This is a genomic window from Niveispirillum lacus (assembly GCF_002251795.1).
GTDB lineage: Bacteria > Pseudomonadota > Alphaproteobacteria > Azospirillales > Azospirillaceae > Niveispirillum > Niveispirillum lacus.
Map to the genome: position 1 here is coordinate 340,149 of NZ_NOXU01000031.1, position 226,034 is coordinate 566,182.

General features: G+C 62.2%; 221 protein-coding genes and 3 tRNA genes (2 of these 224 cut by a window edge). 139 read left to right on the forward strand and 85 right to left on the reverse strand.

Annotated elements, in window-relative coordinates; translation table 11 throughout:
• From mreC to CHU95_RS17375, 8 genes are all read left to right on the forward strand, one after another.
• Positions 1-342, forward strand: partial view of a rod shape-determining protein MreC gene (mreC, locus tag CHU95_RS17340; RefSeq protein ID WP_094457586.1) — the 3' end only. The gene continues 537 nt to the left of window position 1, outside the view; the window shows 342 of its 879 coding nt (coding positions 538-879); its start codon lies beyond the left edge, outside the window; the stop codon is at positions 340-342.
• Between the two features lie 11 nt (positions 343-353).
• Positions 354-863, forward strand: coding sequence for a rod shape-determining protein MreD (gene mreD / locus CHU95_RS17345; protein WP_094457587.1), 510 nt, complete (start codon positions 354-356; stop codon positions 861-863).
• 9 nt (positions 864-872) lie between these two features.
• On the forward strand, positions 873-2,783 hold the full coding sequence (gene mrdA, locus CHU95_RS17350) for a penicillin-binding protein 2 (protein ID WP_094457588.1): 1,911 nt from the start codon (positions 873-875) through the stop codon (positions 2,781-2,783).
• Complete coding sequence (gene rodA, locus CHU95_RS17355; RefSeq protein WP_094457589.1) at positions 2,780-3,931, forward strand: rod shape-determining protein RodA; 1,152 nt, start codon at positions 2,780-2,782, stop codon at positions 3,929-3,931. Before mrdA ends, rodA begins: the two co-directional genes overlap by 4 nt.
• A 155-nt stretch (positions 3,932-4,086) precedes the next feature.
• Positions 4,087-4,162 (forward strand) — tRNA-Lys (locus tag CHU95_RS17360).
• 28 nt (positions 4,163-4,190) lie between these two features.
• A tRNA-Lys gene (locus CHU95_RS17365) sits at positions 4,191-4,266 on the forward strand.
• A 208-nt stretch (positions 4,267-4,474) separates the two neighbouring features.
• Positions 4,475-4,861 carry a hypothetical protein gene (locus CHU95_RS17370; protein WP_094457590.1) on the forward strand — a complete coding sequence of 129 codons (387 nt, stop codon included), beginning with the start codon at positions 4,475-4,477 and terminating at the stop codon, positions 4,859-4,861.
• 1 nt (position 4,862) lies between these two features.
• A complete protein-coding gene (locus CHU95_RS17375; protein ID WP_094457591.1) occupies positions 4,863-5,441 on the forward strand; it encodes a tyrosine phosphatase family protein in 579 nt (192 codons plus the stop codon).
• A 4-nt stretch (positions 5,442-5,445) separates the two neighbouring features.
• Here the strand turns inward: CHU95_RS17375 and CHU95_RS17380 are convergent, their stop codons facing one another.
• Positions 5,446-8,391: a bifunctional [glutamine synthetase] adenylyltransferase/[glutamine synthetase]-adenylyl-L-tyrosine phosphorylase gene (locus CHU95_RS17380; protein WP_094457592.1), complete on the reverse strand. Its 2,946-nt coding sequence runs from the start codon at positions 8,389-8,391 to the stop codon at positions 5,446-5,448.
• A gap of 121 nt (positions 8,392-8,512) precedes the next feature.
• Here CHU95_RS17380 and CHU95_RS17385 point away from each other — a divergent pair, with 121 nt between their 5' ends.
• Complete coding sequence (locus CHU95_RS17385) at positions 8,513-11,689, forward strand: YhdP family protein (protein ID WP_094457593.1); 3,177 nt, start codon at positions 8,513-8,515, stop codon at positions 11,687-11,689.
• Between the two features lie 10 nt (positions 11,690-11,699).
• Here CHU95_RS17385 and CHU95_RS17390 read toward each other — a convergent pair whose 3' ends face one another.
• Together CHU95_RS17390 and CHU95_RS17395 are read right to left on the reverse strand one after the other, a co-directional pair.
• Positions 11,700-11,948 carry a hypothetical protein gene (locus CHU95_RS17390; RefSeq protein WP_094457594.1) on the reverse strand — a complete coding sequence of 83 codons (249 nt, stop codon included), beginning with the start codon at positions 11,946-11,948 and terminating at the stop codon, positions 11,700-11,702.
• Entirely contained in the window at positions 11,945-12,457 is a 513-nt protein-coding gene (locus tag CHU95_RS17395; RefSeq protein ID WP_245838408.1) for an EndoU domain-containing protein, read from the reverse strand. Before CHU95_RS17395 ends, CHU95_RS17390 begins: the two co-directional genes overlap by 4 nt.
• Before the next feature lie 105 nt (positions 12,458-12,562).
• Between CHU95_RS17395 and CHU95_RS17400 the strand changes: the two genes are divergently transcribed.
• From CHU95_RS17400 to CHU95_RS17425, 6 genes are all read left to right on the forward strand, one after another.
• Entirely contained in the window at positions 12,563-13,192 is a 630-nt protein-coding gene (locus CHU95_RS17400; protein WP_245838364.1) for an SCO family protein, read from the forward strand.
• Positions 13,193-13,428: 236 nt separating this feature from the next.
• On the forward strand, positions 13,429-13,785 hold the full coding sequence (locus CHU95_RS17405) for an AtpZ/AtpI family protein (protein WP_094457596.1): 357 nt from the start codon (positions 13,429-13,431) through the stop codon (positions 13,783-13,785).
• A gap of 6 nt (positions 13,786-13,791) precedes the next feature.
• A complete protein-coding gene (locus tag CHU95_RS17410; RefSeq protein WP_094457597.1) occupies positions 13,792-14,535 on the forward strand; it encodes a F0F1 ATP synthase subunit A in 744 nt (247 codons plus the stop codon).
• A 63-nt stretch (positions 14,536-14,598) separates the two neighbouring features.
• Positions 14,599-14,823, forward strand: a complete 225-nt coding sequence (locus CHU95_RS17415; RefSeq protein WP_094457598.1) for a F0F1 ATP synthase subunit C — start codon at positions 14,599-14,601, stop codon at positions 14,821-14,823.
• A 204-nt stretch (positions 14,824-15,027) separates the two neighbouring features.
• Positions 15,028-15,636, forward strand: a complete 609-nt coding sequence (locus CHU95_RS17420) for a F0F1 ATP synthase subunit B family protein (RefSeq protein WP_165772245.1) — start codon at positions 15,028-15,030, stop codon at positions 15,634-15,636.
• A complete protein-coding gene (locus CHU95_RS17425) occupies positions 15,636-16,118 on the forward strand; it encodes a F0F1 ATP synthase subunit B family protein (protein ID WP_094457600.1) in 483 nt (160 codons plus the stop codon). Before CHU95_RS17420 ends, CHU95_RS17425 begins: the two co-directional genes overlap by 1 nt.
• Before the next feature lie 88 nt (positions 16,119-16,206).
• Here CHU95_RS17425 and tldD read toward each other — a convergent pair whose 3' ends face one another.
• Positions 16,207-17,643, reverse strand: coding sequence for a metalloprotease TldD (tldD, locus tag CHU95_RS17430; protein ID WP_094457601.1), 1,437 nt, complete (start codon positions 17,641-17,643; stop codon positions 16,207-16,209).
• A gap of 419 nt (positions 17,644-18,062) precedes the next feature.
• Here tldD and coxB point away from each other — a divergent pair, with 419 nt between their 5' ends.
• The 8 genes from coxB (at position 18,063) to CHU95_RS17470 (ending at position 26,026) form a co-directional block, all read left to right on the forward strand.
• On the forward strand, positions 18,063-18,917 hold the full coding sequence (gene coxB / locus CHU95_RS17435; protein WP_094457602.1) for a cytochrome c oxidase subunit II: 855 nt from the start codon (positions 18,063-18,065) through the stop codon (positions 18,915-18,917).
• A gap of 24 nt (positions 18,918-18,941) precedes the next feature.
• Complete coding sequence (ctaD, locus tag CHU95_RS17440; protein ID WP_094457603.1) at positions 18,942-20,555, forward strand: cytochrome c oxidase subunit I; 1,614 nt, start codon at positions 18,942-18,944, stop codon at positions 20,553-20,555.
• A 124-nt stretch (positions 20,556-20,679) separates the two neighbouring features.
• On the forward strand, positions 20,680-21,585 hold the full coding sequence (gene cyoE, locus CHU95_RS17445) for a heme o synthase (protein WP_094457604.1): 906 nt from the start codon (positions 20,680-20,682) through the stop codon (positions 21,583-21,585).
• Between the two features lie 181 nt (positions 21,586-21,766).
• Positions 21,767-22,471: a cytochrome c oxidase assembly protein gene (locus tag CHU95_RS17450; protein ID WP_245838366.1), complete on the forward strand. Its 705-nt coding sequence runs from the start codon at positions 21,767-21,769 to the stop codon at positions 22,469-22,471.
• A 58-nt stretch (positions 22,472-22,529) separates the two neighbouring features.
• Positions 22,530-23,399: a cytochrome c oxidase subunit 3 gene (locus tag CHU95_RS17455; RefSeq protein ID WP_094457606.1), complete on the forward strand. Its 870-nt coding sequence runs from the start codon at positions 22,530-22,532 to the stop codon at positions 23,397-23,399.
• Positions 23,400-23,506: 107 nt separating this feature from the next.
• Entirely contained in the window at positions 23,507-23,800 is a 294-nt protein-coding gene (locus CHU95_RS17460) for a DUF983 domain-containing protein (protein WP_342744752.1), read from the forward strand.
• Positions 23,801-23,804: 4 nt separating this feature from the next.
• Entirely contained in the window at positions 23,805-24,545 is a 741-nt protein-coding gene (locus CHU95_RS17465; RefSeq protein ID WP_094457608.1) for an SURF1 family protein, read from the forward strand.
• Complete coding sequence (locus CHU95_RS17470) at positions 24,542-26,026, forward strand: carboxypeptidase M32 (RefSeq protein ID WP_207762531.1); 1,485 nt, start codon at positions 24,542-24,544, stop codon at positions 26,024-26,026. The genes CHU95_RS17465 and CHU95_RS17470 overlap by 4 nt, the downstream gene beginning before the upstream one ends.
• 83 nt (positions 26,027-26,109) lie before the next feature.
• Here CHU95_RS17470 and CHU95_RS17475 read toward each other — a convergent pair whose 3' ends face one another.
• Positions 26,110-26,559: a YaiI/YqxD family protein gene (locus tag CHU95_RS17475; RefSeq protein WP_207762546.1), complete on the reverse strand. Its 450-nt coding sequence runs from the start codon at positions 26,557-26,559 to the stop codon at positions 26,110-26,112.
• 96 nt (positions 26,560-26,655) lie between these two features.
• Between CHU95_RS17475 and CHU95_RS17480 the strand changes: the two genes are divergently transcribed.
• The gene (locus CHU95_RS17480; RefSeq protein WP_094457610.1) at positions 26,656-26,985 is read left to right on the forward strand and encodes a YkgJ family cysteine cluster protein; all 330 of its coding nucleotides are present in this window, start codon (positions 26,656-26,658) and stop codon (positions 26,983-26,985) included.
• Between the two features lie 88 nt (positions 26,986-27,073).
• Positions 27,074-27,973 carry a glycerophosphodiester phosphodiesterase gene (locus CHU95_RS17485; protein WP_207762532.1) on the forward strand — a complete coding sequence of 300 codons (900 nt, stop codon included), beginning with the start codon at positions 27,074-27,076 and terminating at the stop codon, positions 27,971-27,973.
• A 10-nt stretch (positions 27,974-27,983) separates the two neighbouring features.
• On the opposite strand, the gene CHU95_RS17490 is transcribed toward CHU95_RS17485, so the two are convergent.
• Together CHU95_RS17490 and carA are read right to left on the reverse strand one after the other, a co-directional pair.
• Positions 27,984-28,997 (reverse strand): hypothetical protein, encoded by a 1,014-nt coding sequence (locus CHU95_RS17490; RefSeq protein ID WP_094457612.1) that lies wholly within the window; start codon positions 28,995-28,997, stop codon positions 27,984-27,986.
• A 1-nt stretch (position 28,998) separates the two neighbouring features.
• The gene (carA, locus tag CHU95_RS17495) at positions 28,999-30,165 is read right to left on the reverse strand and encodes a glutamine-hydrolyzing carbamoyl-phosphate synthase small subunit (RefSeq protein ID WP_094457968.1); all 1,167 of its coding nucleotides are present in this window, start codon (positions 30,163-30,165) and stop codon (positions 28,999-29,001) included.
• 416 nt (positions 30,166-30,581) lie between these two features.
• On the opposite strand from carA, the gene CHU95_RS17500 reads away from it, so the two are divergent.
• From CHU95_RS17500 to rpoD, 4 genes are all read left to right on the forward strand, one after another.
• The gene (locus CHU95_RS17500) at positions 30,582-31,040 is read left to right on the forward strand and encodes a GatB/YqeY domain-containing protein (RefSeq protein ID WP_094457613.1); all 459 of its coding nucleotides are present in this window, start codon (positions 30,582-30,584) and stop codon (positions 31,038-31,040) included.
• Between the two features lie 4 nt (positions 31,041-31,044).
• On the forward strand, positions 31,045-31,905 hold the full coding sequence (locus CHU95_RS17505) for a GNAT family N-acetyltransferase (protein WP_094457614.1): 861 nt from the start codon (positions 31,045-31,047) through the stop codon (positions 31,903-31,905).
• A gap of 257 nt (positions 31,906-32,162) precedes the next feature.
• Complete coding sequence (gene dnaG, locus CHU95_RS17510) at positions 32,163-34,043, forward strand: DNA primase (RefSeq protein WP_094457615.1); 1,881 nt, start codon at positions 32,163-32,165, stop codon at positions 34,041-34,043.
• Positions 34,044-34,235: 192 nt separating this feature from the next.
• The gene (rpoD, locus tag CHU95_RS17515) at positions 34,236-36,179 is read left to right on the forward strand and encodes an RNA polymerase sigma factor RpoD (RefSeq protein WP_094457616.1); all 1,944 of its coding nucleotides are present in this window, start codon (positions 34,236-34,238) and stop codon (positions 36,177-36,179) included.
• Between the two features lie 372 nt (positions 36,180-36,551).
• Here the strand turns inward: rpoD and fliG are convergent, their stop codons facing one another.
• The 3 genes from fliG to CHU95_RS17535 form a co-directional block, all read right to left on the reverse strand.
• Positions 36,552-37,574: a flagellar motor switch protein FliG gene (gene fliG / locus CHU95_RS17525; RefSeq protein ID WP_094457618.1), complete on the reverse strand. Its 1,023-nt coding sequence runs from the start codon at positions 37,572-37,574 to the stop codon at positions 36,552-36,554.
• A 116-nt stretch (positions 37,575-37,690) separates the two neighbouring features.
• Complete coding sequence (locus CHU95_RS22755) at positions 37,691-38,161, reverse strand: hypothetical protein (RefSeq protein ID WP_094457619.1); 471 nt, start codon at positions 38,159-38,161, stop codon at positions 37,691-37,693.
• A gap of 4 nt (positions 38,162-38,165) precedes the next feature.
• A complete protein-coding gene (locus CHU95_RS17535) occupies positions 38,166-38,684 on the reverse strand; it encodes a hypothetical protein (RefSeq protein ID WP_094457620.1) in 519 nt (172 codons plus the stop codon).
• A gap of 326 nt (positions 38,685-39,010) precedes the next feature.
• On the opposite strand from CHU95_RS17535, the gene CHU95_RS17540 reads away from it, so the two are divergent.
• Genes CHU95_RS17540 through CHU95_RS17550 form a run of 3 tightly spaced genes read left to right on the forward strand, consistent with a single transcriptional unit; the run spans position 39,011 to position 42,166 of the window.
• Positions 39,011-40,288, forward strand: a complete 1,278-nt coding sequence (locus CHU95_RS17540; RefSeq protein WP_094457621.1) for a 3-deoxy-D-manno-octulosonic acid transferase — start codon at positions 39,011-39,013, stop codon at positions 40,286-40,288.
• Entirely contained in the window at positions 40,288-41,271 is a 984-nt protein-coding gene (gene lpxK, locus CHU95_RS17545) for a tetraacyldisaccharide 4'-kinase (protein ID WP_094457622.1), read from the forward strand. Before CHU95_RS17540 ends, lpxK begins: the two co-directional genes overlap by 1 nt.
• Complete coding sequence (locus CHU95_RS17550; protein WP_094457623.1) at positions 41,264-42,166, forward strand: LpxL/LpxP family acyltransferase; 903 nt, start codon at positions 41,264-41,266, stop codon at positions 42,164-42,166. The genes lpxK and CHU95_RS17550 overlap by 8 nt, the downstream gene beginning before the upstream one ends.
• A 3-nt stretch (positions 42,167-42,169) precedes the next feature.
• Here the strand turns inward: CHU95_RS17550 and CHU95_RS17555 are convergent, their stop codons facing one another.
• Positions 42,170-42,532: a cupin domain-containing protein gene (locus CHU95_RS17555; RefSeq protein ID WP_094457624.1), complete on the reverse strand. Its 363-nt coding sequence runs from the start codon at positions 42,530-42,532 to the stop codon at positions 42,170-42,172.
• 10 nt (positions 42,533-42,542) lie between these two features.
• Positions 42,543-42,977 (reverse strand): nucleoside deaminase, encoded by a 435-nt coding sequence (locus tag CHU95_RS17560; RefSeq protein WP_094457625.1) that lies wholly within the window; start codon positions 42,975-42,977, stop codon positions 42,543-42,545.
• A 119-nt stretch (positions 42,978-43,096) separates the two neighbouring features.
• Between CHU95_RS17560 and CHU95_RS23150 the strand changes: the two genes are divergently transcribed.
• Together CHU95_RS23150 and CHU95_RS17570 are read left to right on the forward strand one after the other, a co-directional pair.
• Positions 43,097-44,425 (forward strand): pseudouridine synthase, encoded by a 1,329-nt coding sequence (locus tag CHU95_RS23150; RefSeq protein WP_094457626.1) that lies wholly within the window; start codon positions 43,097-43,099, stop codon positions 44,423-44,425.
• On the forward strand, positions 44,406-44,972 hold the full coding sequence (locus CHU95_RS17570; protein ID WP_094457627.1) for an RsmD family RNA methyltransferase: 567 nt from the start codon (positions 44,406-44,408) through the stop codon (positions 44,970-44,972). Before CHU95_RS23150 ends, CHU95_RS17570 begins: the two co-directional genes overlap by 20 nt.
• Here the strand turns inward: CHU95_RS17570 and CHU95_RS17575 are convergent, their stop codons facing one another.
• Both CHU95_RS17575 and xseA read right to left on the reverse strand, forming a co-directional pair.
• A complete protein-coding gene (locus CHU95_RS17575) occupies positions 44,973-46,529 on the reverse strand; it encodes a sensor domain-containing diguanylate cyclase (RefSeq protein ID WP_094457628.1) in 1,557 nt (518 codons plus the stop codon).
• 77 nt (positions 46,530-46,606) lie between these two features.
• Positions 46,607-48,184 (reverse strand): exodeoxyribonuclease VII large subunit, encoded by a 1,578-nt coding sequence (xseA, locus tag CHU95_RS17580; RefSeq protein ID WP_094457969.1) that lies wholly within the window; start codon positions 48,182-48,184, stop codon positions 46,607-46,609.
• A 9-nt stretch (positions 48,185-48,193) separates the two neighbouring features.
• Between xseA and CHU95_RS17585 the strand changes: the two genes are divergently transcribed.
• The gene (locus CHU95_RS17585) at positions 48,194-48,730 is read left to right on the forward strand and encodes a YqaA family protein (protein ID WP_207762533.1); all 537 of its coding nucleotides are present in this window, start codon (positions 48,194-48,196) and stop codon (positions 48,728-48,730) included.
• A gap of 16 nt (positions 48,731-48,746) precedes the next feature.
• Here the strand turns inward: CHU95_RS17585 and CHU95_RS17590 are convergent, their stop codons facing one another.
• Positions 48,747-49,559, reverse strand: a complete 813-nt coding sequence (locus tag CHU95_RS17590; protein ID WP_094457629.1) for a transglutaminase-like domain-containing protein — start codon at positions 49,557-49,559, stop codon at positions 48,747-48,749.
• Between the two features lie 727 nt (positions 49,560-50,286).
• Here CHU95_RS17590 and CHU95_RS17595 point away from each other — a divergent pair.
• Positions 50,287-50,604 (forward strand): nucleotidyltransferase family protein, encoded by a 318-nt coding sequence (locus CHU95_RS17595; RefSeq protein ID WP_094457630.1) that lies wholly within the window; start codon positions 50,287-50,289, stop codon positions 50,602-50,604.
• Positions 50,605-50,651: 47 nt separating this feature from the next.
• Here the strand turns inward: CHU95_RS17595 and CHU95_RS17600 are convergent, their stop codons facing one another.
• The 4 genes from CHU95_RS17600 to metH form a co-directional block, all read right to left on the reverse strand.
• The gene (locus CHU95_RS17600; protein ID WP_094457631.1) at positions 50,652-51,194 is read right to left on the reverse strand and encodes an AAA family ATPase; all 543 of its coding nucleotides are present in this window, start codon (positions 51,192-51,194) and stop codon (positions 50,652-50,654) included.
• 32 nt (positions 51,195-51,226) lie between these two features.
• The gene (locus tag CHU95_RS17605) at positions 51,227-52,042 is read right to left on the reverse strand and encodes a hypothetical protein (protein WP_094457632.1); all 816 of its coding nucleotides are present in this window, start codon (positions 52,040-52,042) and stop codon (positions 51,227-51,229) included.
• Between the two features lie 265 nt (positions 52,043-52,307).
• Entirely contained in the window at positions 52,308-53,132 is an 825-nt protein-coding gene (locus CHU95_RS22160) for a hypothetical protein (RefSeq protein WP_133065560.1), read from the reverse strand.
• An 84-nt stretch (positions 53,133-53,216) separates the two neighbouring features.
• Positions 53,217-55,901, reverse strand: coding sequence for a methionine synthase (gene metH, locus CHU95_RS17615; protein WP_094457634.1), 2,685 nt, complete (start codon positions 55,899-55,901; stop codon positions 53,217-53,219).
• A 97-nt stretch (positions 55,902-55,998) separates the two neighbouring features.
• Between metH and CHU95_RS17620 the strand changes: the two genes are divergently transcribed.
• Entirely contained in the window at positions 55,999-56,259 is a 261-nt protein-coding gene (locus tag CHU95_RS17620; protein WP_094457635.1) for a FitA-like ribbon-helix-helix domain-containing protein, read from the forward strand.
• The gene (locus CHU95_RS17625; RefSeq protein ID WP_094457636.1) at positions 56,256-56,687 is read left to right on the forward strand and encodes a PIN domain-containing protein; all 432 of its coding nucleotides are present in this window, start codon (positions 56,256-56,258) and stop codon (positions 56,685-56,687) included. The genes CHU95_RS17620 and CHU95_RS17625 overlap by 4 nt, the downstream gene beginning before the upstream one ends.
• A 12-nt stretch (positions 56,688-56,699) precedes the next feature.
• Here the strand turns inward: CHU95_RS17625 and CHU95_RS17630 are convergent, their stop codons facing one another.
• Positions 56,700-57,767, reverse strand: a complete 1,068-nt coding sequence (locus CHU95_RS17630) for a homocysteine S-methyltransferase family protein (RefSeq protein ID WP_094457637.1) — start codon at positions 57,765-57,767, stop codon at positions 56,700-56,702.
• 97 nt (positions 57,768-57,864) lie between these two features.
• Positions 57,865-60,042, reverse strand: a complete 2,178-nt coding sequence (locus CHU95_RS17635; RefSeq protein ID WP_094457638.1) for a sensor histidine kinase — start codon at positions 60,040-60,042, stop codon at positions 57,865-57,867.
• Positions 60,043-60,203: 161 nt separating this feature from the next.
• Here CHU95_RS17635 and CHU95_RS17640 point away from each other — a divergent pair, with 161 nt between their 5' ends.
• The 6 genes from CHU95_RS17640 to CHU95_RS17660 all read left to right on the forward strand — a co-directional run bounded on the left by CHU95_RS17640 (position 60,204) and on the right by CHU95_RS17660 (position 65,017).
• Entirely contained in the window at positions 60,204-60,734 is a 531-nt protein-coding gene (locus CHU95_RS17640; RefSeq protein ID WP_094457639.1) for a pentapeptide repeat-containing protein, read from the forward strand.
• Positions 60,735-60,800: 66 nt separating this feature from the next.
• Positions 60,801-61,010 (forward strand): hypothetical protein, encoded by a 210-nt coding sequence (locus CHU95_RS22165; protein ID WP_133065561.1) that lies wholly within the window; start codon positions 60,801-60,803, stop codon positions 61,008-61,010.
• A gap of 300 nt (positions 61,011-61,310) precedes the next feature.
• The gene (locus tag CHU95_RS17645) at positions 61,311-61,598 is read left to right on the forward strand and encodes a hypothetical protein (RefSeq protein WP_133065562.1); all 288 of its coding nucleotides are present in this window, start codon (positions 61,311-61,313) and stop codon (positions 61,596-61,598) included.
• A 96-nt stretch (positions 61,599-61,694) separates the two neighbouring features.
• Positions 61,695-63,053: a histidine--tRNA ligase gene (gene hisS / locus CHU95_RS17650; protein WP_094457641.1), complete on the forward strand. Its 1,359-nt coding sequence runs from the start codon at positions 61,695-61,697 to the stop codon at positions 63,051-63,053.
• 294 nt (positions 63,054-63,347) lie between these two features.
• The gene (locus tag CHU95_RS17655; protein WP_094457642.1) at positions 63,348-64,118 is read left to right on the forward strand and encodes a GIN domain-containing protein; all 771 of its coding nucleotides are present in this window, start codon (positions 63,348-63,350) and stop codon (positions 64,116-64,118) included.
• 104 nt (positions 64,119-64,222) lie between these two features.
• Positions 64,223-65,017: a GIN domain-containing protein gene (locus CHU95_RS17660; RefSeq protein ID WP_094457643.1), complete on the forward strand. Its 795-nt coding sequence runs from the start codon at positions 64,223-64,225 to the stop codon at positions 65,015-65,017.
• 51 nt (positions 65,018-65,068) lie between these two features.
• Here the strand turns inward: CHU95_RS17660 and CHU95_RS17665 are convergent, their stop codons facing one another.
• The 4 genes from CHU95_RS17665 to dapF all read right to left on the reverse strand — a co-directional run bounded on the left by CHU95_RS17665 (position 65,069) and on the right by dapF (position 69,973).
• Positions 65,069-66,580: an AMP nucleosidase gene (locus CHU95_RS17665; protein ID WP_094457644.1), complete on the reverse strand. Its 1,512-nt coding sequence runs from the start codon at positions 66,578-66,580 to the stop codon at positions 65,069-65,071.
• 113 nt (positions 66,581-66,693) lie between these two features.
• On the reverse strand, positions 66,694-67,797 hold the full coding sequence (gene ftsY / locus CHU95_RS17670) for a signal recognition particle-docking protein FtsY (protein WP_245838372.1): 1,104 nt from the start codon (positions 67,795-67,797) through the stop codon (positions 66,694-66,696).
• Positions 67,797-69,098 (reverse strand): tRNA (N(6)-L-threonylcarbamoyladenosine(37)-C(2))-methylthiotransferase MtaB, encoded by a 1,302-nt coding sequence (gene mtaB, locus CHU95_RS17675; RefSeq protein ID WP_425435993.1) that lies wholly within the window; start codon positions 69,096-69,098, stop codon positions 67,797-67,799. The genes ftsY and mtaB overlap by 1 nt, the downstream gene beginning before the upstream one ends.
• Before the next feature lie 32 nt (positions 69,099-69,130).
• Complete coding sequence (gene dapF, locus CHU95_RS17680; protein WP_094457645.1) at positions 69,131-69,973, reverse strand: diaminopimelate epimerase; 843 nt, start codon at positions 69,971-69,973, stop codon at positions 69,131-69,133.
• Positions 69,974-70,111: 138 nt separating this feature from the next.
• Here dapF and CHU95_RS17685 point away from each other — a divergent pair, with 138 nt between their 5' ends.
• Both CHU95_RS17685 and CHU95_RS17690 read left to right on the forward strand, forming a co-directional pair.
• Positions 70,112-70,318 (forward strand): hypothetical protein, encoded by a 207-nt coding sequence (locus CHU95_RS17685; RefSeq protein ID WP_133065563.1) that lies wholly within the window; start codon positions 70,112-70,114, stop codon positions 70,316-70,318.
• A gap of 13 nt (positions 70,319-70,331) precedes the next feature.
• Entirely contained in the window at positions 70,332-70,619 is a 288-nt protein-coding gene (locus tag CHU95_RS17690; protein ID WP_133065564.1) for a type II toxin-antitoxin system RelE/ParE family toxin, read from the forward strand.
• A gap of 9 nt (positions 70,620-70,628) precedes the next feature.
• Here CHU95_RS17690 and CHU95_RS17695 read toward each other — a convergent pair whose 3' ends face one another.
• On the reverse strand, positions 70,629-71,741 hold the full coding sequence (locus tag CHU95_RS17695; RefSeq protein WP_094457648.1) for a class I SAM-dependent methyltransferase: 1,113 nt from the start codon (positions 71,739-71,741) through the stop codon (positions 70,629-70,631).
• Here CHU95_RS17695 and CHU95_RS17700 point away from each other — a divergent pair.
• The 3 genes from CHU95_RS17700 (at position 71,740) to CHU95_RS17710 (ending at position 76,418) form a co-directional block, all read left to right on the forward strand.
• Positions 71,740-72,180 (forward strand): GtrA family protein, encoded by a 441-nt coding sequence (locus CHU95_RS17700; protein ID WP_207762534.1) that lies wholly within the window; start codon positions 71,740-71,742, stop codon positions 72,178-72,180. The two genes, CHU95_RS17695 and CHU95_RS17700, sit on opposite strands and share 2 nt — an antisense overlap.
• A gap of 110 nt (positions 72,181-72,290) precedes the next feature.
• The gene (locus CHU95_RS17705) at positions 72,291-75,305 is read left to right on the forward strand and encodes a transglycosylase domain-containing protein (RefSeq protein ID WP_245838373.1); all 3,015 of its coding nucleotides are present in this window, start codon (positions 72,291-72,293) and stop codon (positions 75,303-75,305) included.
• 150 nt (positions 75,306-75,455) lie between these two features.
• The gene (locus CHU95_RS17710; RefSeq protein ID WP_094457650.1) at positions 75,456-76,418 is read left to right on the forward strand and encodes a ribonucleotide-diphosphate reductase subunit beta; all 963 of its coding nucleotides are present in this window, start codon (positions 75,456-75,458) and stop codon (positions 76,416-76,418) included.
• Here the strand turns inward: CHU95_RS17710 and CHU95_RS17715 are convergent, their stop codons facing one another.
• Both CHU95_RS17715 and CHU95_RS17720 read right to left on the reverse strand, forming a co-directional pair.
• Positions 76,419-76,595 carry a DUF2256 domain-containing protein gene (locus CHU95_RS17715; RefSeq protein ID WP_094457651.1) on the reverse strand — a complete coding sequence of 59 codons (177 nt, stop codon included), beginning with the start codon at positions 76,593-76,595 and terminating at the stop codon, positions 76,419-76,421.
• A gap of 51 nt (positions 76,596-76,646) precedes the next feature.
• Entirely contained in the window at positions 76,647-77,765 is a 1,119-nt protein-coding gene (locus tag CHU95_RS17720) for a polymer-forming cytoskeletal protein (RefSeq protein ID WP_094457652.1), read from the reverse strand.
• Positions 77,766-77,990: 225 nt separating this feature from the next.
• On the opposite strand from CHU95_RS17720, the gene fabI reads away from it, so the two are divergent.
• Positions 77,991-78,761, forward strand: coding sequence for an enoyl-ACP reductase FabI (gene fabI / locus CHU95_RS17725; protein ID WP_094457653.1), 771 nt, complete (start codon positions 77,991-77,993; stop codon positions 78,759-78,761).
• Between the two features lie 23 nt (positions 78,762-78,784).
• Here fabI and CHU95_RS17730 read toward each other — a convergent pair whose 3' ends face one another.
• A complete protein-coding gene (locus tag CHU95_RS17730) occupies positions 78,785-79,642 on the reverse strand; it encodes a bestrophin-like domain (protein WP_094457654.1) in 858 nt (285 codons plus the stop codon).
• 259 nt (positions 79,643-79,901) lie between these two features.
• Between CHU95_RS17730 and CHU95_RS17735 the strand changes: the two genes are divergently transcribed.
• From CHU95_RS17735 to CHU95_RS17825, 19 genes are all read left to right on the forward strand, one after another.
• Positions 79,902-80,654 (forward strand): YebC/PmpR family DNA-binding transcriptional regulator, encoded by a 753-nt coding sequence (locus CHU95_RS17735; protein ID WP_094457655.1) that lies wholly within the window; start codon positions 79,902-79,904, stop codon positions 80,652-80,654.
• A gap of 214 nt (positions 80,655-80,868) precedes the next feature.
• Positions 80,869-81,399, forward strand: coding sequence for a crossover junction endodeoxyribonuclease RuvC (gene ruvC, locus CHU95_RS17740; protein ID WP_245838375.1), 531 nt, complete (start codon positions 80,869-80,871; stop codon positions 81,397-81,399).
• A gap of 61 nt (positions 81,400-81,460) precedes the next feature.
• Positions 81,461-81,721, forward strand: coding sequence for a type II toxin-antitoxin system VapB family antitoxin (locus CHU95_RS17745; protein ID WP_094457656.1), 261 nt, complete (start codon positions 81,461-81,463; stop codon positions 81,719-81,721).
• Positions 81,718-82,155 carry a type II toxin-antitoxin system VapC family toxin gene (locus CHU95_RS17750; protein WP_094457657.1) on the forward strand — a complete coding sequence of 146 codons (438 nt, stop codon included), beginning with the start codon at positions 81,718-81,720 and terminating at the stop codon, positions 82,153-82,155. The genes CHU95_RS17745 and CHU95_RS17750 overlap by 4 nt, the downstream gene beginning before the upstream one ends.
• Positions 82,152-82,769: a Holliday junction branch migration protein RuvA gene (gene ruvA, locus CHU95_RS17755; RefSeq protein WP_094457658.1), complete on the forward strand. Its 618-nt coding sequence runs from the start codon at positions 82,152-82,154 to the stop codon at positions 82,767-82,769. The genes CHU95_RS17750 and ruvA overlap by 4 nt, the downstream gene beginning before the upstream one ends.
• 44 nt (positions 82,770-82,813) lie before the next feature.
• Positions 82,814-83,896, forward strand: a complete 1,083-nt coding sequence (gene ruvB, locus CHU95_RS17760; protein WP_245838412.1) for a Holliday junction branch migration DNA helicase RuvB — start codon at positions 82,814-82,816, stop codon at positions 83,894-83,896.
• Entirely contained in the window at positions 83,853-84,434 is a 582-nt protein-coding gene (locus CHU95_RS17765) for a YbgC/FadM family acyl-CoA thioesterase (protein WP_245838377.1), read from the forward strand. Before ruvB ends, CHU95_RS17765 begins: the two co-directional genes overlap by 44 nt.
• A gap of 5 nt (positions 84,435-84,439) precedes the next feature.
• Positions 84,440-85,174 carry a protein TolQ gene (gene tolQ, locus CHU95_RS17770; protein WP_094457659.1) on the forward strand — a complete coding sequence of 245 codons (735 nt, stop codon included), beginning with the start codon at positions 84,440-84,442 and terminating at the stop codon, positions 85,172-85,174.
• A 1-nt stretch (position 85,175) separates the two neighbouring features.
• Positions 85,176-85,643 (forward strand): ExbD/TolR family protein, encoded by a 468-nt coding sequence (locus tag CHU95_RS17775; protein ID WP_094457660.1) that lies wholly within the window; start codon positions 85,176-85,178, stop codon positions 85,641-85,643.
• Between the two features lie 19 nt (positions 85,644-85,662).
• Positions 85,663-86,574 (forward strand): energy transducer TonB, encoded by a 912-nt coding sequence (locus CHU95_RS17780; RefSeq protein ID WP_094457661.1) that lies wholly within the window; start codon positions 85,663-85,665, stop codon positions 86,572-86,574.
• On the forward strand, positions 86,574-87,938 hold the full coding sequence (tolB, locus tag CHU95_RS17785) for a Tol-Pal system beta propeller repeat protein TolB (RefSeq protein WP_094457662.1): 1,365 nt from the start codon (positions 86,574-86,576) through the stop codon (positions 87,936-87,938). Before CHU95_RS17780 ends, tolB begins: the two co-directional genes overlap by 1 nt.
• A 157-nt stretch (positions 87,939-88,095) precedes the next feature.
• Positions 88,096-88,596: a peptidoglycan-associated lipoprotein Pal gene (gene pal / locus CHU95_RS17790; protein ID WP_094457663.1), complete on the forward strand. Its 501-nt coding sequence runs from the start codon at positions 88,096-88,098 to the stop codon at positions 88,594-88,596.
• Positions 88,597-88,838: 242 nt separating this feature from the next.
• The gene (gene ybgF, locus CHU95_RS17795) at positions 88,839-89,759 is read left to right on the forward strand and encodes a tol-pal system protein YbgF (protein ID WP_133065565.1); all 921 of its coding nucleotides are present in this window, start codon (positions 88,839-88,841) and stop codon (positions 89,757-89,759) included.
• Positions 89,750-91,063, forward strand: a complete 1,314-nt coding sequence (gene tilS / locus CHU95_RS17800; protein WP_207762535.1) for a tRNA lysidine(34) synthetase TilS — start codon at positions 89,750-89,752, stop codon at positions 91,061-91,063. The genes ybgF and tilS overlap by 10 nt, the downstream gene beginning before the upstream one ends.
• A gap of 55 nt (positions 91,064-91,118) precedes the next feature.
• Positions 91,119-93,047: an ATP-dependent zinc metalloprotease FtsH gene (gene ftsH / locus CHU95_RS17805; RefSeq protein ID WP_094457666.1), complete on the forward strand. Its 1,929-nt coding sequence runs from the start codon at positions 91,119-91,121 to the stop codon at positions 93,045-93,047.
• A gap of 150 nt (positions 93,048-93,197) precedes the next feature.
• Complete coding sequence (folP, locus tag CHU95_RS17810; protein WP_094457667.1) at positions 93,198-94,187, forward strand: dihydropteroate synthase; 990 nt, start codon at positions 93,198-93,200, stop codon at positions 94,185-94,187.
• A 61-nt stretch (positions 94,188-94,248) separates the two neighbouring features.
• The gene (glmM, locus tag CHU95_RS17815; protein ID WP_094457668.1) at positions 94,249-95,619 is read left to right on the forward strand and encodes a phosphoglucosamine mutase; all 1,371 of its coding nucleotides are present in this window, start codon (positions 94,249-94,251) and stop codon (positions 95,617-95,619) included.
• 11 nt (positions 95,620-95,630) lie between these two features.
• Positions 95,631-96,431: a bifunctional hydroxymethylpyrimidine kinase/phosphomethylpyrimidine kinase gene (gene thiD / locus CHU95_RS17820; protein WP_094457669.1), complete on the forward strand. Its 801-nt coding sequence runs from the start codon at positions 95,631-95,633 to the stop codon at positions 96,429-96,431.
• The gene (locus CHU95_RS17825; RefSeq protein WP_094457670.1) at positions 96,428-96,862 is read left to right on the forward strand and encodes a DUF3293 domain-containing protein; all 435 of its coding nucleotides are present in this window, start codon (positions 96,428-96,430) and stop codon (positions 96,860-96,862) included. Before thiD ends, CHU95_RS17825 begins: the two co-directional genes overlap by 4 nt.
• 34 nt (positions 96,863-96,896) lie before the next feature.
• Here the strand turns inward: CHU95_RS17825 and CHU95_RS17830 are convergent, their stop codons facing one another.
• Both CHU95_RS17830 and CHU95_RS17835 read right to left on the reverse strand, forming a co-directional pair.
• A complete protein-coding gene (locus tag CHU95_RS17830) occupies positions 96,897-97,760 on the reverse strand; it encodes a universal stress protein (RefSeq protein ID WP_094457671.1) in 864 nt (287 codons plus the stop codon).
• 163 nt (positions 97,761-97,923) lie between these two features.
• Positions 97,924-99,525 (reverse strand): bifunctional aminoglycoside phosphotransferase/ATP-binding protein, encoded by a 1,602-nt coding sequence (locus CHU95_RS17835; protein ID WP_245838378.1) that lies wholly within the window; start codon positions 99,523-99,525, stop codon positions 97,924-97,926.
• 227 nt (positions 99,526-99,752) lie between these two features.
• On the opposite strand from CHU95_RS17835, the gene CHU95_RS17840 reads away from it, so the two are divergent.
• Positions 99,753-102,788, forward strand: a complete 3,036-nt coding sequence (locus CHU95_RS17840) for a phosphoenolpyruvate carboxylase (RefSeq protein WP_165772246.1) — start codon at positions 99,753-99,755, stop codon at positions 102,786-102,788.
• Positions 102,789-102,855: 67 nt separating this feature from the next.
• Here the strand turns inward: CHU95_RS17840 and CHU95_RS17845 are convergent, their stop codons facing one another.
• A complete protein-coding gene (locus tag CHU95_RS17845; RefSeq protein WP_094457673.1) occupies positions 102,856-103,056 on the reverse strand; it encodes a hypothetical protein in 201 nt (66 codons plus the stop codon).
• A 135-nt stretch (positions 103,057-103,191) separates the two neighbouring features.
• On the opposite strand from CHU95_RS17845, the gene gcvA reads away from it, so the two are divergent.
• A complete protein-coding gene (gene gcvA / locus CHU95_RS17850; RefSeq protein ID WP_094457674.1) occupies positions 103,192-104,163 on the forward strand; it encodes a transcriptional regulator GcvA in 972 nt (323 codons plus the stop codon).
• Between the two features lie 3 nt (positions 104,164-104,166).
• Here the strand turns inward: gcvA and CHU95_RS17855 are convergent, their stop codons facing one another.
• The 4 genes from CHU95_RS17855 to CHU95_RS17870 all read right to left on the reverse strand — a co-directional run bounded on the left by CHU95_RS17855 (position 104,167) and on the right by CHU95_RS17870 (position 108,442).
• Positions 104,167-104,526 carry a hypothetical protein gene (locus CHU95_RS17855; RefSeq protein WP_094457675.1) on the reverse strand — a complete coding sequence of 120 codons (360 nt, stop codon included), beginning with the start codon at positions 104,524-104,526 and terminating at the stop codon, positions 104,167-104,169.
• A gap of 155 nt (positions 104,527-104,681) precedes the next feature.
• Positions 104,682-105,065: a hypothetical protein gene (locus CHU95_RS17860; protein WP_094457676.1), complete on the reverse strand. Its 384-nt coding sequence runs from the start codon at positions 105,063-105,065 to the stop codon at positions 104,682-104,684.
• Between the two features lie 89 nt (positions 105,066-105,154).
• Positions 105,155-107,008 (reverse strand): DNA mismatch repair endonuclease MutL, encoded by a 1,854-nt coding sequence (gene mutL, locus CHU95_RS17865; protein WP_094457977.1) that lies wholly within the window; start codon positions 107,006-107,008, stop codon positions 105,155-105,157.
• Between the two features lie 144 nt (positions 107,009-107,152).
• On the reverse strand, positions 107,153-108,442 hold the full coding sequence (locus CHU95_RS17870; RefSeq protein ID WP_245838379.1) for a pentapeptide repeat-containing protein: 1,290 nt from the start codon (positions 108,440-108,442) through the stop codon (positions 107,153-107,155).
• A gap of 361 nt (positions 108,443-108,803) precedes the next feature.
• On the opposite strand from CHU95_RS17870, the gene CHU95_RS17875 reads away from it, so the two are divergent.
• Positions 108,804-109,280 (forward strand): SgcJ/EcaC family oxidoreductase, encoded by a 477-nt coding sequence (locus CHU95_RS17875; protein ID WP_094457678.1) that lies wholly within the window; start codon positions 108,804-108,806, stop codon positions 109,278-109,280.
• Positions 109,281-109,366: 86 nt separating this feature from the next.
• Here the strand turns inward: CHU95_RS17875 and pgi are convergent, their stop codons facing one another.
• The 5 genes from pgi to CHU95_RS17900 form a co-directional block, all read right to left on the reverse strand.
• Positions 109,367-111,007, reverse strand: coding sequence for a glucose-6-phosphate isomerase (gene pgi, locus CHU95_RS17880; protein WP_094457679.1), 1,641 nt, complete (start codon positions 111,005-111,007; stop codon positions 109,367-109,369).
• A 200-nt stretch (positions 111,008-111,207) separates the two neighbouring features.
• Positions 111,208-111,759, reverse strand: a complete 552-nt coding sequence (locus CHU95_RS17885; RefSeq protein ID WP_094457680.1) for a hypothetical protein — start codon at positions 111,757-111,759, stop codon at positions 111,208-111,210.
• Positions 111,756-112,385, reverse strand: coding sequence for a hypothetical protein (locus CHU95_RS17890; RefSeq protein WP_094457681.1), 630 nt, complete (start codon positions 112,383-112,385; stop codon positions 111,756-111,758). The genes CHU95_RS17885 and CHU95_RS17890 overlap by 4 nt, the downstream gene beginning before the upstream one ends.
• Before the next feature lie 291 nt (positions 112,386-112,676).
• On the reverse strand, positions 112,677-113,411 hold the full coding sequence (locus tag CHU95_RS17895) for an SDR family NAD(P)-dependent oxidoreductase (protein ID WP_094457682.1): 735 nt from the start codon (positions 113,409-113,411) through the stop codon (positions 112,677-112,679).
• Positions 113,412-113,579: 168 nt separating this feature from the next.
• Entirely contained in the window at positions 113,580-116,639 is a 3,060-nt protein-coding gene (locus CHU95_RS17900; protein WP_094457683.1) for a ribonuclease E/G, read from the reverse strand.
• A gap of 578 nt (positions 116,640-117,217) precedes the next feature.
• Between CHU95_RS17900 and CHU95_RS17905 the strand changes: the two genes are divergently transcribed.
• The 3 genes from CHU95_RS17905 (at position 117,218) to CHU95_RS17915 (ending at position 122,618) form a co-directional block, all read left to right on the forward strand.
• Positions 117,218-118,471 (forward strand): N-acetylmuramoyl-L-alanine amidase family protein, encoded by a 1,254-nt coding sequence (locus CHU95_RS17905; RefSeq protein ID WP_245838380.1) that lies wholly within the window; start codon positions 117,218-117,220, stop codon positions 118,469-118,471.
• A gap of 111 nt (positions 118,472-118,582) precedes the next feature.
• Entirely contained in the window at positions 118,583-121,081 is a 2,499-nt protein-coding gene (locus tag CHU95_RS17910) for a penicillin-binding protein 1A (RefSeq protein WP_094457684.1), read from the forward strand.
• A 175-nt stretch (positions 121,082-121,256) separates the two neighbouring features.
• Positions 121,257-122,618, forward strand: coding sequence for a hypothetical protein (locus tag CHU95_RS17915; RefSeq protein WP_133065566.1), 1,362 nt, complete (start codon positions 121,257-121,259; stop codon positions 122,616-122,618).
• Positions 122,619-122,624: 6 nt separating this feature from the next.
• Here CHU95_RS17915 and CHU95_RS17920 read toward each other — a convergent pair whose 3' ends face one another.
• The gene (locus CHU95_RS17920; RefSeq protein ID WP_094457686.1) at positions 122,625-124,046 is read right to left on the reverse strand and encodes a methyl-accepting chemotaxis protein; all 1,422 of its coding nucleotides are present in this window, start codon (positions 124,044-124,046) and stop codon (positions 122,625-122,627) included.
• Between the two features lie 307 nt (positions 124,047-124,353).
• Between CHU95_RS17920 and lpdA (CHU95_RS17925) the strand changes: the two genes are divergently transcribed.
• The 4 genes from lpdA (CHU95_RS17925) to CHU95_RS17940 all read left to right on the forward strand — a co-directional run bounded on the left by lpdA (CHU95_RS17925) (position 124,354) and on the right by CHU95_RS17940 (position 129,124).
• The gene (gene lpdA, locus CHU95_RS17925; protein ID WP_094457687.1) at positions 124,354-125,763 is read left to right on the forward strand and encodes a dihydrolipoyl dehydrogenase; all 1,410 of its coding nucleotides are present in this window, start codon (positions 124,354-124,356) and stop codon (positions 125,761-125,763) included.
• A gap of 271 nt (positions 125,764-126,034) precedes the next feature.
• Entirely contained in the window at positions 126,035-127,300 is a 1,266-nt protein-coding gene (locus tag CHU95_RS22170) for an HNH endonuclease (RefSeq protein ID WP_133065567.1), read from the forward strand.
• A 246-nt stretch (positions 127,301-127,546) separates the two neighbouring features.
• Positions 127,547-128,221 carry a caspase family protein gene (locus CHU95_RS17935; RefSeq protein WP_094457689.1) on the forward strand — a complete coding sequence of 225 codons (675 nt, stop codon included), beginning with the start codon at positions 127,547-127,549 and terminating at the stop codon, positions 128,219-128,221.
• A gap of 144 nt (positions 128,222-128,365) precedes the next feature.
• Positions 128,366-129,124 carry a formylglycine-generating enzyme family protein gene (locus tag CHU95_RS17940; RefSeq protein ID WP_094457690.1) on the forward strand — a complete coding sequence of 253 codons (759 nt, stop codon included), beginning with the start codon at positions 128,366-128,368 and terminating at the stop codon, positions 129,122-129,124.
• A 93-nt stretch (positions 129,125-129,217) separates the two neighbouring features.
• On the opposite strand, the gene ruvX is transcribed toward CHU95_RS17940, so the two are convergent.
• Complete coding sequence (gene ruvX, locus CHU95_RS17945; RefSeq protein WP_094457691.1) at positions 129,218-129,730, reverse strand: Holliday junction resolvase RuvX; 513 nt, start codon at positions 129,728-129,730, stop codon at positions 129,218-129,220.
• 97 nt (positions 129,731-129,827) lie between these two features.
• Here ruvX and gatC point away from each other — a divergent pair, with 97 nt between their 5' ends.
• On the forward strand, positions 129,828-130,130 hold the full coding sequence (gene gatC, locus CHU95_RS17950) for an Asp-tRNA(Asn)/Glu-tRNA(Gln) amidotransferase subunit GatC (protein WP_094457692.1): 303 nt from the start codon (positions 129,828-129,830) through the stop codon (positions 130,128-130,130).
• Entirely contained in the window at positions 130,130-131,611 is a 1,482-nt protein-coding gene (gatA, locus tag CHU95_RS17955; RefSeq protein WP_094457693.1) for an Asp-tRNA(Asn)/Glu-tRNA(Gln) amidotransferase subunit GatA, read from the forward strand. Before gatC ends, gatA begins: the two co-directional genes overlap by 1 nt.
• An 84-nt stretch (positions 131,612-131,695) precedes the next feature.
• Here the strand turns inward: gatA and CHU95_RS23100 are convergent, their stop codons facing one another.
• On the reverse strand, positions 131,696-132,979 hold the full coding sequence (locus CHU95_RS23100) for a calcium-binding protein (protein WP_094457694.1): 1,284 nt from the start codon (positions 132,977-132,979) through the stop codon (positions 131,696-131,698).
• 36 nt (positions 132,980-133,015) lie between these two features.
• Positions 133,016-133,357 (reverse strand): helix-turn-helix domain-containing protein, encoded by a 342-nt coding sequence (locus CHU95_RS17965; RefSeq protein ID WP_245838381.1) that lies wholly within the window; start codon positions 133,355-133,357, stop codon positions 133,016-133,018.
• A gap of 200 nt (positions 133,358-133,557) precedes the next feature.
• Here CHU95_RS17965 and CHU95_RS17970 point away from each other — a divergent pair, with 200 nt between their 5' ends.
• Positions 133,558-134,031 (forward strand): hypothetical protein, encoded by a 474-nt coding sequence (locus CHU95_RS17970; protein WP_133065568.1) that lies wholly within the window; start codon positions 133,558-133,560, stop codon positions 134,029-134,031.
• Between the two features lie 171 nt (positions 134,032-134,202).
• On the opposite strand, the gene CHU95_RS23105 is transcribed toward CHU95_RS17970, so the two are convergent.
• Both CHU95_RS23105 and CHU95_RS17980 read right to left on the reverse strand, forming a co-directional pair.
• On the reverse strand, positions 134,203-135,669 hold the full coding sequence (locus CHU95_RS23105) for a hypothetical protein (RefSeq protein WP_281255175.1): 1,467 nt from the start codon (positions 135,667-135,669) through the stop codon (positions 134,203-134,205).
• An 83-nt stretch (positions 135,670-135,752) separates the two neighbouring features.
• On the reverse strand, positions 135,753-136,082 hold the full coding sequence (locus CHU95_RS17980) for a helix-turn-helix domain-containing protein (protein WP_245838382.1): 330 nt from the start codon (positions 136,080-136,082) through the stop codon (positions 135,753-135,755).
• Positions 136,083-136,813: 731 nt separating this feature from the next.
• Between CHU95_RS17980 and CHU95_RS17985 the strand changes: the two genes are divergently transcribed.
• Positions 136,814-137,848: a methyl-accepting chemotaxis protein gene (locus tag CHU95_RS17985; RefSeq protein WP_094457696.1), complete on the forward strand. Its 1,035-nt coding sequence runs from the start codon at positions 136,814-136,816 to the stop codon at positions 137,846-137,848.
• Positions 137,849-138,403: 555 nt separating this feature from the next.
• Here the strand turns inward: CHU95_RS17985 and CHU95_RS17990 are convergent.
• The 3 genes from CHU95_RS17990 to CHU95_RS18000 all read right to left on the reverse strand — a co-directional run bounded on the left by CHU95_RS17990 (position 138,404) and on the right by CHU95_RS18000 (position 141,010).
• Complete coding sequence (locus CHU95_RS17990) at positions 138,404-139,072, reverse strand: thioredoxin family protein (protein WP_094457697.1); 669 nt, start codon at positions 139,070-139,072, stop codon at positions 138,404-138,406.
• A 110-nt stretch (positions 139,073-139,182) separates the two neighbouring features.
• On the reverse strand, positions 139,183-140,487 hold the full coding sequence (locus tag CHU95_RS17995; protein ID WP_094457698.1) for a methyl-accepting chemotaxis protein: 1,305 nt from the start codon (positions 140,485-140,487) through the stop codon (positions 139,183-139,185).
• On the reverse strand, positions 140,462-141,010 hold the full coding sequence (locus CHU95_RS18000; RefSeq protein ID WP_094457699.1) for a PAS domain-containing protein: 549 nt from the start codon (positions 141,008-141,010) through the stop codon (positions 140,462-140,464). Before CHU95_RS18000 ends, CHU95_RS17995 begins: the two co-directional genes overlap by 26 nt.
• A gap of 202 nt (positions 141,011-141,212) precedes the next feature.
• On the opposite strand from CHU95_RS18000, the gene CHU95_RS18005 reads away from it, so the two are divergent.
• Positions 141,213-142,622, forward strand: coding sequence for a hypothetical protein (locus CHU95_RS18005; protein WP_133065569.1), 1,410 nt, complete (start codon positions 141,213-141,215; stop codon positions 142,620-142,622).
• A 12-nt stretch (positions 142,623-142,634) separates the two neighbouring features.
• Here the strand turns inward: CHU95_RS18005 and CHU95_RS18010 are convergent, their stop codons facing one another.
• The 3 genes from CHU95_RS18010 to CHU95_RS18020 form a co-directional block, all read right to left on the reverse strand.
• Entirely contained in the window at positions 142,635-144,926 is a 2,292-nt protein-coding gene (locus CHU95_RS18010; RefSeq protein WP_165772247.1) for an ATP-binding protein, read from the reverse strand.
• A gap of 4 nt (positions 144,927-144,930) precedes the next feature.
• Positions 144,931-145,911, reverse strand: a complete 981-nt coding sequence (locus CHU95_RS18015) for an ABC transporter substrate-binding protein (RefSeq protein WP_094457702.1) — start codon at positions 145,909-145,911, stop codon at positions 144,931-144,933.
• 180 nt (positions 145,912-146,091) lie between these two features.
• Positions 146,092-146,166 (reverse strand) — tRNA-Val (locus CHU95_RS18020).
• 200 nt (positions 146,167-146,366) lie between these two features.
• On the opposite strand from CHU95_RS18020, the gene CHU95_RS18025 reads away from it, so the two are divergent.
• Together CHU95_RS18025 and CHU95_RS18030 are read left to right on the forward strand one after the other, a co-directional pair.
• Positions 146,367-147,296: an N-formylglutamate amidohydrolase gene (locus CHU95_RS18025; protein WP_094457703.1), complete on the forward strand. Its 930-nt coding sequence runs from the start codon at positions 146,367-146,369 to the stop codon at positions 147,294-147,296.
• Positions 147,297-147,310: 14 nt separating this feature from the next.
• Entirely contained in the window at positions 147,311-147,862 is a 552-nt protein-coding gene (locus tag CHU95_RS18030; protein ID WP_094457704.1) for a GNAT family N-acetyltransferase, read from the forward strand.
• Between the two features lie 6 nt (positions 147,863-147,868).
• Here CHU95_RS18030 and CHU95_RS18035 read toward each other — a convergent pair whose 3' ends face one another.
• On the reverse strand, positions 147,869-148,807 hold the full coding sequence (locus CHU95_RS18035) for a mitochondrial fission ELM1 family protein (protein WP_094457705.1): 939 nt from the start codon (positions 148,805-148,807) through the stop codon (positions 147,869-147,871).
• A 153-nt stretch (positions 148,808-148,960) separates the two neighbouring features.
• Between CHU95_RS18035 and CHU95_RS18040 the strand changes: the two genes are divergently transcribed.
• Positions 148,961-149,482 carry an Lrp/AsnC family transcriptional regulator gene (locus tag CHU95_RS18040; protein WP_165772248.1) on the forward strand — a complete coding sequence of 174 codons (522 nt, stop codon included), beginning with the start codon at positions 148,961-148,963 and terminating at the stop codon, positions 149,480-149,482.
• Positions 149,483-149,525: 43 nt separating this feature from the next.
• Here CHU95_RS18040 and chrA read toward each other — a convergent pair whose 3' ends face one another.
• Complete coding sequence (chrA, locus tag CHU95_RS18045) at positions 149,526-150,788, reverse strand: chromate efflux transporter (RefSeq protein WP_094457707.1); 1,263 nt, start codon at positions 150,786-150,788, stop codon at positions 149,526-149,528.
• 138 nt (positions 150,789-150,926) lie between these two features.
• Here chrA and CHU95_RS18050 point away from each other — a divergent pair, with 138 nt between their 5' ends.
• Entirely contained in the window at positions 150,927-151,517 is a 591-nt protein-coding gene (locus CHU95_RS18050; RefSeq protein WP_094457708.1) for an FMN-binding negative transcriptional regulator, read from the forward strand.
• A gap of 3 nt (positions 151,518-151,520) precedes the next feature.
• Here the strand turns inward: CHU95_RS18050 and CHU95_RS18055 are convergent, their stop codons facing one another.
• The 4 genes from CHU95_RS18055 to CHU95_RS18070 form a co-directional block, all read right to left on the reverse strand.
• Positions 151,521-152,156, reverse strand: a complete 636-nt coding sequence (locus CHU95_RS18055) for a LysE family translocator (RefSeq protein ID WP_094457709.1) — start codon at positions 152,154-152,156, stop codon at positions 151,521-151,523.
• A gap of 53 nt (positions 152,157-152,209) precedes the next feature.
• Complete coding sequence (gene serB / locus CHU95_RS18060; RefSeq protein ID WP_094457982.1) at positions 152,210-153,109, reverse strand: phosphoserine phosphatase SerB; 900 nt, start codon at positions 153,107-153,109, stop codon at positions 152,210-152,212.
• A gap of 96 nt (positions 153,110-153,205) precedes the next feature.
• Entirely contained in the window at positions 153,206-153,643 is a 438-nt protein-coding gene (locus tag CHU95_RS18065; RefSeq protein WP_094457710.1) for a growth inhibitor PemK, read from the reverse strand.
• Positions 153,644-153,649: 6 nt separating this feature from the next.
• Complete coding sequence (locus tag CHU95_RS18070) at positions 153,650-153,919, reverse strand: type II toxin-antitoxin system Phd/YefM family antitoxin (protein ID WP_094457711.1); 270 nt, start codon at positions 153,917-153,919, stop codon at positions 153,650-153,652.
• A gap of 129 nt (positions 153,920-154,048) precedes the next feature.
• Here CHU95_RS18070 and CHU95_RS18075 point away from each other — a divergent pair, with 129 nt between their 5' ends.
• The 6 genes from CHU95_RS18075 (at position 154,049) to CHU95_RS18100 (ending at position 159,948) form a co-directional block, all read left to right on the forward strand.
• Entirely contained in the window at positions 154,049-154,252 is a 204-nt protein-coding gene (locus CHU95_RS18075; protein ID WP_094457712.1) for a hypothetical protein, read from the forward strand.
• A 119-nt stretch (positions 154,253-154,371) separates the two neighbouring features.
• Complete coding sequence (gene miaA / locus CHU95_RS18080; RefSeq protein WP_094457713.1) at positions 154,372-155,349, forward strand: tRNA (adenosine(37)-N6)-dimethylallyltransferase MiaA; 978 nt, start codon at positions 154,372-154,374, stop codon at positions 155,347-155,349.
• Between the two features lie 100 nt (positions 155,350-155,449).
• Positions 155,450-157,216, forward strand: coding sequence for an acetolactate synthase 3 large subunit (locus CHU95_RS18085; protein ID WP_094457714.1), 1,767 nt, complete (start codon positions 155,450-155,452; stop codon positions 157,214-157,216).
• 60 nt (positions 157,217-157,276) lie between these two features.
• Positions 157,277-157,789, forward strand: a complete 513-nt coding sequence (gene ilvN / locus CHU95_RS18090) for an acetolactate synthase small subunit (RefSeq protein ID WP_094457715.1) — start codon at positions 157,277-157,279, stop codon at positions 157,787-157,789.
• Positions 157,790-157,867: 78 nt separating this feature from the next.
• Positions 157,868-158,887: a ketol-acid reductoisomerase gene (ilvC, locus tag CHU95_RS18095; protein ID WP_094457716.1), complete on the forward strand. Its 1,020-nt coding sequence runs from the start codon at positions 157,868-157,870 to the stop codon at positions 158,885-158,887.
• Positions 158,888-159,054: 167 nt separating this feature from the next.
• Positions 159,055-159,948, forward strand: coding sequence for a hypothetical protein (locus CHU95_RS18100; protein WP_133065570.1), 894 nt, complete (start codon positions 159,055-159,057; stop codon positions 159,946-159,948).
• On the opposite strand, the gene alr is transcribed toward CHU95_RS18100, so the two are convergent.
• The 8 genes from alr to CHU95_RS18140 form a co-directional block, all read right to left on the reverse strand.
• Positions 159,949-161,082 carry an alanine racemase gene (gene alr, locus CHU95_RS18105; protein ID WP_094457983.1) on the reverse strand — a complete coding sequence of 378 codons (1,134 nt, stop codon included), beginning with the start codon at positions 161,080-161,082 and terminating at the stop codon, positions 159,949-159,951.
• A complete protein-coding gene (locus CHU95_RS18110; RefSeq protein WP_094457718.1) occupies positions 161,072-162,577 on the reverse strand; it encodes a replicative DNA helicase in 1,506 nt (501 codons plus the stop codon). The genes alr and CHU95_RS18110 overlap by 11 nt, the downstream gene beginning before the upstream one ends.
• A gap of 205 nt (positions 162,578-162,782) precedes the next feature.
• Positions 162,783-163,337, reverse strand: coding sequence for a 50S ribosomal protein L9 (rplI, locus tag CHU95_RS18115; protein ID WP_094457719.1), 555 nt, complete (start codon positions 163,335-163,337; stop codon positions 162,783-162,785).
• Between the two features lie 20 nt (positions 163,338-163,357).
• Positions 163,358-163,639, reverse strand: a complete 282-nt coding sequence (gene rpsR / locus CHU95_RS18120) for a 30S ribosomal protein S18 (protein ID WP_054169616.1) — start codon at positions 163,637-163,639, stop codon at positions 163,358-163,360.
• On the reverse strand, positions 163,636-164,103 hold the full coding sequence (gene rpsF / locus CHU95_RS18125) for a 30S ribosomal protein S6 (RefSeq protein WP_094457720.1): 468 nt from the start codon (positions 164,101-164,103) through the stop codon (positions 163,636-163,638). The genes rpsR and rpsF overlap by 4 nt, the downstream gene beginning before the upstream one ends.
• A 203-nt stretch (positions 164,104-164,306) precedes the next feature.
• Positions 164,307-165,086 (reverse strand): substrate-binding domain-containing protein, encoded by a 780-nt coding sequence (locus CHU95_RS18130; protein WP_133065571.1) that lies wholly within the window; start codon positions 165,084-165,086, stop codon positions 164,307-164,309.
• A 44-nt stretch (positions 165,087-165,130) separates the two neighbouring features.
• Complete coding sequence (locus CHU95_RS18135; RefSeq protein WP_094457722.1) at positions 165,131-165,907, reverse strand: hypothetical protein; 777 nt, start codon at positions 165,905-165,907, stop codon at positions 165,131-165,133.
• 273 nt (positions 165,908-166,180) lie between these two features.
• Positions 166,181-166,993, reverse strand: coding sequence for a PhnD/SsuA/transferrin family substrate-binding protein (locus CHU95_RS18140; protein ID WP_094457723.1), 813 nt, complete (start codon positions 166,991-166,993; stop codon positions 166,181-166,183).
• Between the two features lie 314 nt (positions 166,994-167,307).
• Between CHU95_RS18140 and fabD the strand changes: the two genes are divergently transcribed.
• The 5 genes from fabD to mltG all read left to right on the forward strand — a co-directional run bounded on the left by fabD (position 167,308) and on the right by mltG (position 171,877).
• Entirely contained in the window at positions 167,308-168,243 is a 936-nt protein-coding gene (gene fabD / locus CHU95_RS18145; RefSeq protein ID WP_094457724.1) for an ACP S-malonyltransferase, read from the forward strand.
• A gap of 27 nt (positions 168,244-168,270) precedes the next feature.
• Positions 168,271-169,011 (forward strand): 3-oxoacyl-[acyl-carrier-protein] reductase, encoded by a 741-nt coding sequence (gene fabG, locus CHU95_RS18150; protein WP_094457725.1) that lies wholly within the window; start codon positions 168,271-168,273, stop codon positions 169,009-169,011.
• A 205-nt stretch (positions 169,012-169,216) separates the two neighbouring features.
• Positions 169,217-169,453, forward strand: a complete 237-nt coding sequence (locus CHU95_RS18155) for an acyl carrier protein (RefSeq protein WP_094457726.1) — start codon at positions 169,217-169,219, stop codon at positions 169,451-169,453.
• A gap of 139 nt (positions 169,454-169,592) precedes the next feature.
• On the forward strand, positions 169,593-170,858 hold the full coding sequence (gene fabF / locus CHU95_RS18160) for a beta-ketoacyl-ACP synthase II (protein WP_094457727.1): 1,266 nt from the start codon (positions 169,593-169,595) through the stop codon (positions 170,856-170,858).
• An 8-nt stretch (positions 170,859-170,866) separates the two neighbouring features.
• The gene (mltG, locus tag CHU95_RS18165; protein ID WP_094457728.1) at positions 170,867-171,877 is read left to right on the forward strand and encodes an endolytic transglycosylase MltG; all 1,011 of its coding nucleotides are present in this window, start codon (positions 170,867-170,869) and stop codon (positions 171,875-171,877) included.
• A 31-nt stretch (positions 171,878-171,908) separates the two neighbouring features.
• Here the strand turns inward: mltG and CHU95_RS18170 are convergent, their stop codons facing one another.
• The 3 genes from CHU95_RS18170 to CHU95_RS18180 form a co-directional block, all read right to left on the reverse strand.
• A complete protein-coding gene (locus CHU95_RS18170; RefSeq protein WP_094457729.1) occupies positions 171,909-172,790 on the reverse strand; it encodes a protein phosphatase CheZ in 882 nt (293 codons plus the stop codon).
• Between the two features lie 6 nt (positions 172,791-172,796).
• Positions 172,797-173,168, reverse strand: coding sequence for a chemotaxis response regulator CheY (locus tag CHU95_RS18175; protein WP_094457984.1), 372 nt, complete (start codon positions 173,166-173,168; stop codon positions 172,797-172,799).
• Positions 173,169-173,382: 214 nt separating this feature from the next.
• Positions 173,383-175,053, reverse strand: a complete 1,671-nt coding sequence (locus CHU95_RS18180) for an NAD+ synthase (protein WP_094457985.1) — start codon at positions 175,051-175,053, stop codon at positions 173,383-173,385.
• 186 nt (positions 175,054-175,239) lie between these two features.
• On the opposite strand from CHU95_RS18180, the gene CHU95_RS18185 reads away from it, so the two are divergent.
• The 4 genes from CHU95_RS18185 (at position 175,240) to CHU95_RS18200 (ending at position 177,334) form a co-directional block, all read left to right on the forward strand.
• The gene (locus CHU95_RS18185; protein WP_094457730.1) at positions 175,240-175,884 is read left to right on the forward strand and encodes a LolA-like protein; all 645 of its coding nucleotides are present in this window, start codon (positions 175,240-175,242) and stop codon (positions 175,882-175,884) included.
• Positions 175,881-176,369 carry an FKBP-type peptidyl-prolyl cis-trans isomerase gene (locus CHU95_RS18190; RefSeq protein WP_094457731.1) on the forward strand — a complete coding sequence of 163 codons (489 nt, stop codon included), beginning with the start codon at positions 175,881-175,883 and terminating at the stop codon, positions 176,367-176,369. Before CHU95_RS18185 ends, CHU95_RS18190 begins: the two co-directional genes overlap by 4 nt.
• Before the next feature lie 89 nt (positions 176,370-176,458).
• The gene (locus CHU95_RS18195; RefSeq protein WP_165772249.1) at positions 176,459-177,025 is read left to right on the forward strand and encodes an FKBP-type peptidyl-prolyl cis-trans isomerase; all 567 of its coding nucleotides are present in this window, start codon (positions 176,459-176,461) and stop codon (positions 177,023-177,025) included.
• A 108-nt stretch (positions 177,026-177,133) separates the two neighbouring features.
• On the forward strand, positions 177,134-177,334 hold the full coding sequence (locus CHU95_RS18200) for a YdcH family protein (protein ID WP_094457733.1): 201 nt from the start codon (positions 177,134-177,136) through the stop codon (positions 177,332-177,334).
• Between the two features lie 145 nt (positions 177,335-177,479).
• Here CHU95_RS18200 and CHU95_RS18205 read toward each other — a convergent pair whose 3' ends face one another.
• On the reverse strand, positions 177,480-178,112 hold the full coding sequence (locus CHU95_RS18205; protein ID WP_165772250.1) for a LabA-like NYN domain-containing protein: 633 nt from the start codon (positions 178,110-178,112) through the stop codon (positions 177,480-177,482).
• Between the two features lie 237 nt (positions 178,113-178,349).
• Between CHU95_RS18205 and folK the strand changes: the two genes are divergently transcribed.
• From folK to era, 9 genes are all read left to right on the forward strand, one after another.
• Entirely contained in the window at positions 178,350-178,847 is a 498-nt protein-coding gene (folK, locus tag CHU95_RS18210; RefSeq protein ID WP_094457734.1) for a 2-amino-4-hydroxy-6-hydroxymethyldihydropteridine diphosphokinase, read from the forward strand.
• 85 nt (positions 178,848-178,932) lie between these two features.
• Entirely contained in the window at positions 178,933-179,319 is a 387-nt protein-coding gene (rpoZ, locus tag CHU95_RS18215) for a DNA-directed RNA polymerase subunit omega (RefSeq protein ID WP_094457735.1), read from the forward strand.
• Between the two features lie 65 nt (positions 179,320-179,384).
• Positions 179,385-181,598, forward strand: coding sequence for a RelA/SpoT family protein (locus CHU95_RS18220; protein ID WP_245838384.1), 2,214 nt, complete (start codon positions 179,385-179,387; stop codon positions 181,596-181,598).
• A 39-nt stretch (positions 181,599-181,637) separates the two neighbouring features.
• Positions 181,638-182,186, forward strand: coding sequence for a DUF2062 domain-containing protein (locus CHU95_RS18225; protein ID WP_094457736.1), 549 nt, complete (start codon positions 181,638-181,640; stop codon positions 182,184-182,186).
• 11 nt (positions 182,187-182,197) lie between these two features.
• Positions 182,198-182,947 carry a pyridoxine 5'-phosphate synthase gene (locus tag CHU95_RS18230; protein ID WP_094457737.1) on the forward strand — a complete coding sequence of 250 codons (750 nt, stop codon included), beginning with the start codon at positions 182,198-182,200 and terminating at the stop codon, positions 182,945-182,947.
• A complete protein-coding gene (gene acpS / locus CHU95_RS18235; RefSeq protein WP_094457738.1) occupies positions 182,944-183,354 on the forward strand; it encodes a holo-ACP synthase in 411 nt (136 codons plus the stop codon). The genes CHU95_RS18230 and acpS overlap by 4 nt, the downstream gene beginning before the upstream one ends.
• A gap of 3 nt (positions 183,355-183,357) precedes the next feature.
• Positions 183,358-184,209: a signal peptidase I gene (gene lepB / locus CHU95_RS18240; protein WP_094457739.1), complete on the forward strand. Its 852-nt coding sequence runs from the start codon at positions 183,358-183,360 to the stop codon at positions 184,207-184,209.
• On the forward strand, positions 184,209-184,886 hold the full coding sequence (gene rnc, locus CHU95_RS18245; RefSeq protein WP_094457740.1) for a ribonuclease III: 678 nt from the start codon (positions 184,209-184,211) through the stop codon (positions 184,884-184,886). Before lepB ends, rnc begins: the two co-directional genes overlap by 1 nt.
• Positions 184,887-185,864, forward strand: a complete 978-nt coding sequence (era, locus tag CHU95_RS18250; RefSeq protein ID WP_094457741.1) for a GTPase Era — start codon at positions 184,887-184,889, stop codon at positions 185,862-185,864. It abuts the gene before it with no gap.
• A 39-nt stretch (positions 185,865-185,903) separates the two neighbouring features.
• On the opposite strand, the gene CHU95_RS18255 is transcribed toward era, so the two are convergent.
• Positions 185,904-187,067, reverse strand: a complete 1,164-nt coding sequence (locus CHU95_RS18255) for a flagellar motor protein MotB (RefSeq protein ID WP_094457987.1) — start codon at positions 187,065-187,067, stop codon at positions 185,904-185,906.
• A gap of 139 nt (positions 187,068-187,206) precedes the next feature.
• Here CHU95_RS18255 and CHU95_RS18260 point away from each other — a divergent pair, with 139 nt between their 5' ends.
• The 11 genes from CHU95_RS18260 (at position 187,207) to lpdA (CHU95_RS18310) (ending at position 197,342) form a co-directional block, all read left to right on the forward strand.
• On the forward strand, positions 187,207-187,695 hold the full coding sequence (locus tag CHU95_RS18260) for a flavin reductase family protein (protein ID WP_094457742.1): 489 nt from the start codon (positions 187,207-187,209) through the stop codon (positions 187,693-187,695).
• A 59-nt stretch (positions 187,696-187,754) separates the two neighbouring features.
• Positions 187,755-188,609 (forward strand): alpha/beta fold hydrolase, encoded by an 855-nt coding sequence (locus CHU95_RS18265; RefSeq protein WP_094457743.1) that lies wholly within the window; start codon positions 187,755-187,757, stop codon positions 188,607-188,609.
• Positions 188,602-189,588, forward strand: a complete 987-nt coding sequence (locus CHU95_RS18270; RefSeq protein WP_094457744.1) for a YheT family hydrolase — start codon at positions 188,602-188,604, stop codon at positions 189,586-189,588. Before CHU95_RS18265 ends, CHU95_RS18270 begins: the two co-directional genes overlap by 8 nt.
• Positions 189,589-189,725: 137 nt before the next feature.
• A complete protein-coding gene (locus CHU95_RS22555; protein ID WP_165772251.1) occupies positions 189,726-190,190 on the forward strand; it encodes a hypothetical protein in 465 nt (154 codons plus the stop codon).
• 118 nt (positions 190,191-190,308) lie between these two features.
• Entirely contained in the window at positions 190,309-190,833 is a 525-nt protein-coding gene (locus CHU95_RS18280; RefSeq protein ID WP_094457746.1) for a hypothetical protein, read from the forward strand.
• Positions 190,834-190,959: 126 nt separating this feature from the next.
• Positions 190,960-191,325, forward strand: coding sequence for an FtsB family cell division protein (locus CHU95_RS18285; protein WP_342744754.1), 366 nt, complete (start codon positions 190,960-190,962; stop codon positions 191,323-191,325).
• 168 nt (positions 191,326-191,493) lie between these two features.
• Positions 191,494-192,510: a pyruvate dehydrogenase (acetyl-transferring) E1 component subunit alpha gene (gene pdhA / locus CHU95_RS18290; protein ID WP_094457747.1), complete on the forward strand. Its 1,017-nt coding sequence runs from the start codon at positions 191,494-191,496 to the stop codon at positions 192,508-192,510.
• 26 nt (positions 192,511-192,536) lie between these two features.
• Positions 192,537-193,895, forward strand: a complete 1,359-nt coding sequence (locus CHU95_RS18295) for a pyruvate dehydrogenase complex E1 component subunit beta (RefSeq protein WP_094457748.1) — start codon at positions 192,537-192,539, stop codon at positions 193,893-193,895.
• Between the two features lie 19 nt (positions 193,896-193,914).
• Positions 193,915-195,243: a pyruvate dehydrogenase complex dihydrolipoamide acetyltransferase gene (locus CHU95_RS18300; protein ID WP_094457749.1), complete on the forward strand. Its 1,329-nt coding sequence runs from the start codon at positions 193,915-193,917 to the stop codon at positions 195,241-195,243.
• Positions 195,244-195,317: 74 nt separating this feature from the next.
• On the forward strand, positions 195,318-195,791 hold the full coding sequence (locus CHU95_RS18305) for a DUF29 domain-containing protein (protein WP_094457750.1): 474 nt from the start codon (positions 195,318-195,320) through the stop codon (positions 195,789-195,791).
• Positions 195,792-195,941: 150 nt separating this feature from the next.
• The gene (gene lpdA, locus CHU95_RS18310) at positions 195,942-197,342 is read left to right on the forward strand and encodes a dihydrolipoyl dehydrogenase (protein WP_094457751.1); all 1,401 of its coding nucleotides are present in this window, start codon (positions 195,942-195,944) and stop codon (positions 197,340-197,342) included.
• Positions 197,343-197,415: 73 nt separating this feature from the next.
• On the opposite strand, the gene CHU95_RS18315 is transcribed toward lpdA (CHU95_RS18310), so the two are convergent.
• The 3 genes from CHU95_RS18315 to CHU95_RS18325 form a co-directional block, all read right to left on the reverse strand.
• Positions 197,416-198,717 (reverse strand): amidohydrolase family protein, encoded by a 1,302-nt coding sequence (locus CHU95_RS18315; protein ID WP_094457752.1) that lies wholly within the window; start codon positions 198,715-198,717, stop codon positions 197,416-197,418.
• Positions 198,717-200,192, reverse strand: a complete 1,476-nt coding sequence (locus CHU95_RS18320; protein ID WP_245838385.1) for an amidohydrolase family protein — start codon at positions 200,190-200,192, stop codon at positions 198,717-198,719. The genes CHU95_RS18315 and CHU95_RS18320 overlap by 1 nt, the downstream gene beginning before the upstream one ends.
• 185 nt (positions 200,193-200,377) lie before the next feature.
• Positions 200,378-201,310 carry a ribose-phosphate pyrophosphokinase gene (locus tag CHU95_RS18325; protein ID WP_094457989.1) on the reverse strand — a complete coding sequence of 311 codons (933 nt, stop codon included), beginning with the start codon at positions 201,308-201,310 and terminating at the stop codon, positions 200,378-200,380.
• A gap of 304 nt (positions 201,311-201,614) precedes the next feature.
• Between CHU95_RS18325 and CHU95_RS18330 the strand changes: the two genes are divergently transcribed.
• Positions 201,615-202,433: a class II glutamine amidotransferase gene (locus CHU95_RS18330; protein WP_094457754.1), complete on the forward strand. Its 819-nt coding sequence runs from the start codon at positions 201,615-201,617 to the stop codon at positions 202,431-202,433.
• A gap of 14 nt (positions 202,434-202,447) precedes the next feature.
• The gene (locus CHU95_RS18335) at positions 202,448-203,107 is read left to right on the forward strand and encodes a DUF2987 domain-containing protein (protein WP_207762537.1); all 660 of its coding nucleotides are present in this window, start codon (positions 202,448-202,450) and stop codon (positions 203,105-203,107) included.
• Between the two features lie 4 nt (positions 203,108-203,111).
• On the opposite strand, the gene CHU95_RS18340 is transcribed toward CHU95_RS18335, so the two are convergent.
• From CHU95_RS18340 to CHU95_RS18350, 3 genes are read right to left on the reverse strand one after another with little or no spacing between them, the layout of a single operon-like run.
• A complete protein-coding gene (locus CHU95_RS18340; protein WP_094457756.1) occupies positions 203,112-203,513 on the reverse strand; it encodes a hypothetical protein in 402 nt (133 codons plus the stop codon).
• Positions 203,514-203,516: 3 nt separating this feature from the next.
• A complete protein-coding gene (locus CHU95_RS18345; protein WP_094457757.1) occupies positions 203,517-203,774 on the reverse strand; it encodes a hypothetical protein in 258 nt (85 codons plus the stop codon).
• A gap of 10 nt (positions 203,775-203,784) precedes the next feature.
• The gene (locus tag CHU95_RS18350) at positions 203,785-204,138 is read right to left on the reverse strand and encodes an ArsR/SmtB family transcription factor (protein ID WP_094457758.1); all 354 of its coding nucleotides are present in this window, start codon (positions 204,136-204,138) and stop codon (positions 203,785-203,787) included.
• A gap of 140 nt (positions 204,139-204,278) precedes the next feature.
• On the opposite strand from CHU95_RS18350, the gene CHU95_RS18355 reads away from it, so the two are divergent.
• Positions 204,279-204,680 carry a GFA family protein gene (locus CHU95_RS18355; RefSeq protein ID WP_094457759.1) on the forward strand — a complete coding sequence of 134 codons (402 nt, stop codon included), beginning with the start codon at positions 204,279-204,281 and terminating at the stop codon, positions 204,678-204,680.
• A 49-nt stretch (positions 204,681-204,729) separates the two neighbouring features.
• Here CHU95_RS18355 and guaA read toward each other — a convergent pair whose 3' ends face one another.
• Positions 204,730-206,310 carry a glutamine-hydrolyzing GMP synthase gene (gene guaA / locus CHU95_RS18360; RefSeq protein ID WP_094457760.1) on the reverse strand — a complete coding sequence of 527 codons (1,581 nt, stop codon included), beginning with the start codon at positions 206,308-206,310 and terminating at the stop codon, positions 204,730-204,732.
• Positions 206,311-206,663: 353 nt separating this feature from the next.
• On the opposite strand from guaA, the gene CHU95_RS18365 reads away from it, so the two are divergent.
• The 8 genes from CHU95_RS18365 (at position 206,664) to CHU95_RS18400 (ending at position 214,566) form a co-directional block, all read left to right on the forward strand.
• Entirely contained in the window at positions 206,664-207,581 is a 918-nt protein-coding gene (locus tag CHU95_RS18365; protein WP_245838386.1) for a DMT family transporter, read from the forward strand.
• Positions 207,582-207,698: 117 nt separating this feature from the next.
• Positions 207,699-208,988 (forward strand): O-acetylhomoserine aminocarboxypropyltransferase, encoded by a 1,290-nt coding sequence (locus CHU95_RS18370; RefSeq protein ID WP_094457761.1) that lies wholly within the window; start codon positions 207,699-207,701, stop codon positions 208,986-208,988.
• A gap of 132 nt (positions 208,989-209,120) precedes the next feature.
• Positions 209,121-210,092, forward strand: a complete 972-nt coding sequence (locus CHU95_RS18375; protein ID WP_094457991.1) for a fumarylacetoacetate hydrolase family protein — start codon at positions 209,121-209,123, stop codon at positions 210,090-210,092.
• 199 nt (positions 210,093-210,291) lie between these two features.
• Entirely contained in the window at positions 210,292-211,407 is a 1,116-nt protein-coding gene (locus tag CHU95_RS18380; RefSeq protein WP_207762538.1) for an FAD-dependent oxidoreductase, read from the forward strand.
• Positions 211,408-211,427: 20 nt separating this feature from the next.
• The gene (locus tag CHU95_RS18385; RefSeq protein ID WP_094457763.1) at positions 211,428-212,330 is read left to right on the forward strand and encodes a VOC family protein; all 903 of its coding nucleotides are present in this window, start codon (positions 211,428-211,430) and stop codon (positions 212,328-212,330) included.
• Positions 212,331-212,333: 3 nt separating this feature from the next.
• Positions 212,334-213,497, forward strand: coding sequence for an alpha/beta hydrolase family protein (locus tag CHU95_RS18390; RefSeq protein WP_094457764.1), 1,164 nt, complete (start codon positions 212,334-212,336; stop codon positions 213,495-213,497).
• 2 nt (positions 213,498-213,499) lie between these two features.
• Positions 213,500-213,787, forward strand: coding sequence for a 2Fe-2S iron-sulfur cluster-binding protein (locus CHU95_RS18395; RefSeq protein WP_245838415.1), 288 nt, complete (start codon positions 213,500-213,502; stop codon positions 213,785-213,787).
• A gap of 5 nt (positions 213,788-213,792) precedes the next feature.
• Positions 213,793-214,566: a cyclase family protein gene (locus tag CHU95_RS18400; RefSeq protein WP_094457766.1), complete on the forward strand. Its 774-nt coding sequence runs from the start codon at positions 213,793-213,795 to the stop codon at positions 214,564-214,566.
• Here CHU95_RS18400 and CHU95_RS18405 read toward each other — a convergent pair.
• Together CHU95_RS18405 and CHU95_RS18410 are read right to left on the reverse strand one after the other, a co-directional pair.
• Entirely contained in the window at positions 214,557-215,474 is a 918-nt protein-coding gene (locus CHU95_RS18405; RefSeq protein ID WP_094457767.1) for an NAD-dependent epimerase/dehydratase family protein, read from the reverse strand. The two genes, CHU95_RS18400 and CHU95_RS18405, sit on opposite strands and share 10 nt — an antisense overlap.
• 19 nt (positions 215,475-215,493) lie before the next feature.
• Positions 215,494-216,279: an SDR family NAD(P)-dependent oxidoreductase gene (locus CHU95_RS18410; RefSeq protein ID WP_094457768.1), complete on the reverse strand. Its 786-nt coding sequence runs from the start codon at positions 216,277-216,279 to the stop codon at positions 215,494-215,496.
• 114 nt (positions 216,280-216,393) lie between these two features.
• Here CHU95_RS18410 and CHU95_RS18415 point away from each other — a divergent pair, with 114 nt between their 5' ends.
• The 4 genes from CHU95_RS18415 (at position 216,394) to CHU95_RS18430 (ending at position 221,522) form a co-directional block, all read left to right on the forward strand.
• A complete protein-coding gene (locus tag CHU95_RS18415) occupies positions 216,394-217,308 on the forward strand; it encodes a LysR family transcriptional regulator (RefSeq protein ID WP_094457769.1) in 915 nt (304 codons plus the stop codon).
• A 309-nt stretch (positions 217,309-217,617) separates the two neighbouring features.
• Positions 217,618-219,861, forward strand: a complete 2,244-nt coding sequence (locus CHU95_RS18420; protein ID WP_207762539.1) for a TonB-dependent receptor — start codon at positions 217,618-217,620, stop codon at positions 219,859-219,861.
• 12 nt (positions 219,862-219,873) lie between these two features.
• Complete coding sequence (locus tag CHU95_RS18425; protein WP_165772253.1) at positions 219,874-221,043, forward strand: MFS transporter; 1,170 nt, start codon at positions 219,874-219,876, stop codon at positions 221,041-221,043.
• Positions 221,040-221,522: a cupin domain-containing protein gene (locus CHU95_RS18430; protein WP_094457772.1), complete on the forward strand. Its 483-nt coding sequence runs from the start codon at positions 221,040-221,042 to the stop codon at positions 221,520-221,522. The genes CHU95_RS18425 and CHU95_RS18430 overlap by 4 nt, the downstream gene beginning before the upstream one ends.
• 9 nt (positions 221,523-221,531) lie before the next feature.
• On the opposite strand, the gene uxuA is transcribed toward CHU95_RS18430, so the two are convergent.
• The 3 genes from uxuA to CHU95_RS18445 form a co-directional block, all read right to left on the reverse strand.
• The gene (uxuA, locus tag CHU95_RS18435) at positions 221,532-222,707 is read right to left on the reverse strand and encodes a mannonate dehydratase (protein ID WP_094457773.1); all 1,176 of its coding nucleotides are present in this window, start codon (positions 222,705-222,707) and stop codon (positions 221,532-221,534) included.
• A 301-nt stretch (positions 222,708-223,008) separates the two neighbouring features.
• Complete coding sequence (locus CHU95_RS18440; protein ID WP_094457774.1) at positions 223,009-223,365, reverse strand: group III truncated hemoglobin; 357 nt, start codon at positions 223,363-223,365, stop codon at positions 223,009-223,011.
• Between the two features lie 126 nt (positions 223,366-223,491).
• On the reverse strand, positions 223,492-224,262 hold the full coding sequence (locus CHU95_RS18445) for a GGDEF domain-containing protein (protein WP_245838387.1): 771 nt from the start codon (positions 224,260-224,262) through the stop codon (positions 223,492-223,494).
• A gap of 269 nt (positions 224,263-224,531) precedes the next feature.
• Here CHU95_RS18445 and CHU95_RS18450 point away from each other — a divergent pair, with 269 nt between their 5' ends.
• Positions 224,532-225,368 carry a cell envelope integrity EipB family protein gene (locus tag CHU95_RS18450; protein WP_165772254.1) on the forward strand — a complete coding sequence of 279 codons (837 nt, stop codon included), beginning with the start codon at positions 224,532-224,534 and terminating at the stop codon, positions 225,366-225,368.
• 9 nt (positions 225,369-225,377) lie between these two features.
• Here CHU95_RS18450 and CHU95_RS18455 read toward each other — a convergent pair whose 3' ends face one another.
• Positions 225,378-226,034: the 3' portion of an isoaspartyl peptidase/L-asparaginase family protein gene (locus tag CHU95_RS18455; protein WP_094457776.1), read on the reverse strand. It continues 435 nt past the right edge of the window; only the last 657 of its 1,092 coding nucleotides appear in the window; its start codon lies beyond the right edge, outside the window — the gene reads right to left on this strand; it ends in the stop codon at positions 225,378-225,380.

Below are 226,034 nucleotides of genomic sequence, written 5' to 3' on the forward strand. Positions count from 1 at the left end.
GCGCGTGTGCTGCTCGTCACCGATTTGAACGCCCGTATCCCGGTCGTTCTCGAAAGCAGCCGGCAGCGCGCCATGCTGGCCGGGGACAATTCTGACCACCCGCTTCTGACCTATCTGCCACCCAATAGTGAGGTGCGGCCGGGTGAAAGGGTGTTCACCTCTGGTCATGGCGGGCTGTTCCCGCCGGGCCTGCCGGTAGGCATTGTCGAAAAAGGTGCCGATGGCAAGCCGCGTGTCGTGCCCATGGCCGACCTCTCGCGGCTTGAACATGTCCAGGTGATCGATTTTGGCACGACCGGCGGTGTGGCCGCTGAAGCGACGCTGCCCGGCGCGATGAAGTGAGGGCGACGGCCTTGGCCGGCGGATTGTTCCATCAACTGGACCAGACGGGTCGCAATCTGCTGCCCCTCGGCGTCACTCTTCTGGCCATGCTGGTGGGTATGGTGCCATTGCCGTTGCCTGGTTATGCCATGGTCACGGTGCCCTTGATGCTGATGTGTCTGTTCTACTGGGTCATCCACCGTCCCGACCTGCTTCGGCCCCTGGTCGTTTTTGCCATCGGTTTGTTGCAGGATCTGATCGGGGGCACACCCATCGGCATGACCTCCATGGTTTTGATTCTGGCCTACTGGCTGCTGATAACGCAGCGCCGATTTTTCCTGGGACGTTCGTTCGTGATGTTGTGGATCGGTTTTGCCTTGGTTGCAGTCGGGGCGGCGGCCGTACAATGGGCGGTCTTCGCGTTAATGACGGCGACGATGCTGGACGGTCGGCCGGTGCTGGTGCAGGCCCTCCTGGGCGTGGCATTGTTTCCCCTGATGGCCTGGCTGCTGCAACGTCTGCATCGCGCCTATTTGAGCTGAGGTTCACCCATGTCGGCCTTTGATCGGGATGCCGAACGGCAGCGTATGCTGTCCCGCCGCACGATGGTGCTGGGCGGGCTGCAGGGTGCTGCTGTCGCTACACTCGCGGGTCGGCTTTACTATCTTCAGATCGTGGAGAGCGATCGCTACACGGTCCTGGCCGAGGATAACCGTATATCGCTTCGGCTGGTGGCGCCCCCACGTGGTCTGATCACCGACCGATTCGGGGTGCCGTTGGCGGTTAATGAGCAGAATTTCAGCGCCATCATTGTGTCCGAACGGGCCGGTGATGTGCAGCAGATCCTGGACGAGGTTGGTAAGCTGATCCCGCTGACGGAGACGGACGAGCGGCGGATTCAACGAGACATTCAGCGATCCCGCTCTTTCGCGCCCATTACCATCAAGGAGAACCTAACCTGGGATCAAGTGGCCGCCATTGAGGTGAACTTGCCCGATCTGCCGGGCGTATCGATTGATGTCGGCCAGGTCCGTTCCTACCCGTTCGGCGAAGCGCTGTCCCACGTCTTGGGTTATGTTGGTGCAGCCTCGGAGAAGGATGTTGAAGGATCGACAGATCCCCTGTTGACCCTGCCAGGTTTTCGCGTCGGCAAGGGCGGGATTGAGAAACAATATGATCAGGCCCTGCGCGGCGCCGCGGGCAACCGGCAACTGGAGGTTAATGCAGTCGGGCGGGTGATCCGCGAGTTGTCGCGCGATCCCGGTCAGCCTGGGCGTGAGGTGGCCCTGACCATCGATGCCAAACTCCAGCATTATATGCATCAGCGCCTTTCGGCCGAGCAAAGTGCTGCGGCAGTGGTAATGGATGTCCATACCGGCGGTATCCAGGCCCTGTGTTCCAGCCCGAGTTTCGACCCAAACCAGTTTGCCATGGGCATCGGCTATGATGCCTATCAGGCGTTGCTCAAAGATGAGCGTACCCCCCTTATCAATAAGGTCATTGCCGGGCAGTATCCGCCGGGCTCGACCTTCAAGATGCTGACGGCGCTGGCGGCGTTGGAGTCGGGGATCGTTGATGCCGATCACCGTGTCTACTGCCCCGGTCATATGGAACTGGGCGGCCACCGCTTCCATTGCTGGCGGCGCGGTGGGCATGGCAGCATGGATATGGTCGGCTCGTTGATGCATAGCTGCGACGTCTATTTTTATGACATCGCCGGCCGTATTGGCATGGATCGCATTGCAGAGATGGCGCGCAAGTTCGGGTTGGGCGGCCGGGTTGGGCTCGAAATCCCGGGTGAGAAGCCGGGTTTGATTCCGGACCCCAAATGGAAGCGCCGGGCCTTGAAACAACCTTGGCATCAGGGGGAGACGCTTATCGCGTCGATGGGTCAGGGCTATGTGTTGACCACTCCGTTGCAACTGGCGGTGATGACCGCGCGGCTGGCCAGCGGCAAAGCGATCCAACCCCACCTGCTGAAATCCATTGAAGGTCAGTTCACCGAAACCACGGAATGGCCCGGCATTGACGTGAAGCCCGAAAATCTGGCTGTGGTTCTGAAGGGCATGAACGCCGTGACAAATGTGCCGGGGGGGACAGGCTATCGTGCCCGCATCAATGTGGCGGGCATGGAAATGGCCGGGAAGTCTGGCAGCGCCCAGGTGCGTCGGATTTCCATGGCCGAGCGCAGTACAGGGGTGCGAAGCAACGAGTCACTGCCCTGGCGGGAACGCGACCACGCTTTGTTTGTCGCCTATGCTCCTGTGCATGCCCCCAAATATGCCTGTGCGGTTATTGTCGAGCATGGTGGCGGTGGTGGCGCGGTGGCCGCGCCAATCGCTCGCGATATCCTTCTTGAGTGCCAGATGCTGGATGCAGCTCGCGCGACTGTGGCGCAGCAGCCCCCCCCATCGACCGACACAACGCCGGTGCCGCCACCGGCGGAGGGAGGTACGCCATGACGCTGGATATCTCCGGTGATAGCGCCGCCCTGTCTTTTACGGAGAAGCTTGGACAGATCCCCTGGTCTTTTGTCCTGCTGATTACCGCGGTGGCCTGCGTCGGCTTTGCGATGCTGTATTCCGCCGCCAATGGTCAGTTCGACCCCTGGGCATCCCGTCAAATGGTGCGCTTTACCGTCGGTCTTGGGCTGATGCTGTTCATCGCCATGGTCGATATTCGCATCTGGATGAAAATGGCCTACCCGCTTTACGGCCTGGTCATGGTGCTGTTGATCGGTGTGGACCTGTTCGGGTCGATGGGTAAGGGCGCGCAACGGTGGATTGATCTTGGTTTTGTCCAGTTGCAGCCCTCAGAGATCATGAAGATCACGCTGGTGATGGCCTTGGCCCGTTATTTCCATGGCGCCTCGCTGGAGGATACGGGGCGTATCCCGTTCCTGCTGGTCCCCCTGGCGATTGTGGCAGCCCCGGTGGCCCTGGTGCTAGCCCAGCCCAATCTTGGGACTTCAATGATGCTGATCATGGCATCAGGGGCGATGTTTTTCCTGTCGGGGGTTCGCTGGTGGAAATTCGCGCTGGTCATCAGCGCGGTGTTGATCGCCATCCCGCTCAGTTGGCAGTTCCTCTTGCATGATTACCAGCGCGACCGTGTGGAAACCTTCCTGGACCCAGACAGCGACCCATTGGGGACTGGCTACCACATCACCCAGTCGAAGATCGCCTTCGGTTCGGGCGGGTTGATGGGGAAGGGTTTCCTGCAGGGTACCCAGAGCCACCTCAACTTTCTGCCGGAAAAACAGACTGACTTTATCTTCACCATGCTGGCCGAGGAATTCGGGCTTGTTGGATCGATCAGCTTCCTGCTGCTTTACTGTATGCTGCTGCTGTTCGGCTTTATCATTGCCGGGCGATGTCGCCACCAGTTCGGGCGTTTGCTGGCGCTGGGACTAACCGTCAATCTGTTCCTTTACCTGTTCATCAATGTCGCCATGATCATGGGGTTAATCCCTGTGGTGGGCGTCCCGCTGCCGCTGATTTCTTATGGTGGGACCGCGACACTGGCGGTGATGGTGGGTTTTGGCCTGTTGATTTCGGTCCATGTACATCGCGATGTCCGTATGTCACGGCGCGGCCTGGGCGATCTGTAGCCGGGGGTGTCGTCATTCCAGGCGCGCAAGGCTCGGTCGCCGAAAAAAGCAACGGTGACCCCATCGAAAATTGTCGACAAGGCTGAAGGCCTTTGCTACACAGCGCGCCTCGCCACGGTGTATGCCCTGGTGAGCCGCGATAGCGGACGTGGATTGGGCGCATAGCTCAGTTGGTAGAGCAGCTGACTCTTAATCAGCGGGTCCAAGGTTCGAGTCCTTGTGCGCCCACCAATCCACCCGATTTCGCCTGTTGAAGGTTGGGCGCATAGCTCAGTTGGTAGAGCAGCTGACTCTTAATCAGCGGGTCCAAGGTTCGAGTCCTTGTGCGCCCACCAACCTTCCCTCCACAAGCAATCAATTGATAGCCAAGCCACCTGCCCCGCAGGTGCTAGATCAGCGCTGTCTTCAGAGCTACGTTTTTTTGGTCCGGCCTAGTCAGGACCCCGCCGGTGCGGGGCTGCGACCTATCGCCTTGATCCTGCCCTGATCCACCGTCACCCTGATTTAGGGGGTGAGGGGAATGCCAGGTGGAGGAGGGTACAGATGTTGCGTGGCTACTACAAAGGGCTGGCGCTGTTTTTGGTGCTGGTGGCAGGCCCGGCCTTCGCTGACGAGGTGGCGCCATCCACCAAGTCCCTCGAGACCTGCATCGACTCGCGCCGTATCAATGGCTGGACCTCGGAGAATGACAGGGTCCTGATCGTGACATTGGGCGCCAAACAGCGCTACCGTATCCAGCTCAGCCCGTCAGCCAGGGTGTTCAGTGTCAGCAGTCAGACGACGTTGGCCTTTGTTCCACGGAGTGACGGATCACTGTGTCGGGGATGGGGTCACGTGAGCGTGGAGGGGCAGCGTATCCCTATTCTGTCCATCACGCGACTGGCCGATCCGCTGCCCACGGGTGAGAAACTGGCCGAACCGGAGAAGTGACGTGTCCCTGTCGCCCTTTGTTCCTTTTCGTCTTACCGTGTGCGGGATCGATGAATTGCCGGCCCATGCCGCCGCCGGTGTCACCCATCTGGTCTCCATCCTGGACCCGGCACGAGAACCCCTGTCGGCCTTCGATGCTTATGGCCCACACGACCGCGTCGACCTGCGGTTCCACGATATTGTTGAGGAACTGCCAGATCAGGTGGCTCCGGTGGCGCAGCATCTTGATAATGTCCTGGCCTTTGGTCGCCATCTGTCCGCAACGGCCCGGTCGGGTGATCATCTTCTGGTCCACTGCCATATGGGCATCTCTCGGTCGACCGCAGCCATGGCCCTGATTCTGGCTCAGGCGCGGCCCGACCTGGATGCCGCCCGCACGTTGGCCGAGGTGGTCCGAATCCGACCGCAGGCATGGCCGAACATGCGTATGCTGGAGATCGGCGGCGACATGCTGGGCCGGCGGGCCGAGTTGCTGGAGGCTCTGCGCGAAGTCTATGCGCGCCGCGCGGCCGGGCAGGCGCAGTGGCTGCGCTTTTTGCAGGAGAATAACCGCAGCCGCGAGGTTGCGCATATGGGGTGACAGTTCACGCCGCTGGCGGGCCAACGATCTGGTCGAAGGCGGTCTTCACCCGCGCTGCCTTGGCCCGCAGCAATGCTTCGACCTGATCGAACGGCGTGCCCTCCGGAAGGTCGGGCAAGGCGGCACGGGCAAGCCCCGCTTTGAGACCCGGTGGTGCCTTGGTGGCATCGAATCCCCCCTCGACCGTCAGGCGCAGGAAACCCTGCACCCGGCGCCACGTCTTGTGGCAATCGATCAGCATGTTAGCTGTGTCCACTGCGATGAAATCGCTGTCGCCCAGCCATGCAAGTGCGCCGGTTGTGTTGGCGTCGATGATGTCCGGCCGTTCCGGGGCATGAAGCAGCGTCAGGTACTGGGCGATGAACTGAATATCGATCATGCCGCCGCGCACATATTTCACGGTCCAGATGTCGTCCGTATGGTGCTGCTGATCAATACGGGCCCGCATGGAGGCCACGTCCTCGCGCAATGTCACCGAATCTCGGGGGCGGGTCAGAACCGATCTGATCTCTGTCGCCAGCCGCGCACGCAGGCTGACCGGCCCGGTGACGGCCCGCGCACGTGTCAGGGCCATATGTTCCCAGGTCCAGGCGCTGTCGCGCTGGTATTTGGCGAATCCGTCGAAGCTCACAGCCAGTGGCCCAGCATTGCCCGAGGGGCGCAGGCGCATATCCACTTCATAAAGCTGTCCTTCTGCTGTGTGCGCCGTGATGGCGTTGACCAGCCGTTGGGTCAGCTTGATGAAGTAATCATTGGGCGACAGGGGCTTTGCCCCATCCGATTGAACCACGTCATCCGGCACGTCATAGACGGTGATCAGGTCTAGGTCGGAACGCAGGGACAATGACCGCGCTCCCAATCGCCCCAGGCCCAGGACAGCCATGCCGGCTCCTGGCAACCGGCCATGCCGTTTGGCGAACTCTTCCTCTACGGCACGTTGCAGGCCAGCCAGCGCGACCTCAGCGACATCGGTGAGAAACGCACCGAGCCGGTCGGCATCGCTCACATGGCGCAGAATATGCACCCCAGCCCGGAAACGATGTTCGTTGGTCCAGCGCCTGGTGAGGTCCAGCACCTCCTCGAAATAAAGAGCGCCGCCGACCAGGGCGTCGAAACCGGCGTCCAACTCATCGCGGCCCGGCAGGGTGCCGAAGAAGCCCGGCAGCAAAACAGCATCCAGTGCCTGGGGTTGCCGCGCCAACTGCTCGGCCAGGCGCGGGGCTGTGCCCATCACCTCGGCGACCAGATCCAGAAGGTTTGGGTTGGCGTAGAACAAACTGAACAACTGAACGCCGGCCGGCAAGCGGGACAGGAATTCATCAAATTTCAGGAACGCCTGATCAGGATGTGCAGTGCGGCCAAAGGCAGCGAGCAGGGTAGGGACCAACTCAGTCAACAGTTCCCGCGCCCGCTGACTGCGTGTTGCGCGATATCGGCCATGATGCCAGGCCCTTATCTGTCCCGCCACAGCGGACGGATTCTGGTAGCCCATCTCCCGCAACGTCACCATTGTGTCGGGGTCATCCTCGGTACCGGTGAAAACCAGGCTACCGGAGCCGGACAGAGCGGGGCTTTCTGCGAACAGATGGTCGTAATGGTCCTCCACCACCGTTAACGTGGCCATCAGCCGGTCGCGAAAGGATTGTGTGTCGGGAAATCCCAGGAAGGCGGCGATGCGGTGCACGCCGTCGTCCGTCTTGGGCAATTGGTGGGTCTGTTGATCATCCACCATCTGCACCCGGTGTTCGACGGTACGCAGGAAGCGGTACGCTTCTGAAAGATCATCTGCCACGGATTGTTCAACACGGTCGGCCGCCACCAAGGCATACAGTGTCTCCACCGTTCCGCAGGTGCGTAAAGAACGGTCGCGTCCCCCATAGATCAGTTGTTGTGTCTGGGCGAAAAATTCGATCTCCCGGATACCGCCACGGCCAATCTTGATATTGTGGCCATTCACGGTCTTCTCGCGGTGCCCCTTGTGGGCGCCGATCTGTCGTTTGATGGAATGGATGTCCTGAATTGCAGCGAAATCCAGGTTCCGACGCCAGATAAAGTGCCGGATAATGTCCATGAAACCTTTGCCTGCATCCAGATCGCCGGCCACGGGGCGGGCCTTGATCATGGCGGCGCGTTCCCAGTTTTGACCCAGGCTGCTGTAATAGGCTTCCGCTGCCGAGACACTGACGGCCACCGGTGTTGCTCCCGGATCAGGACGCAGGCGCAGATCGGTGCGAAACACATAACCATCGGCTGTGCGCTCATCCATGATGCGCACCATTTCGCGTGTTACCCGCACGAAGTGTTTTGTCATTTCTCCGTCCGGCACCTGCACGATGCCATCGTCATAGAGGACGATCAGATCAATGTCGGAGGAGTAGTTCAGTTCGCGGGCGCCGAATTTTCCCATGGCCAACACAATATAGCCGCTGCCCTTTTCCGGCGTTGCCGGGTCTGGAACCAGCAGCTTGCCGGATGCCACCGCTTGACGCAGGGCCACACGCACGGCCAGTTGCAGGGCGGCCTGCGCGAAGTCGGACAGTGCGCCCGTTACCTTTTCCAGCGGCCAGCCCTGCGCCATGTCCGCCAGCCCGATCAGCAGGGCGGCGCGGCGTTTTGCGATGCGCAGCGCTTTCATCAAACGGTCGGCATTGGTTTCCGCGCCATGATCACGCCACAGTGCCTGGACAAGTTCGTCGAACGCGGCGTCAAAGCCAACGTCCAGCAGGCGACGGAAGAATCCCATCTCCCGCACCAAGGCCTGTCCCAGGAATGGGCTGTTGGCAAACACGGCCTCCAGCACCTGCTTTCCGCCGGTATCAGCGGCGTAAGCGCGTGCAAAAGCGGCAAGGTCGGGGTCACAGCCCGTACCCGTCGCTTCGTACCAATGTTGCAGTCCGATGGCGGCCCGTTGTGGATCGCCAAGGCGGGGAAGGGATTCTTGATTGAACATCGGGTATCTACCGGGCTATCCCAAGCGGGCCGCGTTGGCGGGGCGTCAGACTGCCCCCCGTCTGCGCATAAGGTCAAGATGCCCGTAACGCCCGGCCAGGTCCGCCGGAGAACCGAGATCGATGCTGCGTCGTACTGCCCTTATCCTGCTTGAACTGGTCGCCGGCCTGTTGCTGGTGGTCGTGCTGGCGGGTGGCTACATGGCATTTCGGTTGACGCAGCAGGGGCCGATCGCGGTTGACTTCGTCACCCCCTATCTGGCGCAGGCATTATCGCGCGATGGCCCGCTCCGGTTGGAGGTTGCCCGAACCGAACTGGCCTGGGTCGGCTTTGGCACGCCTATCGATATTCGGGTCAAGGGGGTGGAGGCGCACGGGGCCAGTGGTGCCTTGCTGGCCACCGTTCCGGAAATGCGCCTGGGTCTGTCAGTCCCAGCCCTGCTGCGCGGCCGCGTGGCGCCGACGCGCATTGATCTGGTGGAGCCCAGCCTCTACGCCGAACGCACAGCCGAAGGGGGATTCCGGCTGGATATCGGTGATGACAGTTCCGATCCGGAAGCAGGGGCCCGCATCCTGGCTGACCTGATCGACCAGATGCGCCGCCCACCGGACCCTGAAGCCACCATGGGCGCGCTGCGTGACCTTCGGATCACGCGCGGTATGCTCGTGGTCGCCAATCTGGCTACCCAGACGAAGTGGCAGGTGCCGCGGCTGGATATGCGCCTGCGCCGCGATGTGCGCGGGGTACGCGGCACGGCATCGGCGGACATTGATATGGGCGCGGAGATCAATCAGGTCTCTGCGGAAATTGTATGGCGTGCCGATGATGGCGGCGTCACCCTGCGCAGTGAGATGGCAGACATTGTGCCGGCCGAGTTTGCAGAGATCGCCCCGGTGCTGCATCCCCTGCGGGCGTTGGATGTGACGCTGGCCGGTACCGTCATGCTGGAGTTGAAATCCGACCTGACACCGGTGAGCTTGGTGCTGGGCCTGACCGGGGGTAAGGGTACGCTGTCGTTGCCCGATCAGTTACCGGAGCCGCTTAACTTCGACCGGGTTGAGCTGCACGGAACATTGGATGATGCAGGACGGCATCTGGAACTGACGCGGTTCAACCTGGACATGACCGGACCAGCCGATCTGACTATCACCGGCAGTGCGCAGCAACGCGACCGGACCATGGAATTGGCCCTGACGACTGAGTTGACAGGCCTGCCGATGGAGGATCTGCACCGGTATTGGCCTAAGGGTGTGAAGCAAAACACCCGCGACTGGATGGTCAATAACCTGGCCGATGGCACCTTTGAGCGAACAGTCTTCCGCCTGGAAGGATCAGGCCCGGTTGACGATATCGACCAGTTCCACGTGGCCCGGATGCAGGGCGACCTTGTTCTCTCAGGCTTCACGGTGCATTACCGCAAGCCTTTGCCGCCCGTCACCAACGTTTCCGCCACCGCCACGTTCGATGGTAAAAACTTTGATATCGCCGTCCAGGATGGGGCGTTGCTGGATATGAAGGCAGGACCGGGGATGATCCGGATCCTGGGTCTGGATACAGATGACGAACACCGGATCGATATCCGTGTCGGCTTAGAAGGGCCTCTGTCATCGGCCTTGGCCGTGCTGGATCACCCGCCGCTGGGCTATGCGGCGAAGGTTAATCTGGTGCCAGAGAGGGTGTCAGGTCACGCAAAGGCTGAACTGCATTTTGCATTCCCGCTGGTGGCCGCACTCACCATGGATATGGTCGAACTGGACGGCAAAGCCACCCTGACCGAGGTGGCCGTGCCTGATATCGTGTCCGATATCGATGCGACAGAAGGTGTTCTTGAGCTTGTGGTCACCGGCCATGATCTTCATATGACCGGCACCGCCCTGTTGAATGGGGTGCCATCACAGGTCGAATGGCTGGAAAACTTCCCCGCCGACGCCCCGATCGGTACCCAGGTCCGCGTTCGGGGTAAGCTCGATGACGAACAGCGCCGGCGATTCCGCCTCGATTTCCCAGATTGGTTGAACGGACCGGCTGGCGTCGATCTGGTCTATACCAGCGAACGCACTCCACAGGGCCGGCAGCAGACGATTCAGGCCGACATCGACATCACGCCCTCTACCCTGCGTGTCGATGTGATGAAATGGCGCAAGGAACCAGGCAAGCCGGGGCAGGGACGGGTGACCGTTCGGTTCAAGGACGGCAAACCCATCCTGATTCCAGCCTTCGTGGTTACGACCGAAGAACTGACCGCGGTGGGATCGATGACACTGCGCGAGACGGATTACGGCCTGTCCCATCTACTGCTGGACCAGTTCAAGCTGGGTGAAAGTGATGCCCGCGTCGATATTCGGGATACCGATGGCAAGGGTGGTCTGGCCATTGATGTCCGCGGCGAAAGTTTTGATGTGCGGCCGTTCCGCAGCCGGGAGAAGGGACCGGACGGCAAGATCATTCACCCGGACCCGGCGATAGAGGCGGCCCCCAAGACACCTTTGTCCATTTCTTTCGATCTGGGCCGCGCCATTATGGGCGATGATGGCCGCGAAATCCGGCAGGCGAAAGGTCGGATGGAGCGTGATAGTAGCATCTGGTACCGCACTGACCTGGATGCTGTTGTCGGGGAATCCGGCACGCTCAAGGTCCGCTATGCACCTGACCCGTCCGATGCCCGTATTCTGACCCTGCACGTCGAGACTGATGATGCGGGCGCCACTCTGCGGGGCCTGGATGTCATCAGCCAGATCAGAGGGGGCCAACTGACTCTGTCTGGCCGATCGCAGCCCGATGATCAAGGGCAAGCCCTGGTGGGAAGGGCCGACCTGATCAACTATCAGGTGCAGGATGCGCCGGTTCTGGCCCGTCTGCTCTCGGCAACGTCGCCACGGGGGTTTGCCAACCTGATGTCGGGCCAGCCCATTGCCTTTTCCCGCCTGTCCGGTGACTGGTTATGGCACAAGGATGGCATCACCCTGCGCGAGATGCGGACATCCGGGTCGCAGGTAGGCCTGACCCTGGAAGGTAACATCGACCTGAAGCGCAACGATGTCGCTCTTCAGGGTACGATCGTTCCGTTTACGACGGTTAACAAGCTGCTGGGCATCATTCCGGTTTTCGGTGACCTGCTGGTCGGTGGCGAAGGGCAGGGACTATTTGCGGCCACCTACAGTGTGAAGGGGCCGACCGACAACCTGGATGTCGGGGTGAACCCCTTGGCTGTTCTGGCTCCCGGCTTCCTGCGCAACCTGTTCTTCCTGCCGCAGCCAGCAGGAGAGGATATGCCCAAGGACACGCAAGACGGGAAGTGACTTCACAGGCTCAACGCACCCGCATCAAGCCTGTCAGCGCCATGGATGCCGGTACCAGCACCGGTGGCCAGTCGTCCTGCATGATGTTCTCCAGCAGCAATCCCTCCGCGGCGATACTGGCGGCATATAGATTTCCGACACGCCGTTCCGGACAGGGGCCGCCGGTCAATCCTGCGATGAAGTCGGCGATGCCTTCCTGGTCACCGCTCATATCGGTTTGTAGCCAGTCATCCAGCCATTCCTTGGGATGGTGGGTCATTGCGGGCAACTCTCTCCCATCTGTGGGAAGGCGGTGTTGATGCGACCATCATCAAAAACTGCGAAGCGGATCACAAATCGTTCGCCGCCCGGTCCCGTACAATAGGATGAATCCGGAGTGGCTGGTGCCGAACAGCCCAACTTCCCCCATGGCTTGCCGGGTCCATGGCTGTTATTGACAGCGTAGAGGATGGAACGGGTTACCTGCGCGACCGAGCAGTTATCGGGATAAAAGGTGGAGTTCTTGGATCGTCCATTCTCGAAGATCACACGGGCACTGTAGAGGCCGTTCGGCTGGGTGGGCTGCGGCTGCATTTCCTTAATGGGAGCCGTATCGATCAAGGTGCGTGAATGCATACCGACGACGTCGCCATTCTTTTTGATCTCACCGCACAGGACATGGCGCAGGTTGAGCGGCGGGTCGGTTTGGCTCCAGCCAAATCCCTCATCAGTGCAGGATGGCTCTGTCGTCGCCCCTGCTGCTGCTGCCAGGGTCAGGGTTACCGTCATAACTGCCAATCGGATTGCCCACACCGCCATCATCAAACCCTATAAAGTTGTCGAAGCTTTCTCTATGGGGCAAACATATCACCGAAGTTGGCTGGCAGGAGAGGGATGATGAAGCGGGAACGCTTGGTCCGCATGGCATTGGCCGCAATGATCGGCCTGATCATGGCGGCGGTCATTGCCTGGATGACCATCCGCCACGACCAGCGCCAATTGGCTGGTGTCGCCACCAGCGTGGCGCCGGCCAGCATTGGCGGACCCTTCACCCTGACCAGTCATGATGGCCGTATTGTTTCTGACGGTGACTTTCAGGGCAGATATCGTCTGGTGTTCTTTGGGTATACATTCTGCCCCGACATCTGCCCGACCGAACTTCAGACCATCGCACAGGCAATGGATCTGATGGGAGCCGCAGGGGCCGATGTGCAACCGCTTTTCATAACCATCGACCCGGCACGGGATACCGCACCGGTACTTGCCGACTATGTTCCGCTTTTTCACCCGACCATTATCGGTTTGACGGGCACGCCGGACCAGATCGCCGCCGTGGCGAAGGAGTATCGTGTCTATTTTGCCCGGTCTCAGGGCGAACCGGATGAAACCCAGTACCTGATGGATCATTCCACCTTCGCCTATCTGATGGCACCGGATGGGTCCTTCGTCACTGTCTTTGCGAAGGGGACAACGCCCGAGCAGATGGTGGAAGCCATCGCGGCTCATCGCGCCAGGGGGACCTGATCGCCGCTTTTGTGTAACGCGATCACGACCATTACCCACTTTTGCAGCGGCAAAACCGCCCAATCTTGGACAAAAGGCATGATGCGCTGCGGCATCGGACCTATGCGCGGTGTGTAAATCTTTGATTTTCAGATACTTAACTGTGGGTGTCATACCCTTGACAGTATCGGGGGCTAACCGTATGGTGCGGCCGCTTTCGCACGGTATCCACCTTCAGGCGGAAGGGAGTCTGCTTCATGTCTGATGAGCGCACGCCCCCATCGCTGGAAGAACTGGATGCCCGCCTGCGTGAGGCCCGCCGGGTTGCCGGCATGGACCCGCCAGTCGCCCCCAACGGGCAGCCGGCTGGGGGCGTGTCAAATGGTGACATGGCGCTGGGGCTGCGCGTCGGGGTGGAACTGGTTGCCGGAGTGCTGTTCGGGCTTGCGCTCGGTTATGGCATCGACTGGTGGCTGGGGACCAAGCCTTGGGGGATCATCGTGATGGTCTTCGTAGGGGCGATCGCTGGGTTTATGAATGTGTATCGCCTGACCTCCGGGCAGGGATATGCGGCAGGGTTCGACAAGTCCCAAAGACGGGACGGTGGGGAGTAGGGCATCGTGGCTGGTCCTTTGGAGCAATTCGAGATCAAGCGCCTGGTCAACCTGCCGGTTGGCAACCTTGATCTGTCCTTCACCAACTCCTCGCTGTGGATGGTGATCGCCGTTGTGGCCTCTACCGCCCTGCTGGTCTATGGCATGCGTGGCCGCGCCCTGGTGCCGGGCCGTCTGCAGTCGATCGCCGAGTTGCTGTATGAGTTCGTGGCGGAAATGGTTCGGGACAATGCCGGCCCTCAGGCTCGCAAGTTCTTCCCGTTCATCTTCACGCTGTTCATTTTTGTGCTTTTTGGCAACGTCCTGGGCCTGATCCCTGGGTCCTTCACATTCACCAGCCATATCATCGTCACCTTTGCGATGGCGCTGTTTGTGTTCGTGGTGGTGACCATCGTTGCCTTCGTGAAGCACGGTCTGCACTTCTTTCATTTCTTCCTGCCGCATGGTACGCCGATCTGGCTGGCGCCGCTGATCGTTCCGATTGAACTGATCTCCTACTTCGTGCGCCCCATCAGCCTGTCCATTCGTCTGTTCGCCAACATGCTGGCCGGTCACACCATGATGAAGGTCTTCGCGGGCTTCACGGTGTCGATGGTTGCCGCTGGGGGCGGGATGGCTGCGGTCGGTCTGCTGCCGGTTCTCCTGAATGTCGCGTTGTTCGCCCTGGAGTTCCTGGTCGCCGGCATTCAGGCCTACATCTTCGCGCTGCTGAGCTGCGTGTACCTGCGTGACGCGCTGGAGATGCACTAACGCATTTCCAACGTCCAACCCGTCTTTCTTCAAGAGACACTTCCAACCTAGAGGAACTTCAAAATGGAAGCTGAAGCCGCAAAGTTCATCGGTGCCGGTCTCGCCATGCTCGCCCTGCTGGGCGTTGGTATCGGCCTGGGCAACCTGTTCTCCGGTCTGTATCAGGCTGTTTCCCGTAACCCGGCCGCTCTGGACTCCTACAAGACCTTCGTGTTCATCGGCTTCGCGCTGACCGAAGCGACGGGTCTGTTCGCGCTGGTTATCGCCTTCCTGATCCTGTTCGCCTGATCCGCGAACAGTTTTTTAGAACCGGCACCTGCGGGTGCCGGGGCTTCAGCGCCGGGATCGCCGCCGCTGCCGGGTATCAGATCCGACAGCGGCGGTCGCTCTATGGGCCCCTTGGCCCTGCCATGAGCTTTTCCTTCAGGCGCTGACGGGAATTTGGCGTGACTGTCCGGATGACCGGCCGGTCAGCAGTGAATGGGTGCTTCTATGCCTGTCGAACGCTTTTCGCGCCTGTGCGCCGGCGCCGTGACGGCGCTGACCACAGCCATCGTCTTCGCGGCGCCTGCCTTGGCCGCCGCTGAGGGCGAGCATGCCAAGAAGGGCCTGCCGCAGCTTAATCCGGATAGCTTTGCCTCCCAGATCTTCTGGTGGGCACTGACGTTCGGCCTGCTGTTCTGGCTGATGTCCAAGGTGGCGCTGCCGCGCGTCGCCGAGGTGTTGGAAGCCCGCCAGGAAAAGATCTCTAACGATCTGGAGAAGGCATCGGCTCTCAAGGCTGAGGCTGAGGGCGTCATGCAGGCCTATGAAAAGGCGCTGGCAGAAGCCCGCAGCAACGCGCAGAGGGAAATCGCCGCCAGTGTGGCCGCTTCCGATGCCGATGCTGCACGCCGTAACACGGAACTCGGTACGAACCTGACAGCAAAGGCACGTGACGCGGAAGCGCGAATCGAGGCCGCTAAGCAGGAAGCCCTGGCAAACCTCAGCAGCGTTGCTGCCGAGGCCGCCCTGGCCGCAACAGAGCGCCTGTCGGGGGCCGTGCTATCGGCCGATGCGGCAACGGCTGCGGTTGAATCCGTGCTGAAGGAGCGTGCGTGATGTTTGAAAGCAGCACTTTCTGGTACGCCGTTGCGTTTGTAATCTTCATCGTTGGCGTTTCTCGTCTTGCTGGTAAAGGCATTCTCGGTAGTCTGGATGCCCGCAGCAAGCGCATCGCGGATGAGCTGGAGCAGGCCCAGAAGCTGCGTGAAGATGCCCAGGCGGCCCTGGCGCAGTTCCAGCGTAAGCAGCGTGATGCACTGAAGGAAGCCGAAGCCATTGTGGCGCAGGCCCGTGAGGAAGCATCCCGTATTCGCGCCCAGGCAGCAGCCGATCTTGACGCCAGTTTGAAGCGTCGTGAACAGCAGGCCGTCGACAAGATTGCGCAGGCAGAAGCGTTGGCTTTACAGCAGGTTCGTGATCTGGCCGTCGAAATCGCTGTCCAGGCTACGGAAAAGCTGTTGGTTCAGAATGTCGATGAAGCCCGCAACAGTGTGCTCGTCGATGCCGCCATCAGCGAATTGCCGACTAAGCTGCACTGAGCCGCTGTCCGTCGCAATAAGACGTGTATGGTATGAAAAAGCCCGCCGGAAGGCGGGCTTTTTGTTGCTTGGGTGCTGGCGGCAGCGTTCAGGCCGCTTTGGTTCCGCCGACTGTCAGCCCGTCGATACGCAGGGTTGGTTGACCAACCCCGACGGGCACACCCTGGCCCGATTTGCCGCAGACGCCGATTCCTGGGTCCATCGAGCTGTCATTGCCGATCATCGTGACCTTGGTCAGCGAGTCGGGACCGTTCCCGATCAGGGTGGCGCCTTTTACGGCCGGGCCCAGCCTCCCATCTTCGATCAAATAGGCCTCCGACGCCGAGAACACGAACTTTCCGGAGACAATATCGACCTGACCACCGGAAAAATTGGCAGCAAAAATACCGCGCTTAACCGAGGCGATGATTTCGTCGGGTGTCTTGTCGCCGCCGCGCATGACCGTGTTGGTCATCCGTGGCATCGGCATATGGGCATAGCCCTGTCGGCGACCATTGCCGGTGGGCTTTACGCCCATCAGTCGGGCATTCAGCCGATCCTGCATATAGCCTTTCAGAATCCCGTCCTCGATCAGCACCGTACACTGGCTGGGCGTGCCTTCATCATCAACGCTGATGGAACCGCGCCGTCCCTCGATGGTGCCGTCATCGACCACAGTCACGCCAGGGGCGGCGACCCGCTGGCCCAGAAGGCCCGAGAAGGCGGAAGTCTGCTTACGGTTGAAGTCGCCTTCCAGCCCATGTCCGATGGCTTCGTGCAGAAGGATGCCGCACCAGCCCGGCCCCAGAACCACCGGCATTTCGCCGGCCGGCGCCTCGATGGACCCGAGATTGATCAAAGCACCGCGTAGCGCCTCGTCCACAAAACCCTGCCAGACCGCCGGGTCCAGAAACTGTTGATAGGTGCGGCGACCGCCAGCCCCATGGCTGCCCGACTCCATCCGGTCCCCCTCCGCCACCACCACGGAGACATTCAGGCGAACCAGGGGCCGGATATCGGCAACACGGCTACCGTCGCCACGAATTATTTGCACGGCCTGCCACTCGCCCGTCAGAGAAGCGGAAACCTGGCGCACGCGAGGATCCTTGGAACGGGCATAGCCATCGATCTGTTCCAGCAGTTTCACCTTCGCCTCGAACGGCACCAGCACCAGGGGATTGTCGCTGGCATAAAGCAGGCGGTTGGTGCCGATGGGCGCCTCGGACATCATTCCACCATGGCCGGCATGGACAGCGCGCACCGTATCGCCGGCGCGACGGATCGCATCCTCTGTCAGCACAGAGGCATGTGCATATCCGGTCGCCTCCCCGGACACGGCCCGCAAGCCGAATCCCTGGCTGGTATCAAAGGACGCACTTTTCAGTTTGCCGTCGTCCCAGGCGAAACTTTCACTCTGTGCATATTCCAGGAACAACTCGCCATCGTCCGCGCCGTGCAGGGCGCTTCCCACCAGGGAGCCTGTGCGAGCCAGATCGAGGCCGGCCTGGTTGAAGAAAATCTCGTCAGTCTGGGTCAGAAGCGACATGGAGCAAGGCTTTCTGGGCAGTCGGATTGCAACTGGTGTCACAATGGCGATCCGAAATGCCCGGGGCAAGGGCCTCGCGGTCAGGAAGATGATCGCCATGCGCCATATCAATTGGCGCCGGCCTGCGACGCAATGACCATCGGCCTTGCAGAGCGCGGATATCGGACGATCTTGCCGTTCAAGGGTGCTTGCCTGTATGGTCTGCGACGATATGTGCGCACCGTTCTGGCAGCGCATGTGTTGTTCGTGAGCCCCACGCGCGTGTAGTGTCCCGCCGAAACGGTTTGATCTGTTCCGGGTCTGCATCACGCCGCGACTTTCCCGCCCACCGCCATTGGCGGGTGGTGGAGGGGATGGGCGGGCGGTCCGGCTGGCTCAAGCGGGGGGATAACCCCCGGCAACGACGAGAGTGGTAAGGGATGTCTGTTAGCAAGATCGGCGCCGCTGTGACGGCCCTGTTTGTCAGCGCGATGGTCGGGGGCTCGGCCTTGGCGCAGGAGGCGGCAAAGGCTGTCGGTGCGCCGCAGCCTAAGCAATTGGGCTTCCAGGAAGCGGCTTCGCCCGTGATGGAGCGGCTGCATGATTTCCACAACATCCTGCTGTGGACGATCATTGCCATTGCCGTGTTCGTCACGCTGCTGCTGCTCTATGTGATGATCCGCTTCAATAAGAAGGCGAACCCGGTGCCGTCGACCACGACGCACCACACCTGGCTGGAAGTGGCCTGGACCGGTATTCCCGTGATCATCCTGTTGCTGATCGCAATCCCGTCCTTCCGCGTCCTCTATTATATGGACAAGGCTCCGAATCCGGAGCTGACGGTCAAGATCACGGGCCATCAGTGGTACTGGAGCTTTGAGTATCCCGACCATGAGGGCCTCGCCTTCGAGTCGCGGATGATCCCCGAGAACGAAATCAAGCCGGGCCAGTTGCGTTTGCTGGAAGTTGACAACCGTATCATCGTGCCGGTTGGTGTTGATGTGCGGGTGCTGGTTACGGGGGCTGATGTCATTCACGCCTTCGCCATTCCGGCCTTGGGTGTGAAGAAGGATGCGATGCCGGGTCGTCTCAACGAGACCTGGTTCAATGTCACCCGTGAGGGTGTCTATTACGGGCAATGCTCTGAAATCTGCGGCACCGGTCATGGCTATATGCCGATTGCCGTTGAGGCCGTGTCGAAGGAGCGTTTCCAGGAATGGCTGGGCCAGCAGAAGCAGGCCTTCAACAGCAATGGCTCCGCACCGCGTCAGGTCGCCGAAGCGGCCGCGCAGTAACGGTTCGGAAGAGAGGGTAATACCATGGGTGCTGTCACCGGGGCGCACGCCCACGATCACCACGATCACAAGCCTGGTTTTGTGAAGCGTTGGTTGTTCTCGACGAACCACAAGGACATTGGCACGCTTTATCTTTATTTCTCGGTGCTGGCAGGTCTCATCGGTGGCCTGTTCTCCGTGATCATGCGCCTTGAGCTGCAGGACCCGGGCATCCAGTACATGATGGCATTCGGCGCCGACGCCGGCCAGCAGTGGAACGTGTTCATCACGGCCCACGGTTTGATCATGGTGTTTTTTGTCGTCATGCCCGCCCTGATCGGCGGTTTTGGTAACTGGTTTGTGCCGCTGATGGTCGGCGCGCCAGACATGGCGTTCCCGCGTCTGAACAATATCAGCTTCTGGCTGATCGTTCCGGCCTTCCTGTTGCTGCTGGGTTCGGCGTTTGTCGGGCCGGGTGCGGGAACGGGCTGGACCATCTATCCGCCTCTGTCCGGTTCGGAATACGGACATAGCGGGCCGTCGGTCGATATGGCGATCTTCGCTCTGCATCTGGCCGGCGCTTCGTCGATCCTGGGTGCGGTGAATTTCATCACCACCATCTTCAACATGCGCGCCCCTGGCATGACGCTGCACAAGATGCCGCTCTTTGTCTGGTCAATGTTGGTGACGGCTTTCCTGCTGCTGCTGGCGGTGCCCGTGCTGGGTGGTGCCATCACCATGCTGCTGACCGACCGTAATTTTGGCACGGACTTCTTCAATCCGGCCGGCGGCGGTGACCCGGTGCTGTTCCAGCATCTGTTCTGGTTCTTCGGTCATCCTGAAGTGTACATCATGATCCTGCCGGCCTTCGGCATCGTCTCCCACATCATCTCCACCTTCTCCAAGAAGCCGGTGTTCGGTTATCTGGGTATGGCCTATGCCATGGTGGCCATTGGTGTGGTCGGCTTCATCGTGTGGGCCCATCATATGTTCACAGTCGGCCTGTCGGTCGATACCCGCGCCTATTTCACCGCCGCCACGATGATCATCGCTGTCCCCACGGGCGTGAAGATCTTCTCCTGGATCGCCACCATGTGGGGCGGCTCCATCGAGTTCAAGGTCCCGATGGTCTGGGCCATCGGCTTCATCTTCTTGTTCACCATTGGTGGCGTGACGGGCGTGGTGCTGGCCAATGCCGGCATGGATATCGCCATGCACGACACTTATTATGTGGTGGCACATTTCCACTATGTGCTGTCGCTGGGTGCCGTGTTTGCCATCTTCGCCGGTTATTATTACTGGGTCGGTAAGATGTCGGGTCGCATGCATCCGGAATGGGCAGGCCACCTGCACTTCTGGACGACCTTTGTCGGCGTCAACATGATCTTCTTCCCGCAGCACTTCCTGGGTCTGTCTGGTATGGCGCGGCGCATGCCCGACTATCCGGATGCCATGCATTTCTGGAACATGATCTCCTCCTACGGCGCCTACATCGCCTTTGGTTCGACGATCTTCTTCTGTGTCATGGCCATCTACACCCAGCTGTTCGGTCGTAAGGCCGAGGGTGATTATTGGCAGACCGGTGGTACGACACTGGAATGGACCTTGTCCTCTCCGCCGCCGTTCCACCAGTTCGAGACCTTGCCGAAGATCAAGTAAGAAGCAGGGGTCTATTGTTGACCCTTACCTCTGCGACAATCCGCGTGGCGGGCAACCGCCGCGCGGTTTTGTCAGATACTTCCCAGTTCAGTTCCTGTTCCAAGCGTGTGAAGAGACTATCATCATGACCGACAGTGTGGTCGCCCCCGAGATCATGGACAGTCAGGCGTCGAGCGGCACCGTACGCGACTATGTTGCGTTGCTGAAACCGCGCGTCATGTCACTGGTTGTATTTTCCGGCGTCGCGGGCATGGTGGTGGCTCCCGGTCATCTTCACCCGGTGCTGGCTCTGGTCGCTGTGCTATGTATCGCCTTGGCGTCCGGTGCAGCCGGTGCGATCAACATGTGGTATGACCGCGATATCGACGCGATGATGGACCGCACGGCGCGTCGGCCGATACCGCAGGGACTCATTCCGGCTGAAGAGGCGCTGGCGTTTGGTGTGATCCTTACCATCGTTTCTGTAACCCTGATGGGCTTGGCTTTGAATTGGGTTGCTGCGGGCCTTTTGGCCCTCGCATCCGGTTTCTACATTTTCATTTATACAATGTGGCTGAAGCGTCGGACCCCGCAGAATATTGTGATCGGCGGCGCCGCCGGGGCATTTCCCCCGATGATCGGCTGGGCTGCTGTGACCGGGGACGTGTCCGTCGCCTCCATCGTGTTGTTCGCGCTGATCTTCTTCTGGACCCCACCGCATTTCTGGGCGTTGGCTATCTTCCGTAAGCTGGATTACCAGCATGCCGGTGTGCCGATGCTTCCCGTTGTTGCTGGGGAGGCTGAAACCAAGAAGCAGATGCTGATCTACACGCTGATCCTGATGCCGTTGGCGATCAGCCCGTATTTTCTGGGTATTGGCGGGCTGACCTATCTGGTCGGGTCCACGATCCTGGGCTTGGCCTTTGTTGCGCTGGCTGTACAGGTTCTGCGCAGCTCTGATCATAAGCCGGCCAAGCGCATGTTTGCCTTTTCCATCCTTTATCTGTTCCTGCTGCTCGCGATCCTGATCGGCGAACATCTGGCGGTGTGAGAAACGGAGGGAATGTAGTGTCAGACCAGCCCAATACCGGTCCCGTCCGTAAGCATGGCGCGGACACAGATGTTCATCGCCGCCAACGGGGCAAGAATCTAGCGATGCTTGCGGCGCTGCTTGCCTTCATTGTCATCATTTACGTGGTGGCGATGGTGCGCATGGGGGGAGGTGGTGCATCATGAGCATGGACCTGAACCGTCAGGCCGACAGCCCCGCTGAGGTCGGCCAGCGTAATGTTCGAACCGCAATGAAACTCGGCGCTGTTGTCGCCGGGATGATTGGCCTGTCCTTTGCGTCCGTTCCCCTTTACGACCTTTTCTGCCGCGTTACGGGTTTCGGCGGCACGACCATGGTGTCAGAAAAGGCCCCGGAAAAGGCATTGGAGCGTGTGATTACCGTCCGCTTCAATGGCGACGTGAACAGTTCCATCAATTGGGATTTTCGGCCTGATACCACTGCCGTCAACGTGCATGTGGGCGAGGCGATGACGATGTCCTATCGAGCCCAGAATCTGGAAAATCACGCTGTTGTCGGTACCGCGACCTACAATGTGACGCCGGAGAAGGCAGGGAAATACTTCAATAAGATTCAGTGCTTCTGCTTTACCGAGCAGAAACTGGAGCCGGGGCAGTCCATCGACATGCCGGTCAACTTTTATGTCGATCCGGCAATTGCCGATGATCCGGGAATGGCTGATGTGAAAACGATCACCCTTTCCTATACTTTCTTCCGCGCGGATGATCAGAGTGCGGCGCTGTCGACCCCGGGGAAGGGGGCCGCAGTCGCACCGCTGGACGGCGCGATGGGGAAAGATTACCAAGGGTTGGCCCCTGGTTTGGTGTCAGAGCCGACCGCTGGTGCTGTCCCCGGGAACAGGTCTTAGAACCTGGTCTCATAAGTCACGTATGATCCAAAGTTCCTTGGTTTGAGGGAAAAGAGAGATGGCTGACGTCAACGCCCATATCGGTGGCGGCAATACCGGGGATGGCATTCCGCAGCCCTACCACCTGGTCAATCCGAGCCCCTGGCCGCTGCTGAGTTCCTTTGCTGCTGGCCTGCTGGCCACGGGTCTGGTGATGCAGTTCCATGGCCATGGCTGGTACCTGCTGGCCGCCGGTCTTTTGGCCGTGCTGGGCTGCATGTTTGGCTGGTGGCGCGATATCGTGAAGGAATCGGTCGTTGAAAAGGCCCATTCCCCCGTCGTGAAGATCGGCCTGCGCTATGGCATGTCGCTGTTCATCGCTTCGGAAGTGATGTTCTTCGCGGCCTTCTTCTGGGCTTTTTTTGACGCCTCCATTTTCTATGACGAGGCGATCCAGTATGCCCGCGTTGAGGCCAATGGCGGGGTGTGGCCGCCGAAGGGGACGATCCCCTTCAACCCGTTTGACCTGCCGTTCCTGATGACGGTCATCCTGCTGCTGTCCGGCACCACCGTGACCTGGGCGCACCATGCGATGGTCGAGGGCAAGATGCAGGAAGCCGCCCGGGCCCTGGGCATCACCGTTCTGCTGGGTCTCGTGTTCTCTGGCTTCCAGGTCTATGAGTATAGCCACGCCGCTTTCGGCTTCGGCGCCAATGTCTATTCGTCGGCCTTTTACATGGCGACCGGCTTCCACGGTTTCCATGTGGCGATCGGTACGATCTTCCTGGCGGTCTGTTATTTCCGTACCAAGAAGGGCCACTTCACCGCCGAAAGCCATTTCGGTTTTGAGGCTGCCGCTTGGTATTGGCACTTCGTGGACGTGGTCTGGCTGTTCCTGTTCATCTCCATCTATTGGTGGGGTGCCGGCGGGGCCTGGATCGCCCACTGATCCGGAGCGGGTTTGTTCCCGTGACGGAGATGCCATCCTCCCTGCTCAGCGTGGGTTTGCGGTGTCGCTGCCCACGCTGCGGTCAGGGTGCCCTCTTCAAGGGCTTCATGCGGGTCGTCGATCGCTGTCCGGACTGTGGCCTTGATGTGGCCGCCGCCGACAGTGGGGACGGCCCGGCTGTTTTTCTGATCTTCATCCTGGGCTTCACATTGGTTCCCGCCGCCCTGATCTTCGCCTTGAAGGTCGACTGGCCGCTCTGGGTCCTTCTGCTGCTCTGGGGACCGATCATCATTGGCGCCACCCTGGGCCTCATGCGCCCGGCTAAGGCGCTGACCATTGCCGCCCAGTACCGATACCGCCGGGATCAGTTCGGTGGTGAAGACGAGGGCGGGGAAGGCTGAACCCATGCCTGCCACCACCCGCCGTCAGTTCCGACCACGTCTGATCCCCTCCATCGCCGCCTTGCTGGCGCTGGTGATCCTGCTGGGCCTTGGGACCTGGCAGTTGGAGCGGCTTGCGTGGAAAACCGATCTGATCAGCCGCGTGGAAGCGGGTTTGGCTGCCGACCCGGTGGACCTGCCGGCCAGCATCAACAGTCCTGCTGACTGGGACTATGTCCGTGTGCGGGTGACGGGGCGGCTTCTGCACGACAATGAGACCTATATCGGTCCGCGCCTTTATCCCCGCCCTGATGGGCGTCAGGAGCAGGGCGTGCATGTCCTGACCCCGCTGCTGCGTGATGACGGGGCTGGTATTGTCCTGATTGACCGGGGCTGGGTCCCGCTGGACAAGCGTGACCCCGCCAGCCGGCCCGAGGGGCAGGTGGGGGGCAGCGTCACCATCAGCGCCATCGCCCGTGTGCCGCAGGATCGGGCTTTCATGCAGCCCGATAATGACCCTGCCACCCGCACCTTCTTCTGGCTGGATATGAAGGCGCTGGCCGCCATTGCGGGGGCTGACCGGTTGGCGCCCCTGGTCCTGCAAGCCGATGCCACAGCCAACCCTGGCGGGCTGCCCATTGGGGGGCGCACCATCGTCGTCCTGAAGAATGACCATCTCTCCTACGCGCTGACCTGGTACGGGCTGGCCCTGACCCTGATCGGTGTATTCGTGACCGCCAGTTTTCGCCGCCGGGAAGAACCATGACCCTGTCCGCGTACGCCGCCCTGGAAAAGCATTTTGCCCGCCGCGCCGGGTTGCAGGGCGCCTTGGGTATCTTGAACTGGGATAGCCGGACCATGATGCCGGCGGCGGCAACGCCGGCCCGTGCCGATCAGGTGGCGGCCCTGGAAGGCGCGATCCATGGCGCGCTGCTGGACCCCAGCGTCGCCGACTGGCTCGACCGCGCCGAATCCGATGCATCCGATCTCGATGATTGGCAGCGTGCAAACTTGGCAGAGATGCGACGCGAACATCTGCTGGCCACCGCTGTGCCGGCCGATCTGGTGGAAGCCAACGCCCGGGATGCCGCCCGCTGTGAGATGGTCTGGCGCACGGCGAAGGCGGAAAATGATTTCGCCCTGCTGCTGCCGCACCTGCAAAAGGTGTTGAACCATCAGCGGGAGATTGCGGCGGCCAACGCCGCCGTACTCAATTGCGGTCTCTATGACGCGCTGCATGAACTGTATGAACCGGGCAGCCGCGCGGCCGACTACGGCCCCGTTTTCGACGATTACGCCGCCTTCCTGCCGGGCTTTCTGGCTGAGGTGGAGGTGGTACAGGCGGGTGAGCCAAAAGCTGACCCATTTGAAGGCCCGTTCCCCGTCGAGGCGCAGCGCGCGCTGGTGCAGAAACTGGCCGGTATCCTGGGTTTCCAGGGGCGGGTAGATCAGTCGCTACACGCGTTTTGCGGTGGTGCCACGGGCGATGTGCGTATCACCACCCGCCTTGACCCCGACAACTTCTTCAAGTCGCTGAAATCCGGCCTGCATGAGGCGGGCCACGCGCTGTATGAGATGGGCCGTCCCGCCGCCTGGGCATCACAGCCCGTGGGGCAGGCGCGCGGCCTGGGTGTGCATGAAAGCCAGAGCCTGACCTTCGACATGCAGGTGGGACGGCATCCGCGCTTCCTGGCATGGCTGGCCCCGCAACTGGCGGAAGCCTTTGACCGCGAAGGCGATGCCTGGTCGGCCGAGAACTTGCGCCGGCGTTTCCGCCGCGTGGACCGCACCTTCATCCGCGTCGATGCCGATGAAGTCACTTACCCCGCCCATGTCATCCTGCGCTGGCGTCTGGAACAGGCGCTGATCGAGGGGCGGATGGAACTGGTGGACCTGCCCGAGGCCTGGAACCAGGGCATGCGCGACCTGCTGGGCATCACACCGCCCGATCTGGCCCAGGGTTGTTTGCAGGATATCCATTGGCCCAGCGGGGCCTGGGGCTATTTCCCCACCTATACGCTGGGCGCGATGATGGCGGCCCAGTTGTTCCAGGCGGCATCTGCCGCCATCCCGGACTTGGCCGACCAAATCGGACGCGGGGATTTCCGCGATTTGGTGGCGTGGCTGGGCGACAATGTCCATCGCTGGGGCCGGTACCTGTCAGCCCGCGACATCCTGATCCGCGCCACGGGCAAGCCGCTGGACGCCGGCATCTTTAAGGCGCATCTGCGGGCGCGGTACCTGTAGAGTTGGTGTCAGTTTAGCGAATGCAACTTCGGCGACGACTGCCGCCGGGCCGGCGCTTGAGGAAAACGAACGGGCAGGCGGCGTCACTTCCCCCGTTTCACCTCGTTCGCCATCTTGTCCAGTTCCTGGAGGAACTTGCTCTTATCCGCTTTGGTCATGGGGGCGTTGCCGCCCTGAACCACGCCCATGTCGCGCAGATCCTGCATCAGGGCGCGGGATGCCAGGGCGGAACCGATATTGGCGGCGGTGAACGGGCGACCATTATTGCCCAGCACCTTGGCGCCTTTGTCCAGGCAGCGCTTGGCCAGTTGGATATCCGCGGTTACCACGATATCGCCAGTCCCGCACTGTTCCGCAATCCAGTTATCCGCGGCATCGAACCCGTCAGAGACGACGACCAGCCGCACCAGCCCGCCGGGCGGGACGCGCAGCGGTCCGTTGGCCACCAGATGTACTTGCATGCCATAGCGTTCGGCGACGCGGAACGTCTCCTCCTTCACGGGGCAGGCATCGGCATCGACATAGATTTCCAGCATCGGCAGGTTCCTCGGGGCTTGGCCCCCTGTATAGCAGAGCATGTTCCCTTGCCAAGCGGGCCGGCGTCGGTCACAAACCGGCATCCCCCTTTCATGGCGGCACACTTGGACCAGCAAACCGATCCCCCCCCCTTTGCCTGTCAGGAATGTGGGGCTTGTTGCGCCTACGCCGCTGACTGGCCGCGGTTTTCGCTGGAGGAGGATGCCGACATTGCCCGCATCCCTGAGGCGATGATCGCACCTGATGGGTCGGGCATGCGCTGGACCGGGGAACGCTGTGCGGCCCTGTCGGGCACGGTGGGGGAGCATGTGGCCTGTACCATCTATGCCGACCGTCCCATCGTCTGTCATGATTGCGTGGCGGGGGACGAGGCCTGTCTAATGGCGCGCGAACGGCACGGAATGTCGATCACCCTGCCATGAAACCGTAACGCATCCGCCCTATGGTCCGTAGCAGACCGAAAGAACGGATGCCGATATGCGCCTTTTTGCCCTGCTGGTCCCCCTCCTTATGACATCGATACCCGCTGCGGCCATTGACCTGCAATCCCATCGCGGCGGCCGTGCCCTGTGGCCGGAGAACACGCTACCGGCCTTTGAGCGGTCGCTGGACCTGGGGGTCGATACGCTGGAACTGGATACGGGCGTCACCAAGGATGGTGTCCTGATCATCGCCCATGATCGGCATATCGATGCCAATTTGACCCGCCGCAAGGGGCAATGGGTGGAGGGGGTGCAGCCGACCTGGCACAGCCTGACCCTGGCGGAGGTGCAGACCCTGGATGTCGGGCGCATCCGGCCCGACACACCCTATGCCAAGCGCTTCGCCCGGCAGATGCCGATGGATGGCACAAGCGTGCCCACCTTGGCCGCCCTGTTCGATCTGGTGAAGAAGCGCGGCAATAACAATATTCGTTTTAATATCGAAACGAAGATCGACCCGACCAATCCCGGTGATAGTGTCGATCCCGAAACGTTTGCCACGCTGCTGGTCGGGCAGGTGCGCGAGGCGGGCCTGGCCGACCGAGTGACCATCCAGAGCTTCGATTGGCGGACCCTTCAAGTGGTGCGGCGCATCGCACCGGAGATCGCCACCGCCTATCTGACCATTATCGACCCGGAGGAAAGCAACGTTTCCATGACGGGCGAAAGCAAGTGGACGGCCGGCTTTGATCCCGGTCGCCATGGCGGCAGCCTACCGGCGGCGATCAAGGCGGCGGGTGGAAGCATCTGGTCACCCTATCACCTGAACCTGACGCCTGAATTGGTGAAGGAAGCCCACGGTCTGGGCCTGAAGGTCATTCCCTGGACCGTCAATGATGCCGCCGACATGAAGCGGCTGATCGGTTGGGGCGTTGATGGGTTGATCACCGACGACCCGGTGACAGGAAGGCAGGTGTTGGGGCGGTGATGCCCCTCGCTTACACCGCGTCGCCCAGCCAGCGGGAGGCCACCGGCTCCAGATCGCCCCGCCAACGGGCGATCTCTTCGGCGACCTGTTCCAGGGCGCGCTGGTCGCGGTAGCGCTTGCGGGCGCGGTTATTGTCACCCTTGGCCTGCATGGCGGCCAGCCGCGCCGATACGCGCGGATCGCCGATAATCACCTGACGCCAGCGGTCCAAGCGGATTTCAGCGGTGCAGTCGACAATGGACTGGGTGCCGGGGCGACGGCCCAGCTTGATGGAGGCGGGCGCCAGACGGGCGGCCACCGACAGGGACACGTCGTCGGGCATGCCAGGGAACACAGCCTTCACCGCCTGGGCGATGCTATCCTTCAGGTCGGCGCCCCGCTGTTTGTCATCGCGCGCCACACGCTTGGCGGACACTTCCATGCGCCGGCGGCTATGGGCCATGACCTGCGCGGCCACTTCCTGTGCATCGGCATTCAGCCATAGGACCGGACCGCCGGCCAGAAGATTGGCCACCGGGGCGGGCAGGGCCGGGTGGATGCCATCGGTTACCAAGACCAGCCGCAGCTTGATCAGTGATTTCAGGGCGCGTTCGCGGCCCGCATCGGCGCCCAGGAACTCGGCCTGTGACACGGGCGCCGATTTCAGCAAGCTGTCGAGTGCTTCGAGATCCGCACCGGTCCAGCGGCGACCCAGCAGCAGCCGTTCGGCCCGGTCGCGCAAAAGCGCGCGGCCGGCATCACGCGGATGGGCGGGCGCCACCTCGATCAGCTTCCACACCGTATCGACCAGCCGGGCCACAGCCCAGCCAGCATGGATATCGACGGGCCGGTCAGTGACGAAGGCACCGCTTGGCAGGTTCCAGACATCGCTGACACGGATCAGGCCGCTTCCGTCCAAAAACGCCTCCCCGCCGGGGGAGCGGTTGATCACCGGCCAACTGGCGACCAGTCCGGCCAACCCTTCCGGCATGCCGGAAGGGCGGTCCCATTCACCAAGGCGGGTCAAACCCAGATCGGTTGTCACCTCAATACCGCCCTTCGATGGCGGCGATAAACCGGTCGAACAGATAGTGGCTGTCCTCCGGACCCGGACTGGCCTCGGGGTGGTACTGCACGGAGAAGACGGGACGTCCCGACAGACGGATACCTTCGTTGGTGCCGTCGAACAGGGAGACGTGGGTGACCTCCACCTCGTCCGGCAGGCTTTCGCGCAGAACGACGAAGCCGTGATTCTGGCTGGTGATCTCCACCACGCCCGAGGCGATATCCTTTACCGGATGGTTGGCGCCGCGATGGCCCTTGTCCATCTTGACGGTGCGCCCGCCCAGCGCCAGGGCCAGCATCTGGTGGCCCAGGCAGATACCGAACACGGCCTTGCCGCTATCCACCAGCCGCGCGATGGTCGGCACGGCATAGGCACCTGTGGCCGCCGGGTCGCCTGGGCCGTTGGACAGGAAGATGCCGTCAGGATTGAGCGCCAGGATTTCTTCGGCCGTCGTGGTGGCCGGCACGACCGTGACCTTACAGCCCGAGGCCGCCAGGCAGCGCAGAATGTTGCGCTTGGCGCCGAAATCCATGGCGACGACATGGTATTTGGGATCGGTCTGCTTGCCGTAGCCATCCTTCAGCGACCAGATCGTCTCATCCCAGCTGTAGGTCTGGCGGGTCGTGACGTCCTTGGCCAGATCCATGCCTTCCAGGCCGGGCCATTCCTTGGCGGTCTTCACCAGGGCGTCGATGTCAAACACGCCATCGGGCGAATGGGCGATCACGCCGTTGGGTGCGCCATTGTCACGGATGCGGCGGGTCAGGCGACGGGTGTCGATGCCCGACAGGCCGACCAGATTATGGCTTTTCAGCCAGGCATCCAGATGCTGGTTGGCACGCCAGTTGGCGGGTTCGGTGATGTCCGCCTTGATGATCAGACCGCGCGCCACCGGCGTCACCGTCTCGATATCTTCGGCGTTGGTGCCGACATTCCCGATATGGGGGAAGGTGAAGGTGATGATCTGACCGGCATAGGACGGGTCGGTCAGGATTTCCTGATAGCCCGTCAGGGAGGTGTTGAAGCACACTTCACCCACACTGTGGCCCGCGGCGCCCACACCGCGTCCCCAGAAGACCGACCCATCGGCCAGGACGAGAACGCCCGTGGCTCCCTTGGGAGCGGGCGCGCGGGTGGGGGAACCCATCGGCGGGGTGTCGGTCATTCTCGGGCACCTTTATCTGCGAGATCGGCGCCGAAGCGCCGGTGAAAAGGCCGTGCCTTCCCGCCCGAAAGGCGGGGCGGCCTGCCCGCAGTCGCGTCGCGGCGCCGATCATCCGCCGGGTGATCCCGCCGGGCGAAGGGCCGCGCCGATGCCGCGCGCCGGCCAGGGCCGGTACGGTTCTGAAGCTGAATTAGCCATTCAGGGGCGCGGGGTCAACCAACGTGGGCGCGGCCCTGCCACGCGCCATGATTGGGTGTCGCGACGGGGAGGTCGTTGAGGTGCTGCCACAGTCGATCCCGCCTCCCAGCCGGCATGCCGCATCATTCCTATTCGCTGGCGTCCGTTGGACTGTTTGGATAATGTTGCCGGCTGTTTCATCTGACCCCCGGAGTTCCCCAATGTTGCGCCAGACGCTGAACGAAGCCTTGAAGGATGCGATGCGTGCGAAGAACAGCCGCGCCGTCGCGACCGTTCGGCTGATTATGGCTGCATTGAAGGACCGCGATATCGCGGCGCGCACCAGTGGCAACCAGGATGGCATCGACGATGCCGCCATTCTGTCGATGCTGCAGACCATGGTGAAACAGCGCCGTGAAAGCATCATCATGTACGAACAGGGTGGCCGCACCGAACTGGCCCAGCAGGAACGGGAAGAGATCGATGTGATCGAGGCCTTCCTGCCCAAGCAGTTGAATGACGACGACACCCGCGAAGCCATTGCCGCCCTGATTGCCGAACTTGGCGCCACTGACGTGAAGGATATGGGCAAGGTGATGGCCGAGTTGCGCGGTCGCTTCGCAGGCCAGATGGACTTCACCAAGGCCAGCGCCCTGGTGCGTGAGAAGTTGGCCAACTGAGCCGATGACCGGCATCCACCGGCTGCTGCCGGGTGACGAGGGCCGGCTGGATGCCTATCTGGCCCGCTACCCGGCGACGTCGATGTTCCTACGCTCCAACCTGCGGCGCGCTGGCCTGGCGGATCGGCCAGAACGGTTCCATGCGCGCTATGCGGCGCTGGTGGACGGGGATGACGCCGTGCAGGGTGTGGTCTCTCACGCCTGGAACGGCAATCTGCTGATCCAGGCGGAACCCGACCTTGCCGTGGCAATTGCACGGTTCCATCTGGCGGCGGGTGACCGGGCCGTGGCCGGCCTGATCGGCCCCTTACCGGCGGTGCGAGCCGTACAGGCCCTGTTCCCGGACCGGCCCCTTCTGAAGGATGGGGCTGAGGATCTGTTCGACCTGTCCCTTTCCGATCTGAAGGTTCCGGCGGCACTGGTCGATGGCCGCCTGTCCTGGCGGCGTGCTGTGGCGGGGGATGTTCCGCTGCTGTCGTCCTGGCGCGTGGGCTATTGCGTTGAAACGCTGGGCGAAGCGGATGGTGAGGGGCTGCGTGCCCGTGCCGCCGCCGATGTCGGCGCCTGGGTCGCGGCCGGCGAAGTGTTTGTCGTCGCCGGTGCCGACGGCGTGCCGCTATCCATGGCCACCCACAATGCCCGCATCCCCGACACGGTGCAGATCGGTGGTGTGTGGACGCCCGTATCGCTGCGCGGTCGCGGACTGGCGCGGGCCGCCGTGGCCGGGGCCTTGCTGGCGGCCCAGGATGACGGGGTGGCCACGGCGGTTCTGTTCACGGGAAAACAGAACGATCCGGCGCGCCGGGCCTATCTGTCGCTGGGTTTCCGTGTCATCGGCGATTACGGGATCGTCCTGCTGGGATAGGGCACTTTGAGGATGGACAAGTGCTAAATGAGGCCTGTTTCGTCCATCCCGTCAATCCGACCACCCGTTTGGCCATGCGGCCATTCAGGGGGAAGGGGTATAGGGTCGATGAAACTCGAACCAGTTCGCTGTTATCCACAGGCTGTGAATCACGGGGCAACCTGGGGATGGATGTCGGCGTGCATGGTATTTTGGCTATAGGCTGGGCTATGCTCCCCGGCTGACTAGCGCCCGAAGCCTTTGAGATATCAGCCCCGATGGCCTTGCCACCGCAGTTCCTGGAAGAGTTGCGTTCCCGCCTTTCCGTATCGGAAGTGGTGATGAAACGCATGCGCCTTCAGCGCGCTGGCCGCGAGTTCAAAGCCCCGTGCCCCTTCCATAATGAGAAGACGCCCAGCTTCTACGTCAACGACCAGAAGAACTTCTTTCATTGCTTCGGCTGCGGCGCCCATGGTGACCAGATCGGGTTTGTCATGCGCCATGACAACCTGTCCTTCATGGAAGCCGTGGAGCATCTGGCGGGTGAAGCGGGCTTGCAAGTGCCGCAGGCCAGCCCCCAGGAACGCCAGCAATATGAGCGGCAGAAGTCGCTCTATGATCTCGTTGAGCGCGCCACAAAATACTATGAGCGCGAGCTGTTCAGCCCCAGCGGGCGCAATGCGCTGGATTATCTGCGTCGGCGCGGCCTGGATGATGAGGGGATCGCCCGCTTCCGCCTCGGCTATGCCCCGCAGGAGGGCGGGCCGCTGCGCGCACTGCTGCTGGAGGCGGGGTACAGCGAGGCCGACATGGTGGAGGTCGGCCTGTTCAAGCGGGCGGAGCCGGGTCGTCCCCTCCGCAATTTTTTCTGGAACCGGGTCATGTTCCCCGTCACCGACCGGCGGGGACAGGTAGTGGCGTTTGGCGGGCGCATTCTGGAGGGCGATGGGCCCAAATATATCAATTCCGCCGAGAACCCCCTGTTCCACAAGGGCAACCTGCTGTACGGCATGTCGCGCGCTCGGCAGGCGGCCGCCGATGGCCAGCGTCTGATCGTCACTGAAGGCTATATGGACGTGATCTCCTGCGTTCAGGCCGGATTCGCGGGAGCGGTGGCACCGTTGGGCACGGCCATGACGGAGACCCAGATCCAGGTGCTGTGGAAACTAGCACCCGAGGGGCAGCGCAACCCCATCCTGTGCTTTGATGGCGACAATGCCGGAAGGCGGGCGGCACAGCGGGCCGTAGACCGGGTACTGCCCATCCTGGTGCCTGACGCCACTGTCCGCATCGCCTTCATGCCCGACAAGGAGGACCCCGATAGCCTGATCCGAACGGGCGGGCCGGATGCCTTCAGCACCATCCTGGACCGCGCCCTGTCGCTGGAGGATTTCATCTGGGAGATGGTGCGCCAGGGTGAGGACCCGAAGACGGCCGATGGCCGCCTGCGGATCGAGACCGGCATCAACCAGATGATGGAGAAGGTCGCCGATAAATCGGTGCAGTACAGCTACCGCTCTGTTCTGCGTGAAAAACTGCGCGCTGCCATCCGGGCCGGTGGGGGCGGGTTTAGCGGGGCAGGGGGAGATCGGGGCGGAGCACGTTCGCGCCGCCTTCAGCCTGGTGACATTCCGGTCAGTCCCAAATGGGACAGCCGTTTCAGCGGGGTCCGCACGTCCGGCACCTTGCGCACGGACCCGCGCCGGCGGGAACGCTATCTGCTGCTGGCCATCGTGCATCATCCCGAACTTTTTCAGGATGTGGGAGAGACGCTGGCGGGTGCGGAATTCGCTGATGACGAGATGGACGCGCTGCGCCAAGCGATTGTCGCATGCCTGACGGCCGAATCAGCACTTGACGCCGAGGCTCTGAGACGCCACCTGTCTGGTCGTGGTTTTTCCGAGACGCTGGACAGTCTGCTGAGTGCGGACATGCCGAAATTCGCGCAACCAGGAGCGTCGTTCGAAACCGCAAAGAGTGGCTGGCAGGAGGTTTGGCTGAGTTCCGAGGATGGGTTGCTTCAACGCGAGCTGCGCGATGCCGAACGACGGTTTGCCGAGACATTCAGCGAGGATGATCTGGCAAGATTACGCGCACTGCAACGAGAGCTGCTGATTCTCCGGGGCCACGCCGACGGCCTGATGGAAAGGGACGGGTGATGGACGGGCGGCCGATCAATCGGGCGTCGTGCGACGCTGTTGTCCTACAAAACTGTGTCTTGGCGAACACAGTTTCTGGCCGCTTACCCATGTTATAGCCAGGAAGAGTTTCGACGGATGACCGGGCCCTTGCCCGAGTCGTCCATTTGCGTTTACCGGTGGCAGCCTGAAGAGTGCGGGGGCAGCGAACGAATGGCGACGAAAGCGGCGCAGACGGCAGAAGTGTCGGAGCAGCGGGAAGAGGAAGCCAATGGCCCTCTGATGGACGGCATGGCCATTGCCGTCAAAAAGATGATCGCGCGTGGGAAAGAACGCGGATACGTCACCTATGACGAACTGAACGCGGCCCTGCCGCCGGACAGTTCGTCCTCTGAACAGATTGAAGACACGATGGCCTTGTTGTCCGAAATGGGCATCAATGTTGTCGAGGCCGAAGAAGCTGACGAAAGCAGTGGTGGCGAGGGCGAGGGCGAAGGCCGTCAGTCCGGTAATCTGGACGACGACGATATCGGCCGTACCGACGATCCGGTGCGCATGTATTTGCGCGAAATGGGGTCGGTGGAACTGCTGAGCCGCGAGGGCGAAATCGCCATCGCCAAGCGCATCGAGGCCGGTCGTGAGATGATGATCGGCGCGATCTGTGAATCGCCGCTGACCATCCAGGCCATCATCGAATGGCATCAGTCGCTGCAAGATGGCAAAATGCTGCTGCGCGACATTATTGATCTGGATGCCTCCTACGGTGTTGACCCGGAAGCCGGTGAGTTGCCGCCCGAAGCGCTGGACGGTCCCGCCGTCGAGCGTGAGGAAGAGGAAGGTGAGCGCCCCGAGGGTGAAGGTGCGGTTGCCGGTGAGAGCGAGGAGGAAGGCAATGTCTCCCTCTCCGCCATGGAAGCCGAGTTGAAGCCAAAGGTTCTGGAGACCTTCGGCAAGATCGAAGAGACCTATGAGCGCCTGCATAAATTGCAGGAAGAGCGCCTGAACCTGCTGCAGAGCGGACAGGATCTGCCCAAAGGGTCAGACAAGAAGTACGATAAAGTGAAGGCCGAACTGACCGAACTGGTCAATTCCGTGCGCCTGAACAACGGTCGTATTGAGCAGTTGGTCGAGCAGCTCTACGCCCTGAACCGCAAGCTGTTGGGCTTTGAGGGCCGTCTGCTGCGTCTGGCCACCGATTGCCGGGTGAAGCGCGAGGATTTCCTGCAGCACTATTACGGGTCGGAGTTGGATCCGAAATGGTTGGATCGCTGCAAAAGCATCTCCAAGGCCTGGGCCAAGTTCGCCGAGCGTTCGTCCTATGAGGTGGGCCGCGTCCGCGAGAGCATCGCGGAAGTGTCCAGCCAGGCCCGTCTACCCATTGGTGAATTCCGCCGCATCGTTTCGACCGTGCAGAAGGGTGAGAAGGAAGCCAGCCGGGCCAAGAAGGAGATGGTGGAGGCCAACCTGCGCCTCGTTATCTCCATCGCCAAGAAGTACACGAACCGCGGCTTGCAGTTCCTGGACCTGATCCAGGAAGGCAATATCGGCCTGATGAAGGCCGTGGATAAGTTCGAGTATCGGCGCGGCTACAAGTTCTCCACCTATGCCACCTGGTGGATCCGGCAGGCCATCACACGGTCGATTGCCGACCAGGCCCGCACCATCCGTATTCCCGTGCACATGATCGAAACGATCAACAAGCTGGTGCGCACCAGCCGCCAGATGCTGCATGAGATCGGGCGCGAGCCGACGCCGGAGGAACTGGCCGAGCGGTTGATGATGCCGCTGGAAAAGGTTCGCAAGGTCCTGAAAATTGCCAAGGAGCCGATCAGCCTTGAGACGCCGATCGGTGACGAGGAGGATAGCCATCTGGGTGATTTCATCGAGGATAAGAACGCCGTTCTGCCCCTCGATGCCGCCATCCAGGCCAATCTGCGCGAAACCACGACCCGTATACTGGCCACGCTGACGGCCCGTGAAGAGCGCGTGCTGCGCATGCGTTTTGGCATCGGCATGAACACAGATCACACGCTGGAAGAGGTGGGTCAGCAGTTCAGCGTGACGCGCGAGCGTATCCGCCAGATCGAGGCCAAGGCTCTTCGCAAGCTGAAGCACCCGTCCCGGAGCCGCAAGCTGCGCAGCTTCCTGGATACGTGATCCGGGTCAGTCCCAACGAAAAGGCCGGCCTACAACGCCGGCCTTTTTTGTTGGGTCTGAAACCGCGCGGGTTTACCGTCGCGTCCGTGGTTCGATTGCCTTATGAAGTAATCAGATCCCATCGACATGGCCATCAGCGCCCAGGCGGTAGAATACCCGAAACAACCGCACCGGCAGGCAGCAATGCCCGGGTCTGACAAAGTCGTCACCAGATCCAAGCAGCGGATGTTCGGTCAGCCATTCGCAGGCGGCTCGGGTCAGGCGTAGGCAGCGTTCTGCCTGCGCCTTTCCCCCAATGTCCAACGCGGCTTCCCGATGTCGGAATGCTTGCCATATCGGCACCAATATCGCCGGTTGCGTGGGTGCAGATAATCAATAAACCAACTCGTCCTCGCCCTTGCCGCTGGCGATAACGATTTCGCCGCGCGCGGCCATGTCCTTGGTCAGCTGCACCATGTACATCTGCGCCTCGTCCACATCACGCAGGCGGACCGGGCCCATAGCGCCCATATCCTCGCGCATGATCTTAGCGGCGCGTTCGGACATATTGGTGAAGAACAAGTCCTTCAGCGTGTCCGACGCACCCTTCAGCGCGGTGGCCAGCTTTTGCTTGTCGACCGAGCGCAACAGGGTCTGGATGCCGCTGGGGTCCAGCTTGGACAGATCCTCGAAGGTGAACATCAGGGCGCGGATACGTTCCGCGCTGTCGCGGTTGCGTTCTTCCAGGGCGGCGATGAAGCGGCTTTCGGTGTTGCGGTCAAAGCTGTTGAAGATTTCCGCCATCATCTCGTGTGCGTCGCGGCGGTTGGTGCGGGCCAGGTTCGACATGAATTCGGTGCGCAGGGTGCGCTCGATATCGTCGATAACTTCCTTCTGCACCGCCTCCATGCGCAGCATACGCATGATGACTTCCATCGCAAAGCTTTCGGGCAGAAGTTGGAGCACGCGGCCGGCATGGTCGCCCTTGATCTTGGACATGATCACGGCGACGGTCTGCGGATATTCATTCTTCAGGTAGTTGGCGAGCACCTGCTCGTTCACATTGGTCAGCTTGTCCCACATGGTACGACCGGCAGGACCACGGATTTCCTCCATGATCTGGTCGACCTTGTCCTTGGGCAGGACCTTGGTCAGCAGTCGTTCGGTGCTGTCGAACGAACCGACCAGCGACCCAGTGGAACTGATCTGCTCTGCGAACTCCACGAACAGGCGTTCAACCAGATTGGAACTGACCGAGCCCAGGTTGGCCATGGTCTGGGACAGTTCCTTGATCTCGTCGTCGCCCATCAGGGCGAACAGCTTCGATGCGATTTCCTCGCCCAGCGCCAGCATCAGGATGGAGGCCTTTTCAGGCCCCGTCAGGCCACGATAATCCTCACGAACGCGCATCGCCATGGCGGCCACTCCAACGCTACGAAGGCCGGCAGGAAAGGCCGGTCCACACACTTGGCGGGGAATCTAGCACACCGATTCGCCAAGGTGAATCCGTCACGTAAACGAAAGCGTACGGGTTACGGTCCGCCGGCCAGGGCGCGGCGCCGTTCTTCCCAGCTGACTTCATCAGCGATGGGGGAAAAGGGGGTGCGCGGCAACTCCGCCTTCATGCCAGGGCAATCACGCGGCCCGTCATAGGCGCGGCCTGCCAGATAACCGAGGGTAGACCCCACACCGGCGCCCGCCAGACCCTTGGCTGCGGTTGTCACGCTGCTGTCATTGCCATCACCTAGCGCCATGCCTGCCATCAGACCGACAGCGGCACCGATCCAGGTACCGGCCTGCGCACCTTTCTGGCTGCGGCCGGTACAGGGCGGGGGCAATCCTGCCCGTAAGCGCAAGTCCGCATCGTCCAGCGACACTACTTCACCCGGCAAGGGTGTGTCTGCCGGCAGGGGCTTAAATGTATTGGCCACCGGATCGGCGGCGGAAGCGGGCTGGACGCTCAGCAGGCAAAGGACCGTGATCGCAATACTGCCCGCTTTCATGATGTCACCGGCGTCCGTCCCAGAATTCCAGCGGCGCTGATACCGACGGAGCGCCCAGGATGTTGCCGCCATACTTATGGCGCAGGAAACTTTCATTATAATTCAGGCGCGGCGTGCCATAGGAATAGCCATACGGCGTGTAGTAGCCGCGATTATTGGAATAGAACGGCTCCGCGTCGTAACCGATCTGACCGTCGCCCAGCAACTGGTTCGACCGGCGGGCACCATAGCCGCTGCTGAAGGATGGCATGTTGCCACTCACAGACAGGCTGAAGCCATCGGGTGCGCGCGGGGTGCTTTGACCAGACAGCGCCAGGGCTGCGGCAACGCTTGCCTCTGTTCCCGGGCGGGCAAAGGCCTGGGCGGCGGCACGTTCGCCGGGGGTCACGTCGCGGGTGATCGGCTTGAAGGTATTCACGGGCTTGCCCGCCTCCTCCGCCAGGGCCGGTGCCGATATCGGCAGAACCACCAGCAGGGCGGCGATACCGGCAGCGCGGGTGTGACGGGTGGCAGCGTTACGCATCGCAATTCTCTCCACTGCCGGGGCGGGGCCTGTCCAGAAGACCGGGCCTACGCCGCAATCGGGGGAACCGGGCCGTCCCACGGACGCCCGTATCATGGCCATAAGGTCATGCGTTGCGGCGTCCACGTCAAGGGGGCTGAGGGCACGGTTGCCCAGAAACACCCTTTTCCGTAGAAGGCGTCATCAGAAAGTGAACAACGATCAAGGCTGAATTATGGCGGCACCCGGCATGGCAGACGAGGACGAGCTCCGGGCGGGCCAGGGTGGCGGGCGGGCTTTTCACCATGCTAGGGTGCCCCGGCGATGCCTGAGAACCTGATCCCTCTATGCTGTATAGCCTTTATCGCGGCCTGACGCATCTGGCCGGTCCTGCCGTCCGTCGGATCTTGGACCGGCGCGCTGCGCGCGGCAAGGAGGACCCGGCCCGTCGGCATGAACGGCTGGGCCGACCAGTGCTGCCCCGCCCGCCCGCAGGGCTGATCTGGGTCCATGCAGCATCCGTGGGAGAGGCCCTGGCGGTCTTGCCGCTGGTCGACCGGCTGCTGTTGTTGGGGCCGCACCTTCAGGTCATGGTGACGACGGGCACAGTAACCTCTGCTGCCTTGATGGCAAGGCGGCTGCCGAGACCACGGGCCTTTCATCAGTATGTGCCGGTTGATCTGCCGGGTGCTGTGGATAGTTTTCTGGCCCATTGGCGGCCCGATCTGGTGCTGTGGGTGGAATCGGAATTCTGGCCCAATCTGCTCTCCGCCATCCGGCGGGCCGGTATTCCCTGCGCTCTGATCAATGCCCGGCTGTCGGCCCGAAGCTTTGGCCATTGGCGGCGGCTTCCGGGGACGGCCCGGCAGTTATTGTCCGTTTTCCAAATGGCCCTGGCCCAGACAGCGGTGGAGGCGGAACGGCTGTCCGCGCTGGGCATCGCGGATGTCCGGGCTGTGGGCAATCTGAAATATTCTGCCCCGCCCTTGCCTGCCGATCTGGCGGGGCTGGCGGCCCTGTCGGCCGCGATTGGGTCGCGCCCCGTCTGGACCGTCGCGAGCAGCCATGCGGGGGAGGAAGCGATGGCCATCGCGGCGCAGGTGGAACTGCGTCACCGTCTTCCCGACGCCCTGCTGCTGCTGGTGCCGCGCCATCCCGACCGGGGAGGTGAGGTGGCTGATCTCCTGAAGGCGTCGGGCCTGTCCTTCGCCCGGCGCAGCGAGGGGGGGCGGCCGGGGCCCGGGCATGGGGCCTTTCTGATGGATACGCTGGGGGAGATGGGGCTGGTCTTTCGTCTGGCGCCCGTGACCGTGATGGGCGGGTCCTTCATGCCGGTTGGCGGCCATAATCCGATCGAACCCGCCCTGTTGAACAGCGCCGTCATCCATGGCCCACATATGTTCAACTTCGCGGAGGTGGTGGGAGAGATGCAGGATGCCGGCGGGGTGTTGCCTGTGTCTGGTCCCGATCAGATCCCCGATGCTGTAGCGGGTCTGCTGTCCGATCCTTTACGGCGGCAGGCGCAGGCAGAGGCGGCGCGGGCCGTGGCCCTGCGCAACGCTACCGCCATCGACCGGGTGATGGCGGCCCTGTCCCCCCTGCTGAACCGGGCGGGGGTGGGTTGATGCGCGCTCCCGCTTTCTGGTACGCCCCGCCGGGCAGGCTTGCAACGCTGCTAACGCCCCTATCCTGGCTGTGGCGGGTGGCAGCTGTGTTGAGGTTACGGGTGCCTGTGAAGGTGCGGGTGCCGGTGCTGTGTGTGGGTAATCTGGTGGCAGGCGGCGCCGGCAAGACGCCGGTGGTGCAGGATCTGGTGGCCCGGTTGGGCGCACGCGGTGTGACCGCAGCGTCGCTGTCGCGTGGGCATGGCGGGCGGCTGCGCGGGCCGCTGCCGGTGGATCCCGCCCGGCACCACGCAGGGGATGTCGGGGATGAGCCGCTGTTGCTGGCCGCGACAGGTGCCGCCTGGATCGGGCGGGACCGCGTTGTAGCAGCCAATGCCATGGTGGAGACGGGCGTTCGCGCCATCATCCTGGATGATGGGTTCCAGAATCATGCCCTGCACAAGGACCTGTCGCTGATCGTTGTGGATGGCGGGACAGGGTTTGGCAATGGCCGCGTCATCCCGGCGGGGCCGCTGCGGGAGACGGTGTCGAACGGTCTGAGGCGCGCCGATGCGCTGGTGGTCATCGGCGACGGGCCAGGGGTGGCGACGGTGCCGCCCTTGGCAGGGGCACTACCGGTGTTAACGGCCCGGCTTTTGCCCGATGCGGCGTCAGTGGCGGGATTGCAGGGCCGGCCCCTGCTGGCCTTTGCCGGGATCGGGCGACCGGGCAAGTTTTTCGAGACTCTGCGCGATGCCGGTCTGTCCGTGGTGGCGGAGATGGCCTTCCCCGACCATCACCCGTTCAGCGCAGCGGACCTGTCCGCCCTGTTGGCGCGGGCAGAAGCGTTGGGCGCGACGCTGGTCACGACGGAGAAGGATGCGATGCGCCTGTCCCCCATCTGGCGGTCGCGTGTGGCGGTACTGCCAGTCTGCGTGTCGTGGGATGATCCGGCCATTGTGGAACGGCTGCTGGACCGGGTGATGGGGGTGCGCCATGGCTGACCATAGCCGCCTGCGCCGCCGGTTCGACCGGGTGATCGGTTACCGCCTACAGGCAATGCTGGTCTGGATGTTCATCGCGACCATGCGGCTTTTGTCGCCAGAGCGCGCATCGAACTTGGGCGGTAGCCTGCTGCGCCGGATCGGTCCCCGCCTGTCGCGGTCACGCCGCATGCGGCGTGACATTGTGCGCGCCCTGCCGGGGCTGGAGCCTGCGCGCGTTGATGCCATCGTCACCCAGGCCTGGGACAATCTGGGCCGCAACTTCGCCGAATATGTGCATCTGGACCGTATCGCGGCGGATTTCGACCGGTATGTTCAGGTCACAGGCCTGGAACATTTGCAGGCCCTGGTCAGCGATGACCGGCCCGGCATTGTCTTCACCGGTCACTTCGCCAATTGGGAACTATGCGCCATGGTGTCGGCGCGGGTCGGCCTGCACCTGACCTATGTGTTCCGCAAGCCCAACAATCCGTTCGTGGCCGACATGCTGGCCCGTGCCCGCGCGCCATTGGGCGGCACCATGGTGCCCAAGGGGCGGGAGGCGGCAAAGGGCCTGATGGCGGCCATCCGTACCGGCGGGCATGTCGGCCTGCTGGTCGATCAGAAACTGAATGAGGGGCCGCTGGTGCCTTTCCTGGGACGCGAGGCGCGGACGGGCACGGTGCTGGCCGATCTGGCCCTGCGCTATGATGCGCCAACTGTGCCCATCCGGGTGGAACGCACAGGGGCCGTGCGGTTCCGCGTCACCATCCTGCCGCCCTTGGAATTTGCCCGCACCGGCGACATGAGGGCCGACACGCTGGCGGCCATGAAGAGGGTCAATCAACTGCTGGAAGCCTGGGTGCGCGATCATCCCGGACAGTGGATGTGGCAGCACCGGCGCTGGCCGGATTAACCCTCACTCATACACCGCGTAATATTTCCTGGCCGGCTCCAGAATATCCCAGACGCCCGTGAAACCTGCCGGCATGACAAAGGCATCGCCAGCCACGAAGCGCCGTTGGGAGCCGTCGTCGCCCTTGACCAGCACCACACCTTCCAGCAGTTGGCAGAACTCATTCTCCGTGAACACCACGCGCCAGGAGCCGACGGCCCCGGTCCAGATGCCGCAATTGAAGCGGCCATCGGAACTGCTGAACCGGTTGCTGACGCTCTGGACCGGGTCGCCGGTCAGGATGCGGTCGGCGGCGGGGCGGTAGGTTTCGGGTGCCGGGCCAGGATCGGCCAGAGCAATAACGGGGGGGAAGGGGGCACTGGTCATCGTCACGCTCCTATCGCCTATCCTTGAAGAAATCACGCAACAAGGCCGCCGCCCGCGCCTCCCCGAACCCGCCATAGGCGTGGGGCGCGTGGTGGCAGGTCGGTTGCTGGAAAAAGCGGGGGCCATGGTCGACGGCCCCGCCCTTGGGATCATAGGCCGCGAAATAGACGCGCCGCAGCCGGGCAAAACTGATGGCCCCGGCGCACATGGCGCACGGTTCCAGGGTCACGTAGAGGTCCAAGCCGGGCAGTCGCGGGCTGTTCAGGGCGGATGCGGCCTGACGGATGGCCAGCACCTCGGCATGGGCGGTCGGGTCGGACAGTTCCTCCGTCCGGTTGCCGGCGGCCCCCAGCACCCGGCCCGTTGCCGGGTCCACCACAACAGCACCCACCGGCACCTCACCCCGCGCCGCGGCCTTTTCGGCTTCGGCAAAGGCGAGGTCCATGGGGGTGGGGGTGCGGGGAGTGTCTGTCATGATGCGCGCAAGGCTGCATGGGACGGTCGCGCCCGTCAAGGTGGGGGGCGGCTTGCGGCAATCTTGTTTCGCGCGTAATCTCCGCGCCCATGTCCCAGAACAGCTATGACCCCTTGCGTCAGGTGCCGGTTGATGCCGTTGCCGACGAAACCGACCTTGATGCCGCGCCCGAGCTTGCCGGGGGCGAACGCATTGCCAAACGTCTGGCCCGTGCCGGCGTCTGCTCCCGCCGTGATGCCGAACGCTGGATCGCCGAAGGCCGCGTCCGCGTCAATGGCGTGACCCTGGAAAGTCCGGCTTTCCTGGTCCGCGATGGTGACCGTATCCAGGTGGACGGCCAGAATGTGGGTGAGCCGGAACCGACCCGCCTGTGGCGCTATCACAAGCCGGAAGGGCTGGTGACGACGGCGCGCGACGAGAAGGGACGGGCCACCGTTTTTGACCATCTGCCCCACACCCTACCCCGCGTCATTTCCGTCGGGCGCCTGGACCTGGCGTCTGAAGGGTTGCTGCTGCTGACCAATGACGGGGCCCTGGCCCGGCATCTGGAGTTGCCGTCCACTGGCTGGCTGCGTCGGTACCGCATCCGTGTGCATGGTGTGCCGACGCCGGAAACCATGCGCAAGCTGGAAGAAGGCGTGGTCATCGAGGGGCTGGCCTATGGTCCGATCGAGACGGTGATCGACCGCACCGTCGGGTATAATTCCTGGCTGACTGTCGGTTTGCGTGAAGGCAAGAACCGTGAGGTTCGCCGCGTCTTTGAATGGCTGGGCCTGCCGGTCAGTCGTCTGATCCGCATTGCCTATGGCCCGTTCCAACTGGGCAAGCTGGAACCCGGTGCCGTGGAGGAAGTGCCCCGCCGCGTGCTGCGCGACCAGATGCCCGATTTCTTCCCTGCCGAGGAAGAGCCTGCGCCCGCTGATGCGCCGGCGAAGCCTGTATCCGGTGCTGCCCCGCGCATGCGCTATGACCGACTGCCCAAGGCGATGGCTGCTGCCGCCCCGTCCAGTGCCACCAAGGGCAAGGCCAAGCCGTCGGCGGCTAAGGCCCGCGACAGTGTGGAGCGCCTGATAGGCGGTGGTCGCAAGGCCGCCACAACCGCCACGACGCCCAAGCGCACGCCCTCGCCGTCGCGGGTGGAGGCCGAAGTGCCCAAGGCTGCCCGCCGTGGGGCCGGGGATCAGTTGAGCGACAGCGCCCGCCGCGCCGTTGCCAAGCTGGACCGGGCGCTGGCCGGTGCTGATATTCCCGATGACGACACCCCGTCCCGCCGGGGGCCGAAGCCGGCGCCCAAGCGCGCCACCGCCGCACCGGCCAAGCCGGCCAGGAGTTCCGGCGACATGGCAGCCAAGCCGCCCTCCAAGCCGCCCCAGAAGGCCCCTAAGGGCGGAGCGCCGCGTGCGGATCGTCGCCGGTAAGCATCGCGGCCGCCGGCTGGAAACGCCGGCGGGCCGTGACGTCCGCCCGACCAGTGACCGCACCCGCCAGTCGCTGTTCAACATCCTGTCGCATGGTGACTGGATGGAGGATGGCGCAGACGTGCTGGAAGGGGTGGACGTTCTGGACGCCTTCTGCGGTACCGGCGCCCTGGCGCTGGAGGCGCTGTCCTATGGCGCCGCGCGGGCAGCGCTGCTGGACAAGGCGCGATCATCGCTGGATATCGCGCGGCGGAATGCAGAGATGCTGGGGGAGGAGGCGCAGTGCCGCTTCATCCTGGGCGATGCCGCCAAGCCGCCGCCGGCCCCCTTCGCCGCGCGGCTGGTTTTTCTGGACCCTCCCTATGGCCAGGACCTGTCGCCGCCAGCCCTGGTTGCGTTGTCGCGGGCGGGATGGATCGCCCCCGGCGCTCTTGTCTGTGTGGAAGTGGGGGCCGATGATGGCTTCGTACCGCCAACCGGGTTCGATACGCTGGATGTGCGGGACTACAGTCAGGCGCGCATTCATTTTCTGCGCCATCTGGGATGATCACGCGGCGACGCTGGACCGCACGGCCACTTCCACACGATTGCGGCCGTTCTTTTTGGCGTCGTATAGCGCCTGATCGGCATGGTTGAGGGCGTCATCAAGGTTTAAGGCTGTGGCCTCTGTTGCCGCGGCGGCCAAGCCGACGGAAACGGTGACATGGCCGTGAGGGCTGCCGGTATGGCGAATGCCCAGGGCGACGACATCAGCCCGGATTCTTTCCGCCACGACCCGTGCGCCGGCCAGGTCGGTCTCGGTCAGCAGCACGGCAAACTCCTCACCGCCAATACGGGCGACAAGGTCACCGCCACGGGTGACGGCGCGGGTTACCGCCTGTGCCACGGATCGCAAAGTCGCGTCACCGGCACCGTGGCCATAGGTGTCGTTGAAGGATTTGAAAAGGTCGATATCGATCATCAGAACCGCCGCATTGTGTGCGGCGCGGCTGGCCTTGGCCTCTTCACGGCGCAGGATGTCTTCAAACATCCGTCGGTTGGCGATGCCGGTCAACGCGTCTGTGGTCGCCATCCGCTCCAGGGTGCCATTTGCCTGCGCCAGGGCTTGCTGTGCGCGGGCGCGCCGACCGGATTCGCGGTGGAACAGCACGATCAGGCTGATGATGCCCATCATCAGGACGGCGGTGGTGATACCGATGGTCCAGGCTTTGGCCCGCCAGTGCGACCAGACCTGTGACAGGGACTGTGTCATCTGTACCCGCATGGTGGAGCCTTCCACCGCCGTGGAGACGACCAACAGGTCATCGCCGGCGCTGCCCGGCTCGACATACACCGCCTGGGGCTTGCCAGCAGCGGCGGCCACCAGCGGGTCTTGACGCAGGTCGCGGCCGATGGCGCCCGGATCAGCCGGCTTCCGCGCCATCACCACGCCCTGGTCCAACAGAAGCGAGAGGTTGGCGCCGGGCTCCATCGTCAGGTCAGTCAGCAATCCGTCGAAGTAGGACAGCAGCATCGAGGCCACTACCACGCCCCGAAATGACCCGTCAGGATGGTTGAGCCGCATTGATAGCACGATCACCGGATCGCCGGACGTGGCCGAGACCATGGGCCCGCTGATCAACAGGGACGGATCATTATGGTCACGGTGATAGGCGAAATACGGTCGCCAGCCCCGGCTTTGCCCTTTGATATCGCTAAACCCGGACTCGGCCGTGATGATCCCGTTGGCATCGGTCACAAACAGAACGCCGAGCGCCTTCGGGGCAGCCGTGTGGGAGAACAGGACCGTGTCGTGCAGGTCGCGCGGTATACGCGCGAAAGCGTCGGAGGTCACCGTATCCCGCAGGGATGACAGCACGAAGCGGAACAGGTCGATATGGCGGGAAATATCACGGGCGATGGCGTTGGTCAGGTTGACGGCCGCCTCTTCGGCCTGAGCCCGTTCGTTGATCCGGTCCTGGTAAAGCTGGGACGAAATGATCACCGCCATGGCCATGGCCATGACCACGCCCAACCAAAGGCCCAGCCATTCGGCGCGATGGCGCGGCGGGCGGGTGGAGGTGGCCGTCACAAGGGCCGGGGCGGGTGAGAACAGATCGCTCATACCGCTAGCATATAGGCCCGTTACCAACGGCGCAGCACGGCAGACTAATACCGGTGGATAGGGTGGGGCCGATTTTGTCAGAACAGACGGCCCTGCGGCGGTATCTCGGCCTGTTTGCGGCTTCGGGCCGGTTTGGCCGACGGTGTTGGTGCCCCGATCACGGCGGGCCGATCCCCGTCCTGGAAGGCGATGGCCACCCGCTGCCCATCCATCAGATCGGCGGCCCTGGTTACCGGCTGCCCGTCAGCATCGGTGACCAGTGCGAAGCCGCGGGACAACACCCCGCGATGAGAGACACTTTCCAGCAGCCGCCCCAACTGCGCCAGCCGGTCCGCCTTGGCCGTCAACCCGGCCAGATGGGCCCGGTCGAGGCGCGGCGGCAGGTCGGCCAGCCGCGCCGTCCCATCAGCCAGGGACCGGCGCAGCGCGCGGTCCGACAGCCGGTCGGCAATCCGGTGATAACGCCCGTCCGACAGGCGCAAGGCCCCGTCCAGCCCGGTGCGCAGGGCGCGGGCCGCCCCGTCCAGCCGGGTGACGGCCAGCCGCAGAACATCGCGCGGATGGCGCAGCTTCAGCCCTAATTGCCGTACGGCCCCCTGGTTGCGCTCAATTCCTGCCCGCATGGACAAGGTCAGCCGTTCGCCCCGGTCATCCAAACGCTGGCTGAGGCCGTTCAGCAGGCTTTGCGGGTCACCCAGGCCCCGCGCCAGACCCTGCACCAGTGTCCGCCGCTGATCGAGCGCGCGGGTCATGGCCCGGTGCAGGCGGCGTTCATCGTCCAGCACCTGATCCAGCAGGTCGGCCCGCACCGGCACGGCCATTTCCGCGGCCGCCGTCGGTGTGGGCGCCCGCCGGTCGGACGCAAAATCAATCAGGGTTGTATCGGTCTCATGCCCAACGGCGGAGATCAGGGGGATGCGGCTCTCAGCGGCGGCCCTGACCACGATTTCCTCGTTAAAGGCCATCAGATCTTCCAGGCTGCCGCCGCCGCGTGCGACGATGAGCAGGTCGGGGCGCGGCACCGGTCCGCCGGGTTCCAGCCTGTTGAAGCCCTGAATGGCGCGGGCCACCTGCGCCGCTGCCCCTTCGCCCTGCACCGCGACGGGCCAGAGCAGGACAGGACGCGGGAACCGGTCGGCCAGACGGTGCAGGATATCGCGGATGACGGCCCCGGTCGGGCTGGTCACCACGCCGATGACACGGGGCAGGAAGGGCAGCGGCTTTTTGCGCTCCGCATCAAACAGCCCCTCGGCCGCCAGTCTTTTTTTCCGCTCCTCCAGCATTTTCAGCAGCGCCCCTTCGCCTGCCAGTTCCATGCTGTCGATGACAAGCTGGTACTGGCTGCGGCCGGGATATGTTGTCAGCTTGCCGGTACAGACCACCTCCATGCCTTCCTCGGGCCGGATGGAGAGGCGGGCCACCGTGCCTTTCCAGCACACGGCCTCGATCACGGCGGCATCATCCTTCAGCCGCAGATAGAGATGGCCGGAAGTGTGGCGTTTGGGCTGGCTGATCTCGCCGCGCACCCGGACATAGCCGAACGCATCCTCTACGGTCCGCTTTACGGACCGGGCCAGGTCGCTGACCGACTGTTCGGGCAGGTTGGTGCCGGGGCGGGTGGGGGCGAGGCCGGGATGTGAGGAGAAATCGCTCATGATCGCGCCATGATAGACGGACGGGCCGCCGCCCGGCAATGTGCAAGGCGCCCGCCGCACCCCCTGTCGCCCCCGTCACCCCTGCCCGAGGTCCGCTTGATCCCGCTTCTGTCCGATCCCGCCTGCTGGGCGTTGTTTGCCCTGTCGCTGGCGGCGGCCACCTTGCTGCCCGGCGGGTCGGAGGCGGCCCTAGTCGCCCTGCTGATCGACGGACAGCATCCGGCCTGGGCCCTGGTCCTGGTGGCGACGCTGGGCAATGTGCTGGGCGCCCTTATCAATTGGGGCCTGGGCCGGGGCCTGCGGCATCTGGTGGGGCGTCGCTGGTTCCCGGTGACGGCGGCGCAACTGGCGCGCGGCGAAGCCATCTTCACCCGGTACGGGGCCTGGACCCTGCTCTTTTCCTGGGTGCCGGTGATTGGCGATCCGCTGACGGTGGCGGCGGGCACGCTGGGCCTGCGCCTGCCGATCTTCCTGATCCTGGTGACGCTGGGCAAGGCGGCACGGTATGCCGTGCTGGCCGGCATCACGGTTGGATTGATCGGGTAAGGGCAGGTGTGCCGCCTCATTCCGGCACCGCATCTGTCCAGACCTTGAACCCGGCCAGGGTATTGGCCCCGAACGTGTGGGTCAGGGGTACGTCGGCGGCGTCGCGGCCGGTCGCGATCAGGATACGGCCGATGCGCCGTTGATTATTGCGCGGGTCAAACACATGCCAGCGCCCGCCCAGATAGACCTCCATCCAGGCGGCAAAATCCATCTCCGCATAGGGTGGGGGCTGTCCGATATCGCTGATATAGCCGGTGCAGTAGCGGGCCGGGATGTTCATGGCGCGGCAGAAGGCGACGGCCAGATGCGCATAATCCCGGCACACCCCGCGCCGTTCGGCATAGGCCTCCGACGCGGTGCGGGTGGGGCGGGAATGTTCATAGCCGAAGCGGATATGGGCATGCACAAAATCACAGATGGCCTGCACCCGGCCCCAGCCCAGGGGCGCGCCGGCGAACAGCCGCCAGGCCTCCGCCGACAGATTATCCGTCTCGCAATAACGGCTGGGCAGCAGATAGAGCAGCGTGTCGGCGGGCAGGTCCTGCACCGCATGCTGCATGGCGGAATAATCGACAGGATCGGGCAAGCCATCATCACGGATCACACTGTCGGTGCCCAGCACCAGCCGCCCCGCCGGGGCCAGCAGGCGCGAACACCAATTGCCGAAACTGTCGCGGTAAGAGGTGATGGGCACTGCCGGATGGGTGATCAGATGATCGGGCCGTTCCAACTGCGCCACGCGCGAATAATGCACGTTCAGCATGACGATCATGGCGGTTGGTTGCGGGAAATCATAGGTCAATTGGCAACCCAGATGAATGCGCGGCATGCCGCCCCCTGTGGTCGGAAATGTCTGCCGGACAAGCGGAAATATTCCCCCTGCTGTCTTGATGACCGTTCCCGCAGCGGCGGACCCCGATAACCACGCCCGACCCGACCAGGGACGCGAGGACCATGCTACGCCCCATGTTGCACTGCGGCCATGGCTAAAGCGGGGCGGGCGCGGGAATTCGGTGGGGACCGCGGCCGGGCGGGTCTGTGCAACAGGGTGGAACAGATTTTCAGGGGATGTTGCACGGGCGGCGGGTGGGGCCGTCTGCGCAACGCTGTGAAACATCGGTGCGGGGTGTGTTGCACAGGGGTGTGGGCGGGAAAGGGCGGAAAGCCGGGGGTGCGGGGGCAGCGGGCGGGGGCCTGCGCAACGTTGTGAAACACGATGAAGGGTGGTGTTGCACAGGGTGCTGCGGGCGGGGTGGGGTCTGTGCAACCTTGTGAAACAGGGATTTTGTGTCTCCCCCAGGGGGTGCGGTGGTTCCTGCGCAACGCTGTGCAACATCGTGCGAGGGGATGTTCCACAGGGGATGGGGGCGGGGATCGCCGGGGTTGGACGCCGCACTGCGGGGGGATTGGGTGGAGGTGCGGCGGCGGACATGGGGGCGGTGCCGGGGTGATTGATAGGATCATAAGCCTATCATGAATGGGGTGCGGCGGACAGAGTTAGGGCGGGCGGCGGGGCTGGCTTGACCTTTTCCGCCGCTTGTCGCCTATGATGATGCATGGACGCCAACACCCACCCGATGGACCGTGACGAGGTCCTGAACCGCCTGCGCCGGCATCAGCCGGCGTTGCGGGCGCTGGGCGTGCGCCATCTGTCCCTGTTCGGGTCGCTGGCCCGGCGGGAGGCGCGGGCCGACAGCGACGTGGATGTGCTGCTGGATATCGACCCCGCCACGCCCGTGTCGTTGTTGGGCATTGTCCGCATCCAGAATGACCTCTCCCGCCTTCTGGGCCGCCCCGTCGATGTGGCCGAGGCGGCGGCGATGAAGCCGGAGATGCGGGAGCGGGTGCTGCGGGAGGCGGTCAGTGCCTTCTGAACGCCCCCGGCAACGGTTCCAGGATGTTATTGGCAATATAGAATTACCTATCTTTTGTCTAATAGGTTATTTATTTTAGGTAAAATGACTATCTCAATAAGGTGATCTAAATCACTCATTCCACTATTGTTGCTGATTACTACATCAGCAATATCAGCTATTTTAGACGCCGCCGCCTCAATAGGCACTAGCATCAAGGCAGCCAAAGTGTTGTTAACAGCATCACCTCTTTGAATAAGTCTCATATTTAGTATGTGTGGTTCAACATCAACATAAACAATAAAAACCCTAGAATAAAATCCCTTTAATCCTTCGATTGTCTCAATGAGGCGTATGCCATCGAAGATTGGCACCTTGTCGGGGGTAGCCTTGAAATACAGCATCTCAGCAAATGCACGCCCATTATTCTCCCTTGCTAGTACTTCTCCGGTAGACTGAAGAGTCTTTCTATCCACGCTGAGGCCAACTCTACGGCAGTAATCTCTAATGACGTCGCTCACAGAAACCCGCTCACCGACCCTGTTGGCGATTAGCTTTGCTGTCGTGGATTTTCCAGAACCCGACAATCCGCATACTGCAACAGCAAACATACCAAACGCCTCATCCCTCGGAACTCATAAGGCTATGATACCCCCTTTTCAATGAGTTTGAACAGGGTTTGCGTTTCTTCAGTCTCTGACACAACTAATAGATTTTTAGCCTTCATACAACCGTGCATATCGTAGTGTCTAACTAAATACAAAAGTACTCGCTTCCCTTCATAGTAAACTAAAGAAAAATTGGCCTGCAGAGGGCAGTCGAATTGAAAATTATGGATAAATTTGTTGATGTGTCCTTGTAACGCTGCTTCGACCTGCGGGTGCGATTTGTGACTGTGTAGGAAAAGCTTGCCATCACGGGCCAATTTTTCTGAAACAATAAAAATATTGCTGCCAGTCAAGCGGTGCACTATCCTATTGTATGCTCTACTTAAATAATTGAGATCGCTATAATCGACAAGCCAGCTAAAATCTCCGGCATACACCACTACTTTTTTGGAGTTCTTGTAATACTTCTCCATCTGGATGAGTTCATTGTTCCAAAAAGATAGTGGTATTAAACACAGGGAGCCATATTTATTTGAGTTTCCTAATGGGATGCTGAAAAGGGTGAAAATGGCGCTAGCGGCAGCGCTAATTTGCCCAAGGTATGAACTCAGTGACTCGATTGAAGACTGGTAAAATTGTAGACTTCTCTCTGCTTTCTCGGGGGCATCTTGCTTTTCTATCCAAAACCCCAATACCGCATACGTGTAGTTGTCAGTGTTAATGTCTTGCTTTAGATCTTGCTTAAGAGAGCTTAAGTTCCACAGCAAAATAACGCTTAAAGAAATACACAACGCGCTTAAGTACTTTACTGTTATGGCAGCATACCGCCAAATGTTTACTATTTTTGACATTTATATCTCCCTCACGATATATACCTCTGCCAGCAGTTTTATTTTATCTCTCCCCTTGATGCAAATCACCCCCCTTACAACGCAATCTCTATCTGCTTCGACGTCAAAGAACTCAGATTTAAAGTATGCAAAAGACATATCTCGCAAGTCAAATAGCTTTTTCCAGGAAATCTTGAGGTTGCGTTGTCTGTATTTATTTCTAATCCAATACCCAAGCAATCTGGATAGATTAAAGCAAATAATTCTCCGTTTAATTATAATATATCTACAATCCTGGGTAAATATTTCTTGAATTCCCTCTGTATTGTGTGTAGTCCATGCCAGGAAATACTTTTCCCACAAACTCAGACTCTCTTGAAATAATTGCAGCATGTACCTTGATTTCCTCATCCATTGCAAAGGACTGTAACCATTCTGGGATTTTTAAAGTTGCACAAATCCTTATATTTCTATGAAAATTAACCCTGCCCAGAATATAATCTAGGATATTAGGGTAATCAATTACTATTGAAAAACTCCCAATCATTTTCTCGATAGACATATTGTCTAAATTCTCATACTGCTCACAAAAAAAGTACGATGCTAAACTGCCTCCATGATTGGGTTTCTTGCAAAAATAAGACTCTGCGTCAATTCCCAAAAAATTGCTGATTATGTCTGGTCGCGCTGGTGTATCTGGCAGTGAAAATATGATTTCATGCTGCTTATCCAAATATGAAATATGGGAGCCTGGGTGGAATCGCTGCCACATCTCGCCAAATCCACCGAATCCACACCCTATGTCATATAAGTGTTTTATCTTGTTGTCAGACGCTATCTCGAGTTCTCGCGCCAACACTGATATAATGGTTGATTTAGTAAAATTCTTAATATAATAAGCCTTATTAAAATTCAATGGGCCATCGCGGTAAATATCACAATAACTGGTTTCCCACTTATGTGTTTTTATTTTATTTTTTATTGCATTTGTATCGCTTGTATGAGTAAAAAAAAGAGGATGTCTTCTATTTATATGATCAATTCTCTCTCTTACAGCGCTTATTACTGTTTCGGAGGTCTTGTTATCTAATTTTAATTCGAGATTTCGCATTGTATGCCCTGCAACATGTCGCCCTATTTACTATTGATATATAGTGTCTCATGTATAGAAATCCAAGCCAAGTTCTTACTTTCCTCACGCCGCCGTGACCGCCGCCCGCTCAGCCGCGTCGGGGTCGTAGTTCAGGTTGGGGGCGAGCCAGCGTTCCATGTCGGGCAGGCTCATGCCCTTGCGGGTGGCGTAGTCGGCGACCTGGTCGCGTTCGATTTTGGCGACGCCGAAATATTTGGCGTCGGGGTGGGCGAAGTACCAGCCGCTGACCGCTGCTGTGGGCAGCATGGCGAAGCTTTCGGTGAGCGTGATGCCGGCGATGCTGGTGGCGTCCAGCAGGCGGAAGAGGGTGGATTTTTCCGTGTGGTCGGGGCAGGCGGGGTAGCCGGGGGCGGGGCGGATGCCGCGATATTCCTCGGCGATCAATTGTTCATTGGTCAGGGTCTCACCGGCGGCGTAGCCCCAGAGTTCGGTGCGGACGCGCTCATGCAGCCGTTCGGCAAAGGCCTCGGCCAGACGGTCGCCCAGGGCCTTTAGCAGGATGGCGCTGTAATCATCGTGCGCGGCCTCAAATTCCTTGGCGCGTTCGTCCAGGCCGATGCCCGCCGTGCAGGCAAAGCCACCGATCCAGTCGGCAATGCCGCTGGATTTAGGCGCGATATAGTCGGCCAACGACAGGTTCGCCCGCTCCCGGCCCGGATCGCGGGCCATCTGCTGGCGCAGCATGTGCAGGCGGTCCAGCACATTTTTGCGGGTGTTGTCGGTGTACAGCTCGATATCGTCGCCGATGCTGTTGGCGGGCCAGAGTGCGACCACGGCGTTGGCGCGCAGCCATTTTTCGCCCACGATCCGCTGCAGCATCGCCTGCGCATCGGCCCAGAGTGCGCGCGCACTTTCGCCGACCTTGTCATCCTCCAGGATGGCGGGGAAATTGCCGTGCAGTTCCCAGGCCTGGAAGAAGGGCTTCCAGTCGATGCGGGACACCAGCTCGGCCAGATCGTAATCGTCAAAGATGGTGACGCCGGGCTTCAACGGCTGCGGGGCGCTGTAGCTGGTCCAGTCCAGTTTCAGGGCATTCGCCTGCGCCTGGGTGAAGGGCAGGCGGCTGCGGGTCAGTTGGCTGGCGGCGTGCGCCTCGCGCATCTGGGCGTAATCGGCCTTGATACGGGCGGTATAGGCGGGGCCGTTGGTGGGGTTCAGCAGGCTTTGCGCCACGCCGACGGCGCGGCTGGCATCCAGCACATGCACCACGGGGCCGTCATAGTTGGGGTCGATCTTGACGGCGGTATGGACCTTGGACGTGGTGGCCCCGCCGATCAGCAGGGGCATCTTCATGCCGGTGCGCTGCATCTCGCGCGCGACATAGACCATCTCATCCAGGGACGGGGTGATCAGGCCGGACAGGCCGATGACGTTGCACTTATGGGCCTTGGCCTCGTCCAGGATCTTGGCGCAGGGGACCATGACGCCGAGGTCCACCACCTCAAAATTATTGCACTGAAGCACCACGCCCACGATGTTCTTGCCGATATCATGCACGTCGCCCTTGACGGTGGCCATCAGGACGCGGCCCGCCGGTTCGGACTTGGCGCCGTCCTTCTCCGCCTCGATATAGGGCAGCAGCCAGGCCACGGCCTTTTTCATGACGCGGGCGGATTTCACCACCTGTGGCAGGAACATCTTGCCAGCACCGAACAGGTCACCGACGACGTTCATGCCGTCCATCAGGGGGCCTTCGATGACATGCAGGGGGCGTTCGGCGGCCAGCCGCGCCTCCTCCACATCGGTGTCGATATATTCGTCGATGCCATGGACCAGGGCGTGGGCCAGACGTTCCTTGACCGGCAGGCCGCGCCAGGACAGGTCGGCGGCCTTCTTCTTCTCGCCACCCTTATACTTGTCGGCCACTTCCAGCAGGCGGTCGGTGGCATCCTCGCGGCGGTTGAGGATCACATCCTCCACCCGTTCGCGCAGTTCCTCCGGAATATCGTCGTACACCGGCAGTTCGCCGGCATTGACGATGCCCATATCCATGCCCGCCGGGATGGCGTGGTAGAGGAACACCGAATGCATGGCCGCGCGCACGGTATTGTTGCCGCGGAAGCTGAACGAGACGTTGGACAGGCCGCCGGAAATATGGGCGCCGGGGCATTCGCGGCGGATGTCGCGCGTCGCCTCGATAAAGTCCACCGCGTAATTGTTATGTTCCTCGATGCCGGTGGCGACGGCGAAGATGTTGGGGTCGAAGATGATGTCTTCGGGCGGGAAGCCAACCTTGTTCACCAGCACATCATAGGAGCGCTTGCAAATCTCCAGCTTGCGGGCGCGCGTGTCGGCCTGGCCCTTCTCGTCAAAGGCCATGACAACGACGGCGGCACCATAGCGGCGGATCTTTTTCGCCTGGGCGACAAACAGCTCCTCGCCTTCCTTCAGCGAGATGGAATTGACGATGGGCTTGCCCTGGACGTTTTTCAGGCCCGCCTCGATCACGCTCCATTTCGAGCTGTCGATCATGACCGGGACCCGCGCGATGTCGGGCTCCGAGGCGATCAGGCGCAGGAAACGGACCATCGCCGCCTCGCTGTCCAGCATCGCCTCGTCCATATTGACGTCGATCACCTGGGCGCCGTTGGTCACCTGCTCGCGCGCGATGTCGAGGGCGGCCTCGTAATTGCCTTCCAGCACCAGCTTTTTGAACTTGGCCGAGCCGGTGACGTTCGTGCGCTCGCCGATATTGATGAAGCTGGCGGTGCGGGGGGCGGTGGTCATGATCGGTCTCGGGGGCTTTGGCGGGGGAGGGACTTGGGGACGGCGGCGGCGGTGTGTTATGTTTGGTACATGAATGCGATGGAAGTTGGGGGCCGCGATGGATAACCACCTCGTCCTGGACCTGGATCCCACATTACGCGAGCGGCTGGAGCAACGCGCCCGTCAAAATGGACTGACGCTTGAGCAGGAAGCGCAACGCCTGTTGTCGGCTGGAACGACAATCTTGCCAGATGACCCGTCTTTACCGGCTGGGCAACGGATTGTCCGGCAATGTGCAGATTCCGGCGTTGGGTTCCTGGATGGTGAGGTTGTCGAGCTGCGGGGTGGCGGCCTGCTGATCCCGGATTTTGGCGAATGATCGTTCTGGATACCAACGTTCTGTCCGCCCTTATGGCGGCGAAACGCAATCCCGGAATCGTGGCCTGGGCAGACAGGTTCCGGGTCGAGGATTTCTGGACGACGACCATCAACATCTTCGAACTGCGCCACGGCATCGAAAGAGTGAAAGATGCTGTACGCCGGGCTGATCTGGACGCCATGTATAAACGAGTGATCCCGGCGATGATCGGCGATCGGTTGCTGTTGGTTGATGAGGTGTCAGCCCATGCCTCTGCCGTGCTGAAGGCCCGGCGGGAGAAGGACGGCATCGTACAGGAAATCCGCGATACGCTGATCGCCGGCATCTGCGTCGTCCATGGCGCGACGCTGGCCACGCGCAATGTCCGGCATTTCGCTGATGCAGGCGTCCAATTGGTCGATCCCTGGGATGAGGCGGCGAACACCTGATCCGTCCCCGCCTTAAAAGGCCGGCATCGTGAACGGTTCCAGCCCCGACAGGCGCATGGAGCGTTCAGGGCTGGCGGGTTCACGCGGCGGCAGGCCCTTCACACTTTGGGCGATGGCGCGGATATGGTCGGGGGTGGAGCCGCAGCAGCCGCCGACGATATTGACCAGCCCATCCCTGGCCCAGCCCTGAAGGTCGGCGGCCATATGTTCGGGCTTCTCGTCATACTGGCCAAACTCGTTGGGCAGGCCGGCATTGGGGTAGGCCGACACGAACACTTCGGCGATGCGCGACAGTTCCTGGATATAGGGGCGCATCAGATCGGCCCCCAGCGCGCAGTTCAGGCCGATGGAGAAGGGCTTCACATGGCGCAGGCTGTTCCAGAACGCCTCCGTCGTCTGGCCCGACAGGGTGCGGCCCGACCGGTCGGTGATGGTGCCGGAAATCAGGACGGGCAGATCCAGATCTTTTTCCTCCAGCACTTCCTCAATCGCGAAAAGGGCCGCCTTGGCGTTCAGCGTGTCGAAGATGGTTTCCACCATCAACACATCCGCGCCGCCGTCAATCAGGCCCGCCGTCTGTTCCTTGTAGGCCAGACGCAGCTCGTCAAAATCGACATTGCGGAAGCCGGGGTCGGTGACAACAGGGCTGATGCTGGCGGTGCGGTTGGTGGGGCCGAGCGCGCCGGCGACATAGCGCGGCTGGGTCGGGTCCGCCGCCTCTGCCAGGTCGGCAGCCTGCCGGGCCAGCTTGGCCCCTTCAAAGTTCAGCTCGTACGCCAGCTTTTCCATGCCGTAATCGGCCAGCGAAATGCTGGTGGAATTGAAAGTGTTGGTTTCGATGATATCGGCGCCTGCATCCAGATACTGGGCATGGATGTCATAGATGATCTTCGGCTGGGTCACCGACAGAAGGTCGTTATTGCCCTTCACATCATGGGCCCAGTCCGCAAAGCGCGTGCCGCGATAATCCGCTTCTTGCAGATTATGCCGCTGGATCATGGTGCCCATGGCGCCGTCGATCACCAGGATACGCTGGCGCGCAATGTCACGCAGCCGGGATAGCCGTTCAGCCCTGGTCATCTTATACCCTCCATCATCCAACCGGCGGGCACGGCATGGCGGCCCGCGGCTTTGGTTTTACCGTTGGCCCGCGACGCATGCAAACATAAAGATATCTTTATGTGATGATGGCTGACATGCCGGAGGTGCTCAGACTGCTGGGCGCGGGTGACGGTGCGTCCAGCCGCCCGGCAGCAGGCAAGCGGATGGTCACACGGGTGCCGCCACCGGTGCGGTCCGCGATATCCACGGTCCCGGCCAGCGGGCCGGCAACCAATGTGTAGACCATATGCAAACCAAGGCCGGTCCGGCCTTCCGCCCGGCCGGTGGTGGTGAAAGGTTCAAACAGGCGGTGGCGCACCGCATCCGCCAGACCGACGCCATCATCCTCGACCACCAGTTCGATTTGTCCGGCCGGGGTCAGGTTGGCTTCGACACGGATATGGCCAGGTCGCCCCTTGGGGAAGGCATGGTCCATGCAGTTGGACAGAAGCTGGCCCAGCACCTGGGTCAGGGCACCGCCATTGGTTTCCAGCACCAGACCCGGCCGGCTTTCCACCGTCAATGTCACATGGGGCGCGTCGGTCCGAACCTCCATAGCCGGACGCAGTTCGCTCAGCATGTCATGCAGGTCAAGCCGGCGCAGACTTTCATCCGACCGTTCGGTGGCGATCTGCTTGAAGCTCTGCACAACGGCGGCGGTGCGTTCGACGGTGCTGGTCAGCAGGCAGGCGGCCTCCTTCACCTCGGTCAGGAAATCGGCCAATTGACGCCGGGTCATGGTGCCGGCGCTCATGGCTTCCTCTGCCGCTGCCACCTGCTGTGCCAGATGGGTGGCCGTGGTGAGCGCCGTGCCGACGGGGGTATTCACCTCATGTGCGACGCCAGCGACCAGTCGCCCCAGGCTGGCCAGTTTCTCCGACTGTACCAGCCGGTCCTGTGCCAGTTGCAGCCGGTCAACGGTTTCCGACAGATGCCGGGTCCGGTCAGCGACCTGAACCTCCAGCGCACCATTGAGCGCAGCCAGGCGCGCATTGGACTGCTTGGCCTGATCCAGCATGAGGCGCAGCCGATCAATCAGCAAGGCGGCCTGCAGGAACAGCATGAAGCAATACCCCGCCTCCATGATGCCGGTGAAGCCGACACGATGGACCAGGGCCAGATTGGATACACCCAGGACGGCCCAGGCAATGGCCATGGGCAGGGCCAGCGGCTGACGTTGCCGTGCCGCCGTCACGGTGGCGGTAATCAGGGTGATCATGGCCAGGATCAGCCCAATCGTTGCCGTCCAGGTCAGCAGCCAGGGGATTTGCAATGTCCAGAGACTGGCCACCGGCACAGCCACGATGAACAGGACAGAAGGCCAGGCCAACCCTTTGCGCAGGGAGCCGGGGAACAGCAACGCGGCACTGGCCAGACAGGACAGCCAGACAACGGGAAACATCACATTATTCAGAAAACCTAGCAACTGGCCCGGCAGGCTGTACAGAACCTCGCTGCCCAGCGGGGTGTTTGAGGTCAATTGTACCAGGGCAATGGCCACCGACATGACCGAAAACACCAGACATTCGCGGTCGCGCGGGCGCAGCACGTAGAGAATCAGATAGAGCAGACCGATGGACAGGCAGATTGACAGGAAGGCCGCGCGCAGGGCCAGTTCCTGATGCCAGTCTGCATACATGCCGTCCGCATCCCCCAGCAGCAAAGCGCGGGGAATGCCGCCATAACCACCGAAAGCGGCCACCTGCACCGTGATGTCCAGCACCCCGTCTGACGGGGACACGGCAGCGATGGCCTTCTGCCCCGCGCTGTTGGTCTGATCGGCATCAAGACCGACAGTACCGGCATAAATGGCCCGTTCCCCGTTCACCAGGACATCCCAGGCCACAAAGCGCTGATTATGACGCATGGCCAGCGGCGGCGCGTTTCTGGGCAGCAGCACACGCAAATGGTACGTGCCGATCCCTTCTGACAGAAGCGGCGTGCCATTCACGGTCTGGTTTGTCCAACGGCCCGGTACAGCCAGCAGGGCCGGTGCCGGTGCCTTGCCACTGGCAATGTCGCCAGGTGTTACCAGCCGGTCACGCCAGAATTGCCAGTCGCCTTCCAAAAATATCTGGCCCTGGTGGCGGAAATCCCAACCACGCAGGTCCAGGACCCCATCCACTGCCTGTGGCCGTTGGGTCAGAGCCGCCGACAGGCCTGCCCAGAGCAGTGACAGAATCAACGCTGCGACAAGGGGCGCCCAGAACCAGCGCATCACACCGGAATGGCCCAAATAACGCTCTACGGCCATATTTCCGCACTATCCCGCCTGAAAGTTGTTCTGCGCAACCTTGCGACAGACGGCGCGGCGTTGCAATGCGTGCGTTTGCAGCGGCTGCCATCCGATACCAAAAGGGAAGATGTTTTTGGCCACCTGTTGCGCCGGGGCGGGGGGCTGCCTATTTTCAAACAATGAAGAAAGAAGCCCGACCGTACCGAGATGCCGCCCTTGGTTCCCGTTACCTGACGGGACTGCTGCTGGCGTTGGTAACGCTGGCGGGGGCAGCGCAGGCGGCCTGCACCGACCCGGCGGCGGATGGTGTCAATTGGCGTCGCTGCTACATGGACGGGCGCGACCTGAAGGATGTGTCCTTGGATCAGGCCATGCTGCGCGAAACCACTTTTCAGCGCAGTGACCTGAGCGGCGCCCGTCTTTCCAACGCCGATGCCTATCGCGCCAAGTTCCTGTCGGCACGGTTGGACCGCGCCATTCTGGACGGGGCCCGGTTGATTGAAGCCGATCTGACCCGAGCCGAACTGTCAGGGGCCAGCCTCAAGGGTGCTGATCTGCGCAACGCCAAACTGGTGGGGGCCGTTATGAAGGGGGCCGACCTCACCGGTGCCCGACTGGAAGGGGCCGATCTGCGTAATGCCGACCTGACCGGTGCTCGCTGGACCGACGGCCGCGCCTGTGGTTCCGGATCTGTCGGACAGTGCCATTGATGGGCCGGCGTCGCGGTCACCACAGTAAATTCGCCAGTGCGGCGCTTATTGTGGCAAAGACCTGAAGTGGATCGCGGCGATTTTATTAAAAAGCTGACCCATTGCGTTTTCTGTCAAATAAACGGCATCATCCCTTCTCGTGATGACCAGAATCTGGCGGTTCTGATCAACCCCCGCCATCGGCAGCATCAATATCCGTGGGACTGGTGGCATCGTATGAACGGTGTGGCGACAATTGTTGCCGCTGAGGATTACCACAAAGGTTGCTCATCGTAATTTGGGATCGGGTTCCATCAGAGGTTCATTAAAATAACGTATTTTATATAATTTATCGTCGATTTCCTTATTTTTTCATCACCCCACCTTATCGTGATGCGATTCATTATCGTATACGATCTACTATTTGGCATTGACATATCGGTAGCAGAAGTCATATTTCACCCCGCTTTTAAGGTTAAGGGCCAGGCCATGTTTTCCGTCGGACACGGTGCAGATCACATTACCCTCGCCTTGAGTGAGGGTTTCTTGTGTTTCCATCTGTCAGGGGAAGTCGCGCCGGTTGATATTGAAACGGCCATGTCCATTGCCGCCGCCGCCGGGATGTTGCGCCCGGACAACCGGGTACTGGTGGATATCCGCAAGTTCCGCGGGTCCGTCGACTGGGGCATGATCCGGGAAATGCGCCGCTATGCCCCCTGGGTCAGCCGTCCCGGCCAGCGTATTCGCTGCGCCTATCTGCTGCCGGAAGGTTTTGGCAGCTTTGTCACCATTCTCGCGAGTTTTTTTCCGGGCGCTCGCCATCGGGCCTTCCGGGATCAGGCATCGGCCCTGCGCTGGTTGGCCGAAACACGGGCCGCCGCATGATGTCATGGCCCCCCTGACGCCATGCCACTAGCGGGTCGGGCCAAGGCTGGGTAAAAGGCGGGACAGATTGTTGAAATTCCGTTCGGAACCCCTGCCATGGCCCTGATCACCCCCCGTACCCCCGCCGGTACCATGGAACTTCTGCCGCGCCGGCAGATTACGTTCCAGCGTATGTTGGACACGATCCGCCGCAATTACGAACGGTTCGGCTTCATCCCCCTGGAGACGCCGGTATTCGAGGTGGCGGATGTGCTTCTGTCCAAGTCGGGTGGGGAAACGGAAAAGCAGGTCTATTTTGTGCAGTCCACCGGCGCCATCGAGCAGGGCCACAAGCCCGACCTGGCCCTGCGCTTTGACCTGACGGTGCCCACTGCCCGCTATGTCGCGCAGTATGAGCGCGATCTGGCCTTTCCCTTCCGCCGCTATCAGATGCAGCGTGTCTATCGCGGCGAACGGGCCCAGAAGGGTCGGTACCGCGAGTTTTATCAGTGCGATATCGACGTGATCGGCAAGGACAGTTTGCCCGTCGCCTATGATGCCGAGATGCCCGCCGTGATCTATTCGGTGTTTACCGAACTGAATGTCGGGCCGTTTCAGATCAACTTCAACAATCGCAAGATCCTGCTGGGCATGTTCGAGGCCCTGGGCGTCACCGACCCCGGCATCCGCATCCTGGTACTGCGGCAGGTGGACAAGCTGGACAAGCTGTCGCGTGAGGAGGTGCTGAAGCTGCTGACAGGAGAGGGGATCGGCCTTTCCCCTGAACAGGCTGCCTCGGTGCTGGACATGATCGGGTTCAGCGGATCATCGGCGGATACGCTGGCGCATCTGGACCGGCTGGGTCTGGAGAACGCCTTGTTCAAGGAAGGTGTGGAAGAACTGCGCCAGGTGGTGGCCGCCCTGACCGCGTTCGGCGTGCCGGAGACGCATTGGCGCGTCAACCTGGCGATTGCCCGTGGCCTGGATTACTACACCGGCACCGTCTATGAGACCTTCCTGACCGATCACCGGTCGCTGGGTTCGGTCTGCTCCGGCGGGCGATACGAGAATCTGGCCGGGCTTTACACCAAATCGAAGCTGCCCGGCGTCGGCATCTCCATCGGCCTGACGCGCCTGTTCTATGCGCTGGAACAGGCCGGCATCGTGAAGGATGGCGACAGTTCGGTTCAGGTGCTGGTCACGCAGTTCGATCCCGCCCTGCTGACCGATTATCTGGCCATCGGGGCGGAATTGCGGGCCGGGGGGGTCAATACGGAAATCTACCTGTCGCCCGACAAGCCGGCCAAACAGTTCAAATATGCCGATAAGGCCGGCATCCGTTACGCCGTTATTGTCGGCGGGGATGAGAAGGCCAAGGGCGAGGTTCTGGTCAAGGACATGATCGCGGGCACCCAGGTGGCCGTTAAGCGCGAGGCGCTGGTGTCGTGGTTCGACAAGAAGCGGGAAGAAGTCTGAACGGTGTTGACATCGTTCCGGTCGCGTTAACGCGTCTGTCACCCAGTTGGAGCCGGGCCGCGGGTGACAAGCAGTTGGCTCCACGGCCTGGGCCCTGGCCTTCGACGGGGCGATGATAGAGGGTAGGCTGGATCATCGCGCATTCCGCCACCCCCTGTCGTCGATCTGGCCACTTCGTCGCCATAATCGGCATTGGCTGTGCCTGTGCCTTACGGCATTCCGCGCTTTTCCGGCTTGGCATGGGCATTGCTCTATAAATGGTCAGAAACAACCGATCCAATCGGAGCTGGCCAAATGCTGCTGAAGCCCTTCCTGCTTGCCACCGTGTTGACCCTTACCGCGCTCCCGGCGCTGGCCTTCGGTCCCCAGGATTTTACCGCCAAGGAAGTGACCGTGTCGGGCGTCGTGGGACGTCTCACCGTCAAGGTGGACAGCAGTGCGTCCAGGGTTACGGCCAGCGTCACGGGGCCAGAACGTTGGGTTTCGCTGGTCACGGTGCGCCTGGATGGCAACGATCTGATCATCAACCAGAGAGAAAGTGCCCGCAACTGGCGGACCAGCGATGAGGATGACTGGATTGATGTCCAGATCACGGTGCCCGTTGGCACCAAGCTGGAGATTGATGAATTCACCGGCGAGGGCACAGTCGGCGACCTGCGCGGCGCGTTTTCGATCGATGGCATGAATTCCGGCAGGCTGTCCGTCGGCCATGTCAGCACGGCCAATGTCGGCATTGACGGGTCGGGCGACGTGGTGCTGGGCGATATCGACCGCGATCTAAGCCTGGAGATCAACGGGTCCGGGTCGATCAGCACGGGCCGTACCGCCGGCAATACCGCACTGGGGATCAATGGGTCGGGCGAGATCACGCTGGGCCAGGCCAATGGCCCGATCAATGCGGAAATCAACGGGTCAGGCGATATCCGCATCAAGTCGGGTGTGGCCGATCCTTTGGCGGTTGAGATCAATGGTTCCGGGTCGTTGCTGCTGGACGGTATTGCCCGCAACCAAAGCGTCGAACAGTCCGGGTCCGGCAGCGTGAAGGTCACCGGCCGGGCCGGCTGAACCGTTCCTGCACCATCCGCTATCCATCCGGTCGCCGCGCCCATCACGGGCGCGGGCACCACCATCTTGCCTGAACGAGGCAGGGCCTTGGGGGGCCTTTCACCATGCGCAAGCCTGCTTTCATGCTGTTCGCCACCATCGCCGTCCTCAGCCTGACCGGGACCGCGCAGGCCGAGACATCCGGGCCGCAGCGGTTCGAGGGGTCGAGGCTGGTGGTCCGTGATGTCATTGGCGCGGTCAAAGTGACGGTCGATCCGTCGGCCAAAGACGTGACCGTCACCATTGATGCCGATGCGGAGGAATTTCCGCTGCTGTCGGCACGGGGCGGGGAAGGCGGCGTTGTCATTGCACGGTCCCGTCCGCCGGAGAAGCAGCGCCAGAGTTGGAATGTCCAGGATAATAACGTCGTCATCACGGTCACCCTGCCCAAGGGCAGCGCCATCCATGTTGATGACATGATCGGCAAGCTGGAGGTGGGCGATCTGGACGGGCCCCTGACGGCCGACATTCGGGCGGCAGCCGATCTCAAGACCGGCCGGCTGAGCAGTGCGCGCATCGATGTTGCGGGGGCGGCTGGCATTCATACCGGCGACATTACCGGCCGGTTGGACCTCAGCATCGCCGGGGCCGGGGATGTGGATATCGGTTCCGTGCGACAGGGCGCCGACATCAGCATCGCCGGGTTCGGTGATATCGATATCGCCGGCGTCAAGGGCCCTGTCTCCGTGCGGGTTGGTGGCGTCGGCGATGTCGATCTCAACAATGGTGATGTCGATATGCTGGACATTTCGGTTGCCGGCATGGGCTCGGTCTCTTTCGAGGGCGCGGCCAAGGATCGGCGGATCAACAGTTCCGGCCTGTCCAGTGTGCGGGTCAACGGTAAGAAGGTTGCGGGATAAGGTGGTGCATCCCCCGTCGCCCGGTGCGGCGGCGGGGGATGGCCATACCGGTTACTGGAATGCGGCCTCGGCGAAGCTGCGCAGCTTGCGGCTATGCAGCCGTTCCAGGCCCGTGTCGCGCATCATCTCCATGGCGCGCATGCCGATGGCCAGATGCTGGTCTACCCGCGCGCGGTAGAAATGGTTGGCCATGCCGGGCAATTTGATTTCCCCATGCAGCGGCTTGTCCGAGACGCAGAGGAGGGTGCCGTAAGGCACACGGAAGCGGAAGCCGTTGGCGGCGACCGTCGCCGATTCCATGTCCAGCGCGATGGCGCGGGACTGGCTGAACCGCTGCACCGGCTCGCTATGGTCACGAAGCTCCCAGTTGCGGTTGTCGATGGTGGCGACGGTGCCGGTGCGCATGATGGATTTCAGTTCCCAGCCCTTCAGGCCGGTCACTTCCTCCACCGCATCCTCCAACGCCACCTGCACCTCGGCCAGCGCCGGGACAGGGACCCAGGTCGGTAGGTCGGCGTCGAGCACCTTGTCGTCGCGCACATAACCATGGGCCAGGGCATAGTCCCCCAGCTTCTGTGTATCGCGCAGGCCGGCACAATGGCCCAGCATCAGCCAGACATGTGGGCGCAGCACGGCGATATGGTCGCTGATCGTCTTGGCATTGGACGGGCCGACGCCGATATTAACGATGGTAATGCCGTTCCCATCCTTGCGCTTCAGGTGATAGGCCGGCATCTGCGGCAGGCGGGCGACCTTCTGTCCCTGTGGTTCGCGGCCGGGATGGGTGGCCTGGTTCCAGGTAATATGGTCGCCCGGTTCAATGAAACATTCATACTGCCGGCGATAGGCCTGGGTCGCCGGATCGTCCGATGGTTCCATGATTTCCAGGCCGCGGCGCACGAATTCGTCAATGTAGAACTGATAATTCGTGAACAGGACATAGTTCTGGAAATGGTCGGGCTTGGTCGCGGTGTAATGCTTCAGCCGGTGCAGGCTGTAATCCACGCGCGGGGCGGTGAACAGGGCCAGGGGGCGGGGGGCACCGGGTGGCGTGATGTGCGTGCCATTGACGATGCTGTCATCCATATAGACCAGATCGGGCAGGTCGAAATAGTCACGTAGCTGATACAGACGCTCCGGCGTCAGATCACCCTCGACATGCATGCCCTCGGGATAGGCGAACTGGATCGGGATGGGCGTGTCGCTGATCCCCACCTCCAGCGGCACACCGTGGTTTTTGACCAGCAGCGACAATTGATGATGCAGATAATGGTCAAACAGGTCGGGGCGGGTGACGGTGGTGCGAAAGGTGCCCATGCCATGGACAAACCCATAGGCCAGGCGGCTGTCGATGCGCGGTTCACTATCGATGCGGATCTGGATAAACGGGTAGCAGGCCCGCACCCGGCCCCCCAGGTCATCACCATGGGCAAAGGCGGAAAACCGGTCACGCAGATAGTCTACAGCCTGATCATACAGGGCCCGGACACGGGCATAAGCACCATCGGCGTCGGTGAAACTTTCCACCGCCGGATCAAAGGACGAATTGTTGGATGAATTCACTGTGCAAGCTCCTATGAGTTTGCACCTCTTTATGCGCCAGGGACGGGGGCTTGGGAAGGGGGATTTTCTGAACCTTCAGTTACAGGCCTGTGCTGGTCCGAAAATCCACCGCATCACTCCAGCCCGACCAGCGCCCGCGTAAAACCCCGCGCCTCAAACGGGCGCAGGTCGTAGACACCTTCGCCGACGCCGATGGCATGCACGGGCAGTTTGAATTTCTCGGCCAACGCCACCAGTACGCCGCCGCGCGCCGACCCGTCCAGCTTGGTCAGGACCAGGCCATTGATGGCGACCATATCCTTGAACACCTCGATCTGGCTGTGCGCGTTCTGGCCGGTGGTGGCATCCAGCGTCAGCAGGGTGGTGTGCGGCGCCTCTGGGTTCAGCTTCTTGATGACGCGCACGATCTTGCGCAGCTCTTCCATCAGCCCGGCCTTGTTCTGTAACCGGCCTGCCGTGTCGATCAGCAGCACATCGGCCCCGGCCTTGGTGGCCTGTTCGACCGCGTCATAGGCCAGACCCGCCGCATCGGCGCCCGTGTCGCGCGACACGACCGGGCAGCCCGTGCGTTCGCCCCAGACCTTCAACTGGGCCACAGCAGCGGCACGGAACGTGTCGCCGGCGGCCAGCCACACGGTTTTTCCTTCATCCCGGAACTGGCGCGCCAGCTTGCCGATGGTGGTGGTCTTGCCGGTACCGTTGACCCCGACCAGCAGGATGATGTGCGGTTTCTTCGACGGGTCAATGACCAGCGGCTGGGCCACCGGTTCCACAATCTTCTGCAATTCGGTGGCGAGGTAATCCTTCACCTCTTCCGCCGATACTTCCTTGCCAAAGCGTGTCTTGGCCAGACCGGCGGTCAGCCGGGCCGCCGTGACGGGGCCAAGGTCGGCCCGGATCAGCAGCTCTTCCAGCTCTTCCAGCGCCTCATCATCCAGCTTTTTCTTGGTGAAGATGCCGGTGATGCCCTCGGTCAGGCGGCTGGTCGATTTGGACAGCCCGTCTTTCAGGCGGGAGAACCAGCTTTTCTTCTCCGGCTTGTCTTCCAGCTCCGGGATCACCGCTGGCACCGGCGCTGCCTCAACCACGGGGTCCGCGTCGACGGCTTCCACCGGCGCTGCAACCGCGACCTCGTCCGCCACCAGCGGTGCCGGTGGGGGAACCGGTTGCGGGGCCGGGGCGTCTGGGGTCGGCTTCTTCTTGAACCAGTTCAGCATCAGTCGAGGACTCGCGCGGTCAATTGGGTTCCGGCCACGCCGGTGATGGTGCAGCGGACAATCGTTCCGGGCTCATAATGATCGGGGACTGCCACTTCGGCAAAGCCCTCATTACGGCCCAGGCCCGGTCGCTCAATCAATACGTTGGCGGAATGACCTACCTGCGAGGCCAGATAACGGGTTACCTGTGCCTCTCCGGCGGCGCGCAGGCGGGCCGCACGTTCCTTACGGATGGGGCCGGGCACCTGCGGCATCTTGGCGGCGGGTGTGCCGGGACGCGGGCTGTAGGGGAAAACATGCAGCCAGGTCAGGCCGCATTGTTCCACGATGTCCAGGCTGTTCTGGAACATCGCTTCGGTTTCGGTGGGGAAGCCGGCGATGATGTCGGCACCGAACACCATATCGGGGCGCAGCGCCCGCGCCTTTTCGGCAAAGGCAATGGCATCGCCGCGCAGATGCCGGCGCTTCATGCGCTTCAAGATCATGTCGTCGCCGGCCTGCAAGGACAGGTGCAGATGCGGCATCAAGCGGGGTTCCTCGGCCACCAGCCGCCAGAGATCATCATCCATCTCCACGGCATCCAGGCTGGACAGGCGCAGGCGTGCCAAGTCGGGCACCAGCGCCAGCAGACGGCGCACCATCTGCCCCAGCGATGGCTTGCCCGGCAGGTCGGGGCCATAGGAGGTGACGTCCACCCCGGTCAGCACGACCTCATTATAGCCGCTTTCGACCAGGGCGCGGACCTGGGCGACAATCTCCCCCATCGGCACCGACCGGGAATTGCCGCGCCCATAGGGGATGATGCAGAAAGTGCAGCGATGGTCGCAGCCATTCTGAACCTGCACAAAGGCCCGCGCGCGGCCTTCCATGCCCTGGATCAGGTGGCCGGCGGTTTCCTTCACGCTCATGATGTCATTGACGACCACACGTTCGGCCTGCCCCGTGCCGAACTCGGCCCAGGGGGCGGCGGTCAGCTTGGCATCATTGCCCAGCACATGGTCAACCTCGCCCATGGCGGCGAACTTTTCCGGGCTGACCTGCGCGGCGCAGCCGGTCACGATGATCTTGGAGCCCGGCCGCTCACGACGCAGACGGCGGATGGTCTGCCGCGCCTGACGCTCCGCCTCCGCTGTCACGGCGCAGGTATTGACGATGACAACATCATCCAGTCCGGCCTGTCGCGCATGCGTGCGCATTACTTCGGACTCATAGGCATTGAGGCGGCAACCGAACGTCACCAGCGTCGGCTCACCCACCCCGCCGGTCACTTCCGGCGGGCCGCCCTCGCCGCGCTCATGCACATGTTCGGCCTCGGCCAGACTGGTATCGACGCTCACAGCGTCTCTCCCAGCAACTCAGGCCCCAGCGTCCCGGCAAAGGAGGTGGCGACCGGCCCCGTCATCAGGACATGGCCATCATCGCGCCATTCGATATCCAGCACACCACCATCCAGGGTGACAGTGACACGGCGACCCTGCACCAGACCCCGGCGGATGGCGGCCACGCCGACCGCGCAGGCCCCTGACCCGCAGGCATCGGTAATCCCGGCCCCGCGTTCCCAGACGCGCATGCGCACCGATGCCGGGCCGGTGACACTCACCACCTCAATATTGGCGCGGTCGGGGAAGAAAGGATGGCGTTCCAACTGCGGGCCCCAAAGCGTCAGGTCCACGGCTTCAGCATCCGGCACAAAATGCACGGCATGCGGATTGCCCATATTGACGCCGACCCCGTCAGACAGCGGCCCGGCGGACGCCGGCAGATGCAGGGTGTCGCAAGGTTCCGCCACCGGGATCTGCTGCCAATCCAACCGCGCCGGCCCCATATCGACCGTTACGGTGCCATCGGCATGCAGCCAGCAGCGCAACAGGCCGGAAATGGTCTGGATCACCAGTTCATCCCGGCCCAACCCCTTGCCAACCAGCGAGGCGACACAGCGCGTGGCATTGCCACAGGCCCCGGCCTCACTGCCATCAGGGTTCAGGATACGCATGAAGATGTTGGCCGCCCTGTCCTGCGGCGGTTCGATCAGGATCAACTGATCAAACCCCACCCCCCGCCGCCGGTCACCAATGGCGCGCGCGTGGGAAGCCGTCAGGGGGACGGGTCGGGTGCGGGCGTCGATGACAACGAAGTCATTGCCAAGCCCGTGCATCTTCAAAAACGGTATCGTCATGTCGCCTTATATAAGCCCCGGATGCCAAGGCGTAAACGGCGGTGCGGACGGGGCGGGGATGCACAGGCGGCGTAGGGCGTGGGAGCAGGTTGAAACACAACCGGATTAATGCAAGATTATGAGGGACCGCAACGGAGCATGACCATGCGCCCTGTACAGAAACCCGATGCCGAGTTTGACTGGCAGCCCAGGGATGAAGCCGAGCTGGCCGCGCTTAAGGCTGCGGTGGAAGAGGCGCTGGCGGACCCGATGGGTGTTCCGCATGAAGAGGTGGTCGCTTGGCTCAAGCAACTGGAAGCCGGCAACTTTGATGCGCCGATGCCGGTCCCTCGTTTGCTGAGTTAAAGTGCCGATAGCGATGAAAGTGGTCTGGCGGCCCGCCGCGCTGGCAGACTTGAGCCGCTTGATCAGTCACATTGCCATGGACAATCCGTCCGCCGCTGCAAGGCTGTCGAGGCGGTTGCGGCAGGCCGCAGAGAATCTGCCTATCTTTCCTTACAAGGGCCGGGTTGGTGCGATCCCCGACACACGGGAGTTGGTAACAGTTCAGCCCTACATCATTGTCTACAAGGTCGTGCCGGACGAAAACTCCTTAGACGTCCTCCGCGTCTGGCACGCCGCGCAATCCCGGCAGGAAGTCGACTAGGCCCGCTCCCTACCGCTTGCCCTCAATCACCTTGAAACCGTCCGCCTCAGCAACCGTCCGGCGCGACTTGAAATGCTTGTCCACCACCGCCTCATAGGGCAGGTGTTTGTTGGCGACCAGCAGCAGGGTGCCGCCGCTGCCCAGCGCTTCTGCGGCACGGGTGATGAACTGGCTGCCGAGCGTCACGTCGGTGGCTTTGCCGGCATGGAAGGGCGGGTTGGTGATGACCCAGTCGAACCGGCCGCGCGGCAGGCCCGCCGTGACATCGGCCCAGTGATATTTCAGGACCGTGCCGCCCGCCAGCGGGGCCACATTGACAGCGGCGGCCGCTAGTGACGCCGCATCCGCCTCATACAGGTCCAGCCCTGTGATGCGGCCCGGTGCGGCACGCAGCAGTTCGGCGGACAGATAGCCCCAGCCGGCCCCCAGATCGGCCACCCGTCCCCGGATGGCACCCGGAAACTGGGCGGCCAGCAGGCGGGACCCGATATCAATCTTGTTCCAGCCATGCATGCCGGGACCGGCGGTAAAGCCGGTGGCGGCCACGGGGCGTACGGCCCCACCGGCGCGCCAGTCGGCCAGCAAGGCCGGTGCTGCGCCCGCACCCTTGCGCCACCAGAAGACGCGGGCATGGTATTTGGACAGGCTTTCCACCTCCCCGAACGCCTCCTTCACCGCCTTCATCAGGCTGGTGACGCCGGTATCATTGTCGCCGGAGCAGACCAGCAGCCCGCCCACGGGCAAGGCGTCCCAGGCCTGGGCGATACTGGCCAGGCTTTCGGCCTTGTGCTTGGTCATCAGGCAGAGACCCGCCTGATAGTCCGCCTCGGCCAGGGTCTGCACCACGCGGAACCCGGCCGCCGTCAGTGCGTTATGCGCGGGCTTGAAGCCGGTGACGCAGATCAGCGCCCGCAAACCGGGCGGCAGCTCGGCATCGGCCTGGACATTCAAGATGAAGCCCGACACCGGCAGGGGCAGCATGCCGGCGGCGAACGGGTGGTGGAGGGCTTTGGCAATTGACATGGCCGAACGCGTAACCCATCCGCCCGCCGGTGTCGAGTGGCGTGACCCGGCGGGCAAAAGCGTGTAGCAAGGGGCCGTCACCCCGCAGCCACCGGCCATGATGCAAACACCTGTTTCCCGCCAGTTCGCCACCTTCGCCCTGATCGGTGTGGGCGGCCTGTTTGTTGATATGGCGGCCTTGGCCGTGGCGCTGCATCTTTTGGCGCTGGACCCCTATGGCGGGCGGGTCTTCTCTTACCTGATGGCGGCGACCTTTACCTGGTACATGAACCGGCAATTCACCTTTACCGGTGTCAGCCGGCGCGGGGCCATCCGGCAATGGGCGCGCTTTCTGGCCGCCAATGCCGTGGGGGCCGTCGTCAATTACGGTGTCTATGTGCTGGTGCTGAACACGGGACCGTGGGTGATGGGCGTTATCGGCCTGTGGCCGGCGGTGCTGACGGCCCTTCTGCCCTATGCCGGGGTGGCAGCGGGCAGTATTTCCGGACTGGTTTTCAACTTTATCCTGTCGAAGAGGCTGGTATTCCGCAAGTCGTAAGGGAGCGGGCATACCCATAAGGCAAAGGGGGTATTGTGCCGGTGGCGGAGCTGTTTGTGCCCATGCTATGCATGGATCAATAACAAGGAGTTCGGGGGGCGTATTCGGGCATGCCATCGGCACGGTTCTATCGCTGGATGACCTGGGGCATGACCCTGGCGCTGGCAACGGGTGCCGGTGCCGCCCTGTGGCAGGAAAGCCGTACCTCTGCGTTGCAGGCCGAAGTGCTGGCCCGTTTCGGACGGGATCTGACCTGGCGGGTGGAGCCCGGTCCCAACCCGGATATCCGGTTTCCTGGTCAGGGGCCCTATGATGCCCGTCTAGGCTATGCTGCCATTCCCAGTTTCATCGAACGGCTGGTGGCCGCTGACTACCGTGTCGACTTGCAGGCGCGACCCAGCCCGCAATTACGGGATTACATGGAGTTTGGGGGCTTCGCGCCCTATGCGGAAAAGACCAGCGGCGGCTTGTCCATCCGTGACCAGATGGGCAACCCGCTGTTCGACGCCCGCTATCCCGAGCGCATCTATGCCGGGTTTAATGAAGTGCCGAAACTGGTGGCTGACACGCTGCTGTTTATCGAGAACCGGGAGTTGTTGGATACGACATATCCCAACCGCAACCCCGCGGTCGAATGGGACCGGTTCGGTCTGGCCCTGATCAATATCCCCCTGAAATTCATTGACCCGGACAGTCCGCGCGCCGGCGGGTCAACGCTGGCTACCCAGATCGAGAAATACCGCCATTCACCCGAAGGGCGCACGGGCAGCGGCATGGAGAAGCTGCGCCAGATGATGTCCGCGTCCGTTCGCGCCTACAAAGGCGGGGCGGACACCACACGGGTGCGCCACCAGATCGTCGTTGATTATCTGAATTCCACCCCCCTGTCCGCCCGTCCCGGCGTGGGTGAGGTCAACGGGTTGGGGGATGGTCTCTGGGCCTGGTACGGCACCGATTTTACCATTGCCAACCGCATCCTGCGATCGCAGCCGCGTACCGAGGAGGATTTGCAGGTCCAAGCGGTGGTCTATAAGCAGGTGCTGAGCCTGCTGCTGGCCCAGCGCCGTCCATCTGCCTATCTGGGCGGCAGCGGCCGTAAAGCCTTGAATGACCTGGCCAACAGCCATCTGACCCTGTTGGAGAGAGCAGGGATCATCTCCGCGCCGCTGGCCGATGCTGCGCGGTTTTTCCCGCTGCGGTTCAGGGAGACGCCACCGGAAATTCCGGAACCCAGTTTTGTGGAGCAGAAGGCAACCAATGCCATCCGCGCCCGGCTATTGGGCATGCTGGGGGTGCCCAGCCTCTATGCGCTGGACCGGCTGGATCTGGCGGTCGAAACGACACTGGACCAGCCGACGCAGACGCGTGTCACCGAGACCCTGAAGAAGCTGGGCGATCCGGCGCAGGCGGCATCCTTCGGACTAGTCGGGGAACGGCTGCTGAATGATGCCGATCCGGCGCGCATCGTTTATTCGGTGACTTTGTTCGAGCGCACGGCGGAGGCCAATCTGGTCCGCGTGCAGGTCGACACACTGCCCCAGCCGCTGGATTTGAATGAGGGGGCTAAGCTCGACCTGGGGTCCACGGCCAAGCTGCGCACCCTGGTCACCTATTTGGAAATCATTGCCCGACTGCATGATCGCTATATCACGCGGGAGAGCCATGAACTGGAGGCCGCTGCCCAGGAGGCGCCTGATCGGCTGACACAATGGGTGTTGCGCACGATGGCGGCCAATCCGGGCATCGGTATTGCCACCATCCTGGACCTGGCGATGGAGCGGGACTATTCCGCCAGCCCCGGCGAGCGGTTTTTCACCGGCGGCGGGCTGCATAGTTTCGGGAATTTTGACGACAAGGATGATGGCAAGGTCATGACCGTGTCGGAGGCCTTCCGGCATTCGGTCAATCTGGTCTTCATCCGCATGATGCGGGATATTGTGAACCATTATATCGCCGAGGGGCCGGACAGCCGCGACGATCTGATGGATGATCCGCGCCATCCCGCCCGCCGGACCTATCTGGCGCAGTTCGCGGACCAGGAGGGCAGCGCCTTTCTGAACCGATTCTGGTCCGACTATAAGGGGCTGGAGCCGGAAGCGGCCTTGGACAAGCTGGCCAGACGCAGCCGCCCGACACCCGACCGGCTGTCAGTGATTTTCCGATCCGCCCTACCCAACGCCACGGTGGACGATCTGGGTGTGTTCCTGAACCGGCATATGCCTGCCGGCGGCCCACCAGAAACACAGGTAAAGGCGCTGTTTGATCGCTATGATCCCGACAAATGGTCGTTGAACGACCGGGGCTATATTGTCGGGGTGCATCCGCTGGAATTGTGGCTGGTCGGTTACCTGCAGGATAGCCGGCAGGCCCAGCGCGGTGAAATGCTGAAGGACAGCAGCGTACCACGCCAGGAAAGCTATAAATGGCTTTTCTCCTCGCGTTCCAAACAGGCCCAGGATACCCGCATTGGCATCGTGCTGGAGGAGGAGGCGTTCGACCGTATCCATGAGGAATGGACACGCCTGGGTTATCCGTTCGGCAGCCTGATCGCCAGCTATGCCACCTCCATCGGCAGTTCTGCCGACCGGCCGGGATCGCTGGCTGAACTGATGGGCATCATTCTGAATGACGGGGTGCGCCTGCCGACCCTGCGTGTGGGACGGTTGCATTTTGCGGCCAATACGCCTTACGAGACCAGTTTTGCGCCGGCGCGTCTGTTGGACGGGGCCGAGCAGGTGATGGCGCCGGAAGTGGCCCGCGTGGTGCGCCGGCACCTGCGCGACATTGTGGATAACGGCACGGCGCGGCGTGTGAAGGGCGCCTTCACATCCGCAGACGGTAGCGAACTCCCCATCGGCGGCAAGACCGGGACGGGCGATCACCGGTTTGAACGCTATGGGCCGGGGGGTGTGGTGCTGGAAAGCCGGGTGGTCAACCGCACGGCCACCTTTGTCTTCTATATTGGCGACCGTTTCTTTGGGGTTATCACGGCCCATGTGCATGGGCCGGAAGCAGCGGAATACCGGTTCACCTCGGCTCTGCCGTCACAATTGCTGAAAATTCTGGCCCCGGCGCTGAACCCGCTGCTGAATGCTGACACGCAGACGGCGGAGCGGGGACGGTAGGCCTTGTCCTTGGGCGCCGCGTTGACACCCCCAGACCCACCCTTTCGGCCAATCCCCTTTATCCCCATCATTCACAGCCAAAGACCCCTTTCCACCGCCGCCCATTGTGCTAGCTTACGGCACCCACCCCCTACATCTAGTGTTGGTGCCATGTCCTTGCTGACGCCGAACCCGGTTTACAAGCCTTTCCGCTATCCCTGGGCCTACGAGGCCTGGCTGACGCAGCAGCGAATCCATTGGCTGCCGGAGGAAGTGCCGCTGGCCGATGACGTCAAGGATTGGCGCAACAACCTGACGGACGGGGAACGGAACCTGCTGACGCAGATTTTCCGATTCTTCACCCAGGCGGATGTCGAGGTGAATAATTGCTACATGCGCAATTATAGCCGCGTGTTCCAGCCGACCGAGGTCTGCATGATGCTGGCTGCTTTCTCCGCCATGGAGACGGTGCATATCGCGGCCTACAGCCATCTGCTGGACACGATCGGCATGCCCGAGGTCGAATATTCAGCCTTCCTCCATTACAAGGAGATGAAGGACAAGTACGACTATATGCACGAGTTCAATGTCGACAGCAAAAAGGACATCGCCAAGACCCTGGCGGTGTTCGGCGCCTTCACCGAAGGTCTGCAGCTATTCGCCAGCTTTGCCATCCTGATGAACTTCCCGCGCTTCGGGAAGATGAAGGGAATGGGCCAGATCGTTACCTGGTCGGTGCGCGACGAAAGCCTGCATACCCAGTCGATCATCCAGCTGTTCAAGACCTTCATCAGCGAAAATCCCGAGGTCTGGACCGAGGATTTCCAGCGCGAGCTGTATGTCGCCTGCGAAACCATCGTGCATCATGAAGATGCCTTCATCGATCTGGCCTTCGAAATGGGGGCGGTGAAGGGCATGGATGGCGAGGATGTGAAGAAATACATCCGCTATATCGCTGACCGCCGTCTGGCGCAGTTGGGTCTGCAGCCCATCTACAAGACGGACAAGAACCCGCTGCCCTGGATGGATGCCATCCTGAACGGGGTGGAACACACCAATTTCTTTGAAAACCGCGCCACCGAATATTCCAAGGCTGCCACCAAGGGTAGCTGGGAAGAAGCGTTTGGCGACTGATCAGCGGCGCTTTTCTGTTCCGCCTGTCCGGTCCGGCACCTTGCCGCGCCGGCAGGCGTCAGAACAATATTTGACCTGATCCCAGTCTTTTGCCCATTTGCGGCGCCAAACAAAGGGGCGCCCGCAACAGGCGCAGGGCTTTTCCGGCAGGTCGGATTTTCGGATCATGCGGGGCATGGCAGCGGGATACCGGACAGAAGCGGAAGCCCGGCGGAAGATAGGGTGCTGTCAGCCGACGGCCAGTCCCCCGCGCCGCCCCCGCACCAGTGTATCGGCCAGGGCACCCAAGCCCAGGGCGGCCGCGATGGCCAGCACAGCCCAACCAGCCAGCGGCAGCAGCGACAGCAGCACCAGCACCACGACAGTCAGCGCATAATGGCGTATCAGCATGCCGGCTTCGGCCCCCGGACGCGGCGGCCCGCGCCGCAGGCCCAAGGCCAGGCCGAACCCGGCCACGGCCAACCCCAGCGGCAGGCAGAACAACCATAGCACCAGCAGCAGCAGCCCCAGCGGGATGCCCACCACACTGACCATCAGCAGGGCCAGCAACGGCGGCGACAGCAGCAGCAGGGCGGCACCCAGCAGGAAGTGACGCAGCGGATGCCGCCGGATGCCGTCAGCCGCGCGGGTGACGGGTCCCGGCAGCAGCCATAATACCCCAACCCCCAGAAGAAACAGGGCCACCGCCTTGCCTGTTGTGCCCAGGAAGGTCGGCCCCCCATCCAGAACCACGTCCGGGTGGTACTGCACCGTCCCGGCGATGATGACCCCTTCCGGCACAGCCACCGGCATCGGCCCGGTATGGCGCAGGTCACCCAGGATCTGTGTCCCTGGTTTCAGTTCCAACCGGCTGGCCGTGACCTCCAGGTCCCCGGCGATACGCCCCTGCACACTGACATGGTCCCCCCGCAGGACGGCGTCACCGTCCACCTGTCCGGCGACGGACAGGTCGGACCCGCGAATGGTCAGGTCGCCCGCCACACGCGCCTCCGGCCGCAGGTTCACCTCCACGCCGGTCAGCAGCACGTCGCCAGCAATGTCGCTGTGCAAAGAGAGTTCAAAAGCGGCCGCCGCCAGATCACCGGCTACAGGCCCTTTCACCGACAAGCTGAAACCCGCGAGCAGCGCATCCCCGCTGACCGGTGCCGTGATGCGCAGTTCCAGCCCGGCGGCCACAACATCGCCATCCACCGGCGCATCCACCGCCACCGAATGTCCGGCCGCGACCAGATCATCGGCTGCCGGCGCCATCACACGGACATCATCGCCGGACAGGATGTCCGCGTGGGCCGGCATCCCTGAAAGGGACAACAAAACGGCAGCGATGCACAGCAGTCGGGCAAACATCGGATGAGATCCAGCCTTCAAGGGCAAAGAAGAGCGTTTCACAATCATGCCATCATCACAGCAGGCCAAGGTCCACCGCCCGGTTCGCCTTGGGGCACCACCTTGATACAGGTCCGTTACAGGCCGGCTGCTGACCTGTGTCAGACCTTACGTATGGGGTTGATCGGCGACAGCTTCCACCGCACCTTACCGTTCCTTGTGCAGTGCAAAAGAGGCGGGTGAGCGATGGCCATGTTCGATCTGAGCGGTAAACGCGGGCTGGTGGTGGGGATCGCCAACAGCGCCTCCATCGCTTATGGCTGCGCCGAGGCGTTCCGGATGCAGGGGGCCGATCTGGCGGTCACCTATCTGAACGAGAAGGCCGAACCCCATGTCCGGCCGCTGGCCGACAAGCTTGGCACCTCCCTGTTCCTGCCCTGTGACGTGCGGGAGCCCGGACAGTTGGAGGCTGTGTTTGAAACGATCATGGCGCAGTGGGGACAACTTGATTTCCTGCTGCATTCAATTGCTTTTGCCCCGCGCGAGGATCTGCATGCGCGCGTGGTGGATAGCAGCCGTGACGGCTTCCTGATGGCCATGGATGTGTCGGTTCATTCCTTCATCCGCATGGCCAAGCTGGCGGAACCGCTGATGAAGAATGGCGGCTGCCTGATGAATGTCAGCTTCTATGGCTCTGAAAAGGTTGTGGAGCATTACAATCTGATGGGTCCGGTTAAGGCAGCATTGGAGGCCGTCACGCGGTATCTGGCGGCGGAATTGGGGCCGAAGGGTATCCGGGTTCACAGCCTGTCGCCGGGGCCGCTGAAGACGCGGGCGGCCAGTGGCATCGACCGGTTTGATGAATTGCTGGCGCGGGCCGCCGAACTGGCGCCGCTGCGCCACCAGGTAACGGTACAGGATGTCGGGGCCTACGCTGCTTTTCTGGCGTCGGATGCAGCCAAGGCCGTGACCGGCGGTGTTGAGTATATTGATGGTGGTTACAGCGTTATCGGCTGATCGCTGACGGCAGGGCAGGGGGGTCAGGGGCGACCGGTCACGGACCGGCGCCCCGCCACCGGTGCCGGTTGCGACGTCTGGGCCCGCGCAGCCTCGGTTGCGACAATTTCTGCCGCAAGGCTGGTCAGGCTGGATTGGTTCACCTGGATCAGGCCGCGACGCGGGCGGTCAATGTCAATGATGACAAAGGCGATGGCCACAACGGCCAGCCCGAAAGCAAAGGCGACCCCGGACGGTCGATGTCCGGCAATCCCGCAACTAAACCCCAGGACCCAACCGGTCAGCAAAACCGCACCATAGAGCATGAAGAGTACCAGTTCGGGGACATGGCGGTTCAAGATCGCATCATGACGCCCGAAGGAATCAATGGTCTCGTTCAGGGTTTGAATGAACAGGCCGGATGTCGCCGGGCCGGGATCAACCAGTACAGCGCGTTGCGCCTGTATCCAGATCTGATCCAGGACGGCGGTGGAACGCACAACAAGCGCCTGGCGTTCGGCGGGGTGATCCAGGCTGACACTGACCGCCGCGACGCGGAGTTCGACATAGTCGCGCAGCAGGGACGACACTGTGCCGCGCACTTCCGGTGTCAGCATCTGGGCACGGAGATAGGTGGTGCCAATGGCGTTGGCTTCGTCCACCATCGCGTCGCTGCGCGCGTCAAACCGCTGCAGGGCCATGGAAAAGGTGAAGCCCAACAACAAAGCCATCAATCCCAAGATGGAACCCTGAATGGTGTTCACATGCGAGCGATAGGCTTCGCTGGCGCCGTCACGCCGCGTGCGGCCGACCCGAACCCCCAGCTCGATGATGACAAACAACGAGACCAGCAGCAGAATGGCAACCAGCATACTGTCTTGGCTGTAAAGAAACTCGCGCATCGGCCATTGCCTCTTCCAACCGCGACAATGTGTCTGATGTGATCCGATCAGCGCCCAACCGTCAAACGCTTTTACCCGGCAAAACCAGCCAGGCGACGCGTTGATCCTGGTGTAATCAAGGGATGGGGCGGTCGATCCGACGTTTGTTTACCCCAATGAACGGCGGTGATGCGCGCAACTAGTGCCAAATCATTTCCAAATATGCTATCAAACCGCAGTTTCAGCCCATATATCAAAACGATACAGCAAGGCGTTCCCCATGGCCGGTCATAGCCAATTCAAGAACATCATGCACCGCAAGGGCGCGCAGGACGCCAAGCGGTCGAAGATCTTCAACAAGCTGGCGCGCGAAATCACCGTCGCGGCAAAGTCGGGTCTGCCCGACCCGGCCATGAACCCGCGCCTGCGCGCCGCCATCCAGGCTGGCCGCGCCCAGAACCTGCCCAAGGACCGCATTGACCGGGCCATCAAGATGGGTATTCCCGGCAGCGCCGACGACACGAATTATGATGAGGTGCGGTACGAGGGCTATGGCCCCGGCGGTATCGCCCTGATCGTCGAGGCACTGACAGACAACCGCAACCGCACGGCCTCCGAAGTGCGTTCTGCCTTCACCAAGCATGGCGGGTCGCTGGGCGAGACCAACTCGGTGTCGTTCATGTTCAACCGCATCGGCCAGGTGACCTATCCGGCCAGCGTTGCATCCGCCGACGCCATGCTGGAAGCCGCCATCGAGGCCGGGGCGGAGGATGTGCAGTCCGACGAACATGGCCATTCCATCATCACCGGCACCGATACGCTGGGCGAAGTGCGCGACGCGCTGGAAGCCCGTTTTGGTGCGCCGGAAAGCGCCAAGCTAACCTGGACCCCGCTGAACCTGCTGCCGGTGACGGCGGAGGACACGGCCCAGACGCTGCTGAAGCTGCTGGACGTGCTGGAGGATAATGACGATGTCCAGACGGTTCTGGGCAATTTCGACATTCCGGCCGAACTGCTGGAAAAGCTGGGCTGATCGACGGGGCAGGGGGCATTAGAAATGCCCCCTGCCCCGTAGGCCGATGACCATCGGCTCGGCGCCCCGTGGCGCCGCAAGCCAAGCCGCCGATGTCGGCGCCCGGCGTTTGAGGGCATATGAATACCGGCCGATGACCATCGGCCCGGCACCCCATGGTGCCGTAAGCCCAAGCCGCCGGATGGCGGCGCCCGGCGCTTGAAGGGACGGTGTAATGATGGCGGGACAGGCACCCGTGCGTATCCTGGGGCTGGACCCCGGTCTTCGCCATCTGGGCTGGGGCGTCATTGACGCCGCCGGCAACCGGTTGAGCCACGTGGCCGACGGGACCATCCATACCGACAGCGGCGATGATCTGGCCAAGCGCCTGCTGGAGCTGCATGAGGGCATCGCCGCCGTTATCGAGCAATGGCAGCCCGACGAGGCGGCAGTGGAAGAGACGCTGTCCAACGTCAATCCATCCTCTACCCTGAAACTGGGCATGGCGCGCGGTATTGCCCTGTTCAGTGCGGCCAAGGCCGGGTTGCCCGTCGAGCAGTACCTGCCCATGGCGGTGAAAAAATCCGTGGTCGGCACGGGCCATGCCGACAAGGTGCAGGTCCAGCACATGGTGAAAATGCTGCTGCCGGGCTTTCAGCGCTCCACCGCTGACGCCGCCGATGCCCTGGCGGTCGCCATCTGCCACGCCCACCATGCCCAGACGCGGCGCAAGGTGGACAATGCCATTCTGGGGATCAGACGGTAACAAGTTGCCGTTTTGTTCATATGGTGTAGAATTCTTCCCCAGTAGGAAGAAAGGCCCTCCCATGGCGCTCAACATCAAATCCCCGGAGGCGGAAAAGGATGTCCGCCGTCTGGCCGAACTGACGGGTGAAAGCCTGACGGAGGCTATGCACAAAGCCGTGCGGGAGCGGCTGGAGCGGCTGTCGTCGGAAGATGAAAAGGCCAAAGCTGCTCGCTGGGCCAAGATCAACGCCATTATCAAGGAAATACAATCGGCCCCCGTGTTGGACCCGCGTTCTCCTGACGAGATCATCGGGTACAATGAACGGGGGACGTTCGATTGAATGCGCCGATCATTGTTGATAGTTCTGCGCTGATGGCCATTCTCCTGTCGGAGCCGGATGCCGAAACTTATACGAGCGCCATGGCTGCTGCACCGGCACTCGCCATGTCGGCAATCACCATGTTCGAGGCACAGACCGTGATTCTGCGCCGCCTGGGGCAGTCGATGGTTGAGCGCTTCAACCGGATGATGGCGCTCTATCCGGTTGCGGTCCATTCGTTCGATGACGCTCAGGCGATGACGGCATTTGAGGCGTACCGGCAGTTCGGCAAGGGATGCGGGCATCCGGCCCAATTGAACCTTTGCGACTGCGCTTCTTACGCGCTGGCCCGCACCCTGAACGCCCCTTTGCTGTTCAAGGGCCAGGATTTCATCCATACCGACATCATCGCGGCGCTGCCCCTGCTGGTGCCCGAGGCGGAGTTGAGCCAATGATTGCAAAATTGTCCGGGCTGCTGGACAGCACGGGCCTGGACTGGGCCATCATCGATGTGAACGGGGTCGGCTATCTGATCTCCGCTTCCACCCGCACCCTGCGCCGGCTGGGCAGCACGGGCAATGCTGTCTCCGTCCATACCGAGATGTGGGTGTCGGAAGACAAGATAGCGCTTTATGGGTTTGCCGATCTTGGCGAACGCGACTGGTTCCGTCTGCTGACCACAGTGCAGGGCGTGGGGGCGCGTGTGGCGCTGAACATTCTGTCGGTGCTGGCGCCCGACCGCTTGACGTCGGCCATCGCGGCGCAGGACAAGACCACCCTGTGCGAGGCCGATGGGGTCGGGCCGAAACTGGCTGCCCGAATTTTGAACGAATTGAAGGATAAGGTGGCCACGCTGGCCATCAGCCCGGTGGCAGCCACGCAGATTCAAAGCACGGCGGCACAACCCGCCGGCAGTACGGCAGTTGGGGACGCGGTGTCGGCGCTGGTCAATCTTGGGTATAAGCGGATCGAGGCGTTCACTGCGGTGAACAAGGCTGCCCAGAGCCTAGGCGCGGAGGCTGATGTCTCTGGCCTGATCCGGGCCGGCCTTAAGGAACTGAGCCAGTGAGCCGCAAACCCAAGCCGGAGGCGGCCCCCCCCAAACCGGAACGGATGGTGGAGCAGGATCGGATTGGCGGCGACGCCAGTGCCGAAAGCTCCATCCGTCCGCTGTCGCTTGGTGAATTCATTGGTCAAAAGCAGGTTCGGGAAAATCTGGCCCTGTTTATCCAGGCGGCCAAGGGTCGGGGCGAGGCGCTGGACCATGTGCTGCTGTTCGGTCCACCGGGTCTGGGCAAGACGACGCTGGCCCAGATTGTGGCCAAGGAACTGAATGTCGGTTTCCGCGCCACCTCCGGCCCCGTGATCGCGCGGGCCGGCGATCTGGCGGCCCTGCTGACCAATTTGCAGCCGCATGACGTGCTGTTCATTGATGAGATCCACCGCCTGTCCCCGGCCGTGGAGGAAATCCTCTATCCCGCCATGGAGGATTTCCAACTGGACCTGATTATCGGGGAGGGGCCGGCAGCGCGCAGCGTGCGCATCGACCTGCCGCCCTTCACACTGGTGGGCGCCACCACCCGGTCGGGCCTGATCACCCGGCCGCTGCGCGAGCGTTTTGGCATTCCGCTGCGTATGCAGTTCTACGAGCCGGAAGAACTGCAACTGATTGTCAGCCGGGGCGCCCGCATCCTGGGCGTGGACATGACCGACGAAGGCGCCTTGGAAGTGGCCCGCCGGTCGCGCGGAACACCGCGTGTCGCAGGGCGCCTGCTGCGCCGGGTGCGTGACATCTGCGGCGTGCAGGGATTGGCGATTGTTGATGCGACCGCCGCCGACCGGGCGCTGACGCGGCTGGAGGTCGACAGGCTGGGTTTTGATGCGATGGATCGGCGTTACCTTTCCTGCATCGCCGACCATTATGGCGGCGGGCCGGTCGGCGTGGAAACGCTGGGCGCGGCGCTGGGTGAACAGCGCGACGTGCTGGAAGAAACCATCGAACCCTATCTGATCCAACAAGGATTGTTGCAGCGCACACCGCGCGGGCGCATGTTGACCGACACGGGCTATCGCTATTTGGGTCTGCCGGTTCCCGCCACGCCGGCGCGGCAACTGGACCTGCTGGGCGGAACGCCCACCGTGGGGAAGGGGAATGTCGTGGTCGCCGACCTGTTTGACGGGGGAGATGATGCCTGACGGGGCGGCGCCATGCGGGGCGGCAGGCTCCTCCGGTTGGTGGGAGGGGGCGTCGCATGTCTTTCCGACCCGTGTCTATTATGAGGATACCGACGCCGGCGGCATCGTCTATCACGCTAGTTACCTGCGTTTCGCGGAACGGGCGCGCAATGAGATGCTGCGCCTGTCGGGCTTCCCCCACGCGGCCATGGTCGCCGAGACGGGTGTGGCGCTGGCGGTACGGCATTGCGAAATCGATTACCGGCAGCCGGCGCGGCTTGATGACGCGCTTGAAGTCGTGACGCGGATTGTCGATATCGGCGCCGCGACATTGGAGATCGAACAGGATGTGCGCCGCACCGCAGGGCTGGCCTGGGGTGGGGTAGGGGCAGTGACAGGGGTGGACCCGCTGGTCCGTCTGGCGCTGCGTCTGGCGTGCATTAATGCGCAGGGGCGGCCCGTCCGCCTGCCGGCCGCGTTGCGGTCGGTGTTGGTCAATGTCCAGCCGGGCGCGTTGCGGCCGGCGAGGGTCAATAACTTGTCAAAAGGTCAGGACTGAACCCGATGTTTCCCACCCTTCTGCAAGCCGCCGCGCTCGGCGGTGATGTCGCGCCGGCCCATGACATGTCGGCGCTCGGCCTGTTTTTGCAGGCTGATATTGTTGTGAAGCTGGTGATGCTGGGGCTGCTGGCGGCATCGGTCTGGACCTGGGCCATCATCTTCAACAAGATGACCAAGCTGCGCCGGATGAAGGCGGCCGCTGCCGATTTCGAAGAACAGTTCTGGTCTGGCGGTTCGCTGGATCAACTTTATGACCAGGTGGCACAGGCGCCGGCCGACCCGTTCTCCGCCGTGTTTGCCGCCGGCATGCGCGAATGGCGCCATGCCAACGAACGCGGCCTGTCCACATCCGGGGCGATGCGCGCCAATCTGATGCAGCGTATGGAACGCGTCATGTCGGTGACGGTCGGGCGCGAGATGGCGGACACCGAAAAATATATGACGGTGCTGGCCTCTGTCGGCTCCGCCGGCCCCTTTGTCGGCCTGTTTGGCACGGTGTGGGGCATCATGGGGGCCTTCACCAACATCGCCGCCCAACAGAATACCTCGCTGGCCGTTGTGGCCCCCGGTATCGCCGAAGCGCTGTTCGCGACCGCCATCGGGCTCGTCGCTGCCATCCCGGCCGTGCTGGCCTACAACTATTTTTCCTCCGAGATTGCGCGGTTTGGCGACCGGCTTGACTCATTTGTGACAGAATTCTCGGCGATCTTGCAGCGTCATCTGGAAGAGCGGGGCTGACATGGGGGCGAGCCTTCCCGGCAAGCAGGCGGTGCGTGGACGGCGGCGTAACCGCCGCACCGCCATGTCGGAGATCAATGTGACGCCGTTCGTCGACGTCATGCTGGTGCTGCTGATCGTGTTCATGGTGGCTGCGCCGCTGCTGACCGCGGGCATTCCCGTCAATCTGCCCAAAGGCGCCGCCCAGGCACTGAAGTCGGAAGAAGACCCGCTCTGGGTCACAGTGACGGCTGAAGGGCGGATTTCGTTCAAGGACAAGAAGGTCTTCGACAACGAGATGTTCGATCTGGCCGAACTGGCGCCACGCTTGGCCGTCATCGCCGAACAGCAGCCCGACCGCAAGGTCCTGGTGCGCGGTGACCGGGAGGCCACTTATGCCAGCATCGTCGATGTGCTGAGCGAAGCCCGCCGCGCCGGCCTGTCGGAGGCCAAGCTGGTCATCGAATCCGACGGTCGCGGCGCACGGTAAGGGTGGAAACCAACGCATCATGCGGACCACCCTGATCCTTTCCGGCATCCTGCACCTGGCGGTCATCGTTCTGGCGCTGATCGGTCTGCCGCACCTCGTCAAGAAGCGGGAGGTAATCCAGCTTCAGGAGGTGCCGGTCGATGTGGTGGAGGTCGGACCCATGACCATCGCCAAGCTGGCCGAGCCGAACCCCAAGCCGTTGCCGCCGCCGCCCAAGCCCACCCCGCCGAAGCCGGAACCACCCCCGCCGCCGCAGCAGGCCAGGGAAGCGCCGCCGCCGCCGCCGGAAGTGAAGGTGCCCGAACCGCCCAAACAGGTGGCCGAGAAGCCGCCGGAGCCGGAGCCCCCCAAGCCCGAACCCAAGCCCGAGCCGCCGAAAAAGGAAGAGCCGAAGCCGGAACCGCCCAAAAAGGAGGAACCCAAGCCCAAGCCGCCCGAGCCGAAAAAGGAAGAGCCCAAACCCAAGAAAGAGGAGCCGAAGCCCAAGCCTCCGGAAAAGACCCTGGACAGCGTGCTGAAGAATGTCGCCAAGCTGAAGACCGATAGCCCGCCCTCCAAGGAGCCACCCAAGCCGGATGCACAGCCGCCGCAGCCATTGGCCGCGCGGACGGGCGAACGGCTGAGCATCAGTGAGGAAGACGCGCTGCGGCGCCAGATCCGCAACTGCTGGAATGTGCCGGTCGGGGCCAAGGGCATTGAAAACATGCAGGCGGAAATCCGGGTCTTGTTCGATGCCAGCCTGCGCGTCACAAATGTGCAGTATGTGTCGGGTACGGGTAATCCCAACACCGACCCGCATTTCAGGGCTTTTGTGGAATCCGCCTTACGGGCGCCGCTTTTGCCTGGGTGTAATACATTGAACATCCCGCGCGACAAGTACGGGGACAAAGGCTCCATCCTGATGAAGTTCAGCCCGAAGGATATGTTCTGATGCAAGCCAACGCTCTTTTCTCCACGGGCGGCTGGCGGGTCGTCGGCCGGTTCATCGCCCTGGTGGCGGTGGTGCTGGCTGCTGGCTTTGCCGCACCTGCCCGCGCCGAACTGGAGATCGACATCACGTCAGGCAATCCGCAGCCGATTCCCATCGCCATCACCAATTTCGCCGGCGACAACCCCAATGCCACGCAGATCGGCCAGAATATTGCCGGTGTCATTTCCGCCAATCTGGAACGGTCGGGTCTGTTCCGTCCGCTGGGACCCGCCAGGTTTGTGCAGACGCCAGACAGCCTGAAGACAGGTGTACGGTTTGCCGACTGGCGCCTCATCCAGGCCCAGGGACTGGTTACCGGGACGGTCAGCCAATCGCCCGACGGTCGCACCCGTATCGAGTTTCGCCTGTTCGACGTGACGGCCGGCCAGCAGGTCACCGGTCTGGCCTATACGGTTCAGGCCGATGGCTGGCGGCGAGTCGCCCATATCATTTCGGATGCGATCTATAAGCGCGTCACAGGCGAAGAAGGCTATTTCGATACGCGCATCGTCTATATCGCCGAGTCCGGTCCCGCATTGCAGCGCGTCAAGCAATTGGCGATCATGGACCAGGATGGTCAGAACCACCGTTTTCTGACCGACGGGCGTGTGCTGGTCCTGACCCCGCGTTTCTCACCCAGCACCCAGGAAATCACATATCTGAGCTACTTCAACAACAGGCCTCGTGTCTATTTGTTCAATATCGATACGGGCCGCCAGGAAGTGCTGGGTGATTTTCCGGGCATGACTTTTGCCCCGCGCTTCTCGCCCGATGGCAATAAGGTGATCATGTCGCTGGCCACGTCTGGCAACAGCGATATCTATACATTGGATCTGCGCACCCGCCGTCAGACGCAGTTGACGAACCATCCCGGCATCGACACCTCGCCCTCTTTTTCACCGGATGGCAGTCGAGTTGTGTTTGAAAGCGATCGCGGTGGAAGCCAGCAGCTGTATACGATGAATGCCGATGGCAGTGATGTGAAACGCATTACTTTCGGTCAAGGCCGCTATGGTACGCCCGTCTGGTCCCCGCGTGGTGACCTTATTGCCTTCACGCGACTGGCCGGCGACAAGTTCTATATCGGTGTCATTCGGCCCGATGGTACGGGTGAGCGACTTTTGACAGAGGCATACCATGTCGAAGGGCCGACCTGGGCGCCGAATGGCCGTGTGTTGATGTTCTTTAAGGAGCGGCCTTCTGGACAGGCAGGCAAACAGCGCCAGGCCAAGCTATACTCAATTGACTTGACAGGGTTTAATGAACGGCAGGTCTTAACGCCGACCGATGCTTCAGATCCTGCATGGTCGCCCTTGATTCCGTGAGTGCGTCACCCTATTTTCGCAACGCAAGAACAGCGCTCAAATCCGCCTGTGCTGAAGATCGCTTTAATGCGGCGGCTGGCTGTGGTTAACGCTGTTCCGTGGGGCAAACACACGCACTTCAACCTTAATCTCGATTTCCACCTAGGGGGTCTCTCAAATGCGCTTCAAGATCATCAGCCTCGTCGCTGTTGCCATGTTGGCTACCGCTTGCTCCAGCAAGCCGGAACAGACCGCGACCGCCACCACCGGCGGCACCGCCGCTCCGGCCCCGGCCGCCCCGGCCAAGCCCTCGGGCCCGGTCCCGGGCTCCGCTGAAGACTTCATCGTTAATGTCGGCGACCGCGTCTTCTTCGGCTTCGACAAGTTCGACCTGACCCCGGAAGCCACCGCTACCCTGGATCGTCAGGCCGCTTGGCTGAAGCAGTACAAGGCCGTGACCATCACCATCGAAGGTCATGCCGACGAGCGCGGCACCCGCGAGTACAACCTGGCGCTGGGTGAGCGTCGCGCCAACTCGGTCAAGAACTACCTGACCGCCCTGGGCGTCGAAGCTGCCCGCGTTCAGACCATCTCCTATGGCAAGGAGCGCCCGCAGGTCGTTGGTTCCAACGAAGCTGCCTGGACGCAGAACCGCCGTGGCGTGACCGTGATCAACTGATCACTGTCATCCGACAGGTTCGGGCGAGAGCCTGAGAGCGAAGCGCCGTCCGGGAGACCGGGCGGCGTTTTGTTTTGGGACCGCCCGTCACATGGTCAGCGCGCCGTCATGACCGATGCAGGGGCGTCGGTTGCGCGGGTGTTGTGTGCCATATTCACGCCTTATCGCCTGAGGACACTTTTCCCGTCCCTGCCGACGCGGTAGGGTCGCGCCATCGCAAACCCTGCCAATTGTGGTTCCTGATGATCCGCCCCCTGCGTTCCGCCAGCCCCTCTCCGCGCCGCTGCTTGACAGTGGCCGCCGTGGCGTTGGCCACCGTCCTTGGTGCAATGCCGGCCTGGGGCCAGTCCGATCCCCGTGATCTGGCCAACCGGCTGCAGCGACTGGAGAATGAGGTGCAGACGCTGAACCGCGAGGTTTATCGCGGTGGCGCCCGTCCGCCCGCCGTTGGCGGGGCGGCGCCGGTCATGGGCGGCAATGTGGCCGCGGACTTTGAGGTGCGCCTGCAGCGCCTGGAGTCGGAGATGCAGACCCTGACCGGCCGATATGAGGAGGCAACCTTCCAGGTCGCGCAGTTGCGCGAACAGCTTGCCAAGATGCAGCAGGATCTGGAGTTCCGCCTTGCCCGGTTGGAACAGGGGCAGGCGGGAGGGTTAACCGCCGCCGCGCCGACGCCGGGGGCCGAGCCGGCACCCGCTGCTGACACAGCCAGCAAACCGGCGGCCGCGCCGGTGGCAGCGGCCACCCCGCCCGCCCCGACCAATCTGCCCAGCGGGACGGTACAGGAACAGTATGATCTGGCGTTCAACCTGCTGCGAGAGGCGCAGTATGAGCGGGCCGAGACCGCCTTCAGCGCCTTCATCCAGGCCAATGCGGCCAGCTCCCTGGCCAGCAACGCCCAGTATTGGCTGGGCGAAACCTATTATGTGCGTGGCAAATACAAGGAAGCGGCCGTCGCCTTTGCCGAGGGCTATCAGAAATACCCCAAGAGCCAGAAGGCTCCCGACGCCTTGCTGAAGCTGTCGCTGTCTCTGTCGGCGATGAAGTCAAACGAGGACGCTTGCGCGGCTCTGACGGAACTGAACCGCGCCTACAGGGCGACCGCACCGCAGACGATTCTGCGTCGGGCTGAGGCTGAGCGGAACCGGCTGAAGTGCAAGTGAGCCCCCCCATCGAGCCGGTTGGTTTTGACCGGCTGATGCGGGGGGTGGGGCCGTTCGAGTCGGCCCCCCAGATCGCCGTCGGTGTCTCCGGTGGCGCCGACAGCGTGGCCCTGACCCTGTTGCTGGCCCGCTGGGTGGGTCAGCGCGGGGGCCGCCTTCTGGCGCTGACCGTTGATCATGGTTTGCGCGCCGACAGCCATGCCGAGGCCGCCAAGGTCGCCGCATGGATGGCAAATCTGGGTATCGAGCATCGAATTCTGCCCTGGGTAGGGGAGAAGCCCACAACCGGTATCCAGGCCGGCGCACGCCACGCACGTCTGCGCCTGCTGGCCGATGCGGCCGCAGCGCAGGGCATTCTGCATTTGGCGCTGGCCCACCATGCCGATGACCAGGCAGAGACGCATCGCCTGCGTGCCGACCGCGCCAGCGGGTCGCAAGGGCTTGCCGGCATGCCCGCAATCCGCGAGATGGACCATCTGCGGCTGATCCGGCCGCTTCTGCCGGTCGCCAAGGCGCGGCTGGTCGCCACCTGTCAGGCCTGGGGTCAGGCCTGGGTGGAGGACCCGTCTAACGGCAATCCGGCCTTTGCCCGCGCCCGGCTGCGCCTGTCGCAGTCGGTCGGCGCGAATGAGGCGCAGGCGGCCCAGACCGCCGCCACAGCGCGTGCGATCCTGGATGGGGATGTGGCGCGGTTGTTGGCCATGCATGCCCGGTTTCAGCCCGAAGGCTGGGTTGTGCTGAATCGGGCCTTGCTCGACGCCCCGAACGACCGGGTGCAGCCATTGGTCGCATCCCTGCTGCGCGCCGTGGGCGGGGCTGCTTATCCGCCATCGCCCGCTTCCATAGCGGATCTGCTCCAAGGCCTGCGCGAACAGCCCGATCGTGGGCGGACACTGGCCGGATGCCGCTTCATGCCACTGACCGATGGCTGGCGGCTGCTGCGGGAAGCACGTAACCTCCAGGGCCCTGCCCGGTTTCGTGGCGGCGGTACCCCGGTCACGTGGGACGGGCGATTCCGCTTGTCCGCCGAACGGGTTGGTGACTACAGCGTCCGTGCCCTGGATGATGCGTTATGGCGTCTGGCGCGGGCTGACCGTCCGGACCTGTCGCGGGTTGATATGCCGGCTTCCCTGCGCTGGACCCTGCCGGCAGTTCTGTCTGGGGACCGGCTTATCGCCATACCCCATCTGCTCTATACTGCCGCCGACATGCCCGATCCGGGTGTGTCCGTGGTGCCATTGGTATCGGTTCCGGCGGTTCCCGCACGGTTCGCTGTTGTCACCGCCGCAGATGACATTATCTAATGGGAGGAGTTCCACCGGGCCTGCCCGGGGGTGCGGTCGATGAAAGGTCAGGGCTGTGAATAATTTCGGTAAGAATCTGGCGCTGTGGCTGGTGATCGGGGTCCTGTTGATTGCCCTGTTCAACCTGTTCCAGACCTCCTCCACCCGCTCGTCGCAGTCTGGCATGGCCTACAGCGACCTGCTGGCCGAAGTGGCGCGGGGAACGGTGTCGGCGGTGACCATCAAGGGTGACCAAGTCACCGGCACGACCAATGATGGCCGCAGCTTCACCGTGACGGCGCCGCCGGGGTCCAATGTGGCCGACCGGCTGGTCGATAAGAATGTCCGGGTTGCCGTGGTCGCGGAGGATAACAGCCCGACGCTGTTCTCCATCCTTTTGTCCTGGTTCCCGATGCTGCTGCTGATCGGCGTGTGGATTTTCTTCATGCGCCAGATGCAAGGCGGGGGTGGCAAGGCCATGGGCTTCGGCAAGTCGCGTGCCCGTTTGCTGACCGAAAAGGTCGGTCGGGTTACGTTTGACGATGTCGCCGGCATCGACGAGGCCAAGCAGGAATTGGAAGAGGTCGTCGACTTCCTGAAAGATCCGCAGAAGTTCCAGCGCCTGGGCGGTAAAATTCCGAAAGGCGTGCTGCTGGTCGGCCCGCCGGGTACGGGTAAGACCCTCACCGCGCGTGCGGTGGCCGGTGAAGCCAATGTGCCCTTCTTCACCATCTCCGGTTCCGACTTTGTTGAAATGTTTGTGGGCGTGGGCGCAAGCCGCGTGCGCGACATGTTTGAGCAAGGGAAGAAGAACGCACCCTGCATCATCTTCATCGACGAAATCGACGCCGTCGGTCGCCACCGTGGCGCCGGCTTGGGCGGCGGCAATGATGAGCGTGAGCAGACGTTGAACCAGCTTCTGGTTGAGATGGACGGGTTTGAGGCAAATGAGGGTGTGATCCTGATTGCCGCCACCAACCGTCCCGACGTTCTGGACCCGGCCCTGCTGCGTCCCGGTCGTTTCGACCGTCAGGTGGTGGTGCCGAACCCCGACGTGCTGGGCCGTGAGAAGATCGTCAAGGTCCATATGCGCAAGGTGCCGCTGGCCCCCGATGTGGACCCCAAGGTGATCGCCCGTGGCACCCCTGGCTTCTCTGGCGCTGATCTGGCGAACCTCGTGAATGAGGCGGCGCTGCTGGCGGCCCGTGCCGGCAAGCGTGTGGTCGGCATGGCTGATTTCGAGTCCGCCAAGGACAAGGTCATGATGGGGGCGGAACGCCGTTCCATGGTGATGTCGGAGAAGGAAAAGAAGCTGACCGCCTATCATGAGGCTGGTCATGCGCTGGTTTCGCTGTGGGTGCCGGAATATGACCCGCTGCACAAGGTCACCATCATCCCGCGCGGGCGCGCCCTGGGCGTTACCATGAACCTGCCGGAACGTGACCGTACCAACTATACCAAGCGGGAGATGGAGTCGCGACTGGCCGTGCTGTTCGGCGGTCGCGTCGCCGAAGAGATCATCTTCGGGCCGGAGAACGTCACCACGGGCGCGTCGAGCGATATCCAGCAGGCCACCCGCTGGGCCCGTGCCATGGTGGCCGAGTATGGCATGTCCGACAAGCTGGGCCGTGTGCGGTACAACGCCAATGAACAGGAAGTGTTCCTTGGCCATTCCGTGGCGCAGCAGCAGAATGTGTCGGAAGCCACCGCGCAGTTGATCGATGAAGAAATCCGCCGTTTGATCGAGCAAGGTGAAAGCCTGGCCCGCAAGCTGCTGACCGAACGTCTGGACGATCTGCACAAGGTCTCCGAAGCGTTGCTGGAGTTTGAGACCCTGTCGGGCGAAGAAGTGAAGGCCATTCTGCGCGGTGAGCAGGTGGTCCGCACCGATCCGCCCGCCCCGCGCCCGCAGGCGCCGGAGCCGCCCAAATCCACTGGCCGCCGCGCTTCGGTCCCCACCTCGTCCAAGGACGGGATTGAGCCGGAGCCGCAGCCGGGCGTGTGACCCCGACTGTCGATAGCGGAGTGAACAGGCCCCCGGCGTGATCAGCGTCGGGGGTTTGTCGTTTTGAGGTTCAATCAGGTCGCCACTTGCTTGCCGCCCTGACGATGGTCCGGGAGGCCGCGATGGCGCGTTGTTTTTGGTTGAGGACCCATGCACTGCCCGCTTGCCCTTTTTTCCGGCCCCGCCGCTCGTGCGGCCCTGGCTCTGGGTATGGCCCGCCCGCTGGCCGGTAGTCCGCTGGCCTTCACGCTGGTGGAGACGGCGGCCGGCATTTTGCCGGCAACGGCGCTGCCGCTTGACCACCCGCTGACCATGCCGCGCAGCCCTTGGGCCGGGTTTGATCTGTCGCGGCCCCTCATCATGGGTATCGTCAATGTCACGCCTGATAGTTTTTCTGACGGGGGTGATCATGAAAATGCCGATGCCGCTATCGCCCATGGTCGCCGCCTGCTGGCGGAGGGGGCGGATATTCTGGATATCGGTGGCGAGTCGACCCGGCCAGGGGCAGCACCGGTGCCGGTAGCGGTAGAGATTGCGCGGGTCGTGCCCGTGATCCGGGCGCTGGCCGCAGAGGGGGCAGTCATCTCCATCGATACCCGCCATGCCGCCGTGATGCAGGCGGCGGCAGAGGCGGGGGCCAGGATTATCAATGATGTCACAGCGCTGACCGGCGACCCGGACAGCCTGTCGGTCGCCGCTGCAACGGGCCTGCCCGTCATCCTGATGCATATTCAAGGCGAGCCGCAGACCATGCAGGATGCCCCCCACTATGACGATGTCATCGGGGAGGTGCTGGCCTGGCTTGCGCAGCGTATTGACGCGGCGGTGGCGGCCGGCATTGGCCGGGACCGGATTGCCATCGATCCCGGTATCGGATTCGGCAAGGACCTGTCGCATAATGTCGCGCTGCTGGCCCGAACCGCCGCCCTGCACGGGCTGGGCTGTCCCCTGCTGATCGGGGTCAGCCGTAAACGTTTCATCGCGGCCTTGTCGGCCGGCGAGGCACCGAAGGACCGTGTGGCCGGGTCTATTGCCGCGGCCCTGCACAGCCTGGGTCAGGGCGCCCATATCCTGCGTGTGCATGACGTGGCCGCGACGATGCAGGCCGTCGCCGTGTGGCAGGCCTTGCAATCGGCGTGATATAGGTTCTGTCACAGTTTGATCAGCCGGCGTGGGGCCGGCTTTCCTGGGACGTATAGACATGTCGCGTAAATTGTTCGGCACGGATGGCATCCGCGGTACCGCCAATACCGAGCCGATGACGGCGGAGACGGCGTTGAAGGCGGCGATGGCCGCCGCCCTGCATTTCCGGCGCGGGGACCATCGCCATACCGTAGTGATCGCCAAGGACACCCGCTTGTCCGGCTATATGCTGGAGCCGGCCCTGACGGCGGGCTTTATCTCCATGGGCATGGATGTGATCCTGGTGGGGCCGCTGCCCACGCCGGCGGTGGCCATGCTGACCCGGTCCATGCGCGCCGATCTGGGCGTCATGCTGTCAGCCAGCCATAATCCGTTTCAGGACAATGGCATCAAGCTGTTCGGGCCGGACGGATACAAATTATCGGATGAGTTCGAGGCTGAGATTGAGGCGCGCATGGACCTGCCATTCGCGCCTGACCTGGCGGCCCCGCGCGATCTGGGCCGGGCGCAGCGCATGGAAGATGCGTCCGGCCGCTATATCGAAGTCGTGAAAAGCAGTTTCCCGCGTGCCCTGCGCCTCGACGGGATGAAGATCGTCGTCGATTGTGCCCATGGTGCCGCCTATAAGGTGGCGCCGCGGGTGCTGTATGAGTTGGGGGCCGAGGTCGTCACCCTGTTCAACCAGCCCAACGGCTTCAATATCAATGACAAATGCGGGGCCACCAGCCCGGCCGCCATGCGTGCGGCCGTGGTGGAACACAAGGCTGACCTGGGCATTGCGCTGGATGGTGACGCCGACCGCCTGATCCTGGCTGATGAGACGGGCACACAGATCGACGGTGATCAGATCATGGCCCTGATCGGCCAGAGCTGGGCCGAAAGCGGTCGGCTGCGCGGTGGCGGGGTGGTCGCCACGGTCATGTCCAACATGGGCATGGAACTGCATTTGAAAAAGCTGGGCCTGACCCTGGCGCGCACGGCGGTGGGCGACCGTTATGTGGTAGAGCATATGCGCGAGCATGGGTTCAATGTCGGCGGCGAACAGTCAGGCCATGTGGTCCTGCCTGACTTTGCCACCACCGGCGACGGGTTGCTGGCTGCGTTGCAGGTGCTGGCCTGCATCCGCAAGGCCGGCCGGCCCGCGTCGGAGGTGCTGCGTGTATTTCAACCGCTGCCGCAATTGCTGAAGAATGTGCGTTACGACGCCTCCACCGGCATCCGCCCGCTGGAGGCTGACAGCGTCATGGCGGCCATCCGCGCAGGTGAGGAGACACTGGCAGGTGTGGGCCGTGTCCTGATCCGCAAATCGGGTACCGAACCGCTGATCCGGGTGATGGCGGAGGGCGAGGATGATGGGCTGGTCAACCGTGTCGTCGATGATATCTGCGACGCGGTGCGGCGGGTGACCCATTCCGTGGCGGCGGAATAAAGGGGACGGTGATGAAGGGACGCGTTCTGGTCATTGCCGGGTCGGATTCCGGCGGTGGTGCTGGCATCCAGGCCGATATCAAGGCGGTCACGGCGCTGAACGGCTATGCCATGACGGCGATCACCGCGCTGACGGCACAGGATACCAAGGGGGTCCATGGCGTGCTGCCGGTCCCTATTGATTTCCTGGTGCAGCAGATCAGCTTGGTTCTGGCCGATATCGGGGCCGATGCCGTGAAGATTGGCATGTTGGCCACATCCGACATCATCAATGCGGTGGCCGATACCCTGGCAGAGGCCGCACCGGGGGTCGCCATTGTGGCGGATCCGGTGATGGTAGCCAAGGGCGGGCACCGACTGCTGGATCAGAGTGCCACTGGCGCCCTGATCCGCCGGCTTGTGCCGTTGGCCGCCATTGTCACACCCAATGTGCCAGAGGCGGAGGCCATGACCGGTATTGATATCCGCACTGTCGATGACATGCGCCGTGCCGGTCATGCCTTGCTGGAATATGGCGCCAAGGCCGTGCTGATGAAAGGCGGGCATATGGAGGGGCCGGTGCTGACCGACCTGCTGGTCACCCGCCATGGTGAGCAACTCTTCACCGGTGAGCGGGTGGAGACCAGGCATACCCACGGCACCGGCTGTACCTTGTCATCAGCCATTGCCACCGGTCTGGCGCAGGGCATGCCGGTGGCCGAGGCCGTGGCCCGTGCCCGTCGTTATGTCGATATCGCCATCCGCACAGCGCCTGGCTTTGGCCAGGGTCACGGGCCGTTGAATCATGCACACACTGTCGGGGATTTCGCATGAGCGGCTTTGATCCCAAACTTCTGAACGCATATCAGCAGACCCAATATGTTGCTCTGGACGGCAAGCGGACGGCCACGGCGCGGATCATGGCCGACCCCGGCGACATCGATGGGCTGCTGGAGAAGCGCGGGGCGGCGGAACTGGTGTTCATCACCGCCTGGAACCCGCGCAGCATACCCGCAACGCAGGCAGCCAATGAGGCGGCGCATGCCCGACTGATCGACATCCTGGAGGATGAAGACCTGGATTATGTGCCGGCGGAACTGCGCCCGGCGACCAAGGAATGGCCGGTGGAAAAGGGCGTCGCCATCTTTGACCTGGCGCCGTTTGATGCGCTGCAACTGGCGGAAATGCTCGGCCAATATGCCATTGTCTGGCAGGGCCAGGGCCAGCCGGCACAATTGCTGTTCACGCGGCTGGCCCTGGTGTAGCAGAGAACTCCTCACCCTGATCGACGGGCCTGCATCAGTGGGCCAGCAGCAAGGGCAGGCGGGTCTGATTCAACATGGCGCGGGTGACACCGCCCAGGATCAGTTCGCGCAGGCGTGAATGGCCATAACCGCCCATGACCAGAAGGTCGGCACCCACGGCGGTACAGGCATCCTGAAGCTGCTGCGCGACACCGCCCGTACCGGAGAGTTTGTGATACTGGGCCGGGATATTGTGCCAGGCCAGATAGTCGACGACCGCGGCAACGTCATCGGCATCGGTACGCATTGTATCGACACCCAGCACATGAACCGCGTCCGCCCCCGCCAGAAGCGGCATGGCCAGGGCCAGGGCGCGTGCCGACTGCGTGCGACCGTTCCAGGCGATGGCGACAACACGGCCCAACATGCCGGGCGGAGTTTCCGGTGCGACCAGCAGCGGACGACCCCCTTCCAGCAGGGCAGCTTCCAGCCCGACCAGGACGGCGGTGCGATCTTCGTTGGCGACCGAGGGGAAGACGGTCAGGTCGGACAAGCGCGCCGCGGCCGCCATCACATCCTCCGTCACGCCAGCGGCCTCAGCAAAGAAACCGCTGACCCGATCGCTGCCGGGCGGGCGCTCACACCAGACACCGCCAGCGGCAGCCAGTGCCCGGTCCAGATGGTCGCGCGCCTTGGTGGCATGGTTCCTGTTTTCCTGCTCCAGCGATTTCATCAGATCCTGGATCAGGGCTCCCGACAGGCCTTCACCCACCATCGGCATCACGTCGCGTGGATCGGCGCGCAGATACAGTGCTTCGACATTGCCCTTGGCGGGGGCGGCCAACAGCAGCGCCGCCGTCAGGGCCGCGGCATCGCGGGTGCCGCCGGTGACAAAACAAGTGATCTTGCGAAAAGCCATGACCGGTCCCCTTTCAGCCGTTTCGCGGCCATTGCCGCCTGGAAACGCATCCTTGACCCAGCATCACGCCAGAGGCCGGTCGGGAGCATTGACATGGATCACCCGACCGGATTTCCATGATAACAGATTGGCGGAAAAAATGTCGGGCCCCTTAGGCAGACGATCAATGTCCGATCTGTCTGCGGGCGATGGCGGTGGTTTCGTCTGCATCACCGCTGGCCGGGATCACCTCCCAACGCATGTCGCCAAGGTCATACGCGGCCTGTCGCCGCACCACCGCCGTGGTCGCGTCTGAGGCATCGCCACGTCTACGCGCCACGCGGGCCAGGGTCACGGCCTGATCGGCGACCAGCCACAGACCGGTGAAGGCGACACCTGCCGCCTGTGCCACTGCCTCCACAGCTTGGCGCTGGTCGGGTCGGGCATAGACCGCGTCGCAGATCACGCCATGATGCCCGTCCAGCACCAGACCAGCCCGACCCGCCAGTTCGGCATAGGTACGGCCGGTATGGTCGGGGCCATAGAAGCTTTCAGGCAGCGCCGTGTTGGCGTCCACACCCGCCAGCCATTTGCGCAGCATGTCCGACCGCAGGATCACCGCACCCGGCGCTGGTCCCAGGGTCGGGGCCAGCGCCCGCGCCAACGTCGTCTTGCCGGTGCCCGAAAGCCCGCCAATGGCCACCAGCGCCGGTGGCGATGGCGACAGAAGCCGGTTGGCAAGGTCGAGATAGGCGCAGGCCTCTACCCGCAGCAATGCGGCCTGTCCGGCATCAAGCTGGCCGAGTGCCGCCGATGCCGTCAGATGGGCGCGGATGCCGGCCCGGACCGACATAAACAAGGGCAGCAGCGCCAGACCCGCAAGATCGCCGGTAATGTCCAGATACGCGTTGAACAGGATGTTGGCCAGACGGCGTAACCGGCGATGTTCCAGATCCATCAACAGAAAGGCCAGATCATAGAGGACATCGGTCACCGCGATGCGGTCGCCGAATTCGACACAGTCAAAGGGTACCGGCCTTCCATCCAGCATGACGATATTGCGGAGATGCAGATCGCCATGGCAGTGGCGGATATAGCCGGCATCACGGCGCCGGTCGATCAGTTCGGCCCCCGCCATCAGCGCCTGTTCCGTCGCGCGGTCCAGCCGTTCCACAGCATTGGCATCGAAAACCGGGCCGTGTCGGCGCATTTCACGGATGTTCGTACGGGCCAGATCAGCCATTTCCCCCGCGCCCGGCGCGTTGGGTCGCGGTTCGGCCATGTCATGGAAGTCGGCAATGGTGGCGGCCAGATCGCGCATGATGGCCGGCGACAGGATACCGTCCGCTGCCATCCGGTCCAGCAGGGCCGTCTGCGGGAACCGTCGCATGGTGACCAGATATTCCAGCACCGATGGGTCCGGCCCGCCATCGGGCGCCACCGGTGCCTGTTCCACCAAATGGATGCTGCCATCGCCTGAACGCACCAACCCGCCTACGCCCAAATAGAGATCAGGGGCCGTCCGTCGGTTCAGTGCCAGTTCCGCCTCGCAGGCGTTCAGACGCAGGGACAGGGTTGCGTAATCAAAAAACGGGTAGGTGACGGCCCGCTTCATTTTCCAGGCACGGTCACCGCTCATGAAGATGCGTGCGGCGTGGGTGTCGATCCGGTCGATGGTGACGCCGGCGGGCAGGCCATGGGTCGCGGCAGCGGACATCAGCGCAATAGCCTGCTGCTGCCCGCCTTCTCCCGGTTCGGTCACTTGTGTCGCCGGACTGCTGTGCATGCGCAACACCCTTGTCATGATCTGTCATGTAAGCGAATGACGTTACAAGTAATCTATCGCCTGTGGCTCGCACCTGCTTTATTCTATCTCTTCAAACTTAGCCGCGATGTGGACTGAATATGTCCGCTATACGCCTTTTGGTCGTTGACAGATGTAACGGAATTACCGCACCCTGCGACGCTGCGCCGCAATAGAGAGCGGCGATTCTGCTGACGATGGAAGCCCCCATGCCGCTGGACCCCGCCATGCCCCAAGCCGCCGCCCCGTCCGATCTGGAGTTCCTGGGTACGACTACGGCCAAGGGGGCATTGCTGTCCACCAAACAGACACGTTTCCCAGCGCCCAAGGCGTTGGATGCGCGCGCCTTGGCGGCCGATCTGATGGGCCAGCTTGACCGGTTCAGCGCCGAAGCCAAGATTGATCCTTTCGCCAACCCCGTCATGCTGCTGGCCCTTGATATCTCCCGCCGCGTGGCATCGGGCGAATTGTCGCCCGGCGCGTTGGAACAGTTGATCCAGTACCTGTCTGCCGAAGGTTTCCTGGCCCGGTCGGCGCGCCTGTCCAATTATCTGGGTGAGGCGTCGCCTGAAGCCAATGCCAGCCGCATGGAGGAGTTACTTGATGTTGCCGCCGCCGGCAGTGGTGGTGATCCGCTGACCTTCGAGGCGTTCCAGAAACTGGTCGAGAAGGAGGTGTTCGGTATCGTTATTACCGCGCATCCGACCTTTAATTTGGCCGGTGCGCAGATGACAATCATGGCCTGTCTGGCCACCGGGCGCGACCAGAATGGCAAGGTCCTGACACCGGAGGCACGCGAAGCGCTGATCCGGCAGATGGCGACGGCGGAACATGCGCCGGAAGACATGTCGCTGACCCGCGAACATGAACTGTCACTGGACGCCATCGCCAATATCCAGATTGCTATCCGGGCGCTGTATCGCGCCGTGCTGCGCGTGGGGCGGCGGCACTATCCGGAGCGCTGGACCGAACTGACGCCGCGCCTGCTGACGGTGGCGTCGTGGGTGGGTTACGATCTGGATGGGCGTTCCGACATTCGCTGGTCGGACACGCTGCATAAGCGCCTGATCGTGCAGCAGCGGCAATTGCGCTATTACCTATCCAATCTGCGGGATATCCGCGCCGGCGCCCCGTCGCTGGAAGATCTGCGCCACACGCTGGCCCTGATCGAAAGCCGGCTGGCCCTGGCGCTCAACCAGGTGACGGATGAGATTGCAGCCTTTGGCGGGTCGGAAGCGCAGGATCTGGACCATCTGCGCCGTATTGCCAAGCGCATGCATGAAGGGCTGCCCCTGCGGCTGGTCGATGCCACGGAAGCCATTGAATTTGTGAACCGGGGTATCCGTCTCTCCGCCGCCATCGACGGCGAGCAGGCGCTGGCCACCGTCGAGCAGCTTGCCGTGCTGCGCGCGGAGCTGGCGACCTTCGGTCTGGGGATGGCCCATACCCATGTCCGTCTGAACAGCACACAGGTCCATAACGCCATCCGCAAGGCCGTGGGTCTGGATAGTGCGGCGGATGATCCGCGTTACCGCCAATCTTACCTGTCCACCCTGACCGACCTCCTGGACAAGGTGGAGCCAGTCAATATCAACTTCGGTTCGGTCGTGGCCGAACGCACCAGCGCCAAGCGCCTGTTCATGGTCGTGGCGCAGATGCTGAAATATTCCGACGCCCGCACGCCCATCCGGTTCCTGATCGCCGAGAGCGAAAGCGCCTTCACAGTCCTGTCGGCCCTGTATTTCGCCAAGCTGTTCGGGGTTGAGGACCGCGTCGATATCAGCCCGCTCTTTGAGACCGAAAAGGCGCTGGAGACCGGCAGCCGCATCATCGAGCAATTGCTAGAGAATCCCCATTACCGCACTTATGTGCAGACGCGCGGGCGGCTTTGCATCCAGACCGGTTATTCCGATGCCGGTCGTTATCTGGGCCAGACGCCAGCCAGTGCGTCGATTGAGCGTCTGCGCCTGCGGGTGATGCGGTTGTTCACCCGCCATGCGCTGACCAATGTGCAACTGGTGATTTTTGACACGCACGGCGAAAGCATCGGCCGTGGCGGTCACCCGGCCGGCTTGCATAACCGTCTTGCCTATGTCAGCCCGCCGGCCACCCTGGCCTTTGCGGCCAAGCACAATATCGAGCTGAAGCAGGAAGTCAGCTTCCAGGGCGGCGACGGCTATACCTATTTCGTGACACCGGCCTCGGCCCTGGCCGTTGTTACCCGCATCCTGGAATATATGATCGGGACTGCCAAGCCCGACCTGGATCATGATGTCTTTTATGCCAAGGGCGATTATATCCGCGAATTCTTCACCACCGTGAAGACCTTCCAGGTCGGGTTGGTCGAAGACCCGAATTATGGTGAACTGCTGGCGGCCTTCGGCACCAACCTGCTGTTCCCCAGCGGCAGCCGCGCGATCAAACGCCAGCATGACAGCGCGCCCGACCCCGCGGCCCGTGTCATGGCCGGACAGTTCCGCGCCATCCCGCATAATGCAGTGCTGTTGCAGATGGGGCTGCCCGCCAATGTCTTGTCCGGTGTGGGCGAGGCGATCGACCGCGACCCTGAACAATTCCGCACCCTCTTTGCCACCTCCGCCCGGTTCCGGGAACTGATCGGCATTGTTGTCTATGGGGCGGCGGTGAGTTGTCCGGACGCGCTCAAGGCCTATGTCGACACGCTTGACCCCGGCCATTGGCTGACCCGGGCGGCGCGGGCTGAGAACCCCATGGAAGCCGATGATATGCGCCGCATTGCCGGCGTCCTGGAAGAAACCCCGACACAGGCGCGACTGGTGCGGATTTTCCGCAAGCTTTATCGTGATTACGGGGTGCTGCGACAGAATCTGGAACGGGCAGGGGCGGCGCCTAAGCCGAACCCGGAACTGGACCGGCATCTGGCGTTGCTGCACGCGGTACGCCTGTCCTTGATCCACCAGATCTATCGTCTGGCCGTGCATATTCCGGAATTCTCCAGCCAGCATTCGATCACCAACCAGCGGCTGGTCACGCGGCTGATGCATCTGGATGTGCCCTGGGCGCTGGAACAACTGGCCCGTATCTTTCCGGCGCGGACCGATGTCACGCTGGATGAAGGGTTCGGAGAAGTGGCAACCTATGTCAGTGACGAGAGCCAGGATTACAGCCAGGAAAACCAGAATATTTTCCGGCCCATCGCTTCGCTCTATGAACTGGTTCGCCGGACCAGCAACGCGCTGACCCAACGGATCGGCTTTTTCGGGTAACTGGCCAAGCCCTGAACAGATCAAGGGGGTGATGGTTGCTGCCGTCACCCCCTTTCTTCTGTCAGTCTCAAAGTCCCACATCCCGCTTCAAGTGTGGGGAAAGCCCGAGGCGGTACGCCTCACCAGCGAGCAATTCGGTCAACACCGACTGCAATTGTGCGGCCAGGCCCGATAGCGCCGTGGTCCGGCGCGAAGGCGGCGTAACGGGGTCGAGAGCCAGGGTCTGCGGCCGCAACGCGGCCCCATGGGCAAAGTTCAGCTTTTGCATTGTCAGGGTTCCTTTCCGAACCGCATGATCAGGGGTAGCTTTGTGTTGCTCTCCTTATCGCTCCTTTCCAGCCTGGACGACAAACGAGTAATCCCGATAGGATGCATTAACTGAGTTTGTGCATGAGGGTTTGTCATGGAGAAGCGCCTGCCGCCGCTGAATGCCCTGCGCGCCTTTGAGGCAGCCGCACGGCATCTGTCCTTCACCAAGGCGGCGGACGAGTTGGCCGTGACACAGGCGGCCGTTTCCTACCAAATCCGACAGTTGGAGGAGCATATCGGGCGTGAACTGTTCCGGCGCCTGACCCGGCGGCTGGAACTGACGCCGGCCGGTGTGGAAATGCAGGCGGCGGTCCAGGATGCGTTCGACCGTATCCGTGCCACACTGCACAAGCTGGCCGACGCGGCGGAGGATAAGGTGCTGTCGGTGACGACATTACCCACCTTCGCCTCGCATTGGCTGGTGCCGCGGATGGGGCATTTTCAGTTGCGCCGGCCCGATCTGGCGGTGCGGCTGGACAGCTCAATGGGGCTGGGTGATCTGAACCACCAATTTGATGTTGCGATCCGGTCGGGGTTGGGGCAGTGGCCGGGAACGGTGGCGGAACGGTTGGTCGAATATCGGCTGACCCCTGTGATCAGCCCCATTCTGGCCGATCGCCTGGGGGGTATTCGTCACCCGACCGACCTCGCCCGGCTGCCGCTGCTGGACTATAATGACCATGAGGATATCCGTTACTGGCACCAGTGGTTTGCCCTGGCCGGAGTGGCCGTGGACGGCCTGCGCAGCGGCCCGCAATATGACATGCAGGCCATCACCGGACAGGCGGCGGTCATGGGGCAGGGCGTGGCACTGGTGTGTCCGGCCTTTTTCGCCGCTGATATCGCTTCGGGCCGGCTGATCGTGCCATTTCCCGACCTGATCCTGGTGACGGACCGATCGTACTGGCTGGTCTGTGCGCAGCGGCGTGTTGATGAACCGAAGATCAAGGCCTTCCGCGACTGGATCCTGTCCGAGGTCAGTGCCTGTGAAGGGCAGTGCGGGGCGCTGGGCGGGTCGTTGAATGTGGGGCTAGCGGGGCCACGACGGTCGGCAATGGGCCACTGAGCATCAGTCGGTGCGGTGCCAGCCCATGCCAGCGGCGGCGCGGGCAGCCAGGATGCCGGCGAGGGCGCCCGCTGCCGCCGGCAGCAGCGCCACAGCCGCCGCAATCAGGCCGCGTTCCAGCACGGGCAGCGAACTGCCCGGCGGCGGATAGGCCATGAGATGGGCCAGCAGCACACCAACCGCCAGACCCAGAACACCCAGGGCGGCCAGACGCGGCAGGAACAAGGCCAGCAGGAAAGCAAAGGCGGCCAGCATGGCAAGCGTGCCCGCCAGCGTATCGGCGGTCAGGTCCCACAGCCCGGCCACCGCCCCCAGCAGGGCCGCCAGACTGGACAGGACCAGAATTTTCATCGTCACACTCATCGGCCGTCACCTTGCGAACATCAGGCACCGTGCGGTGTCCATGTCCGGCAAGATGGGGGCAGATTGCGGCGAAAGCCGGTCAAGCGCCGGGCGGTGGCGGGGCGGGCCGGCGGATTTGCCATGACCTGCCCCCTGCACCGGCGCTTGTCACAGGCTCATTCCGCCGCGACGATACCGCGAGAGGGCGGGGTGAACATGGCCACACGGGGGAGCGGCCGGTCACCGTGCAGGGCGCGGGACGCGTCGGCCGTGTCCATGGCAGCCCGGGTCAGTTCGGCATGTTCCCGGACCAGATTGCGCAGCACGGCCCAATGACGGCGGATGCTGTCTTCCACCTCCCGCAGGCGCATGTTGGGTTGGGCAGGTTCTGCCGTCAATGCGGCAAGAATTTCCGCAAGCCCGACATTTTCCTTGGCGTCATCCAGCATCCGCAGCCCGGCGGGCAACCCGTCAAAGCCGCCGGACGGCTTGCTTTCTTTGGTGCGCATGAAGGCAGCCGGTGCTTTGGCGGCTGTCGGGCGCTGTAGTCGGTCGTGCATGTAAGAGCCTCCCGGTCAAAAGGATGGGAGGGGATAAGCAAGCCATGTGCCGGTTTTTACAGGGAAAATTCTGCCGGGTGAACAGGGGCTCAACGCCGTCCGAACAGCCGCTCAATGTCGCCCAGCTTCAGTTCCACATAGGTCGGGCGCCCGTGGTTGCACTGACCGGAATGGGGTGTGGCTTCCATCTGGCGCAGCAACGCGTTCATTTCATCGACATTCAGGGGGCGGCCGGCCCGGACGCTGCCATGGCAGGCCATTCGCGAACAGATGGCGTCCAACCTTTCCTTCAGCGCATGGGCATCGCCCATCTCGGCCAGTTCGTCGGCAATATCCTTGATCAGGCCGCGCACATCGGCGCGCGCCCCCAGCATGGCCGGCACCTCCCGCACCACGATGGCACCCGATCCGAAACTTTCCAGGACCAGGCCCATGTCCGCCAGTTCGTAAGCGCGCTCTCCCACCCGTTCGGCATCGGCAGGGTCAAGTTCCACCACTTCGGGGATCAGCAGGCCCTGGCGCTTTACCCCACCGCCCAGCATCTCTTTCTTCATGCGCTCATAAACCAGCCGTTCATGGGCCGCGTGCTGGTCCACGATGACAATGCCGTTTTCCGTCTGCGCCACGATATAGGTCGCATGAAGCTGTGCGCGGGCAGCACCCAGGGGGAAGTGGGGCGAGGGGGCGGCGATGGACTCCGCTTGTTCGGCACGCGCGGCCGGAGCGAACGCGGGCGCGGGTGCCGCCATGGGCTGCGGCGCCTGGAACCGCCAGGCGGCCTCTGCCATTTCCCGGTTCACCGGCGGCGGTATGGGAGGCGTCTGGGCATAAGGCGGGACAGCGGTCGGCCGCTGCGGCTCCCACAGCAAGCTGGTCTGCGGGGCGATGCGCGGGGTCAGGCTGGCCAGCGTATCGGCGGCGACGGTTGTGCTGGCCCGATGGCCGGCGGCCGCGAGCGCATGTTTCAGCGCCCCGACAATCAGGCCCCGGATCAGCGCCTGGTCACGGAACCGGACCTCTGTTTTGGCTGGATGTACATTCACATCGACATCATGCGGGTCCAGCGACAAAAACAGGGCCAGAACCGGATGCCGGTCACGGGCCAGAAAATCGGCATAGGCCCCGCGCACCGCCCCCACCATCAGCCGGTCCTTCACGGGACGGCCATTCACGAACAGATACTGTCCGGCCGCCGTGGGCTTGTTATAGGTGGGCAGGCCGATATGGCCGACCAGCCGCACGCCCGCCCGTTCGGCATTGACCGGGATGGCATTGTCCTGAAACTCTCGTCCCAGGACAGCGCCTAGGCGGGACAGACGTGCCGCCTCTTCCTCGCCACTGTTGGCGGTCAGGCGGACAGGTGTGCGGCCCTCATCGGTGACCGTAAAGGCCACATGCGGATGGGCCATGGCCAGACGTTCCACCACATCCACCGCATGCTGGCTTTCGGTGCGACTGCCTTTGAGGAATTTCAGGCGGGCTGGGGTGGCAAAGAACAGGTCCCGCACCTCCACCCGCGTGCCCAGACCACCCGGAGCCGGACCAACAGGGTGTACAGTGCCACCTTCCACCAGGATGGCGCTGGCATGGTCGGCACTTTCCGTGCGGCTGGTGATGGTCAGTCGGCTGACGGCGCCGATGGAGGGCAGGGCCTCCCCCCGGAAACCCAGGGTGCGGATATCCGTCAGGTCGCCGTCGGGCAGCTTGGATGTGGCGTGCCGCTCCACGGCCAGGGCCAACTGCGCCGGGTCCATACCGCAACCATCATCAGCGACCGACAGCAGCGCCTTGCCACCATCGCGCAAGGTCACGTCGATGCGCCGTGCCCCGGCATCCAGCGCGTTTTCCACCAGCTCCTTCACGGCGGCGGCCGGACGCTCCACCACCTCGCCGGCGGCGATCTGGTTGACGAGATTATCGGGAAGGCGGCGGATGATCGGCATGGGATGGGTAATAGCACCAATGGGGGCCATGCGCCAAGACAGCTACAAGTTATGGCATTGTGTGTCCTGGGCGGGTGACACTCGGATGCCCAATATCGCCTACCCGGCGGAAAGGCAGGCATCCCGGCTGGGCCCCAACAAACCCTATCCCAGCACCTTGAACCCCGTGACCTCCGCCATCTGCTCCCGCTTTACCCTGGTCCCCGACAGGCGCGCGCCGGTCAGGTCTGCTTCCTTCAGGTCGGCCAGCAGCAGGTTGGCAAAGGAGAGATCGGCCCCGCGGAAATCTGCCTTAACCAGCCTTGCCCCCGACAGGTTGGCATAACGCAGCTTGGCGCCCGACAAGTCGGAGCACACAAGGCGGGTGGCGTCGATCTTCAGATATCCCAGATTGGCCTCTGACAGGTTGGCATTGCCCAATTGTGCGTCGGCCAGATTGATGCCGCGCAGGTCGCAGCCCGACAGGTTGGCCCCGCGCAGATCGGCCCCTCTCAGATTACCCACCTGAATATGGGCGGCGGACAGATCGACGCCGTACAAGATGACGCCCGGTGCATGCAGGCGTGTCAGGCAGGCATGGGACAGGCAGGTCTCGTGCCGGAGGTCGTAACCGCTCAGATCAAGCGCCAAGCCGCCCTGACCCGCCGTGCCCACCCATTCGGCATGCAGCTTCAGCATCTGTTCCAGGGGCCGGGGCAGGGCGCTGGCGGGCTTGCCCGCAGGCTTGTCGGTCAGGGCGCCGGCCATATCGGCACCCGCCATTTCCGTCATCATCAGGACCGCGCCGGTCAGCACCGCCCCCTTCATGCTGGCGCCGCGCACATCGGCGCCCGACATGTCGGCCCCTTCCAGGATGGCGCCGTCCAGGGTGGCATTGCGCAGATTGGCACGCACCAGCTTGGTTCCGCGCATCAACGCATCGGTGAAGTCCGTGTGCTGGGCAACGACGCCCGACAACTTTGCCTGCGACAGGTTGGCATTGGCCAGTTTGGCGCCCTGCATATCGGCGGGGCTGGTGTCGCTTTCGACCACCACCATCTTCAGGCTGCCATCGGCGGCGCGTTCAGCCAGCGACCCGTCACGCAGATCAGCGCTGACCAGATTGGCGCCGGTCAGGTCGGCGCCGCGCAGGCTGGCGCCGCGCAAATCCACCTTGACCAATGAGGCGCCGGTGAGGTTTGCCTCCCGCAGGTCGGCGGCGAACAGGGTGCAGCAATCAAGATTGGCGCCGGCCAGATTGGCGCGGCGCAGGATGCAACCGGTCAGGTCGGCATGGGCCAGATCGCGGCCCGCCAGGTTGAGCCCCGTCAGGTCATAATTAGCCAGAATGGCCCTGGCCCCACCCATACGGGCGTTGCGGAACATTTCATGGCGCTTCAGCAGAGCGTCAAGCTGTTCCTGCGTCGCCTTATAAAGCGGTCGCTGTTCGACCAATCTTTCTCTCCCTGACCGGTCTGACTTTTTCTCAATTTGAGCCACCATGCGCGGGTTGTTGCAAAGGAATAATCACCGCCTGCCGTGACACCTTGTGATTTGTGGTGAATTGCTGCCAGCGGTCTATGGTTGTCACACAGCCATGTCGTCAAAGCGGTTCCCCGGCCAGCGGAGCATCGCTTCTGCCATCGTCTACGCCCGGACGCAAAACAGTGACCCCGTTAGATCCAGTGATAAAGAAAAATCTATTCATGATGATCGCCACAACATGAAAAAAATTTTAACATTCAAATGTATTGTTAAAAATTAATATGCTTCTTATGTAATCGTTGTCATTAGATGAACATTGGAGACACGAAGTATGAAAAGCGCTTTTGGCGTAAGTGCCCTTGCCATTGCTTTTTCACTTGCCGGTGCGGGTGTAGCGCAGGCTAAGACGGCAACTTGTCCGAACGTCACGCCGGCTCAGATCGAAGGACTCTTTGCCGAGTTCAACAATGCCTGGGCAACCAAGGACCCGGCAACGGTCACGGCGCTCTTCACCAAGGCTCCGGTTCTACTGGCAACAGTTGCCAACAAGCCGCGCACGTCCCCCGCAGAGGTGAACGACTATTTCATCGGGTTCCTGCGGAACAGCCCGGTGGGTAAGATCGACACATCGACCGTGGAGATCGACTGTAACACCGCTTCCCGTGTCGGCACCTGGACGGTCACGCTGACGGATGCAAAAACGTCCGCGAAAACGGACGTCAAGGCGCGCTACAGCTTCATCTATCGTTACGAAGACGGGCAGTGGAAGATTGATCATCTCCACTCCTCGATGATGCCCGAAACGTAAAAATCGGATCACCTCCCCGTGGTTGAACGTGGAGCACGGGGAGGTGATCGGTTCAGGACGCGTTTGACTCCGTTGGCGTGGGGCCCTTACCCCACCGTCCCCGCATTCACCACGCCGATCAGGCCCGCCGTGCTGGCATCATGCGGCTTGGTGCCTTCGCCCTCCAGTTCGGGCAGGATCACCTTGGCCAGTTGCTTGCCCAGTTCCACGCCCCACTGATCGAAACTGTTGATGTTCCAGATGATGCCCTGCACGAACACCTTGTGTTCATAAAGCGCCACCAGCATGCCCAGGCGGTAGGGGTCCAACTGATCGACCAGGATCGTGTTGGTGGGGCGGTTGCCGGTGAAGATTTTATGCGGCAGCAGGGCGTCCAGTTCGGTACCCGATTTGCCTTCCTTGACCAGTTCAGCCCGCACCTCATCGGCATTCTTGCCGCGCATCAGCGCCTCTGTCTGGGCCAAGGTATTGGACAGCAGCATGGCATGGTGCCGGCCCGTCGGATTCAGACTGCGGATCGGGGCGATGAAATCGCATGGGATCAGGTGCGTGCCCTGATGTATCAACTGATAGAAGGCGTGCTGGCCGTTGGTGCCCGGCTCGCCGAAAATGATGGGCCCGGTAGCATAGTCCACCTGGTTGCCCTGGCGGTCCACCGACTTGCCGTTGCTTTCCATATCCAACTGCTGAAGATAGGCCGGCAGACGGGCCAGGTACTGGTCATAGGGCAGAACGGCATGGGCCGTGGCACCACAGAAATTGCCATACCAGACGCCCAGCAGGCCCATGATCACGGGCATGTTCTGTTCCAGCGGCGCGGTGCGGAAATGTTCGTCCATGGCGTGGGCGCCGGCCAGCAGTTCCCCGAACTTTTCCGGCCCCACCATCAGCGCGATGGGCAGGCCGATGGAAGACCACAGACTGTAACGCCCGCCGACCCAATCCCAGAAGCCGAACATATTGTCGGTGTCGATGCCGAACTTCGCCACCTCCGCACCATTGGTGGAGACGGCCACGAAATGTTTGGCAACATCCTCCGCACGGCCGCCATGGGCCAGGAACCAGTCGCGCGCCGTATGGGCGTTGGCCAGGGTTTCCTGCGTTGTGAAGGTCTTGGATGCGATGATGAACAGAGTGGTCGCCGGGTCGACCTTCTTCAGCACCTCGGCGATATGGGTGCCATCGACATTGGAGACAAAATGGGCGGCCAGATGCGGATGGTGCCAGGGCGTCAGCGCCTGGGTGACCATCACCGGCCCCAGGTCAGAGCCGCCAATGCCGATATTGACGATGTCGGTGATGGCCTGACCATCGTAACCCCGCCATTCACCATCGCGTACCTTGTGGCAGAAGGCGTAGAGGCGGGTCAGCACCGCATGCACACCGGGCATCACATCCTGCCCATCCACCAGGATGGGACGGTCGATGGGGTTGCGCAGCGCCACATGCAGGACGGCGCGATCCTCGGTGAGGTTGATCCGGTCACCGCGGAACATGGCATCGCGCAGCCCTTCGAGATTTTGCTGCCGGGCGAGATCGACCAGCAGGGACAGGGTCTCGTCCGTCACCCGGTTTTTGGCATAATCCAGCATCAAGCCGTCAAAGGCGATGCGATAGCGGTCAAAACGACCGGGATCGACCGAAAACAGGTCGCGCATGGTGTGTTCAAAAGCAGCGCGATGGGTGGCGAGGGCCTGCCAGGCGGGGGAACGGGTCAGGGCGGACATGGATTTTCTCTCCGGCCGGAAGACAAGGATCTCTGCTCGGGATTGATAGCATGCCGGCTGCCGCCCACAAGGCCGCAACAAGCCGCAAACCGGACGGCCCGTGGTTTTTCGCCGACCGTGGTTATGTTGTGACAGTAAACGAATGATGGGGCAATTGCTGTAACGGCGTTACATAACACCCGCCCTGTCGACAGTGGTTTTCAGAATGCTTCCGGGTCGCCTTCAAAGGGGGCCGGGGCGCTGACACGATAGCCCTTGTCGGCATTGAAGCGCATGCCCGCCTTGGCCATTGCCATTTTTTCGCTGGCGGCCCACACCATATACCGGCGACCAGACCGCCAGGATTTTACCACCTCGTCCGGGGCGTTGCGCGCCAAGCTGTTGAAATCCGTGTGGCTGATCTGGAACACATAGGCTTGGTCGCCCATGTTCTTGCGCTCGTCGAAAACATAGATCTGCGACTCCGTGGCCTTTTCCCGTTCGGCCTGACGTTCCCCGTCCTCGATCTGCTGGTTCAGGCGCGCCAGTTCCCTTCGCATCTGCTGTTCTTCCCGACGCAGCGCCAGCGTGGTGGCGGCACGCTCCCGCACCCCCCGGCTGGCGGCGGTGACGCGGTTATGCTGCCCCTCATGTTGCCGCCGGCTGCGTCGCAGGCGCTGGCGGGTGTGGGTCATCATTTGCACCGCGACAACACCGCCCCCCAGAACCCCAAACATCAGGGGCAGCAGGTCGAAAAGACGATCGGCGATCATGGGGACGCAGCCCCTTCCTGGGTAAGTGCTGCCAATTTGGCCTGTTCCAGGGCGGACAACTCATCCCCTTCGCTATGCGGTTCGGTGATTTCGGCAATAAAAAAGCCGGTGGCCGGTGGGAATGATTTTTCGGCCAGGATTTTTGCATCGCCGACGGTGGGCGCCCAGATCACTGCCTGCTGTGTGCGCGACCATGCACGGGACAGGAATGGATGCTCCTTCTGCTCCATCTGGGCCCGCTGGACATGCCGGTTCACCACCTGGGCGATGAATTTACGCGCCGGGCGTTCAGCACGCAGGAAACCATCCTCTTCCCCCAGAACCCGCATCAACTGAGAGCGTGCTGTTTTCAGGTCCAGCAGCTTTTTATTGACCATGTATTGCCGGCGACGGGCCGATTTGACCTCGGCGTCCAGCTTCACCAGGTTCGGCAGCATCTTTTCCTTACGTTGCTCCAGACGCTGGGCCAGGATCATCAGTCGTTGCAGGCGCCCATCCAGACCCGCCCCTTCCTGTCGCTTGCGCACGGTATTTTCCGCCGCCGCCGCGATGCCGGCACCGATGAGATAGGCCAGCCCGGAGATCACAAAAAAGGCGATCGCGGCTTCGGTCAATTTCTCGATCATCTGTGACGATCCCGATCCCGAAAGCGGCCCGTGCCGCGCCGCCAACTATAGGCGCAAGCCCGGCATGGGCGGAAGGCTTTGTTGGTCCCAACCAACGGTGGCTTTCCCGGTGAAAGGAACAACGCGCCACCCCGGTTAAAGAAAACCCGCCAGCCCGGGGTGGGGGCGGCGGGTTTAAGGCGGGGTCGTCGGCGGGGTGGGAAAAAGGGATGGAACCCACCCAGCCACTGAACGGGGAACGGTCAGTCACCAGACCCTATCCGCGCTGTCGGCCCGAAGCTGTGACCGGTGTCACGCCGTACGCAGATCAATGAGTTCGCCATGCAGGGCGCAGGCTGGCACGGCGAATTCCACAATGGCACGGGCCGCGTCTGCGGGGCTCGGCAGGCTTGCCGGGTCCTCTCCCGGAAAAGCCTTGGCGCGCAGGGAAGTGGCGACGGGACCGGGGTCCACCAGATTGATGCGCAGGTTGGTATTGAGCGTTTCGGCCGCCCAGGTCCGGGCCATCATGTCCAATGCCGCCTTCGATGCCGCATAGGCCGACCAGTAAGCAGTTGGTTCGCGGCCCACACGGTCGGTCAGAAAGATCGCCCGACCGGCATCGGACAGACGCAGCAACGGGTCGGTGGTGCGGATCAGGCGCATGCCAGCGGCAATTGACACGCCCATCACACGGTCCCAGTCCTTGGGATCGGAATGGGCGATAGGGCCCAAGGTCCCCAACTGACCCGCCGCATGGACCAGGATATCCAGACGGCCAAACCGCTCATAAAGGGCGGGCCCCAGATTATCCAGCTTGGCACTGTCCATCAGGTCCTGCGGGATGATGGTGGCGGCACCACCCAAGGCCTTCACCCGGTCGTCCAGTTCCTCCAGCGCACCCAGGGTGCGGGCCAGCAGCACGACATGCGCGCCTTCACGCGCCAGTTGTTCGGCCACAGCAGCACCGATGCCGCGAGAGGCGCCCGTGACAAGGGCGACGCGGCCCGTCAGGCGCGGGGAGAGAAGGGGGGAGGAACCGGTCATGGCGGGTCTCTGAAGAATTCCGTTCGGACGCCGTGCTTAGCGCATTCGGCTGTTCTGGGAAAGCGGCGGATCGCCGCTCTGCCTCTGCTGGACATCATTGCGGCAGCGATATGAAAAAAGGGAGGTGCCTGAGCACCTCCCTTATTCATTGCATAGGCGGAATAAGCCTTACGATTTGCGGCTCCACCAGCCACGCTTGGGCTTTTCCACCGGTGGGTTCACTTCGGTGGCGGCTGCGGCCGGCGAGAGCACGGGCGCAGCTTCCGCGACCGTCGGGCTTTCTGCCACCGGTTCGACGACGGCTTGCGTCACGGTTTCCACCGGTGCGGCCTCGGCTTCCACCGCCTTCTTGCGGCTGCGGGTTGCGCGTTTCTTGGCAGCCGGCACCACTTCCGCGACGGTTGCCGGGGCTTCCGCCGCCACGATTGGCGAGGCTTCCACGGCGGCGGGCGCCTCGGCCGTTACGGCGTCGGCTTCCACAACCTTCTTACGGCTGCGGGTTGCGCGCTTCTTGGTTGCCGGGGCTTCCTCTGCCGCTGGGGCCGGCGTTTCCTCAACCGGTACTGGCGCCGGTTCGACGGTGACTTCGGCCGGCGCGGCTTCGGCCTCAACGGGCTTCTTGCGGCTGCGGGTCACACGCTTCTTGGCCGCCGGGGCTTCCTCAGTCGCCGGGGCCGGGGGCTCTGCGGCCGGGGACGGCGTGATTTCCGCAACGGGTGCGGCTTCGACCAGGCGCTCCGCCTCGCTCACAGCCGGCTCGTCACCCGAATCCTCGCCGTCGTCACCGGTCTCATCACTGCCGTCGCTGCCATCGTTGACGGTGCCGTCTTCACGGCGGCCCCGGCGGCGACCGCCGCGTTTGCCACGACGGCGCTTCTTGCCACGTGCGGTTTCGTCATCATCGCTGGCAGCCGGGGCAGCGGGCGTTTCGCTGACGACCACGGCGCTGTCACCGACAGCCGCCTCAGCGATTGCCGGCGTTTCCGCCTCCTCGCTGTCGTCACCCTCGCCATCGTCATCGGTGTCACCGACGTCACCCGCCTCAGGGGCAGTGCCATTATCGCCGCGTTCACCCCGACGGCGGCGGCGGCGGCGGCGGCGTCCACGGCCATCGCGATCCTCCCGGTCGCCACGCGACTCAGGACGACCCTGGGGCCTTGCCGGCTCTTCGGCGCCCTCTGCCTCCGCATCGGCGGCTTCGGCCTCGGCTTCAGCCTCCGCCTCTTCAATTTCGATGGCACGTTCGGTCTGGGCCATCACCCGTTCGGCGCTGACCGGGGCCATGGCCGCAACCTCGTCGGCAGCGGTGCGGGCGCGGATGCGTTCAATATGGTGGCTGGGGCCAATCATCTTGTCATCGGCTTGCAGGTAAACCCGCAGACCATGACGACGCTCAATATCCGCCAGCGCCTCACGCTTGTGGTTCAGGATATAGAGCGTGACGTGGCTGGCGCAGGTAACCGTGATCTCCGCCGACCGTTTGCGGATGCCCTCTTCCTCCACCGCGCGCAGCACAGCCAGGGCAGCACTTTCCAGGCTGCGGACCATGCCAGTTCCCTGGCAATGCGGGCAGCGTTCGAAGTTGATTTCCTGCAAGGACGGCCGCAGACGCTGACGCGACAGTTCCAGCAGGCCAAAGGCAGAGATCCGGCCCAACTGGATACGGGCGCGATCGGCCTTCATGAAGTCCTTCAGCCGCTTCTCGACCGCCGCGTTGTTGCGCGGGTCTTCCATGTCGATGAAGTCGACAACGACCAGGCCAGCCAAATCGCGCAAGCGCAACTGGCGAGCCACCTCTTCCGCCGCCTCCAGATTGGTGCGGACCGCTGTCTCTTCGATATTGCGTTCTTTGGTAGAACGGCCCGAATTGACGTCGATGGCGACCAGCGCCTCGGTCTGGTTGATCACGATGTAACCGCCCGACCGCAACTGCACGATCGGGTTAAACATCGTCTCAATGGCGCCTTCGACCTGGAACCGGTGGTAGAGCGGAATCGAGGGATCGTTATAGAGTTGGATCTTCTTGGCATGGCTGGGCATCAGCATGCGCATGAAGTCTTTGGCCACGCGGTAACCGGCCTCACCTTCGACATGCACTTCGTCAATGTCGCTGGAATAGAGGTCGCGGATGGTGCGTTTGATGAGGTTTGCTTCCTCATAGATCAGCGCCGGCGCGACGGATTGCAGCGTCGTCTCGCGGATGCTGTCCCAAAGGCGCATCAGATATTCAAGGTCACGACGGATTTCCGGCTTCGACCGTTCAATGCCGGCGGTACGCAGGATCACCGACATGCCGGGCGGAATGTCGAAATCCTCCAGCATCTCCTTCAGGCGCTTGCGGTCGGCCGGGTTGGTGATCTTGCGGCTGATCCCGCCGCCCCGCGGGGTATTGGGCATCAGCACGGCGTAACGGCCGGGCAGCGACAGGTAGGTGGTCAGCGCGGCACCCTTGTTGCCACGCTCTTCCTTCGTCACCTGCACCAGCAGGATCTGGCGGCGCTTGATGACTTCCTGGATCTTGTAGGATTTCAGCGGCCGGCGGCGCTGCTGCTGCGGCGGCTGATAGGGGCGTTCTTCGACCTCTTCCTCAACGCTGTCTTCGCCACTTTCGGCCTGTGCGGCCTGCGGGCGGTAACGGCGCGGACGTTCACGGCCGGACGAGTGCACAAAAGGCGAGCCAGGCTCACCAACATCCGAGGTTTCGCCATCGGCATCGCCGCCGGCATGTTCATCCTCGGCGGCAACACCGTCCGCATCGCCGGACTCGACAACCTCGTTCGACCGGTCGACAGCAGCGTGATCGCCCAGCTCCTCGGCCACGATCGGGGCCGGTGCAGCACCACCGATCTCCTCCGGCGGGGGAGCAGGGGGGGCATCTTCGACATGGCCGTTATCGTCCAGGTCCTCGCCCTGCTCAGCGCGGGCCTCCCGCTCCTCCGCCAGTTCCTGCTGCTCACGCAGCAGCGCTTCGCGGTCAGCCACCGGGATACGATAATAATCGGGGTGGATTTCAGAAAAGGCCAGGAAGCCGTGGCGGTTGCCGCCATATTCAACGAAGGCCGCCTGAAGCGACGGTTCTACCCGGATCACCCGGGCGAGATAGATATTGCCCTTGAGCTGTTTCCTGGAGGCGATCTCAAAATCAAGCTCTTCCAGGCGGTTACCATTCACCACAACGACCCGGGTTTCCTCCGGATGCGTGGCATCGACAAGCATACGCTTGGCCATATGTCTTCCCCGTGACCAGGGCGGCCATCCTTCCGCGCGACGGGACGGAAGATGGACCCTGCCACCTTTGCGGTGAGGGACCTGTCGGTACCGGCGGGAAGGGTCATCGAACAGCGCCTGCCGCCCAGGTCCCGAAAGGATCAGGCGGAAGCAGCCAGGATGGACCAGCGCCGGTGCCGGGTCTGCATCGGATGAACCGAACAGGCCAGCCCCAAGGTTTCCACTACACCGCGCTCCGTTGGGGTCGAACCCGTGTGGCGTCACATCCAGGGGGGCGCCCCAGTCGGCAGCATGGCCGGCGGCGGGTCCCCAAGGGCGACGCCGATGCCCGTTTCAGGGCCCTGGCGAAGCGCGGTCTGTCGCGGTTGTCACCATAAACATTCCGCCCCCCATTCCACAACGATAGAATCGCACGAGGCACGAATGTTCTCACCGATTCCCGGCCAGGGCGGATCGGTGGTGAGGCGCTATTAAGGCTTTGGTTGATGATAGGCGTTGAAGTCCCTGATTCCTCGTGTTTATAGTGCCGGGTCGATATACCGTGATCATCGAGTCGGCCATTGGGGGGAAGGGCAGCCGTGCCGCATTACCGGGCATTCCGGGCCTTGGCCGCGCGCATCCTGTCAAAAGCGTCCTTGCTTTTGGCAACCCTTTTTCTGTGCCTGGCATTGGCCCCGGCCAGCCCGGCACAGGCACCAGTGCAAACCGCATCCGTGGCGTCGGCGCGCATGTTGCCGGCCCCGGCCCGCATTGGGGCGGCTCGTCTGGGCGATCATGGGGACAAGACCCGTTTTGTCCTGGAACTGACCCGCGACACGCCCTTTGCCATTCTGCCGGACAGCCAGGGGGTGACGGTGGAGATGGAAGCGGCACTGGACGCGCCGCTGCCGGCGGCCAAGGGGCTGGTCAGGGCCATCGCCGTCCGGCCCGGTGCGTCACCGGGACAATTGCGCCTGATCTTAAGCACGTCTGCACCGGTACGGGTGCTGCTGGCCGAAGTGATCCCGCCGCGCGATGGCATGCCGCCGCGTTTTGTCATGGACCTGGCCGCAGGGGTGGCGGGTAAAGGTTCTGCCATGACCCCGGTCAGCGCCGGCACCCTGAAACCGCCAATGTCCAAGGAAAAGGCCAAGCCGTCACTGCCTTTGGTTGTCATTGATCCGGGCCATGGCGGACAGGACCCCGGTGCCATTGCGCTGAACGGGTTGCGGGAAAAGGACATCACGCTGGCCATGGCCAAGGAATTGCGCCGGCAGTTGCTGGCCACGGGCCGTTACCGCGTGGCCCTGACCCGTGACAAAGATCAGTTTATCCCTTTGCGTGACCGCCCCGCGATCGCCCGCACAAAGGGGGCCGACCTGTTTATTTCCCTGCATGCCGACAGCATCACGGGTAAGCAGGTGCGGGGCCTGTCCATCTATACCCTGTCGGAAAAGGCGTCCGATCGTGAGGCGGAGATGCTGGCCCAGCGCGAGAACCAATCCGATGCCATTGTCGGCATGGACCTGTCGGTGCAGTCGGCTGACATTGCCACCATCCTGATCGGCATGTCGCAGCGCGACACCATGAACCAGTCCCGACGCTTTGCCTCACTGGTGTTAAGAAACCTGGACCCCAGTATCGCGGTGCTGCCCAGCCCCCTGCGCTCTGCCGGGTTCGCGGTGCTGACGGCGCCCGACGTGCCGGCTGTCCTGGTCGAGATGGGGTATTTGTCGCACAGCCAGGATGCCAAACTGCTGGGCAGCGACGCCCACCGCAGACGGATGGCCGGGTCACTGCTGCGTGCGGTGGATGGCTACTTTACCGGCAACGCGGTGCCGCTGCGGCCATGACCGCGACATAATCCGCGTCATCTTGTACTAATGGCGAAACGATGCCGGTCTTCGGGCTGTCACCGTCATGGTTTGATGCGGTCCCGCCAGGGGCCATCAGGGGTTGGGATTATGAATCGCGTCGTAAAGGGCTTGGCTATCGCCGGGGTATCGTTGGGCGTGCTGGGTGTAGCCACCGCCGGGGGCGCCTGGGTCTATTTCAGTAAGGATCTGCCCGACCATACGACGCTGGCCAATTACAACCCCTCGGTCGCCACCCGCGTGCATGCCGGCGACGGGCGTCTGGTGGCGGAGTTCGCCAGCGAGCGGCGCGTCTTCGTGCCGTTTGCCGCCATTCCCAAGCGGGTCAGCAACGCCTTCATCTCTGCGGAAGACCAGAATTTCTACAGCCATCATGGCGTGGACTGGGTCGCGGTGATGCGCGCGCAGCTTCAGAATGTGAAGAATATCGGCCAGGGCCGCCGGCCCATCGGCGCCAGCACCATCACCCAGCAGGTGACCCGTATCTTCCTGCTGTCCAACGAAGTGTCCTATGTCCGCAAAATCAAGGAAGCCATTCTGGCCGGCCGCATCGAAGAGGCGATGGGCAAGGATAAGATCCTTGAAATCTATATGAACGAGATTTTTCTGGGCAACCGCGCCTATGGCGTCGGGGCGGCGGCCTTGAATTATTTCAACAAATCCCTGGACGAACTGACCATTGCCGAGGCCGCGTTCCTGGCCAGCCTGCCCAAAGCGCCGGACCGCTATTATCGCGAGCGGCATCGCGACGCCGCCATCGCACGCCGCAACTATGTCATCGGCCGCATGGAGGAGGATGGATATATCAGCCAGGACGAAGCAGCAGCCGCGCGCGCGGAACCGCTGACCTTCGCCGACCGGTCCAATGACAGCAATATCCGCGCCGATTACTTCGTCGAGGAGGTGCGACGTGACCTGGCCAAGCTCTATGGTGAGCAGACACTTTATGCTGGCGGTCTGTCGGTACGCACCACACTGGATCCGGATATCCAGGCAGCGGCCTCCACCGCGCTGCGCAACGGGTTGCTGGCCTTTGACCGGCGTGATGGCTGGCGTGGACCGGTGACCCGCTTTGAAAACCTGGAAGGCTGGCAGGAACAGCTTGAAGATGTCCGTACCCCGCCGGGTGGCGAGGAATGGGATCTGGCCGTGGTTCTGTCTGTCGGGGCGGAAACGGCCGTGATGGGCCTGGCCGATGGGTCCAATGGGGAGATCCCGCTGTCCGAATTGAAATGGGCGCGGAAGGTCAAGGACGGCAAGTTTGTCGGCCCGACGATCCAGAAGGCGTCGGACGCCCTGTCGCCGGGTGAGGTGGTACTGGTCGAACCGCTGGATGAGAAGGCCCGGACCCTGGGTCTGCGCCAGATCCCCGAGGTGCAGGGCGCCCTGGTTGCCATGGACCCGCATACTGGCCGGGTACTGGCCATGTCGGGCGGGTTCAGCGCCCGGATCAGCGTGTTTAACCGTGCCACACAGGCCCTGCGCCAGCCAGGTTCCGCCTTCAAGCCCTTTGTTTATCTTGCGGCACTGGATCAGGGTTTCACCCCCAGCACCCTGGTGCTGGATGCGCCCTTTGCCCTGGATCAGGGAGGGGGGCTGGGCAAATGGAAACCCTCCAACTTCTCTGAAAAATACTATGGCCCGACCCCCCTGCGTGTCGGGATCGAGAAGTCGCGCAATGTCATGACGGTGCGGCTGGCGCAATATACCGGTATGGAACCGGTGGTCGATGTGGCCCGCCGTTTCGCGATCAAGGATGATCTTCAGCCGACATTGTCCATGGCGCTGGGCGCGGGGGAAACCACGGTTCTGCGCCTGACAGCCGCCTATTCGATGCTGGTCAATGGCGGGCGCAAGATCGAACCCAGCTTCATTGACCGGGTGCAGGACAAGGCAGGTAAGACGATTTACCGCCATGACATGCGCGAATGTGCCGGGTGTCAGACCGTCTTGCCGGCAGCGGCCCCTGCCGGGGCGGTGGCAGTACCGGGCGAAACCACCTTTACGGCGGATCCCGCCACGCTGCCATTGATCCCCGATATGCGGGAGCAGATCGCCGATCCGCGCACGGTTTATCAGGTTGTTTCCATGCTGGAGGGCGTGGTCCAGCGCGGGACCGGCGTGCGGCTGCGCGAGATCGGCAAACCGCTGGCCGGCAAGACCGGAACGACCAATGACGCCATGGATGCCTGGTTTGTGGGTTTTTCCCCCGACCTGGCCGTGGGTGTCTTTGTCGGGTATGACCAGCCCCGGTCCATGGGTGATCATGAAAGCGGATCGACCATCGCCGTTCCCATCGTGAAGGATTTCATGACGGCCGCCCTGAAGGATGCGCCGGCCACACCCTTCCGTGTGCCGCCAGGATTACAGATGGTCCGCGTCGATCCGGAGACGGGGCAGCCGGCCAGCCCCGGTCAGCGCAACGCCATCTGGGAAGGGTTTATCCCTGGAACGGAACCCAAAGGTCAGCAGGGTGTGCTGGATGGCGGCGATGCCGGTGCCGGTTTTGTCCAGGGGCAGCCGGCGGGTGCGGCCATACCGGGCCAGCCACAGCCCACCGTGGGTACCGGTACGGGGGGCGTCTACTGACGCCGCCTGAATAGCCTTTTCGCATTCGGTTCAGTGGATGTTGAGCCGCGTCAAGACATGCTGTCCTTGATCTCTTGCCTTAAACCGATCCTTAACCGTCTTTGACTTCGTGTTGGCTGTTTGACAGGCTGTGACAGCTTTGTATAGTGCCGGCCCATTTGCCGCCCAGCCATCCATGCCCGCAGACCCACAGACGCCGCTTTCATTCACCCGCCTGCATCTTGTCCGTACTGCGGGCGGGGCCGAGGCTCTGCGCCGAGGGCTGGCAGCCCTGTCGGATGCCGATGTGCAGCATCTGGCCCGGTCGCTGGAGTTTCAGGGGGTGCTGGAAGGGGCGATGCCAGACCTTCTGTCCGCCTTGCGCCCCCGATTGCGGCAGGTGCGGCCCGAACGGGTGGGGTCGGTGGAACGCATGTGCTGGCGCCCCCTGGAACGGTTCCTCACCGACCAGACGGAGGTGGTATCGGGCGTGCCCTGGATTGTGCCACGCCGATTGCTGCGCCCTTTGTGGGCGTTGGTGGAAGCGGCCAATGCCGATCTGGTGGACCAGTTGCGTCGCCGCCATCTGACCGCCTGTTTTGATCAGGACCAGTTGGCCTTGGATCAGGTGGCGCATCAGATTACCGATCTGGCGGCCTTTATCCTGAACAATGCCATCAATATTCCCGCCCGCCTGAAACTGTCGGCGGCGGAAACAGCGGTGGTGCGCTTCATGGCCCGCGTCCTGAAATGGCACCGGCTGGTCATGCCCAATGTCCGGTATTTCCAGCAGGCGCAGGCCCGGCAAACCGATCAGGTGCAAGCCCTGCGGCTGTACAGCAACTGGTACAGCGTCTTTGAACTGCTGGACACACAGTTCGATCTGTATGTCCTGCACCTGTTTGAGATGACACCCAACCCGGTGGATGTCATCGATGCCTTTCCTTTCTATTTCGACACGATGACAGAGCCTTCGGGCCTTGCGCTGCAATGGCTGCACCATCGGTTGGATAATATTGCGGCTGATACGGCCACCCTCCTGGCCCGTCCCCCGCGTATTCAGCCGGCAGAAGTGTTGCTGGACCTGTCGGACCGGGTGTTCCTGCTGAACCGGTTGGCGACCCGCCTGCGCCGCATCCCGCTTTTTGGGCCGGAAGGGGCGGGAGCGGATGGGTTATCCGCCCTGCTGCGCGGGCGGCTGGGTTTTGACAGCGTCGAGCGGCTGGGCGAAGCGCTGATTGACTGGTTGCATGATGTGCTGATGGGGCCCGCGGACAAACGCATCCGGGCCATCAACGTGCTGGGTCCGCTGGCCGGCATCTATCCGTTGCTGCTGCTGCTGATCGATACGGGTGAGCGCGCAAGCCGGGCACACAAGCTGCGTATCCGACTGGGCGATAAGGCGATTGACAATATCGACCGCTATCTGCGCAGCCACGAAATGGCCCCACAGGCGCGCCACACGACCGCTTCCAACATCGCCCCGGTCCTGGAAATGTGCCGGGCCTTCGGCAAGGCCGAAGCGGTGACGGAACTGGAGCGACGCTTGCGCCGGTAACCGGGTTTACACCCGATAAGCCAGCCGCAGCCCGCCCCAATGCCGACCGGCGACCATGATGGGGGCCGAGCAGTCTTTCATCAGGGCAAAGGTGCCGTTACCCATGTCGCGGCGATAGGCCTGAAGCAGGAACGGGGCGGTATTGCGCCCGGCGGCCAGACCCACACGGTCATCAAAGATGCGCCGGTTGCGGCAATTGGCCGTATTCCAGGCCACGTCACCCGGTCGCTGCGGTTGGCTGAATTTCCGGTTATGGGTGGGCAGATAACCGTTACGGTCGACGGCAGCGCAAAAGACCACCTTGTCCGACAGGGTCAAGGCTGGTTCCTGGATATCAGGTAACAGCCTGTCGGTCAGGTCGGTGAAGCGAGTGCGGTGCTGGACCGGTTCGGTGCCACGAACAGGTTGATAATTGTCATCAAACAGGTCGGCGACCGTGACCGTACCGTCCGCCACCGCCTTTTCAAAGGCGGCCGAAATGCGGCCGGCAAGGTCCCTGACGGTGCGGATGTAGAGGGTGTCCACTGTCTCCACATCCAGTTCGGCACTGTGTCCGATCAACCGTTCCGAGGTCGCCAGCAGCTTGTTCAGCCGGTCGCCGGCCACCGACAGGCTGCCGGCACTGTCCTTCACATCGCCGGCCAGCCCGTCGATACCGCTTTCCACGGCGCCAATGCTGCTGGCGATGGTGCGGGCGGACCGGTCGATATGGTCCTGCTGGTTGTCCACCTCGGCCATAGCCTTGTCCAGCAGGGTCATGACATCGCCGATGCGGGTCGTGTCATTGCGCACGGCGGTGGCCTTGGCCGCACCGGCGGCGCCCTGGGCAGACAGGGCCTTCACCTGTTCACCCAGATCGCGCATGGTGGCGTCAATCTCCTGCGTTGCCTCCGCCGTTTTGTTGGCCAGGGCCTTGACCTCGGTGGCGACCACGGCGAAACCCCGCCCGGCATCACCGGCCCGTGCCGCCTCGATTGTGGCGTTGAGTGCCAGCAGGTTGGTCTGCTTGGCGATGGTATTGATCTCTGCGGCTACCCGGCCCACGCGGTTCAACGCTGCCGTAAGGCCAGCAAGCTGCCTTTCGATGCCGTTCACATCCTCCGCCAGGGCGCGGATATCGGCCAGTGCGTGATCAACCTGTGACCGGCTTTCCGCAACTTCCCGGCGGGCACGCATCGAAACCTCGCGGGCCGCCGACGCAGCGCTGGTCACCGCTGTGGTCCCCGCGGACATTTCATGGGCCTGCCGCCGCAATTCCTCAAAAATGGCGGCCTGTCGCGCGATGCGGGTTGAGACGTCGCCAACATGGCCCGCGACATCAGCAATTGACACACCCAGCGTCCCCACCTCCTGCGCCAGTTCGGCGATGGCAGTACGGGTTCGATCCGTGTTGGGGGCGGTTTCCCGTCCGGTGACCGCGTTATCCATTATTCCTCCCGGATCCGTGCGCCATTTGTTCCCCCGCATTGGTGGAACCCGGCTTTTCGGTGCACCGAAGAATTATGGCACCCTTTCCTGTCCGAAGGCATATGGTCTTTGGTCGATAGAAGAGACTTGGTCAGCGGTAAATCCTGGAATTATTTCATCAATGATGCTGGTATTATGCAGCCATGTGCATCGGCGGCATCTGTCCCCAGGGCCGCGCGATGGACAGATGCGCCGGGGATTGCCATAAATCCCGCGAACAAATCCCAGGACCCTGGACGGGGTCGCACAAAAACGGATGGTCATTCAAATGGCGGATACGCAGTTCGACCTCGTTGTCATCGGTGCCGGTCCCGGCGGTTATGTCGCCGCGATCCGCGCGTCCCAACTGGGCATGCGCGTCGCGGTCGTGGAAAAGCGCAAGACGCTCGGCGGCACCTGCCTGAATGTTGGCTGTATCCCGTCCAAGGCTCTGCTGGTCGCGTCTGAAAAATTCAGCGAGGCCAAGCACCACCTGGGTGCCTTTGGCGTCAAGGTCGGCAGCGTGGAGTTGGACCTGCCCGGCATGATGAAGCACAAGGATGAGGTGGTGAAGTCCAACGTCACCGGCGTGGATTTCCTGTTCAAGAAAAACAAGGTTACCCGCTTCCTTGGCCTGGGCTCCATCAAAGCCCCCGGCATTGTCACTGTCACCAAGGACGATGGCAGCACCGAAGAGGTGGCGACCAAAAACATCCTGATCGCTACCGGTTCCGAGGTGGCGCCGCTGCCCGGCGTGACCATTGATGAAAAGCGCATCGTGTCCTCCGACGGCGCCATCGCGCTGGACACGGTACCGGGCCGGATGGTGGTGATCGGTGGCGGTGTCATTGGCCTGGAGCTGGGTTCGGTTTGGCAGCGCCTGGGTGCGCAGGTGACTGTGGTCGAGTATTTTGACCGCATCCTGCCGACCATGGATGGTGAAGTGTCCAAGCAGATGCAACGCATCATGAGCAAGCAGGGCCTGTCCTTCAAAACCTCCACCAAGGTCACGTCCGCCGTGACCGAGGGCGAGGTGGTGAAACTGTCCATCGAGGCGGCGGCCGGCGGTAATGCTGAGGCGTTGGAAGCCGATATTGTCCTGGTCGCCATTGGTCGCCGGCCGTTTACCAGCGGCCTGGGCCTGGAAGCCGTCGGCGTGGCGCTGGATGAGCGCCGCCGCGTCAAGATCGACCATCATTTCCAGACCAACGTGCCCGGCATCTATGCCATCGGCGACGTGGTCGCGGGCGCCATGCTGGCCCACAAGGCCGAGGAAGAGGGTGTGGTCTTCGCAGAAATCCTGGCGGGTCAGACCGGCCATATCAACTATGACGCCATCCCTGGCGTCGTCTATACGTGGCCGGAAGTGGCCTCGGTCGGCAAGACGGAAGAGCAGTTGAAGGCAGACGGTGTGGCATATAAGGCCGGCAAGTTCCCCTTCACTGCCAATGGCCGCGCCCGGTCGATGAATGCCACCGACGGATTCGTGAAGATCCTGGCCGATGCCAAGACCGACCGCATCCTGGGCGCCCATATCATCGGTGCGTCCGCCGGTGAGATGATCGAAGAACTGGGTCTGGCCATTGAATTCGGTGCGTCGGCCGAAGACATCGCCCGCACCAGCCACGCCCACCCGACCCTGACCGAAGCCATCAAGGAAGCGGCGCTCGCCGTGGATGGTCGCGCCATCCATATGTGAGCAGGCAAACCAGAGGCAATGAAACGGGGGTGGCACAAAAGTGCCGCCCCATTTTTTTAAGTAAATCTAAATGCTCGTAACATAATTATATCCTGAAACAGGATTCTTTACCGGAACCTTAAAGTAAGTCTCCCCATCGACATTGATGAGTCAGCGTTTCTTTTCTTTTTATATTTATTGTATATCGCGAAATTAGTTCTAATGGTTCTTATGATCGTCCGTTGACATGTCTTTGATTTATGCATGGACATGAATTCATCCAAGTGAGCTTGTGGCACATGCAAAAGATGTTTTATTAATTAACTTAACATCAAAACGACTGGTTGCATCGTATATGTATATCAATCAGAGGCTTTTAATTCAGCTTTTTTCTGATATTTTGAGACGATTGAACGTATCGGCTTTGGGGGTGGATTTGGAAGCCTACCAGCGTCGTCGATTAAAAAAAGGTTCCCCGACGCCGACCCCGGCCTCGCAAAGGACAGCCATTGACACGGTTGCTTTGCCTGACCATCGACGCGTCACAACGGGGGCTAATCTGCTGGACATGCGCGGTATCAATCCAGGGGAGAAGGCGGCCTCCACTGGTGTTGGAAATAGCGCAGGCGGCGTTGAGAGCCTGCAGGTGCATATGATAAATCCAATCCAGATGGCGGCGTATCTGCCATTTCAGTTGGTTAGCACCTATCATGAGGGCATCGACAATGATGACGAGCCACTTTATGAGGATGACGAGGTGCAAAATGGGCCTTATTTGCGTGAAGGGTATCTCCGCCCGCGCAAAGACAGGCGGATTCTGCATAATCAAATATCAAACTTCTTCAGTAGGGATAAAGCTGATAAATTAGTCCCGAAAAGCAAAAATTCGCGAAAGCGTGATGGCCGGCAAGAGGATGGTGATATTACAAAGAAGAGGGCAAAGAAGGCAGGTAAAATAAATGTAAAGGATTCACGAAATAGATTGCGTCGCTCTGCCGATAATGAAGTAAGTGAAAATAAAGAATGTCACGGTGATTTATATCAGTATGAGAATGTTTACGAAATAGAAAATTATCTACGCAATAATGTCCCTGCATATGCTGGAAATTTTAATCAGTTTAATTCGCCTGGTCTATTTCAGCGTTTTCCTGTCATTCAGTATGCACGGACTGGTGGAACTTTATCTGGTCCAAAAGATTATAACAGCAGCAATTATGGCAAATTTGAAGATGTTGCCTACAGGCTAGATGGAAAAGGTTCCATTAACTTTGAGACTACAGAAAGTCATACGAAATGGTCAGATCCGGTTGTGGGCGGCAGTTGTGTAAATTTAGCTAGTGCTGGCGTTGCTATTAATAAAACAGACAGAGCCCAGCATTTTGCGTTGGGGGATTACCTATATGCCCAGAGCAAGGGGAAGCCCTATGCATCCTATACAACGAACCTTCGTAAGGGTAACTGGACCTGGCACCATCTTGAAACACCATATTACATGGTTCTTGTTGATATGAATGTTCATGCGAAGCATGGGCATAATGGTGGTGTGTATCTTTGGTAGTGTTTATGGTTTTTAAATTAAATCGAGGTAAGATTTGTGAAGTATAATATAGAGATCTGAATACACTTATTACGAAATGCATGAATCGATAATGATTGGTGTATTCAGCGTACTCATGACTCATGAATTGTCTATATTCATATTGCATCTTCTCCCTGCCATTGCCCAATATAGCCTGCATCGGCGAAGGCGTGGTGATGTCAGTCATTTGCACGCCTTTGCTGTGGCCGTGGCAAGCGGTGGGATATGCGTGGCATTGTGGCTGTTCTGACCGGCCTTTTCCTGTGTGTGTCGGTGTCGGTGGCACAGGCGGGCCAGAATGTGGCGCTGGTGATCGGTAATGGCGCCTATCAGGAGGTGACGGCCCTGCCGAACCCGCCATCCGACGCGCGTGCCATGGCCGCCGCACTCCGCCGCATGGGCTACAATGTCTTGGAGGGGGTGGACCTGACCCTGCCGCAGATGCTGGACGCCCTGAAACGCTTTCAGCCGCTGGCCGAAAAGGCGGATATCGCGGTTATCTTCTATGCCGGCCATGGCATGCAGATTAACGGTCAGAATTTCCTGCTGCCGGTGGATGCGCGGCTTGAACATGAACTGGATTTACAGCGTCAGGCCCTGGCCCTGGATGAGATCATGACGCGGGTGCCCGATAGTCAGGTGCTGCGTCTGGTCATCCTGGATGCCTGCCGCGACAATCCCTTTGTCGCCAAGCTGGCGCAGGCGGGGGGCACCCGGTCGGCCAAGATGGGGGCCGGCCTGTCCGTGGTGGATGGGGAAGGGCGCAATACGCTGATTTCCTATTCCACCAAGGCGGTGCCAGCGGCCACGCTGGTCGCTGCCGCCGATCCCGCCATGCCCGCAGCGGGCGGTACCGCCCTGGAACTGTCATTCTGGGAAGACCATCAAGAACAGCAATAATGCCGCCGACTTCCAGGCCTATATTGAGCGCTTTCCCAACGGCACCTTTGTCGGGTTGGCGCGCAACCGGCTGGACAGCCTGAATGGCGGCAGGGCCAGCAGCGCACCCGGTACGCGGCCCGCAGCACACAATCGCTGCAGGCCATGGCCAGCTCTCCGCCGGGTTCCGTCTTCCAGGACTGTCCCTTCTGCCCCAGCATGGTGGTGGTTCCCGCCGGCAGCTTCATGATGGGCAGCGCCATTGGCGAGCCGGGACGCGAGCCGGATGAGGAGTTGCACCGGGTCGATATCCGTCATCCCTTCGCCATCGGTCAGTTCGAGGTGACGTTTCAGGAATGGGATGAATGCCGGGCCGAGGGCGGGTGCAATGGCTATGCACCGCCCGACCAAGGATGGGGACGGGGGCGCAAGCCGGTGGTGAATGTCAGCTGGCAAGACGCCCAGGCCTATATCAACTGGCTGAATGGCAAGCTGGGCCTGACCGGTCGACCTGACCGATTCCGCCTGCCGACGGAGGCGGAGTGGGAATATGCCGCGCGCTCGGCCGGACGGGACATCAACCTGGCGCTGATCACGCCCATGAGTGTCAATTACAAGACCGACAACAAGGAGACATTCCGGGGCCAGACCGTGATTGTCGGCAGCCTGCCGGCCAATGAACTGCGCCTGCATGAAATGCTGGGCAATGTGCGGGAATGGGTGGAGGATTGTTATGGCAGCTTTGCCATCGCCCCGACCGACGGCTCGGCGGCCACCAATGGCACCTGCAAGGAGCGGGTGCGCCGGGGCGGGTCGCGGGACAACCCCATCTCCGGCGTTCGCCCCGCCAATCTTGCCAAGGACCAGCGCAAGGACCGGGGCAATGATCTGGGATTCCGTCTGGCCCGGTCGCTGGTCCCATAGCCGGTTTTCTTGCCTGTACAAGAAATGGTACAAATTCTCCTGTCTGCCGGAGGATCAGCCATGGATGTCGTGAATTACGCGGAAGCTTCCGCCTCACGCCTCCTCGTCCGGTTGTTCTGCTTCCGCTGCCTTCTTCAGATAATCCAGCGCGCCCTGCAGGATGTAGGCGGCGGCCATTTTATCGACCACCTCGTCACGCCGTTTGCGGGTCATGTCCCACTCGATCATCATGCGGTCGACGGCAGAGGTGGACAGGCGTTCGTCCCAGAAGGCGATTTCGGGCTCTACCTTGCCGAAAAGCTCCGGCCGGATCAGCAGATTGCGGGCGAATTCGCGCACCGACTCACAGCGTGGCCCCTCTGTCCCGTCCATGTTCACAGGCAGGCCGATGACCAGGCCGCGCACGTCGCGGTCCTTCATGGCGCGGGCCAGTTCCTGCGCATCTTGCGTAAACTTTGTGCGCCGGATGGTGCCAATGGGCGAGGCGACCGTGAAACCGGGGTCACACACCGCCATGCCGATGGTTTTTTCGCCGATATCAAGCCCGATAAGGCGTGCATGGCGCGGCATGACCGCTTTCAGTTCCACAAGGTTGCGGATGGACATGATGGGATGCTAGCTTCCTGACCGCTTTCACGCCCGCGTCTTCCATAACGGCGGACGGCTGGGACGATTGCCCGCAGCAAGGATGAGATTTAGCACCATGTCGCAGGACAAGGCCACCCTGGACGCCAAAACCGTGGCGAAGATCGCCCATCTTGCCCGCATCAAGGTTCCCGCCGAAGAGCAGGAACATCTGGCGGGCGAGTTGAACAAGCTGCTCGACTGGGTCGAGCAATTGGGCGAGGTCGATACGGACGGGGTGGAGCCGATGACCTCCGTCGCGGCGCAGACGCTGCGCCGTCGGCCCGACATCGTGAATGATGGTGGCTATCCGGACAAGGTTGTGTCCAATGCCACTGACGCCACCGAACATTTCTTCTCCGTGCCCAAGGTCGTCGAATAATGACCAACCTGACCCATCTTTCCATGTCCGAAGCCCTTGCCGGGCTGAAGGCCAAGGACTTCACGGCGCTGGAACTGACCAACGCCTACATCGCCGCTGTCGAGGCCGCGCGCCCGCTGAACGCCTTTATCACAGAGACGCCGGACATTGCGCTGGAGCAGGCCAAGGCGTCCGACGCGCGCTATGCGGCCGGGACGAACCTGCCGCTGGACGGCATGCCGCTGGGCATCAAGGACCTGTTCTGCACCAAGGGCGTGCTGACCACCGCCGCCAGCCATATTCTGGACGGGTTCAAGCCCGAATATGAAAGCACGATCACGGAGAACCTGTTCCGTGACGGTGCGGTCATGCTGGGCAAGCTGAACCTGGACGAATTCGCCATGGGGTCGGCCAACATCACCAGCTATTACGGCCCCGTGCTGAACCCCTGGACCGGCAAGGACCCGGCCGGTGCGGATCGTAAGCTGGTGCCCGGTGGTTCGTCGGGCGGGTCCGCGGCGTCGGTCTCCGGCCGCTTCGCCATTGCCGCCACGGGCACCGACACGGGCGGTTCGATCCGCCAGCCGGCCAGCTTCACCGGCATCGTCGGATTGAAGCCCACCTATGGCCGCTGCTCCCGCTGGGGCACCATCGCCTTTGCCAGCTCGCTGGACCAGGCCGGCCCGATGACCCGGACCGTGCGCGATGCCGCCCTGATGCTGCAAAGCATGGCCGGGTTTGACCCGAAGGACAGCACGTCCGTCGATATGAAGGTGCCGGACCTGTTGGCCGCCATGACCGGCGATATCCGGGGCCTGCGCGTCGGCATTCCCAAGGAATACCGCGTCGATGGCATGCCGGTGGAGATTGAGCGCGTCTGGAGCCAAGGGATCGAATGGCTGAAGGCGGCGGGTGCCACGCCGGTTGAGGTCAGCCTGCCGCACACCAAATACGCGCTGGCCACCTATTACGTGGTGGCACCCGCTGAATGCTCCTCCAACCTCGCCCGCTATGACGGCGTGCGCTTTGGCCTGCGGGTTGAGGGCAAGGATCTGGCGGAGATGTATGAGAATACGCGCGGGGAGGGCTTCGGCAAGGAAGTACGCCGCCGTATCCTGATCGGCACCTATGTGCTGTCGGCCGGCTATTACGACGCGTACTACCTCAAGGCCCAGAAGGTGCGCGCGCGCATTGCCGAGGATTTTACCAAGGCTTTTGAGCAGTGCGATATCCTGCTGACGCCGACCGCGCCCAGCACGGCGTTTGCGATCGGGGAAAAGCAGGACGACCCGATCGCCATGTACCTGAACGACGTTTTCACGGTGCCGGCTTCGTTGGCCGGTCTGCCCGGCATGTCGGTTCCGGCGGGTCTGGCGTCTGATGGTCTGCCGCTGGGTCTGCAGCTGATCGGCCGCCCGTTTGATGAGGAGACGCTGCTGCGCGTGGCGGATGTGATCGAAAAGGCCGCAGGTCCGCAGCCGCTGCCGCCTTATTGCCGCTGAGCGTTCAGCACAGGTGGAAAACACAAAGGCCCCGTCGCTCGTCAGCGGCGGGGCCTTTGCTTTCCCGGCTCTGGGGTGGGGCTGTTAACCCCAGTAGCCGGTATCGAGGGCAGCACTGGGCAGCAGGCCAGACAGGGTGACAGTGCCCAACCCCGTCACCGCGTCTGGCCGGTCATCGGCGTTCGGGCCCAGCCTGCTATTGCCGACCACATTCAAGGTTGTGTCGATCTGCCCGTCGCCATTGATATCGATATCCACGCTGGTCCCGGTAAAGCGGCCATCATCGAGGGGCAGGGCGATGCCGCTACCGCCGGTCAGGATGGTCACGGTCCAATCATGGGTCCTGAAAATCAGGCGGTCGCCCTCGGTCACGGAAAAATCCCTGACCTGATCATGCAGGGTCACCGTGCCACCCTGTTCCGCCAGTGCCACCCAGTGGCCGACGAGATTGTCGGTAATGACAAAGCGGTCGGCGCCGTCACCACCATGGGCGACCGTCAACAGATCGATGACCAGCATATCATCCCCGTCTCCCCCGATCAGCGTGTCCCGTCCGCCGCCGCCGATCAGCGTGTCATTGCCAGCCCCACCGATCAGCAGATCATCGCCCTGGCTGCCGATCAGCAGATCATGCATCTCGCCGCCGCGCAGGGTCAGGGCCGGGACCGGGGGGGGAGGGGGTGCAGAAAGCGACAGAGTGTCAGCGTCGGCCAGTACCGATGTGATGGACATGGGAACAGTTAATCGCGTCCCGTCCGCCGACCGCAGTTCGGCGGCCAGTGTCTTGTCCGCCAGGATCAGGTCGGACGACCTGGTCAGCAGGGTCTGCATGCCGGCCTGTGAGCGGTCGCTCTCCTCCGTGCTGACCGGCAGCGGGGCATGTCTGAACGACAGGGGTCTTTCTGTCGCCGGGCTGGCACTCAATGCAAGCGCGGCAGGGGCCATGGCGTCGACCATCGCGGCATCGGCTGTTTCTGCCGCGATGGCCGGCTCTGTTGACAGGTAGAAATCCACCACCAGCGCCAGGGCCGCCAATACCCCAATATTCTGGGCCTCGGCGAACAGGTCCTGTCCGGACGCCTGGTTCAACAGGCGCCGCAGGTCATCACCCTCGACCAGAAGGTCGCGCGACATATCATGCACCACAAAGGTGCCGCCAATACGGGCGACATGCACCAGCACATTGCCGGTCTTGGCATGGTAGATGACGAACCAGGGATCGCCCTGGTCACTGATCCCCATTGCCGTCTCAATCTCGATCCTGTCCGCCGACAGGGAATCGGTCAGGCGGAACAACTCTGCCTTTTCCTGATTGGTCCAGTGGCCGCTCTGTCGGAGGGTCCGGATAAAGTTCAACAATTCGCCCAACTGCGCTCTCCCCAAAAAACGCGTCGATCCGATGGTTCAGGCAGGAAGGCCGCCATCACCCGGAAACAGCAGGCGATAGACATCCGGTTCATAGAAACGCAGGAGCTGGCGGGCGAATTCTTGATGGGGAACCCCGACACAGTCCGCCCATTGTTCAAAATGTTCAGAGGGTACGCGGCCATGGCCGCCTTCCACCTGGCTGACAAAGGTGTAGTAACGATAGCCCACCTGTTCAGCCAACTGCGCCTGGGTCATGCCCGCGGCCTCGCGCCGGGCAGACAGCCATTTGCCGGCCTGCTTGCGCAGTTCTTTGGTCAGTCTGGCTTTTGGATTGTCCACTCCTGCGGCCTTGCCCCGCTTCTCCGGCTCCATGGTCATCACCGCCTCCACCCTCTGCTGGCTGCAAAGCTGGCATAGGGGTGGAACATGCGCAAGAATGAAATTCATAAATCATAGTTTCAAAAATGATTGACAGCAAAATCATGTTTCAAGATTACTGGATAACGCGATGGCGACGTTCGGGGGGGAACCTGACCGGCGTCCGGATCGTGCAACCCTGTTTGTTTATGGAGAACACAATGTTCGTGATTGACGGTACGCCGCCAATGACCGGCGAAATCCAGATTACCAGCCTGCTCTTGGGGCCGGCCGACGGCGACGTGACGATCCTGCCCTTCCCGTTGCCGGGTGATGAGGGATTGATCACCATTCTGCCGATCTTCGACGATAATTTCTTCGGCGTGCAGCCGCTCACGGTAGATTTTGATTTCAGCGCGCTGACACTCGGGAAGATTGACCTGTCCAGTCTGGACTGGACCAGCCTGCTGCCGTCAGAACTGGTCAGTACGGATGGGTTCGGTTTCCAGTCCTTTGTCCTTAACGATGATGGCGGCGTAACCCTGACATTGCTGGACGGGTCGTCCGTCCTGCTGGAACCGGCCGATCTTGCGGCTATTTCCTTTCCGGTGACGGGGGATGCGGGCCGTCTGGCCGTCGACCCGGTCACCCTGTCCGGTGCTGCGCTGGATGGGTTCAGCGCCGGCTGGATCTAACTCCCTGCGCCACCGGGGCCGCTACCGCGCCCGTTGGCGCGGGTACCACCGGTCAAGGCTTTTGACCGGTGGTATCACAGGCAATGGAGGCCGGGCGGTGGGGCACGACACGACGGGGCAGGCCCCTCTGTCAGGATGGCATAGGCGATCCACGCGACGGGTTGAAGCGGGTTAGCCCCAATCATCGGCGGGCAGGCGACCCGCCAGGCCCAGAACATCGAAACCCATCACCGGGCTCGGGGCATCATCTCCGTCCAGTGACAGTTCATCGCTGTCGGAGGTGATGGGGCGCACAGAAATAATGATATCAATCTCGCCGTCATTATCGGTGTCCAATTGGACCTCGGTCACTGGCGGTATGACGATATCCGGTTTCTGCGACGGTCCTGGCGGCAAAAGACTGCTGATGCCGGTCTCATCCCAGCCCGATGTGATGCCGACATCACCTTCGCCAGTTCCGTTGCCGCGGCCAGTCTCAAGTTCATCCCCCGGCTGGTCCGGGTCGCTGATCTTTGTACCGGAATTGGGGGGAGAGACCGGCCGGCTGGTCTGGATGAGATCGACCGTCACCTGCCACAGGTTCAGACGGAAGGACAACTGGTCGCCATCGGCGAAGCTGAAATCCTTCACATGGTCAGAAAAGGCGACCTTTGTGCCGGCTTGGGTCAGGCTGACCCACTGGCTAAGCAGGCTGTCGGTCACCACGAACCGGTCGGAACCAGGACCGCCATAGGCAATGTCAGCAGCATCCAGCAGCAGCGTGTCATTGCCGGTGGCGCCGTCCAGCGTATCCCGGCCATCCCCACCGACCAGTGTATCGTCGCCCGACCCGCCGATCAGCAGATCATCGCCGTCACCGCCCAGCAGCAGATCATTGCCATCCCCGCCGTGCAGCGTGTCATTGCCGGCCCCGCCGCGTACTGTGTCATTTCCGATGCTGCCGCTCAACTCCAGGGGAGGGAGGGCGGCACCATAGGGGGCGGCTGGTTCAGGACGGGCAGGGGCGGGGCTGGCGGCAGCCTGGCTGGGGCGTAAAGCGCCCGGTGACTGGCCAAAATGGCCGTCTGCCGCCGTCAGAATCAAACTTTCGCCCAGCACCGGTAGAACAGACCATTGTCCCTGCGCACGTTCACTGTTGCCGGGTCTGTCAGCGGCCTGGCTGTCAGGCGGCGGCAGGTCCTGCGGGGCGGAGAGGGTCGCGTCGACGGCAAAGGCCAGCGGCAGCTCGCTGCCCGTGTCGGGGCTGGCTTCGGCTCTTTCGGTATTGAGGAAAAAATCCACCACCAGCGTCAAGGCCGCCAGCACCACGATGTTATTGTATCCACCACCCGCCAGTTCCGCTGCCTCCAGTCCCGAGGCCCGGTTGACCAGGCGGCGGAGATCACTGCCCTCCAGCAGCAGGTCACCCGACATGTCATGCACAACAAACTTGCCGGCGATGCGGGCCACATGCACCAGCACATCGCCGGACGCCGCATCATACACAATGAACCATGGATCACCGCTGTCGCTGATCCCGGTCGCGGTTTCGATCCCGGACCCTTGGCCAGACAGTTCCTCGGCCAGACGGAAAAGCTCCGCCTTCTCCTGGTTGGTCCAGTAGCCGGTTTGCGTCACGGCCCTGATGAACCGCAGCACGTCGCCCAAATCCGCCCCCCTGCGGGTCGCGTCATCCGGGGTTCCCACACCCCGCCCGCGCCCCGTTACATCATGTCAACCAGTCAGCTTTCGCCTGGAAACAACAGACGATGGATTTCTGGTTCGTAGAATCCCAACAGTTTGCGGGCAAAGGCCTGTGGATCGACACCGATGGCCTGGGCCCAGAGTTCGAAATGTTCGGACGGCACACGGCCATGCCCGCCTTCAACCTGTGAGACGAAGGTGTAATAGCGGTAACCGACATGGTCGGCAACCTGCGCCTGGGTCACGCCAGCCTTCTCCCGCTGTGCGCTGAGCCAGCGACCAGCATCGCGCCGCATCTGACGCGTCAGCTTGGTCTTTTCACTTTCCTCGCCACGCGGTTTGGCGCGCGGAGTGGCGGCTGCGGCCATTCTCGACATCTCCGAACTAGACAGGTCAGAAGGTCGCACGGGCCAGCGGTGCGGGCAAGCGACAAAATTTCAGCTTCGCTCATTATAAATTTGCTTGACATAAACTCGCTGTTTCAGGATTACTGGACTTGTTCAAGGCACCGAGAGCATCGCCCCTGTCTCTGGTTCCTTGGACAAAAGCCCCGGGGGCGGCTTTGTCCGCCTCCGGGACTTCCTCAGGATACTGTCGATGTGGATCCCATCGCGCACCGACAGCCAAGGCGCCGATACCCTGTGATGCCCCAATTGCGCGGTATCGGGTGACGGGCCGGTCGGGGAACCTATCGCCCCTTGGAACCCCGACCGGCCTGTCACATGTCCTTTGCAACTGATCCGGGATGATCTCGGCCATCTGCCTATCCCCAAGGTGCGGGTGTCAACTGTTGCCGGCGCTGCCGATCCCCCGCAGTGGGTATGCAAATACGGCATGTCAGGGTTCAAACCCTTTTCCCGGCTGGTAAAATCAGAAAATGCTGTTCCAAGGGCTTTTTTGCCTATTGTTTCAATTGTAACCGCCAGTGCCGGCGGCAGTTTATGCTGATATGCCTAAAAAATGGGCATTAGAAACTTTCGTACCGCAGAGCCGAAATAAGACTTCGTTTAAAAGTCAAAGGGTTACGTTTTAGAAGCGGTCGGGCATACAAATTGCTCTCCAGTCTTATGGAATAGTTGCGCAAGGTAAGGGCACGCTCATGGATAACAGCCTCATCGACCTGACCCGGAATGTGCTTGATGTCGCAAGCCAGAAGGTTTCCGCCATCGAGGATATCAACCGCACCACTAAGATGCTGGCCTTTAACGCCTTGATCGAAGCAGGGCGCGCGGGTGACGCAGGGCGTGGTTTTGCGGTCGTCGCCAATGAAGTGAACTCCATTTCCCGTCAAGTCAGTGTGGTCGCCAGCGAACTCCGCTCAGAAATTGGGCAACTGGTCGATCGCATGGCGACAGTGGGGGAGGACCTGATGGTCCGGTTCCGCGGGCAACGACTGGCTGATCTCGCCCTGAACATGATCGAGATCATCGACCGCAATCTGTATGAGCGGTCTTGTGACGTGCGCTGGTGGGCGACAGACAAGGCGCTGGTTGATTGCCTGGCGTTCCCGTCTGCCGATGCCGCCAGCTTTGCATCCTCCCGGCTCGGCGTGATCCTCGATAGTTACACCGTCTATCTCGACCTGTGGGTCGCCGATCGGCAGGGCAAGGTGGTTGCCACTGGTCGCCCCCGGCGGTTCCCGCATGCGGTGGGTACCAATGTCGCCAACGAACCCTGGTTCCGGCAGGCCCTCAATACCAGGGATGGCTCTGACTTTGCCGTTGTTGATGTCACTGCGAATCCGGTGCTGGACGGGCGGACCGTTGCTACCTATTCCACCGCTGTCCGCCGTGACGGTGCTGTGGATGGCGAGGTGATCGGCGCCATGGGCATTTTCTTCGACTGGGAACCGCAGGCCCGTGCGGTGACGACGGGTGTTCGTCTGGACCGGAGCGAGGAGGCGCAGACGCGCTGTCTGCTGGTTGATGCTGCCGGACGGATCATCTCGTCCTCTGACGGGCGCGGCCAGTTGACCGAAAGCTTCCCGCTGGAGACGCAGGGGCGGTCGATGGGACATTACATAGACAAATACGGCCGGTTGGTCGGATTCGCCCTAACGCCGGGCTACGAAACCTACCGTGGCCTGGGATGGTACGGCGTCATTGTCCAGACCGGTGGCGAGACCGCACACTGACCGCGATGTGAAGCTGGGCAGTCCACCGCCAAGAACCGGACTATCCCCGTAACAGCGATAAAAAGGCGTCGACCAGAGGGTCGGCGCCTTTTCTTTTCGCCCCCCTATGCCGGGCTGGCGAAAACGGTATCACCGTTACATCTCCTTCGTTGGGCGAACCAATATCTGCCTTGGCGCGCCGGGGGGCACGTTTGGAAAGGGGATGTTGGCGGCCTCTGTGACCTGAATCCATATTCGTGTTGCGGTGCAATAGGTATCGACTTTGGTCGATGGCCGGATAAGTGGCGGTTTACCTTGCATGCGTTAGAACCTGTCCGCATGGCGCCTGTACGATTTTGCACTTGCACAATGATCATGAGGCGCGCATAGTCTGTCTCGCGACACGGCCCTATGCCCTCTGTCGTAACGCACTTCTTGGGCGTTTCCTCCCTAAACTCAGGCCGTGGCTATGCCACGGCCTTTTTTTCTGCCCACGATGTAGTGAAATTACTGGTATGGCAGGGTAAATGACGTTGCCCAACAGGGTCGGGCAACGTTTGGGCGGCGCTGGCCGGATCAAGCCGTGGTCTTGGCGTATTTCACTGAACATCCATAGGCGCGGGTGCTGCTGACCGCGACCGGCCTGCCAGCCGCGATATCGGCCAGGGCGGCACGGACATAGTTTTTGGATCCGGGGATATCTGCCTTATCGGCAGTCGGCTTGTCATCAATGGCACCGTCATAGAGCAGGGTGCCATCCGTTCCGATAATGTACATATGCGGTGTGGTCTTGGCCCCAAACGCACGGCCGATCGTGCCAGTGGGGTCCAGGATGGTGGTCGTGGCCGCCCATTTTTCCGATGCGGCGCGGGCCTTGGCGTCAGCGGGACTGACATGGCCCTGCTCACCGGGGGCGGAACTGATGATGGTCAGCCACACGGCACCGGCCTTGGTGGCTTCGGCCTGCACGGCCTGCATGTTGCCCGAATCATAATGTTTGCGGACAAACGGGCAGCCATGGTTGGTCCATTCCAGGACCACCAGTTTGCCCTTGTAATCGGCCAGCGACACCGCAGCACCATCGACATTGGTGCCGGAGAAGGCAGGGGCCGCCTGCCCAACGACAGCGGCCGCGGCCGCGGGCGCGGCAAGTGCCGGCAGGGACAGCAGCGGCGCTACGATGCCGGCGCCCGCCACAGTGGCGGTACTGTTCAGGAAGGAGCGGCGGGTAAGACGAAACGACATGACAGGCCTCCCGTTCTTGGTTGACGCCATGATCTGGTGTCGCCTTTGGGAAAGATCAAACCCCGCCTGCCCGGAAAACCCCTGATTTTGAGGGTGAACAGGCTGTTTCCTCAGATCACCCGGCGCAGGGCCGCCAGGAATGCCCCCATTGACTGACCCAACTGCCCCGACTGGTGCGATAGGCGGCCAGCAGAGCCCAGAACCTGGGTCGACGCGGCACCGGTTTCGGATGCGGCCCGGGTGACCTGGGCAATCCTTTCCGAAACCGAGCGTGTTCCAACGGCCGCCTGTTCGACATTGCGGGCGATCTCGGCGGTGGCGGCGCCCTGTTCCTCCACAGCGGCGGCGATATTGACGGTGGTGCCATTCACATCGGCGATGACCTGGGTGATTTCGTTGATGCTGTCGACGGCCGACTGGGTTGCAGCCTGGATGTCAGCCACCTGGGTCTGGATATCCTCTGTGGCGCGGGCCGTCTGCCCGGCCAGATTTTTCACCTCCGACGCGACCACCGCAAAGCCTTTCCCGGCCTCACCGGCGCGTGCAGCCTCAATGGTGGCGTTCAGGGCCAGCAGGTTGGTCTGGGCGGCGATTTCCTGGATCAGGCCCACAACCTCGCCAATACGCAGGGCAGCGGCGGACAGGGTGGCGACGCGATCATTGGCGGCGCGGGCCCGTCCCACAGCAGCATTGGTGATATCGCGCGAACGATCAACCTGATCGGTGATTGACCGGATGGCAGCGCTTAGTTCTTCGGCGGCGGCAGCCACCGTCTGCACATTGGAACTGGCCTGTTCAGCGGCAGAGGCGACAGCCATGCTTTCATGGTTGGTCCCTTCTGCTGCGTGGGTCATCGTATCGGCGGCACTTTCCATTTCGCGGGCGGCGCGGCCCAGATCGTCGGCAACGGCCTTGATCGTGTTTTCAAATTCGTCCGCGATACGGCGGAAACCCGTGACCTTTTCCGCCATGGCCGTATTGGCGGCATTGATGGCGCGGCTGCCGACCAGGAACGTACCCAGCATGCCCTTTTCAATGACCCGGCGATGATAGTTCTGATTGGTGATGGCCTGCAAAGACGCCGTCGCTTCACGGACGAAAGCATCGGCCCGGTCGGTGGCATCGTTGATCCGATGCAACAGCTCGCCCAGGGCTCCCCCCTCCTGAATGCCGATCACCCGCGCTTCGTAATCACCGCCGGCCAAACGCGCCAGCACCTGACCTGCAGATTGCAGCACCTGATCGACGCGGCCCAGAAAGTAAAAGCTGGCCAGGGCCGCCAGCAGGGTGATGACCCCGCCGGCTATGGCCAGCGTATCCTGGTCCAGTAGATTGCCGCCCAGATTGATCACCGACCCGATCAGCACGGCCACACCCGTCAGCCGGGCTTTAGAGAGAGAAGATGAGTTGTTCATAGCTCACACCCCGGTCGCGCAGTAGCCCCATCAACATTGCTTCACTGGCCGCCATGCCTTCTCGGATGCGGCTGTGTTTGGCCTCCTCGGCCAGCAATTGTTTGTAAAGGGGGCTGATAATGTCGTTGACGATACGTTTATCGGCCGTTCGTCGGCTGGAATGATAGCCGATGATGTTGCCGCCCGTGTCGCGTGACGGGGTGACATGGGCAAAAACCCAGTAATGGTCGCCCGTCAAGGCCCGGTTCAGCACATAGGCAAAAATCTCATTCCCGGTGCCCAGCGTGTCCCACAGCAGTTTGAACACGACCCGCGGCATGTCGGGGTGCCGGATCAGGTTGTGCGGCTTGCCCAGCGCGTCCGCCTCGGAGAGTGCTGCCACGCGCAGGAAGGTGCGGTTGGCATAGGTGATACGACCACCCTTGTCAGTCTTGGTTACAATGATTTCGTCATCATGGAACGGACGTTCCGCCCCGGTCAGAAACGGCCGGGCCTTTCCCGGCGGCGCATCGGCGACACTCATGACGATCTTATCCCTTCTGATCCGCCTCAGGGGCAGCCTGCCACTTACATGCCTGAATGGTTCCTTGGCCGCATTGATCCAGATCAGACCGACAATTGGACCGCCAGTCGCGCAAGGTTAGCTTGACCTGCCGCCAAAAGCGGCAAACATGACCATGAGAGGATTCAATCACTCAGCAGCAGCGGAACGGGAGGGTCAGGCAGTGCGCAAACTCATGGCGACCGTTCTGAAATCGCTGTTCGGTGGCGCTGACCAATCGGCAAAGGCGCGGGGGCGGCCGCGGCTGAAGTTCCGGCGACCAGAACCAGCGCCACAGCCGGAACCGGCGCCGGTGCCGGTGCCACCGGATATGGCCGCGGGTCACGATCACGACCTGGCCTTGCGGCTGCGTCGGATCTTTGACGGCCGCGATCCCACCCAGGCCGGCAGCATCCACCTGCTTGGCCTGGGCAGCCTGCATGAGAAGCTGGGCGCCCGGTGGCCGGAGGTGGCGGCCCGTGTCCATTCACTGGCCGGAAAGCTTCTGAACCAGCATCTGTCACCGCAGGATGCCTGGTTCCGACACGGCGACGAATCTTATGTTGTGGTGTTTGCACAGTTGGGTCCCGAACAGGCCCGTCTGATCTGTGCCAAGGTGGTGGAGGAGTTGCAGGTGATGCTGCTGGGGCACGCCGACACCGACAGCATCACTGTCCGCACCATGGTACATGAGATCGGGTCGGAGGTGATGATGGTACCGGCCAGCCTGACCGATATGCTGGAAGGGGCGAAGCACCGGGCCCATACCCAGGGCATGGGAACAAGTCCCACCCTGATCCAGCCCAGAGGGTTACGTCCCCCGCTTATGGCCCGGGCAAGCCCGCCGGTGGTGCGATACCGCCCGGTCTGGGATGTTAAAAAGCAGATCCTGTCGCTCTACATGGCCCGATGCCATGTGAAGCGCGACGGGCGGCAACTTCTGTGGGGGTATGATTGCCTGGACGATCCTGAGGATGTGGCCGGCATCCTGGACCTGGACCTGCATGTGGCGCGGGAGGCGCTGGAAACGGCGCTGGAGCTTTATGAGAACCGGTTCAGGTTCTTCCTGTCACTGCCGCTGCATTTTGAAAGCCTGGCCGCGACCAGCCGTCGGCAAGAGGTTATGAACACGCTGCGCACCATCCCGCGTCATCTTCTGCCCTTCATGACCTATCACCTCTATCATGTACCGGCGGGGGTGCCCGGCGGGCGTCTATCCGAACTGGTCAGTGCGCTGAAACCGTTTGGGCGGACCGTGATGCTGGAGCAGACCGTTGCCGGCATGGGGCTGGCGGCAGCCGAGGCTGCGGGGGTGCGGGTCGTGAACATCACCCTGCCATATGATGCCTCGGTCGACCGCTGGCGGCCGGAAATCACCCGCTTTGTCGCCAATGCCAGTCGTCACCACCTGTTGCCTGCCGTGGAAGGGGTGAGCAGCCTGGAGATGGAGGCACTGTGCGAGGAGGCGGGGGTGCGGTTTCTTTCCGGTGATCTGATCGGCGATTGGACCGAGGTTCCCGAACATGTTGTCCGCCGCTCCCGCGACGATTTTGAACGCCACAGCGTCAGCATAAAGAACCGTCAGCACGAGTAAAGCGGCCTGGCCTCAGACGGCAGCCGCGGCCGACAGGCGGTCGATGACCTGCCGTCCCTGGATTAGAGCCGCCTCGCACAGCCCCGGCATGCCCGACACCAGACGTTGGGTTTCCACCTTGTCGCCCTCACTGGCAGCGATCATCAGGGCTCGGGAATGCCGTGACAGGGTCATGAATCCGAGGTTTCCTGCGGCGGAGACCAAGGAATGGGCTTCCTTCTCCACCCGGCCCAGATCATCCCCAGCGGCCAGGATTGCCTCCACGCGGGTGTGGAAAGAGGTCAGTGCCTCGTTCAGTAACTGCACGCCGACATCATCGCCCACCACCAGCAGCAGATTATCCAGTACCGCCTGTTCCAGGGCGGGGCCAGCATTGGTCGGTACCAGGGCTGCACCGCCCGAGATCGGGAGCGGGGCTTCGTTTCGGGTCAGGCGGAAGCCGGCAATATCCGCAATGGCTTTGTTGAGCGCCTGGGGCGTAACGGGTTTGGCCACATGGCCGTTCATCCCGGCGTCAAGGCAGGCCTCGCGCTCCTCGCGCAGGACATTCGCGGTCAGCGCCAGGATGGGCAGCGTGCCGCCAGCCTGACGGATCCGCCGCGTGGCCTCCATCCCGTCCATAACGGGCATCTGCACATCCATCAGGACAAGATCGAGGCCGCCCCCGTCCCGCGCCACGCTGCTGACCGCATCCGCGCCGTTCTCCACCACGGTCACATGGTGGCCGGCTTTTTCCAGGATGGTGCGTACCAGCATCTGGTTGGCGAACACATCTTCTGCCAGCAGGATCGACAAGGGTCGATAAGAGGGCAGGGCGGTTGCGTTCACCGTTTCGGTGTCGGGCGGTGGGGCGCTGGTAACTGCAAGCGGCAGGGTGACTTCAAACCGGCTGCCGGCGCCCGGTTGGCTGGTCACCGCGATCTGGCCCTGCATGGCTTCGACCAGACGTTTGGTGATGGCCAGACCCAGACCCGTGCCGCCGAAACGGCGGGTCACCGACGCGTCCAATTGACTGAACGGCATAAACAGATGTTTCTGCCGGTCAGCGGGAATGCCCATGCCCGTATCAATCACGGTCAGGCGCAGTTGCACGCCAGTGCGGGCCACGGTCAGGACCACACTGCCCTTGTTGGTGAATTTTACGGCGTTCGACAGCAGGTTCAACAGCACCTGCCGCAGCCGGGTTGCATCCCCCAACACCCATTCGGGAAGATCGGATGCGATTTCCGTCCGCAGGGACAGGCCCTTATCGGCGGCGCGCGGTGCCAGCAGGGCCATGCAGCTTTCCGCCAGATGGGCGGGATTGAGCGGACCCATCTCCAGTTCAAGACGCCCGGCTTCAATTTTTGACAGGTCCAGAATGTCGTCGACAATGGAGACAAGCGTGCGTGATGCCTCCATCTGCAAGGCCAGCCACTTTTCCCGTTCCGGCACCGGTGCCTTTTCATCGCGCAGCAGATCGGCAAAGCCGATGATTGCGTTCAGTGGTGTGCGGATTTCGTGGCTCATATTGGCCAGAAAGGCGCTTTTGGCGCGTTCGGCCGCCTCGGCCTGTCCCTTGGCATTGGACAGCGCCTCCACCTTGCCGGCCAGTTCGGCATAAAGCGTCTGAAGCTGTTCGGCCATGCGGTTGACGCCCGATGCCAGCACCGCAAACTCGTCGCGTCCCGATACTGGCAGCCGATGGTCCAGCTTGCCCTGACCGATGGCGGACATACCAGCCGCAATCCCGTTCAGGCCTTGCAGAACCCGCCGACTGGCGGCGGTGGCCAAAGCCACTGTAATGGCCAGCAGCAGCAGCGGCAGGACCTGCAAGACCATCAGCAGCCGGCCCCAGGCATTGACCCGTTCATTGGCATGTGCAGCAAGACGGTCTGCGTCCGACGCCATCACATTGTAGCGCAGTTGCAGCGTGTCCTGCGCAACACTGGCCGCTTCGGGGGCGGTGCGCGACTGGGTCAGGCGCACCATTCCGTCCATCATCAGGGCGTTATCCGCCGATATCCGGCGCAGCAGCGCCATGTCCACGGGGTCATTACCGATCCCCCGCATCCGCTCCAGCTCTGCCGATAGTTTCTCATGCGAGCGCTGCCACTGAAAAAGGGCGCGTTCACTGCCCGTGTCGCGATATTCATGCACCAGCAGGCTCAGTTCAAACACCGCCCGCACCAGGGTCTGGGCATCGGTGACCCGCGCAGTGGACCGGTCCATCCATTGCCAGGACCAGAGCGCCGACGCTGTGGACAGTACGAAGGCAACCGCCGCGAAGACCAGGGCTGTGGTGATTCGCGTTCGGATATTCATCGGTTCAGTCCAGCACCGTGACACGTGTCGGATCGACTTCCCGCAGAACATCACTCTGAAGGTAGCCCAGCATCTCACGCCCCGGACTGCCGCCCGCCCGCCGGAGATGCCCTTCCAACGATAGCAGCAGCGCCTGATCAAGACGCAGGGTGAAACCATAACTCTCCCAGTGGCTGCGGACCAGTGCCTCGTCAATGCCGGTGCCAGCGGCCACAATCGGGATGGCGCGCTCGCGGTCCTTCAAAATGGACCATTCGGCCGCCAGGAGGGCGCGTTCAAAACGAACCAGGGCGTCACGTCGGGTTTCCACCACATCACGACGCGTGGAGAGTATCCAACTGCCGGTGTAAAGGCCCGGCATGCTCAACAGGTCAAGCCCGTTGGGAAACAGCTTGGCCCCGGCGATCCGTGTGGTGGTCCAGACCGATGCAGCATCGATCTGGCCATCGGCCAAAGCCTGCATGATGTCATTGCTGCCAAACGGCACGAGTGTGACCTGACCCGTCAACCCCGACTGCATGATCAGCAGGTTCAGGAAATGTTCGGAATTGGTGTCGGGCGAAAAGCCGATGCGTTTGCCGACAAGCGTCGCCGGGCTGGTCAGGTTGCTGCCTTTGGGCGACGCAAGGACAATATCGCGGTCGGATGTCTGTACCGTCGACAGTATGCGGACAGGTTTGCCAGCCATCATGGCACCAGCCGCGGGCACATCGGACGACAGGGCGAGATCAGACCGATGATCCAACAGGGCGTCCATGGCCGATTTGCCATCGGTGATCCGCAGCAGTTCAACGGTCAGCCCTTGGTCAGCGAAATGCCCGTCGGCCTGGGCCACAAAAATCAGGGCAGACATCATCTGACCGCTTTCCGCGACCACCAGATGCGCTGTGCTGTCCTGATTGCGCAGCAGCATGATGCCAAAGGCACTCAACGCGGTGACCAGGATCGAGGCCAGCAACAGTTTCCAAGAACGCCACACGATCATGCCCGCACCAGAATCCCGATCCAGGCGCCTCGGCGCCGTCTCTCATGCGCCTTCAGCCTAACAGGCCAGGGGGCTGGTGACCGCAGTGCGGAACCTATCCTTTGGGTCAGGCGGGGAAGGACCCAAAAAGCCGAAGGGCCGGCCCCTTGCGGGTACCGGCCCTTTTCGGTTGTAAACAGATGGTGGGCGCGACAGGGATTGAACCTGTGACCCCTACCATGTCAAGGTAGTGCTCTCCCGCTGAGCTACGCGCCCATCTGTTTCCTCACCCCGGTTTTGCTATCGTCGCCGGCGTCGTTTCCGACACCGCCATCGGCAGCGCCGTCGGGGTGGGCGTGCTTATAGCGACCTCATCCGGCCATTGCAACACCCTGTTTTGAGAAATTTGTCGTTTTTTTCCGGAACGCGTCCGTTCGGGTGGCGGGGCCCGTCACAATTCGATACATCTTTCAGCCATGAGCAGCCTGGACCCCGCCCTTTCCCCTGACAAGGCGACCGCTCGTCCCCTGGACGTCGGCACGGGCGGTGGCGTGTTCCGCATCTGGCGGCCCCGACAACAGCTTCTGCCCGTGGTCCTGGCCTCGCCCCATAGCGGCCGTGATTATCCGGAAAGTTTTGTGACCCGCTCGCGGTTGGAAGCAAAAGCCCTGCGGCGGTCGGAGGATTGTTTCGTCGACGAGATATTCCGTCCTGCTGCCGAACTAGGCGCCCCCCTGCTGGAGGCGCTGTTTCCGCGCGCCTACCTGGACCCCAACCGCGAACCGTTCGAATTTGATCCCGCCATGTTCGAGGGGGCTCTGCCATCCTATGTGAACAGCCGGAGTCCGCGCGTGGCGGCAGGCCTGGGCACCATCCCGCGCGTTGTCGCCAATGGCGAAGAGATCTATCGCCAGCGGTTGCGGTTTGCCGAGGCAGTGGAGCGCGTGGATCGCTGCTATTACCCTTACCATGCGGCCCTGCGCAGCCTGATCGATGGAACCAAGGCGCTGTTTGGCTATTGCATCCTGGTCGATTGCCATTCGATGCCGTCGATCGACCTGCCGCCGGAGGCAGCAGCCAGCGGCGCACTCGATATGGTGCTGGGGGATTGTTTCGGCAGTGCCTGTGCCCCGCCCGTGACCCAGGCGGCCGAGTCCGTTCTGACCGATCTGGGCTATGTGGTCGGACGCAATGCGCCTTATGCCGGCGGCTATACCACACGGCATTATGGTCGGCCCGCGGATGGGGTTCATGGGTTGCAGATTGAACTGAACCGTTCGCTTTACATGGATGAGGTTGCTTTGGCGCGCCGCCCCTATCTTGAAACCCTGGCCGGTCATATGTGCCAGTTGGTCTCCCGGCTCGCCTCGGTGCCGGCCGAAACGCTGCGCCCGCGCGGCGGCTGACGGGGGGAAGAGGCATGCTGATCCGTACCGCCCGTGCTGGCGACGCCGCCGCCATCGCTGCCATCTACGCCCCTCATGTCAGTGAGGGTACGGCCAGCTATGAAACGATCCCTCCCGATGGCGGCGAGATGGCCTTGCGTATGGCAGCGATCCAGGCGCAGGGTTTTCCCTATCTGGTCGCCGAAAGCGCCGGTACGATCCTGGGCTATGCCTATGGCAGCGCTTTCCGCAGCCGCCCCGGTTACCGGTTCACGGTGGAGAATTCGATCTATGTGGCGCCGCAGGCGCAGGGGGCCGGTGTTGGACGCGCCCTGTTAAAAGCCCTGATTGACCAATGCACGCGCGCCGGATTCCGTCGCATGCTGGCCGTTATTGGCGATGGCAGCAATGAGGGGTCGGTCGGTCTGCACCGCGCCCTGGGATTTGAACTGGCCGGCACCGTGCCAGGTCTTGGCGTTAAACATGGACGCTGGCTGGACTGGGTGCTGATGGTTCGCCCGTTGGGTGACCCCAACGCCCCTCCGCCGGGCCCCCAGGACGCTCCTGGCCTGCCACCGGCGATGTGACGGGCGTTACAGGCCCCGTTGGCGGAGCAGGTCCTGAACCCGGTCCGCCAGCAGGCCGGTATCCCGCAATGGCTGGTACTGCCACTGTTCCACCTGTCCCCGAAAAGGCCGTGTGATCCCGTCTGCCTGCAACCGGCTGTGGAAGCGCTGGAATTTCGGCGCGTTGCCCGGCAGGTCGATGATATGGACCGGTTTGCCGGTGCTGGCCGCCTCCGACACCATGGCGACACTGTCGGACGTGACAATCAGGGCATCGGCCAGGGCCAGCATGCCAAAATAGGGGTTGGGACCGCTGCCATCCCAAAGGAAGACGGGCAGGTCGGCCAATGACTGTCGCAGGATCGCTTCATTCTCAGCGCCGGTGCGGCGCGATGTGGTGATCATCATGCCGACCCCATGCTCTCGCACCAGCCTGGCCAACTGTGTCGCCGTGTTGGTCATCAGGTCCGGTGTCAGGCGGCAGAAGCGGTTCGACCCGCCAATCATGACGGCCACCAAAGGCCGCGGCTGCCCGGCGGCCAAGGGTGCCCAGTCGATGGCGGCGGCGTCCAGCTTCTGCGCGGTCACCCGGTGGATGGCCCCGATGCTTACCACCAGATTGGCCGCTGACTTACCATCATGGCGGGGCAGGGAGACCAGATCGAACCGGTCAAACGGCACGCCCGGATTCTGGATATGCACCCGCACCGTGCGTGCTGACCGCCGGCCAATGGCCATCGACAGCGCCACGGCCTGTCGTCCTGAACTGATCAGCAGGTCCGGCCAGGGCGGGTCCAGCCGGTCCGATGCGGAGGACAGGGGCAGGTCCAGCCCAGGCAGAGGCAGGTAGGGTGTGGTCTGTCGCCAAGGGCTGCGCAGGGCCACCCGCTTCACCATTGGGGTCAGACCCAGGGCTTCGGCCAATCCCAGGCAGGGGTTTTCGATTCCCGCCCGTCCATCCGACAAAACCCAACATGTAGGAGTTTTGTTGTTCGCATACGTATGCGAGGACTTGTCCCCAGGAAATTTTGTGTCGCAATCCGGCTCGCCCTTGCGGCCTGAGCCGTCCCGTGTAATATCCTTGCTCAAATCAAGAACTCCTGGAGTTAAAAAATCACCATGCGGCGGGTCAAACTCGACCGAATTGATCGGCGCATCCTGCGCGACCTGCAGGCGGACGGCCGGATGACCAATGTTGAATTGGCGCGGCGGGCCGGTATCTCGGCTCCCCCCTGTTTGCGGCGTGTACGTGCGCTGGAAGAGGCGGGCTATATCCGAGGCTACCATGCCGACATCAATCCGGAATCCATGGGCTTCCATGTCACGGTTTTCGCACAGGTCGGCCTGTCGTCCCAGGCGGAAAGCGATCTGAAGCGCTTCGAATCGCTGGTCAATTCCTGGCCGGAGGTTCGGGAGTGCAACATGCTGGCCGGTGAGACGGACTTCCTTCTGAAGGTGGTTGCCGTCGACTGGGACAGCTATCAGCGCTTCCTGACCACCAAACTGACGGCGGCACCCAATGTCAGTCATGTGAAGTCGGCCCTGGCCATCCGCCAGTCCAAATACGCCCCTGGCGTGCCGATTGATGTGGATGTCGGTCCGGAGTCGAAGGACGAGGACGACGAGGATATCGAAGACTGAGGGTCTTCGCGGGAAAGGCGCCCCACGGGGCGCCTTTTTTGTTTTAACCGATGGCCATCCGCGCCAGCCCGAACGCCGCCCCTGCCAGCACCAGCCAATGCACAGCCAGGTTAAAGCGCAGCAGTGCGATCAAGGCGATGGCCGCCACGAACAGGGCCACCCAATTCACCCGCCCGCCGGTCAGAATCACCGCTTCGCCCAGCACCACGCCCAGGTTCAGGATCACACCGACCACGGCGGCCGTGATGGCTGCCAGCGCCCCGGCCGCTGCGCGGTTATGGATCAGCGCCTCCACATAGGGTGCCCCGGCGAAAATGAAGAAAAAGCACGGCAGGAACGTGACATAGGTGGTCAGAACGGCACCGATCACCCCGGCCAGACCGGGTGACAGGTCTCCTGGTTGGTTCCAGCCCGCAAAGAAGCCGACATATTGGGTAACCAGGATCAGCGGACCTGGCGTGCTTTCGGCCAGAGCCAACCCGTTTACCATGTCAGCAGGCGTCAGCCATTGATAGGTTTCAACCGCCCGTTCCGCGATGAACGGCAGCACCGCATAGGCGCCACCAAAGGTCACGAATGCCGAGGTGGTGAACAGGTCGGCAATATCAGCCCAAGGCTTCTGCCCCAGCAGCAGCACAACACCGATCACCGGCACCAACAACAGCCCGGCGAACAGCATCGACAGGCGCAGCAACCGTTTCCCGCTGCGATCCGCCTGTTGGTCATCCGGCACAAAATCATCCGTCACCCCGTGTCCGACCGGCGCGAACACTGGTTTGCCTGCCTTGGCCGCGAGATAGCCGATCAGGGCGGCGCCGGCAATCAGCGCCGGGAAGGGCAGGTGGCCAAGATAAAGGCCCAGGAACGCCACCAGGGCCAGCAGTAGCGGGGCCGGGCCCTTGAGCGTGCGCCGGCCCAGGCGCCAGACGGAAGCAGCGATGATGGCGATGACCACCGGCTTTACCCCGTCAAACAGGGCGGCCACCCAGGCCAGATCCCCATGTTCGGCCGCCAGCCAGGACAGACCCAGGAGCACCAGCGCCCCTGGCAGGACAAACAGCCCGCCCGCGACCAGTCCGCCCAGCGTCCCATGCAGGCGCCATCCGATATAGGTGGCCAATTGCTGTGCCTCTGGCCCTGGCAGCAGCATGGCGAAGTTCAGCCCGTGCAGGAACCGCGTGCTGTCAATCCAACGGCGTTTATCCACCAGTTCCTGCTGCATCAGCGCAATCTGTCCGGCTGGGCCACCAAAGCTGACACAGCCCAGCCAGAACCAGAACCGCAACGCCTCCCCGAAACCGGGCATCCTGATCTCCCTTCACCCAAACGGGCGAATGCTGCCGGGGTGGTCGCAGGGATGCAACCTTGTCATTGTGACAAGACAAAGAATGCGCTGACGCGGCCCTTGCGTCAGGAAGAAGGGATAGAACCCTGGATCGGCCCGATGTACACGCCCATACATTTCAAGATGGAAGACAGCGACACGCTCGCCCTTCTGGAAACAATGTCCTTCGCCACACTGGTCAGCCTGGGCCAGGGCGGGTTGTTATCCACGCCACTGCCGCTGCTACTGGACCGGTCGGATGGGGGTATCCGTCTGATCGGCCATGTGGCCCGCGCCAATCCACACTGGAAAGATTTTGATCCGGCTGTGCCCTCACTGGCTGTTTTTCAGAGCGGCGACGGCTATGTCACACCAGCATGGTATGCAGAGAAGCAGAAAACCGGCAAGGTTGTGCCCACCTGGAACTATATTACCATCCATGCCCATGGGCGGCTGGAGATAGTGTCGGATGCGGCGGGATTGCTGGAGATCGTCAACCGCCTGACCAACCGGCATGAGGCCGGGCGGGAGCAGCCCTGGCAGGTTGGTGATGCGCCGCCGGACTATATCGCTGCCATGCTGCGCGGCATAGTCGGTGTTGTCCTGCATGTGGAAAGGCTGGAGGGCAAGGCCAAATTGTCCCAGAACAAGGATGAAACGGACCGCGCCACCATCCGCGCCGGGATGGCGGCGATCCTGCCCATCCCGTGACGGCTAAGCCCGGCCCATTAATCCCAGGCGAATGGCAAGGCCAAGGAAAACCGTGCCGGACGCCCAGTTCAGCAGTTTGGCCACCGTCGGGTTGCGGGCCAGATGTCGGCCCAACCCGCCCGCACCGGCACCCACAGCAGCATTCACCACCGTGCCGGACACATTCATCATCGTGCCCAGGATCAGGGCCTGTATCACCACGCTGCCGCGGGCGGGGTCGATGAATTGCGGCAGGAACGCCACGAAAAAGATCGCCACCTTGGGGTTCAGCATATTGGTGATCGCCCCACGCAGGAAGATGCGGCGGATGTCCTTCTGCGTCACCTTGGCGCCGTCGGCCGCCGGCGGGGCAGCGCGGAATGTGTTCCAGGCCAGCCAGACCAGATAGGCGGCCCCCGTCCAGCGCACAATCTCAAACAGGAGGGGTGAGGCCATCAGCAGTCCGGCCAGCCCGAAGGCCGCCGCCGCCGTGTGCACCATGGCCCCGCATGCCACACCCAGGGCAGCGGCCACCCCCGCGGTTGTCCCCCGATGTGCCCCGCTGCCCAGGCAGAACATCATGTCCGGGCCCGGGGTCAGGTTCAGCGCCAGGGCGGCGGCCATGAACAGCAGCAATGTCTCAACAGGGAAATCGGGCATGGGCGGGGCACTCCATCACCGTCGATGCCCCCATGCTGACGCTGAAGGCCGGCTTACGCCACCACGATTTCTTCAGCCCTGTATCCCTGGATGTAGAGAAGGGCCGTGAGGTCGCCATGGTCGATCCGGGCACGGGCCTGCGCGGCCACGCTGGGCTTGGCGTGATAGGCCACACCCATGCCCGCCGCCAGCAGCATGGGCAGGTCGTTGGCGCCATCACCCACGGTGATGCTGGCCGCCACGGGCACGCGCTTGGCGGCCGCGATGCGGATCAGGGCCTGATGCTTGGCATCCTTGTCGAGGATCGGCTCGAATACCGTGCCGGCCAGCTTGCCACCCTCGGCAATCAGATCATTGGCCTGATCCTCGTCAAAGCCCAGCGTTTCGCGGACATGCGCGGTGAAGGTCTTGAACCCGCCTGAGACCAGGGCGCAGTAAACCCCATGTTTCTTCAACGTAGCGATCAGGGTGGACGCCCCCGGCATATAGGTGATGCGCCCGATCATATCGGTCAGCACACCGGCATCCAGCCCGGCCAGCAGCGCCACACGTTCACGCAGCGCGCCCTTGAAGTCGATCTCGCCATTCATGGCGCGGTGGGTGATGGCGGCGATACGCTCCCGCGCCCCAACCAGATCGCCCAGCTCGTCCAGCATCTCCTGCTGGATAATGGTGGATTCCATATCGGCGACCAGCACCGACTTGCGCCGGCCCTCCACCTCTTGCGCCACGATATCTACGGGCAGGCCCGCCAGCGCCTTGGCCACCGCCGCCTGCGCCTGATCATCATTCAGCCCGTCAAAGCCGATATCGCAGGCAATGCCCGGCACCAGCCAGTCTGCCGGCGCCGTCTGCGCCCCCAGATCGGCCAGGGCCGCACGCGTGGTCTTGGCGACGGCATCATCCATCTTGAAGGCAGCCGGATCGGCGATCAGGGTCAAGACTTGGCGCAGCATCGTAGGTCCCGTCCATAGGAGGTGGTCGATTGCCGCCCTTATCGCCGCTGCGAGACGGGAGCGCAATGGTGGCTGGACGGGGGGCGGGGATGCTCAATCGTGGCGGGGGTGGATGCGCACTTTCCGTTCCTGCCGCAATTGCAGGAACCGGTCGATCAGCCGTCGATAGAAGCCCGGCGGAAGCAGACCATAGGCGAAACGTCCCTGATTTCCGGGCACGGGATGCAGGTCGAAACCGGGCCAATTGAAGACATTCAGATCATTCAGCACGACCCAAGACTTCTCCCCATCCAATCCCAGATGCGCCTTCACGGCAGAGGGGATTTCCAGGCAAGCGGTTGGGTCGGCTGGCGGGCTGTGGGTGATGGGGGCCACTGTCACCTGGGGTGTAGCGCTTCCGTCAGGTTGGACACACAGCAGGATTGCGGCGGGCCTGTTCTTCCGCCCCTCTGTCAAACCCGCCAATGCTTCATGTCGCCAGAGATAGGAATAACAGATGACAAGGCCGTTTTCCGGCTTTGGCAAGCTCATCCCTGCTTACTCGTCTAGTAAGCTATCAAGATGGTGATGGGCTGGATCCATCTGGGCCTTGCCGATGGCCTCCACGATCTCGTCAGGCAGTTCCTCGATAAGGTAGGCCTTGCGTGCGGCCTGCGCCTTCAGCCTTTGATATTCCTCGAAGGCTGGGGCCGACATGAAATAGCCGCTGGTCCGACCATGGCTGGTGATGGCGACCGGCTCCCGCTGCGCCTCCTCTTTGTAACGGCCGAAATTCTTGGCGAACTCTGTGGCGGTGACGGCAACCATGCGCCTCTCCGTAAGTTCTGTAATTTACGGAATTGTAGTGCGCTTTGGGTTTATGTCCAGAGACATCAACTGTTCTGCACCCATCTGGAACCGGCATAATATGCCCTTCATGGAAATGGAGATGTTGCCATGGCCACGATCCTTGCCCAGAAGGCTGGTAAAAACGCAGATGCAAGGCGGGAAACGCGCGCTGCTGCTTCCGCGCGCCTGAAATCCATTTTAGATAAATCGTCGCTCCCGAGCGAGATTGAAGGACTGTCCGACGAAGAGATTGCCCGGATGGCCGACGACATGGTGCGTGAGGTCAGGTCGGCGACCCGTGGCGGCGCTTGATAGGCGGGTTATCATCGACTGCAATGTCGTTGTCTCGGCGGCGCTGGGCAGTGTCTTTCTGGATGAATTTGGCTGACGGTCCGCTTGCGAAACCCCGCCTCAGGGGCTAACACCCGTCCATGAGCCAGCCCACTACCCCACCTCGCCCCGTCCTCATCATCGGCGGCCCCACCGCGTCCGGCAAGTCAGGGCTGGCGCTGGCCTGGGCGAAGCGCGCCGGTGGGGTGGTGATCAATGCTGACTCTATGCAGGTCTATGCCGATCTGCGTATCGTCACGGCCCGCCCGTCAGAGGCGGACGAGGCCGAGGCGCCGCACACTCTCTATGGTGTCGTGCCCGCGTCGGTACGGATGAGTGCGGCGCGCTGGCGCGAACTGGCGCTGGCGGAGATAGACACGGCCCATGCGGCTGGGCGTCTGCCCATCGTGGTGGGCGGAACCGGTCTTTACCTGCGCTCCCTGATGCAGGGCCTGTCCGACATCCCCGACATCCCAGCCCCGGTACGCCAGGCCGCCATGGAGCTTCAGGGCGACATTGGCAGTCCCGCTTTGCATGAAAGGCTGGCCGTGGTCGATCCCGTAACGGCCGCGCGCCTGCACCCGACCGACAGCCAGCGCCTGATCCGTGCCTGGGAGGTCATTCAGGCCACGGGACGGTCGATCAGCGACTGGCAGGCGGCCCCACCCGCCGACGTGCCCACGCATCTGTCCTTTACCACCCTGGTCGTGGAACCCCCGCGTCCGCGCCTTTATGCCCAGTGCGACAAGCGTTTCGTGACAATGCTGGAACAGGGGGCGGCGGCGGAGGTGGCAGCGCTGATGGCGCAGAACCTGGACCCGGCCTTGCCCGCCTGTAAGGCGCTGGGCGTGCCCGAAATCGCCGCCATCCTGACCGGTGCCATGGACCGGGAAGCCGCCATTGCGAAGGCGCAGCAACTGACCCGCAATTATGCCAAGCGTCAGTTAACATGGTTCCGTAACCAAATGCCTGCCGCAGTGCGGTTGGATTCGACGGAACTTGCATCTGAGATCGCGTTCACGAAATTTTATGACCGGATCATGACAGGCATGACTAAGAACATTGCCAAAATCGGTTGACCATCTTTCCGGTTCCGTCTAGGGTGCCGCCACGTCGCCTTTCGCCCCTGCGAGATGCGGCGTTTTTCAACCCCGTTGGAACTGTTTGAAAGCGTCTGCCATGTCTTCGGGAACCATCCTCTCCGGTGCGGAAATCGTCATCAAGGCCCTTAGGGACCAAGGTGTAGATACGATCTTCGGGTATCCGGGCGGGGCGGTACTACCCATCTATGATGCGTTGTTCAAACAGAACCAGATCAAGCATGTCCTGGTTCGCCACGAACAAGCCGCTGTCCACGCCGCCGAAGGCTATGCCCGTTCGTCGGGCAAGGTCGGTGTTGTGCTGGTCACGTCCGGCCCCGGTGCCACCAATGCCGTCACCGGCTTGGTCGATGCGCTGATGGACAGCATTCCGATCGTCTGCCTGACGGGCCAGGTGCCCACGCATCTGATCGGTAATGATGCGTTCCAGGAATGCGACACCACCGGCATCACCCGGCCGGCGACCAAGCACAATTATCTGGTCAAGGATGTCAATAATCTGGCCCGTACGCTGCACGAAGCATTCTATGTGGCCAAGAATGGACGTCCTGGCCCGGTTGTCATCGACATCCCCAAGGATGTGCAGTTTGCCGACGGCGTCTATCGCACGCCGGGCGAAAGCCAGCCCAAATCCTATCGCCCGCAGGTGAAGCCCGACCTGAACAAGGTCGAGGAAGCGGTGGAGATGCTGGCCAATGCCAAGCGGCCCATCTTTTATGTTGGCGGCGGCGTCATCAATGCCGGCCCGGTGGCCAGCCAGTTGTTGACACAACTGGTGCGCATGACCGGATATCCCTGCACCACCACGCTGATGGGTCTGGGCGCCTATCCCGCCCATGATCAGCAGTGGCTGGGCATGCTGGGCATGCACGGGACCTATGAGGCCAATCTGGCCATGCATGGCTGTGACCTGATGGTTTGCGTCGGCGCCCGGTTTGACGACCGCGTCACGGGCAAGATCAGCGAGTTCAGCCCCGGATCGAAGAAGATCCACATTGATATCGACCCGTCGAACATCAACAAGAATGTGCGTGTGGATCTGCCGATCGTCGGCGATGCGGCCTATGTCCTGGAAGATATGATCCGCATCTGGAAGGCCCGCAACAAGCGGGCCGACCAGGTGGCGCTGAAGGCCTGGTGGGACCAGATCGCTGTCTGGCGGTCAAAGGATTGCCTGCGCTATGAGAAGACTGACAAGGTCATCAAGCCGCAATATGCGCTGGAACGTCTGCGCGCCGCCGTGGCCGGCCGCGATGATGTGTATATCAGCACGGAAGTCGGCCAGCATCAGATGTGGGCGGCGCAGTTCCTGCCCTTCAATAAGCCGAACCGCTGGCTGACCTCGGGCGGGCTGGGCACCATGGGCTATGGTCTGCCCGCCGCCATCGGTGCGCAGATTGCCAACCCTGGCGCGCTGTGCATTGATGTCGCGGGTGAGGCGTCGATCCTGATGAATATTCAGGAAATGGCGACGGCCCTTCAGTACCGCCTGCCAGTCAAGGTCTTTATCCTCAATAACCAGTGGATGGGCATGGTCCGGCAGTGGCAGGAGCTGCTGCATGGTTCGCGCTATTCGGAAAGCTATTCAGAGGCGCTGCCTGACTTTGTGAAGCTGGCTGATGCCTTTGGCGGTGTGGGGCTGCGCGCCACCAAAGTGTCGGAAGTGGATGATGTCATCGCCGAGATGATCGCCACCCCCCGCCCCGTGATTGTCGACATGTGCGTGGATCAGAAGGAAAACTGCTTCCCCATGATCCCTGGCGGCAAGGCCCATAATGAAATGCTGCTGGGCCCAGCGGACAAGGTCTCCGAAGCCACGCCGGAGGAGGGGATGGTGCTGGTGTAATCCAGCCATCCTCATATCCGCCTCGACCGACCCTGACCCGACTTCCCGGAGCCTTGCCCCGTGACCCAAGAGACCAACATCCGCCGCCACACGATCTCCGTGCTCGTCGATAACGAGCCGGGTGTGCTGGCGCGTGTCATCGGCCTGTTTTCTGGCCGTGGCTATAATATCGAAAGCCTGACCGTGGCAGAGATTGATGCCAGCGACAGCCTGTCGCGCATCACCATTGTCACCTCCGGCACGCCCATGATCATCGAACAGATCAAGGTGCAGTTGGAGCGCCTGGTCCCCGTTCACAAGGTCAAGGATTTGACCCTGGAAGGCCCGTTCATCGAGCGGGAAATGGCCCTGGTCAAGGTCGTGGCCAATGGCGAAAAGCGCGTTGAATCCTTGCGCATCGGCGATGTCTTCAAGGCCCGCGTCGTGGACGCCACCATCTCCAGTTTTGTGTTTGAAATCACCGGCACCGCCGATGATCTGGACCGCTTCATCGACTTGATGCAGCAGTTGGGTGAGGTTGATATCAGCCGTACCGGGGCTGCTGCCCTGTCGCGGGGCACCTCGACCCTGTAAACCCCTTATTCCCAATGCCGGATTCCCGTTCCGGGGTCCGGACATGACCACAGCAGAGCAGAACGAAGGAACATTCCCATGCGCGTCTATTACGATCGCGACGCCGACGTCAACCTGATCAAGGGCAAGAAGGTGGCCATTGTCGGCTATGGCAGCCAGGGCCACGCCCACGCCCAGAATCTGCGCGACAGCGGTGTCACCGACGTGATCATCGCGCTGAAGGCCAATTCGCCGACCCGCGCCAAGGCCGAAGCTGCTGGCTTCACCTGCGTCACCCCGGCCGAGGCTGCCGCCACCGCCGACGTGATCATGATCCTGACGCCGGACGAGCATCAGGCCGACCTGTACAATAACGAGATCGGCCCGAACCTGAAGCAGGGTTCCGCCATCGCCTTTGCCCACGGCCTGAACGTGCATTTCCGCCTGATTGAGCCGCGTCCCGACACGGATGTGTTCATGATCGCGCCGAAGGGCCCCGGCCATACGGTGCGCGGTGAATATAAGAAGGGCGGCGGTGTTCCCTGCCTGGTGGCCGTTCATCAGAACGCGTCGGGCAATGCCCTGGACGTCGCCCTTTCCTATGCCTGCGCCGTTGGCGGTGGCCGTTCCGGCATCATCGAGACCACCTTCAAGGAAGAGTGCGAGACCGACCTGTTCGGCGAGCAGGTGGTGCTGTGCGGTGGCCTGACCAAGCTGATCCAGGCCGGTTTTGAGACCCTGGTCGAGGCCGGCTATGCCCCGGAAATGGCCTATTTCGAGTGCCTGCACGAAGTGAAGCTGATCGTGGACCTGATCTACGAAGGCGGCATCGCCAACATGCGCTACTCCATCTCCAACACCGCCGAATATGGTGACTATGTCACCGGTCCGCGCATTGTGACGGACGAGACCAAGGCCGAGATGAAGCGCGTTCTGGCCGACATCCAGTCCGGCCGTTTCGTGCGTGACTGGATGCTGGAAAACAAGGCCGGCACGCCCAGCTTCAAGGCCACCCGCCGCATTGAAGCCGAGCATCCGATCGAGGAAGTGGGCACCAAGCTGCGCGCCATGATGCCCTGGATCTCCGCCAACAAGCTGGTGGACAAGTCCAAGAACTAAGCTGTTTCAACGGTTTGGTTTGACGTATGACGCCCGGCAGGGAAACCTGCCGGGCGGTTTGCGTTTTGATGCGCGTGGCTAAAGATACAATTTTACCGACTTGCGCCTATCGCGCGAGTGGCATAGGATTTGTTCGGATCAAAATGATCGGCATATTGGGGGAGCCCATGATCTCGCTAAATGCGGGTTCGCTCTTCGGCGCCACAAACGCGGTGGCGATGAAGACGGCTATCGACCGCCATGTCGACAAGGCGGTTGAGGAGCGTTTCAAGAAGGTCGACGGGCCCGGATATCAGGGGCAAATCCAGCAGGATGTCTATAAACGCCTGTCAGATCTTGGCATTGGCGGCGGTGGTTTTGAAGAAGCCGCAAAAAGTGCCGCACGCATCGACGAACTCAGCAAATACATGGACAAGGCCCGGTCGGAAATTGACCGCAAGGCCGCTGGCGAGAAGCTGAACCAATCCAAACGCCGCATGAGCGAGTTGGAACAGGAGGCGCGTCAGGCGGCGGCGCGCGGCGATGCCCGCAAGCTGGCGCAGATTGCACGTGAAGCCACCGGCATGACCCGCAATCTGGCGCAAGAAGCCAAGAATCTGGTCGACGGTCGGTCGGTTGATCCCGCCGAACGGGCGGCCGCCATCGCGCGCGGTGAACCCGATCCGGCAATCCCCGTTGAGCCACAGCCCGGCATGACGGCTGCCGGCATTCCTGTTTCCTATGCCCGCGCCTATGTGCAGGAAGTGCGCGATTTTGCCGGACGGGCTCGCACCCTCCTGACCCAGGCGGAAGCCAATAAGGGCAACACGCTGTGGATGAGCGAGGAAGAAAAACAGGACCTGGCCGAAACTCTCAAGGCTGCCCGCGATGATCTGGCCGCTGCTGGTGAAATGCTGGAAAGGCTGAACGGGACACTGGAGGCGTTGGACCCGGGCGGGGCAGCGGCGGCCGGAGGCATTGACGCGGGGTCGGTGATGGAGGTGACCTCGACCAGCATCTATACCGAGACCCTGACCATTGCGGTACAGACCACGGAATCCTTCGTCTCGATCACGGCGTGATCAGCCGTTGATGTAAATCCGGTGATAGCGCGACCCGAGGCGGGTCAGCACTTCGTACCCGATGGTGCCGGCTTCTTTGGCAAATTGGTCAATATCGCGGTGCGGACCAAGAATGTCGGCCCAATCGCCCACCCGCCGCAGGTGGGCCGGGACGCCGCTGACATCCACGGTCAGAAGGTCCATTGATATGCGTCCGATCACCGGGGCGGGATATCCTGCGACCAGAGCCACCCCTTTGCTGGCCAGCGACCAGGGGTAGCCATCGGCATAACCCATACCCAGGGCAGCCACTTGGCCCGGTGCGGTGATGCGGTGCGTCGCATCATAGCCCACGGTGTCAGGTGGGGCGACATCACGGATTTGCAGGATGCGGGCCAGCAAGCGGATAACGGGTCGCATCGGATTGGGCAGCCAGGGAGCGGGGTTGGCGCCATAGAGTGCGATGCCGGGCCGCACCAGATTGAAATGATAATCGGCGCCATGGAAGATACCGGCAGAGTTCGACAGGCTGACCGGCGCTCGGGGCAGCCGCACCAGTGCCGTGCGCAACCGCCGCAACTGCTCCGCCGTGAATGGATTGCTCGGATCATCGGCACAGGCCAGATGGCTCATCCAAGCCAGGAGATCCATGCTATCCAAGATGCTTACGGCATCATTACATAACCGGTCCAATTCGGAAGGGGGCAGGCCCAGCCTATTCATTCCGGTATCGATATGAATAAATGCTGGTAACTTTCGGTCCAGCCGTCGGGCATAGGCGCCCCAGCGTTCAATCTCGCCCAGACTGCTGAGCACCGGGATCAGATCGCGCGCTGCCAGTTCGGCCTCTGTCCCGGTGGGCACACCATGCAAGACCAGGGTGCGGGATTGGGGCAGTGCGGCCTTCACCCGCACCCCGGCCTCGATATCCGCAACAAAGAAGCTTCGCGCGCCTGCCTTCCACAGGGCTGACGCTACGGCGACGTCGCCCAGGCCATAACCATTGGCCTTGACCACAGCGGCGCATTCCGCCCCCGGTGCCAGCGCCGCTATCTGCCGCCAATTGGCGGTCAGCGCTGCCAGATCGATGACCAGCACGGCGCCGACACGGGCTGCTTCGGGGCTGTTCAACAACCCCGCCAGCTCACTCGTCATACGATCCGCCACCATGTTGTGTGTCCAGATCGCCAAAGCGGGTATAGTTGCCATCGAAATAGAGGCGGACGGTGCCAACCGGGCCGTGACGCTGCTTACCGATGATCACGTCGGCGGTGTTGTGGACCTGGGCCAGCCGGTCCTGCCATTGCGCATAACGATCATTGTATTTGTCTTCCGACTCATCCGGGCGGCGGCCCGGTTCGGCGCGTTCCAGATAATATTGCTCACGGAATACGAACATCACGACGTCCGCATCCTGCTCGATCGAGCCTGATTCCCGGAGGTCCGAGAGTTGCGGCCGCTTATCCTCGCGGCTTTCTACCGAACGCGAAAGCTGCGACAGGGCAATGACGGGCAGGTCCAGTTCCTTGGCAATGGCCTTCAGGCCGCGGGTGATTTCGGAAATTTCCTGCACACGGTTCTGTTCACCACGGCCGGTCCCGCCCCCGCGCAGGAGCTGGAGATAGTCGACCACCACCAGCCCCAGCCCGTGGGTGCGTTTCAACCGGCGGGCGCGGGTGCGCACGGCGCTGATGGTCAGGGCAGGCGTATCATCGACAAAGAACGGCACCCGGGCCAGATACTGGCTGGCCTCGACGAATTTCGGAAAGTCGGTGGCGGTGATTTCGCCACGGCGGATCTTGTCGCCCGACACTTCCGCCTGGTCGGCCAGAATACGCAGGGCCAATTGTTCAGCCGACATTTCCAGGGAGAAGAAGCCGACCGGTGCCCCTTCCTTGCCGCCCGATAGCATATAGGCCTTGGCTGCATTGAAGGCGATGTTGGTGGCCAGCGCCGTCTTACCCATCGAGGGCCGACCAGCCAGGATCAACAGGTCGCTGGGATGCAGGCCACCCAGTTTGGTATCCAGATCGCGCAGGCCCGATGTCACGCCGGTCACATGGCTGGACCGGCGGAACGCCGCCTCGGCCGTCTGGATGGCAGCGGTCAAGGCGCGGTCAAAGGGGATGAAGTCGCCTTTGATGTCGCCCGTCGCTGCCAGTTCGAACAGCTTCTTTTCCGCATCCTCGATCTGGTCGTTGGCGGCGATGTCGATATCGTGCTTGTAGGCCTGATTGACCATATCCTCGCCGACTTCGATCAATTGCCGGCGCAGATAGGCGTCATGGATGATGCGTCCATAATCCTCCAGATTATGGACGGTGACGATGGCAGCCGCCAATCGAGCCAGATATTCCGGCCCCCCGATTTCGGTCAGGTCGCGGTCCTGCTCGAAATAGGCCTTCAAGGTAATGGGGTTTGCTACCTGGCCCCGGTCGATCATCTTCAGGATGGCCTGATAGATTTTCTGGTTGGCCGGGTCGAAAAAATGCTCCGGCCGCAGGAATTCGCCAACTTTTTCAAAGGCCTTGTTGTTGACAAGGATGGCGCCCAGCACGGTTTGTTCCGCTTCCTCATTATGGGGCGGCGTGCGGTAGGTCACGGCGGCGTTGCCGGCAAAGCCGGCAGGGTCGATCAGTTTGGTATCCATGGCGGCGGCATTCTAGCCGCCTGCCCCGGCGGCGTCACGCCATCACACGGGCAGGGGGACACAAACACGGTGGATGAAAGCTGGGGATAAGCTGTGGATAAGGCCGGGACGCAGCGCGACCAAAGAAAAAGGGCGGCCTCCTGAGAGACCGCCCTTCATCGCTACCAGAGAGGCCGACTGTTTCCATTCGGCACCGGGGCCTGGATCAGGCCTCGGTCTCCTCGGTGGCTTCGGTCTCTTCGACCGTCTCGTCCTCATCGTCCTGGTCGTTGCCGACGACCATGCCGCCACGGGCGGCCTGGACAGCGGCTTCTTCGACCGAACGAGCCACGTTCACGGTGACGCTCACGGCGACTTCCGGATGCAGGACAACCTTGACCTTGAACAGGCCCAGGGTCTTGATCGGGTCGGCGATGGCGACCTGTGCACGCGCGATCGTGGTGCCGGTGGCGGTCACGGCCTCGGCGATATCGCGCGAGGTGACCGAACCGTACAGCACGCCGGACTCGGCGGCCTGACGAACGACGACGACGGAGACGCCATCGACCTTCTTGGCCACAACCTCGGCTTCCTGCTTCAGCTCCAGATTGCGCGCTTCGATCTGCGCCTTCTGGGCCTCAAAGTAGGCCAGGTTTTGCTTGGTTGCACGGAGGGCCTTCTTCTTCGGCAGCAGGTAATTACGGGCATAACCCGGCTTCACCTTGACCACCTGACCGAGTTGGCCCAGCTTCTCGACGCGTTCCAGCAGAATGACGTCCATTGTCTTTGCTCCTGGTTCGCTTACTTCACGACGTACGGCAGAAGAGCCAGGAAGCGGGCGCGCTTGATCGCACGGGCCAGCTCACGCTGCTTCTTCGCCGAAACGGCGGTGATACGGGACGGGACGATCTTGCCACGCTCGGAGATGAACCGGGACAGCAGCTTGATGTCCTTATAGTCGATCACCGGTGCGTTCGGACCGGAGAACGGGCAGGTCTTCCGGCGACGGAAGAACGGACGACGGCCACCGCCAGAGCGGGGAGCGCCACCCGTGGGAGCGCCCTGGGGACGTTCGGTGGTCATGCGCGATCTCCTTCACCTTCACCGGCGGCGTCACGACGCGGGCCACGGCTGAAGCCGCCCTCGCGCGGACCACGGTCGCCAAATTCACGACGCGGGCCACGGTCGCCGAAGCCACCGCGGGGGCCACGCTCCGCGCGCTCGCCCTTGTTGGCGAGCATGGCGGTCTGGCCTTCTTCGATCTTCTCGACCTTGACGGTCATGACGCGCAGCACGTCTTCGTTGATCGACAGGTTACGTTCCATTTCGGCAACGGCCGCCGCGGGGGCGTCCAGGCCGAGATAAACATAATGACCCTTGCGGTTCTTGTTGATCCGGTAGGTCAGGGTCTTCAGACCCCACTGCTCGGTCTTGACGACGGAGCCGCCCTGTTCCTTCAGGATATTGCTGAAGGTCTCGGTCAGGGTTTCAACCTGAGTCGAGGAGATGTCCTGACGGAAAATCAGGATCGTTTCATACAGTGCCATAAAAACTCCCCATGGCTATTGATGGTCCGCCGCTGTGTCCGGAACAGGTTCCGGGTCAGCCGCACGGTCCTAGCCGGCGCCTTGGCCAAGCGTCGGCGGGGTTTCGGAAGCGGCGCACTATACAGATTGGCGGCCAACGCGCAAGGGGAGGCGCGGGCATGGACCGGCATGGGCGGGGTGTTGATCCCGCATGGACGCTGGGATCACGGTTCAGCATCCGCCGCGGCCGTCCGTGCGCTCGTCGCCTCGCGATGCAGCCGTTGGGCGGCAGGCGTATAAAGGACAGTGCTGATCCGTAGGCGGACATCCAGCGGCATCGCGTGTGAGCATGCCAGCCAGAAACCCACTTCCGGTAACTCCGCCACCACCCGCAGCTTCAAGGCCTTTATCTCCGGTGCTGAGAGGGAGCTGTCAAGCATCAGCCCGAAGCGGGGATGACCGGCATCGACCATCTGGGCCAGTTGCCGGTGGTCGTCGACGACGATGTGACGGATACCCCGGCTGTCCAGGATGGTGCGGTAAATCCCGCTGGGGGCGCCGACCTGGCCGCTTGCCACCGACAGCAGATCGGCTAGCCTGCCGTTGAAAGGGTCGTTGGCCCGTGTCACAAAGACGATTCGGTCCCGCTTCATTTTATACAGCCAGTTGACATTCTTCTCCCGCACCGGAAGCCGGGCATAGTTCAGCGAACAGGTATCGGGATTGCGCATCAGGTCATCCAGGCGTTCCTTGTCGGTCACTGGCCGAATAGTCAGCCGCACCCGTGCGCCATCGGCAAGCAGGGCCAGCCATTGGCCCAGGGCCCTGTGCGGCACACCCGTGACATCCACGTTGTTGGGGGACATGGAGAGCATCAAGATGATCTCTGGCGCGTCAGCGGCGCCATAAGAGACGATACTCCCCGCCGCCAGTGACGGTGCCGTCAACAGCGGGGTGACCAGGACCAGCAATAATGCCCGGCACCAACACGCAAGCCTGAACAACCGGATCGGTGATCCTGGCGGGCGAGGAAGGAAGGTTGGCGCTCTCATTGCGTGGGTGTTCCCGCATGCAGTTGGCTTGCCGGATCGGAATCCAGGGCCAGTTGCCGCAGATGCTCGGCCGTGCGGTCATTCAGCGCGGCAACCAGCCGTGTCGCCAGCGCATCTGACATGTCGCGGCTGCAGGTGAACCAGTATTCCTTGAACGGTAACTCGCCGACGATGCGTACGGGCAGCGAGGCCACTTCCGGAGCATCCAGAGTGCCACTGATCACGATGCCGAACCGCACCCGGCCCACCGCCACCATGCGGGCCAGCGCGCGCTGATCATCGACGATGGTATAACGGACGCCTTGCTTTTCCAGGATGTCGCGGTAAATGCCGGTGGGTGAGGCAATCTGGGTATCAGCCAGTTTCATCAGCGCCTCCAGCGGGCCGCTGAACGGGTCGTTGGCGGCGGCGATGATGACGATGCGGTCCCGCCGGATCACGTCCAGCCAGCGCACCATCGTTTCCCGCTCCGGGACGCGTGCAATCCCCAGAATGCAGCTATGTGGGCTGCGACCGCTGTCGGCAATGCGGCGCTCAAACCCCGCAGGCTGCAGACGCATGCGCACATTGGCCCGGTTGGCCACATGGGTCAGCCACCGGGTGATGGCCGGTTGTACATTCTGTTGTGGGTCCAGAAGGCGCGGGGTCAAGGGTACAAGAACCGTAATCGGCTCCCCCATTTCCGGCCCCACCTCCTGCGCGCCCACAGCGATGGTGCACGCCAGCAGCAGGGCGATCTGAAACAGGGCGAGGCGAAGGCAGGGGTGACGCATTGACGATGTCCGGTACAAGAAGCCGAATTATAGGGTCGGCCGCCGGACGGGCAAAAGTGCGCGCGGAGTCGATTCCGTATGGTATGCCCCCCCCTTGACAAGGGAGCCTACCCACCTTGGCTGGTTGCCAAGTGATGGGGGGAGGCCAGAGAACTATCCAAACATTCTCTGGAATCTGATTAAGACCAGGGGCCGGCTGGCTGCTTCATCGCACCGGTCCCCCGACAGTGATCGGAGGGGGTGTTCATTAATGCCGGTCCCGCCGATGATTGTTCATTCCGCCGGAAACTTGGCCAAGCGGGTGCTGAACGGTATCGCCAGCATTCGGAGTTTTTCAGCTTCTTCCGATTTCAGTGCCGTTGTCAGACGGTCGACAATATCGGGTGGTAAATTGCGCGAGCATGCAAACCAGAAGTCGAGTGGCGGTGTTTCAGCCACAATCCGCAGCCCCATGCCCTTCACATCCGGTGTTTCCAGTGTGGCACCGATCAACATGCCAAAACGCACGCGTCCCGCAGCCACCATCCGGGCAACAGAGCGCTGGTCATCGACCGCGACATGCGGGATGTCCCGCAGAGCCAGAAGTTCCCGATAGATGCCACTCGGAGCGGCAACCTGATCAGGCAGGATGGACATCAGCGCGTCGATATCACCGTAAAAACTGTCATTGCCGCGGGCAACAAACAGGATGCGGTCCTGTCCAATGCGCGTCAGCCACAATGCCCCGGCCTCACGTGATGGAACCCGGTCATATCCCACCACGCAGTGGTTGGGCCGGCGGGAAATGTCAGCGGCGCGACGGTCAAAGCTAGAGGGCTGTATTTCCAGGTAAACCGACGCCTGTTCAGCCACGTGGGCCAGCCAGCTTGCCATCGCCGGCTGCAACCGTGCGCGGTTATCGATGAATGTTGGCATGATTGGCACGGCCAGCGTGACCTTCGCCGATTCTGGATTGCCAAAATACTCGGCCATTTCCTGTTCTGCCCCCGCCACGTTCAACGCCGTGACCAGACAGAGTGCAAGGCATGCCGCCGTCAGCACGCCCCAGCGTGCTGCTAAACCGGGCTTTCGGTTTTTGATGACCATGGTGGCTTCCGACGGGCCCGTGGATGATGAAGGTAACACAAAAAGACCTTAAGGTGCCAAAGGCCAGCCGGGAATCGGCCGTTAAGAATTGATGTTTCCTTGACGGTGGGGCCTGTTCGGCCTGCCTCCGCCTTGGCAAAGTTTCTGGGCTATTCTGCGCTAGACTGCGCTGCGGTGCCAGTATTTCCATTACCTTACCACAGCCTTCCGTAATGGTAACCAACAAGCAGCCGCGCCTCAACAGGGTGGGACAGCTTGACAGAGCCACGCGCCGCTGTATCAAGGCCCCACGTTATTTATGACAGGATTTATCCATGAGCCGCGCTTTCGTCTTTCCCGGTCAGGGCAGCCAAGCCGTTGGCATGGGCCGCGAACTGGCCGAACGGTTTGCCATTGCCCGCGACACGTTTGCCGAAGTGGACGAAGCCCTGGGACAGAAGCTGTCAGCCCTGATGTTCGAGGGGCCAGGCGACGATCTTACCCTGACCGAAAATGCGCAGCCGGCCCTGATGGCCGTCTCGGTGGCCGTGACCCGTGTGTTGCAGGCGGAGAAGGGCCTGGACCTGTCCAAGGCCGCCTTTGTGGCCGGACACAGCCTTGGTGAATATTCGGCGCTGTGTGCGGCCGGCGCGATCAGTTTGTCCGATACGGCACGCCTGCTGAAGCTGCGCGGCCGGTCGATGCAGAAGGCCGTCCCTGTCGGTGTTGGCGCCATGGCCGCCATTCTGGGGGCGGATCTGGAGGCTGCGCGCGAGATTGCGGCGGAGGCCGCCCAAGGCCAGGTCTGCACAGCCGCCAACGACAATGCCCCCGGTCAGGTGGTGGTGTCGGGCCATAAAGAGGCTGTTGAACGCGCCATCAAGATCGCGGCAGAACGCGGATTCAAGCGTGCGATGCTGCTGCCCGTATCCGCCCCCTTCCATTGCCCCCTGATGCAGCCAGCCGCCGATGCCATGGCTGAGGCATTGGCCGGGACAGCCATCCTGTCGCCCGTTGCGCCGCTGGTCGCCAATGTCACTGCCTCCGCCGTGACCGATCCGGAGACCATCCGCCGCCTGTTGGTGGAGCAGGTCACCGGTGCGGTCCGGTGGCGTGAAAGCGTGCTGTTCATGAAGGAACAGGGTGTGACCGATCTGGTCGAACTGGGTGCCGGCAAAGTGCTGGCCGGTCTGGTGAAGCGTATCGACAAGGAACTGGTGGCCAGTTCCGTTGGTCTGCCGGCCGATATCGATGGTTTCACTCTCGCCTGATCCGCTTTTCATCTCTGGAGGTTTTCCATGTTCGACCTGAGCGGCAAGACGGCCCTGGTCACGGGCGCATCGGGGGGCATTGGTGCTGCCATTGCCCGCACCCTTCATGGCAAGGGCGCCAAGGTGGCGCTGCATGGCACCAAGGTGGAGGCGCTGGCGGCGCTGGCTGCCGAACTGGGTGAGAACGCGGTCGTGGTGCCCGCCAACCTGTCCGATCCGGCACAGGTGGAGGACCTGTTCAAGAAGGCCGAGGCTGCGCTGGGCGGGACCGTCGATATCCTGGTCAATAATGCCGGTCTGACCCGTGATGGTCTGATCCTGCGCATGAAGGACGAGGACTGGGACAGCGTCATCAATGTCAACCTGACCGCCGGCTTCCGTCTGGCGCGTGCTGCCGTCAAGGGCATGATGAAGCGCCGCTGGGGCCGCATCATCGGCATCACATCGGTCGTTGGGGTCACGGGCAATCCCGGTCAGGTGAATTATGCTGCGAGCAAGGCAGGCATGATCGGCATGTCCAAGGCGCTGGCCCAGGAAGTGGCAACGCGTGGCATCACGGTGAATGCCGTGGCCCCCGGTATGATCGCCACGGCCATGACTGACGTGTTGAATGATGCGCAGAAGGAGGCGATGAACAGCCGCATTCCCGCCGGCCGCCTGGGCACGCCCGACGATATTGCGGCTGCTGTGCTGTACCTGGCTTCCAACGAGGCCGCTTATGTCACAGGCCAGACATTGCATGTGAATGGCGGCATGGCGATGATCTGATCAGCAAGGTGGGCCGGTTCCGTTCGGGGACTGCCTGCGCTTGCTGCTGCGAATGCTGGTCAGGGGCCGCTGTTCATGTTAGATGACGGCTCTTTCCTGACCGGCGTCGCGGGCCGGGCAAGGAATATGCTTGTTCCGTCTCCGCGATGGCCCTTAACAACCGGCTCCGGCCGGTCCCACCGGAAGATCCTGAAAGGTCAAATAAATGAGCGATGTTGCTGAACGCGTGAAGAAGATCGTTGTCGAGCACCTGGGCGTCGAAGAGGCCAAGGTCACCGACACCGCCAGCTTCATCGACGATCTGGGCGCCGACAGCCTGGACACCGTCGAACTGGTCATGGCCTTCGAGGAGGAGTTCGGCATCGAGATTCCGGACGACGCCGCCGAGAAGATCCTGACCGTCAAGGACGCCATCGACTTCATCAGCTCCAAGCAGGGCTGATCCCCAACGGTGGGATGGACGGGGCCGACCCCAGGGTCGGCCCTGCTCCTGGCAAATCCACCGTGGCGTGCCTATGTTCCCATCGGGTGTCGGCCCCGGTCGCCGCCCGCTTTCGTCTTCACATCTACAGGTCGGATACATGCGCCGCGTCGTCATCACCGGTATGGGTCTCGTGACTCCGCTCGGGGTCGGGGTGCAAACCAACTGGGATCGGCTGATCAAGGGTCAGTCGGGCATTCGCACCATCCAGGGCTTTGATGTTTCCGATCTTCCCTGTCGTATCGCCGGCCAGGTGCCGCGCGGTGACGGCAGCGACGGCACCCTGAACCTTGATCTCTTCATTCCGCCCAAGGAACAGAAGAAGATGGATGACTTCATCATGTTCGCCATCGCGGCGGCCGATGAAGCCATCAAGGACAGCGGCTGGAAGCCGTCCAATGACGAGGAATTCGAACGCACGGGCGTTTCTGTCGGCTCCGGTATCGGAGGCCTGCCCGGCATTTATGAGACCTCTCTGGTGCTGGCCGAAAAAGGGCCGCGCCGGGTTTCTCCCTTCTTCATCCCATCCTGCCTGATCAATCTGGCGTCGGGCCATATTTCCATCAACCATGGCTATAAGGGCCCGAACCATGCGGTCGTGACCGCCTGTTCCACGGGTGCCCATTCCATCGGTGACGCTGCGCGCATGATCGCGCTGGACGACGCCGATGTGATGGTGGCCGGTGGTGCAGAGGGTGCGTGCTCGCGGCTGGGTATTGCCGGTTTCGCTGCCGCCCGGGCACTGTCCACCAGCTTCAACGATACGCCCGAACAGGGCAGCCGCCCTTATGACAAGGCCCGTGACGGTTTTGTCATGGGCGAGGGGGCCGGTGTTGTGGTTCTGGAAGAACTGGAACACGCCAAGAAGCGTGGGGCCAAGATCTACGCCGAAGTGGTGGGCTATGGTCTGTCGGGCGATGCCTATCACATCACCTCGCCGTCGGAAGATGGCAATGGCGGCTTCCGGTCCATGCGCATGGCGATGAAGCGCGCCGGTCTCAACCCCGGCGATGTGGATTACATCAACGCGCACGGCACCTCTACGCCGCTGGGTGACCTGATCGAGCTGGGGGCTGTGAAGCGTCTGTTCGGCAATGATCTGGCTGGTGCGTCGATGTCGTCGACCAAGTCGGCCATTGGCCACCTGCTGGGTGCGGCGGGTGCTGTCGAAGCCATCTATTCCGTTCTGTCCATCCGCGATCAGGTGGTTCCGCCAACCCTCAATCTGGACAACCCGGATGATGGGACGGAAGGGGCTGATCTGGTGCCGAAGGTGGCGAAGGAGCGCAAGGTCCGCGCCGCCCTGTCCAACAGCTTCGGGTTTGGTGGCACCAACGCGTCGCTGGTGTTCAAGGCGCTGTCCTGAACCGCAGCGTGAGCGCGACGCCGGAAAACCAGACAAGACCACGCCGCCATTGGCTTCGGCTGACGGCGGCGTCGCTTTCTGTCGTCTTGCTGGCCGCCGCCGGCGCTGGCTGGCTGGGCTGGCAGCGTTATACCGGGCCGGGGCCTTTAGGCGCTGACAAGGCTGTGGTGATCCCGCGTGGAACGGGTGTGCAGGGAATAGCCCAGCGTCTGGTGGATGCGGGTGTCGTTCCGCATGCGCTTGATCTGATCATCGCATCGCGTTTGCGCGGGGACGGGGGCAAGTTGCGGGCCGGGGAATATCTGTTTCCGGCCGGTATCAGTGTGAAGGGCGCGCTGGACCTGATCATCTCCGGCAAGGTGATCGTTCACCGCGTGACAGTGCCGGAAGGGCTGACAAGCTGGCAGATCGTGGAACGGTTGCGGGCGGAGGAAACGCTATCGGGCGAGGTCACCAGCATCCCTGCCGATGGCTCCCTGCTGCCCGAAACCTATCAGTATCTGCGCGATGACCCCCGCACCGATATCCTGTCGCGTATGTCGGCCGATATGGAAAAGGTGCTGGACCGGCTCTGGGCCGAGCGTGACCCTAACCTGCCCCTGAAATCAAAGCAGGAAGCCGTCATCCTGGCCTCTATTGTCGAAAGGGAGACCGGGGTGGCCGCGGAACGGCCGCGGGTAGCGGGCGTGTTTGTCAACCGTTTGCGCATCGGCATGCGGCTTCAGTCCGATCCGACCATCATCTATGCCCTGTCGGACCGGCGCGGCCAGATTGACCGTGACCTGACCCGCGCGGACTGGAAACTGGAAAGCCCCTACAACACCTACATCATTCCGGGCCTTCCCCCCGGCCCCATCGCCAATCCCGGTCTGCTGTCGCTGCAGGCCGTGCTGAAGCCGGAAGCCCACAATTATCTGTATTTCGTGGCTGATGGCACCGGCGGGCACGCATTTGCGCAAACGCTGGCGGAGCATAATCGCAACGTCGTGAAATGGCGGCGTGTGCGGGATGGCGGGTGAGGGCTGCCAGGGACGGGCAGCAGCCAGACTGTCAGGGAAACAGATCGTCCACGGCCGACTGTGACATGACGGGCCCACTAGCAGCGGGTTCATCCTCCATCATGCGTGCGGCTGGCTTTGCCGGCGATGGGGGCGGTGGCGCTGGTGGGGGCGTTGCCGCAACCGCTTGTGCGGCCAGCGGATCAGCACCGGCGGCACGGGCGGCCGCCGCACCGGTCAACAGCATGTCGACCGCATCCTGATTGATGGCACCCCGCAGGGGCGGCCCATTCATCAAATGGGCATCCGGCCGCATATCCCTGGGCTCGCCGGCCAAGGCGGCCGCCATCTCGTCCGCGTCCAGATTTTCCAGGCCCCAGATCTGGATCATGGCATGCACGCGCCGTTCGATATAGCGCAGGGTGTTGACCACCTTGGTCATGCGCTGACCTGTAATGTCCTGAAAGGAACAGGCCGTCATGATTTCGGTCACCTCGTTATCCAGTGTCTGGGCGAGGTCGGGGTGGTCTTTACGTAAACGGTCGGCTACCGACTGAATCCGTTCCGAGCCATTCAGAATCTCGGTCGTTGCATGCTCGGTGGATTGCAGGATGGCATCCAATTCCTCTGTCGCCCGCATGATGCGGTCAGCAGAAGGATCATCGGGCTTCAGGGCGGCAATCTCTCGCCGCGTCTCTGCTATATGTGAAGAAAGGTCCTGCAACTCTCGTCGCAGGACCTTGATATGAGATTTGGGGTCTACTTCCGGAAGATCGCGATGTTCGCGGATCAGACGGCGGACATCATCCACCGCCACCACGCGGTTCCGGCGATCGCGGGCGCGCAAAAAAGCACGCCCGCGCGGACTGGACATCAACGCGTCTTCGATCTCGTCATAATCCTGGTCGGACAGATCGAAGATCGGTTCTGACACGACAGATCAGCCCAGTGCGCCCAGAACGCTTTCGATCTTCTTCTTCAACGTGTCGGCGTTGAAGGGCTTGACGATGTAATTGTTCACACCGGCTTCCTTGGCCGCGATGACGTTTTCCGTCTTCGATTCGGCGGTCACCATGATGAAGGGCGTAGCCTTCAGACGTACATCGGCGCGCACTTCCTTCAGAAGCTGCAGGCCGGTCATCGGTTCCATGTTCCAGTCGGAAATCACCAGCCCAAAGGCAGATGAACGCAGCTTGGACAATGCTTCCGCACCATCAGCGGCTTCATCAATCTTCGTGAACCCGATCTGGGTGAGCAGGTTCCTGATGATACGCCGCATCGTCGCGTAGTCGTCGACAACCAGCACCTGAATGTTCAAGGACACTGCGGAACCCCCACCTGAACGTGTTGCACCAAAGCAAACAGCTTAATATTCATCCGGCGCCCACAAAGGGACACCGCCTACCCATATAGGTTACCCGATCCGCCCTAACAAGCCAATCGCGTTCACCCCGATCCGGGTCACAGGGCCGCACTTTGGTAGGCAGCCCCTGGCTTGTCAAGCCATGACCCCGGGCAATCTATGCTTATGCACCACGCAGCAGGGAAAGAAGCCCGCTGGTGATGGGGTAACGACGGTCGCGACCAAAGCTGCGTGAGGTGATTTTGACGCCCGGCGGCGCCTGACGTCGCTTATATTCGGCCCTGTCGAGCATGCGCCAGACCCGGTTGACGGTCGCTTTATCGTGCCCGCGCGCAACGATGTCCTGCAATGAAAGGTCGCGTTCCACCAGACATTCCAGAATGTCGTCCAGTACCGGATATTCGGGCAGCGTGTCCTGGTCCTTCTGGCCGGGCTTCAGTTCCGCCGTAGGGGCCTTGGTGATGATCCGTTCCGGGATTACCCGGCCTGCCGGTCCCGCGGCGCCTGTCGGGCGGTTGGTGTTGCGCCAGTGCGACAGTTTGTAAACAGTCGTCTTGTAGACGTCCTTCAGGACATTGTAGCCGCCGCACATATCGCCATAGAGCGTGGCATAGCCGACCGACATTTCCGATTTATTGCCGGTGGACAGGACCATGCTGCCAAACTTGTTGGACAGCGCCATTAGCGTCAGGCCGCGTGAACGGCTTTGCAGGTTTTCTTCCGTGATGTCCGGGCTGGTGCCGGCGAAGGACGGTGCCAACATGGCGGCAAAAGCATCCATGGCCGGTTGGATGGAGATCGTGTCAATCCGGCAGCCCAGCAGAGCGGCACATTCGGCCGCATCATCCAGGCTGTCCTGGCTGGTGTAGGGGCTGGGCATCATTACGCAATGCACCTTGTCCGGCCCCAGCGCATCCACTGCCACGGCGGCGGAGATGGCCGAATCGATACCGCCCGACATGCCCAGGATGACGCCTGGGAAACCGTTCTTGCCCACATAGTCGCGCAGACCCAACACTAGGGCACCATAAAGTGCGCCCAGAGCATCGGGTGGGGCGGTCTTCGCATCCGACGTGGCGGTCCAGCCGCCTGAATCACGTGCCCACCGGGTCACGGCGATATGACTGGTAAAGGCGGGCAACTGGGCCACCAGCGAGCGGTCCCGGTTCAGGACGAAGGATGCGCCATCAAAGACCAGTTCGTCCTGGCCGCCCACTTGGTTCAGGTAGATCAGCGGCAGACCTGTTTCCACAACCCGTGACACGGCCAATTCTAGTCGCCGGTTGGCCTTGTCGATCTCAAAGGGCGAGCCATTGGGGACAACCAGGATTTCGGCCCCCGTCTCCTCCAACGTCTCAGCCACATCCGGTGTCCACATATCCTCACAGATCAGAACACCCAGGCGGACGCCCCGAAAATTGACCGGGCCGGGCAGGGGGCCCGCAGCAAACACCCGCTTCTCATCGAACGGGCCGTAATTAGGGAGGTCATGTTTCAACCGAACGGCCGCGATGGCGCCGCCATCCAGCAGCAGGGCGGCATTGTACCGCTGACCATCCACCCGCCAAGGGGCGCCAACCAGCAAAGCGGGCCCGCCATCGGCTGTGTCCGTCGCCAGGGCACGAACCGTATCCTCGACCTTGTCCAGGAAGAACGGTTTAAGCACCAAATCTTCCGGCGGGTAACCGCAGACCGAGAGTTCCGGAAAGACCACAAGATCGGCACCGGCCGCCGCCGCTTGGGCGCGTGCCGCCCGGATCAGGGCGGCGTTATGGTCCAGAGCGCCGACCGTAGGGTTGATCTGGGCCAACGCAATGGTCAATTGATCGGTCATGATGCCTTGTCCTGCCGGAACATTCTCGTCCGGGCGGTCGCCGGACCCCTTCATATGCTCTTTCTGAGTATAAGGGGTCAAGCCGGCCCCTGGCCGGTCTGGCGGCATGGCGGACCTGCTTCTGTCTGCTTGCCGGACGGGCCCCACCCGCTTAACGTGCCCGCTATCGAACCGGGGAGCCTTGTCATGGGCCGTATCGTCACCGCAGTGTTTTTCGGCCTTGGCCTGCTCCTGGCATCGCTGCCGGCGCATGCGGACAGGTTACCGGCGCCGATGGCTGCGTTCAGCGCGTCGCAGACCCTGAGCGTCGATGGCACGGCCCTGTCGGCCCGGCTTTTCCATGACAAGGGTCTGGAGCGGCGCGAAAGCCGGGTGGACGGGCTGAATAACCTGCTGATCATCCGACCCGACCGGCGGGAAGCGCTGGTGATTCAGCCGGAAAGCAAGGTGGGCATGAAACTGCCCTTGACCGATCCAGAAGTCGGGGTGGTGGCAACCACCCTTTCGTTGCTGTCCGGTACGGTTGAAGGCACGGAGACCCTGGCCGGCGAAAAGGTCACCCGGTATCGGGTGCAAGATATCACTCCGGATGGCAGTGGTTTTGACGGTCGCGTCTGGGCCACCAAGGATGGCATTTATGTAAAGTTGGAAGGCCGTATGGCCGGGGAGGGAGCGGTCACCATTGCCATGACGCTCACCGATATTCGGCGTGGAGCGCAGGACCCCACCCTGTTCGAGCCGCCTGCCGACCTGTCGATCATGACGTTGGACCCGCTGCAAGGCCGTGTACCGCCCGCTTTCCAGGCGGAGAAAGAGACAAAGACCCCATGATCCGGCGCCGTCAGCTTCTGCTTTGCCTGGCCTTTGCTCCCCTCATTCCGGTGGCGGCACAGGCCCAGATGGCGCCGCCAGCCGAGCAGGCTTTTCTGGCCAAGCTGGGCCCGGACTGGCGCACCGTGCCGAACGGACCAACCCGCTACCGGATCATAAAGTCAGGGCCAAGCAACGGACCGACGGTGCCGTTGGTTTCCACCGCGACCCTGCATTACCAGGGACGGCTGGAGAGCGGAAAAGTCTTTGAAGATACACGTGACGCCGGCCGCCCGGCGCAGTTGATGCTGACCCGTGCCATCGCTGGCTGGAAGCAGGTGCTGCCGCTGATGCGGCCAGGTGATGTCTGGGAGTTGGCCATCCCCGCCAGCGCTGCATACGGCGCCGCCGGATCGGCCAGCGGCAAGGTGCCGCCCCATGCCAACCTGTTTTTTACCATCGAAGTGATTACCTTTGTTAAACCGAAGCTGAGCAGCGGATTTTGAGCCGGGGCCGGTCATGCGCCACGTGACCGTTGGCCGGATCCATGCTACCCCGCTGTCATCTGTACCATCGTGCATCGCGGAGCGTTGACATGTCCGGCCGCCTGAAGACCGCTGTTTGCTTGACCACCCTGTCCCTGGCCGTGGGCATTCCCGCCGCCGCCCAGCAGGCGCCGCAGACCCAGCCGTCGGGAAATGTGAACGACGTTTTGTCTATGCCGCGTGTCGATCCGCAATTGCAGTATCTGGTGGAGAATCAGAAAAAGCCCGGTTGGCAGGTGACGCCGTCCGGCCTGCAATACCGGGTGGTGCGGCGCGTGGCGGGTAATCCGCCGCGCCCGCTTCTGTCTGACGATGTCACGGTGAATTACCGGGGCCTGCTGATTGATGGAACGGAGTTTGACAGTTCCTATGCGCGCGGTCGCCCCGCCACGTTCCCCCTGTCGAAGGTGGTGCGTGGCTGGCAGGAGGCTCTGTCCATGATGCGGGTGGGCGAGCAGTGGGAACTGGCGATCCCCGGCAATCTGGGTTATGGCGCTCGCGGTCAGCCCGATGGCGGCATTCCCCCCAACGCCACCTTGTTGTTCACGGTGGAACTGCTGGCCATCCGCAAACCAGATACCACCAACCTGCTGGCCCGCCCCGGCACTGTCCGCTGATCCCAACCCACGCTTACGAAAATTGCGTGCCCCACCGATGGCGCGATTTGTGGTATGGATGCGCCGGGCGTTGGAGCGCCTGGGACAAGGTGTGCGACGCGGAACCCAATGACCGACCAGCTCGTGTTGAGAGAGAAACTTGCGGCTCTGAAAACGGAGCATCGCGATATGGACGACGTCATCCAGCGGCTGACGGAGCAGTTTCCTGTCGACCAGCTTCAGATTCAACGTCTGAAAAAGCGGAAATTACTGTTGAAAGACATGATCGCCCGGCTGGAAAGCCAGTTGGTGCCCGACATCATTGCCTGATGCGCCGCATGGCGGCCCGTGGAAGAGAGGCTGAAACAATTAAGGCCGCATCGGATAGCCGATGCGGCCTTAACTTTGGTTCAAAGGGCCGTGTTTTTCACAGGCGCAGGGGCAGGATGCCGGTCATGCCCGATGACCGGCAACATCACTCGGCAGGTTCCGTGTGATGTTCCGGCTGGACCTGATGATCATCGGTACCGGCATGTTCATGGGCCAGGGGCGGCTGCTGATAGCGGCTGGAATGGCTGCGCTGGATGCTGCCTGCCAGATCCTGAAGTTCCAGGAAGTTATCGGCCTGACGGCGAAGCTCATCGGCGACCATCGGCGGGGTTGAACGAACCGTGCTGATCACCGTTACGCGCACGCCCTTGCGCTGCACCGCCTCCACCAGACGACGGAAGTCGCCATCGCCGGAGAAGAGCAGGATGTGATCGACATTCTCCGCCATCTCCATCACGTCGATGGCGAGTTCGATATCCATATTGCCTTTGATTTTGCGTCGACCGGACGCATCGGTGAATTCTTTCGTCGGCTTGGTGACCATCGTGTAGCCGTTATAGTCCAACCAGTCGACCAGCGGACGAATCGGCGAATACTCCTGGTCCTCGACAAGTGCTGTATAATAAAACGCGCGGATCAGCCGACCCTCTGCGGCAAAAAGCTCTAATAGGCGCTTATAGTCGATGTCAAAGCCAAGGGAACGGGCGGCCGCGTATAGATTTGCGCCGTCGATGAACATTGCCAGCCTTTCTTGCTGGTAGAATATTTTGCGTGCCATTTCTTTCCTCTAATGACGTTGTAATATTCGCACTTCCCGGAGTATGTGGGTCGCCCAGACCGCCGGGACGGAATGGACGGGTCCTGCAGAGCCTGCGCCGGGCATTGGTGCCAGGATCAAGCGGCAGATGACGGATGATTTCCGGCACGGTATGCCATCACATGGTTGGCAGCAAGTGCCGTGAAGATCACACGGTCTACATGGGCGTGCGCTGCGGTGATTTCCAGGAAAATATCCGTGATTTTGATTGCCGTTGGTTCCAATCTTCCTGTTCCTGGCTTTGGTACGCCTGCGCAAATCTGCAATAAGGCGCTTGCCCGGCTCGACTCCATGGGAATCCGGGTTGTGGGCACGTCCCGGCTTTACCAAACAGCGCCGGTACCCCTGTCTGACCAACCCTGGTTCGTCAATGCCGTGGCCGCTGTCGATACCGGCCTGCAAGCCGCAGCTTTGCTGGCCAGCCTGCATCAAGTGGAGCAGGAGTTTGGGCGGGTGCGCCGAGAGCGAAACGAGGCCCGGGTGCTTGATCTTGATCTGATTGATTACAAGGGTGTGGTTTCGGCGGGGATGCCGATTTTGCCGCACCCGCGTCTGGCGGAGCGGGCTTTTGTGTTGCTACCTCTGCGGGATGTTTGCCCGCAGTGGCGTCACCCGGTGACGGGCGTGGGCATTGATGATCTGATTGCCAGCCTGCCGCCTGATCAGGCCATCCGTCCGTTGTCGGGGCTGGAATGAATTCGGCGAAGGGCGGGTATCCTTGCAATGCCCGTGTCTGGCCCCTATAAATCAAAGCTTATCCGTCGCTGGAGAGTATCTGGATATGGCCCGCGTTACCGTTGAAGATTGCGTCCTGAAGATTCCGAACCGTTTCGAACTGGTGATGATGGCTGCCCAGCGCGCCCGTGACATCGCGTCCGGTTCTCCCCTGTCGATCGACCGGGACAATGACAAGAACCCCGTCGTCGCCCTGCGTGAGATCGCGGATGAGACGGTGGCGCTCGATCACCTGAAAAACAGCCTGATCAAGGGTCATCAGCGGGTGCCGGAGCAGGACGAGCCGGAAGAAGAGATCGTCGAACTGATGGCCGGCGAGACCGCCTGGGGCGCCGATGCGGCCCGCGCCGAGGCCGAGGATGAGCTGGGTGGCGAGATGGACTTCTCCGAGGGCGAAGTCGGCGGTGCCGACCTGGCCGACGAGGATATCTGAGCCGGCGGGATCGTGCAGATGGAAGGCCCGTGTTGGCGCGATAATATCCGGAAAGGCGGCCTGATATGAGCCGCCAGACCAAAATCATCCGCCAGTACGAGCTGGTTGAGCGTGTGATGGGGTACGACCCCAATGCCGATGAGGACGCGCTTAACCGGGCCTATGTTTTCACGATGAAGGCGCATGGCTCGCAGACGCGGGCCAGCGGCGACCCTTACTATGTTCACCCGATCTGGGTGGCCTGGCTGCTGACCGAGCTGAAGCTCGATGCCAACAGCATCATCACGGCACTGCTGCACGACACGGTTGAAGACACCCTGACGACGCTGGAGGAAATCCAGCGTCTGTTCGGGCCTGAGGTGGCGCGTCTGGTCGATGGCGTGACCAAGCTGTCGCGCATCGAGCTGCAGAATATCGGTGAGCAGAGCGAAAGCACCAAGCAGGCGGAAAATTTCCGCAAGTTGGTGCTGGCCATGTCGGAGGATATCCGTGTCCTTCTGGTCAAGCTGGCTGACCGCCTGCACAATATGGGCACCATCCAGTTTTTGAAGCCTGAGAAGCGCCGCCGTATCGCGCGCGAGACGCTGGAAATCTATGTCCCGCTGGCCGAACGTATCGGTATCCAGCGCTGGAAGGATGAATTAGAGGACCTGGCGTTCAAAGAATTGAACCCGGACGCCTATGACAGTATCCGTATCCGGCTTGATGATCTGCAATCCACGGGCAAGGCTCGCGTTGATCGCATCATCGAGGAATTGGACAAGACCGTCCGGTTCAACAACGAATCGGCCGTCGCCAATGCTGAGATCTACGGGCGTCTGAAATCGCCCTATTCGATCTGGCGCAAGATGCACGCCAAGAATGTGGCGTTCGAACAACTGTCCGACGTGATGGCCTTCCGCATCGTGGTCGACACATTGGGCGAGTGTTACCAGGCGCTGGGCATCATCCATGCCCGCTATCCGGTTGTGCCGGGGCGGTTCAAGGATTACATCTCCACGCCCAAGCCCAACGGCTATCAGTCGATCCACACCACGGTCATCGGCCCGGAAAAGCAGCGTATCGAGGTGCAGATCCGCACCCGTGACATGCATGAAGTCGCCGATATGGGTGTCGCGGCCCACTGGTCCTATAAGCAGGGCGCGCCCGAGGCGGCGCAGCCAAAGACCGAAGGGCGGCAATATCGCTGGTTGCGCGAACTGCTCGACATCCTGGAGCATGCGACGCGGCCTGAGGAATTCTTGGAACATACCAAGCTGGAACTGTTCCAGGATCAGGTCTTCTGTTTTACGCCCAAGGGCGACCTGATCGCCCTGCCGCGCGGGGCCACACCGGTCGATTTCGCCTATGCCGTCCACAGCCAGGTGGGCGACACCTGCGTGGGCGCCAAGATCAATGGCCGCATGCAACCGCTGCGCAGCCATTTGCAGAATGGCGACCAGGTGGAGGTGCTGACCTCGAAGAATTCCTCGCCCTCGCCGGACTGGGAAAACTTCGTCATCACCGGCAAAGCCCGCGCGCGCATCCGTCGCTTCATCCGTACCCAGCAGCGGGGCGAGCATATCAAGCTCGGCCGCGGCCTGATGGAGCGACTGTTCAAGCAGGAAGGCTATGAATATTCAGAAAAGGCCTTCGACGGCGTTCTGAAGATCTATCAGCAGCCGGGTGTGGACGACCTGTTGGCGGCCATCGGCGCCGGAACGGAAGGCGCGCGCGACGTCTTCAACTCCATCTTTCCGGGGCATCGAAACGTCAACCCGGTGGTGGCGGATGAGAAGGTGGCGGCCATCGCCACCAAGCCCAAGCCGGTTACCAAGGGCAGGGGCACCACGCCGCTGGCCATCCGGGGCCTGATCCCCGGCATGGCCGTGCATTATGCCCGCTGCTGCCACCCGATTGTGGGTGACCGTATTGTCGGTATTGTCACCACCGGCAAGGGTGTCACGATCCACACGATCGATTGCGAGACGCTGGAGAGTTTTCACGACAGTCCGGAACGCTGGATCGACGTTTCCTGGGACCCGGATGCCGATGCGCCCAACGATCTGGTCGGGCGCCTGTCGGTGGTGGTGGCGAATGAGACGGGCGCGCTGGGCACCCTGTCCACAGTCATCGGCAAGAATGGCGGTAACATCACCAACCTGAAGATCACCAACCGTACTAATGACTATTTCGAGATGCTGATTGATGTCGACGTCAAGGATGTCAAGCATCTGACCAACATCATGGCGGCGCTGCGCGCCACCCCGGTGATCCATTCGGTCGAACGTGGCCGCTGACGATCCTGATCGGGGATCGGGAAGGAACCGGTAGAGATCATGTTCAGGCGGCGTGAACCGTTGACCCCGGCGGGGCGTTTGCGGCGGCTGCTCTGGCCCTCCATGGGGCTGGTGCGGTCGGGGCGGTATGTTGCCTACCGGATCGCGCGCATTCAGGGGTCACCTCATGCGATTGCCTTGGGGATCGCGCTGGGCGTGGCCATGGCCATGACGCCGCTTCTGGGCCTGCATATTCCGATTGCCTTCCTGCTGGCCTGGGGAACGCGGGCGTCCATCATGGGGGCGATGGCGGGCACGGTCGTGGCCAATCCCTGGACCTTTCCGGCCATCTGGTATGCCAGCTACCGCCTGGGCTGTGCCGTGCTTGGCCTGGCACCGGGCCATGATGACCGCGCCGGCCTGACATTGGCGTTCCTGATTGATCACCCGTGGCAGGTGTTCCTGCCCATGTTGACAGGCGGTGCCTTGATGGGTGCGGCGGCGGCCGCCATCGTATACGTGATTGCCAAGCCTGTGATCCGGTTCTATCAGGAAAAGCGGCGTGAACGGCGGCAGGTCGGCCGCACGCTTGCGGGCAAAGAGAAGTGAAGGTGGACAGGATGGATACCAAGCCGCTGCGTTTGGGCGTGAATATCGACCATGTCGCCACCGTGCGGAATGCGCGCGGCGGGGATAATCCCTGCCCGGTGCGCGCGGCCCTACTGGCCGTGCATGCGGGCGCCGATGGCATAACCGCCCATCTGCGTGAAGATCGCCGCCATATCCGGGACGAGGATATCGACCGGCTGATGGCCGAACTGCACAAGCCGCTGAACCTGGAAATGGCAGCAACGGCGGAGATGCTGGCCATCGCCCTGCGCCACCGGCCCCATGCCGTCTGTCTGGTCCCGGAGAAGCGGGCGGAACGGACGACGGAGGGCGGCCTGGATGTCATCTCAAAGAGCAACGAGTTGGGACCCTATGTCGGGCGGCTGACCGATGCGGGTATCCGTGTTTCCATCTTCATTGGTCCGGACCCGGCGCAACTGGATATGGCGCGTGCCCTTGGTGCCCCGGTGGTGGAGTTACACACCGGTGCCTACGCAGACGCACCAAAGGGGCCGAAGCGTGACGCAGAACTGGCCAAACTGGTTGCTGCCGCAGAACATGCCGCCGCCATCGGGCTGGAATGTCATGCCGGTCACGGCCTGACCTTTGACAATGTCGGCCCCATTGCCGCCATCCAGTCGGTGGTGGAACTGAATATCGGGCATTTCATGATGGGGGAGGCGATGTTCATTGGCCTGCCCGCCACCATCGCCGAAATGCGCGCCCGCATGGATGCGGGCCGCCGGTCGGGGGCGGTATGATTCTGGGCATCGGCAGCGATCTGGTCGATATCCGCCGCATCCAGGCCAGCCTGGATCGTTTCGGCGACCGTTTTGCTGCCCGTGTCTTTACCGATGCCGAGCGCGCCCGTGCCGATGCGGCGGGCAGCGCCACTGTGCGTGCCGCCACCTATGCCAAGCGTTTTGCCGCCAAGGAAGCGACGACCAAGGCGCTGGGTACCGGCTATGCCGAAGGCGTGCATTTCAGGGATATTGAGGTGCGCTCCGACGGTAAGGCCCGCCCGACTCTGCATCTCACGGGCGGCGCGCTGGACCGGTTGAACGCCCTGGTGCCCGCCGGCATGCAGGCACGGATTGATCTATCGATGACGGATGAACTGCCCTATGCGCAGGCCTTTGTCGTCATTTCCGCCCAAGCGGCGGGGTGATCCATGGAACCGCAGCGCCGCCGCACACCCCCGACCTTCCGGCAAGACCCGTTGCCACCGCTTGTCGAGACGCAGCCGCACCCTGTGGGCGGTGGCTGGGGCGAGACGCTGCGAATCATCCTGGTCACCATCGCCGTTGTCGTGGGCATTCGTACCTTGTCCATCGAAGCGTTCAACATCCCCAGCGGGTCAATGGTACCCACCCTGCTGGTGGGGGATTATCTTTTTGTGAACAAGGCATCCTATGGGTACAGCCGTTACTCCCTGCCATCCTTGTTGCGGTTCGGGGGCAAGGCGCCGCCCGTGACCACGGATTGCAAGGCAACCCCCGGTCGCCTGTTTGGACGCCTGCCCGAACGTGGCGATGTGGCCGTCTTCAAGCTGCCCAAGGATACCAGCGTCGATTACATCAAGCGCATCGTAGGCCTGCCCTGCGACCGGCTGCAGATGATCGGCGGCGCACTTTATGTGAATGGGGAGATGGCGGCCCGTATCCGGGTTCCGGATTTTGTCCTGCATGAAGCCTTCGGTGGCGCCTTCACCGCCCCACAATATATTGAAACCCTGCCGGGCGGGCATCAGCACCCGGTGATTGAGATCTCGGGGGATCAGGGTCTGCTGGACGATACGCCCGTGTTCACAGTGCCGCCCGGCTATGTCTTTGGTATGGGTGACAGCCGCGACAATTCGCAGGACAGCCGCGTGCCAGACGTGGTGGGTTTCGTGCCAGTCGAAAATCTGGTGGGACGCGCCACCACAATTTTCCTGTCGGTGAAGGAGGAGGAGAGTCTGTGGCGCTTCTGGCGCTGGGGTTCGGCCATCCGTACCGAACGGTTCTGGGAAAGGGTTGACTGATGGAACTGGATCGCTTGCAGGATATCCTAGGCCATCGTTTCAAGGATGTTGCCCATCTGAACGAGGCCTTGACCCACCCGTCGGTGGGCGGGGTCAATCGGGCCAAGGTGGGCAAGGGTTATGAACGGCTGGAATTCCTGGGCGACCGCGTCCTTGGTCTGATCGTGGCTGAATGGCTGCTGGAACGGTTCCCCAAGGAACAGGAGGGGGCGCTGGCCCGCCGTCTGACGGCCCTGGTTCGGGCCGAAGCGTTGGTGGTGGTGGCCGAGCGTATCGGCTTGGGTCTCTATCTGCGGCTGGCGCCGGGTGAACAGGCGGGCGATGTGAAGCCAGCCATCCTGGCCGATGCCTGCGAGGCCGTTATCGGCGCGTTGTATCTCGATGGTGGTTTGCCGGCGGCGGCGGGCTTTGTCCGCCGTTACTGGGATGCCGCATTGGAAGGGGCGAAGGCCGCACCCCCGCAGGACCCGAAGACCGGCCTTCAGGAATGGGCGCTGGCGCGCGGACGCAAACTGCCGCTTTATACCGATATCGGCCGCACCGGCCCGGACCATGCCCCCATCTTCCAGGTCAGTGTGACTGTGGAGGGGTTTGAACCGGCGGTGGCAACCGGCCCTTCCAAGCGCGCGGCGGAAAAGTCCGCCGCCGAAGCTCTGCTTTCCCGGATCAGGACGTAAATGACCGACAGCGACGATATCGTTTCCCGTTTTCTTTCGGGCCAGGATGCCAGCGGCGATGCCCCGGCACGGCCAGCCCCTACCCATCCGCGCTGCGGCTTCGTTGCGCTGGTGGGGGCCCCCAATGCGGGTAAGTCCACCCTGCTGAACGCGCTTGTCGGATCGAAAATTTCAATCGTCAGTCCCAAGGTTCAGACCACACGCTCGCGCGTGCTGGGTATTGGCATGGCGGGTGACAGCCAGATCCTTTATGTCGACACGCCCGGCATCTTCACCCCGAAGAAGCGGCTGGAACGCGCCATGGTCGCCGCCGCCTGGCAGGGGGCGACCGACGCCGACCAGGTCGCCGTATTGTTTGATGCGGCACAGAAACGTATTGATGACGATACACGCGGCATCGTCGAAAAGCTGAAGGAAGCGGGCCGAACGGCCGTGCTGGTCCTGAACAAGATCGACCTGATCAAGCGGGAACGTCTGCTGGCGCTGGCGGCTGAATTCGCCGAATTCGGTGTGTTCACCGAAACCTTCATGGTCTCGGCCCTGACTGGCGACGGTCTGGAAGGGCTGCTGAAATTCTTCGCTGCATCCGTCCCGGAAGGCCCCTGGCTTTATCCGCCCGATCAATTGTCCGACATGCCGGAACGGTTGCTGGCCGCCGAAATCACGCGCGAGAAGCTGTTCTTGCAACTGCATCAGGAAGTGCCCTACGCGACGTCGGTGGAGACGGAGACGTGGGAGGAGTTCGAGAACGGCTCCGTCCGCATTGGTCAGGTCATCTATGTCCAGCGCGATACGCAGAAGGCCATCATTCTGGGTAAGGGTGGGGCCCGCATCAAGCAGATCAGCACTGCCGCCAGGGTGGAGATGGCCGAATTCCTGGGCCGTCCCGTTCACCTGATGCTGTTCGTCAAGCTGCGGGAAAACTGGGCCGAAGAACGGGATCAATACGAACCCTGGGGCCTGGATTACAACGCCTAACCGGCGAGGGGCCGGATATGAGGGCAGGGGAGGTCTGCGTTACCGCGACGTCCCCATGACCGCCGGTGCTGGCTGCACGCTGGCACGCGGGGCGGCGGCCGGCGGGCCGGAACTGCCAGCACCCGCCGGGGCCGGGGTGGCCCCGTCACCACCCCCCGCCGACCCAGCGCGAAGGATACTATCGCGCAGCAGCACGATGGAGATGCGGCGGTTGCGCGGGGAGTTCGGGTCATCCTTGAACAGGTGATCGCGGTCAGCCCGGCCGACAACGGTCTCAATCCGCCCATCCTGCACGCCCATCGCCTCCAGTGCGCGGCGCGTGGCGTTGGCCCGGTCAGATGACAGTTCCCAGTTGGTGTAGGAAGCCCCCGAACCAAAGGGAATGCTGTCCGTGTGACCGCTGATCGACAGGCGGTTGGGTAGGTTTGATACCGCCTGCGCCACCTGTGACAGAAGCTGAGCCGTCTGCGGCTGCATCTTGGCACTGCCTGACGGGAACATCGAATAGCCTTCCTGATCGACCAACTGGATACGCAATCCCTCTGGCGTTTTGTCAATGATCAGGTTCTGGGCCAAGTTGCGGAGTTCGGGGATCTGCTGGATGGCCTGACGCAACTCAGCCTCGGCCTTGGCGAACTGTGCCTCCTCATGCTTGGCCAGGGCTTCTTTCAACTCCCCTTCATCGACGTTGCCATCCTTGTTCTTGTCGGCGGCATCCTTTTCCCCGGCCCGTTCCAGCACCGCCAGACCGTTCACCACATCGCCGCGGGTCCAGCCACCTTCCTTGGCACCGGCCCCCTTGCCAGTGGTTTCCTGTTCCGTCGGGCGACCGCTGGAACTGTCCTGCATGTCGTCGGTCTGTTCATCCGAATTGGCGGCGGCAGGCATTGTCGGTGTCGGAACAGTAACGCCGGGCGGGCTGGACGAGTTAACCATTGCCCCTTCGACGCGGATGGTCTGCCCGCCCAGAACCCCGCCCGAACCGCTGGTTTGTCTCGACGCGCTGGCCGGACTGAAATAATCGGCGATGCCCATCTTCTGTTCGGCTGTCGTCACGTTCAGCAGCCAGAGCAGCAGAAAAAACGCCATCATCGCGGTCACAAAGTCGGCATAGGCGACCTTCCAGGCGCCACCATGATGGCCCTCGCCACCCTTGTTGATTTTTTTGATGATGATGGGGGCTTTTTCTTCGCCGCCTGCCACGATGCCATCCCGGTCCACTGAACAATCCGGATAACAGTGTAGCAAGCGCGCTGCCGTCGGTCACGGCCCTTGCGGCCTTGCGCGCATGCCCTACCTCGGGGTAACCCCTAAAAGACAAGAGCACAGGAGTTTGCCCGGTATGAGTTTCGACCAGCGCGCCTTCCGCGACACCCTGGGCTGCTTCGCCACTGGGGTCTGTATTGCATCGACCAGCGACAAGGATGGTCGGCCTGTGGGCCTGACGGTGAATTCATTCACCTCCGTGTCGCTTGACCCGCCTCTGGTGCTGTTCTGCCTGGATAACCGGTCGGAAAGTCTGTCCGCTTTTCTGGAGGCACCTGGATTCGCCCTGTCGATTCTCTCGGCGGAGCAGCAGTCACTCTCGAACCGTTTTGCCCGCGATCCCGCCGGCACACGCTGGGACGGTCTGGCCGCAGTCACGGGGAAGGGGGGCGCGCCGCTGATCGAAGGGGCGCTGGCGATGCTGGATTGTGCTCATCATGCCACCCATCCCGGCGGTGATCATACCATCCTGGTCGGCCGTGTGCTGGGCTATGCCAACCGGACCGGTGCGCCGTTACTCTATTATCGGGGTGGCTACGCCGCCTTGGCGAATGGTCAGGGTTGAAACCTGATTCATGTTTCAGTATTTTGACATTATCGCCGTCTGCCGGAGTGTGAGACCTGATGTCCAGTTTTGTCGATAAATCCTGCCAGGGCCTGTCGGCGACGGGGTTTCATCGTCTGGCCTATCGTGAATGGGGCCACGGGGCGCGCACCGTCATCTGTGCCCACGGCTTGACCCGCAATGGCCGTGACTTCGATGTGCTGGCTGCTGAACTGGCTGACCGTCTGAAGGTCCGGGTCGTCTGTCCTGATGTGGTGGGGCGGGGTCGGTCCGGGCGGCTGGCCAATCCCGATCTTTATGGCTACCCGCAATATCTGTCTGACATGGCCGTACTGCTGGCCCGGTTGGATGTCGAACAGGTGGATTGGGTTGGGACCTCCATGGGGGGGCTGATCGGCATGATGCTGGCGGCGCAGCCGGGCAGCCCGATCCGTCGGCTGGTCATCAATGATGTGGGGCCTTTCATCCCGAAACAGGCGCTGGAGCGGATCGGCGATTATGTCGGACTGGACCCGTTCTTTGCCGATCTGGCGGCTGTGGAGGCCTATCTGCGCGAACAGTATGCCGGTTTCGGTGCCCTGACCGATGCGCAATGGCGGCATATGGCAGAAACCAGCAGCGATGCGCAGCCGGATGGCGGTTACCGCCTTGCTTATGATCCCGGTATCGCCCGCATTTTCCAGGTCAGTGCCGTGAGCGATGTCGATCTGTGGCCACTCTGGCCCCTGATCCGGCAGCCGGTACTGGTCGTCCGGGGCGCACAATCTGACCTGCTGCTGGCCGATACGGCCACACGCATGACACAGGAAGGGCCGCGGGCCAGCCTTTACACCGTCCCCGATGCCGGCCATGCCCCGGCCCTGATGGCCGCAGATCAGGTGGCGGCGGTGCGGGATTTCCTGGCCCATGGCTGACGGCACCCGGCCGTTTTCGCTGCCCCTGTTCCGGCCTCGGTTCCCCTGGTGGGGACGGCATTTGCAGACCGTGCGCAACACCCTGGTCAAGCCGGCCCACCCAATGCCGGCCGGGCTGAGGATGCGCTTTGCGATGGATGATGGCAGCGGCGACGTGTTGTTGGGCTGTTTGAACCAGCCACCGACGCAGGCCAATCAGCCCCTGGTCGTGCTGCTGCATGGGTTGACTGGCAGTGAGGACAGTTTTTATGTGCGGGCAACGGCGGCAATGCTGTTGCGGCGAGGGCACCCGGTTCTTCGCCTCAACTTGCGCGGGGCGGGGCCGTCGGCCGACACCTGTGGTCGCCGCTATCACGCTGGGCGCACCGGCGATGTGCATTCGGTGCTGCGGCAGCTTTCGCCTGAACTGACGCGGTTGGGCATTGTTCTGATCGGCTGGTCGTTGGGGGGGAACTGCGCCCTGAAATTCCTGGGAGAAGGGAGTTTCCCGGTGCCGGTTCTGGCTGGTGCCGCCATTTCAGCCCCGATTGATCTGGCAGCCAGCAGCCGGCTGTTCGGCGCGCCCCCCAACCGGCTGTACCATAACCGCCTGCTGGGCCAGATGAAGGCCGATATGCAGGCGAACCGGGATCGGGTCGGCACGCACTGGGCCGATGCCGCCCTGTCCGCCCGTGACCTGTGGGACTTTGATGACAAGGTGGTCGCGCCCTGGAATGGCTGGTCCGGTGCACCGGAATATTATGCGGTGAATTCCGCCCTGACTTTTATGCCAGAGATCCGCGTCCCCACCCTTATTGTTCATGCCCTGGATGATCCCTGGATACCGTCACCCGCCTATAGGGAGTTTCCCTGGTCCCGCCATCCCTGTTTGTATCCGGCCATCAGCCGTTCCGGCGGTCATGTCGGGTTTCATGGAACCAATGGCGTCTGGTCGGATCAATGTCTTGAGCTATTCTTGAATGCTATTCTGAATGGATAGTATTGTACAAATTATACGTGTATTCATGTATCGTTGTGCGCATATTTTATTGATACTAGTGATGTGAACCGGTCTTAATATTAAGAAATTCAACCGATTCGCCGGTCGCTTGTCGGGGAGGGCAGGGGGCTGCGTCATTGTTCACTATCACTCATCGCCAGATGGTTGAGCTGGATCAGAGCCTTGACCGGTGCTTTCGCGACCGGCCTGCGGATGCGCTTCTGGTGCAGGACCCGTCCCAGGGCTCGCCAGCGCATGCGGAAAAAGAGCGGGACCTGCATATGGGTCAGGCCCGTCCGTTTGGTCTTTCCCAGCAATCGGAGGTCGCGGCCGCACGGCTTTTGCTGGCTGCGGGGGCTGATCCGGATAGGCGCCTGGGTGGCGATACCGTCTTGCACCGCGCGGTCTATGTCCAGGGACGGGACGCCGTTGATCTGCTTCCGGCGGCCGAATCCCGTCTGCTGACGGGCGCGCCGGAAGGTACGGCCCGCGACGAGGTCATCGCCCGCTGGCGGTCGGCCGGATTGCCCTGGCCCCCACCAGATGCCGAGACTTTGCTTGCCGCCGTTGCGCAAGGGCGCTGGCCCCCGCCACCGCCGTAACGCCATTGTCACAATTACCGCGTACCCTTTGGGCGCAGCGGAGGGAAAAATGCGGTTTTTGACAGTTGCGTTGGCCACGTGCCTCTGTCTTTGGACAAGTGCGCGGGCACAAGGACCTGTGCAGCCCGTTGATCCCGCCCTGACGGCCTTTCTGTCGAATACGCCGGTCACGCTGATGGATTGGGGCATGCTGCGTTTGGACCGGGAGGTGCGGCAGGCCGTGGCGGCACTGGAAATCAAGGATGGGCGTGACGGGCCGGTCAAGGTGGGGACGTCATACCGGCCGTTCGATCGCCGTGTACTGGCTTATCTGTCTGTGCCCATGACAGCCCGCGAACGCAACCTGTCACGGTGCCGCGACCTTTATGGATTGTTACGGGAACACCTGCTGGCCGGGGCACCTGGTGGCTTGTCGGCGGCTGGCTGGTACCTGCAACGCATCTTCGCTCCAGATGGCCGAGGCGGCGGCAATGGGCGTCCCGAGCCCTTCGGCGATATGCTGGTCAACATGGTGCTGCTTGAGGTGACCTTGCGCGTGCCAGAGGCGGACGCCTTTGCGGCGGGCCCGCCCAAGGTGACTTGCGCCGGCCGTCTGGACCAGGAAGAAGCGGTCGAGGTACAGCCCTGGCGGCCACCAGGCTGAGAGCTGCCGCCGCGCGAATTCTAAGCCTTTCGGACGTACCCGTCTGATTCAACGTGATTTTTTGCCGCGTTTCCACCTTTCCCATTGACCGCGCGACTCGGGCTGTGATTCCATCCAGCCATGACAATGATCCGTACCCTCCGTTCCGCCCTTGGTCGTACCCTCCGACAGATTGTCGGGCCGGTGATCGGCGTGTCCGTCGTCGCCTATTTTGCCTATCATACAGTGCATGGCGATCGTGGCCTCGTCGCGCTGACCCATCTGCAAAGTGAGGTGGCGCGCGCCCAGTCCACATTGGATCAGGTGCGCGGAGAGCGTGAAGAACTGGAACGGCGTGCAAGCCTGCTGCGCCCAGACAATCTGGACCCTGATCTGCTGGAAGAGCGGGCACGTGCGGTCCTCAACCAATCGCACCCTGACGATTTGGTAATCCTCCTTCCGCGACGCTCTGCCCCGCAGTCCACGCAGGGCAATCCCGACCAAGGTCGGTAAGTTGCTGAAAACAAGGCGATTAGCCTAAAATAGGTTAACGCTGATTTTCTCAAGTAAAACAATCTTTTGCACTGCACACTCCTTGCGCTCCGTGGATAGTGGCGATACCTCTTATCGCATCGCACAGCGATCACGCTATTCCGCAACCCCCATCCCTGGGAGGAGCCCGTGGCAGTCACCAAGCGCCGCAGCACCCGTACAGCGGCCCCCGCGGCCCCGGCCTTGCCAAGCAAGGACGAGCTTATCCGCTATTACCGCGACATGCTGTTGATCCGCCGTTTTGAAGAAAAGGCGGGGCAATTGTACGGCATGGGCCTGATCGGTGGTTTCTGCCACCTGTATATTGGTCAGGAAGCCGTTGTCGTCGGCATCCAGGCTGCGATGCGGGAAGGCGACAGTGTCATCACCTCCTACCGCGACCACGGCCATATGCTGGCCTGTGGCATGGAAAGCCGCGGTGTGATGGCCGAACTGACGGGCCGCGCCGGTGGTTATTCCAAGGGCAAGGGCGGCTCGATGCACATGTTCAGCCGCGAGAAGCGCTTCTATGGCGGCCATGGCATCGTGGCTGCGCAGGTGCCAATCGGTGCCGGCCTGGGCTTTGCGCACAAGTATCTGGGCGATGGCGGCCTGAACGCCTGCTACATGGGCGACGGCGCCATCAACCAGGGTCAGGTTTACGAGACGTTCAACATGGCAGCACTCTGGAAGCTGCCGACCCTGTTTGTCATCGAGAACAACAAGTACGCCATGGGGACCGCCCAGGCCCGCGCCTCTGCCGGTGAGCTGTTCGAGCGCGGCAGCGCTTATGGCATTCCAGGCTATCAGGTGAACGGCATGGACGTGCTGGAGGTGAAGGCGGCGGCTGACAAGGCCATCGCCCATATCCGCGCCGGTAACGGCCCTGTCATCCTGGAAATGAAGACCTACCGCTATCGCGGCCATTCCATGTCCGATCCGGCCAAGTACCGGACGAAGGAAGAGGTCAACAAGATGCGGTCGGAAAGCGACCCCATCGACAACCTCAAGAAGCTGCTGCTGGACCAGGGCATCACCGACGAGGACGCCTTGAAGGTGATCGACCGCGAGGTGAAGGACATCGTCACCGATGCGGCCGAGTTTGCCACCACCAGCCCCGAGCCCGATCCGTCCGAACTGTGGACGGACGTTCTGGTCGAAGCCTGATCAGGCCGCAGCGGAGGATTTGAGAGATGGTACAGGTTCTGATGCCGGCTCTGTCGCCGACCATGACGGAAGGCAAGCTGGCCAAGTGGCTGAAGAAGGTTGGCGACACCGTGAAGAGCGGTGAGGTGCTGGCCGAGATTGAGACCGACAAGGCCACCATGGAAGTGGAAGCCGTCGATGAGGGCACGCTGACCGAGATTCTGGTGCCCGAGGGCACCGAGAATGTGGCGGTGAATACCCCCATCGCCAGCATCCGTGGCGAAGATGAGGCGGCGGCCCCGGTCGCTGCCCCGGCCCCTGTGGCGGCGGCCCCGGCCCCTGTCGCTGCGGCGCCGGTGGCAGCAGCCCCGGCGCCGAAGGCGGCCCCGGCAGCCTCGGATGAGGATCACTGGTACAAGTCCACGCAGACCATGACGGTGCGCGAGGCTTTGCGTGAGGGCATGGCCGCCGAAATGCGTCGGGACGAGACTGTGTTCCTGATGGGTGAAGAAGTCGCCGAATACCAGGGCGCTTACAAGATCAGCCAGGGCCTGCTGCAGGAGTTTGGTGAAAAGCGCGTCATCGACACGCCCATCACCGAACATGGTTTTGCCGGTCTGGCCGTCGGTGCGGCCTTTGGCGGTCTGCGCCCGATTGTGGAGTTCATGACCATGAACTTCTCAATGCAGGCCATCGACCATATCATCAATTCGGCAGCCAAGACGCTGTATATGTCGGGTGGCCAGATGGGCTGTCCCATCGTGTTCCGTGGCCCCAACGGTGCCGCCGCCCGCGTGGGCGCGCAGCACAGCCAGTGCTACGCCTCCTGGTATGCCCATGTTCCGGGCCTGAAGGTTCTGGCACCCTACAGTGCCGCCGACGCCAAGGGGTTGATGCGGGCCGCCATCCGTGACCCCAACCCGGTCGTGTTCCTTGAGAACGAGATCATGTACGGGCACAGCTTCGAGGTGCCGACCGATCCCGACTTCATCCTGCCCATCGGCAAGGCGAAGATCGAACGGGCCGGCACGGATGTCACCATCGTTGCCTACTCCATCTGCGTCGGCCACGCCCTGGCCGCGGCCGAAAAGCTGGCGGCCGAAGGGATCAGTGCCGAGGTCATCAACCTGCGCTCCATCCGTCCGCTGGATATCGACACGATTGTCGAGAGTGTGAAGAAGACCAACCGTCTGGTCTCGGTCGAGGAAAGCTGGCCCTTCGCGGGCATCGGTTCCGAAATGGCCGCGGTCATGATGGAACACGCCTTCGACTATCTGGATGCGCCGGTGGTCCGTGTCTGCGCCAAGGATGTGCCGCTGCCCTATGCGGCCAACCTGGAAAAGCTGGCCCTGCCGCAGCCCGACGATGTCGTGGCCGCCGTCAAGTCCGTCACCTACCGCAAGTAAGGCAGAGGGAGGCTTTAAGATGCCCGTTGATATCCTGATGCCCGCGCTGTCGCCGACCATGACGGAAGGCAAGCTGGCGAAGTGGGTGAAAAAGGAAGGCGATAAGGTCAAGTCCGGCGATGTGCTGGCCGAGATCGAAACCGACAAGGCCACCATGGAAGTGGAGGCCGTGGATGAGGGCACGCTGGGCAAGATCCTGGTCGCCGAAGGGACCGAGGGCGTGGCGGTGAATACCCGTATCGCCATCATCCTGGAAGACGGGGAGGATGCGTCCGCCCTGTCCGGTGCGCCCAAGGCCGCCGCCGCTCCGGCTCCCGCCGCTGCCCCGGCTGCGGCCGCCGCTCCGGCGGTTGCTGCGGCTTCGGCCCCGGTTGCAGCACCGGCTGCTGCGGCCCATGGTGACCGGGTGTTTGCCAGCCCGCTGGCCCGCCGCATGGCGGCGCAAAGTGGCCTGGACCTGTCCGGCGTCGCCGGCACCGGTCCGCATGGTCGTGTGGTGAAGGCCGATGTGGAGGCCGCCCTGAAGGGCGGTGCGCCGAAGGTTGCCGCAGCCCCGGCTGCGGCTGCTGCTCCAGTTGCAGCAGCTCCCGCCGCCGCTCCGGCCCCGGCTGCTGCCACCGCCGCACCCAAGGGCGTGGATGCCAAGGCGCTCGCCGACAAGCTGGGCATGAAGTACAAGGTCCTGCCCAACAGCGGCATGCGCAAGACCATCGCCAAGCGTCTGACCGAAGCCTGGCAGACCATCCCGCACTTTGGCCTGGCTGTTGATTGCGAGATCGACAATCTGCTGAAGCTGCGCGCCGAACTGAACGCGAAGTCGGGGGAAAAGATCTCCGTCAACGACTTCGTGGTCAAGGCGGTGGCCGTGGCACTCGCCAAGTACCCGGCGGCCAATGTGTCCTGGCACGAGGATGGCATTCTTCAGTATGAGAATGTCGACGTCTCCGTCGCCGTCTCCACCGATGGCGGGCTGATCACCCCCATCGTGAAGAATGCCGACCGCAAGGGCCTGGCCACCATTTCGGCCGAGGTCAAGGAACTGGCGAAGAAGGCCAAGGACGGCAAACTGAAGCCGGAAGAGTTCCAGGGTGGCACCTTCTCCGTGTCCAACCTGGGCATGTTCGGCATCAAGAGCTTCACCTCCATCATCAACCCGCCGCAGAGCTGCATCCTGTCGGTCGGGGCGGGTGAGAAGCGCCCCGTGGTCAAGGGCGATGCGCTGGCGATTGCCACCGTCATGTCCCTGACGCTCACCGTCGACCATCGTTCGGTCGATGGTGCGGTGGGTGCGGAGTTCCTGAAGCTGCTGAAGGGCCTGATCGAAGACCCGATCACCTTGATGCTGTAAGGTCTGGTGTTGCGGCGCTGCGAATGGTTTCATCATCGCAGCGCCCGTGATCGCCCGGACAAGAGGGAGAGGGGATGATGGACACAATCCTCTATGAACGCGATTTCCATGCCTGGGCATTGGAACAGGCGTCCGCTCTGCGCAAGCTGGCGGAGGAGCGTGTCAATCTCCCCCTCGACCTGCCGCACCTGATCGAGGAGGTCGAGTATTTGGCCAATAACGAGCTGGATGTGGTGGAGGGTAACCTGACCCAGGTGATCCTGCATCTCCTCAAGCTCGAGTGGTCAGCGGAGGTTCAGCCGCGCCGTCACTGGCGGGCAGAGACAGCCGCGTTTCGGGCGAATGCCCATCGCCGCCTGCGCCGCAGCCCCACGGTTCGCGGTCGCATCGACTTGGCCAGCCTCTATGATGATGCCAGACGGCAATTGTCTGAAGCATCGCCGGAGATCGGCCAATCCCTGTCTGACGAACCGCCTTACACGCTTGATCAGGTGCTGGACCGTGACTGGTTTCCCGCCAACCGGCTCGGCATCAGTGATGAGCACTGACGGTGCCGCCGTCCTGTGCGCTGGTCACGCCGCTCAGCACTTATCTTCCTTCCGGATTGTTCCGTGACCTGAATATGTGCAGGTGACCGGCGAAGCTTCGTTCTGCTCGGTCGGCACCGCCCCCTGATAACGCCAAGGAAAGCGATAATCATGGCCGAGAATTTCGACCTCCTCGTCATCGGTGCCGGCCCCGGCGGTTATGTCGCCGCCATCCGCGCCGCCCAGTTGGGCATGAAGACCGCCGTGGTGGAGCGGGAGCATCTGGGCGGCATCTGCCTGAACTGGGGCTGCATCCCGACCAAGGCGCTGCTGCGCTCCGCCGAGATCGCGCATTACATCGAGCATGCCCAGGCCTATGGCATCAAGGTTGAAGGCAAGGTGACGCTGGACGTGGAAGCCATCGTCAAGCGCTCGCGCGGCGTGGCCAACCAGCTCTCCGCCGGCGTCAAGGGCCTGCTGAAGAAGAACAAGGTCACCGTTCTGGACGGTTCGGCCAAGCTGCTGGGCGGCGGCAAGGTCGCCGTCACCGCCAAGGATGGCAAGGTCACCGACGCGGCCGCCAAGCACATCATCATCGCCACCGGTGCCCGCGCCCGCGTGCTGCCGGGGCTGGAGCCCGATGGCAAGCTGGTCTGGACCTACAAGGAAGCCATGGTGCCGACGGCGACGCCCAAGAGCATGCTGGTTATCGGCACCGGTGCCATCGGCGTGGAATTTGCCTGCTTCTACAAGGCCATGGGCGTGGACGTGACCCTGGTTGAGGTCGTGGACCGCATCCTGCCGGTGGAAGATGAGGAAATCAGCGCCTTTGCCGCCAAGGCCTTCACCAAGCAGGGCATCAAGATCAAGACCGGTGCCAAGGTGGTCAAGCTGGACCGCCATGCCGATAGCGTGACGGCCCATATCGATGTGGGCGGCAAGGTGGAGACGGTCACGGTTGACCGCATCATCTCCGCCGTCGGCATCGTCGCCAATACCGAAGGGCTGGGCCTGGAAAATACCAAGGTCAAGCTGGACCGGGGCCACATCGTCAATGACGGCTATGGCCGCACGGACGAGCCTGGTGTTTATGCCATTGGCGACGTCGCTGGTGCCCCCTGGCTGGCGCATAAGGCCAGCCATGAAGGCATTATCTGCGTGGAGAAGATTGCCGGCCTGCCGCATGTCCACACCATGGATAAGTCCAACATCCCCGGCTGCACCTATTCCTTCCCGCAGGTGGCCTCGGTCGGCCTGACCGAAGCCAAGGCCAAGGCGGCGGGGCATGAGGTGAAGGTCGGTCGCTTCCCGTTCATCGGCAATGGCAAGGCCATCGCGCTTGGCGAGCCGGAAGGTCTGGTCAAGACCGTGTTCGATGCCAAGACCGGCGAACTGCTGGGTGCCCATATGATCGGTGCGGAAGTGACCGAACTGATCCAGGGTTATACGATCGGCAAGACGGCCGAACTGACCGAGGCAGAGTTCATGCACACGGTTTTCCCGCACCCGACCCTGTCGGAAATGATGCATGAGGCTGTGTTGGCCGCCTATGGCCGCGCCATCCATTACTGATCGGCTCAGGCTGACCTGTTAACAAAAGGGGCGCCCCTTCCGGCGCCCCTTTTTTCAGTCGGATGATAGTGTTTCAGCGGTTCAGGTAACGTTGTTCCAGCGCACGGGCGCGGGTTTGCAGCGACTGTTCGGTCCCGTTGACGAAGACCTTTTCCGCCAGGACAGTAGGTTCCAGGGGGTCACCACCCCAAAGTACCAGATCGGCAGGTTTGCCCACCGCAATGACGCCTGCGTCCGGGACCCCGAACAGGGCGGCAGGGCGGCTGGTGATGGCGGCCAGTGCTTTATCCTTAGGCATTCCATAAGCAACCGCCGTACCGGCCTCAAACCGGACCTGATTGGCATAATGGCCATCCGCAGTGGTGGTGATGATCACATTCACCCCCGCTTTCTCCATGAGAGCGGCATTTTCCAATCGTGCGCGCTGAATTTCAAACCGATTGGGAATATTGGTGGTCGGCTTTACAACCACCGGAACGCCTGCCGCCGCGATCTCGTCGGCGACGATCCAGCCTTCTTCTACGCCCAGAAGAACAAGCTTCAGCTTCTCTTCTCGGGCAAGCCGCAGGGCCAGGCGGATATCGGCCGCCCGTGATACGGCGAGGAAAAGGGGCGCCTCACCCTTGGCCACCGGCAGCAACGCCTCCAGATCCTGACGGGAAAGGCTGTAATCGCGTGTTCCACCCTGATTGAAGGCAGCCTTGTTGGCACCGTAATGGCGGGCATCTTCAAGGGCGGCCTTCAAGATGGCCACGGTCAGGCTGCGGCTGCCGCCGGCATTGCTGGCGGCACTTTCGCCAAAGGGCAGGGCAACGCCGATGCGCGTGCGCACCAGAATGTCCGGAGCGGCCCCTGTATGAATGACGGCCGGCTGTCCATGGAACATTGGTTCGTCCGCATGGCCGGCCGTGTCCCCTTCATGCGTGTGGGCACCGTCACCAAAGGCCGCAGCCGGCATGACCACGGCCCGCGTGACCCCACCAGCCCGGGCCAGCGGCAGCAAGGTGCTGGCCGGATTGACCGAATAGGACGGGTCATAGGCGACCGCAAAATCTTTGTTCTCAGCGCTGCTGTCATTGGTCTGGGGAACCGCGCTGACCTCGTCGATGCCCAGATCGCTGCTGGACACAAACAGGCCCGGGGTTATCACCTTACCAGTGCCATCAATCAGCGTTGCCCCGGCAGGAATGGCCGCACCAGTGCCGGCGGCGGTGATGATACCATTCTGGATAATGATTGTCGCACCGGTCAGTGACACTCCGGTACCGGTGACCAGGGTGGCACCCTGGATCGCGATGGTCTGTGCCAGGGCCGCACCGCTAAAAGCCAGGGCGGCGAAGACACTGCCCAGCAGAGCCTTTTTCACTGTGTTCATCACTTCACCCCCGCCTTGAAGATTTCCGGACCCGACTGTCCCAGCTCAAAATCGGAGCGGGGCTGGGCGGGCGGGTTGGCGCGGTCATGCATCAGCACACCGTCGATATAGACCAGATCGGCCAGGGTATAGATGGAGAAGGGATTACCGCTCCACACCACGATGTCGGCCATTTTTCCAGGTTCCAACGTGCCGGTCTTGTCCTGGATGCCGATTGCCTTGGCCGGGTTGGCGGTGATCCAAGTGATGGCGTCCTCATCCTTGATATCCAGGCCCAGATAGCGCCCCTCGGCCATGGCCTGGGCGGTTTCCTTGGTCAGATGCTGGATCAGCGTCTCGTCATCGGAATGGATGACGGCGCAGGCGCCCTTGTGATGAACAATGGCAGCATTAGCCGGCACCCCGTCATAGGCCTCCATCTTGAAGCCCCACCAATGGGCCCAGGTGGCGATACAGGTGCCGCTTTCTTTCAGCAGGTCGCCGATCTTGTAGGCTTCGGTCGCGTGGTGGAACGCCCGGATCGAATAGCCGAACTCTTTGGCGATATCGAGCATCACCGACATTTCGTCTGCGCGGTAGCAGTGATTCTGGATCAGGATTTCACCACGCAGCACGTCGGCCAACGTATCGAGCTGCAGGTCGCGTTTGGGCGGATCGCCAGGCCCCTTGTCATCGCCCTTTTTCTGCTTCTCGTAATAAGCATCCCATTTGCGCCGATACTCGGCGGCCTCGATCCAGGCTGCGCGGTAGCCGGCGACATTCGACATTCGACTGGCCGGAGCCCGGCCCTTACCGCCGTAGACTCGCTTGGGATTTTCACCACAGGCCATTTTCAGGCCATAGGGGGCACCGGGGAACTTCATCTCCTGCACATTACGGGCGGGTACATTCTTCAAGGTCACGCTGCGCCCGCCGAACAGATTGGCGGAACCGGGCAGGATCTTAAGGGTGGTGACGCCGCCGCGCAGCGCGCGCTCAAATCCGGGGTCCTGCGGCCAGACCGAATGTTCGGCCCAGACCTCTGCCGTGTTGGGGGCTGTCGCCTCATTCCCGTCGGAATGCGCCTCAACAGCGGGGGAAGCGTAAACACCCAGGTGTGAATGCATGTCGATGATGCCCGGCGTGATATAGCGCCCAGTGGCGTTCACCACTGTCGCACCAGCCGGTACGGGAAGGGCGGCACCCACCGCCTCAATCCGCCCATCGCGGACAATGACCGTGCCATTGTCAATGCGTTGGCCGGTCCCGGTCAGCACGGTGGCCCCGGTCAGGGCGAACAGACCGCTCGGTGCTGGTTTGTACCGGCTTGGGAAGGGGTCACGATTGGCGGCCGGGTCCAGCCCTTGTGCCAGCGCCGCCTTGTCGTCGTCCCTGTTCTTGTCCGTGGATTGTTTGGTCGCCTGCCCGGTGGCACATCCGGCCAGCACCAAGGCCAGCCCCGCCACCATCCAGCGACCGCTCCGCGACCGCGCCATTGCCCCACCCCATTGTTGTCCTTGAAACAATGGGCAAGAGTGTGCGGACCGTTCGCCGCCTAAGTCAACGGCTTGGGGTGTAACGGGATTGTAACGGATTGCACCGGGTGATGCCGTTGCCGGTGGGCAACAAAAAAGGGCACCGTGCAGACGATGCCCTTTTCATCACAGCTAACCTGCCAAGATCACACGAACAGGCTGGACACCGACCGTTCGTTGCTGATCCGGTCGATGGCGTCGGCCATCAGCCGGGCGATGGAGCGCTGCCGGATATTCTTGGAGTTACGGACTGCCTCGGTCGCGACAATGCTGTCGGTGATCACCAGCTCATTCAGCGGTGACTTCGCCACGCGTTCGACCGCACCACCCGACAACACGCCATGGGTGACATAGGCGCGCACCGACGTGGCGCCCCGGTCCTTGAGCGCAATGGCCGCGTTGCACAGGGTGCCGGCACTGTCGACAATGTCGTCAATCATGATGCAGTCGCGACCGGCCACATCGCCGATGACATTCATCACTTCCGATACACCGGCACGTTCGCGACGCTTGTCGATGATGGCCAGATCGGCCTCAAGCCGGCTGGCGATGGCGCGAGCGCGGACCACGCCGCCCACATCGGGGGAGACGACCATCAGCTTGCCATTGCCGACCTGTTCCTTGATGTCTTTGGTGAATTCACCACCAGCCACCAGATTGTCCACCGGAATATCAAAGAAGCCCTGAATCTGGCCCGCATGCAGATCCATGGTCAGCACACGGTCGGCACCGGCAGTGGTGACCAGATTGGCCACCAGCTTGGCCGAAATCGGCGTGCGGGGACCGGTCTTGCGATCCTGTCGGGCATAACCATAGTAGGGGATCACTGCGGTGATGCGGCGGGCGGAACCCCGGCGCAGCGCGTCGATGATGACCAGCAGTTCCATCAAATGGTCGTTGGCGGGGAACGAGGTCGACTGGATCACGAACACGTCCTCACCACGGACATTCTCGTTGATCTCGACGAAGATTTCGTTGTCCGCGAAGCGCCGGATCGAAGCCTTGGTCAGGGGAACCTCAAGGCAATTCGAAATGGCTTCAGCCAGCGGCTGATTGCTGTTACCGGCGATCAGCTTCATGGTCATGCTGCCCGTCTGTGGTGGAAAACCAGGGGTGAGCGGTGTCACCCAGGGGACGACACCGAACCTTCACAAAGGCGGGCGCACCATAACCCCGACCCCCCGGCCTGTAAACGCTGCGACCGTTGCAGCCTACAACGGTGTGGCAGGCAGCCACGGCATGGACGGGGTGGACGGTCTGTCGCGAACATTGTTCAAAATGCCTCGGCTTTGCCCTTGTTCTGCCACCGGCGTCTGATTTAACACTTGTCAGGCCGTGGTTCGGGGCCTGATCTGTTTGCCGGACCGATATAAGGTGGTTTCAATGTGCCGTTGGCTGGCCTATGCCGGTATTCCCATCGCGATGGACACGCTGTTGTTTCAGCCCTGCAACTCGCTGATCCGGCAGTCACTGTCGGCGCAGCGCAGCGTAGCGCCCACCAATGGCGATGGATTCGGCCTGGGCTGGTATGGCGACCTGGCCCGGCCCGGCCTTTATCGGGACACGATGCCCGCCTGGTCGGATGCCAATCTGCGATCGCTGGCCGAACAGATCCGCTCGCCGCTGTTTTTCGCCCATGTGCGGGCGTCGACCGGGACTGCGACCTCGCGACTGAACTGTCACCCGTTCCGTTACGGTGACTGGCTGTTCATGCATAATGGACAGATCGGCGGCTGGCCGGCCGTGCGCCAGGATGTCGAGGGCATGATCCGCAAGGACCTGTACCGCCACCGCGAGGGATCGACCGACAGCGAAGCCTTTTTCTATCTGGCGCTGGGCAATGGCCTGATGGAGGATGCGGCCAAGGCCTTTGCGCTGACTGTGGCCCAGATCGTGGGCAAGATGCGCCATGAAGGGGTGACGGAGCCGTTCCGGATGACGGCGGCCCTGTCTGATGGCCAACGGCTTTACGCGGTCCGCTGGTCCTGTGACGGGCGGTCACCCAGCCTGTACTGGACCCAGGGCCATATTGATGGCTGTCGCGATGGCCGGGTCTGCCTGGAACAGGGGGGCGATTCGGTTATGGTCCTGTCCGAACCCCTGGATGAGGATGCCAGCCACTGGAACGAAGTGGATGAAGGCAGCTTCCTTGTGGCGGAAAATGGGCGAGTTACTGTACAGTCTTTCAACCCGTTCGGTTGAGGGGAGCCATGGTGATGCGCAAGGCCGGTTTCATTCTGCTGCCTCTGTTGTTGTCTGCGCCCACGCTGGCGGCGCCCGGCACCCATACCGTGCCCTACAAGGAATTCTTCGATCAGATGGCGCGGTTTTATGGGCAGGACAATGACCGGCTGGTGCTGCGCCTGTCGGTACAGCCTGCCAAGGATACAGAGCCATTGGATGTCCCGGTTACCATGTCGGTGACGATCAATGGTCAGACACAGCCCATCACCCTGGATGCCCATAATGCCGTCGCGCTGGACTATCGTCCCGACTGGGTTGAACAGGGGGCGATGGTCACCATCAACCAGGCACGTGAAACCTACGTCATGCGGGCGCAGATCGGTATGAAGATGCCAAGCGGCACCCAGACCCTGCGCTATGCCGAGGTGCAGGCCGCGTTCGACCAGTTCAACCGCCTGATCGAAAAAGAGGCGGGTATGGTCTCTTTCCTGGCGCCATCGGCCAAGACGCTGCGCGTGTTCTGCGGTCCGGCTTGTACGGTGACCCTGAAGGGGGACAAGGGCAGCAAGGATCTGACACCAGATGACAAGGGTCGGGTGAATATCGCCAACGACAAAGCATTGATGCGGCAATATCCCGACATTGTTATCAGCAATCCGGTCGCCTATACGGTGCTGACCACGAAGGGCTGATTGGTTAACGCCACGCTTCGGCCGGACCCACCGCATAGCGCCGCCACACATAATCCCAAGGCGTCACCGCGACCAGGATGACAACAAGACCGCAGGCAACCAAGTTGGCGGTTATGGCATCGGTCATCTGGTCTTGCTGCCAGGCGGGAAGGGCGATGCGGAACAGCCAGATCAGTTTCCAGGCGATTTCCCAGAACATCAGCGGCAGCATGCGCAACGGATGGCGCAGACCCAGCAGGGACAGGGCCGACATGGCGGCCAACATCGTGACAACCACCCCTTCCATGAACGCCCAGCTTTGGGCCGGATCGATGATCTGTGACCAGTTCAGATAGCCGGCCCCCAGCGCCATCACCAGATAGGCCGCACGCAGCAGATTAAGACGCCAGGGCGCGATCTCGCTCATGGTTCATTCCACCTGTTTCAGGATTTTTTCGACATTGGCCAAGGTGGCACGGGCGGCCGCCAGGTCGGTGCGCAGGGCATTGATGGTGCCCGTCTGCTGTTCCAGTGCGGTCACGGCCCGCTCGGCAAGCTCCCGGTAATTCTGCTGCTCTGTTGTTTTGGCCTTCGCCTGGACAACGGTGCTGATCATACGCATGGCGAAGACCGACACGATCGCCACCACGAACCAGAAGATCGAATAAAGATAGGTATCGTCTGCCATGAGTGTCCCCTTACTCTCCTGTGTTTGTTCCCGGTGCTGGCAGGGTTTCCGTGGCCTGACGGATGGTCTCCGCTGTCAGGTCCAGGCGGAAAGGTGCCAGTTCCAGAAAATTCAAGGCCTTGCCGTCATCTGACAGTTCCAACTGCGACGTGACCAGACCGGCCTCCAGCAGTTTCTGCACATGCAGGTGCAGCAACGGCCGGCTGATCCCCATTTCACGCGCCAACTGGCTGACATAATGCCGACCACCCGCCGCCAGCAGTGCCACGATGCGTAACCGGTGCGGGTTGGCCAAGGCACCCAGGGCCAGCAAAACCCGTCCCCCATCACACGCCGATCCGGCTATCTGAAGATGATGTTTCATGTGTAAGATATTTCTTACAGGTGAAAGAAAGAGTCAAGCGCTTTCGCACCCGCCTGACGGGGCAGGCAGGTGGCTGGCTTGACGGCGGCCGGGTCAGGTGGCTCACTCGCGTGGCATATCGGGCGGGAAGGGGTCGGGTGATGCTGACGGGTTCTTGCCATTGCGGGGCGGCACATTGGACCCTGGACGGTGATCCCGGTCCCGCGACGGCCTGCAACTGCACGCTCTGCCGCCGCTATGGGGCGCTGTGGGCGTATGATTACGAGAATGAGCGGATACGGATTTCGGGTCTGACCACCGCCTATACCCGCGCCGGCAAGGTGAACCCGGCGCTTGAAATCCGCTTTTGCGCGACCTGCGGCTGCGTGATCTGCTGGCGCGGCTTGCGCCTGGACCAGGACCAGCGCCGCCGCATGGCCGTCAATCTGCGGTTAGCGCCGCCGGAAGCGGTCGCCGACCTGCCCATCGACCATTTCGACGGCCTGGACACGTTCGACGACCTGCCCCGCGACGGGCGCTGTGTTAGAGACTTGTGGTTCTAGCGGTTTAGGGCGAGGTTTCTGTTATCGGTCGACAGTGGGTTGTTTAGGATCACTCCCACTCAATCGTGCCCGGCGGCTTGGACGTGATGTCATAGGTCACCCGGTTGATGCCGCGCACTTCGTTGATGATGCGGGTGGCGACATGGCCCAGGAAGCTGTGGTCGAACGGGTAATAATCGGCCGTCATGCCATCGACCGAGGTCACGGCCCGCAGGGCGCAGGCATAATCATAGGTGCGGCCATCGCCCATCACGCCGACCGTACGCACCGGCAGCAGGACGGCAAAGGCCTGCCAGATCTCATCATAAAGGCCAGCCTTGCGGATTGCGTCCAGATACACGGCATCGGCCTGACGCAGGATGTCCAGCTTTTCGCGCGTGATCTCGCCCGGCACGCGGATGGCCAGGCCGGGGCCGGGGAAGGGGTGACGGCCGACAAAGCTGTGGGGCAGACCCAGTTCACGGCCAAGGGCGCGGACCTCATCCTTGAACAGTTCGCGCAGCGGCTCCACCAGCTTCAACTTCATGCGGTCGGGCAGGCCGCCGACATTGTGGTGCGACTTGATGGTGACGCTGGGTCCGCCGGTGAAGGACACGCTTTCGATCACGTCAGGATACAGCGTTCCCTGGGCCAGGAATTCCGCGCCGCCGATCTTCGCCGCCTCGCCATCAAACACCTCAATGAACAGACGGCCAATGATCTTGCGCTTCTGTTCGGGGTCGGACACGCCTTCCAATTGACCCAGGAACAGGTCGGACGCGTCCACATGCACCAGCGGGATATTGTAATGGTCACGGAACAGGGTGACGACCTGTTCGGCCTCACCGGTCCGCATCAGCCCGGTATCAACAAAGATGCAGGTCAACTGGGCGCCGATGGCTTCATGGATCAGCACGGCGGCCACAGAGCTGTCGACCCCGCCCGACAGGCCGCAAATGACCTTGGCGCTGCCCACCTGTTCACGGATGCGGGCCACGGCCTCGGCCCGGAAGGCGGCCATGGTCCAGTCACCCTTCAGACCGGCCACCTTGAACAGGAAATTGCGGATCAGGGCGTCGCCATGCGGCGTGTGGACCACTTCGGGGTGGAACTGCACGGCATAGAAGCGGCGGGCATCGTCAGCGATGATGGCATAGGGCGCGCCTTCCGACGTGGCAACGATACGGAACCCTTCGGGCAGCTTCGTCACGCGGTCGCCATGGCTCATCCAGACTTGTTCGCGGGCGCCGATGCTCCACACACCCTCAAACAGGGCGCAATCATCCTTGACCTCGACAAAGGCGCGACCAAATTCGCGGGTCTCGCCGGGTTCCACCTTGCCGCCCAACTGTTCGCACATGGTCTGCTGGCCATAACAGATACCGAACACCGGGACACCCAGGGTCCAGACGACATCGTTGGCGCGGGGGGAGCCTGCTTCCGTCACGCTGGCCGGGCCGCCCGACAGGATGATGGCCTTGGGTGCGAAGGCGCGGATGCGGTCCGCGTCGGCGCTGAAGGGGATGATCTCGCAATAAATGCCAGCCTCGCGCACACGGCGGGCGATAAGCTGCGTCACCTGCGATCCGAAATCCAGGATCAGGACACGGTCGGGATGAGCGGCGGGTGCGGTGGAAGCGGCGGCGGCCATGGCGCATTATCCTGCGGGTCAGGGGCGGAGAATGCGCCGCAACCTAACCAACCAAGCCGGCCGGGACAAGGCGCACATAAGCAAGGCAGACCCTTGCCGGGACCGGACCGGAACGGACAATGGGCGGACCATCGGTCGCCCACCTGATCACAGGCAGATACCCGAAACGGGCACAGTCCAGGATGGCATCCACCGCCCCGGCATCACGCCGTTGATTAACGCGGACCCGTTTGTTGTTTCCGACAGTGGAGACGGGCTGCTGGCTGTCGTTGCCCTGATTGCCGACGCGGTGGTCCGGTCAGGATCAACGCGACTGACGGATGGTGTCCCCTCTGCTATGCCCCAGTGTGGGAATGGTTGTGGGTGTGGGACAGGTGATGGGTGACCGGCCATTAATGATCAAGGAATTGCTCCTGCTGTTGCTGCTGGCGACATTGTGGGGGGCGTCTTACACCTTCATCAAAATCGGGGTGGCGACCATCCCACCGGTAACGCTGATCGCGGTCCGCACACTGATCGCCGGATGTATCCTGTTGGCTGTCATGCGCTGGCTTGGCCTTTCAATGCCGCGTGACCCCCGTGTCTGGCGCCAGTTCACGTTTCAGGCCGTGATGAATTCCGCCGTACCCTTCACCTTGGTTGCCTGGGGCGAACAAACCATTGATGCCGGGCTGACGGCCATTTTGAACTCCACCACACCGATCTTCACCTTCCTGCTGACCGCGCTGATCACCCGGCATGAGCCGGTGACCTTTCGCAAACTGTTCGGGGTGATGGTCGGCATGGTCGGCATCTGTCTGATCATCGGCATGGAGGCCCTGCACGGGCTGGGGGACCAGTTGCTGGCGCAACTCGCCATCGTGCTGGCCACGATTTCCTATGCCGGTGCCGCCATTTACGGAAAGAATTTCAAAGGCCTGCACCCGATCCAGCCGGCGGCGGGCTCCATGCTTGCCGGCGCCGCCCTGCTGTTGCCGGTCAGTCTGCTGGTGGACCAGCCCTGGACACTCAGCCCGTCCCTGCCGTCCATCGCCGCCCTGCTGGGACTGTCGATTTTTTCCACTGCCCTTGCCTTCACCATCTATTTCCGTCTGATGCAGACGCTGGGGTCCATCGGGACGACGGCCCAGGCCTATCTGCGTGTTCCGATCGGTGTCGGGCTTGGCCTGCTGTTTCTGGGCGAAAGTCTGTCGCCCACTGCCCTGACCGGGCTGGTCTGTGTTGTGGTCGCCGTGGTCGCCATGACCTGGCCTGCGCGCGCCAACGCCTGAGACAGGACAAGCATTGTCGTGGGACGGCTGCTGCGCTTATCGTTCCGCCCGGACAGTCCGAAGCCGGGGTAACCGGCCGCCAATATCCGCGGAAACACCAGCGCAGGAAGAGAGATCATGACCGACAAGACCCCGTCCGCCTTGGGATTTGAAACCAGGGCGATCCATGCCGGTGCTGCCCCCGATCCGGCCACCGGCGCGCGCGCCACCCCCATCTATCAGACCAGTTCCTTCGTCTTTGATGATGCGGAGGATGCGGCGGCCCTTTTCAACCTGCAGAAAGCCGGCTTCATCTATTCCCGACTGACCAACCCGACCGTGTCGGTTCTGGAAGGACGCATCGCTGATCTGGAAGGCGGGGCCGGGGCAACGTGCACCGCGTCGGGTCATGCGGCCCAGATGATGGCGTTGTTCCCCCTCCTGTCGCCTGGCGATGATTTTGTCGCCTCGCGCAAACTGTATGGCGGATCGCTGAACCAGTTCGCCAACAGCTTCCCGCGCGCCTTCGGTTGGAAATGCAACTTTGTCGCCGGTGATAACGCCGATGATTTCCGCCGCGCCATCACGGCGCGCACCAAGGCCATCTTCATCGAAAGCTTGGCCAATCCCGGCGGTATTGTCAGCGATATCGCGGCCATTGCGGCCGTCGCGGAGGAGGCGGGCATCCCCCTCATTGTCGATAATACCCTGGCCACGCCGTATCTCTGCCGGCCCATCGAACATGGTGCGACCCTGGTTGTGCATTCCACAACCAAGTTCCTGACCGGTAATGGCACGTCGGTCGGTGGTGTGGTGGTGGATAGCGGCACATTCGACTGGTCGCGTGGCGGAAAGTTCCCGGCCCTGACAGAGCCGGAGCCGGGTTATCATGGCATGCGGTTTTTTGAGACCTTCGGGCCGGCGGCCTTTACCGTCCATGGCCATGCCATCGGTCTGCGCGATCTGGGGCCGTCCATGGCGCCGCTGAATGCCTTCATGGGCATCCTGGGCACCGAAACCCTGGCCTTGCGCATGGAGCGTCACTGCGCCAATGCGCTGAAGGTGGCAGAATATCTGTCGGCCCATCCGGCGGTGGCCTGGGTCAATTATGCCGGCCTGCCCGACAGCCCCTACCGCGCCCTGGCCGAACGCTATCTGCCCAACGGTGCCGGTGCCGTCTTCACCTTTGGCCTGAAAGGCGGCTACCAAGCGGGGGTGAAGCTGGTGGAGAGCGTCAAGCTGTTCAGCCATCTGGCCAATATCGGCGATACACGGTCGTTGATCATCCATCCGTCCAGCACCACACACCGGCAATTGTCGCCGGAGGCACAGGTACTAGCAGGTGCCGGGCCTGATGTGATCCGCCTGTCGGTGGGCCTGGAGAGCGTTGCCGATATCATTGCCGATCTGGAACAGGCGCTGGGCTGATCGCCTGCGTAGCCGTCCTGCCGAAGGGGGTTATCGCCTGAACCGATAGGTCCCTTCGGCAATACCGACTTTAGCGAGGGCCCTTCCCATGTCTATCTGGCCGCAACCAACGGCCACATGGATGGGATGGACATGAAACTCGCCACTCTTGACCTTGGGGGCCGCGATGGGCGGCTGGCCCTGGTGTCGCGGGACTTGGCCCGCGCGGTGCTGACCACAGGCATCGCGGACACGATGCAGCAGGCGCTGGATGAGTGGGCAACGCTGGCGCCGGCACTGTCGGCATTGTCCGATGCGTTGAATGCCGGCACCGCCGCCGACAGCTTCCCGTTTGAGGCGAGCAAGGCCTTGGCGCCTCTGCCACGCGCGTGGCAATGGCTGGACGGGTCGGCCTTCCATGCCCATGGCGAACTGATGGCCAAGGTATTTGGCATCAGCAACCCGCAACATGACCAACCCCTGATGTATCAGGGCATGTCCCACCGCTTCATTGCACCTGCTTCCCCGGTGCCTTTTCCGACCGAAGCCGATGGCATTGATTTCGAGGGCGAATTCGCGGTGGTCACCGGTGATGTGCCGTTGGGCATTGATGCAGGGGCGGCGCGTGATCATATCCGGCTGGTCCTGCTGATCAATGACTGGTCTCTGCGGGTGACGGGCCGGGCGGAAATGGCCACCGGTTTCGGCTGGGTGCAGGCCAAACCCGCCTGTTCGGCCGCCCCCGTCGCGGTGACCGTGGACGAGTTGGGGGATGCCTGGGCCGATGGCCGTATCCATCTGAACCTGCTGGTCGATTGGAACGGGAAGCGCTTCGGGGCGGCCCATGGCGGGGCCATGGGTTTCTGCTTTGGGCAGTTGATCGCCCATGCTGCCCGCACGCGCGACCTTTGTGCCGGGACCATCATCGGGTCGGGCACTGTTTCCAACCCCGATTACCGCGAGGTCGGGTCCAGTTGCATCGCTGAACGCCGCGGTATCGAGATCCTGGATGATGGGGCGGCTCGCACCGGTTTCCTGCAATTTGGTGATCGCGTGCGGATGGAGGCCCTGAAGGACGGCCAAAGCGTGTTTGGCGCTATTGATCAGCAGGTCGTGAAAGCCTGACCCAGAGATATCGCCAGGACCGATGCTTTGTATCGGCATAAACGGCTTTGGTGATTTGTTCGGTCGGCTTATGGTTTTTGGCATGGAGGTCCGCGACGGCGGCCACCTCCCAACCCATCGACGATAACGACCCGCCGTCACCGGCGGGCAATCCGGCTGTGATCCCTGTGGATGCATGGCCTGGGAGGAGCATGTGTCCTTGATCCGGTCAGCCCTTGTTGTTGGCGGCGGTATCGCCGGCATGTCGGCCACCTTGGTGCTTTCGCGTCTGGGCGTGGCGGTCGATGTTATCGACCAGGACCCGGCTTGGCGCGTTTATGGCGCCGGCATTTCCATCACCGGCCCGACCCTGCGGGCATTTCACCGGCTGGGCATCCTGGACGATTTCCGCCAGCACGGTTACTGCGCGGATAGCACCCGGCTGTTCACGCCCAGCGGACACCCGATCGGGGAGGTGGCGATCCCGCCGCTGGCGGCGGACCTGCCATCGGGCGGCGGTATCATGCGCCCGGTGCTTCATGAAATTCTGGCCAGCCGCACCCGCGCGGCGGCCGCCGATATCCGTCTGGGTGTCACCATTGAAACATACGCCGAGGATGCGGACAGCGCGGAGGTGACCTTCAGCGATGGGCGCACCGGCCGGTATGATCTGGTGATCGGTGCCGATGGTATTTATTCCCGCACCCGGTCGCTGCTGTTTCCCGATGCGCCCAAGCCGCGCTTCACCGGTCAGGCCTGCTGGCGCACCACGGCGCCCCGGCCGGAGGCGGTGAAGGGTGTGGAGATGTTCCTGGGCGCCCCCATCAAGGCCGGCGTGAACCCTTGTTCGCCCAACCAGATGTATCTGTTTGCGCTGGAAGCCATTGCTCCCGACACCCGGCATGCCGAGGCCGATCTGCCCGGCTTGCTACGGGAACGTCTGGCGGGGTTCGGCGGGTCGATCGGCTTTGTCCGTGATCAGATCACGGACCAGTCGGTGGTGAATTTCCGCCCGCTGGAGGCGCTGTTGTTGCCCGGTCCCTGGCACACGCGCCGCGCCTTGCTGATCGGTGATGCGGCGCACGCCACGACCCCGCATCTGGCGTCGGGTGCCGGCATGGCGATGGAGGACGCGGTCGTCCTGGGCGATGTGCTGGCGACTGCCGACAGCCTGGGCGCCACCTTTAATGCCTTTATGGCCCGTCGCTATGACCGCGCTGCCATGGTGGTGAACAATTCCGTCCGGCTGGGCGAGATCGAGCTGAGCGGTGTGCACAGTGACGAACATCCCCGCCTGATGAATCAGACCATGGCCGCGCTGGCTCAACCACTTTGATCGTTAGGGAGTGACCTGAAATGACCCGTGTGACCGATATCCGCTATGTCGGCTATGGCGTGACGGATCTGGATGCCGAGCGCGCCTTCTACCGAGACAAATGGGGCCTGCGCGAGGTCGCGGCCAAAGATGGCATGGTCTATTTCGCGGCTGAGGGGTCGCCAGAACTCTATGTGGTCCGCCTGCGTCAGGCGGATGTGCAGCGCGTGGACGTCATCGCCTTCGCCGCCGACAGCAATGCCGATGTCGATGCGCTGCATGACAAGGTGGTGGCCGCCGGTTGCCGGGTGATTTTTGCGCCGACCGCCCTTTCATCCTTTGGCGGTGGGTATGGTTTCCGCTTCTTTGGCAAGGATGGCCTGACCTTTGAAATCTCCGCCGGCATCGAACGCGGGCCAGCGCGGCCGGTGCTTGCCAAGGAAGCGCTGCCCGAAAAGATCAGCCACGTTGTCATGCATTCGCCCGATCACAAGGGCACGGTGGACTTCTTTGTGAATGTCCTGGGCTTCCGCGTGTCGGACTGGTTGGGCGACTTCATGTGTTTCCTGCGCTGTAATGAGTGGCACCACCGGGTCGCCATCCTGCCAGGCCCGCCCTGTCTGAACCATGTCGCCTATGACATGCCCGACATGGACGCGATGATGCGCGGTGTGGGTAAGCTGAAGAAAGCGGAGATCGAGCTGCGTTGGGGCCCCGGTCGGCATACGGCGGGCAACAACACTTTCAGCTATTTCACCACGCCGGCGGGGTTTGCCGTGGAATATACGGCGGAGTTGGAACGGGTGGATGAAGCGACCTGGGTCGCCGGCGTACACAAGCCCAGCCCTGACGTCATGGATCAATGGGGGGCCGGGAGCGGCGGGCCGCAGACCATGCCGCATCCCGCGCCCGATCCTGGCCTGTTTCAGGCAGTGGGGGTCTGAACCATGGCGCTTTTTCAGTATTTTCCCAATAATTACATCTGGAACCTCTCGGTCAACATCGCCATCGAAAGCGGTGCGCGGGTTGGCGAGATCGAGGATATGTGCCGCCCCTTGATTGAGGCGGCGGCGCGCGGTGAAGATGCGGGTACCGGTGCCTTTCTGGCGCAATGGGTTGCGATGGCGGATAAGCTGGTGGGGCTGGCAGCCGAGGATGAGGCACGGGGTCGTGCCTTTTCTGCCGGGACCAAGCTGCAACGCGCCTCGCTTTATTACATCACCGCGGAACGGATGCAGGGCCATGGCCATCCCGGTCGGGCGGAGACCTTTGCTAAGGGCCAAGATGCGTTCCGCCGGGGCACCGCGCTGTCACGGGAGAACTGCACCCGTGTTGAAATTCCGTTCGGCAACAGCTTCATTCCCGGCCTGTTCACCAAGGCCGAGGGGGTGGACGGTCCCGCCCCTTGTGTCCTCTATGTGAACGGCCTGGATAGCTGCAAGGAGTTGCTATTCTGGTCATGGCTCCCCCATGCCCTGGCCAAGCGGGGTATCTCCACCCTGTGCATCGACCAGCCCGGTACGGGTGAGGCGCTGCGCGCCAACAATCTCTATGTCACGCATGAAACCGAACGCTGGGCGACCCCTGTGTTTGATTATCTGGCGGCCCGGCCCGATGTGATTGCCGACAGGATTGGCATGGTCGGCATCTCACTGGGCGGCTATTTCACCCCACGCGCAGTGGCGTTTGAGCCGCGCTTTGCCAGCGGTGCCGTCTGGGGTGCCAATCATGATTGGCGTGAGGTCCAGCAAAAGCGCCTGAAGCGGGAAGGGGAGAACCCCGTTCCGCATTATTGGGGCCATGTGCGCTGGGTGTTCGGTGCCAAGGACATGGACGATTTCTTTGCCAAGGCCGAAGGCATGCATTTGAACGGTGTGCTCGACCGGATCAAGGTGCCGTTCCTGGTCACCCATGGGGCGAAGGATCGCCAGATCTCTGTCGATTACGCCCACCAGACTTATGACCAGTTGGTCAACTCCCCCAAGCGCGAGCTGAAAATCTTCACCGACCGCGAGGGCGGGGTGGAACATGTGGGCGCCGATAACATGTCGTTTGGCCGCGACTATATCGCCGACTGGTTTGCCGACACGCTGGGCGGACACACGGCGTGAGGGTGATACTGCACCGATTGGACGGGGAGGGGACGGTTGACGTTCCGCCCGGTCAGTCCTTGTTCCAAGCCATCGCCGCTCAGGACCGTGCAATGATCACGGCTCTGTGCGGCGGTTGCTGTATTTGTGGGACCTGCCGTGTGCGGGTTCTGGACGGCGATCCTGGCCCGATGGGGCCGGATGAGGCGCATCTGCGCTGGCAGCTTGCCATCACTGACCCTGCCATTCGTCTTGCCTGCCAGATGCGGCCCGGTTGCAGGCTGCGCGTTGACATCATCCAGCCGGAGTAAGCGACATGCCGCGGATCATTGACTTGTCGGTGCATCTGGAAAATGACGTGCCCGCCGACCCGCCCTTCATGCGGCCCAAGATCCGTTATGCCAGCCATGCCGAGGGGGCAGCGGAATATTGCCAGATGTTCCCTGGTCTGAAGGCCGAGCAGTTGCCCGATGGGGAAGGACCGGCGGCGGAATGGGTGGAGATCTCCACCCATAATGGCACGCACATGGACGCGCCGTGGCATTATCATTCCACGATGGATGGCGGCAAACGTGCCATCACCATTGACGAGGTACCGCTGGATTGGTGTTTCCGCCCGGGTGTGAAGCTTGATTTCCGCCACCTGCCCGATGGTCACGTGGTGACAGCAGCGGAGGTGGAGGCCGAACTGACCCGCATCGGCCATGTGCTGCAACCGCTTGATATCGTGCTGGTCAACACAGCAGCCGGTGCTGCTTATGGTACACCGCATTTCCTGGCCAAGGGGTGTGGCATGGGGCGCGAGGCGACCTTGTTTCTGGTGGAACGCGGTGTGCGGGTGACCGGCATTGACGGCTGGAGTTGGGATGCGCCATTTCCGTTCACGGCCGCCAAGTTCAAGGAAACGGGTGACGCCTCCCTGATTTGGGAAGGGCACTATGTCGGCAAGGATGTCGGCTATTGCCATATGGAAAAGCTGACCAATCTGGACACGTTGCCAGCCACCGGGTTCACGGTGGCCTGTTTCCCGGTCAAGGTGCGGGCCGCCTCGGCTGGCTGGACCCGCGCCGTGGCGATCCTTCAGGATTGACTCAGCGAGCGGTCGATCAGCCTGTCGACGGTCCCATCATCGCGGAACCCCGCTGCAAGGGCTGTGTCGGCCCGCAGCGGCGGCTGGCGGCCAAACCGCGCCTCCACTGACGGGTCGGGCGTGTAGGTCACATCGACAGGGCCGAAGCGACGGGCCAGGGCCGCTACCAGTTCCCCAATGGTCAAACGCAGGACCGGGGGCAACCAGACGCGGCCCTGTCCGGGCAGGCCGGATGCATGCACCAGCGCATCCACGGCGGCCGCCACCGACATCCACCAGCAGACAGCATCCGGTCCGACCGGCAGCGTAACAGGACGTCGCTCCGCCGCTGCCCACATCAGCTCGCTCATGAAGGCCGAGATCAGGCCGGACGGTGCCGGGGGGCGGGCCACGATTCCGGGCAGGCGCAGGCTGCATCCGTCGACAAGGCCGCGCCGGCTGTAATCGGCCACCATAACCTCTGCTGCCAGTTTCTGCGCACCGTAGGACAGGGTGGGATTGGGCGGGGTCACATCATCAACCGTATCGGGCAGCGGGGCGCCATAGATGGCGACGCTGCTGGCAAAGACAAACTTTGCCCGGTGGTTGTGCTGTCGCAGCGCGTCCAGCAGGCCAATGGTCCCCTGCAGGTTCACCGCCATACCGAGATCGAACTCCCGCTCTGCCAACCCACCCGGCACGCTGGCGAGGTGAAACACGGTATGCGGGGGGAGGGCCATGGCCCTGGCCCACAGGGTGCTGTCCGCAATGCTGCCTGTGACGGGACATAGGCGGGGATCCTTGGGTAAGTCCCCAAACTGCTGATCCACCAGCGTCAGACGGCTGACGGCCGTCTCGGTCCCGGACAGCAGATGACGGACAAGTGCGCGACCGACAAAACCGTCGGCACCGGTGATCAGGATATGCATGGTGGTTCCATTGTCTTGTTCAGTTGCCGTCAGTGATCAGCGTGCCGCCATCGACAACGATATTCTGTCCCGTGATGAAGGCCCCTGCGGCGCTTGCCAGCATCACGGCCACGCCCGCAACCTCTGCCGGCTCGCCCGGTCGGCGCAGCGGCGTCATGGCCATGCGCCGTTGCATGAAGTCCGGATTGTCCAGCAGGTCACGCGAGAGATCGGTGCGGATGAATCCGGGAGAGATGGCGTTGACCCGGATGTTGGAAGGTCCCCATTCGACGGCCAGGTTGCGCGCCAACTGCGCGTTGGCGGCCTTGGACAGACCATAAAGGCCCAGCGCCCTGTTGCCGCGCAGCCCGGCGATGGAGGACATGATCATCATGCTGCCACCACCTGTCCCCGCCATGCCCGGCAGCACCATGCCCGCCAGCCAGAGCACACTTTGCAGGTTGATGGTCATGGTTGCCTGCCAGTCGGCGTCGCTGGCCGTTGTGATGGCCCCCGCATGCGGCGCCACGCCGGCGTTGCAGACCAGAATGTCCAGCGGCCCGGCCGCCATGACCCGTTCGACCATTGCGGACAGTGCCGCACGGTCTGCGACGTCGCAGGCTATGGCATGGACATTCAACCCCTGCACCCGTAGCGCTTCTGCCGCAGCCGTGCAGTCCCTTGCGTCCTCGCAGCATATCCAAACCTCTGCGCCGTGACAGGCCAGAGCGGTGGCAATGGCCCGTCCCAGCCCGCGCTGTCCGCCGGTGACCAGGGCACGGCGACCGGACAGGTCGAACAGGCGGCCATAAGCGGTCGCATCCATGGGCTTTCCTTGGCGGGGAGGTAGTGGAGCCACGATAGGGGCTGTACCTCCATCACCGAAGTCGTATTTAATGAACCAAACTATCGGCATGACCGATGGATGGGAGGATGATCAATGCGGTTCCAGAAACTGGACCTGAATCTGCTGGTGGTTCTGGATGTGCTGCTGGAAGAACGCAGCGTGTCGCGCGCGGCCAACCGCCTGAACCTGAGCCAGTCCGCCGTCAGCGGCAACCTGGCCCGTCTACGTGAATTTTTCGACGATGACATCCTGGCCCAGATCGGTCGGTCGATGGTGCCGACACCGCTGGCTGACAGCCTGGCCGAACCGGTGCGCGATATCCTCATGCAGATACAGGCCACCATCGAAACCAAACCCAGTTTCGATCCCGCCAGTGCCACACGCACGATCCGCTTGCATGCGTCCGACTATGTGACCGAGGTGCTGCTGGCCCGCGTGATTCGGGAGGCACGCCGTCTGGCGCCCGGTATCAAGGTTGAAATCGACGGTATGGATGATCTGGTGCTGGAACGGCTGTCGCGGGGGCAGGTGGACTTTCTGGTGACGCCGGATACCTTCACCCATCCGGACCATCCCAAGGAAAAACTGTTCACCGACACCCATGTTGTTGTCGCTTGGGATGGCAACAGTAAGGTTGGGGAGACAATCAGTTTCGATGAATATATGGCGATGGGCCATGTCCTGGTCCGGTTCGGGATGAAGCGGGCGCCCAGCTTTGATCAATGGTTCCTGGATCGTTTTGGCTATACCCGCAATGCCGAACTGTTTGTGGCCGATTTCACCACCGTGCCGAATATGGTGATTGGCACCGATCTTCTGGCCACCATGCATGAAAGACTGGCGCGGCTTTATGTGCAGCGTCTTCCCCTGCGTATTCTGCCGCTGCCCATTGAATTTCCCGTGCTGACAGAGATGGTGCAGTGGCATCGCCATTTTCAGCGCGACCCGGCCCTGGTCTGGTTCCGCAACCTGATGCGCCGCTGTGCCGCCGAACAGGATGCCGACTGAACCATTAGCGAGACTGATAGGTCGGATCGGAAAATACGATTTCGGCGATGTATTCGTCGCTGATATTGTTCTCTCACCAAAAAACATCAGACCGGCCAAAAGGCTGGCGGTTGGGGAGGATGCCGCATTGGCGGTCGTTGGCGCCACGGTTTGCGCCTTCATCACATATGGCTGACAGGGTCCGCTGTACGGACCCTTTGTATCCCCGCACCCGCCTGCCTGTTGCTGCTGTGTCCAAATCCGGCGCCACGTCCGGAGTTGCCCGAACCGTGCCCAGGTGCCGGGTGATGAACCATGGAGGAAGCCAGAATGCGTACCCCCCTGCTTTTGTCCACCGCGATACTTACGGCTGTTGCCGCCGTCCCGGTTCAGGCTCAATCCCCAGACACGGCTACGCTGGAAGAGATTGTTGTGACCGCGCAGCGCCGGTCGGAAAATCTGCAAAAGGTGGCGGTGGCGGTTTCTGCCGTCTCCGCTGATGATCTGGTGACGGCTGGTGTCACCGATACGGCAGGCCTGACCAAGCTGGTGCCAGCGCTGGTGGTGCAGCCGGGTGGCGGTTCCAATACCGGCTTCTATCTGCGCGGTGTCGGCACGCTGGGCCCTAATTCCTTTTCCGAAAATGCCATCGCCTTCAATTATGGCGGCGTTTACATCGGCCGTCCCACGGCGCCGGTAGGTACATTCTTCGATCTCCAGCGAGTGGAGGTGCTGAAGGGTCCGCAGGGCACATTATACGGCCGCAACGCCACCGGTGGTGCTGTCAATGTCATCCCCAATCGCCCCGATGCCAGTGGTACTGCCGGCGAGGCGGGGCTGGAGATTGGCAATTACAACCTGCGCAAGGCTACAGGCATGTTCAATGCGCCGGTCAGCGACACGCTGAGCCTGCGTGTGGCCGGGCAGGTGGTGGATCGTGATGGTTACATGTCCGACGGCTATGATGACGAGGAAGGCCAGGCTGCCCGCGCCTCATTGCTCTGGGAGCCCGATGACCGGTTGAGCCTGCTGTTATCGGGTGATTATTTCCATCAAGGCGGCAAGGGCACGGGCGGCGTTCTGGTGCCGGGTACCCTGACCCCGACGGCGCCGGCGGTGAAGGATCGGATTGGCGGATCAGAGGCCGTCAGCATTGCTGAACTGCGTACCCGTTTCCCGGCACTGATCAATTCCGGCCTTGTTGTCCCGCCCAGAAATGACGGCTTCAATGACAGCACCTTCTGGGGCGTGACCGCGACACTGGATTACCAGTTTGACGCTGGCACCCTGACCGTGCTGCCCGCCTATCGCGACAGCCGTCCGGACTTTGTATTCTACAGTGTGGGCTTCCAGGGTACGATCCAGGAAGTGTCGAAGCAGAGCTCTGTCGAGGTCCGCTTTGCGTCGGCCGAGGATAACCCGTTCCGTTATGTCGTCGGCGGCTTCTGGTTCCGCGACGAGGTGAATGCCTTCAACAATTTCTTCCAGGGCGGCCTGTCGACCACGACGTTCCGGCCAAACCAGGAAACGGTCAGCAAAGCGGTTTTCGGCCAGGGCACCTACGATCTGGCCCCGGCCTTGCGCCTGGTGGCCGGTGTCCGCTACACGCATGAAAACAAGCAGCAGACGACACCTGTGCGCCAGAGCAGTGCTGCCAATCCCAATCCGGCGTTCCTGATTGCCACCGGCGACGAGGATTTCAGCAGCGTAACGTGGAAGGGCGGCATTGAGTTTGATGCCGGTCCGCAATCCCTGCTCTATGCCAATGTCGCCACAGGTTTCAAGGCCGGTGGCTTCTATCCAGCGGTCGTCAAGAACAGCTTCGATCCCGAGGAACTGACAGCCTATACGATCGGATCGAAGAACCGCTTCCTGGATAACCGGTTGCAACTGAATGCCGAGGCGTTCTGGTGGGACTATAAGGACCAGCAGATCGGCTATATCGGCCCGGTCGAAGTCCGGCCGGGCGTCTATGGCCAGGCAGCGGTGACGGCCAATGTCGGTCAGGCCCGCATGTACGGCATGGAGGTTGAGGCGCAGTTCCTGGCCACCCGGAATGATGAATTCGGCATCAACCTTCAATATATGGACACCAAGTATAAGAGCTTTGTCTACACCGCCATCTCGGCGGGCGGCGCGCCCTTGCCCAGCGGCTGCCGGGTTACGCCCAACAGTTCCCTGCCCGTGGCGGCGCCCGCCCGGTTGTTCACGGTCGATTGCTCCGGCAAGTCGGCGGTGAATGCGCCGAAATGGTCGCTGAACCTCAGCTACAGCCACACATTTGAACTGTCGGCCGATCTGGATCTGGTTCTGGGCGCACGCAGCCGCATCGAAAGCGGACGCTTCCTGTCCATTGACTACCGGCCAGAGCAGTATCAAGACGGTTACATGACGGCGGATGCCTGGCTGACCCTGGAAGCACCGGGCCAGGGCTGGTCAGTGACGGGTTATGTCAATAACCTGACGGATGAGGATGTCTATTCCACGTCCATCACACGGCCCATCCTGAATGTTGTCTATAACGGCCTGCGCCCGCCCCGTACCTACGGGCTGCGCGGATCGGTCAGCTTCTAAGCGGGGATGGGTATGGAACAGGGTGTGAAGGCGGGTTTTGCCCAGGGGTTGGCGCTGCTGTTGCCCGCCACCTCTGCCGTGATGGGTATTCTGCTGCTGGTGCCAGTGGCACCCCAGATGATGCAGGCCTTTGCCGATGTGCCGGGGGTTGAATTCCTGGTGCCGGTATTGTTGACCCTGCCGGGCCTGTGCATCGCCCTGTTCTCCCCCCTGGCGGGGATGCTGGGTGATCGGCTGGGGCGCAAGCGACTGCTGATCGGCGCCATGCTGGTCTATGGTTTGGCCGGCATGGTCCCGATGGTCCTGTCGGACATTTATCAGATCTTGGCCAGCCGGCTGGTGGTCGGGATTTGTGAGGCGCTGATCATGACACTCAGCACAACCTTGATCGGGGACCTGTTCACCGGGCAGGCACGAGAACGCTGGCTGTCATCGCAGACGGCGGTGGCGTCGGTCTCCGCCTTGGTGTTCCTGGCACTGGGCGGGCTTCTGGGGCGGGAGGGCTGGCAGGCACCGTTTGCCATCTATGGGCTGGCTTGGCCCATGGCACTGGGCGTGTTGCTGCTGGTCCGCGAACCGGCACGGGTGGAACGGCAGGTGCCTGGCTGGTCGGCCTTGCCAGGGCGGCATGTGTTGCTGACCTCGGTCACCACCGTCTTGGCGGCCATCCTGTTCTATACAATCCAGATCAATGTCAGCACCGTCCTGCCGGGCTTTGGTGTCACGGATCCGGCGAAGATTGGCTTGTTCTCCGCCATCGCCAGCATCGGCACGCCGTTGGGCAGCTTGATCTTCTGGACCGTGGCAAAGCGGGATGTGCGCCTGCTGCTGGGTGTGGAATTTGCGCTCATGGCGGCCGCCTTCCTGGCGATGGCACAGGCTCCTGACTCCACCTGGTTTATCGCGTCGGCCTTTGTCGGGCAGGTAGCGGCGGGCCTGCTGCTGCCCACGTTGCTGACCTGGGCCATGTCGGCTCTGGCGTTCGAGGTGCGGGGCCGGGGCATGGGCATCTGGCAATCCAGTTTTGCCATCGGACAGTTTCTGTCCGCCTTGGTCGTGCCTGCCCTGGCGGCGGCCACGGGCGGGACCATTGATGCCTTCCCGGTCATCGCTGCCGGAGCACTTGTGGTCGGGCTGTTGTCGCTGCTTCTGCTGTTCCGGTCGGGTTGGAGAGCGGCATGACCTCGTCCTTTCGCCGCATTGTCACCGGCCATGACGAACAGGGCTTGTCCGTCATCCGGACCATCGACACGCTGACCCCCTGCCTGATCGACACGGGAGATGCAGCCTTTCAACTGGTCTGGGCCACGCCTACCGTACCGGTGGATCTGAATGCCGGGACCGACGGCCTGCTGTCGGCAGGCAAGACGTTGCAGGGTGGTTCCGTGATCCGCATCGTCGATATGCTGCCGGGTCGGGCCTCCCCGCTGCACCGGTCCTGGTCCATCGATTACGGCATCATCCTGTCCGGCGATCTGGAACTGGAGTTGGATGACGGGTCGGTGACGGCGCTGTCGGTGGGTGATATCGTTGTCCAGCGGGCCACCAACCATCTGTGGCGAAACCCGTCGCCCGATCAGGTCTGCCGCATTGCTTTCATCCTGATCGAAGCCAAACCGGTGATGGTGGGCGGGCGTATCCTGCCCGAAATCCACCCCTGATCGTTGTCCTTAGTGACGGTCGCGCGCGTAGCGGATGCCCCGTTCCAGTCCCCGCAATTCCGCCAGCCCGCGCATGCGGCCCAGCAGTGAATAGCCGGGATTGGTCACCTTATGCAGATCGTCCAGCATCTGATGACCATGGTCTGGCCGCATCGGGATGCTGCGCGCCTGACTGTCCGCAACATCGCACAGGGCAGCAACGATGGCCGCCATGTTGGCATCGCCCTCCAGATGGGCGGCTTCATGGAACGACACGCCATCCGCTTCGCGCTGTACCGAGCGCAGATGCACAAAACCGATCCGGTCTCCCAGCCGGCGGACCATGCCCGGCAAATCATTATCCGGCCGGGCGCCGAACGAACCCGCGCAAAAGCACAGGCCGTTGGCTGCACTGGGTACTTGCTGGAACAGGTGCGTAACATCCGCTTCAGTGCTGACCACGCGGGGCAGACCGAAGATGGGGAAGGGTGGGTCGTCGGGATGGACGACCAACCGCACCCCGGCCGCCTCCGCCGCCGGACACACCGCTTCCAGGAAACGGACATGGTTTCGGCGCAGCGTCGCGGCGCTGATGTCACGGTAAGTGTTGATCGCGGCCAGGAACTGGGTCGATGTGAAACTTTCTTCACTGCCTGGCAGGCCGGCGATGATGGTTCGTTCCAGGCTGCGCCGTTCAGCCGCTGTCAGCCTCTCATACAGCCGCAGGGCCCGCGCCCGGACATCGTGCGCATAGTCCGCCGCCGCGCCCGGTCGTTGCAGAATATACTGGTCATAGGCGGCGACGGCGTCCCAATCAAACCGCAGCGCCAAGGCGCCGTCCGGCAGGGCAAAGGCCAGGTCGGTGCGGGTCCAGTCCAATAGCGGCATAAAATTGTATGTCACCACCCGGATGCCGCAATCTCCTAGATGGCGCAGGGTCTGACAGTAGCTGTCGATCAAGGCCGGCCAGTCGGGGCCAGCCTGCTTGATGCCTTCATGGACCGGAACGCTTTCCACCACCTCCCAGGTCAGGCCCGCTTGTTCGATCATCTGTTTGCGGGCCTGGATCGCATCGATTGTCCACACCGCCCCATTCGGCACTTCATGCAGGGCGGTCACGATGCCGGTGGCGCCGGCCTGCCGGATATCGACAAGGCGCACCGGATCGGTGGGACCGAACCAGCGCATCGTTTGGGTCATCAACATAGCCACGATCCTCGTCACCGTCCCGTTTCCAACCGGCCAAGCATGCCATCCGCTGCAATGCCAAGGGTGATCATCCATATGGCCAGTATCATGGATATTGGTCAGGCCAATAGGGCGAAACAACCCTGGGGCATGCTTATGTTAGCGGTAATAGCCTGTGAGACAGGATTTGTGCCAGCGGAATCGTCGGGGCAGCGGGGCTCAGCCCAGGCTTTGTTGCCGTACTTTTTATGCAGCCAATGCAGATATCGGCCTTTGATCGCTATTGGTAATGCCAGTGCGCGGCGATCGGATGCGGTGTTCAGGCAGCGATATGCTGAAGACCCAGTTGCAGGCTGCGGGCGATGCGATCAGCGGTGGCACGGATGGCTGCTGCATCCTGGGGGGACAACACGTCTTTCGCCGTCTCGTCCCACAGGTTCAGCCAAAGAGCGAAAAGGGCGGGCGTCAGTCGTGCACGGTGACGCAGGTGGGCAGCCATCGGGTTGCCCTTATACTGCCCGCTGGCCAGCATGACCGACGACCAGAAATCGGTCAGCAGGTTCAGGTGATGATCCCAATCGCCAATGGCGTCGTTAAAAATCGGTCCCAGTGCTGGGTCCTGGCGAACCTTGGCATAGAACCTCTCAACCAGATGGGCCAGTTGTCTCTCGTCCATGGCGTCACTCCCCGTTCGGACCCCAAGGATGAGCGCACCGGAAATAAGATGCAAATAGAATGCAGCTTATTCCCGGTGCGCAGATTGTCACGGGGCAGCGATGGGGGGATGGGCTGGCGGTCGCGTTCAGCCTGTATTCTTGTTCCGGCGCTTGGCCCGGTACATACCAGCATCAGCCCGACGGATCACATCCTCTTCCAGGTCCGCGCCGGTGAAGGGATGCGTACCGAAACTGCCGCGCAGGGGCAGGCGGTTCATCTGCCACTGGCAGGCAGTGGCGTTGAAGGTGGTCGACAGCGTCTCAGCGCGCGCAAGGCCTTGGGTCGGATCCGTATGGGTCAGCAACACGGCGAATTCGTCGCCCCCGAACCGGGCCACAATGTCATGGGCGCGGACATTGTCTCTTAAGGCGCGCGCTGACTGTCGCAGATACCAATCACCGCACAGGTGGCCATAGGTATCATTGATCTGCTTGAACCCGTCCAGATCGATGATCACCAGGACACCCCCCATACCTGTGCGCCGGACAGAGGCTAACTCACGCCGGAAAGCCTCAACAAAACCACGACGGTTCAACAGCCCGGTCAACTCGTCCGTCATGGACAGTGTTTCGAGATGTTCGATTCGTTCCTTCTGCTCTGCGATTTTTGCTTCCGCCTCCCGCAGGCGCATGATCGTGTCCTGCAACAGATACACATAGGTATCCGCATTGATCGACACCGGCCCCAGGTCGGGCGAGACGGTCCCTCCCAGACCGCCGACCACGGAGCGCGCCAGGGATTGCAGGCTGTTGACTGAACCTTGTGGTGCGGAGGGGGGCGTGGGGAAGGACAGGGCACGGTCCACACCCCTGGACATCGTCATGGGACGGGTCGGGACTGTATCGAACGGGCTCATGGTCTTCTCCCCCAAAGGGCTATTGCTCGTCGGGGAAACCAGCAATGAGCGTGCCACCGGGAAAGTTATTTAAAAACAGTGTGTTGTGTTGTTCTAGCCGGCACTGCTCCCCTGCCTGGCGGCAGTTCTTGCCGGGCGGGCGGACGCCGGTGGGGCAGATGCTGCCGCGCGGCAAAGCATGCCATCGTATGGTGCGAATGGCCGTTGCGGTGCGACGCCGGGCGGCGCAAGATAGGGTTTCTTTGCCACGATTCAGGCTTGTGCCCGCCGTGACCGTTTCTGCCCCTCTCCGCCGATCCACCCGCCGCGTTACCGCTTTTGCGCTGGCCCTGCTGCTGGGCGGGGCGAGCATCGTGCCGGCCCAGGCGCGGTCCGCCATCGATATCGCACCGCATAAGGCCACCTATCGGCTGACACTGGATCATGCACGGCTGCAAAGCGGTATCACGGATGTCAGTGGCCAGATGACCTTTTCCTGGAACGACGCCTGTGATGGTTGGACCATTGATCAGCGCTTCCAGGTCCGCTTCTCCTATGCCGAAGGGGAAGACATGAATCTGATCACCAATTATGCCACATGGGAGGCGAAGGACGGATCAGCCTATCGCTTTAATGTGCGCAAACTGGTCAATGGGGAAGTGGACGAGGAACTGTCTGGCGGGGCCACATTGGATGGACGCGACGGTGGCAATGTCCGCTATGACAAACCGGAAAGCCGGACCATGCCGTTGAAGGCGGGCACCATGTTTCCCACCGCCCACACGTTGCGTGTCCTCAAACAGGCGGGTTCGCAGGAAAACCTTTTCTCCGTGCCGGTGTTTGACGGGGCCGAGGCCGAGGGTGCCAGCCCGGTCAATACCATCGTCGGCAAGCTGCGGTCGCCAGCCGCCATGAAGGTCAAGGATGCCGATCTGCTGGCTGCAAAGGCCTGGCAGGTGTCGTTGGCCTTTTTCCCCATCAATCCGGGTGAGCCGCTGCCGGATTACGAGACCAACATGGTTTTGCAGGAAAACGGCGTGGTTCGGTCGATGTTGGTCGATTACGGCGATTTCCGCGTCTCCATGGAACTGGAAACGCTGGAAAAGGCCATCAAGCCACCCTGCTGACCAACGGCCTCAGGGTTCGCCCTTGAAAATGCCGATCACTGGCGGACCGCCCGCCACCTGACGGGCGCGGTACATGCCGGACGTATTGAAGGACCAGGCCAACTGACCGTCGGGCGTGACGGCGACAACACCGCCATCACCCCCCAATGCCGTCAGCCGCGTCTGGATCACGTCGTCGGCGGCCTGCTGCAATGACAGGCCCTTCAGTTCGACCAGATCACAGATGGCGCGGGCCACACCCAGGCGAATGAAATATTCACCGGTACCGGTGGCTGACACGGCACAGGATCGGTCATTGGCATAGGTGCCGGCGCCGATGATGGGCACATCGCCCACCCGACCCCACAGCTTGGCTGTGGTGCCGCCGGTCGAGGTGCCAGCCGCGACATGGCCGGCGCGGTCCAGCGCCACCACCCCAACAGTGCCATATTTGCGATCCTCGAACGGCATGTCGGCGGCGGCGACCGGTGAGGGTTCCGGCCCCACACCCGCCGGTCGTGCCGGGATGGGCAGCCCCCGTTCGGTCAAGGTCTTCTTCAGGGACTGCCAGCGCCGTTCGGTAAAGAACCACGCGGCATCGGCCTGCTCCACCCCTGCCTGCTGCCCAAACTTTTCCGCGCCGGCCCCGATCAGCATCACATGGGGAGATTTCTCCATCACTGCACG

Coding starts and splice junctions, on each gene's coding strand:
- CHU95_RS18030 (WP_094457704.1), top strand. CDS start 147,311: ATGCTGATCCGTACCGCCCGTGCTGGCGACGCCGCCGCCATCGCTGCC.
- CHU95_RS18085 (WP_094457714.1), top strand. CDS start 155,450: ATGTCTTCGGGAACCATCCTCTCCGGTGCGGAAATCGTCATCAAGGCC.
- CHU95_RS17970 (WP_133065568.1), top strand. CDS start 133,558: ATGTTCGTGATTGACGGTACGCCGCCAATGACCGGCGAAATCCAGATT.
- CHU95_RS17465 (WP_094457608.1), top strand. CDS start 23,805: ATGCCTGCCACCACCCGCCGTCAGTTCCGACCACGTCTGATCCCCTCC.
- CHU95_RS17425 (WP_094457600.1), top strand. CDS start 15,636: ATGTTTGAAAGCAGCACTTTCTGGTACGCCGTTGCGTTTGTAATCTTC.
- rpsF (WP_094457720.1), bottom strand. CDS start 164,103: ATGGCACTGTATGAAACGATCCTGATTTTCCGTCAGGACATCTCCTCG.
- CHU95_RS17940 (WP_094457690.1), top strand. CDS start 128,366: ATGGCCAGCTCTCCGCCGGGTTCCGTCTTCCAGGACTGTCCCTTCTGC.
- CHU95_RS22160 (WP_133065560.1), bottom strand. CDS start 53,132: ATGCGAAATCTCGAATTAAAATTAGATAACAAGACCTCCGAAACAGTA.
- CHU95_RS18225 (WP_094457736.1), top strand. CDS start 181,638: ATGTTCAGGCGGCGTGAACCGTTGACCCCGGCGGGGCGTTTGCGGCGG.
- CHU95_RS18075 (WP_094457712.1), top strand. CDS start 154,049: ATGGCCACGATCCTTGCCCAGAAGGCTGGTAAAAACGCAGATGCAAGG.
- CHU95_RS18300 (WP_094457749.1), top strand. CDS start 193,915: ATGCCCGTTGATATCCTGATGCCCGCGCTGTCGCCGACCATGACGGAA.
- CHU95_RS17500 (WP_094457613.1), top strand. CDS start 30,582: ATGTTGCGCCAGACGCTGAACGAAGCCTTGAAGGATGCGATGCGTGCG.
- CHU95_RS18220 (WP_245838384.1), top strand. CDS start 179,385: ATGAGCCGCCAGACCAAAATCATCCGCCAGTACGAGCTGGTTGAGCGT.
- CHU95_RS18350 (WP_094457758.1), bottom strand. CDS start 204,138: ATGAAACATCATCTTCAGATAGCCGGATCGGCGTGTGATGGGGGACGG.
- CHU95_RS17645 (WP_133065562.1), top strand. CDS start 61,311: ATGTCCATTGCCGCCGCCGCCGGGATGTTGCGCCCGGACAACCGGGTA.
- tolB (WP_094457662.1), top strand. CDS start 86,574: ATGCAAGCCAACGCTCTTTTCTCCACGGGCGGCTGGCGGGTCGTCGGC.
- CHU95_RS17540 (WP_094457621.1), top strand. CDS start 39,011: ATGCTGTATAGCCTTTATCGCGGCCTGACGCATCTGGCCGGTCCTGCC.
- CHU95_RS18260 (WP_094457742.1), top strand. CDS start 187,207: ATGAGTTTCGACCAGCGCGCCTTCCGCGACACCCTGGGCTGCTTCGCC.
- CHU95_RS18340 (WP_094457756.1), bottom strand. CDS start 203,513: ATGAGCGAGATCGCGCCCTGGCGTCTTAATCTGCTGCGTGCGGCCTAT.
- CHU95_RS18200 (WP_094457733.1), top strand. CDS start 177,134: ATGACCGACCAGCTCGTGTTGAGAGAGAAACTTGCGGCTCTGAAAACG.
- CHU95_RS18325 (WP_094457989.1), bottom strand. CDS start 201,310: ATGAAGCTGATCGCCGGTAACAGCAATCAGCCGCTGGCTGAAGCCATT.
- lepB (WP_094457739.1), top strand. CDS start 183,358: ATGGAACCGCAGCGCCGCCGCACACCCCCGACCTTCCGGCAAGACCCG.
- CHU95_RS17630 (WP_094457637.1), bottom strand. CDS start 57,767: ATGACCAGGGCTGAACGGCTATCCCGGCTGCGTGACATTGCGCGCCAG.
- CHU95_RS17415 (WP_094457598.1), top strand. CDS start 14,599: ATGGAAGCTGAAGCCGCAAAGTTCATCGGTGCCGGTCTCGCCATGCTC.
- CHU95_RS18070 (WP_094457711.1), bottom strand. CDS start 153,919: ATGGTTGCCGTCACCGCCACAGAGTTCGCCAAGAATTTCGGCCGTTAC.
- CHU95_RS17900 (WP_094457683.1), bottom strand. CDS start 116,639: ATGGCCAAGCGTATGCTTGTCGATGCCACGCATCCGGAGGAAACCCGG.
- CHU95_RS17920 (WP_094457686.1), bottom strand. CDS start 124,046: ATGGATAACGCGGTCACCGGACGGGAAACCGCCCCCAACACGGATCGA.
- CHU95_RS17780 (WP_094457661.1), top strand. CDS start 85,663: ATGCGGACCACCCTGATCCTTTCCGGCATCCTGCACCTGGCGGTCATC.
- rpsR (WP_054169616.1), bottom strand. CDS start 163,639: ATGACCACCGAACGTCCCCAGGGCGCTCCCACGGGTGGCGCTCCCCGC.
- CHU95_RS18100 (WP_133065570.1), top strand. CDS start 159,055: ATGATCTCGCTAAATGCGGGTTCGCTCTTCGGCGCCACAAACGCGGTG.
- CHU95_RS18015 (WP_094457702.1), bottom strand. CDS start 145,911: ATGATCGTGTGGCGTTCTTGGAAACTGTTGCTGGCCTCGATCCTGGTC.
- miaA (WP_094457713.1), top strand. CDS start 154,372: ATGAGCCAGCCCACTACCCCACCTCGCCCCGTCCTCATCATCGGCGGC.
- acpS (WP_094457738.1), top strand. CDS start 182,944: ATGATTCTGGGCATCGGCAGCGATCTGGTCGATATCCGCCGCATCCAG.
- CHU95_RS17390 (WP_094457594.1), bottom strand. CDS start 11,948: ATGACCCACCATCCCAAGGAATGGCTGGATGACTGGCTACAAACCGAT.
- CHU95_RS17420 (WP_165772245.1), top strand. CDS start 15,028: ATGCCTGTCGAACGCTTTTCGCGCCTGTGCGCCGGCGCCGTGACGGCG.
- CHU95_RS17470 (WP_207762531.1), top strand. CDS start 24,542: ATGACCCTGTCCGCGTACGCCGCCCTGGAAAAGCATTTTGCCCGCCGC.
- CHU95_RS17380 (WP_094457592.1), bottom strand. CDS start 8,391: ATGTTCAATCAAGAATCCCTTCCCCGCCTTGGCGATCCACAACGGGCC.
- CHU95_RS18345 (WP_094457757.1), bottom strand. CDS start 203,774: ATGGCAGACGATACCTATCTTTATTCGATCTTCTGGTTCGTGGTGGCG.
- ruvB (WP_245838412.1), top strand. CDS start 82,814: ATGGTGGAGCAGGATCGGATTGGCGGCGACGCCAGTGCCGAAAGCTCC.
- dapF (WP_094457645.1), bottom strand. CDS start 69,973: ATGACGATACCGTTTTTGAAGATGCACGGGCTTGGCAATGACTTCGTT.
- CHU95_RS17765 (WP_245838377.1), top strand. CDS start 83,853: ATGTCGTGGTCGCCGACCTGTTTGACGGGGGAGATGATGCCTGACGGG.
- CHU95_RS18320 (WP_245838385.1), bottom strand. CDS start 200,192: ATGGCGCGGTCGCGGAGCGGTCGCTGGATGGTGGCGGGGCTGGCCTTG.
- CHU95_RS17710 (WP_094457650.1), top strand. CDS start 75,456: ATGTCCTTGCTGACGCCGAACCCGGTTTACAAGCCTTTCCGCTATCCC.
- CHU95_RS17980 (WP_245838382.1), bottom strand. CDS start 136,082: ATGGCCGCAGCCGCCACTCCGCGCGCCAAACCGCGTGGCGAGGAAAGT.
- CHU95_RS17480 (WP_094457610.1), top strand. CDS start 26,656: ATGGCGGCACACTTGGACCAGCAAACCGATCCCCCCCCCTTTGCCTGT.
- CHU95_RS17825 (WP_094457670.1), top strand. CDS start 96,428: ATGAGCGGCTTTGATCCCAAACTTCTGAACGCATATCAGCAGACCCAA.
- CHU95_RS17775 (WP_094457660.1), top strand. CDS start 85,176: ATGGGGGCGAGCCTTCCCGGCAAGCAGGCGGTGCGTGGACGGCGGCGT.
- rplI (WP_094457719.1), bottom strand. CDS start 163,337: ATGGACGTCATTCTGCTGGAACGCGTCGAGAAGCTGGGCCAACTCGGT.
- CHU95_RS17840 (WP_165772246.1), top strand. CDS start 99,753: ATGCCGCTGGACCCCGCCATGCCCCAAGCCGCCGCCCCGTCCGATCTG.
- CHU95_RS17660 (WP_094457643.1), top strand. CDS start 64,223: ATGCGCAAGCCTGCTTTCATGCTGTTCGCCACCATCGCCGTCCTCAGC.
- CHU95_RS17715 (WP_094457651.1), bottom strand. CDS start 76,595: ATGCCCCGCATGATCCGAAAATCCGACCTGCCGGAAAAGCCCTGCGCC.
- CHU95_RS17895 (WP_094457682.1), bottom strand. CDS start 113,411: ATGACCGGTTCCTCCCCCCTTCTCTCCCCGCGCCTGACGGGCCGCGTC.
- ruvX (WP_094457691.1), bottom strand. CDS start 129,730: ATGTCCATCCGCAACCTTGTGGAACTGAAAGCGGTCATGCCGCGCCAT.
- CHU95_RS18315 (WP_094457752.1), bottom strand. CDS start 198,717: ATGAACACAGTGAAAAAGGCTCTGCTGGGCAGTGTCTTCGCCGCCCTG.
- CHU95_RS17720 (WP_094457652.1), bottom strand. CDS start 77,765: ATGTTTGCCCGACTGCTGTGCATCGCTGCCGTTTTGTTGTCCCTTTCA.
- CHU95_RS17735 (WP_094457655.1), top strand. CDS start 79,902: ATGGCCGGTCATAGCCAATTCAAGAACATCATGCACCGCAAGGGCGCG.
- CHU95_RS17700 (WP_207762534.1), top strand. CDS start 71,740: ATGATGCAAACACCTGTTTCCCGCCAGTTCGCCACCTTCGCCCTGATC.
- CHU95_RS18110 (WP_094457718.1), bottom strand. CDS start 162,577: ATGGATACCAAACTGATCGACCCTGCCGGCTTTGCCGGCAACGCCGCC.
- CHU95_RS18415 (WP_094457769.1), top strand. CDS start 216,394: ATGCGGTTCCAGAAACTGGACCTGAATCTGCTGGTGGTTCTGGATGTG.
- carA (WP_094457968.1), bottom strand. CDS start 30,165: ATGGGTTCCCCCACCCGCGCGCCCGCTCCCAAGGGAGCCACGGGCGTT.
- CHU95_RS18025 (WP_094457703.1), top strand. CDS start 146,367: ATGAGCAGCCTGGACCCCGCCCTTTCCCCTGACAAGGCGACCGCTCGT.
- CHU95_RS17455 (WP_094457606.1), top strand. CDS start 22,530: ATGGCTGACGTCAACGCCCATATCGGTGGCGGCAATACCGGGGATGGC.
- cyoE (WP_094457604.1), top strand. CDS start 20,680: ATGACCGACAGTGTGGTCGCCCCCGAGATCATGGACAGTCAGGCGTCG.
- CHU95_RS17450 (WP_245838366.1), top strand. CDS start 21,767: ATGAGCATGGACCTGAACCGTCAGGCCGACAGCCCCGCTGAGGTCGGC.
- rnc (WP_094457740.1), top strand. CDS start 184,209: ATGGAACTGGATCGCTTGCAGGATATCCTAGGCCATCGTTTCAAGGAT.
- CHU95_RS18140 (WP_094457723.1), bottom strand. CDS start 166,993: ATGGTCATCAAAAACCGAAAGCCCGGTTTAGCAGCACGCTGGGGCGTG.
- fabD (WP_094457724.1), top strand. CDS start 167,308: ATGAGCCGCGCTTTCGTCTTTCCCGGTCAGGGCAGCCAAGCCGTTGGC.
- CHU95_RS17855 (WP_094457675.1), bottom strand. CDS start 104,526: ATGAGTGTGACGATGAAAATTCTGGTCCTGTCCAGTCTGGCGGCCCTG.
- ybgF (WP_133065565.1), top strand. CDS start 88,839: ATGATCCGCCCCCTGCGTTCCGCCAGCCCCTCTCCGCGCCGCTGCTTG.
- ilvC (WP_094457716.1), top strand. CDS start 157,868: ATGCGCGTCTATTACGATCGCGACGCCGACGTCAACCTGATCAAGGGC.
- CHU95_RS17685 (WP_133065563.1), top strand. CDS start 70,112: ATGACCATGCGCCCTGTACAGAAACCCGATGCCGAGTTTGACTGGCAG.
- CHU95_RS18305 (WP_094457750.1), top strand. CDS start 195,318: ATGATGGACACAATCCTCTATGAACGCGATTTCCATGCCTGGGCATTG.
- uxuA (WP_094457773.1), bottom strand. CDS start 222,707: ATGTTGATGACCCAAACGATGCGCTGGTTCGGTCCCACCGATCCGGTG.
- CHU95_RS17370 (WP_094457590.1), top strand. CDS start 4,475: ATGTTGCGTGGCTACTACAAAGGGCTGGCGCTGTTTTTGGTGCTGGTG.
- CHU95_RS23150 (WP_094457626.1), top strand. CDS start 43,097: ATGTCCCAGAACAGCTATGACCCCTTGCGTCAGGTGCCGGTTGATGCC.
- CHU95_RS18155 (WP_094457726.1), top strand. CDS start 169,217: ATGAGCGATGTTGCTGAACGCGTGAAGAAGATCGTTGTCGAGCACCTG.
- CHU95_RS18285 (WP_342744754.1), top strand. CDS start 190,960: ATGATCCGTACCCTCCGTTCCGCCCTTGGTCGTACCCTCCGACAGATT.
- CHU95_RS18375 (WP_094457991.1), top strand. CDS start 209,121: ATGAAACTCGCCACTCTTGACCTTGGGGGCCGCGATGGGCGGCTGGCC.
- CHU95_RS18050 (WP_094457708.1), top strand. CDS start 150,927: ATGTACACGCCCATACATTTCAAGATGGAAGACAGCGACACGCTCGCC.
- rpoD (WP_094457616.1), top strand. CDS start 34,236: ATGGCGACGAAAGCGGCGCAGACGGCAGAAGTGTCGGAGCAGCGGGAA.
- lpdA (WP_094457751.1), top strand. CDS start 195,942: ATGGCCGAGAATTTCGACCTCCTCGTCATCGGTGCCGGCCCCGGCGGT.
- era (WP_094457741.1), top strand. CDS start 184,887: ATGACCGACAGCGACGATATCGTTTCCCGTTTTCTTTCGGGCCAGGAT.
- CHU95_RS18370 (WP_094457761.1), top strand. CDS start 207,699: ATGACCGACAAGACCCCGTCCGCCTTGGGATTTGAAACCAGGGCGATC.
- CHU95_RS18330 (WP_094457754.1), top strand. CDS start 201,615: ATGTGCCGTTGGCTGGCCTATGCCGGTATTCCCATCGCGATGGACACG.
- CHU95_RS17655 (WP_094457642.1), top strand. CDS start 63,348: ATGCTGCTGAAGCCCTTCCTGCTTGCCACCGTGTTGACCCTTACCGCG.
- pgi (WP_094457679.1), bottom strand. CDS start 111,007: ATGTCCGCCCTGACCCGTTCCCCCGCCTGGCAGGCCCTCGCCACCCAT.
- CHU95_RS17535 (WP_094457620.1), bottom strand. CDS start 38,684: ATGCGTAACGCTGCCACCCGTCACACCCGCGCTGCCGGTATCGCCGCC.
- CHU95_RS18335 (WP_207762537.1), top strand. CDS start 202,448: ATGCGCAAGGCCGGTTTCATTCTGCTGCCTCTGTTGTTGTCTGCGCCC.
- CHU95_RS17620 (WP_094457635.1), top strand. CDS start 55,999: ATGGATAACCACCTCGTCCTGGACCTGGATCCCACATTACGCGAGCGG.
- CHU95_RS18185 (WP_094457730.1), top strand. CDS start 175,240: ATGGGCCGTATCGTCACCGCAGTGTTTTTCGGCCTTGGCCTGCTCCTG.
- CHU95_RS18040 (WP_165772248.1), top strand. CDS start 148,961: ATGCGGCGGGTCAAACTCGACCGAATTGATCGGCGCATCCTGCGCGAC.
- chrA (WP_094457707.1), bottom strand. CDS start 150,788: ATGCCCGGTTTCGGGGAGGCGTTGCGGTTCTGGTTCTGGCTGGGCTGT.
- CHU95_RS22755 (WP_094457619.1), bottom strand. CDS start 38,161: ATGAAAGCGGGCAGTATTGCGATCACGGTCCTTTGCCTGCTGAGCGTC.
- CHU95_RS17385 (WP_094457593.1), top strand. CDS start 8,513: ATGCTGCGTCGTACTGCCCTTATCCTGCTTGAACTGGTCGCCGGCCTG.
- CHU95_RS18420 (WP_207762539.1), top strand. CDS start 217,618: ATGCGTACCCCCCTGCTTTTGTCCACCGCGATACTTACGGCTGTTGCC.
- CHU95_RS18440 (WP_094457774.1), bottom strand. CDS start 223,365: ATGGACGAGAGACAACTGGCCCATCTGGTTGAGAGGTTCTATGCCAAG.
- rodA (WP_094457589.1), top strand. CDS start 2,780: ATGACGCTGGATATCTCCGGTGATAGCGCCGCCCTGTCTTTTACGGAG.
- lpdA (WP_094457687.1), top strand. CDS start 124,354: ATGGCGGATACGCAGTTCGACCTCGTTGTCATCGGTGCCGGTCCCGGC.
- CHU95_RS18365 (WP_245838386.1), top strand. CDS start 206,664: ATGGTTGTGGGTGTGGGACAGGTGATGGGTGACCGGCCATTAATGATC.
- gatC (WP_094457692.1), top strand. CDS start 129,828: ATGTCGCAGGACAAGGCCACCCTGGACGCCAAAACCGTGGCGAAGATC.
- lpxK (WP_094457622.1), top strand. CDS start 40,288: ATGCGCGCTCCCGCTTTCTGGTACGCCCCGCCGGGCAGGCTTGCAACG.
- CHU95_RS17910 (WP_094457684.1), top strand. CDS start 118,583: ATGAATCGCGTCGTAAAGGGCTTGGCTATCGCCGGGGTATCGTTGGGC.
- CHU95_RS17995 (WP_094457698.1), bottom strand. CDS start 140,487: ATGAACAACTCATCTTCTCTCTCTAAAGCCCGGCTGACGGGTGTGGCC.
- CHU95_RS18135 (WP_094457722.1), bottom strand. CDS start 165,907: ATGCGTCACCCCTGCCTTCGCCTCGCCCTGTTTCAGATCGCCCTGCTG.
- CHU95_RS17875 (WP_094457678.1), top strand. CDS start 108,804: ATGAAAAGCGCTTTTGGCGTAAGTGCCCTTGCCATTGCTTTTTCACTT.
- CHU95_RS17705 (WP_245838373.1), top strand. CDS start 72,291: ATGCCATCGGCACGGTTCTATCGCTGGATGACCTGGGGCATGACCCTG.
- CHU95_RS17625 (WP_094457636.1), top strand. CDS start 56,256: ATGATCGTTCTGGATACCAACGTTCTGTCCGCCCTTATGGCGGCGAAA.
- CHU95_RS17590 (WP_094457629.1), bottom strand. CDS start 49,559: ATGCCGCGCATTCATCTGGGTTGCCAATTGACCTATGATTTCCCGCAA.
- CHU95_RS17635 (WP_094457638.1), bottom strand. CDS start 60,042: ATGGCCGTAGAGCGTTATTTGGGCCATTCCGGTGTGATGCGCTGGTTC.
- fabF (WP_094457727.1), top strand. CDS start 169,593: ATGCGCCGCGTCGTCATCACCGGTATGGGTCTCGTGACTCCGCTCGGG.
- CHU95_RS17915 (WP_133065566.1), top strand. CDS start 121,257: ATGCCCGCAGACCCACAGACGCCGCTTTCATTCACCCGCCTGCATCTT.
- tldD (WP_094457601.1), bottom strand. CDS start 17,643: ATGTCGCTTCTGACCCAGACTGACGAGATTTTCTTCAACCAGGCCGGC.
- CHU95_RS17690 (WP_133065564.1), top strand. CDS start 70,332: ATGAAAGTGGTCTGGCGGCCCGCCGCGCTGGCAGACTTGAGCCGCTTG.
- CHU95_RS17395 (WP_245838408.1), bottom strand. CDS start 12,457: ATGACGGTAACCCTGACCCTGGCAGCAGCAGCAGGGGCGACGACAGAG.
- ruvC (WP_245838375.1), top strand. CDS start 80,869: ATGATGGCGGGACAGGCACCCGTGCGTATCCTGGGGCTGGACCCCGGT.
- CHU95_RS18390 (WP_094457764.1), top strand. CDS start 212,334: ATGGCGCTTTTTCAGTATTTTCCCAATAATTACATCTGGAACCTCTCG.
- CHU95_RS17460 (WP_342744752.1), top strand. CDS start 23,507: ATGCGGGTCGTCGATCGCTGTCCGGACTGTGGCCTTGATGTGGCCGCC.
- dnaG (WP_094457615.1), top strand. CDS start 32,163: ATGGCCTTGCCACCGCAGTTCCTGGAAGAGTTGCGTTCCCGCCTTTCC.
- CHU95_RS17600 (WP_094457631.1), bottom strand. CDS start 51,194: ATGTTTGCTGTTGCAGTATGCGGATTGTCGGGTTCTGGAAAATCCACG.
- CHU95_RS18195 (WP_165772249.1), top strand. CDS start 176,459: ATGTCCGGCCGCCTGAAGACCGCTGTTTGCTTGACCACCCTGTCCCTG.
- CHU95_RS17695 (WP_094457648.1), bottom strand. CDS start 71,741: ATGGCCGGTGGCTGCGGGGTGACGGCCCCTTGCTACACGCTTTTGCCC.
- CHU95_RS17585 (WP_207762533.1), top strand. CDS start 48,194: ATGATAGACGGACGGGCCGCCGCCCGGCAATGTGCAAGGCGCCCGCCG.
- CHU95_RS17640 (WP_094457639.1), top strand. CDS start 60,204: ATGAAGAAAGAAGCCCGACCGTACCGAGATGCCGCCCTTGGTTCCCGT.
- CHU95_RS18430 (WP_094457772.1), top strand. CDS start 221,040: ATGACCTCGTCCTTTCGCCGCATTGTCACCGGCCATGACGAACAGGGC.
- CHU95_RS18065 (WP_094457710.1), bottom strand. CDS start 153,643: ATGAGCTTGCCAAAGCCGGAAAACGGCCTTGTCATCTGTTATTCCTAT.
- metH (WP_094457634.1), bottom strand. CDS start 55,901: ATGACCACCGCCCCCCGCACCGCCAGCTTCATCAATATCGGCGAGCGC.
- CHU95_RS17730 (WP_094457654.1), bottom strand. CDS start 79,642: ATGCGCGAGTTTCTTTACAGCCAAGACAGTATGCTGGTTGCCATTCTG.
- CHU95_RS18385 (WP_094457763.1), top strand. CDS start 211,428: ATGACCCGTGTGACCGATATCCGCTATGTCGGCTATGGCGTGACGGAT.
- pal (WP_094457663.1), top strand. CDS start 88,096: ATGCGCTTCAAGATCATCAGCCTCGTCGCTGTTGCCATGTTGGCTACC.
- CHU95_RS18445 (WP_245838387.1), bottom strand. CDS start 224,262: ATGAGCCCGTTCGATACAGTCCCGACCCGTCCCATGACGATGTCCAGG.
- CHU95_RS18265 (WP_094457743.1), top strand. CDS start 187,755: ATGTCCAGTTTTGTCGATAAATCCTGCCAGGGCCTGTCGGCGACGGGG.
- CHU95_RS17830 (WP_094457671.1), bottom strand. CDS start 97,760: ATGGCTTTTCGCAAGATCACTTGTTTTGTCACCGGCGGCACCCGCGAT.
- CHU95_RS18355 (WP_094457759.1), top strand. CDS start 204,279: ATGCTGACGGGTTCTTGCCATTGCGGGGCGGCACATTGGACCCTGGAC.
- CHU95_RS17845 (WP_094457673.1), bottom strand. CDS start 103,056: ATGCAAAAGCTGAACTTTGCCCATGGGGCCGCGTTGCGGCCGCAGACC.
- xseA (WP_094457969.1), bottom strand. CDS start 48,184: ATGAGCGATTTCTCCTCACATCCCGGCCTCGCCCCCACCCGCCCCGGC.
- CHU95_RS17550 (WP_094457623.1), top strand. CDS start 41,264: ATGGCTGACCATAGCCGCCTGCGCCGCCGGTTCGACCGGGTGATCGGT.
- CHU95_RS18190 (WP_094457731.1), top strand. CDS start 175,881: ATGATCCGGCGCCGTCAGCTTCTGCTTTGCCTGGCCTTTGCTCCCCTC.
- mrdA (WP_094457588.1), top strand. CDS start 873: ATGTCGGCCTTTGATCGGGATGCCGAACGGCAGCGTATGCTGTCCCGC.
- CHU95_RS17745 (WP_094457656.1), top strand. CDS start 81,461: ATGGCGCTCAACATCAAATCCCCGGAGGCGGAAAAGGATGTCCGCCGT.
- ftsY (WP_245838372.1), bottom strand. CDS start 67,797: ATGCTGAACTGGTTCAAGAAGAAGCCGACCCCAGACGCCCCGGCCCCG.
- gcvA (WP_094457674.1), top strand. CDS start 103,192: ATGGAGAAGCGCCTGCCGCCGCTGAATGCCCTGCGCGCCTTTGAGGCA.
- alr (WP_094457983.1), bottom strand. CDS start 161,082: ATGACGAGTGAGCTGGCGGGGTTGTTGAACAGCCCCGAAGCAGCCCGT.
- ctaD (WP_094457603.1), top strand. CDS start 18,942: ATGGGTGCTGTCACCGGGGCGCACGCCCACGATCACCACGATCACAAG.
- tolQ (WP_094457659.1), top strand. CDS start 84,440: ATGTTTCCCACCCTTCTGCAAGCCGCCGCGCTCGGCGGTGATGTCGCG.
- CHU95_RS17965 (WP_245838381.1), bottom strand. CDS start 133,357: ATGACCATGGAGCCGGAGAAGCGGGGCAAGGCCGCAGGAGTGGACAAT.
- CHU95_RS17405 (WP_094457596.1), top strand. CDS start 13,429: ATGTCTGATGAGCGCACGCCCCCATCGCTGGAAGAACTGGATGCCCGC.
- CHU95_RS18270 (WP_094457744.1), top strand. CDS start 188,602: ATGGCTGACGGCACCCGGCCGTTTTCGCTGCCCCTGTTCCGGCCTCGG.
- CHU95_RS17890 (WP_094457681.1), bottom strand. CDS start 112,385: ATGATCGAGAAATTGACCGAAGCCGCGATCGCCTTTTTTGTGATCTCC.
- CHU95_RS17935 (WP_094457689.1), top strand. CDS start 127,547: ATGCGTGGCATTGTGGCTGTTCTGACCGGCCTTTTCCTGTGTGTGTCG.
- CHU95_RS18180 (WP_094457985.1), bottom strand. CDS start 175,053: ATGACCGATCAATTGACCATTGCGTTGGCCCAGATCAACCCTACGGTC.
- CHU95_RS17595 (WP_094457630.1), top strand. CDS start 50,287: ATGGACGCCAACACCCACCCGATGGACCGTGACGAGGTCCTGAACCGC.
- CHU95_RS18295 (WP_094457748.1), top strand. CDS start 192,537: ATGGTACAGGTTCTGATGCCGGCTCTGTCGCCGACCATGACGGAAGGC.
- CHU95_RS17400 (WP_245838364.1), top strand. CDS start 12,563: ATGATGAAGCGGGAACGCTTGGTCCGCATGGCATTGGCCGCAATGATC.
- CHU95_RS17860 (WP_094457676.1), bottom strand. CDS start 105,065: ATGCACGACCGACTACAGCGCCCGACAGCCGCCAAAGCACCGGCTGCC.
- folP (WP_094457667.1), top strand. CDS start 93,198: ATGCACTGCCCGCTTGCCCTTTTTTCCGGCCCCGCCGCTCGTGCGGCC.
- ruvA (WP_094457658.1), top strand. CDS start 82,152: ATGATTGCAAAATTGTCCGGGCTGCTGGACAGCACGGGCCTGGACTGG.
- rpoZ (WP_094457735.1), top strand. CDS start 178,933: ATGGCCCGCGTTACCGTTGAAGATTGCGTCCTGAAGATTCCGAACCGT.
- coxB (WP_094457602.1), top strand. CDS start 18,063: ATGTCTGTTAGCAAGATCGGCGCCGCTGTGACGGCCCTGTTTGTCAGC.
- glmM (WP_094457668.1), top strand. CDS start 94,249: ATGTCGCGTAAATTGTTCGGCACGGATGGCATCCGCGGTACCGCCAAT.
- CHU95_RS18010 (WP_165772247.1), bottom strand. CDS start 144,926: ATGAATATCCGAACGCGAATCACCACAGCCCTGGTCTTCGCGGCGGTT.
- fabI (WP_094457653.1), top strand. CDS start 77,991: ATGGCCATGTTCGATCTGAGCGGTAAACGCGGGCTGGTGGTGGGGATC.
- CHU95_RS18410 (WP_094457768.1), bottom strand. CDS start 216,279: ATGGATGCGACCGCTTATGGCCGCCTGTTCGACCTGTCCGGTCGCCGT.
- CHU95_RS17560 (WP_094457625.1), bottom strand. CDS start 42,977: ATGGACCTCGCCTTTGCCGAAGCCGAAAAGGCCGCGGCGCGGGGTGAG.
- CHU95_RS17605 (WP_094457632.1), bottom strand. CDS start 52,042: ATGTCAAAAATAGTAAACATTTGGCGGTATGCTGCCATAACAGTAAAG.
- CHU95_RS17835 (WP_245838378.1), bottom strand. CDS start 99,525: ATGCACAGCAGTCCGGCGACACAAGTGACCGAACCGGGAGAAGGCGGG.
- CHU95_RS18405 (WP_094457767.1), bottom strand. CDS start 215,474: ATGCATATCCTGATCACCGGTGCCGACGGTTTTGTCGGTCGCGCACTT.
- CHU95_RS18205 (WP_165772250.1), bottom strand. CDS start 178,112: ATGGCACGCAAAATATTCTACCAGCAAGAAAGGCTGGCAATGTTCATC.
- mutL (WP_094457977.1), bottom strand. CDS start 107,008: ATGCCGATCATCCGCCGCCTTCCCGATAATCTCGTCAACCAGATCGCC.
- hisS (WP_094457641.1), top strand. CDS start 61,695: ATGGCCCTGATCACCCCCCGTACCCCCGCCGGTACCATGGAACTTCTG.
- CHU95_RS18000 (WP_094457699.1), bottom strand. CDS start 141,010: ATGAGTGTCGCCGATGCGCCGCCGGGAAAGGCCCGGCCGTTTCTGACC.
- CHU95_RS17505 (WP_094457614.1), top strand. CDS start 31,045: ATGACCGGCATCCACCGGCTGCTGCCGGGTGACGAGGGCCGGCTGGAT.
- thiD (WP_094457669.1), top strand. CDS start 95,631: ATGAAGGGACGCGTTCTGGTCATTGCCGGGTCGGATTCCGGCGGTGGT.
- guaA (WP_094457760.1), bottom strand. CDS start 206,310: ATGGCCGCCGCCGCTTCCACCGCACCCGCCGCTCATCCCGACCGTGTC.
- CHU95_RS17985 (WP_094457696.1), top strand. CDS start 136,814: ATGGATAACAGCCTCATCGACCTGACCCGGAATGTGCTTGATGTCGCA.
- gatA (WP_094457693.1), top strand. CDS start 130,130: ATGACCAACCTGACCCATCTTTCCATGTCCGAAGCCCTTGCCGGGCTG.
- CHU95_RS18400 (WP_094457766.1), top strand. CDS start 213,793: ATGCCGCGGATCATTGACTTGTCGGTGCATCTGGAAAATGACGTGCCC.
- fliG (WP_094457618.1), bottom strand. CDS start 37,574: ATGGCGATGCGCGTTCGTGAGGATTATCGTGGCCTGACGGGGCCTGAA.
- CHU95_RS17555 (WP_094457624.1), bottom strand. CDS start 42,532: ATGACCAGTGCCCCCTTCCCCCCCGTTATTGCTCTGGCCGATCCTGGC.
- fabG (WP_094457725.1), top strand. CDS start 168,271: ATGTTCGACCTGAGCGGCAAGACGGCCCTGGTCACGGGCGCATCGGGG.
- CHU95_RS18055 (WP_094457709.1), bottom strand. CDS start 152,156: ATGCCCGATTTCCCTGTTGAGACATTGCTGCTGTTCATGGCCGCCGCC.
- CHU95_RS17885 (WP_094457680.1), bottom strand. CDS start 111,759: ATGATCGCCGATCGTCTTTTCGACCTGCTGCCCCTGATGTTTGGGGTT.
- CHU95_RS17575 (WP_094457628.1), bottom strand. CDS start 46,529: ATGAGCGATCTGTTCTCACCCGCCCCGGCCCTTGTGACGGCCACCTCC.
- CHU95_RS18230 (WP_094457737.1), top strand. CDS start 182,198: ATGGATACCAAGCCGCTGCGTTTGGGCGTGAATATCGACCATGTCGCC.
- CHU95_RS17990 (WP_094457697.1), bottom strand. CDS start 139,072: ATGTCGTTTCGTCTTACCCGCCGCTCCTTCCTGAACAGTACCGCCACT.
- CHU95_RS18425 (WP_165772253.1), top strand. CDS start 219,874: ATGGAACAGGGTGTGAAGGCGGGTTTTGCCCAGGGGTTGGCGCTGCTG.
- CHU95_RS17485 (WP_207762532.1), top strand. CDS start 27,074: ATGACATCGATACCCGCTGCGGCCATTGACCTGCAATCCCATCGCGGC.